The sequence below is a fragment of the Vibrio sp. ED004 genome (genome assembly GCF_023206395.1).
Taxonomy (GTDB): Bacteria; Pseudomonadota; Gammaproteobacteria; order Enterobacterales; family Vibrionaceae; genus Vibrio.
Genome location: NZ_CP066150.1, coordinates 173015 through 403700 on the forward strand (window position 1 = coordinate 173015; position 230686 = coordinate 403700).

General features: G+C 45.2%; 199 protein-coding genes and 10 pseudogenes (2 of these 209 cut by a window edge). 109 read left to right on the plus strand and 100 right to left on the minus strand.

The window, feature by feature from the left end; genetic code table 11:
* Window positions 1-17: the final stretch of an NADH:flavorubredoxin reductase NorW gene (gene norW / locus ITG10_RS18315; protein WP_017630328.1), read on the plus strand. Its footprint begins 1153 nt before the window's first position; only the last 17 of its 1170 coding nucleotides appear in the window; its start codon lies beyond the left edge, outside the window; the stop codon is at window positions 15-17.
* 100 nt (window positions 18-117) lie between these two features.
* On the opposite strand, the gene gltS is transcribed toward norW, so the two are convergent.
* Window positions 118-1344, minus strand: coding sequence for a sodium/glutamate symporter (gltS, locus tag ITG10_RS18320; RefSeq protein ID WP_248387055.1), 1227 nt, complete (start codon window positions 1342-1344; stop codon window positions 118-120).
* A 316-nt stretch (window positions 1345-1660) separates the two neighbouring features.
* Entirely contained in the window at window positions 1661-2017 is a 357-nt protein-coding gene (locus tag ITG10_RS18325; protein ID WP_017630327.1) for a YibL family ribosome-associated protein, read from the minus strand.
* Window positions 2018-2344: 327 nt separating this feature from the next.
* Here ITG10_RS18325 and ITG10_RS18330 point away from each other — a divergent pair, with 327 nt between their 5' ends.
* Window positions 2345-3142: a DUF4344 domain-containing metallopeptidase gene (locus tag ITG10_RS18330; RefSeq protein WP_017630326.1), complete on the plus strand. Its 798-nt coding sequence runs from the start codon at window positions 2345-2347 to the stop codon at window positions 3140-3142.
* Between the two features lie 90 nt (window positions 3143-3232).
* Here the strand turns inward: ITG10_RS18330 and ITG10_RS18335 are convergent, their stop codons facing one another.
* On the minus strand, window positions 3233-3619 hold the full coding sequence (locus ITG10_RS18335; RefSeq protein ID WP_017070218.1) for a tautomerase family protein: 387 nt from the start codon (window positions 3617-3619) through the stop codon (window positions 3233-3235).
* A gap of 252 nt (window positions 3620-3871) precedes the next feature.
* On the opposite strand from ITG10_RS18335, the gene ITG10_RS18340 reads away from it, so the two are divergent.
* The 15 genes from ITG10_RS18340 (at window position 3872) to ITG10_RS18410 (ending at window position 15599) form a co-directional block, all read left to right on the plus strand.
* Window positions 3872-4492 (plus strand): LON peptidase substrate-binding domain-containing protein, encoded by a 621-nt coding sequence (locus tag ITG10_RS18340; protein ID WP_026084188.1) that lies wholly within the window; start codon window positions 3872-3874, stop codon window positions 4490-4492.
* Window positions 4493-4602: 110 nt separating this feature from the next.
* Window positions 4603-5250 carry a sigma-70 family RNA polymerase sigma factor gene (locus ITG10_RS18345; protein ID WP_017630324.1) on the plus strand — a complete coding sequence of 216 codons (648 nt, stop codon included), beginning with the start codon at window positions 4603-4605 and terminating at the stop codon, window positions 5248-5250.
* Entirely contained in the window at window positions 5243-5923 is a 681-nt protein-coding gene (locus ITG10_RS18350; protein WP_017630323.1) for a ChrR family anti-sigma-E factor, read from the plus strand. Before ITG10_RS18345 ends, ITG10_RS18350 begins: the two co-directional genes overlap by 8 nt.
* Window positions 5924-6067: 144 nt before the next feature.
* Complete coding sequence (locus ITG10_RS18355; protein WP_017630322.1) at window positions 6068-7015, plus strand: DUF523 and DUF1722 domain-containing protein; 948 nt, start codon at window positions 6068-6070, stop codon at window positions 7013-7015.
* Window positions 7012-8442, plus strand: a complete 1431-nt coding sequence (gene phrB, locus ITG10_RS18360; RefSeq protein WP_017630321.1) for a deoxyribodipyrimidine photo-lyase — start codon at window positions 7012-7014, stop codon at window positions 8440-8442. Before ITG10_RS18355 ends, phrB begins: the two co-directional genes overlap by 4 nt.
* A gap of 14 nt (window positions 8443-8456) precedes the next feature.
* Complete coding sequence (locus tag ITG10_RS18365; RefSeq protein WP_017630320.1) at window positions 8457-8888, plus strand: nuclear transport factor 2 family protein; 432 nt, start codon at window positions 8457-8459, stop codon at window positions 8886-8888.
* The gene (locus ITG10_RS18370) at window positions 8888-9619 is read left to right on the plus strand and encodes an SDR family NAD(P)-dependent oxidoreductase (RefSeq protein WP_017630319.1); all 732 of its coding nucleotides are present in this window, start codon (window positions 8888-8890) and stop codon (window positions 9617-9619) included. The genes ITG10_RS18365 and ITG10_RS18370 overlap by 1 nt, the downstream gene beginning before the upstream one ends.
* A 2-nt stretch (window positions 9620-9621) precedes the next feature.
* The gene (locus ITG10_RS18375) at window positions 9622-10893 is read left to right on the plus strand and encodes an FAD-dependent oxidoreductase (protein WP_248387056.1); all 1272 of its coding nucleotides are present in this window, start codon (window positions 9622-9624) and stop codon (window positions 10891-10893) included.
* Window positions 10890-11696, plus strand: a complete 807-nt coding sequence (locus ITG10_RS18380; RefSeq protein ID WP_248387057.1) for a DUF1365 domain-containing protein — start codon at window positions 10890-10892, stop codon at window positions 11694-11696. The genes ITG10_RS18375 and ITG10_RS18380 overlap by 4 nt, the downstream gene beginning before the upstream one ends.
* 117 nt (window positions 11697-11813) lie before the next feature.
* On the plus strand, window positions 11814-13094 hold the full coding sequence (locus ITG10_RS18385; RefSeq protein ID WP_017630317.1) for a cyclopropane-fatty-acyl-phospholipid synthase family protein: 1281 nt from the start codon (window positions 11814-11816) through the stop codon (window positions 13092-13094).
* Window positions 13072-13593, plus strand: coding sequence for a DUF2878 domain-containing protein (locus tag ITG10_RS18390; RefSeq protein ID WP_017630316.1), 522 nt, complete (start codon window positions 13072-13074; stop codon window positions 13591-13593). Before ITG10_RS18385 ends, ITG10_RS18390 begins: the two co-directional genes overlap by 23 nt.
* A gap of 3 nt (window positions 13594-13596) precedes the next feature.
* Complete coding sequence (locus ITG10_RS18395) at window positions 13597-14172, plus strand: chalcone isomerase family protein (protein WP_017630315.1); 576 nt, start codon at window positions 13597-13599, stop codon at window positions 14170-14172.
* Window positions 14169-14711 carry a DUF3833 domain-containing protein gene (locus ITG10_RS18400; protein ID WP_017630314.1) on the plus strand — a complete coding sequence of 181 codons (543 nt, stop codon included), beginning with the start codon at window positions 14169-14171 and terminating at the stop codon, window positions 14709-14711. Before ITG10_RS18395 ends, ITG10_RS18400 begins: the two co-directional genes overlap by 4 nt.
* A gap of 251 nt (window positions 14712-14962) precedes the next feature.
* Window positions 14963-15226: a hypothetical protein gene (locus tag ITG10_RS18405; RefSeq protein ID WP_017061275.1), complete on the plus strand. Its 264-nt coding sequence runs from the start codon at window positions 14963-14965 to the stop codon at window positions 15224-15226.
* Window positions 15227-15359: 133 nt separating this feature from the next.
* The gene (locus ITG10_RS18410) at window positions 15360-15599 is read left to right on the plus strand and encodes an RNA-binding protein (protein WP_017630313.1); all 240 of its coding nucleotides are present in this window, start codon (window positions 15360-15362) and stop codon (window positions 15597-15599) included.
* Window positions 15600-15741: 142 nt separating this feature from the next.
* Here ITG10_RS18410 and ITG10_RS18415 read toward each other — a convergent pair whose 3' ends face one another.
* From ITG10_RS18415 to ITG10_RS18430, 4 genes are all read right to left on the minus strand, one after another.
* Window positions 15742-16086, minus strand: coding sequence for a ribosome recycling factor family protein (locus ITG10_RS18415; protein ID WP_026084186.1), 345 nt, complete (start codon window positions 16084-16086; stop codon window positions 15742-15744).
* A gap of 211 nt (window positions 16087-16297) precedes the next feature.
* Window positions 16298-17521 carry a PatB family C-S lyase gene (locus tag ITG10_RS18420; RefSeq protein WP_017630311.1) on the minus strand — a complete coding sequence of 408 codons (1224 nt, stop codon included), beginning with the start codon at window positions 17519-17521 and terminating at the stop codon, window positions 16298-16300.
* Window positions 17522-17649: 128 nt separating this feature from the next.
* Entirely contained in the window at window positions 17650-18111 is a 462-nt protein-coding gene (locus ITG10_RS18425) for an OsmC family protein (RefSeq protein WP_017630310.1), read from the minus strand.
* 28 nt (window positions 18112-18139) lie between these two features.
* Window positions 18140-18532 carry a GFA family protein gene (locus ITG10_RS18430; RefSeq protein ID WP_017630309.1) on the minus strand — a complete coding sequence of 131 codons (393 nt, stop codon included), beginning with the start codon at window positions 18530-18532 and terminating at the stop codon, window positions 18140-18142.
* A 241-nt stretch (window positions 18533-18773) separates the two neighbouring features.
* On the opposite strand from ITG10_RS18430, the gene nagE reads away from it, so the two are divergent.
* The gene (gene nagE / locus ITG10_RS18435) at window positions 18774-20252 is read left to right on the plus strand and encodes an N-acetylglucosamine-specific PTS transporter subunit IIBC (protein WP_026084185.1); all 1479 of its coding nucleotides are present in this window, start codon (window positions 18774-18776) and stop codon (window positions 20250-20252) included.
* Between the two features lie 150 nt (window positions 20253-20402).
* Here nagE and ITG10_RS18440 read toward each other — a convergent pair whose 3' ends face one another.
* The 3 genes from ITG10_RS18440 to ITG10_RS18450 form a co-directional block, all read right to left on the minus strand.
* The gene (locus ITG10_RS18440) at window positions 20403-21722 is read right to left on the minus strand and encodes a HAMP domain-containing sensor histidine kinase (protein WP_017630307.1); all 1320 of its coding nucleotides are present in this window, start codon (window positions 21720-21722) and stop codon (window positions 20403-20405) included.
* A complete protein-coding gene (locus tag ITG10_RS18445; RefSeq protein ID WP_017630306.1) occupies window positions 21706-22380 on the minus strand; it encodes a response regulator transcription factor in 675 nt (224 codons plus the stop codon). The genes ITG10_RS18440 and ITG10_RS18445 overlap by 17 nt, the downstream gene beginning before the upstream one ends.
* 234 nt (window positions 22381-22614) lie before the next feature.
* Entirely contained in the window at window positions 22615-23538 is a 924-nt protein-coding gene (locus ITG10_RS18450) for a LysR family transcriptional regulator (protein WP_017630305.1), read from the minus strand.
* A gap of 125 nt (window positions 23539-23663) precedes the next feature.
* On the opposite strand from ITG10_RS18450, the gene ITG10_RS18455 reads away from it, so the two are divergent.
* The 4 genes and pseudogenes from ITG10_RS18455 to ITG10_RS26515 all read left to right on the plus strand — a co-directional run bounded on the left by ITG10_RS18455 (window position 23664) and on the right by ITG10_RS26515 (window position 27843).
* Complete coding sequence (locus ITG10_RS18455; protein ID WP_248387058.1) at window positions 23664-24347, plus strand: SDR family oxidoreductase; 684 nt, start codon at window positions 23664-23666, stop codon at window positions 24345-24347.
* An 83-nt stretch (window positions 24348-24430) separates the two neighbouring features.
* Window positions 24431-25639, plus strand: coding sequence for an MFS transporter (locus ITG10_RS18460; protein WP_017630304.1), 1209 nt, complete (start codon window positions 24431-24433; stop codon window positions 25637-25639).
* 85 nt (window positions 25640-25724) lie between these two features.
* Window positions 25725-26813, plus strand: a complete 1089-nt coding sequence (locus ITG10_RS18465; protein WP_017630303.1) for an alkene reductase — start codon at window positions 25725-25727, stop codon at window positions 26811-26813.
* A 208-nt stretch (window positions 26814-27021) separates the two neighbouring features.
* A pseudogene (locus ITG10_RS26515) lies at window positions 27022-27843 on the plus strand (HNH endonuclease signature motif containing protein).
* 270 nt (window positions 27844-28113) lie between these two features.
* Here ITG10_RS26515 and rlmJ read toward each other — a convergent pair.
* The 16 genes and pseudogenes from rlmJ to ITG10_RS18555 form a co-directional block, all read right to left on the minus strand.
* Window positions 28114-28984: pseudogene (gene rlmJ / locus ITG10_RS18480) on the minus strand (23S rRNA (adenine(2030)-N(6))-methyltransferase RlmJ).
* A gap of 201 nt (window positions 28985-29185) precedes the next feature.
* Window positions 29186-30124 carry a protein translocase subunit SecF gene (secF, locus tag ITG10_RS18485; protein WP_017630300.1) on the minus strand — a complete coding sequence of 313 codons (939 nt, stop codon included), beginning with the start codon at window positions 30122-30124 and terminating at the stop codon, window positions 29186-29188.
* Window positions 30125-30126: 2 nt separating this feature from the next.
* A complete protein-coding gene (gene secD, locus ITG10_RS18490) occupies window positions 30127-31926 on the minus strand; it encodes a protein translocase subunit SecD (RefSeq protein WP_017630299.1) in 1800 nt (599 codons plus the stop codon).
* 271 nt (window positions 31927-32197) lie between these two features.
* Window positions 32198-32662, minus strand: a complete 465-nt coding sequence (locus ITG10_RS18495; protein ID WP_026084184.1) for a hypothetical protein — start codon at window positions 32660-32662, stop codon at window positions 32198-32200.
* A gap of 285 nt (window positions 32663-32947) precedes the next feature.
* Entirely contained in the window at window positions 32948-35716 is a 2769-nt protein-coding gene (locus tag ITG10_RS18500) for an insulinase family protein (RefSeq protein WP_017630297.1), read from the minus strand.
* Between the two features lie 382 nt (window positions 35717-36098).
* Complete coding sequence (locus ITG10_RS18505; protein ID WP_017630296.1) at window positions 36099-38861, minus strand: M16 family metallopeptidase; 2763 nt, start codon at window positions 38859-38861, stop codon at window positions 36099-36101.
* 175 nt (window positions 38862-39036) lie between these two features.
* Window positions 39037-39867, minus strand: a complete 831-nt coding sequence (locus ITG10_RS18510) for a response regulator transcription factor (RefSeq protein ID WP_017630295.1) — start codon at window positions 39865-39867, stop codon at window positions 39037-39039.
* Between the two features lie 67 nt (window positions 39868-39934).
* A complete protein-coding gene (locus tag ITG10_RS18515; RefSeq protein ID WP_017630294.1) occupies window positions 39935-40993 on the minus strand; it encodes a histidine kinase in 1059 nt (352 codons plus the stop codon).
* Window positions 40993-42285 (minus strand): hypothetical protein, encoded by a 1293-nt coding sequence (locus ITG10_RS18520; RefSeq protein ID WP_017630293.1) that lies wholly within the window; start codon window positions 42283-42285, stop codon window positions 40993-40995. Before ITG10_RS18520 ends, ITG10_RS18515 begins: the two co-directional genes overlap by 1 nt.
* 9 nt (window positions 42286-42294) lie before the next feature.
* Window positions 42295-43083 carry an outer membrane lipoprotein-sorting protein gene (locus ITG10_RS18525; protein ID WP_248387060.1) on the minus strand — a complete coding sequence of 263 codons (789 nt, stop codon included), beginning with the start codon at window positions 43081-43083 and terminating at the stop codon, window positions 42295-42297.
* Window positions 43076-44374 (minus strand): ABC transporter permease, encoded by a 1299-nt coding sequence (locus ITG10_RS18530; protein WP_248387061.1) that lies wholly within the window; start codon window positions 44372-44374, stop codon window positions 43076-43078. Before ITG10_RS18530 ends, ITG10_RS18525 begins: the two co-directional genes overlap by 8 nt.
* Window positions 44362-45060: an ABC transporter ATP-binding protein gene (locus ITG10_RS18535; protein WP_017630291.1), complete on the minus strand. Its 699-nt coding sequence runs from the start codon at window positions 45058-45060 to the stop codon at window positions 44362-44364. Before ITG10_RS18535 ends, ITG10_RS18530 begins: the two co-directional genes overlap by 13 nt.
* A gap of 86 nt (window positions 45061-45146) precedes the next feature.
* Window positions 45147-45821: a hypothetical protein gene (locus tag ITG10_RS18540; RefSeq protein WP_017630290.1), complete on the minus strand. Its 675-nt coding sequence runs from the start codon at window positions 45819-45821 to the stop codon at window positions 45147-45149.
* 310 nt (window positions 45822-46131) lie between these two features.
* A complete protein-coding gene (locus tag ITG10_RS18545) occupies window positions 46132-46527 on the minus strand; it encodes a hypothetical protein (RefSeq protein WP_017630289.1) in 396 nt (131 codons plus the stop codon).
* 1 nt (window position 46528) lies between these two features.
* On the minus strand, window positions 46529-47296 hold the full coding sequence (locus tag ITG10_RS18550) for a hypothetical protein (RefSeq protein WP_017630288.1): 768 nt from the start codon (window positions 47294-47296) through the stop codon (window positions 46529-46531).
* A 333-nt stretch (window positions 47297-47629) separates the two neighbouring features.
* Entirely contained in the window at window positions 47630-48607 is a 978-nt protein-coding gene (locus ITG10_RS18555) for a DUF1254 domain-containing protein (protein WP_017630287.1), read from the minus strand.
* A gap of 116 nt (window positions 48608-48723) precedes the next feature.
* Here ITG10_RS18555 and ITG10_RS18560 point away from each other — a divergent pair, with 116 nt between their 5' ends.
* A complete protein-coding gene (locus ITG10_RS18560) occupies window positions 48724-49605 on the plus strand; it encodes a LysR family transcriptional regulator (RefSeq protein WP_128815168.1) in 882 nt (293 codons plus the stop codon).
* Window positions 49606-49769: 164 nt separating this feature from the next.
* On the opposite strand, the gene ITG10_RS18565 is transcribed toward ITG10_RS18560, so the two are convergent.
* Window positions 49770-50645 carry an NAD(P)-dependent oxidoreductase gene (locus ITG10_RS18565; protein ID WP_017630285.1) on the minus strand — a complete coding sequence of 292 codons (876 nt, stop codon included), beginning with the start codon at window positions 50643-50645 and terminating at the stop codon, window positions 49770-49772.
* Between the two features lie 17 nt (window positions 50646-50662).
* Window positions 50663-51562, minus strand: coding sequence for a LysR family transcriptional regulator (locus tag ITG10_RS18570; RefSeq protein ID WP_017630284.1), 900 nt, complete (start codon window positions 51560-51562; stop codon window positions 50663-50665).
* Window positions 51563-51645: 83 nt separating this feature from the next.
* On the opposite strand from ITG10_RS18570, the gene ITG10_RS18575 reads away from it, so the two are divergent.
* Window positions 51646-51903: a DUF2798 domain-containing protein gene (locus ITG10_RS18575; RefSeq protein ID WP_248387062.1), complete on the plus strand. Its 258-nt coding sequence runs from the start codon at window positions 51646-51648 to the stop codon at window positions 51901-51903.
* Window positions 51904-52029: 126 nt separating this feature from the next.
* Here the strand turns inward: ITG10_RS18575 and ITG10_RS18580 are convergent, their stop codons facing one another.
* The 4 genes from ITG10_RS18580 to phhA form a co-directional block, all read right to left on the minus strand.
* Window positions 52030-52746: a YebC/PmpR family DNA-binding transcriptional regulator gene (locus ITG10_RS18580; RefSeq protein ID WP_017057670.1), complete on the minus strand. Its 717-nt coding sequence runs from the start codon at window positions 52744-52746 to the stop codon at window positions 52030-52032.
* Between the two features lie 96 nt (window positions 52747-52842).
* Window positions 52843-53052, minus strand: coding sequence for a DUF3283 family protein (locus ITG10_RS18585; RefSeq protein WP_008216860.1), 210 nt, complete (start codon window positions 53050-53052; stop codon window positions 52843-52845).
* 249 nt (window positions 53053-53301) lie between these two features.
* The gene (locus ITG10_RS18590; RefSeq protein ID WP_017630282.1) at window positions 53302-53640 is read right to left on the minus strand and encodes a 4a-hydroxytetrahydrobiopterin dehydratase; all 339 of its coding nucleotides are present in this window, start codon (window positions 53638-53640) and stop codon (window positions 53302-53304) included.
* A complete protein-coding gene (gene phhA, locus ITG10_RS18595; protein ID WP_017630281.1) occupies window positions 53630-54424 on the minus strand; it encodes a phenylalanine 4-monooxygenase in 795 nt (264 codons plus the stop codon). Before phhA ends, ITG10_RS18590 begins: the two co-directional genes overlap by 11 nt.
* A gap of 199 nt (window positions 54425-54623) precedes the next feature.
* On the opposite strand from phhA, the gene ITG10_RS18600 reads away from it, so the two are divergent.
* The 9 genes from ITG10_RS18600 to ITG10_RS18640 all read left to right on the plus strand — a co-directional run bounded on the left by ITG10_RS18600 (window position 54624) and on the right by ITG10_RS18640 (window position 65212).
* The gene (locus ITG10_RS18600) at window positions 54624-56648 is read left to right on the plus strand and encodes an acetoacetate--CoA ligase (protein ID WP_017630280.1); all 2025 of its coding nucleotides are present in this window, start codon (window positions 54624-54626) and stop codon (window positions 56646-56648) included.
* A 255-nt stretch (window positions 56649-56903) separates the two neighbouring features.
* Window positions 56904-58388 carry a ricin-type beta-trefoil lectin domain protein gene (locus ITG10_RS18605; protein ID WP_017630279.1) on the plus strand — a complete coding sequence of 495 codons (1485 nt, stop codon included), beginning with the start codon at window positions 56904-56906 and terminating at the stop codon, window positions 58386-58388.
* 167 nt (window positions 58389-58555) lie between these two features.
* A complete protein-coding gene (locus ITG10_RS18610; RefSeq protein ID WP_017630278.1) occupies window positions 58556-59776 on the plus strand; it encodes an extracellular solute-binding protein in 1221 nt (406 codons plus the stop codon).
* A 69-nt stretch (window positions 59777-59845) separates the two neighbouring features.
* Window positions 59846-60715 (plus strand): sugar ABC transporter permease, encoded by an 870-nt coding sequence (locus tag ITG10_RS18615; protein ID WP_017630277.1) that lies wholly within the window; start codon window positions 59846-59848, stop codon window positions 60713-60715.
* Window positions 60712-61524 carry a carbohydrate ABC transporter permease gene (locus tag ITG10_RS18620; protein ID WP_017630276.1) on the plus strand — a complete coding sequence of 271 codons (813 nt, stop codon included), beginning with the start codon at window positions 60712-60714 and terminating at the stop codon, window positions 61522-61524. The genes ITG10_RS18615 and ITG10_RS18620 overlap by 4 nt, the downstream gene beginning before the upstream one ends.
* 22 nt (window positions 61525-61546) lie before the next feature.
* The gene (gene ugpC / locus ITG10_RS18625; RefSeq protein ID WP_248387064.1) at window positions 61547-62587 is read left to right on the plus strand and encodes a sn-glycerol-3-phosphate ABC transporter ATP-binding protein UgpC; all 1041 of its coding nucleotides are present in this window, start codon (window positions 61547-61549) and stop codon (window positions 62585-62587) included.
* A complete protein-coding gene (locus tag ITG10_RS18630; RefSeq protein ID WP_026084258.1) occupies window positions 62577-63341 on the plus strand; it encodes an MBL fold metallo-hydrolase in 765 nt (254 codons plus the stop codon). Before ugpC ends, ITG10_RS18630 begins: the two co-directional genes overlap by 11 nt.
* Window positions 63331-64203 (plus strand): inositol monophosphatase, encoded by an 873-nt coding sequence (locus ITG10_RS18635; protein ID WP_017630982.1) that lies wholly within the window; start codon window positions 63331-63333, stop codon window positions 64201-64203. Before ITG10_RS18630 ends, ITG10_RS18635 begins: the two co-directional genes overlap by 11 nt.
* Window positions 64199-65212, plus strand: a complete 1014-nt coding sequence (locus ITG10_RS18640; protein ID WP_026084257.1) for a substrate-binding domain-containing protein — start codon at window positions 64199-64201, stop codon at window positions 65210-65212. Before ITG10_RS18635 ends, ITG10_RS18640 begins: the two co-directional genes overlap by 5 nt.
* A gap of 83 nt (window positions 65213-65295) precedes the next feature.
* On the opposite strand, the gene maiA is transcribed toward ITG10_RS18640, so the two are convergent.
* Genes maiA through hppD form a run of 4 tightly spaced genes read right to left on the minus strand, consistent with a single transcriptional unit; the run spans window position 65296 to window position 69286 of the window.
* Window positions 65296-65985 (minus strand): maleylacetoacetate isomerase, encoded by a 690-nt coding sequence (gene maiA, locus ITG10_RS18645; RefSeq protein WP_017630980.1) that lies wholly within the window; start codon window positions 65983-65985, stop codon window positions 65296-65298.
* A gap of 54 nt (window positions 65986-66039) precedes the next feature.
* Window positions 66040-67077, minus strand: a complete 1038-nt coding sequence (locus ITG10_RS18650) for a fumarylacetoacetate hydrolase family protein (protein WP_017630979.1) — start codon at window positions 67075-67077, stop codon at window positions 66040-66042.
* A 12-nt stretch (window positions 67078-67089) separates the two neighbouring features.
* A complete protein-coding gene (locus tag ITG10_RS18655) occupies window positions 67090-68220 on the minus strand; it encodes a homogentisate 1,2-dioxygenase (protein ID WP_026084256.1) in 1131 nt (376 codons plus the stop codon).
* A complete protein-coding gene (hppD, locus tag ITG10_RS18660; RefSeq protein WP_017630977.1) occupies window positions 68213-69286 on the minus strand; it encodes a 4-hydroxyphenylpyruvate dioxygenase in 1074 nt (357 codons plus the stop codon). Before hppD ends, ITG10_RS18655 begins: the two co-directional genes overlap by 8 nt.
* Window positions 69287-69412: 126 nt before the next feature.
* Between hppD and ITG10_RS18665 the strand changes: the two genes are divergently transcribed.
* Window positions 69413-69595, plus strand: coding sequence for a hypothetical protein (locus tag ITG10_RS18665; RefSeq protein WP_017630976.1), 183 nt, complete (start codon window positions 69413-69415; stop codon window positions 69593-69595).
* Between the two features lie 93 nt (window positions 69596-69688).
* Here the strand turns inward: ITG10_RS18665 and ITG10_RS18670 are convergent, their stop codons facing one another.
* From ITG10_RS18670 to ITG10_RS18695, 6 genes are all read right to left on the minus strand, one after another.
* Window positions 69689-70348 (minus strand): HAD family hydrolase, encoded by a 660-nt coding sequence (locus ITG10_RS18670; RefSeq protein WP_017630975.1) that lies wholly within the window; start codon window positions 70346-70348, stop codon window positions 69689-69691.
* A gap of 1 nt (window position 70349) precedes the next feature.
* Complete coding sequence (locus ITG10_RS18675; RefSeq protein ID WP_017630974.1) at window positions 70350-71369, minus strand: ABC transporter ATP-binding protein; 1020 nt, start codon at window positions 71367-71369, stop codon at window positions 70350-70352.
* A complete protein-coding gene (locus ITG10_RS18680; RefSeq protein WP_004732591.1) occupies window positions 71369-72154 on the minus strand; it encodes an ABC transporter permease in 786 nt (261 codons plus the stop codon). Before ITG10_RS18680 ends, ITG10_RS18675 begins: the two co-directional genes overlap by 1 nt.
* A complete protein-coding gene (locus ITG10_RS18685) occupies window positions 72154-73047 on the minus strand; it encodes an ABC transporter permease subunit (RefSeq protein ID WP_017630973.1) in 894 nt (297 codons plus the stop codon). Before ITG10_RS18685 ends, ITG10_RS18680 begins: the two co-directional genes overlap by 1 nt.
* Window positions 73044-73943 carry an alkaline phosphatase family protein gene (locus ITG10_RS18690; protein ID WP_017630972.1) on the minus strand — a complete coding sequence of 300 codons (900 nt, stop codon included), beginning with the start codon at window positions 73941-73943 and terminating at the stop codon, window positions 73044-73046. The genes ITG10_RS18685 and ITG10_RS18690 overlap by 4 nt, the downstream gene beginning before the upstream one ends.
* A 61-nt stretch (window positions 73944-74004) precedes the next feature.
* A complete protein-coding gene (locus ITG10_RS18695; protein ID WP_017630971.1) occupies window positions 74005-75087 on the minus strand; it encodes an ABC transporter substrate-binding protein in 1083 nt (360 codons plus the stop codon).
* A gap of 211 nt (window positions 75088-75298) precedes the next feature.
* Here ITG10_RS18695 and ITG10_RS18700 point away from each other — a divergent pair, with 211 nt between their 5' ends.
* Complete coding sequence (locus ITG10_RS18700; protein ID WP_017630970.1) at window positions 75299-76027, plus strand: UTRA domain-containing protein; 729 nt, start codon at window positions 75299-75301, stop codon at window positions 76025-76027.
* A 103-nt stretch (window positions 76028-76130) separates the two neighbouring features.
* Here the strand turns inward: ITG10_RS18700 and ITG10_RS18705 are convergent, their stop codons facing one another.
* The 4 genes from ITG10_RS18705 to ITG10_RS18720 form a co-directional block, all read right to left on the minus strand.
* The gene (locus ITG10_RS18705) at window positions 76131-76985 is read right to left on the minus strand and encodes an amino acid ABC transporter ATP-binding protein (RefSeq protein WP_016798628.1); all 855 of its coding nucleotides are present in this window, start codon (window positions 76983-76985) and stop codon (window positions 76131-76133) included.
* On the minus strand, window positions 76978-77643 hold the full coding sequence (locus tag ITG10_RS18710; RefSeq protein WP_017630969.1) for an ABC transporter permease subunit: 666 nt from the start codon (window positions 77641-77643) through the stop codon (window positions 76978-76980). The genes ITG10_RS18705 and ITG10_RS18710 overlap by 8 nt, the downstream gene beginning before the upstream one ends.
* 112 nt (window positions 77644-77755) lie before the next feature.
* Complete coding sequence (locus tag ITG10_RS18715; RefSeq protein WP_017630968.1) at window positions 77756-78397, minus strand: amino acid ABC transporter permease; 642 nt, start codon at window positions 78395-78397, stop codon at window positions 77756-77758.
* Window positions 78398-78529: 132 nt separating this feature from the next.
* Window positions 78530-79396: a transporter substrate-binding domain-containing protein gene (locus tag ITG10_RS18720; RefSeq protein WP_017630967.1), complete on the minus strand. Its 867-nt coding sequence runs from the start codon at window positions 79394-79396 to the stop codon at window positions 78530-78532.
* A 238-nt stretch (window positions 79397-79634) separates the two neighbouring features.
* Between ITG10_RS18720 and ITG10_RS18725 the strand changes: the two genes are divergently transcribed.
* Window positions 79635-81149, plus strand: a complete 1515-nt coding sequence (locus tag ITG10_RS18725; protein WP_017630966.1) for a PLP-dependent aminotransferase family protein — start codon at window positions 79635-79637, stop codon at window positions 81147-81149.
* Window positions 81150-81351: 202 nt separating this feature from the next.
* Here the strand turns inward: ITG10_RS18725 and ITG10_RS18730 are convergent, their stop codons facing one another.
* The gene (locus ITG10_RS18730; RefSeq protein ID WP_017630965.1) at window positions 81352-82668 is read right to left on the minus strand and encodes an aspartate aminotransferase family protein; all 1317 of its coding nucleotides are present in this window, start codon (window positions 82666-82668) and stop codon (window positions 81352-81354) included.
* Between the two features lie 378 nt (window positions 82669-83046).
* Between ITG10_RS18730 and ITG10_RS18735 the strand changes: the two genes are divergently transcribed.
* Complete coding sequence (locus tag ITG10_RS18735) at window positions 83047-83742, plus strand: sulfite exporter TauE/SafE family protein (RefSeq protein WP_026084253.1); 696 nt, start codon at window positions 83047-83049, stop codon at window positions 83740-83742.
* A gap of 12 nt (window positions 83743-83754) precedes the next feature.
* Window positions 83755-84507 carry an SDR family NAD(P)-dependent oxidoreductase gene (locus tag ITG10_RS18740; RefSeq protein ID WP_017630963.1) on the plus strand — a complete coding sequence of 251 codons (753 nt, stop codon included), beginning with the start codon at window positions 83755-83757 and terminating at the stop codon, window positions 84505-84507.
* Between the two features lie 163 nt (window positions 84508-84670).
* Here ITG10_RS18740 and ITG10_RS18745 read toward each other — a convergent pair whose 3' ends face one another.
* Together ITG10_RS18745 and ITG10_RS18750 are read right to left on the minus strand one after the other, a co-directional pair.
* Entirely contained in the window at window positions 84671-85300 is a 630-nt protein-coding gene (locus ITG10_RS18745; protein WP_017630962.1) for a hypothetical protein, read from the minus strand.
* Between the two features lie 309 nt (window positions 85301-85609).
* Window positions 85610-88018, minus strand: a complete 2409-nt coding sequence (locus ITG10_RS18750) for a response regulator (RefSeq protein ID WP_026084252.1) — start codon at window positions 88016-88018, stop codon at window positions 85610-85612.
* Window positions 88019-88106: 88 nt separating this feature from the next.
* Here ITG10_RS18750 and ITG10_RS18755 point away from each other — a divergent pair, with 88 nt between their 5' ends.
* A complete protein-coding gene (locus ITG10_RS18755) occupies window positions 88107-88865 on the plus strand; it encodes a transporter substrate-binding domain-containing protein (protein ID WP_017630960.1) in 759 nt (252 codons plus the stop codon).
* A gap of 194 nt (window positions 88866-89059) precedes the next feature.
* Here the strand turns inward: ITG10_RS18755 and ITG10_RS18760 are convergent, their stop codons facing one another.
* Together ITG10_RS18760 and ITG10_RS18765 are read right to left on the minus strand one after the other, a co-directional pair.
* Entirely contained in the window at window positions 89060-89620 is a 561-nt protein-coding gene (locus tag ITG10_RS18760; protein WP_128644368.1) for an NADAR family protein, read from the minus strand.
* 190 nt (window positions 89621-89810) lie between these two features.
* Complete coding sequence (locus tag ITG10_RS18765) at window positions 89811-90005, minus strand: hypothetical protein (protein WP_004736928.1); 195 nt, start codon at window positions 90003-90005, stop codon at window positions 89811-89813.
* Between the two features lie 362 nt (window positions 90006-90367).
* Between ITG10_RS18765 and ITG10_RS26365 the strand changes: the two are divergent.
* The 3 genes and pseudogenes from ITG10_RS26365 (at window position 90368) to ITG10_RS18785 (ending at window position 92613) form a co-directional block, all read left to right on the plus strand.
* A pseudogene (locus tag ITG10_RS26365) lies at window positions 90368-91191 on the plus strand (ABC transporter ATP-binding protein).
* Window positions 91192-91200: 9 nt separating this feature from the next.
* Window positions 91201-92134 (plus strand): annotated as a pseudogene (locus ITG10_RS18780) (ATP-binding cassette domain-containing protein).
* Window positions 92131-92613, plus strand: coding sequence for a hypothetical protein (locus ITG10_RS18785; RefSeq protein WP_017630958.1), 483 nt, complete (start codon window positions 92131-92133; stop codon window positions 92611-92613). The pseudogene ITG10_RS18780 and the gene ITG10_RS18785 overlap by 4 nt, the downstream one beginning before the upstream one ends.
* Window positions 92614-92993: 380 nt before the next feature.
* Here ITG10_RS18785 and ITG10_RS18790 read toward each other — a convergent pair whose 3' ends face one another.
* Entirely contained in the window at window positions 92994-94973 is a 1980-nt protein-coding gene (locus ITG10_RS18790) for a replication initiator protein RctB domain-containing protein (protein WP_017630957.1), read from the minus strand.
* 1261 nt (window positions 94974-96234) lie between these two features.
* Between ITG10_RS18790 and ITG10_RS18795 the strand changes: the two genes are divergently transcribed.
* A complete protein-coding gene (locus ITG10_RS18795; RefSeq protein WP_017630956.1) occupies window positions 96235-97452 on the plus strand; it encodes a ParA family protein in 1218 nt (405 codons plus the stop codon).
* A gap of 5 nt (window positions 97453-97457) precedes the next feature.
* Window positions 97458-98432, plus strand: a complete 975-nt coding sequence (locus ITG10_RS18800) for a ParB/RepB/Spo0J family partition protein (RefSeq protein WP_017630955.1) — start codon at window positions 97458-97460, stop codon at window positions 98430-98432.
* A gap of 68 nt (window positions 98433-98500) precedes the next feature.
* Here ITG10_RS18800 and ITG10_RS18805 read toward each other — a convergent pair whose 3' ends face one another.
* From ITG10_RS18805 to ITG10_RS18815, 3 genes and pseudogenes are all read right to left on the minus strand, one after another.
* Entirely contained in the window at window positions 98501-99313 is an 813-nt protein-coding gene (locus ITG10_RS18805) for an IS3 family transposase (protein WP_248387065.1), read from the minus strand.
* A gap of 26 nt (window positions 99314-99339) precedes the next feature.
* Window positions 99340-99849 (minus strand): helix-turn-helix domain-containing protein, encoded by a 510-nt coding sequence (locus ITG10_RS18810; protein ID WP_248387066.1) that lies wholly within the window; start codon window positions 99847-99849, stop codon window positions 99340-99342.
* A 66-nt stretch (window positions 99850-99915) separates the two neighbouring features.
* Window positions 99916-101107 (minus strand): annotated as a pseudogene (locus ITG10_RS18815) (ISL3 family transposase).
* Between the two features lie 147 nt (window positions 101108-101254).
* Here ITG10_RS18815 and ITG10_RS18820 point away from each other — a divergent pair.
* Both ITG10_RS18820 and ITG10_RS18825 read left to right on the plus strand, forming a co-directional pair.
* The gene (locus tag ITG10_RS18820) at window positions 101255-103396 is read left to right on the plus strand and encodes a GNAT family N-acetyltransferase (RefSeq protein ID WP_017629969.1); all 2142 of its coding nucleotides are present in this window, start codon (window positions 101255-101257) and stop codon (window positions 103394-103396) included.
* A gap of 431 nt (window positions 103397-103827) precedes the next feature.
* Window positions 103828-105498 (plus strand): FapA family protein, encoded by a 1671-nt coding sequence (locus tag ITG10_RS18825; protein WP_017629970.1) that lies wholly within the window; start codon window positions 103828-103830, stop codon window positions 105496-105498.
* Window positions 105499-105623: 125 nt separating this feature from the next.
* Here the strand turns inward: ITG10_RS18825 and ITG10_RS18830 are convergent, their stop codons facing one another.
* From ITG10_RS18830 to ITG10_RS18855, 6 genes are all read right to left on the minus strand, one after another.
* A complete protein-coding gene (locus tag ITG10_RS18830) occupies window positions 105624-107738 on the minus strand; it encodes a type I secretion system permease/ATPase (protein WP_017629971.1) in 2115 nt (704 codons plus the stop codon).
* 18 nt (window positions 107739-107756) lie between these two features.
* Window positions 107757-109667, minus strand: a complete 1911-nt coding sequence (locus tag ITG10_RS18835) for a LapD/MoxY N-terminal periplasmic domain-containing protein (protein ID WP_248387067.1) — start codon at window positions 109665-109667, stop codon at window positions 107757-107759.
* Window positions 109668-109672: 5 nt separating this feature from the next.
* Window positions 109673-110341, minus strand: a complete 669-nt coding sequence (locus ITG10_RS18840) for a transglutaminase-like cysteine peptidase (protein ID WP_017629972.1) — start codon at window positions 110339-110341, stop codon at window positions 109673-109675.
* Between the two features lie 59 nt (window positions 110342-110400).
* Window positions 110401-111792: an HlyD family type I secretion periplasmic adaptor subunit gene (locus ITG10_RS18845; protein WP_132761657.1), complete on the minus strand. Its 1392-nt coding sequence runs from the start codon at window positions 111790-111792 to the stop codon at window positions 110401-110403.
* Window positions 111793-111907: 115 nt separating this feature from the next.
* Entirely contained in the window at window positions 111908-113200 is a 1293-nt protein-coding gene (locus tag ITG10_RS18850) for a response regulator (RefSeq protein ID WP_017630402.1), read from the minus strand.
* A gap of 85 nt (window positions 113201-113285) precedes the next feature.
* Window positions 113286-115244, minus strand: a complete 1959-nt coding sequence (locus ITG10_RS18855; RefSeq protein ID WP_248387068.1) for an ATP-binding protein — start codon at window positions 115242-115244, stop codon at window positions 113286-113288.
* Window positions 115245-115411: 167 nt separating this feature from the next.
* Here ITG10_RS18855 and pdxH point away from each other — a divergent pair, with 167 nt between their 5' ends.
* Window positions 115412-116047, plus strand: coding sequence for a pyridoxamine 5'-phosphate oxidase (pdxH, locus tag ITG10_RS18860; protein WP_017633016.1), 636 nt, complete (start codon window positions 115412-115414; stop codon window positions 116045-116047).
* 109 nt (window positions 116048-116156) lie between these two features.
* Here pdxH and ITG10_RS18865 read toward each other — a convergent pair whose 3' ends face one another.
* The gene (locus ITG10_RS18865) at window positions 116157-116876 is read right to left on the minus strand and encodes a helix-turn-helix transcriptional regulator (RefSeq protein ID WP_017633015.1); all 720 of its coding nucleotides are present in this window, start codon (window positions 116874-116876) and stop codon (window positions 116157-116159) included.
* A 279-nt stretch (window positions 116877-117155) separates the two neighbouring features.
* Here ITG10_RS18865 and ITG10_RS18870 point away from each other — a divergent pair, with 279 nt between their 5' ends.
* A complete protein-coding gene (locus ITG10_RS18870) occupies window positions 117156-117311 on the plus strand; it encodes a hypothetical protein (RefSeq protein WP_248387069.1) in 156 nt (51 codons plus the stop codon).
* Between the two features lie 18 nt (window positions 117312-117329).
* A pseudogene (locus ITG10_RS18875) lies at window positions 117330-118349 on the plus strand (ISL3 family transposase).
* A 267-nt stretch (window positions 118350-118616) separates the two neighbouring features.
* Here the strand turns inward: ITG10_RS18875 and ITG10_RS18880 are convergent.
* Window positions 118617-120446 (minus strand): formylglycine-generating enzyme family protein, encoded by a 1830-nt coding sequence (locus ITG10_RS18880; protein ID WP_017632004.1) that lies wholly within the window; start codon window positions 120444-120446, stop codon window positions 118617-118619.
* A gap of 223 nt (window positions 120447-120669) precedes the next feature.
* The gene (locus tag ITG10_RS18885; protein WP_132969999.1) at window positions 120670-121773 is read right to left on the minus strand and encodes a PEGA domain-containing protein; all 1104 of its coding nucleotides are present in this window, start codon (window positions 121771-121773) and stop codon (window positions 120670-120672) included.
* Between the two features lie 482 nt (window positions 121774-122255).
* Here ITG10_RS18885 and ITG10_RS18890 point away from each other — a divergent pair, with 482 nt between their 5' ends.
* The 4 genes from ITG10_RS18890 to putP all read left to right on the plus strand — a co-directional run bounded on the left by ITG10_RS18890 (window position 122256) and on the right by putP (window position 128791).
* Window positions 122256-123080, plus strand: a complete 825-nt coding sequence (locus ITG10_RS18890; RefSeq protein ID WP_017632005.1) for an AraC family transcriptional regulator — start codon at window positions 122256-122258, stop codon at window positions 123078-123080.
* A 181-nt stretch (window positions 123081-123261) separates the two neighbouring features.
* Window positions 123262-126399 carry a bifunctional proline dehydrogenase/L-glutamate gamma-semialdehyde dehydrogenase PutA gene (gene putA, locus ITG10_RS18895; RefSeq protein WP_017632006.1) on the plus strand — a complete coding sequence of 1046 codons (3138 nt, stop codon included), beginning with the start codon at window positions 123262-123264 and terminating at the stop codon, window positions 126397-126399.
* A gap of 11 nt (window positions 126400-126410) precedes the next feature.
* Complete coding sequence (locus ITG10_RS18900; RefSeq protein WP_017632007.1) at window positions 126411-127115, plus strand: hypothetical protein; 705 nt, start codon at window positions 126411-126413, stop codon at window positions 127113-127115.
* Window positions 127116-127264: 149 nt separating this feature from the next.
* Window positions 127265-128791: a sodium/proline symporter PutP gene (gene putP / locus ITG10_RS18905; RefSeq protein ID WP_017632008.1), complete on the plus strand. Its 1527-nt coding sequence runs from the start codon at window positions 127265-127267 to the stop codon at window positions 128789-128791.
* 71 nt (window positions 128792-128862) lie between these two features.
* On the opposite strand, the gene ITG10_RS18910 is transcribed toward putP, so the two are convergent.
* Window positions 128863-129384: a MerR family transcriptional regulator gene (locus ITG10_RS18910; RefSeq protein WP_017632009.1), complete on the minus strand. Its 522-nt coding sequence runs from the start codon at window positions 129382-129384 to the stop codon at window positions 128863-128865.
* 268 nt (window positions 129385-129652) lie between these two features.
* On the opposite strand from ITG10_RS18910, the gene ITG10_RS18915 reads away from it, so the two are divergent.
* From ITG10_RS18915 to ITG10_RS18925, 3 genes are all read left to right on the plus strand, one after another.
* The gene (locus tag ITG10_RS18915) at window positions 129653-130486 is read left to right on the plus strand and encodes a helix-turn-helix transcriptional regulator (RefSeq protein WP_248387170.1); all 834 of its coding nucleotides are present in this window, start codon (window positions 129653-129655) and stop codon (window positions 130484-130486) included.
* A gap of 120 nt (window positions 130487-130606) precedes the next feature.
* On the plus strand, window positions 130607-131470 hold the full coding sequence (locus ITG10_RS18920) for a nuclear transport factor 2 family protein (RefSeq protein WP_017632011.1): 864 nt from the start codon (window positions 130607-130609) through the stop codon (window positions 131468-131470).
* Between the two features lie 328 nt (window positions 131471-131798).
* Complete coding sequence (locus ITG10_RS18925; protein WP_076650547.1) at window positions 131799-132023, plus strand: hypothetical protein; 225 nt, start codon at window positions 131799-131801, stop codon at window positions 132021-132023.
* Window positions 132024-132085: 62 nt separating this feature from the next.
* Here the strand turns inward: ITG10_RS18925 and ITG10_RS18930 are convergent, their stop codons facing one another.
* On the minus strand, window positions 132086-132256 hold the full coding sequence (locus ITG10_RS18930) for a hypothetical protein (RefSeq protein WP_017632012.1): 171 nt from the start codon (window positions 132254-132256) through the stop codon (window positions 132086-132088).
* Between the two features lie 278 nt (window positions 132257-132534).
* Here ITG10_RS18930 and ITG10_RS18935 point away from each other — a divergent pair, with 278 nt between their 5' ends.
* A complete protein-coding gene (locus ITG10_RS18935) occupies window positions 132535-133023 on the plus strand; it encodes an Lrp/AsnC ligand binding domain-containing protein (RefSeq protein ID WP_004732526.1) in 489 nt (162 codons plus the stop codon).
* Between the two features lie 116 nt (window positions 133024-133139).
* Here the strand turns inward: ITG10_RS18935 and ITG10_RS18940 are convergent, their stop codons facing one another.
* Together ITG10_RS18940 and ITG10_RS18945 are read right to left on the minus strand one after the other, a co-directional pair.
* Window positions 133140-133847: a hypothetical protein gene (locus ITG10_RS18940; protein WP_017632013.1), complete on the minus strand. Its 708-nt coding sequence runs from the start codon at window positions 133845-133847 to the stop codon at window positions 133140-133142.
* A 286-nt stretch (window positions 133848-134133) separates the two neighbouring features.
* Window positions 134134-135984, minus strand: coding sequence for an ABC transporter ATP-binding protein (locus ITG10_RS18945; RefSeq protein ID WP_017632014.1), 1851 nt, complete (start codon window positions 135982-135984; stop codon window positions 134134-134136).
* A 597-nt stretch (window positions 135985-136581) separates the two neighbouring features.
* Between ITG10_RS18945 and ITG10_RS18950 the strand changes: the two genes are divergently transcribed.
* On the plus strand, window positions 136582-137556 hold the full coding sequence (locus ITG10_RS18950; RefSeq protein WP_017632015.1) for an arginine deiminase-related protein: 975 nt from the start codon (window positions 136582-136584) through the stop codon (window positions 137554-137556).
* A gap of 105 nt (window positions 137557-137661) precedes the next feature.
* Here the strand turns inward: ITG10_RS18950 and ITG10_RS18955 are convergent, their stop codons facing one another.
* From ITG10_RS18955 to ITG10_RS18975, 5 genes and pseudogenes are all read right to left on the minus strand, one after another.
* A complete protein-coding gene (locus ITG10_RS18955; RefSeq protein WP_017632016.1) occupies window positions 137662-138294 on the minus strand; it encodes an acetyltransferase in 633 nt (210 codons plus the stop codon).
* A gap of 133 nt (window positions 138295-138427) precedes the next feature.
* A complete protein-coding gene (locus tag ITG10_RS18960) occupies window positions 138428-139267 on the minus strand; it encodes an AraC family transcriptional regulator (RefSeq protein ID WP_017632017.1) in 840 nt (279 codons plus the stop codon).
* A gap of 186 nt (window positions 139268-139453) precedes the next feature.
* Window positions 139454-140282, minus strand: a pseudogene (locus ITG10_RS18965) (GNAT family N-acetyltransferase).
* A 204-nt stretch (window positions 140283-140486) separates the two neighbouring features.
* Window positions 140487-142109, minus strand: a complete 1623-nt coding sequence (locus ITG10_RS18970) for a phosphoethanolamine--lipid A transferase (protein ID WP_248387070.1) — start codon at window positions 142107-142109, stop codon at window positions 140487-140489.
* A gap of 231 nt (window positions 142110-142340) precedes the next feature.
* Entirely contained in the window at window positions 142341-142910 is a 570-nt protein-coding gene (locus ITG10_RS18975; protein ID WP_017632018.1) for a porin family protein, read from the minus strand.
* A 191-nt stretch (window positions 142911-143101) separates the two neighbouring features.
* Here ITG10_RS18975 and ITG10_RS18980 point away from each other — a divergent pair, with 191 nt between their 5' ends.
* Both ITG10_RS18980 and ITG10_RS18985 read left to right on the plus strand, forming a co-directional pair.
* On the plus strand, window positions 143102-143641 hold the full coding sequence (locus ITG10_RS18980; protein WP_017632019.1) for a hydrolase: 540 nt from the start codon (window positions 143102-143104) through the stop codon (window positions 143639-143641).
* 53 nt (window positions 143642-143694) lie between these two features.
* Window positions 143695-144237, plus strand: coding sequence for an AAA family ATPase (locus tag ITG10_RS18985; protein ID WP_017632020.1), 543 nt, complete (start codon window positions 143695-143697; stop codon window positions 144235-144237).
* Between the two features lie 122 nt (window positions 144238-144359).
* On the opposite strand, the gene ITG10_RS18990 is transcribed toward ITG10_RS18985, so the two are convergent.
* A complete protein-coding gene (locus ITG10_RS18990; protein ID WP_017632021.1) occupies window positions 144360-145223 on the minus strand; it encodes a MurR/RpiR family transcriptional regulator in 864 nt (287 codons plus the stop codon).
* Between the two features lie 89 nt (window positions 145224-145312).
* Complete coding sequence (locus ITG10_RS18995) at window positions 145313-146587, minus strand: amino acid deaminase (RefSeq protein WP_017632022.1); 1275 nt, start codon at window positions 146585-146587, stop codon at window positions 145313-145315.
* Window positions 146588-146763: 176 nt separating this feature from the next.
* On the opposite strand from ITG10_RS18995, the gene ITG10_RS19000 reads away from it, so the two are divergent.
* The 6 genes from ITG10_RS19000 to ITG10_RS19025 all read left to right on the plus strand — a co-directional run bounded on the left by ITG10_RS19000 (window position 146764) and on the right by ITG10_RS19025 (window position 154707).
* Window positions 146764-148197 carry a D-aminoacylase gene (locus tag ITG10_RS19000; protein ID WP_017632023.1) on the plus strand — a complete coding sequence of 478 codons (1434 nt, stop codon included), beginning with the start codon at window positions 146764-146766 and terminating at the stop codon, window positions 148195-148197.
* Window positions 148198-148318: 121 nt separating this feature from the next.
* Entirely contained in the window at window positions 148319-148711 is a 393-nt protein-coding gene (locus ITG10_RS19005) for a RidA family protein (RefSeq protein ID WP_017065166.1), read from the plus strand.
* A 206-nt stretch (window positions 148712-148917) separates the two neighbouring features.
* A complete protein-coding gene (locus tag ITG10_RS19010) occupies window positions 148918-150432 on the plus strand; it encodes a sodium:solute symporter family protein (RefSeq protein WP_017632024.1) in 1515 nt (504 codons plus the stop codon).
* A gap of 90 nt (window positions 150433-150522) precedes the next feature.
* Window positions 150523-151470 carry a sugar kinase gene (locus tag ITG10_RS19015; RefSeq protein ID WP_248387071.1) on the plus strand — a complete coding sequence of 316 codons (948 nt, stop codon included), beginning with the start codon at window positions 150523-150525 and terminating at the stop codon, window positions 151468-151470.
* A gap of 20 nt (window positions 151471-151490) precedes the next feature.
* Window positions 151491-152120, plus strand: coding sequence for a bifunctional 4-hydroxy-2-oxoglutarate aldolase/2-dehydro-3-deoxy-phosphogluconate aldolase (locus ITG10_RS19020; protein ID WP_017065169.1), 630 nt, complete (start codon window positions 151491-151493; stop codon window positions 152118-152120).
* 136 nt (window positions 152121-152256) lie between these two features.
* On the plus strand, window positions 152257-154707 hold the full coding sequence (locus tag ITG10_RS19025; protein ID WP_017632026.1) for a family 20 glycosylhydrolase: 2451 nt from the start codon (window positions 152257-152259) through the stop codon (window positions 154705-154707).
* 120 nt (window positions 154708-154827) lie between these two features.
* Here the strand turns inward: ITG10_RS19025 and ITG10_RS19030 are convergent, their stop codons facing one another.
* Window positions 154828-156891, minus strand: a complete 2064-nt coding sequence (locus tag ITG10_RS19030) for an ATP-binding protein (protein ID WP_248387072.1) — start codon at window positions 156889-156891, stop codon at window positions 154828-154830.
* Window positions 156892-157099: 208 nt separating this feature from the next.
* Between ITG10_RS19030 and ITG10_RS19035 the strand changes: the two genes are divergently transcribed.
* The 4 genes from ITG10_RS19035 (at window position 157100) to lhgO (ending at window position 163406) form a co-directional block, all read left to right on the plus strand.
* Window positions 157100-158443: a sigma-54 dependent transcriptional regulator gene (locus tag ITG10_RS19035; RefSeq protein WP_017632027.1), complete on the plus strand. Its 1344-nt coding sequence runs from the start codon at window positions 157100-157102 to the stop codon at window positions 158441-158443.
* Window positions 158444-158761: 318 nt separating this feature from the next.
* Window positions 158762-159775 carry a TAXI family TRAP transporter solute-binding subunit gene (locus ITG10_RS19040; RefSeq protein ID WP_010432072.1) on the plus strand — a complete coding sequence of 338 codons (1014 nt, stop codon included), beginning with the start codon at window positions 158762-158764 and terminating at the stop codon, window positions 159773-159775.
* A 213-nt stretch (window positions 159776-159988) separates the two neighbouring features.
* A complete protein-coding gene (locus tag ITG10_RS19045) occupies window positions 159989-162166 on the plus strand; it encodes a TRAP transporter permease (protein WP_017632028.1) in 2178 nt (725 codons plus the stop codon).
* Window positions 162167-162191: 25 nt separating this feature from the next.
* Window positions 162192-163406, plus strand: a complete 1215-nt coding sequence (gene lhgO / locus ITG10_RS19050) for an L-2-hydroxyglutarate oxidase (protein ID WP_017632029.1) — start codon at window positions 162192-162194, stop codon at window positions 163404-163406.
* A 171-nt stretch (window positions 163407-163577) separates the two neighbouring features.
* Here the strand turns inward: lhgO and ITG10_RS19055 are convergent, their stop codons facing one another.
* The 5 genes from ITG10_RS19055 to ITG10_RS19075 all read right to left on the minus strand — a co-directional run bounded on the left by ITG10_RS19055 (window position 163578) and on the right by ITG10_RS19075 (window position 170680).
* The gene (locus tag ITG10_RS19055) at window positions 163578-165128 is read right to left on the minus strand and encodes a M28 family metallopeptidase (RefSeq protein ID WP_017632030.1); all 1551 of its coding nucleotides are present in this window, start codon (window positions 165126-165128) and stop codon (window positions 163578-163580) included.
* 143 nt (window positions 165129-165271) lie between these two features.
* Complete coding sequence (locus ITG10_RS19060) at window positions 165272-167656, minus strand: M4 family metallopeptidase (RefSeq protein ID WP_017632031.1); 2385 nt, start codon at window positions 167654-167656, stop codon at window positions 165272-165274.
* A gap of 552 nt (window positions 167657-168208) precedes the next feature.
* Entirely contained in the window at window positions 168209-168484 is a 276-nt protein-coding gene (locus tag ITG10_RS19065; protein WP_017632032.1) for a hypothetical protein, read from the minus strand.
* A gap of 135 nt (window positions 168485-168619) precedes the next feature.
* Window positions 168620-169939, minus strand: coding sequence for an ATP-binding protein (locus ITG10_RS19070; protein WP_026084368.1), 1320 nt, complete (start codon window positions 169937-169939; stop codon window positions 168620-168622).
* A 36-nt stretch (window positions 169940-169975) separates the two neighbouring features.
* Window positions 169976-170680: a response regulator gene (locus ITG10_RS19075; RefSeq protein ID WP_026084369.1), complete on the minus strand. Its 705-nt coding sequence runs from the start codon at window positions 170678-170680 to the stop codon at window positions 169976-169978.
* Window positions 170681-170967: 287 nt separating this feature from the next.
* Here ITG10_RS19075 and ITG10_RS19080 point away from each other — a divergent pair, with 287 nt between their 5' ends.
* From ITG10_RS19080 to ITG10_RS19165, 18 genes and pseudogenes are all read left to right on the plus strand, one after another.
* A complete protein-coding gene (locus tag ITG10_RS19080) occupies window positions 170968-172065 on the plus strand; it encodes an alpha/beta hydrolase (RefSeq protein WP_248387073.1) in 1098 nt (365 codons plus the stop codon).
* 224 nt (window positions 172066-172289) lie between these two features.
* Window positions 172290-173972, plus strand: a pseudogene (locus ITG10_RS19085) (LruC domain-containing protein).
* Window positions 173973-173981: 9 nt separating this feature from the next.
* On the plus strand, window positions 173982-174491 hold the full coding sequence (locus ITG10_RS19090) for a hypothetical protein (protein ID WP_017632037.1): 510 nt from the start codon (window positions 173982-173984) through the stop codon (window positions 174489-174491).
* A 428-nt stretch (window positions 174492-174919) separates the two neighbouring features.
* A complete protein-coding gene (gene betI, locus ITG10_RS19095; RefSeq protein WP_017632038.1) occupies window positions 174920-175522 on the plus strand; it encodes a transcriptional regulator BetI in 603 nt (200 codons plus the stop codon).
* A gap of 105 nt (window positions 175523-175627) precedes the next feature.
* On the plus strand, window positions 175628-177088 hold the full coding sequence (betB, locus tag ITG10_RS19100) for a betaine-aldehyde dehydrogenase (protein WP_017632039.1): 1461 nt from the start codon (window positions 175628-175630) through the stop codon (window positions 177086-177088).
* A 72-nt stretch (window positions 177089-177160) separates the two neighbouring features.
* Complete coding sequence (gene betA / locus ITG10_RS19105) at window positions 177161-178873, plus strand: choline dehydrogenase (RefSeq protein ID WP_017632040.1); 1713 nt, start codon at window positions 177161-177163, stop codon at window positions 178871-178873.
* A 121-nt stretch (window positions 178874-178994) separates the two neighbouring features.
* A complete protein-coding gene (locus ITG10_RS19110) occupies window positions 178995-179966 on the plus strand; it encodes a choline ABC transporter substrate-binding protein (protein WP_017632041.1) in 972 nt (323 codons plus the stop codon).
* Window positions 179967-180061: 95 nt separating this feature from the next.
* Window positions 180062-180904 carry a choline ABC transporter permease subunit gene (gene choW / locus ITG10_RS19115; RefSeq protein ID WP_004736863.1) on the plus strand — a complete coding sequence of 281 codons (843 nt, stop codon included), beginning with the start codon at window positions 180062-180064 and terminating at the stop codon, window positions 180902-180904.
* A gap of 2 nt (window positions 180905-180906) precedes the next feature.
* Window positions 180907-182121, plus strand: coding sequence for a choline ABC transporter ATP-binding protein (choV, locus tag ITG10_RS19120; RefSeq protein WP_017632043.1), 1215 nt, complete (start codon window positions 180907-180909; stop codon window positions 182119-182121).
* Between the two features lie 361 nt (window positions 182122-182482).
* Window positions 182483-182965, plus strand: a complete 483-nt coding sequence (locus tag ITG10_RS19125; RefSeq protein WP_017632044.1) for a MarR family transcriptional regulator — start codon at window positions 182483-182485, stop codon at window positions 182963-182965.
* 289 nt (window positions 182966-183254) lie between these two features.
* Window positions 183255-184670: a coniferyl aldehyde dehydrogenase gene (locus ITG10_RS19130; RefSeq protein ID WP_248387075.1), complete on the plus strand. Its 1416-nt coding sequence runs from the start codon at window positions 183255-183257 to the stop codon at window positions 184668-184670.
* Window positions 184671-184722: 52 nt separating this feature from the next.
* Complete coding sequence (locus ITG10_RS19135) at window positions 184723-185166, plus strand: hypothetical protein (protein WP_048664473.1); 444 nt, start codon at window positions 184723-184725, stop codon at window positions 185164-185166.
* Between the two features lie 782 nt (window positions 185167-185948).
* A pseudogene (ltrA, locus tag ITG10_RS19140) lies at window positions 185949-187233 on the plus strand (group II intron reverse transcriptase/maturase).
* A 189-nt stretch (window positions 187234-187422) separates the two neighbouring features.
* Complete coding sequence (gene tnpA, locus ITG10_RS19145; protein ID WP_017633274.1) at window positions 187423-187857, plus strand: IS200/IS605 family transposase; 435 nt, start codon at window positions 187423-187425, stop codon at window positions 187855-187857.
* Between the two features lie 176 nt (window positions 187858-188033).
* The gene (locus ITG10_RS19150; RefSeq protein WP_248387076.1) at window positions 188034-189239 is read left to right on the plus strand and encodes an iron-containing alcohol dehydrogenase; all 1206 of its coding nucleotides are present in this window, start codon (window positions 188034-188036) and stop codon (window positions 189237-189239) included.
* Between the two features lie 160 nt (window positions 189240-189399).
* Complete coding sequence (locus ITG10_RS19155; RefSeq protein ID WP_017631440.1) at window positions 189400-189816, plus strand: tetratricopeptide repeat protein; 417 nt, start codon at window positions 189400-189402, stop codon at window positions 189814-189816.
* Between the two features lie 63 nt (window positions 189817-189879).
* Window positions 189880-191625 carry an arylsulfatase gene (locus tag ITG10_RS19160; RefSeq protein WP_017631441.1) on the plus strand — a complete coding sequence of 582 codons (1746 nt, stop codon included), beginning with the start codon at window positions 189880-189882 and terminating at the stop codon, window positions 191623-191625.
* A 119-nt stretch (window positions 191626-191744) separates the two neighbouring features.
* On the plus strand, window positions 191745-192992 hold the full coding sequence (locus ITG10_RS19165; RefSeq protein ID WP_248387077.1) for an anaerobic sulfatase maturase: 1248 nt from the start codon (window positions 191745-191747) through the stop codon (window positions 192990-192992).
* A gap of 125 nt (window positions 192993-193117) precedes the next feature.
* Here the strand turns inward: ITG10_RS19165 and ITG10_RS19170 are convergent, their stop codons facing one another.
* Window positions 193118-193696 (minus strand): TetR/AcrR family transcriptional regulator, encoded by a 579-nt coding sequence (locus ITG10_RS19170; RefSeq protein ID WP_017631442.1) that lies wholly within the window; start codon window positions 193694-193696, stop codon window positions 193118-193120.
* Window positions 193697-194016: 320 nt separating this feature from the next.
* On the opposite strand from ITG10_RS19170, the gene ITG10_RS19175 reads away from it, so the two are divergent.
* Window positions 194017-194673: a QnrS family quinolone resistance pentapeptide repeat protein gene (locus ITG10_RS19175; protein ID WP_017631443.1), complete on the plus strand. Its 657-nt coding sequence runs from the start codon at window positions 194017-194019 to the stop codon at window positions 194671-194673.
* A gap of 119 nt (window positions 194674-194792) precedes the next feature.
* Complete coding sequence (locus ITG10_RS19180; protein WP_017631444.1) at window positions 194793-195224, plus strand: GNAT family N-acetyltransferase; 432 nt, start codon at window positions 194793-194795, stop codon at window positions 195222-195224.
* A 147-nt stretch (window positions 195225-195371) separates the two neighbouring features.
* On the opposite strand, the gene ITG10_RS19185 is transcribed toward ITG10_RS19180, so the two are convergent.
* On the minus strand, window positions 195372-195587 hold the full coding sequence (locus tag ITG10_RS19185) for a hypothetical protein (protein ID WP_026084315.1): 216 nt from the start codon (window positions 195585-195587) through the stop codon (window positions 195372-195374).
* 387 nt (window positions 195588-195974) lie between these two features.
* Between ITG10_RS19185 and ITG10_RS19190 the strand changes: the two genes are divergently transcribed.
* From ITG10_RS19190 to ITG10_RS19200, 3 genes are all read left to right on the plus strand, one after another.
* The gene (locus tag ITG10_RS19190) at window positions 195975-196235 is read left to right on the plus strand and encodes a DUF5062 family protein (RefSeq protein ID WP_248387078.1); all 261 of its coding nucleotides are present in this window, start codon (window positions 195975-195977) and stop codon (window positions 196233-196235) included.
* A 388-nt stretch (window positions 196236-196623) separates the two neighbouring features.
* Window positions 196624-196779 carry a DUF5993 family protein gene (locus ITG10_RS19195; RefSeq protein WP_004736852.1) on the plus strand — a complete coding sequence of 52 codons (156 nt, stop codon included), beginning with the start codon at window positions 196624-196626 and terminating at the stop codon, window positions 196777-196779.
* Window positions 196780-196788: 9 nt separating this feature from the next.
* Complete coding sequence (locus ITG10_RS19200) at window positions 196789-197328, plus strand: disulfide bond formation protein B (protein ID WP_248387079.1); 540 nt, start codon at window positions 196789-196791, stop codon at window positions 197326-197328.
* Window positions 197329-197428: 100 nt separating this feature from the next.
* Here the strand turns inward: ITG10_RS19200 and ITG10_RS19205 are convergent, their stop codons facing one another.
* The 3 genes from ITG10_RS19205 to ITG10_RS19215 all read right to left on the minus strand — a co-directional run bounded on the left by ITG10_RS19205 (window position 197429) and on the right by ITG10_RS19215 (window position 200581).
* The gene (locus ITG10_RS19205; RefSeq protein WP_017631446.1) at window positions 197429-198058 is read right to left on the minus strand and encodes a bifunctional 4-hydroxy-2-oxoglutarate aldolase/2-dehydro-3-deoxy-phosphogluconate aldolase; all 630 of its coding nucleotides are present in this window, start codon (window positions 198056-198058) and stop codon (window positions 197429-197431) included.
* 10 nt (window positions 198059-198068) lie between these two features.
* Window positions 198069-199031, minus strand: coding sequence for a sugar kinase (locus tag ITG10_RS19210; RefSeq protein ID WP_017631447.1), 963 nt, complete (start codon window positions 199029-199031; stop codon window positions 198069-198071).
* 104 nt (window positions 199032-199135) lie between these two features.
* Complete coding sequence (locus ITG10_RS19215; RefSeq protein ID WP_017631448.1) at window positions 199136-200581, minus strand: PTS transporter subunit EIIC; 1446 nt, start codon at window positions 200579-200581, stop codon at window positions 199136-199138.
* Between the two features lie 261 nt (window positions 200582-200842).
* On the opposite strand from ITG10_RS19215, the gene ITG10_RS19220 reads away from it, so the two are divergent.
* Window positions 200843-202042, plus strand: a complete 1200-nt coding sequence (locus ITG10_RS19220) for an enolase C-terminal domain-like protein (protein WP_017631449.1) — start codon at window positions 200843-200845, stop codon at window positions 202040-202042.
* Between the two features lie 183 nt (window positions 202043-202225).
* On the opposite strand, the gene ITG10_RS19225 is transcribed toward ITG10_RS19220, so the two are convergent.
* Together ITG10_RS19225 and ITG10_RS19230 are read right to left on the minus strand one after the other, a co-directional pair.
* Entirely contained in the window at window positions 202226-202933 is a 708-nt protein-coding gene (locus ITG10_RS19225; RefSeq protein WP_017631450.1) for a GntR family transcriptional regulator, read from the minus strand.
* 227 nt (window positions 202934-203160) lie between these two features.
* Complete coding sequence (locus ITG10_RS19230; protein ID WP_017631451.1) at window positions 203161-204405, minus strand: membrane dipeptidase; 1245 nt, start codon at window positions 204403-204405, stop codon at window positions 203161-203163.
* A gap of 240 nt (window positions 204406-204645) precedes the next feature.
* Between ITG10_RS19230 and ITG10_RS19235 the strand changes: the two genes are divergently transcribed.
* The 4 genes from ITG10_RS19235 (at window position 204646) to ITG10_RS19250 (ending at window position 207853) form a co-directional block, all read left to right on the plus strand.
* Window positions 204646-205611: an AraC family transcriptional regulator gene (locus tag ITG10_RS19235; RefSeq protein WP_241430336.1), complete on the plus strand. Its 966-nt coding sequence runs from the start codon at window positions 204646-204648 to the stop codon at window positions 205609-205611.
* 80 nt (window positions 205612-205691) lie between these two features.
* Complete coding sequence (locus tag ITG10_RS19240) at window positions 205692-206174, plus strand: type II secretion system protein (protein WP_017631453.1); 483 nt, start codon at window positions 205692-205694, stop codon at window positions 206172-206174.
* Between the two features lie 176 nt (window positions 206175-206350).
* Window positions 206351-206974 (plus strand): HAD family phosphatase, encoded by a 624-nt coding sequence (locus ITG10_RS19245; protein ID WP_017631454.1) that lies wholly within the window; start codon window positions 206351-206353, stop codon window positions 206972-206974.
* 39 nt (window positions 206975-207013) lie between these two features.
* Entirely contained in the window at window positions 207014-207853 is an 840-nt protein-coding gene (locus tag ITG10_RS19250; RefSeq protein WP_017631455.1) for a hypothetical protein, read from the plus strand.
* A gap of 88 nt (window positions 207854-207941) precedes the next feature.
* Here ITG10_RS19250 and ITG10_RS19255 read toward each other — a convergent pair whose 3' ends face one another.
* Window positions 207942-208517: a sugar O-acetyltransferase gene (locus ITG10_RS19255; RefSeq protein ID WP_017631456.1), complete on the minus strand. Its 576-nt coding sequence runs from the start codon at window positions 208515-208517 to the stop codon at window positions 207942-207944.
* A 153-nt stretch (window positions 208518-208670) separates the two neighbouring features.
* Window positions 208671-209669 (minus strand): adenosine deaminase, encoded by a 999-nt coding sequence (add, locus tag ITG10_RS19260; protein WP_017631457.1) that lies wholly within the window; start codon window positions 209667-209669, stop codon window positions 208671-208673.
* A 120-nt stretch (window positions 209670-209789) separates the two neighbouring features.
* Between add and ITG10_RS19265 the strand changes: the two genes are divergently transcribed.
* Both ITG10_RS19265 and ITG10_RS19270 read left to right on the plus strand, forming a co-directional pair.
* On the plus strand, window positions 209790-210725 hold the full coding sequence (locus ITG10_RS19265; protein ID WP_017098499.1) for a LysR substrate-binding domain-containing protein: 936 nt from the start codon (window positions 209790-209792) through the stop codon (window positions 210723-210725).
* 136 nt (window positions 210726-210861) lie between these two features.
* Window positions 210862-212313, plus strand: a complete 1452-nt coding sequence (locus tag ITG10_RS19270; protein WP_248387080.1) for a glutathione synthase — start codon at window positions 210862-210864, stop codon at window positions 212311-212313.
* Between the two features lie 88 nt (window positions 212314-212401).
* Here the strand turns inward: ITG10_RS19270 and ITG10_RS19275 are convergent, their stop codons facing one another.
* Window positions 212402-213175 (minus strand): helix-turn-helix transcriptional regulator, encoded by a 774-nt coding sequence (locus tag ITG10_RS19275; protein ID WP_017631460.1) that lies wholly within the window; start codon window positions 213173-213175, stop codon window positions 212402-212404.
* Between the two features lie 97 nt (window positions 213176-213272).
* Between ITG10_RS19275 and ITG10_RS19280 the strand changes: the two genes are divergently transcribed.
* The 4 genes from ITG10_RS19280 (at window position 213273) to ITG10_RS19295 (ending at window position 217514) form a co-directional block, all read left to right on the plus strand.
* Window positions 213273-214394: a multidrug effflux MFS transporter gene (locus tag ITG10_RS19280; RefSeq protein ID WP_017631461.1), complete on the plus strand. Its 1122-nt coding sequence runs from the start codon at window positions 213273-213275 to the stop codon at window positions 214392-214394.
* A gap of 168 nt (window positions 214395-214562) precedes the next feature.
* Window positions 214563-215081 carry a TetR/AcrR family transcriptional regulator gene (locus ITG10_RS19285; protein ID WP_017631462.1) on the plus strand — a complete coding sequence of 173 codons (519 nt, stop codon included), beginning with the start codon at window positions 214563-214565 and terminating at the stop codon, window positions 215079-215081.
* On the plus strand, window positions 215078-216133 hold the full coding sequence (locus tag ITG10_RS19290; RefSeq protein WP_017631463.1) for an alcohol dehydrogenase family protein: 1056 nt from the start codon (window positions 215078-215080) through the stop codon (window positions 216131-216133). The genes ITG10_RS19285 and ITG10_RS19290 overlap by 4 nt, the downstream gene beginning before the upstream one ends.
* A 235-nt stretch (window positions 216134-216368) precedes the next feature.
* Complete coding sequence (locus tag ITG10_RS19295; RefSeq protein ID WP_017631464.1) at window positions 216369-217514, plus strand: HDOD domain-containing protein; 1146 nt, start codon at window positions 216369-216371, stop codon at window positions 217512-217514.
* Between the two features lie 160 nt (window positions 217515-217674).
* Here ITG10_RS19295 and ITG10_RS19300 read toward each other — a convergent pair whose 3' ends face one another.
* The 5 genes and pseudogenes from ITG10_RS19300 to ITG10_RS19320 all read right to left on the minus strand — a co-directional run.
* Window positions 217675-218073, minus strand: coding sequence for a DUF1090 domain-containing protein (locus ITG10_RS19300; protein WP_248387081.1), 399 nt, complete (start codon window positions 218071-218073; stop codon window positions 217675-217677).
* Between the two features lie 136 nt (window positions 218074-218209).
* A complete protein-coding gene (locus ITG10_RS19305; RefSeq protein ID WP_017631466.1) occupies window positions 218210-219715 on the minus strand; it encodes an SgrR family transcriptional regulator in 1506 nt (501 codons plus the stop codon).
* Window positions 219716-219724: 9 nt separating this feature from the next.
* Entirely contained in the window at window positions 219725-220735 is a 1011-nt protein-coding gene (locus ITG10_RS19310; protein ID WP_017631467.1) for a Gfo/Idh/MocA family oxidoreductase, read from the minus strand.
* 117 nt (window positions 220736-220852) lie between these two features.
* Window positions 220853-221752, minus strand: a complete 900-nt coding sequence (locus tag ITG10_RS19315; RefSeq protein ID WP_017631468.1) for a homocysteine S-methyltransferase family protein — start codon at window positions 221750-221752, stop codon at window positions 220853-220855.
* Window positions 221753-221887: 135 nt separating this feature from the next.
* Window positions 221888-222085: pseudogene (locus tag ITG10_RS19320) on the minus strand (IS110 family transposase); the annotation flags it as partial.
* A 60-nt stretch (window positions 222086-222145) separates the two neighbouring features.
* Between ITG10_RS19320 and ITG10_RS19325 the strand changes: the two are divergent.
* Window positions 222146-222808 (plus strand): hypothetical protein, encoded by a 663-nt coding sequence (locus ITG10_RS19325; RefSeq protein WP_017631469.1) that lies wholly within the window; start codon window positions 222146-222148, stop codon window positions 222806-222808.
* Between the two features lie 116 nt (window positions 222809-222924).
* Here the strand turns inward: ITG10_RS19325 and ITG10_RS19330 are convergent, their stop codons facing one another.
* Window positions 222925-223203, minus strand: coding sequence for a type II toxin-antitoxin system RelE/ParE family toxin (locus tag ITG10_RS19330; RefSeq protein ID WP_017631470.1), 279 nt, complete (start codon window positions 223201-223203; stop codon window positions 222925-222927).
* Entirely contained in the window at window positions 223200-223484 is a 285-nt protein-coding gene (locus ITG10_RS19335; RefSeq protein ID WP_017631471.1) for a hypothetical protein, read from the minus strand. Before ITG10_RS19335 ends, ITG10_RS19330 begins: the two co-directional genes overlap by 4 nt.
* 184 nt (window positions 223485-223668) lie before the next feature.
* Here ITG10_RS19335 and ITG10_RS19340 point away from each other — a divergent pair, with 184 nt between their 5' ends.
* A complete protein-coding gene (locus ITG10_RS19340; protein ID WP_017631472.1) occupies window positions 223669-224370 on the plus strand; it encodes a hypothetical protein in 702 nt (233 codons plus the stop codon).
* A 144-nt stretch (window positions 224371-224514) separates the two neighbouring features.
* Entirely contained in the window at window positions 224515-225522 is a 1008-nt protein-coding gene (locus ITG10_RS19345) for a substrate-binding domain-containing protein (RefSeq protein WP_017631473.1), read from the plus strand.
* A gap of 73 nt (window positions 225523-225595) precedes the next feature.
* Here ITG10_RS19345 and edd read toward each other — a convergent pair whose 3' ends face one another.
* Together edd and ITG10_RS19355 are read right to left on the minus strand one after the other, a co-directional pair.
* Window positions 225596-227392 carry a phosphogluconate dehydratase gene (gene edd, locus ITG10_RS19350; RefSeq protein ID WP_017631474.1) on the minus strand — a complete coding sequence of 599 codons (1797 nt, stop codon included), beginning with the start codon at window positions 227390-227392 and terminating at the stop codon, window positions 225596-225598.
* Entirely contained in the window at window positions 227389-227913 is a 525-nt protein-coding gene (locus ITG10_RS19355; RefSeq protein ID WP_017631475.1) for a gluconokinase, read from the minus strand. The genes edd and ITG10_RS19355 overlap by 4 nt, the downstream gene beginning before the upstream one ends.
* Before the next feature lie 242 nt (window positions 227914-228155).
* Here ITG10_RS19355 and ascF point away from each other — a divergent pair, with 242 nt between their 5' ends.
* Entirely contained in the window at window positions 228156-229634 is a 1479-nt protein-coding gene (gene ascF / locus ITG10_RS19360; RefSeq protein WP_017631476.1) for a PTS cellobiose/arbutin/salicin transporter subunit IIBC, read from the plus strand.
* A gap of 71 nt (window positions 229635-229705) precedes the next feature.
* On the plus strand, window positions 229706-230686 hold the 5' portion of the coding sequence (gene ascB, locus ITG10_RS19365; RefSeq protein WP_017631477.1) for a 6-phospho-beta-glucosidase. Its footprint extends 450 nt past the window's final position; the window shows 981 of its 1431 coding nt (coding positions 1-981); its start codon is at window positions 229706-229708; its stop codon lies off the right edge, out of view.

Sequence of the window (230686 nt, forward strand, 5' to 3'; positions counted from 1 at the left end):
CCAGCTCTCCAGCATAAGCTAGGCATTCGCTAGACAATAAAAAAGCCAGTCAACAGACTGGCTTTCTTGTATTCATCTTAGTGCGACTAGCTCATCGCGTTTAAGCAGAGGAGAACATTAACCGATAAACGAGATGTACCCTTGCAGGATAATCAGGTTAACGATATCGATAAAGAAGGCACCCACGATTGGCACAACCATGAAGGCTTGTGGTGACGGACCGAAACGGTTCACCAAAGAGCCCATGTTCATTACCGCTGTTGGTGTTGCACCTAGGCCGAAACCACAGTGACCACCCGCCATAACCGCTGCGTCGTAGTTAGAACCCATTACTTTGAACGTCACAAAGTAAGAGAAAATACCCAGTACAACCGCCTGAACCGCAAGGATAACCAAGAACGGAATCGCAAGGTCAAAGATGTTCCAAAGCTTAAGGCTCATTAGCGCCATTGCTAGGAACAGTGACAATGACACCGTACCAAGAATATCGACCGTTTCGCTATCCGTCTTATGCAGCTTAGTGACTTCAAACACGTTAGTGATGAACACACCGATAAACAACGCGTAAACGAAGTCAGGAATCATCAACCAAGAAATTTCAAAGGTCGCTACCCATTGCTCTAGGTATCTCGCACCCGTGATACAGATAAGAAGAATGAACAATACTTCAATCACCTTCTTCGCCGTCACTTTGTCTTCTTCATACTCGTTGTAAGTAACCAGTTCAGGGAAGCGTTCGTGCGTTTGCGTGCCTGTGCCGTACTCAGATTCAAGCTGGTTTTTGTCAATCAGCTTTTGCGCCACAGGGCTACCGATAATACCACCGATAATCAAACCAAAGGTCGCTGAAGCCATTGCGATTTCTAGCGTATTTGCAATGCCAAACGTATCTGCAAAAGTTTGAGACCAAGCCGCGCCTGTGCCGTGACCACCCGAAAGAGTGATAGAGCCAGCAATCAAACCCATCAAGGGTTCCAGGCCTAGTGCCGTTGCTAAAGTTACGCCTACACCGTTTTGGATAATGATGTAAACCGACGCTACCCCTAAGAATAGGAATACCTTAGCGCCACCTTTTATCAGCTGCGTGTAGTTAGCCGCAAGGCCGACCGTTGCAAAGAACATCAACATAAACGTGTTCTGCAGGGGCAAAGAAAACTCAAGATCAAGGCCGTTAAAATGCAGGGCTGTAATAGCAAAAGCGACAATCAAGCCGCCGACAATGGGCTCTGGAATGTTGTACTTTTTGAGAATCGGAAGCTTTGCATTGACGAAATGACCTAGAAACAAAACACTAATCGCGATTAGGAAGGATTCTAGTGGTCCAATTGAAATTAATTGATTCATATAACCTCTATTTTTTTACGTTCTCATCTTCCCTAATGAGTCTAGTTTTATCTGTAATTATTTGTGCTGCTCTACCTATATTTATACAAACTGGAGAGAAAGTGTGGATTCGAAAAGCGAACACATTACTGCGATCGCTTAGTGCCATGTTAGTAGCACGTTAACTTTTATAGGAGATAAAAGGATTTGTGACAACAATCACCTCCTAAAAGTTGAAAACGGCGTGAGTATCTATGCCGCAGACTCTGCTTTCTTAATACCTAAAAAAGCAAAAAGGAGCTATTTCTAGCTCCTCTTTCATCACCATCGCTGGTAATTAGAATTTTTTCGGTGCGTAACCAGTCATAACTTCAATGCGAAGTTCTTTACCGACTTTCGTCATTGGGTGAACAATTACGAGTCCTTTAACAGACTTTTTCAGTTTACCCATATCCGCTTGCTCAGCCTTAGTGATTTCACGGCTAAATGGCATATCAACCAGAGACTTACGCTCTTGGTTCACATCAAAGCTTTCTTTGTGTTTAAGCTGGGCAATTTTCTTAGTTAGCTTCTTAATCTCTTCCTCGAACTGACGAACAACAGGACGATCATTACGAGTTTTAGCAGCATCTAGCTTGTGGCGACACTTGTCTAGACGGTTGTTAATTTGTTGAAGTTCGTTTTTAACACTCATAATAATTTCCTAAGATTAAACAAGCCAATTCGGATTGGGGCGCGGAGTATAGCACAAGGGTTCTGTTGAACCGAAATTTATCTGTTAATTACCAACAGAAACGAATCACATCGACACCGCTCATTCAGCTTGCCTATTCTTTGTGGCGAACCTCTCAGCGGATTATTCATTGATAGGATAGCGTCTACTTCAAAAATTGCAGTCCTCGATGCATCAAAATTCCGTCTAAACTTATACTCTAACGGAGTAACTAAATCAGGGTACACAGCTTGGAGTTGTTACCCCCAGCAACGACTCTGATTCGCAACGTAATCACAAGGATAGCCGATGACATTATTGAAACGAACATTGACCTGCAGCCTAGCCCTGAGTGCAATGTTTACTGCAACTTATGCATCTAGTGAACAAACAACCCAAAGTAACCTAATCGTCGAGTACTCTGCACCGCAAAATGTTGAAGAAGAACAGATCAAACGCGAAATTCAAAACAGCGGTGTTAATGACACCGTGGTCGACCTATCAAACCAACTGTTCATGTTTGAGAAACCATTAACCATTCAATATGGCGGGGAAGAAGGACCACTCTACGATCCACAAACCCATCAAGTGCTGATCCCTTATAGCTTTTACGCTGAGTCACTCAATTATTTCGAGAAGAACCAATACGAAAAAGAGTACGGGAAATCATCGCAAACCGGCGCTATTGATACCTTGCTGCACACCCTGCTGCACGAAGCTGGGCACGCGTATATCGAAGATCAGAACATTGCCATATTGGGTAAAGAAGAAGATGCAGTTGATAACCTAGCAACCGTGCTACTGCTTAACTACGTAGAGCATGGAGCCGATGCCGCTATCAGCGCTGCAGACATGTTCGCTTTCGAGTCAGAAGACCGCCCGGAATATTACGACTTGGGGGAATACATCGATGAGCACAGTTTCGACCTGCAGCGTTACTTCTCCACTTTATGCTTGGTGTATGGCAGCGATCCCGATGCCTATGAGAACTTGCTCGACGAGGTGGAAAACGACTATTTGAAAGATAGGAAAGAGTTTTGTGTCGAGCACTTTAACGTGATCAATGAAAATTGGCATCAGTATTTAAAAGAGAGTGACGGTGCTTAAAGGTTAGCGCCGAGAGCGAGAAAAAAGCTTTGGCATCAAATTCCAAAGCCGTAACTCGATAGATTAGCTTAAGAGTTAAGAGTTTAAACCCTAGACCTTCACTTTATACTTCAGATCTTGAGCTTCATCGCCGGTCATGCCTCGAAACCCCCAGCAGTGCGATGGCTGCTCCTTAATGGTGATCTCGATATCAATGGGAGAGATGGCCAGTTGTTTCTCTATTTCTGAGAATATCTTCTTAATCAGGCGCTTTTTGGTGTTTACCGCTCGACCTTCCATCATATTGATCTCAATGACGGTGTAAGCTTCTGTTCGCCCTTCGGGATAAAAGAAGTCATCTCGCTCCAATGGCACAAATCGATGTGCTCGCTTGTCATCGGGTAACCCCATCTCACTGTTCAAGCACTGCTGCAACACATTAGAGAGCTGCAACTTAATTGGATTTAAGCACTCTTTGATACCATAAATAACAATCATGACCATTCCTTTGATGCGATGTTAGGTATAGAAGAACGTCAGATAGAAGCATCGTTTGGCGACTACCCATTCGCTCACTATTTGTACATATATTACCTAATGACGCGTATGAGAAAAGGTAAAAACAATGAATTTATGAACAGGTGCAACAAAATACCTATCCCTTTGCAAACATAAGCCGAAGCGAATTGATCGAACACCACCTTCCCCGCGTATATCTTCTCAAATCACATTTGAACTAAGGAGTGCTATGTGCCGAATTCACCTAGGAAGACCACGCGGACAGACGCCGAACCAGAAACACCCGTAGAGTCTTCTCTGGAGCTCGCAGTGTTTCCTCTCCCTATCTTCCTTCTACCGGGAGGCAGACAAAGGCTGCGCATTTTTGAGCCAAAGTATCTGGCGATGATTGCTCACGCAGCGCAGGGCGATGGTTTCATTATCGCCACTCAAGACAACTCTAACTCTGATGATCTTAGTTCTTGGGGGACAAAGGTAACCATCGTCGATTTCAATATGTCTGATGACCAAATCTTGGAAATTGATGTCGAAGGCGAAAAATTGGTGCAGTTACATGGTTCGTTTCGAGACGTTGATGATCTGTTTAAAAGCCAATTCAGCTTGTTGCCTCACTGGCCTACTCATGACTTTAAAGTGCCCAACGTGTTTGCGGCATTTTTGGTTCAGTTGTTTCGCGACCACGATTCAATAAGAACACTCTATCCCACTCCAGATTTCGAGAGCCCACAATGGATCTGTGCGCGCTTGCTCGAAATGATGCCTATCCCATTGGAAAAGAAAACAGAATTTACTGAGCCAGCCAGTTTTCCGTCTCTAGTTCCTTTTTTGAATCAAATCATTACGGGGCAATAAGCACTTTTCTTCACTATAATTTTGTATAGTAGAAATTAATTTAAATTAAAGTGATCCCGACTTTCTCCTTCCACGTAGTGCCTATCAAATTCGCATGATGGTTAGTTACTATGCAAGTGGAAAGCAGAAGTTCAGGGAACGGCAAGGAGCATGTCATTATTCCCGATAACAAAGTACCTACAGACAACAAAGTACCGACAGAGCTTTCGAGCTGGTTGATGTTGGTTGGTACAGATCGAGACAAGCAGGCGTTCACCTGTTTGTTCAAGTTCTTCGCTCCTAAGATTAAGCGTTTTGGCATCAGTAAGTTGGGTGGCGAAGCTGCTGCCAACGAACTAGTTCAAGACACGATGACTAATGTTTGGAAAAAAGCACATCTCTACAATGTAGACAAAGGTGCTGCGACCACTTGGGTATATACGGTAATGCGTAATGCAGCGTTCGACATGTTGCGTAAAGTGAAAGCGAAAGCCGAACAAACGATAGCCGACGATATCTGGCCAATCGATGCGATGGTAGCCGAATCTCAAAGTGAAGATTTGCCATTCGGTGATCATTTGATGAGCCGACACGTAATGACTCAAATAGAAAAGTTGCCTCTCGCTCAGAAAACCATCGTCAAAGGCGTTTACTTTCAAGAGCTTTCTCAAGAGCAACTCGCTCAGCAACTTGGCGTCCCACTTGGAACAGTGAAGTCACGTCTGAGACTCGCTTTAGCAAAACTTAAAGTTCACATGGGAGACCAAAGCCATGATTAAACATCACCCAAACGCGGCAATCTTGAAAGACTTCGTCGATGGCACGTTGGCTGATTCAGTTTCTTTGATTGTTTCTAGCCATGTAGAGCTGTGTGAACACTGCCAAGAGAAAGTGAAACAGTTAACGGCTGAAGCGGCGAATAATGCATTTGACGCAGAGCCAGTATTTTCAAATGAAGATTTAGACAGCTTCTTAACGGACGACATGGACTTCGATTTTGACGCGATAGATCAAATCACAGCCGATGCTTCTCAGTCAGTAGAGGCGACTCCAGAGGTTCAGAAAGTAACCGTCGCCGACACGACATTCACAATCCCCCGCGCTCTGAATTCAGTGGCGAGAAAAGATTGGATGAATCTAGGCAAGATTTCACGAGCAAGGCTCGATTTCGATGACGAAACACACCATACGAGTTTGTTGCACATCGATAAAGATGGACAAGTACCTTGCCACACTCATAAAGGCTTCGAGATCACGCTTCTTTTAGAAGGCAGCTTCGAAGATGAAATGGGCGTTTACAACAAAGGTGACTTCATCTGGTTAGATGGAGAACACACTCATCAGCCTGCGACCAAAGAAGGCTGTGTGTGTTTAACTGTTTCAAGCGATGCCTTGTACTTCACCAAAGGGGTGAGCCAATTGTTCAACCCACTGGGTAAATATATTTATTAGTTTTAGAAGATTTACCGGATACGTCACAAGACTCATAGAGTTGGCTAGTAAGAAAAGTAAAAACCGAACTAAAGTAATGTTTAATAAGCAACAAAACACACAATATAAGAATAACAACGAGCAATGAGTGTAAGGAATTGACCAATGGATAAAAAAATAAAAATAGGCATTAGTGCATGTGTCGCCGGTCATAAAGTTCGGTTCGATACTGGCCATAAGCGTTCTCGTTTTTGCACAGACGATCTTGCAGACTACGTAGAACTTGAGCCAGTTTGCCCAGAGATGGGCGTTGGACTTCCAACGCCTCGTCCTACGATCCGTCAAACAAGAATGCTAGACGACATTATTCATGTTTCTCGACCTGATGGTTCTGGGGATGTCACCGATGAACTGATCGAGTTTGGGCAAAACTATTCAAAGAACAACCAACACATCGCTGGGTTCATTGTGTGTCAGAAGAGCCCAACCTGTGGCATGGAGCGAGTAAAGGTTTACCACCACCACGGACGTGGTTCTGAGTCGACAGGCGTTGGCTTGTTCACTCAGCAAGTAATGCAAGGCAATCCCCTCCTTCCAGTAGAAGAGAATGGTCGCCTCAACGATCCAATTCTGCGTGAAAACTTTATGACTCGTGTTTTCACATATCAAAAGTGGCTCGATCTTGTCGATGAAGGCGTAACCAAACATAAACTGATTCGGTTCCACAGCGCCCACAAATACTTAGTCATGTGCCACCACGTTGAGGGTTACAAAAGCTTGGGCAAACTGTTGGCAAGCAACGATCTTGAAATCGACGACTTGGCAAATCAGTATATTGAAGGCTTGATGACGGCACTATCTCACCATGCGAACCGCGGTAGTCACGCCAATACTTTGCATCACTTACAAGGTTACTTTAAGAAACAGCTGAGCAGCGCTCACAAACAAGAGCTTACCAATCAGATTTCATCGTTCAGAGAAGGGTTGGTTCCACTGTTAGTTCCACTAACGCTGATCAATCATTACCTGATGGAATACCCAAACGAGTACCTAGAATCACAAGTTTATCTAAACCCGCACCCACAAGAACTTAAACTGAGATACGGATATTGAGCGACATTCTATGGATAAGACGAGACCTGCGGACTCACGACAACCCCGCGCTCGTCGCAGCTGTTGAAAACGGCGTAACGACAGCCGTTTTCATTTCAACACCGCAACAATGGAAACAACACCATCTTGCGCCAATCAAAGCGGATTTTATACACCGACACCTGACGCAACTGGAATCCCAACTCGCTGAGCTTGGGGTAACGTTGCTTCACTTAAAAGCGACCGACTTTGACGACCAATCCAAACAACTCATCAACTTGTGCCAGCAGCTTGATGCCAAGTGCGTCTACGCAAACTCTGAACCAGAGATTGATGAACAAGCTCGCGATAAAAAGCTGATTTCAGGTGGTCTAAACCTGAAGATCAGCGATTGTGACGTGATGCTGCCACTCGGTAGCGTTCTCAACAAACAAGGAGAGATGTTCAAAGTCTTTACGCCCTTTAAGAACGCTTGGCTAAAACAGGTACAAGCCAAAGGTATCCAATGTAGTCATGCTCCAGTGATACCGGCTGAAAGACTTGATGACCAACGTTCAGAAGCGCAGTTACCTGATAGCCTTTCAGACTATCGACTTGCCGATGATTACGATTTCAACTTCCCTCGCGTTGATTCAAGTCGCTGGCCCATGAGCGAAGATGTACTAAGCAGCGTGATCCCCAATTTCTTGGCTAACAAAGTCAATGACTATGCACACCTGAGAGACATCCCTTCCGTCAAAGGAACGTCTGGCCTGTCACCTTACTTAACGATCGGTGCATTGAGCCCAAGATGGTTAGCGATTCAGTTGATTCAGCAACAACCTGATCTGCTGTTTGACTCGCAATTACCTGCCTTTTCTTGGCTTAATGAATTGATTTGGCGAGATTTTTATAAGCATTTAATGTTCCATCATCCTAAACTGATTAAAGGCGCTAACTTTCAACAAAAGTACAATGGCTTAGATTGGTATCAGGATCACCCGAGCTTCAAAGCTTGGTGTGAAGGGAAAACCGGCTATCCGTTAGTTGATGCAGCCATGCGCCAATTGGTTGATACAGGTTGGATGCACAACAGACTAAGAATGGTGGTGGCGAGCTTCCTGACCAAACACCTGCTGATCGACTGGCGTTGGGGCGAGCGGTTCTTTATGACGCACCTTATCGATGGCGATTTCAGCGCTAACAATGGTGGTTGGCAGTGGGCTTCAAGTACTGGCTGTGATGCTCAACCTTACTTCCGAATTTTCAATCCAATCACCCAGAGTGAAAAGTTTGATCCGAAAGGAATTTTTATTCGTAAATACATTCCAGAGCTGCAAAATATTCCTGACAAGCATGTGCATTTTCCACATGATTACATTGCAAAAAACGGAATTAACAGCGAATACTGGCAACCCATCGTTGAACACAAAGAAGCACGATTGAGAGCCTTAGCCTTCTTCAAATAATTAGAGTGAGTATTATGGATAACTCTCTATGGCTTGATAACTTTCTCAACATGTATCGAGAACTCGGAACCGACAATTTCGACGTGCTTAAGACGGTTTATCACCCTGATATTGAATTCCAAGATCCGCTGCATCATGTCAGCGGTATTTCGGCGCTTACGCACTACTTCGAGAACCTCTACACCCAGGTAACGAGCTGTTACTTTCATATCGAACACACTTTTGAATCGAACGACGAAGCGTCTGTTTACTGGACGATGCAGTTTGCTCACAAGCAATTAAATGGGCAAAAGCCTATCGAAGTACAAGGACACAGTCACCTTAAGATGCTAGACGGTCAAGTGGTCTACCACAGAGACTACCTCGACGTAGGGTCTATGTTGTACGAACACATTCCAGTACTGGGCTGCGCGATCAAATCCATCAAAAAGAGAGCGAGCCGATAATGCGTATTATGATCACAGGCGCGACCTCAGGTATCGGCCAATCCCTAGCTAAAGATTACGCTCAGCAAGGTCATCAGGTGATTGCATGTGGCCGTAACTCAGACAAGCTGCAAACCTTAGTTGATTCCCACGAGACGGATTTATCCCACTCATCAATAGAACCACTTTGTTTTGACCTAACCGACTACCACAATTTCCCGGAACTAGATAAAGACCAACCGCTCGACCTGCTGATTTTGAACGCGGGGGATTGTGAGTACATCGACGACCCAATTCATTTTGATGCCGAGCTTTTTGAGCGCGTCATCAACATCAACCTGATCTCAATTGGCTACGCCCTTAGGGCCTGGTTAAAAAACATCAAGCCGGGCGGCCGTTTGGTTTTAGTGAGCTCCAGCGCCTGCTTTTTACCTTTGCCAAGAGCCGAGGCTTATGGCGCTTCAAAGGCAGCCCTCACTTACTTAGGCAGAACACTTTCGGTTGATCTGGCCGAGCACAACATTCATGTCTCAATTGTGCACCCTGGTTTCGTTGAAACGCCATTAACCGAGCGAAATACTTTCGCTATGCCTATGATTATTAGTAGTGAGGCCGCAACTCAGCGAATCGTAAATGGTATCGCTCAAGGAAAGAGTGAAATCGATTTCCCAAGACGATTCATCATGTTGATGAAGCTACTAAGAATGCTTCCAACTCCAGTTTGGCAAAAACTCGCTTCAAGGATGGTATAACAATGAAAAAAATCGCCATTATAGGTTCAGGCATCTCTGGACTGACTTGCGCACATGTATTAGATAAACACCACGACGTTACGGTATTCGAGAAAAATGACTACGTCGGCGGGCACACTGCTACGGTTGATATAGAACACCGAGGCACGGCGTTTTCAATTGATACTGGCTTCATCGTTTTCAACGACAGAACTTACCCAAATTTCAACAAACTGCTTGAGCAACTCGGTGTCGAAAGGCAACCCACTGAAATGAGCTTCAGCGTACACAACAACACGACTAAATTCGAATACAACGGCCACAGCATTAATTCGTTATTCGCTCAGAGGAGTAATATTTTCAAACCTCAATTCTGGTCTTTGGTTTCTGACATTCTTAAGTTCAACAAATTGTGTAAGGCGCAATTCGAAAGCAATGTGTTTACTCCAGACGTTACCCTTGGCAGTTTCTTGCGTGAAAACCAGTTTTCCGACTTCTTTAGCCAACACTACATTCTGCCGATGGGTGCCGCTATTTGGTCGACTAGCTTAGAAGAGATGGAAGAGTTTGAGCTTAAGTTCTTCATTCAATTTTTCTACAACCATGGTCTGCTCGACATTGCTAACCGCCCGCAGTGGTATGTGATTCCAAAAGGATCGCGTTCTTATGTTGAAATCATCCTTTCACGCCTAAGTAAGTCTGTTGCACTCAATACATCGATTAAACAAGTAACTCGCCAAGAAACAGGCATCACGATTGAATTTGAAGATGGCAGCACACAAGACTTCGACGAAGTAATCTTTGCCTGTCACTCAGACCAAGCGTTACGTCTGCTTGGTGATGCGACAGAGCAAGAACAACAGGTACTCGGCGAAATCCCATACAGCCGTAATGAAGTGGTTCTGCATACCGATACCCGCCTACTGCCAGATAGAAAGCTGGCTTGGGCAAGCTGGAACTACATGTTGGATGGCGACAGCAAACGACCAGCCTGTGTCACTTACAACATGAACATTCTGCAAGGCATCGAAAGCCAAGACACCTTCTGTGTGACCTTGAATCAAAGCGAAGCCATCGACCCAGAAAAAATCATTCGCAGCTTTGTTTATCATCATCCGGTACTTAACTCGAACACCGTAGAGGCTCAGCACAAGCGCGAGCAGATCTGTGGCAAAAACCAGACTCATTTCGCCGGCGCGTACTGGTACAACGGGTTCCATGAAGATGGCGTTCACAGTGCACTCGATGTGACTAAACGCTTCGGCTTAGATTTGAGTACGAGTTCAGCACTATGAACACGCACACCATGACACCCGACATGGGGATCGCATCCGAAAAGAGTGAAGAGCTCAGCGGTATCTATTGGGGTAACGTAAGACACCGCCGTTTTGGTGACATTACTCATGAGTTCAGTTATCAGCTTTACATGATGGGGCTGGATCTTGATGAACTGCCCCAAACCACAGCGCGCAGCGCGCTGTTCGGGACTCGATGGTACAACCCAATTCGCTTTGTCGAATCGGATTATCTCGCTGAAAAAAAAGAAAATGTCTCAACGGATGAACCTAAATCACTCAAGCAACGTATAGCTTCCAAAGTGCAACAACTTGGTGGGGTTTGGTCTGATTCAAACCGTGTGACGATGCTGGCTCAGTGCCGTTGTTTAGGGATTTATTTCAGCCCCATCAACTGTTTTTTCTGTTACGACGAGGCTAGTGATTGTCGTTACATGTTGGCCGAAGTGAGTAACACGCCTTGGCGAGAAAGACACTATTATCTCATCGACATGCACAAAGAGTTGAAAGTAAAAAAAGAGTTTCACGTTTCGCCGTTCATGGATTTAGACATGAATTATTTGTGGAAAATAAAACCACCAGCGAAACGAACACTCGTTCACATCGAGAGCCGCAGAAGCGACAAAATTTTCGATGCGACACTGGCACTGACCAAGCAGTCCGTGACCAAGAAAAACATTAGACGAACGGTATTCAAGATTCCAGCAATGACGATAAAAGTCGTGATGGGAATCTATTATCAGGCTCTCAAATTATTCCTGAAAAAAGTACCTTTCGTTGCGCACCCAGACTCAACGTCTTAAGCGCCTCACAGTAACTAAATAGTACAGCTCAATTAGCGACTCGGGTGAGCTAAGACCAAAGAACAGCACCCGACTTTAGTTGGCAAAAAGTTAGAATGAATTCTCAGCGAGGTTTACATGGAACAGCTTGCAAAACAAAACAACAACATTGAACAACAAGCTAATGCCGTTGCTGTTTCAAGCAACTGTAAATATCGAGCTTTAATCTTCAAGGTGTTAGAACGCCTGCAATTCGCGACGCTTGAGATCATTGAGCGCGACCAACATTCCGTATTCGGTGATCGAGAAGCCGAGTTGAAAGGTCGAATCGTGATTCATGATGCGACCTTTTTTAGAGATGTTGTCATCAACGGCAGTATCGGTGCATCTGAAGCTTACATCGATGGCAAATGGACCAGCCCGAATCTCACGCGTGTGATTCAAATCATGGCTCGGAACCAAGCTCAATTGGATGAGCTTGATGACAAGACACAGTGGATTTCTCGCATCAAAAACCTCTTGCTGCGTCGTAAGAATGCCAACACCGAGCAAGGCTCTAAGCGGAATATTCTTGCGCACTACGATATTGGCAATGAGTTGTACGAGCGCTTCTTAGATAGCTCGATGCAATACTCTTCTGCTATCTACAGTGAAGAAGCAGAAACCCTATCCAAAGCTCAGCAAAACAAAATGAAAACTATCTGTGAGCGATTAGAGTTGTCAGAGAAAGATAACGTGGTCGAGATAGGCACTGGTTGGGGTGGCTTAGCTATATTCATGGCGCAACACTACGGATGCCATGTCACCACAACTACAATCTCAGATGCCCAACACGCGCTTGCAGAGCAGAGAGTAAAAGCCCTTGGTTTAACAGACAAAATCACCCTGCTTAAAGAGGATTATCGTAACCTCACTGGTGAGTATGACAAGTTGGTCTCTATCGAGATGATCGAGGCGGTTGGTCATGAATATCTGCAGACCTTCTTTGAGAAATGTTCATCGCTACTTAAACCTTCAGGCAAGATGCTGATCCAAGCGATTACTATTGCAGACAGCCGTTACGATAAATACCGTAAAGGTGTCGACTTTATTCAAAAGTACATCTTCCCCGGCGGTTGCCTACCTTCGGTTTCAGTGATGACCCAACACCTTGCGACCAGCACCGACCTTGTGGTTCAAGAAATTGATGATATTGGCCTGCACTACGCTCGAACGCTGAATGATTGGAACATTGCTTTTGAAAATAGTTGGGAAGAGTTAGAGTCCCTCGGCTATTCAGAAGAGTTTAAGCGCTTGTGGATCTTCTACTTCTGCTACTGTGAAGGCGCATTCAAAGAGCGCGTGATCAGTACTCACCATGTAGTCGCAAGAAAACCTCGATACTTTGGAGCAAAAGATGAAGCAGTTTTGGATTATTAATCTCGTACTGTTTCAAGCGACCTGGGTTTGCAGTGCCTTCTTTACCGCGCAAGCCCCGTTCGTCACGCCACTGATTGTAGTGGTTCACTTCCTCCTATCACCGACTCGCAGTAGCGATTTGAAGATACTCATTCTATTACCATTGGGGCTATTGCTTGATAGCCTCATGCTTCACTTCGGCGTGTTTGCCGTCGATTCTGAAATTGCCAATCAATCGTGGTTTCCTGTGTGGCTCATCTGCCTGTGGATCATGTTTTTGATTAGCTTCAACCACAGCCTTAATTGGCTTTTAAAATGCTCGAAAGTGATCTTGTTCGCCATAGGGTTCGTAGCAGGTACTAGTAGTTATTGGGGAGGCATCAAAGCAGGTGCCCTTCTAACGACTTGGCCAGATGCATCGGTAGTCGCTGCCCTTGCAATAAGTTGGGGGATTTTGTTGCCCTTGCTGGTGGCCGCCTACTCCAACTTAATACAACCTAGAATGGCAATAACGAGGTGACTTATGGCTTATCCAAGCAACCCGACACAAACGTTCAAACCTGAGAACGTTATTGTTCGCACTCATCAGCGAGCACAAAACACACTTCTAAGCTTTATCACTCTCTCGTTAATTTTTGCTGCGCTGATATTTTCCGGAAACACTAAAGCCTCTGCGGTCGATGACTTAAATAAACGCGGCCAAGGTGAGATGAGTTACTTGTTTTGGACTCTCTACTCCGCAGAATTCTACGCGACTCCAACCAACTCTGAACGAGCCTTAAAGCTCGAATATTACCGCTCTATCGACAGCAAAGACCTCGTAGACGCTACCGAAGATCAGTGGAACAAGCTAGGCTACTCTAACAGCAACATTCAACGTTGGTTGAAACCCTTGTATGCGATGTGGCCTAACGTGGAAGAAGGAAGCACACTCACGATTCGTGTCGCTGAAGATAACGTGAGTCGTTTTTATTTCGATGAGCAACCGATCGGCACCATCCAAGACAAGCAGTTTGGTGAAGCTTTCTTAGCCATTTGGCTATCTGAAAACACCTCGGAACCCGTTCTTCGTAAACAACTTTTAGGTTTGAAAAAATGAATCCAAAAACAACAATAATAAAATTCGCTCTGGCATTTTTTTCACTCACTTGGCTAGTGGGCTGTGGTTCTGCAAGTTTAGAAGACCATGCCGACACTACGCCAGAGCTCAAGCTTGAAACCTTTTTTAATGGCGAGCTAATGGCCTACGGCATGGTGCTCGACCGCTCTGGTAACCTACTGCGACGCTTCGATGTCAAACTGATCGCGACTTGGGACGGTGACAACGGAGAAATAAAAGAGTGGTTCTCTTTTGCTGATGGCGAGCGCTCAACTCGCGTTTGGAATCTACTCAAAACGGGCGAAAACACCTATTCAGGCACCGCCAACGATGTAGTAGGTACCGCTTACGGCGAGACACAAGGTTCGGCATTGTATTGGAAATATGATCTCGAAATTGAAGTAGACGGCAGCACTTATGAAGTTGTGCTCGATGATTGGATGTTCTTGATGGACGACAAGCGCTTGTTCAACAAGACTGAGATGTCCAAGTTTGGCTTTAAAGTGGGAGAGGTCATCTTATACATCGAGAAGATTTGATTTAACTGCCGTTTCTGCTTTTTGGTTTCAAATCGATGACTACATCTCATCTACAGTACGTAACAAAACAGCCCACAACGAAAATTGTGGGCTGTTTTGTTTAATCCCTCGAATAGCATACCTGCATGCTCAAGCCACTGTGCTAAGATGCGCCACCAGCATACAAATGGGCTAGACTCATACTCAGCAGTCCCCATTTGTTTCGCTAAGCGTAGATTCCCTACCATGAATAATTGAAAAGGCTTTAAAGCATGAGCAAGTTGACCTCAGCGGAGCGTAAAGCTCGCGACAATGAACGTTTCTCACAACGCGTAAACGACCGCAGAGAAAAAGGTGAAGACGTAGTTGCTTACGCACTGACCAACAAAAAAGCTGTAAAATTCCTGACTAAGTCAGAGAAAAAACGTTTCAACGAAACGAGAGCGACCCTGCAAGAAGAGAAGCGAGTGAAAGAACAAGAAGAGCTTAACCGAATCGAAGACGCGTTCACGATCAAACAGTTCGACGACGAATAATCACTTGTGATTACTCAAAAGCGCTGGCTCTATGTTTAGTAAATCAAAGCAAGCGTGAACTTAAATTATTATGCCAAGGTAAGCGTGAAAGTGTGCGACAATGCTCGGCGTAAATTCATATTCAAGGTTTATTATGAAACTTCTAGTTCGTAACCTATCGCGCTCTACATCTGAGCAAGACATCCGTGTGCTATTTTCTGAGTTTGGCTCAGTAAAAGAGTGCAGCCTAGTTTTAGACCAAGAAACTGGCGAATCTAAAGGCTTTGCTTTTGTTGAAATGCCAGAGCAAGAAGAAGCTAAAGCAGCACTAAACAAGCTGAACTTGTCAAAGCTTGGCAAAAACACGATTCGTGTAAAAGTAGCGAACTCTTAATCGAGCACCGCTTCATAAGCCACGTGGCTTAGCTTAATGCAGCACAGATGATAAAGCCCGTAACGATATGACGTTTTCCAGCGCAATATCGTTACGGGCTCTTTACTGCTCGCGATTCTCGTTTCACACGTTTCGAATACGCCTATAGACCTTCATGTTCATCAATAGCACGCCTTGCTTCTGCCATTGAACATCCAGATTCCATCACCAGCTGAGCCACCGTCATTGAGGGTGTTGCGGCCAACAGAGATGCCAAACACACCACAGGTTTAGGCAGCACTTTGTCGATCGCGATTGCTATCCAACCGTCTTTTTCATGGGTTAACATCTTTTTAAATTCAACGAGTTGATGCTCTTGAGCGACCAACAGCCAATTTCGCGAACGGCGAACTCGTTTCAACTGACATCCACATTCCGCAGCATTCGCCATCACTTGGATTTTATCACTCACACGATGTACAAAACTATTCAGTGGAACGCTAAACATAACTCTCTGCCAACCAATCTCTACCAATCCATTCAAGTGTTCTCGAACTACCACTCAACACTTCAATCACAACTCAATAAAATCATGCTTAGGATTACACAGACACAAAAAAACCGCCAGTCATGCACTAAGCAGCCTCGCGGTTTTTTGTTCTTTTAGAGTCTACAGCTCAGTATCAGCGACTAAGCATTTTTCAGATAAGTCGGGGTAATCAACAGCAGCTTTTTGTAGCGTCGCTATCACAACAAGTTGAAGTAGTCTGATTTCCTCGCTCAAAGCCATCAATCGCATCGGCTAACGCAGTAAATGACTGCTCAATATTGTCACGCGAGGTGGCGATGTTCATTCGCATAAAATGATAACTCTCAGCGCCAAACCAGCCGCCCGGCGTTAACCCCATTTTAGCCTGTTCAAACACCACGTTCTTTAACTCTTCTTCCGAGAAACCTAACTCGGAAAAATCAAACCACACTTGATAAGTGCCTTGCGGTTGGATCACTTTCAATTGAGGAATGCGCTGCGCAGCAAACTCAGTGATCCATTTCACCGTGTCTTGCAGATACACCAACATGCCGTCCAGCCACTCTTCACCTTTTTCGAAGGCAGCAATGGTCGCAAACGTGGTCAAGGCATTACCATGGTCAAGATACATCGCCGCTACGTTAGCTTTGAATAGCTCATTGTTGTTGGTGTACACATAGCCGTTTGAGATGCTGTGCATACCGAATGTTTTCGCCGGAGAGCCAATCAAGGTGATGATCTTGTCGTAATCAAAGCTGGTCAAGCTCGTGAAAGCGTGACCTTCAAAGATAATGTCTGAGTGGATTTCATCACTGATGATCAACACATCATGACGCTTAGCAATCTCGATAACCTGTGTCACTTCCTGCTGCGTCCACACGCGACCAGTTGGGTTATGTGGATTACAGAAAATCATCGTTTTTACTTTGTGTTCGATGATCTGCTGTTCCATACCATCGAAGTCAATGCGGTAACCTTGCTCATCATTGATGAGTGGGCTCTTCACGACCTGACGGTTAGCCTTGTTCACCAAGTTCGAAAACTGGTGATACGCTGGCGTATGGATAAGCACACCATCACCTTCGTTGGTGAACTGGCGCAATAACAACGCGATACCAGAAAGCACACCCGGCACCTGAACAAACTTGTCCGTAGAAAGGTTTAAACCATGACGCTTTGAATACCATTGCGACAGCGCTTCAAACACCCCTTGTTCATTAAATTCGTAAGAGTACACACCGCGCTCAACCAGACGGTTAAGCTCTTGAGTGATCGGTTCCGCGACCTGAAAATCCATGTCGGCAACCCAGTAAGGGAATACATCTGTGGTGTTGTAAATGTTCTGTAGCATCTGCGGTTTGCTTTTAATAAACGCATTTTCACCGTAGTTCGATGTACTCTTAAACGCTGTCATGGAGGTTTCCTCAAATAGTGTGTTTGGTCTTTTTACAATCAACTGGATTGCATGAATACCCTTAAGACGATGGCTAAACTCAAAAGACGAAGTTATTAAAGAAATCTTGTGATTAATTTAAATTAATCTCACATCTCTACCACAATGTCTGTTTTTACCGAGTTCGCGATAAAGCAATTTTTGTGCGCCAAGTGATGTAGCTTTTCGAGTTGTTTGGCGGTTGGTTGTTTGGTGCCTAGAAATACAATGTCAGGTCGCAGAGTCACCTTAGTGACCGATGAGCGGCCTGATTCATCTTCCTCAAGCACACCAATCGCATCATCCACATAAGACTCGATCACATACTTCTGCTTCGCGGCGATTCCCAGAAAAGTCAGCATATGGCAGCTAGAAAGTGCCGCAATAAAGGCTTCTTCTGGGTCAACATTCGCTTCCACCGAGAATGGGAGCGGCACAACATGAGGAGAAGATGAAGCAGGTACAGTGATTCCACCATCAAACTCCCACGTATGACCGCGGCTGTATTGATTGTCGCTAAAGGCTTCATCTGCCGCTTTTTGCCAGCGAATGAGCGCACCATATTCAGACATAGAACCGTTCCTTTTTAATGTTCATTACTTAACGATCAGCAGGGTGATTCACACCATCGTTGGTCACCACATCACCAATATCAAAAGGGTTCACTCCTTCCAAACAGCCGATGTTAAAACCGTATTCATTTGGGCTTGAGCGGCGTTGGTGATGGGTATAGATACCGCAGTTTGAGCAGAAATAATGCTTCGCGGTGTTGGTATTGAATTGATAAAGCTTAAGATGCTCCGCACCTTTGAGGATCTTGATGCCATCTAGCGCAACAGAGCCCACAATCGCTCCCCTGCGACGACAGATAGAGCAATCACAACGACGTGGCTTCTCTATTCCGTTAGGTAAGCTAAGCTCTAGTTCAACCGCACCGCAATGACAGGTTGCCTTGTGAAAAGGTTGGATAACCGTATCTCCGATGACTTTCATTTTTATCTCCATTTACATCCTTGTAATCGAACTATCTTAACGAGAACTATTTACCTTGTCCGTAATGAAGCTTTGAATTTACCACTTTCAGAACAATCAACTTATCCATAAGATCTTCAATAATTCTCAGTTTTACTACGACATCGCCCTACATTAACAATCGTTAATCTACACACAACCCGCCCTTAATCCTTGTGCAAGTAAGCTTCCAGTATTAATCGAAATATAGAGAGAACGAAAAGTGAATATACTCGGATACTTACAAAAAATAGGTAAAGCACTGATGGTGCCGATCGCGGTACTGCCAGCTGGTGGTTTAATGCTTGGCTTAGGTTATGCGTTGGACCCAACCGGTTGGGGCGCAAACAGCGCGTTAGCAACCATACTTGTGTATGGCGGCAAAGGTATTATGGATAACCAAGCGTGGCTATTCGCCGTGGGCGTGGCTTATGGTTTAGCAAAAGATAACAACGGCGCCGCTGCACTTTCAGGCTTACTCGGCCTGCTCATCGTGGAGATGATTGTCGGCAATGTCGCGGTTATATCTCAAATCACCGGTGTACCTGTTGATCAAATGGGCGCATCAGAGCTTATCGCATCGAAGGCCGCTGTGAGTGCATTCACTGGCATCATGATGGGTATTGTCGCCGCTACGTTGTACAACCGATTCCACACAATAAAGCTGCCAGCTGTTCTTGGATTCTTTGGGGGTAAGCGTTTCGTTCCTATCATCACCTCAATTGCTGCGATCAACATCAGCTTAGTGATGGTTTACGTTTGGCCTGTTGTTTATGGTGCGTTGGTCGACTTTGGCATCTCAATTTCAGAAATGGGGGCAACAGGCGCTGGTCTATACGGTTTCTTTAACCGATTGCTGATTCCTGTTGGTTTACACCATGCACTAAACCAAGTTTTCATCTTCGATTTAGTGGGCATCAACGATATTTCTAAGTTCTGGTCTGGCACTGGTGAACTTGGTGTAACCGGTATCTATCAAGGCGGGTTCTTCCCTGTTATGGGCTATGGTTTACCTGCAGCATGTTTGGCGATGTACCACTGTGCAAAACCAGAAAACAAAAAGAAAGTCGGCGGTATTCTAGGTGCATCAGCGCTTACTGCGATTCTAACGGGTGTAACAGAACCTATTGAATTCGCCTTCATGTTTGTCGCACCAGTGCTTTACGTGATTCACGCATTCCTAGCCGCTATTTCACTGTATATTGCTGCGAGCATGCAATGGATCGCGGGCTTCACTTTCAGCGGCGGCTTGATTGACTTTGTCTTATCGTACAATCTGCCATTGGCGATGAAACCATACATGCTAGTGCTTCAAGGGTTCTGTTTTGCTGCGATTTATTACTCAATCTTCCGCTTTGCGATCATCAAGTTTGACTTGAAAACACCGGGCAGAGAAGACGTAGACGTTGCAGAAGTCGCAGAAGTGAGCTCAAACGAGAAAGCAGCCCAATACCTTAAAGTGCTAGGCGGTCATGCGAACCTAACCAATATCGATTCATGTATCACTCGACTACGCTTATCTGTCAATGATCTGACCGTCGTTGATGAAGCCGCATTAAAAGCGATTGGAGCGTTGGGTGTGGTTAAGATTGGTTCTAATAACCTTCAGGTCATTATAGGAACAGAAGCAGAAGAGGTTGCTCATGCAATGAGACAAATCCCTGAAAGCCAAGACCTAACGGGCGTAGTCGTTCCCGGCTAGTTCAAACACAAGCTTTAGCATCATTCTGAATAGAAAAAATGCGAAGCGCTATCAAGTTAATAAAAAGGCCAAAGCACAAGCTTTGGCCTTTGTCTTATTCACTATTTCAGCTAAGGGAAAATCAAAAACATATCTTTATTAAGAAGCTGCTCAGCGCTCAAAGTAAAGGCGCGCTCGCAACCCTGGACGACTCTCTTTTAGATGGCTTTCTCTTGGAAAGTTATCGCGCAGAATAAGGTGAGCGTTGTGACGCTTTACTACCGCATCGACCAAAGATAATCCAAGACCATTGCCAAACTCAGTACGACTCTTATCCGCTCGGAACATCGGTCGGCATACGTCCAACTTATCACTATCAGAGATACCTATACCGTTGTCCGCAACTGACACGCCGAACTGGTCGATCACGACTTCAATTTCACCCTTTTCAGGCGTGTACTTCACAGCATTCTCAACCAAGTTAAACACGGCACGAAAGAGCAGGCTTTTGTCCCCGAGTACTTCACAGTCTTGATCCTGTCTACAACTCAAGGTTTGTTGCTTCATTTCGGCAATAGGGCTGATAAATTCAATCGCATCTTGAACCACTTTTCCAAGATCAACACGATCGGTCTCTATCGGCATTTGGCCACTATTCAACTTGGTTATTTCAAGCATGCTGTTAAATAGTGACAGAATCAGTTCCAATTCGTCATGGCAAGCAGAGAACTGTTCTTGATGTTCTTCTGTTAGATCAGACGTAGACAACACCTCTTCAAGGCGCAACTTTAGGCGAGCCATCGGGGTACGCATGTCATGTGCCATTCCTACGGTCAACGACTTCAATGACTCTTCATTTTTCGCCATCTGCTCAATCATAAAATTGAGGTGAATAGCCAAAATATCGAACTCATCATCCTGCTTCGATACCGCAATCTTAACGTTTTTCTCACCACACAAGACTCGGTTCATCGCTTGGTTGACTCTTTCTAAGCGTTTTAAGATAAGTACCGTGAAAAACAGAGCGGCTATTAACATCACCGCAATAGGTAAAACGATTCCAGAAAATACGATAGGAATAAGCGTATTGCGATACTCTTCTACTGCTTTTTGATCAATGCCGATCACCAACCTGTGGGTGTCGCCAATGGGAATATCAGTCGTTTCTGATACTACGGATCTCACGGGATAAATGGGAAGTGAACCGGGGGGAGTTGAGTGCTCTACTAAATGGTAATAAAAGTTGCTATCGGAGGTTTGTTTTGCCGCGAGTAGCTTCTCGACATCGGCCTTGCTCTGCTGAGCAACATAACTGAATTCTGAAGATTCATCCTGTAATTGTTTGACCAATTGTTCACGATGAAAAGCGTCTGAGTCTTTATAAACTTGCCTAATAACAATAACATTGATCACTGTTATCAAGACGAATAACGCGACTAGTGTTTTAAATACCGAGGAACGAGTAAGCGTGTAATCATCGGCGAAGGACATACCCTGCCCCTCTGACAGTGTGAAGAAGATCAGAGCAACCCGCGTCTTCCAACTTACGTCTTAGATTAGCGACGTGAACATCAATCACATTAGTTTTCGGGTCAAAGTGGTAGCTCCAGATAGCTTCAAACAAACGCATCCTCGAAACTACTTGTTCGCTGTGTTCAACAAAGTATTGAATTAACTGAAACTCTTTAGGCTGTAACAACAGTTCTCGATTTTTACACATCACTCGATGTGCACGTAAATCGATTTCTAAGCAATCATAAACTAAATTAGTCTCACTAACCGACTGACGTTTCGTTCGATTGATTATGATGTCGACGCGCGCAATCAGTTCTGCGAGAGCAAATGGCTTGATCAAATAGTCATCACTGCCCGCTTGTAAGCCGTTGACTCGATCTTCCACGCTATCCATCGCGCTCAAAATTAAAACAGGTAAGTGCTCTTCAGTGGCTTTGATAGCAGAAAGCACTTTCATACCATCTAGATAGGGTAACATTCGGTCTAAAACGACGAGCTGATATTCAGAACTTAAAGCCATCATCAGGCCTTTTTTACCATCTTCAGCTTGGTCGACAGCATAGCCATGTTCCTCTAGCCCTTTCGCGACAAATTCTCTGGTGGTGGTGTCATCTTCGATGATTAGTATTTTCACTGATAGCCCTCTTGCTTCAACGTCAAATTTTACCGGAAATAAAAAATTTATCGTCAGAAAAAAGAAAGGCTCGCGTGACTAATGCGAGCCAGATGCGGTTTAGGGGGTAAACCACAATTCGGTAATGATGTTAGGTGCTTACCTCAAAGGAGGTTCAGTCTTAGTATACGTTTGTCGATATTGATGTTTCATTTTCGTTAGATTAACAATAATTAATCTTTGCCTGTTACTGCATTACTTAACCAGCAGATCGCCAAACCGTTCGAGCAGGAAATCCAAAAACAACCGGATACGCTTCGGCTGATATTTCTTGCTGATGTACACCACGTTCAAATCGGCACTCGACACCGACATCGCGGTGTTGAAGTTCTTCATGTAGCCATTAAGTAGAGTCACAAGACGTTGGTTATTGATGTCATCTTGCACATCAAGTACCGACTTCAACGCAATCCCTTCTCCTTTCAATGCCCAGTATCGAATCACTTCGCCATCGTCTGAAAATCGCTTCGGCACAACCGTCACCGACTTCTTCATATCGTGGTCTTGGAAATGCCATGTCTTGAGTTCTTCATTGCTACGCAGCATAGCCAAACAGTCATGTTCAACCAAATCTTGTGGTATCAACGGCGTTCCATGCTTGGCGAGATATTCAGGCGAGGCACACAGCACACGTCGGCTTGGTGACAAACGTCTGGATATCAAACTGCTGTCGACCAACTCACCATAACGGACCACGATATCCATGCCAGATTCAGCAATGTTCGAAAGGTTATCGTTCAAATAGAGGTAAGGAATCACATCAGGATATTGCTGACAGAACTCAGAAAGAATAGGAAGAATGTACTGCTTTCCGATGTCTTTCGGCGCGGCGATTTTGAGTGGGCCTTTGACCTCTTTGACACCATTTTGAATCAGGTTTTCGGCCTCGCTAACGTTGTCTAAAATCTCCAAACACGCCTTGTGATACAGCTCTCCAGAGTCGGTCAAAGACACATGGCGCGTACTTCGATTCAACAACTTCACACCATATCGTTCTTCCAGTGCCTGAAGCCTTGCAGTCATGGTCGCGGGTGATAAACCCAGTTCACGTCCTGCAGCAGCCAAACCTTGATGTTTCACGATACTGACGAACATCGCCATGTCTGAAAACTTATCCATGCTATTCGTGCTCTCGCCCTATTGTTCATTTATACCGAATAATGAATTTATATTTTAGCCAATTATCAAATTTAGTCGAACAAATATAATGACAACCATCAGCAGAGCACGCAGGAATTCAGACCATGAGCAACACACTAGCGAACCAAGAAAAGAGCACTTTTGTCATCATTGGTGGCACATCAGGTATCGGCAAAGCATTAGCAATGCAATTGAGAAACGAAGAAAACACAGTACACGTTGCCAGCCGACATACAGGCGTTGATATCAGCAATGAAAAGTCGGTTTGTGAATACTTTGAATCGATTGGCGTGTTTGACCACTTAATCGTAACGGCTGGCTCGTCCGCTCCCGCAGGAAAAGTAACAGACGTAGCAACCGCAGACGCTAAGACAGCTTTTGACACTAAGTTTTGGGGCAGCTTAAACGTAGCCAAACATGCCGCACGCTACATGACGCCAAACGGCTCTATCACACTCACAACCGGCATGTTGTCTCGCAAAGTAGTGGCTGGCACTTACGTAAAAGCCGCCATCAACGCCGCACTAGAAAGCGTAACCAAAATACTGGCGAAAGAGCTATCACCGATTCGCGTCAATGCCGTCAGCCCCGGCTTAACCATGACCGAAGCATACGAAAACATGGACGATTCTGCTCGTAAAAGCATGTACGACAACGCGAAAAACAACCTACCAGCAGGCAAAGTCGGAGAGGCTAAAGATATCGCAATGGGCTATCTATTCGCGATTAACAACCCATACGTAACGGGGTCAATCATCGACATCGATGGCGGTGCTCTACTCGGCTAACACTCCGCAAAGAAGCAAAGAACAATCGTTAGGGCGTGTATCTAAACGTCCTAACAAACAAGAATTAACACAGGTACTTCACTATGAAATCAGAAGCGATCCATAAAGAAAAGATCCCATTCCAAGTTTGGATACTGACACTCGCGGCGTTCGCTATTGGTACGGCTGAATTTGTTATCGCAGGCATCCTTCCACAAATCGCCACTTCCCTTTCGATCACCGAAGGCCAAGCAGGCTACCTGATCAGTGCTTACGCGTTGGCTATCGTTATCGGCGGCCCTATCTTAACCATCTACCTTGCGCACTTTAATAAGAAGATGGTGCTAATCGGTTTAATGGCTCTGTTCATCATCGGTAATATCTTGTCAGCCTTAGCTCCTAGCTACCCACTTCTACTTGCAAGCCGCGTTATCGCAGGCTTAGTGCAAGGTCCTTTCTATGGCATAGGTGCAGTTGTCGCGACCAATTTAGTGTCTGAGAAAATGGCAGGTCGTGCTGTTGGTCAGATGTTCGCTGGCTTAACGCTCGCTAACGTTCTTGGGGTTCCCGCAGGGACTTGGGTGAGCTTGCAATTTGGTTGGCACACCACCTTCTTTACCGTTGCGGCACTTGGCACAGTTGCGATGATTTCTATCCTGACATCTATCAAGTCAACGGGTCACAGCGAAGCGAAAGACATCAAAACTCAGCTTATGGCGTTCAAAAATCCAATGCTGCTTATCAGCTTGGCGATCACCGCTTTTGCTTGGTCTGGCTTCATGACGCTTTACGGATACCTTGCGCCAATCGCTATGCACATCACCGGCTACGGTCAAGAATCAGTGACTTGGATCTTAGTGATTGTGGGTGTCGGCTTAATCATAGGTAACACCTTGGGTGGACGCTCTTCAGATAAAAACCTCGGTAAAGCTTCAATGTTTTGGGCAGTCGCAATGATCGTTTCATTGGTTGTGGTTGGCCTTGTGGTAGACAACAAAATTCTATTCGTTGCAGCGGCATTTGTCTTTGGTATTGCATCATTTGCGAACGTTCCTGCCATGCAACTTCGAGTGATGAACCACGGTGGCGAAGGCCAAGAGTTAGCAGCAACTGCGAATATCTCAGCGTTTAACTTGGCTAATGCCTTTGGTGGATTCCTTGGCGGCATGGTCCTCGACAGCCAACTAGGCGCAGGCATGATTCCATTCGCAGCCGTTGTCGTTCCTATCATCAGCTTGTTCTTGATTGCTAAAGCTAACCGAAACGGAAAGCCACAAAGCAACTCAATATTCGCACCAACAGAAGCTAAGTAATTTAAGAACTCAGAAACTTCAAAATGCCAATTCATTCTCAAACTGGCATTGGCACAGCAGCTAAAAATTCACAAAGGTAGAGACCATGAACAAATTATTCGAAACATCAGAACTAAAAGGCCTAGAACTGCAAAACCGCGTGGTTATGGCACCCATGACTCGCGCTCGCACTAGCCAACCTGGAAACGTGCCAAACGATATGATGGCAACCTATTACCAGCAACGTGCCAGTGCAGGGCTTATCATCACTGAAGCCACACAAATTTCAGATGACTCTCAAGGTTACTCATTCACACCCGGCGTTTATACCGATGCACAAATCGAAGGTTGGAAATCAGTAACCACAGCCGCAAAAGAACAAGGCGCCGCGATATTCTGCCAACTATGGCATGTCGGTCGCGTATCTCACCCTACCTTTCAAAAGGGCGAACTACCGATTGCACCGTCAGCTTTGGCTCCAATAGAAACTCAGGTTTGGATTTCTGACGAGAATGGTAATGGCAACATGGTCGATTGCATCCAACCAAGAGATATGACCCAAGCAGACATTGATCGTGTTGTTCAAGATTTTGCTAACTCAGCGAAAAAAGCAGTCGAGGCAGGGTTCAACGGAGTGGAAATCCACGGTGGTAATGGCTACCTCATCGATCAATTCCTAAGAACCAATTCAAATAAGCGCACCGACAACTATGGTGGCAGCCGCGAGAACCGACTTCGCTTTCTAATCGAAGTCGTGGATGCGGTCATTGAAGCAATTGGCGCAGACAAAGTGGGCGTACGTTTGGCCCCATTCATCACCTTCAAAGACATGAACTGCCCAGACATCGTGCCAACGATTTTAGAAGCTTCAAAGGCCCTACAAGCGCGTGATATCGCTTATCTGCACCTTTCAGAAGCCGATTGGGATGACGCACCTGTGATACCTGAAAGCTTCCGAGTCGAACTGAGAGAGTTGTTTTCCAATACCATCATCGTCGCAGGCAGTTACACACCAGAGCGTGCCGAAGAAGTGTTAAGCAAAGGTTACGCCGATCTCGTCGCATTTGGTCGCCCATTCGTTGCGAATCCAGATCTCGTTTCACGCCTACAAAACGGCAGAAAACTATCAGAACTTGATGGCGCGACTCTGTTCGGCGGCAACGAAAAAGGCTATACCGATTATCCAGCTTTGTAATAGTAAAGCATTAAACAAGCACCAAGCCTGCATGAGTCCTGCAGGCTTGCCTCTCTAGAAATGTGACCGAGCCGATACCTTTTCACACCCAAGAATCCACTTGCATATTTTAACTTAAACCACTGTTATATTTGAACTTTACACGGAATTTAAATTATAAAAATATCAATAACAATTAAAATTCAAACGGACAAATGAGGACTCTCCATTGTTCAACGTAGGACAGATTTACAATCGACGCGCAGATATACACGGTCATTACAAGGGTCAACAATATGGCGGTATCGCTACGCCTGCAGCCCACCCATATGTATTTATCTTCACTAGCGATGCTGGTGAAGAATTTGGCTACTCTGATGGTTTTAGTGCAGACGGCACTTTCCGATATACAGGAGAAGGGCAAGTAGGTGATATGCAGATGGTTAAAGGAAACTTGGCCATCTTTGAACACCAAAACAACCTTAAAGAGATTCTCTTATTTGAATCTGTCTCAACTGGTTTTGTTAGATTCGTCGGAGTCTGCAACTACATCTGTCATCACATTGAGTAACGCCCCGACAAGAACGACCAACTTCGTGATGCAATAGTTTTCCATCTAGATATCGTCCCACAAAGTGTCGGCAATACCATTCAAACACCAAAAGCTTCATACTTAACGAAGCCAACTAAAAGTAAATCATTGAAGCAATTACGAGACATCGCTTTAGCTTCAACGCCACTTCAAGCTGACCCTAAAGAACAACTCACGCACGTGAAGTATCGTAGTGAAGCCATTAAGCTTTACGCAAAAAAGAGGGCAAATGGTATCTGTGAAGGTTGTGGAGTACCCTCACCTTTTGAGACCAAGTCAGGCCCTTACCTAGAAGTACATCACCTGACACGGTTAGCTGATGGTGGCGCTGATTGCCCTGAAAATGTAATTGCACTCTGTCCGACTTGCCATCGTAAAGCGCACTACTCAGTGGAAGCTGCAGATTTCAATGCGAAACTCATCGAGAAAGCACTAAAGATTGAAGAGAACCTGTTGTAAACATTTCCTTCAGGCAAAAGAAAGGCTCGCATGACTAGTGCGAGCCTTATGCAGTTTAGGGGGTAAACCACAATCTAGTTTAATCTTAAGATTAATTATTTAACTTATGAGCCATTATGCACTTGTGCGCATTGATATTCTATTTTTAAATGATTCACTGCAATTAATCAATCGATAAAAGTTAGCGTTTGGTCAATTTAAACCACATTAACTGCAATAGTTTAGTGAACAGCGTCTAGAAAAACACCAAAAAACCCAGATAAATCAGGTTTATAGACTTCTCATTTGCCAATAACCCTCACCATCGGTTGCGAGCTGACTGTGTAAGTAATCCAGAGTATCGGCCACCGTTCCAGCAATGCCTTGTGGTGGATTGAACAACAGCAAACCACTGCCGATCAAGCGATCATCACCCTTGGGATCTCTTAGTCGCAATTCAGATTTAATCGGACTTGGCAGCAAACCATCTTTCACCGCTGTCACGCAATGATTAAGAATCAGCGAGCTCTTGTCGTCCGTATAAAGTGGATACCAAATCAAGGCAGATACCTTCTCAGATTGTTGATACGCCTTAACCAAGGCATCAATCACCGCGAGATATTCAGAATCGGTTTCATAGGGTGGGTCGATAACAATCAGATGATGATTGTCATGTTTAGCTACGTCATCAGGTAACGCTTTAAGCCCATCCATCACCCGCGGTAATAGTGAGCTTACTTGAAACATCAAGATCGCGTTGCAACTTCTCAATGTTGGTTAGCAATAGGTCGGCTTCATCTTGCTGGATGTCTGAAAAATAGAAGCTATCTTGGCTGCGACCTTGTTGATATGCGATGGCAGCAGAACCGGGATACAAAGAGATAAGCTGATTCGGATTGTAGTATTCAAGCACCGACATAAAAGAGCTGAATGCCGGCGGAAGATAAGCCTTGTTGCGCCATAAGTACCCGACCCCTTCAGCAAACTCACCCGCATGATTGCTTGGTGCTGTGGTTAGGTCATAACACCCTGTACCAGAGTGGGTGTCGATAACATTGAGGCGTGAATGTTGCTGCATTAATGACTGAACAAGTGCACTCAATACGGGATGCTTGAGTGCATCACCGTGGTCGCCTACATGACATTGATGTCGATATTCCATTCCCTTGCCTCATTTCTACGAACTTCATTTAAACATACTTCATATCATGAGGGCTTGCCTGCTCAATCCATCGTTTTTTGAAATAGGCTCTCTTTTCTGTAACTGTTTGACTCTTATAAAAAATAAAGCCCCTCGTTTTGTTATAAACGAAGGGCTTTATTGACGTTACTGACTAAGTAGTACTGTTAACCAATAGATAACCTAAGGGTACTCACCCTCAACTTCTACTGGCGCTTTCACTTGGTAGTGACAAGGCTGTAGGCCAAGTAGTTTAGGTAGTGTGATACCTACTGAAACGGAAGACCACGTACCGCTGACAATACCCACCACCAGTGCAATTGCGAATCCTTGCAGTGCAGAACCGCCAAGTAACCAAAGCGAAGATACGGTGATTAGCGTTGTACCTGAAGTCACCATGGTGCGTGAGAAGGTCGCTTTAACCGATTCGTTAAGCAGGTTATCCGTATCACCGTTTGGATTGCCGCGCAGCATTTCGCGTACACGGTCGGCAATGATAATCGAGTCATTCAATGAGTAACCCAAAATTGCCAACACAGCCGCTAATACGGTCAAGTTGAACTCAAACTGAGTGAACGCGAACAAACCCAAGATAAGCGTCACGTCATAGATGATCGCGGCAAGGGCACCCAACGCCAAACGCCATTCAAAACGTACACTCAGGTACAGCATGATCATTAGGAAACACACCAATACCGCTAAACCACCTTGGTCAACCATATCTTGACCTACTTGAGGGCCAACCACGCTGCTGTTAAGCACTTTTACTTGGTCACTCACAGAAGACAAAGCATCCACTAAGTTTGGTTGTGGAGCGTCTGTCAGTTGGCTGTAACGGATTGTCCAGCGATCCTGTTCTGCCATACCAACCACTTGCACGTCTTGTTGGAAAGCCGTATCAAGTTTTGTTTTTAACGCATCTTTGGTTACTTGATCAGAGAGCTGAACCTCGGCAACCACACCACCTGTGAAGTCCAAGCCCCAGTTAAAACCTTTCACCGCCACCAGCATCACAGAGCTCATGAACAGCACAATAGATATTGCAGACATCACCTTACGAAGGCGAGTCATATTACTATTTGAAAAATAGCGGTCTGAAATAGTCATTTTTGAAATACTCATGCTTAAATCCTTACATCGTGGCGTTGGTCACGCCCCCAAACCAAATTGATGATCGCTCGTGAAGCAAAAATGCCCGTAAACATACTGGTTAGAAGACCTAAACCCAGCGTCAGAGCGAAGCCCTGAATTGGGCCATTACCAATGGTATATAGAGCCACAGCAACGATCATGGTGGTGACGTTAGCATCGAAAATTGACGAGAATGCGCTATCGAAACCACGATCAATAGAGCTAGCAAAACTGCGTCCTTCTTTCATCTTGTCTCGAATACGCTCGAAGATAAGCACGTTAGTGTCCACCGCCATACCGACGGTCAGTACCAAGCCCGCAATACCCGGCAGAGTTAAAACCGCACCCGGTAACAAGGCAATCAAACCAAACAACGTGGTCATATTAACCACCAATGCACAGTTCGCGACCCAACCAAGACGGCGGTACCATAGCGCCATAAACGTTAGAGTAAGACCAAGGCCAAGAGCCAAAGCAGCAAAGCCGTTGGTTACGTTTTCTGCACCCAAAGATGGGCCAATGGTACGCTCTTCAATGATAGTAACAGGCGCGGTTAATGAACCGGCACGTAACAGTAGAGCAAGCTCTTGTGCATCTGCCATGCTGCCTGCACCAGTGATTCTGAAGCGGCTACCCAGTTGAGATTGAATGTTTGCAACACTGATCACTTCACTGTCTTGTTTGCTGTTGCCTGCTCTATCACGACTGTATTCGCTGTACACCGTTGCCATTGGCTTACCAATGTTATGGCGAGAAAACTCAGACATTTTCTTACCACCAGAAGAATCCAGCGTGATGTTTACTTCTGCACTGCCCATCTCACCAATACCACTGCGAGCATCGATAATATGTTCACCGCTCAGTACTGCTTTGCGAGCAACCACTACACGATTACCATCTGAATCTTTCAGAGTTTGAGTATTGCGTGTTGGGTTGTCGTACACAGAGTAGAACGCTAATGAAGCCGTAGCACCAATCACGTCTTTCGCGGCTGCAGGGTCTTGTACACCCGGCAATTCGATACGGATACGGCTTTCACCTTGGCGTTGAATCGATGCTTCAGTGATGCCTAGTTCTTCAATACGGCTGCGCATGATTTGCAGGTTTTGCTGAACCGTTAGGTTGCGTAGCGTTCTTTGCTCTTCTTCAGACTGAGTTAACGTTAGTGATTTATCTGAACGATCACGTTGCCATTGTGGGAACTCTTCACGAATCAGTTTTTGTGCTTTCTCGAAATCGGCGTCGGTACGGAAATCAAACTGAACTTGGTTATTCACCACTTTACCGCGTGCATAACGTATTTGGCTGGTGATCTCGTCGACCACAGATTGCGCTTGTGCGTGATAAACTGGTTCCATGTCCACTTCAAGCAGGAACTGCACACCACCACGTAAATCAAGACCTAGCTGAATCGGTGCAAAGCCCAAATCAGTCAGCCATTTAGGTGCAGCAGGCTCCATAGCAAGCGCAACCGTCGCGTTGTCGAGGAAGCGCTCATTAAGCACTTCTTTGGCTTTCGCTTGTTGCTCTGCATCTTCTAAAATCACGACTAAGCGTTTGTCTTTTTGAAAGGCTGATTTGGCTTGAATGCCTTCGCTAGCAAGATATTGCGTCACTTGAGTGGCGTCGATCGTCTGCTCAGAGCGATTACTGATTTGAACCGAGGCGTCTTCGCCAAACCAAGAAGGTAGAGCGCTTAGAATCATGATGATGATGGTGGCGATAAGCACCACGTATTTCCACTTTGAGTAGTGGTTGATTTGTTTTCTTGGAATGCGTTTTTTCACAGTCAAGATCTCTTCTTTTTACCAATCACCGTAAATACGTGCTCAAAAATAGCGCCGAAAAAAAGCAGTGATCGAGCATTTTAACCAGCTAGGGTGACCAGTTATTTACTACGATTGGTATAACTAATGTTTTGCGAACACGATCGATAGCCGAAACCTGAACAAGCTGATTGAACGGTAGTGATGCTAAAGCTGATGTCGCTATGTTTGTCTTGGTTAATTGGCAAGATCAACGGGCACAAGTGACCATCAATACGACCAATTTAGGGTCAAACGATTAGCTAAGAAGTTCTCGGAAATGCGAGTATTGGATATTGCCCTCTTTCCACCCCGAAAGCCGGGAGGACGGAGAACTCACAATGCTGGTCCAATGCTGCTTGGAATCCAACAGCGGCGTGTTGACAAGCAGAGAAGCCAGTAGTGATGGGGGAGAGAAATCGATCAGTAGATGATAAGCAGGCTCAAGATCGGCCACGCTTTCTTGCTCGTTGCTGAGCATACGTCTAAAGGTTACCGCTTGGAGACTCGATTCAGTGTCGTGATAATTGGAACTATCACCTAAAGACGCAGTGTCAAACTGAACCTGATCGCATTCCATGTAGCTCGACGGGTTATCCGCAGCAGCTTGTTTACAAAGATTATTCTGCGAAGGCTGCTCTTGAGCCGAGTATATTTGAAATGGCTTAGAAGGAAACGAATAGCCGTTAGAATTCACTAAGCCAAAGCTCAGTAAAAACAACATTAAGACTAATCGTGTACCCAGTTTAAGCAATCTAATATCCAAACAACATTCTCGTAGATCGTCAATCTACAATACAAATGAAACGCTGTCTTGATTTAAAACATTTTTTTAGAAAATGATACGATGCAACCGATTAAGCGTTCTCGAATTTTAGATTTACATAGATCTAAAACGGCTTAGCAACAGGTGATACATAGACGTTATGAATGGTGGAAAAATAACAAAGCCAAGCGGTGATCGCTTGGCTTTGGGTTGTCTCTTTCTGTTGGTTTCAAGCTTTAGGCTTTAGGCTTTAGGACGCATGATGTTCTTAACCTTACGACTATTTTCACCAAAAATGCGTTGGACAAGTTGATTCATGTCTTCCGCAGTGATCGATCTCGCAACCCGCTCAACTTGAGACAAAGCGTCGACACCGTAACCATGTAGCAGATAACGAGACACATACCATGCTTGGTCGATAGAGCCATTCTCTAGAGGCGTAAAGTCAGCTTCAAACTGCTTCACAACTGCTTGCATTTCCTTTTCAGAGACGCCTTGTAAAAGGTCTGTAATCACCTTATCGATCGCCACTTCGACTTGTTCAACGTTCTCTGGCGCTATCATCGCACCAATAACCCACTCATCACTCAACTCGCTGTCTGCGGATGCTGAATACGTATAAGGCGAGTAATCTAAGCTCAACTCTTCACGAATATAAGTATCTAAACGAGTCGCTAGCAAGCGTTGCAGTAAGTCTTCCATGAAAACATCTTTTGCCGACATTTTAACTTCAACGCTAGGCTCAGAGATAACTCGTAAAACGTACTCTGCACTATTCACATTGTTGATGGCTAAATCAATGCGTGATTCTGATGGCTTCTTGTAAGCCACGTTAAAGTCAGGAACCTCGGCTTTCTCTAATGGAATCGAAGCCAAGTATTGCTGAACCAAAGGTTTTAATTCACTTGGGTCGATGTCACCCACGATCACCAATTGGTTATGTCTCATTTGACCAAACAACTGCTGATGAAGATTAGCGACGTCTTCCACAGAAACCGCTTCAACACGTTCTTTATCAACAAAGAGGTGGCGACTATCCTGATGATAGATGTTCTGGTTTCTTGCGCGTTCAAACTGACCAACAGGGCTGCTCAAGAAAGATTCTTGACCTTGTACAAACTCCTGCTTCACTGCCTCTAACTGCTCGGGAACAATTTTAGGCGCAGTGATGAAGGTATAAAGCGCTGCAAACGTATCTTTAAGTCCGTCTTTATTGATATTAAATTCAATACCATGACGAGTATTACCAATGAAGGAATCGGCACGAATATTTTCACGATCAAAGTACGCTAAAAGCTCAGAGCCCGTAAACTCACCGGCACCGCTTCGAGCGAAGGTAGGTAATGCAACCTCAACCGCTGGGTACAAGCTCGGATCCAAAGCGGCTTTTCCACCGAGGCTCATGTACATCACCCCAACATCATCACCTGCCACATAATCACGCAGGTACCACATATCGATACCATTGCTTAACGTCCACTTTTGGATGTATGGGTCTACAGACATTTGTTCAGCAAGTACAACCTCACCTTGCGAGCTAGGTATAGCAAAGGCACTGGCTGTTCCAATCGCAAGCGGCGGAACTCCCGCCTCGCTATACGCGGCTTTTAAACTATCTAGAGAGTTAATGACCGCTGTTCTGTCTTCGGAATCATCCATCCCAATAACAATAAAGTAATCATCAGAAAGTAGATTCTTGATGTTGTCGTTAATCACTTCAAGGCTCAAGTTAGCGATGAAAGCTTCCAAGCTGACTTGATAGTCTTTCTGTGATTGGACAATTCGATCAGTGACTAACGTGCTCACTTTGTAGTTCGCGTGTTCAACGCTGTCCATTTTATCCCAGTCATGCTCAATGTTATCCAGCAAGTCTTGGTAGTAATGCAGTTCGCCAACAATATCCGTTTCTGAAACACCAAAATCACGCAATGACGCCAATGTAGAAAGCAGATCTTTTTGGATAACTTCACGGTCTCTAGCCGGAAACCCAACACTTATTGACGAATAGTACAGAGCGCCCATTCGATAACTATCAGACGCAATCCATTGAGTCGGTAGCGCGGCATCATTGAACACCGCTTCTAATCGTCGTTGAATCAATTGTTGAGAGGTTTCATCTAACCTGCGTTGATTCTGCTGAGCATGACTTTCAACTCTATTTGAACCTCGGTTAAACGTCAGAGTGATGCTTGGCGCTTCTCTTCCTGCGTACTCAACATAATCATCTTCATTGAATGACGTCACTTTCTGTTTCTCTGGTCTCGGCGTATCACCCCGCTCCCAGCTCGAAAACTTTTCTTCAATGAGTGGAATCACGGTTTTGATGTCCACATCACCAGAAACGACCAGCTCAACTATTTGGGGTTGATACCAAGTCTGATAAAAGTTGGTGATACCTTGAGGAGTGGCATTCACAATCGACGATTTCGTCCCTAATGCATCTTGCGATTCGTACGGGCCGCCTTCAATGAAGTGATCATAATATATATCTCCGAATGACTTATCATCGAGGCGAGCCATACGGAACTCACCAAGAACCACGCCTTTTTCTTTTTCGACTTCTGAACTTGATAGATCCAGGCCATCACCAATGTCACGCATCCACGTCAAAGCAGACTGCAATTGAATGTTATCTGGCAAATCTAACTGGTATACCGTCTCTTCATAAGAGGTGTAGGCATTAATATCTGCACCGAAGCTAGCGCCTGCATCTTCGAATAGACGAATCACGTCATTTTCAGAGAAATTTTTACTGCCATTGAATGCCATGTGTTCCAAAAAGTGCGCATAGCCTTCTTGTTGAGAAGTCTCTTGAATTGAGCCCGCATGCACGACTAAACGAACAGATACGGATTCTTCATGATCTGGATAAACATGATAAGTAAGGCCATTTTCTAGTTGGCCTGAAGTCCATGCCGGATCCGACTGGATTGGCATTTCGGTAATTTTTGATGTTGAGCTACAGCCAACTAAGGTGAGGCATAGAGCCGTCGCTAAATAATATGTTTTCATAACAACCTCTTAATGTCATTCATCGACAATATACAGATTGAGTTAACGATTATTATTTAATATTGAACCCGATGAGTATCTTTGTGATCTGGATCTTTGTTTTATAAATCACCGTTCGATATGTAAGATCAGCTGTATTTACTGAAGTAGCACTTCAATAAGAACTTATGAAATCCATTTAAACACGCTTGCTAAATACCTTAAGTGAGCCTCTACATCCCTTTAAACAAAGCTTGCGAGGCTCGGCTAATAAGTGGTTCTACCAAACCTCATAAAGATTCAGTGCAATAAAAAAGCCAAATGCTGAACATTTGGCTTGGAAGTGAATCCATATATAAAGAGTAGAAGCGGCTTTCAAGAAAAACCACTCACCTAACTAGACCTAACCTTGTGGGCTTAACAAATTCTTCAACTGATAGCTGTTATCCCCAAAAATTTCTTTAGCATACTCTGTCATGTCTTGACTAGAAATTGAGTCTGCCGTCCCCTGCAGGTCGAACAACACCTCAAAACCATAATCATGAATCAGATAACGAGAAATAAACCAAGCTTGTTCAGTAGGCTTATATTTAAGTGGAGTAAGGTCCGCCACTAGCTGCTTAGCGGCCGTTCGAGTCTCATCTTCAGAAATCCCTTTTGCCGCTCCAGCAATGACCTTATCAATCGCCTGTTCAATTTTATCTGAGTTTTCTGGAGCCGTTAAAGAGCCGATTAACCAGTCATAACTCGGCTCACTGTCTTGTGCGACCGAGTACACATAAGGCGCATAATCCAAACCTAACTCTTCACGAACATAAGCCGTTAAACGTCTCGACAACACGCGCTGAAGCATATCGTCCATAAACACATCTTTTGCGGTTTTATCCCTAGCTTGCTGGGAAATCACACGTAATAAATACTGACTGCTGTCTTCATTATTGACGGATATATCCATTCGTTCTTTCGAATCAGGACTATAAGCCACCTGATAATCAGGAGACACAGCTGCTTCTAATGGCAATGAAGCAACGTATTGACGCACAAGAGGCTTAATTTCAGCTGGATTAATATCAGCAACAATAACCAATGTGTTGTCTCTTAACTTTTGGAAGAGTTGATGATGCACATCTAGTATATCTTGCGACGTGACAGCCTTAATATCTTCACTTTCAAGCATCATGTGACGGCTGCTTGTTTGATAGCTATTGCGATTAACCATCTGAATAAACTGGCCAACTGGAGTTTCTAAATATGCTGTACGGTCTTGAGCAAATTCAGACTTCACAGCCTCAAGCTGATCACTGTCTATTTTAGGTTCAGTTACAATGGTGTGCAGCGCAGCTAGACCTTCTGCAAGCGTCTTTTTCTTGGCACTTATTTCTAGACCATGATGAGTAAAGTTGATGAAGGGATAGATTTCAATGTCTTCGCGTCTCAAGTGAGCAGTTAACTCCGAACCACTAAATTTACCAACACCACTACGAACCGAAGCTGGCAGCGCAATCTCTACTGCAGGAAACAGCGAAGGATCCAGCGCCGCTTTTCCGCCCTCACTGGCATAGTAAACCCCAACACTATTACCAGCCTCAGAGTTACGGAGATACAAAACTTCAATGCCGTTGCTTAATGTCCACTGCTTCAAATTAGGATCGTCACTCACCTGAACTTGTTTTACAATTTCGCCTTGAGACGCAGGCACACTAAACGCGGAGCTTGCAGTAACGAGCAATGGTCTGTTACCTGTCTTTTTATAGGCTTTTCTGACATCTTTTAGCTCGTTATTCATTGCCTGCAAGTCTTCTTTAAACGATAAACCTAATCCCAAAATATAAGGACTAGAAAGTAAATCATCTAAATTATCATTTACGGCCTCCAGATCAGTACTCGCAAGAAACTCTTTCAAACTCGACTTATAATCAAGCTGTGATTGAACCGTCTGGTTAATCACCAGTGCTGTCGACTTACCGTCAGCATGAGCCACTGCGTTCATTCTCTCCCAGTTAGACTTAATGTCATCAAGGTTCGCTTGGTATTGCTGTATCACACTCGTAAACTCATATTCGCTCACACCATGATCACGCAATGAGGCAAGAGTAGAAATAAACTGCTGCTGGCTTTGCTCTCGACTATCGACAGGAAAGCCAACCGTAGTAATAGAATACCTTTGGTACTCTAAGAAATAGGGAATCGAAGCAACCCATTGCACTGGCAACGCAGCGTCAACAAAATCTGAATTCAACCTTTGTTGGATAAGTTGCTGAGCAATATCATCTAGCCAAAGTTGATGTTGTTGCTCATGGCTGCGTGTCACTCTTTGCCCACGATCAATCACTATCCCGATGCTCGGAGGCTCGACCCCAGATCCATACGCCACAAAATCTTGAGTATTGTAATCCGCTGATGTGTTCTTCACGGGAACCGGTGTTGTGCCTCTTTGCCAGTCAGAGAAGCTTTCTTCAATCAAAGGGATCACTTCGGCTAGAGTAATATCACCAGAGACAATCACCTCGGTTAACTGAGGTTGGTACCAGGTTTGATAATAGTTTTTTAATTCTTGAACATTCGCATTAGAAACGGATTCTTTATTGCCAATGGGATCGTTGGTTTGGTAATTCGTGCCTTCAATCATATGATCGTAGAACTTAAATGAGAGCGGTTTATCTTCAACGCGTGTGTGTCGAAATTCCCCTAATATCACACCTTTCTCTTTTTCGATTTCATCTTCAGACAGCAGTAAACCATCGCCAATATCTCTAAACCAAGCCAACGCTTTATCTAGATTCTTGTTATCGGGTAGATCTAACTTATAGAGGGTTTCTTGATAAGAGGTATAAGCATTTAAGTCGGCGCCAAAGCTAGCACCAGATTGCTCAAACAACTCTACTACATCATTCCCTGAAAAATTTTTGCTGCCATTAAACGCCATATGCTCAACAAAATGGGCATAACCTTTTTGCTGTTCGCTCTCTTGGAAAGAGCCGGCATGCACAAGTAGGCGTACCGATACAGGTTGTTCTCGGTCAGGGTAAACGTGGTAGGTTAAGCCGTTATCTAATTTACCAGTGACCCAATATGGGTCGGATTTCAATAACGTTTGTTGCTGAGGAGTAGAACTGCAACCTAGCAATGTGGAGCTCAATACGACGACTAAATAGTATGCTTTCATAACGATCTCTTTGAAGGGCTTTGCTCCAATATATCCGATCGCCAAAGTGTAATAATTCGCCATTAAATCAAACGACTAAAATTTTAGAGTCACTCGATATAAGTATGAAAATATTTGATTTATAAATTACATAAATCAATTGTAAAGCCGATATGTCGCGCCTTTTGCTCGTTCTCTACATACCTTTAAACAGAGCTTGCGAGGCGCGGCTGATCGGTAGTTTCTCGCCTGATACATACGCCGACATCTGACTAGAAAGGCCTTTCTTAACCTTATCAATGGCGGAAACCTTCACCACCACTGAACGGTGGATCTGCCAAAATTCATCAGGGTTAAGCTGAGCAATCAACTCTTTTAGTGACACGCGAAGAATAAACTCCTCTAATGCACCCTCTTGACCCTTCTTAAATATAGACACGTACTTGTCTTCGGCTTTGAAATACGCCACATCATCGACGGCAATCAGGTGAATGTCTTCCCCTACACAGGCTTTGAGCCACGTGAGATACTGTTGCTTGTTTTGCTGGGAAGTAGATTGTGATAACTGTTGAAGCTGATTCATTAGTGCCGCGATATCGGGCTGTTCCGACGTGCTACCTGATTGCGTTTGGTTGCTCGACAAGCGTGCTTGAACCTTCTGACATGTGGCCAGTAAACGCTCTTCGTTGATGGGTTTCAGTAGGTAGTCCATCGCATTGTGCTCAAAAGCTTTGACCGCGTATTCGTCATAAGCCGTAATAAACACAATCAATGGCGGTGAATCTAACTTGTTGAGTTGCTTTGCCAGCGAGATACCATCGAGCTCTGGCATGCGAATATCGAGAAAGGCCACATCGGGCTTAAGCTGTTGAATACTCTGCATCGCCTCCAAACCATTTGTTGCCTTACTGACGATCTCTAGTTCCGGCCAAACCTCAGCCAAACTCTTGTCTAGGTGATGCCTTAACAGTGCTTCATCGTCTGCGATAATCGCCGTTACGTTCGGCTTTACTGCTGGGTTAGTCATTATTATTCCTTTAAATTCACACTGTAAATCGTCTGTTTTCGTCTCTGTGCTTATTTCGCAACAGAGCCTAGAGCATCTGCTCTGCGGTCTCGGAGCTAGTTTCGCTGATGAGCGGTAATAAGATCGTCGAGACTACCCCGCCCTCAGTTTGCTCAGTAATCGTTAGGCTCGCCTTATCACCGTAAAGAGTTTCTATTCTCTGACGAATATTGCTCAACCCAACACCGTGCCCCGTATTCGCAGAAGACGTTTTCAGCCCTGCGCCATTATCAGCCACTTCAATTTTTAGCTGCTGGGCTTGTTGAGTAATACGAATATTCACTTGGCCACCCGCCGCTTTGGGTTCGATACCGTGCGTAAGTGCATTCTCGACCAAAGGTTGAATCAAGAACGGTGGAATCACCTGCAAATCGCTAATCTCGTGTGTTTCAATCGAGAACGCTAAGCGCTCCTCCAAGCGTATCTTCTGAATATTAAGATAAGCGTCTAACAAGTCGACCTCTTGTGCGATGGTCGATTGCTCGGTGCGGCTGTTTTTCAAAGTCACTCGCAGCAAGTCAGTCAGTTTTTCGAGCATCAACTTGGCTTTCGCGCTATCACTCTCAATCAACACATTGATGGTCGCAAGTGTGTTGAACAAGAAATGCGGTTCAATTTGGCTTTGCAGTTGCTTAAGCTGACTGAGCACCACAACCTTTTCTTGATCGGCCTGACGACGCTTGGCCACTTCCAATTCGTTATCAGCGCGTAGTTGCTGCTCTCGGGTATAGAAATAGTAATAGCAAACCGAACAGAAGATCACGCCCAATAGCACTACAGATTTAAGGTCAGAAATATTGGCTCCGAAATATCCGTTCAACCAATAGTGCGCGTTCAAGGTACCAAAGGTCATCGCGATCACCATTGAGATACCCACATCAAACACCTTTGATTTCCTCTTAAACACCTCAACCAAGATAAAAGAGGATCCCACCGCGCTGTAACCGAAACCAAAACTGATCGCGAGATTGACCACAAGGTCTCCACCCCAAATCGTTTGAGTGGTGATGGCAATGACGAAACAAAACAGAGTGGTCAGCGTGAAGCTTTTAATCCATGGAAACTGACTGTTTGAAGAAATGTTCATTAAAATCGTCCTTTGATATTTATAAGAATCATATGACTATCGGGTAAGTTGGCGTAAGCAGAATCACTTTTACCGCCTAGAAAGCGTGCAGCAAGTTCCAAATCCAACGATGAATGGCCATTATCTAACGCCTGATAGTTGAGCCACTGAGTAGCAATAAAACCACCGTCTTGTGGGGACAACATCACATCAAATGTCGGCGTGATATCTTCAAGCCAGCCATGTGTCGAATCCAAAGACCAGTGAAACATGATGTTGTGTTGAACCAAATTGGCGTGCTGATAGCCTTGCGCGTAAGACCCTGCCAGTGATGCTGTCATCGGATTAACCGACAAAGACTCGGCACTTTCTATTGCACTTTGCCACTCAGAATCACTCCACGCTCGGCTATCAAACCAATATTCCAGTACCACATTGTGCCCAGTGTTATTCGCCCATGTTAATCCTGCTAACGCTTGATAGGCCTCGCCCTGCTCTTCGAGATAAACAGGTTCAAGCAGTGAGTTGGGCTGACTGTAGCCAAGGCTTTGTCGTTGATAGACCACCGAGCCATGAAACTCCCAAGCGAGGTTCAACACCGACACTAAACTCGCCCCAAGCAAGCCGTGGCGTACATCGTCGTAATAAGCGACCCACTGATACTCGTGATCACCTACAAGATTGTAACGACGTAATCCAAATCCTTGTTGCTGATTCTGCTTTTCGAATTCATTTACGTCTTGAGAAGTCCATGACGAATCGCTGTAAAGCAGTGTCCATTCGCCCGTCATATCGAACAGTGACGCCGACGCCACACCCGCGCCCTCCTCTGCGACAATACCTACTGGGTTTTGTCGATACGGCTTGATGATGTCTAACGGTCGATAGCCATAACCCACGCCCCAATCCAAACGAACCTTACCAAGCGTGACATCGAGGTAGTGGTCACCGATTACTGAATTCGACAACTCAACACCACCTTGCCAAAACAACTCACGCAGAATGAATTCAGACTCAAAGCTCGCGTCTTGTTCTTGAGGGGTATTGCTTAGAATATCGTTGGCTTTCACTGCGAACAGACCAAGCCAATTGTCATATCCAACCTCTAGATCCAGCAAGCCATTGAATAACTGACGATTATCAGATGCTAAAGAAGTGAATGGCGACTCTCGTGATTCAACTGCTTCTGCACTCAGTTGCCAGTCCCAGGCCAAACTCAGGTCGCCCGCTTGAAGCGTGTTACTCACGCAAGACAAAGCAAGTAAAGTAGCAACTGAATACTTGATGTGAGGCTTGCGATTGAAAGCTTTCATGACAACCACCTAAAGCCCAGACACGCTGTTACGCGATAGGTAGGCAGGGTTGTAGTATTTATCCGCCAAGCTTTGTTCAATCACTTCGCGATACTCAATCACGGTTTTCTTACTTGGCTGGATCTTATCGAGCAAGGTCATCGACACCACGGTTGGTAATCCATCACGCACGCCTTCAGTAAACCACGCTTGCTTGGCTAGCTTTCCTGAGCGCAGATACAGATCCGCTTTAACTGGAAATGCACGGTCTGCCGTTAACCACAGATCAATCGATTGATAACTGGCACCCTTGGTTTTCGCCGATAGCTTTAGATGATGGCTATCGATTGTCTCGCCAGTCGGCATCTCAACCTGTTGTTCGGCAACCCACTCACCTTGGTAATCTTCGCTCCACGTCAGCGTCGAGATATCCCCTACCGAGGCTTCACCCAGCAGTTTTTGCATCGGGGTGATACGAATTGGTCGACGAGATTTCGGCATCAGTAGCCAATAGTTATCTTCTATCATCAGCATCTTTTGACCTGCCTCGACGGCCGATTTAAAGACCACTAACGACTCTCGGTTTGGCCTTGTGTAGACGTTGTATTCACGGGTCTTGTCGAGTTGTTCGTCTTGATACAGCGCCACCAAAGACACTACCTTAGAGGCTTGTGCGCTGTTCAAGCGATAGCTGTCTGCCTTGGCGATCATCTCAGTGACTTGTTGTGAATCGACTGCCCAGCTTGGTATCGATGTTAAAGCTGATGCTAAAACAAAAACCGAACCCAACGTATTAATTGAACGAGTTAATTTAGACATAAACCAGCGCCTCCGTGATTGGCTTATTCACGCCTTTACGAGCAGAGAAATAAGCAGCCAGCAAACATATCGTCAGCACACCTAAGGTGGCGTAACCAACCAATTCTAATGAGAAGTAAATGTTGAGTGGGTAACCTTCGGTTCTGCCGGGGGGAGGTGGCATTTGCACATCAATCACCAGTAACAACACCGACACCAAGCCACTCACTAGCGCGCCAATCGCGCTACCAATCAGTGCCAGTAATCCCGCCTCTTTTAAGAAGCCTGCCACGATTTCAGATGGGTAACTGCCGAGTGCCGACAAGGTGCCAATTTCACGAGTGCGCTCCGTGACTGACATAGTCATGGTGTTAAACAGCGACACGAACACCACTAATGCCATCACTGCACCCATGATGCCGAAGATCCGGTCGTAAAGATCTTTGACCTTGGTGTAAAAAAACGCGCGATCTTGCCATGGAGTGATCTCGATCTCTGATCCTTGTTCGCTTTGGCTAGCGCTATTTCGATCTAAAGCAGTTTGGATACGTTGTTGAACGGTCGAGGTCTTGCTTGTTTCAAATAGGAACACCGATAAGGTACTGACTTTGTCTGAGGCCAAAAGCTCTTGAGCGGCAGTGATATGAACATACAGCTGACGCTTATCCAACTCTGGCACGCCTGTCGAGTAGATGCCCTGCACCTTAAAATCAAAAGCGTTCAAAGCACCGTCACTTGTTGTAGCGAGCAGAGTCACCCAATCTCCTACCGCAGCTTTAAGATTACGAGCCAAGTCAGTACCCAGCATCACTTGTGGCTCTTGGCTATCGTATCTTGGGGATTTCACATCCGACAGGGTTTGCCCGCTGCGCACATCAAGGAAAGGGCCTTTCATGTCGAACTCACGCTCATTGACACCCGTTCCCATAAAGATGGTCGACTTACTGCCGTTAGACACCAAACCACTGAAATAGACTCGCGGCTGCACACCACGCACGTCACTATCACCGATAATGCTCTTGGTTAGCGTTTGTACGTTATCCAGACCATTGCTCAGCGGCATGTCTTCATCTTGTTCAAAATAACCTGGCGTACTCAAAGTAAGGTGGCCAGTATCACGCGCAGTCGATTCTCTCAGTGACTCATAGGTGTAAAGCCCATAACCACCAGCACTGGTCAGTGCAAATACCGCAATGGCGATGATCAACACCGACAACAAACTACGTCGACCATTTCTTAATAGATTAAGCCACGCCAAACGCACCGAAGTTGGAAGTAAAAACGTGCTCATTCTTTGTGTTAACTTGCCCATGAGATCGTCTCCGTTGCTGTGGCTTGTGGAGCCAATTGTCCGTCGATAAGTTCAATCACTCGGTCACAACGCTGCGCCATTCTTGGGTCGTGCGTTGCGACGATAAAAGTCGTACTCATTTCGTGACCAAGCTCTTTCATAATGTCGATCACAAGGTTCGCAGTGTGGCTATCTAAGCTCGCGGTCGGCTCATCGGCAATCACTAAGCTTGGGTTGTGGATCAGTGCTCTGGCAATCGCGACACGTTGTTGCTGACCTCCAGACAAGTTGTCTGGACGATGATTAACGTAATCCCCTAGCCCAACACGCTCTAACATGTCTTGCGCTCTGCTCTGCTGTTCTTGCTTTGAGCATTGGTTCAACATCAATGGGTAAGCGACATTCTCAAGCGCAGTCATTACAGGAACCAGATTGAATCGCTGAAACACAAAACCCAGCGACTGACGACGAAAACGTGCAGCGGCGATTTGCTCTGTCGGATACGGTTGGCCATCAATATTAATCTGCCCTCGATAATCCATATCCAATAAACCAAGAATATTCAAAAGTGTGCTTTTTCCTGAACCCGACGGCCCACATAGCGCCACCATTTCACCGCGTTGGATCTGACCATCAACGCCCTTGAGCGCATCTACACTTTGACCGCCAGTGAGATACGATTTGCCGATACCTTTAAATTCAATCATCCCGTTGTCCTCCGATTACCAATCCATTCTTAAGCGTTCGCAGCTACTATTTAGCTTTCGCGCCCATTATTTAGCATTCGCAACTATTACTTGACTTTCGCTATTAGGGCCTTCGCAGTCATGGTTTCGATGTTGCCAGAATCGGCAGTTTCCATTTGTTCTAGCCACGCTTGTGCTTGCTTAAGATCTTCAGCACGAATCGATGCCTCAATTGCATAACGGTAAATCCACGATGTCGCAGCGAAATGCTGTTGCTGGAAAGCGTCTTCAGCCAGTAGTGAGAGGAAGAGGTCATAACCACGATCAAAATGGTTAAACATGTCGGGTAGAGAGGTGTAAGTCACCGCAGCCATGGCGCGAGTCAGGTAAGAATCTGGTAGCCCTTGAACACGAGGTTGCTCATGAATGGGCTGGTCTTCGTCTTTAAGCAGAACCAGCGATTTATCAATGGTCGATAAACCCTTTTCTACATACTTCATCTTGTTCCAAGGTAAGAATGCATCACGGCCCATTAAGGTTTCTGTGCTTCCTAGATAAACCAAAGTCAGTGGCGTCGCGCCGTCTTGTTGCAGCGTGTCGTTAAGGCGTTCATAAGCCACCGCCACCATGTCTTCATTGCCTTGCGCCGCTTGGTTGTAGATATCAAGCACGCCTGAGCTTGGGTTAGCCAAAGCTAACGTAGGAGCGAAGGAAACAAGCCCAATCAAAAATGAGCGCTTAAATTGAGAAGTAAATGAATAAGTAGTATTTGCAGTAGCCATGATTTCTAATCCCTTTCAAATGTTGACGTTGAAAGGTTAACCAGAATTTGTCATGCAGTTTTACCGATGCGACGAATAGTAATAATGAGGAGTGAATGGTTGAGTTGGGGCGTGAGTGGGAGACGGAAATCAAAGTAGCGAACTTTCCTTCTTCCCAACCTGAGGCTGGTATTACGGTATAAAAATACAATAGGCTGCAGTACAAGAGGAACGTATGCCTTTGAAAAAGAGACTCCAATGAGCCCCCTTTTCTATTTCGATTTATCTGAGCTATTCGCTAGCTTTTTATGGCTCGGCTTTGTTCCCTTTATCAAACTGGAACATGGTGTGCTTCCACTTTGATTTTATGATGATGGCTCATCTTATGATTGTTAACGAAGTCTTTTCCGTCCACAAATTTCGTTTTCGTACCATTAGTAATGGTTGCAATGGTATTCCCAAAGACGGAATCAGTATGACGGGCATATTCACTCATCGTAGTCTTAACGCCGCGCTCAGCAAATTTTTTCTCTATCATGCGAGAATACGTAACGAATTCAGCAGGTGTGATTTTTTCGTTTAGTTTCGCGTTGCCTACAACCTCACTTACAACTTCCGTTGGCGATAACGATTCATCGAGACTATTTAGGATCTCCACTGCTTTTTTCGGATGTACCGTCGGTGCCCTTTCACAGGTATACAACCCATAAAGGAACTCAACAATCATCTCAATACTGTCTTTCTCGTGTCCCCCCCATCAAAAAGCTGCCATTTCCGACTGAGCCTCCCTGATATTTGCTCTCGCCATTGAGATGCTTAGCTAAGTTGCCATCGGGCTTTATGCCTACACCTATGTCGAAGAAATAATCCCCTTTATTTAAAGCCAGTAAAGAGACCATGTTCTTCGCAAAAGCTGGACTGCCGTGATTGATACTCGCCTCATACAACTCAGTCATCTTCTTAGCAATCTCTGGCGTTGACATGTTTTTCTTCGTTAACAACTCATCAACGGAAACGAACTTAACATTCTCAGGAATCTCGACGCGAGAGTCGTAACATGTTCGCCCTTTAGTACGTCTATCGACATAGATGACGTGTTTAACCTTTGGGGTAATTTTTGCATTACTAATCACATTTAACAGACCATGTTCCTTTTCGACACTAGGAATAATATTGTCTTCGTCACTTTCGGCCTTAGTGTTTACCCAACAATAAGCAACGGTCTTAGTTGGAAGTTTAGAGAACGTCGGTTTCGCACATAGCAAAGAGCTAAAACCACTCTTTTTCTTGTCTTCTTTTAATTGAGTTAATGTTACTTCGGTATTTTCGCTGTTGCGTTCAGCAATAACTCTTTCTCGATTTTCCGCCCAACGTTGATTATCAGCCTGAGTAACTGTGAGTTCTTCCTTGCGAGCCAAACGCTGTTGATGAGCGCGCTCTTGGGGTGACTGTTGTGTTTGTTCTGTGTAGTTACTTGGTGAAGATTGATATCGCATTAAATTGCCCCTAAACATTAAAATGTAAGCAATTGTAACAGTATGATAAATCTATCAACCGAATATACAGTGGCGATAAAACAACCACCAAAATGGCTAATTTTACTAACAGAAAGCTCACTTTGAAGGATTATTGCTCGTAAGCTAGTTCGTCATTCTTACAATGAAACACACAATTCAAGATTAGAAGACGACTAAAAATAGCTGTGCGGAATGCTATCCACACTCGATTTTTCAATAATACACAAACTAAAATAGCCGCTAATCAGCGGCTATTTTTTATGTTCTAAATGATAATTCGACTACTTTATTCATAAAAACCAATAACTTAAATTAACCTACTTTCTTAATCATCGTCGCTGGGTTGTAACCTTGCTCACCTTTGCTTACTGGTTCGCTAGGATTGTAGTGGCGCATAAGAACATTAAATTTACCCGTGTTATTACCGTCCATAGTTGGAATATTGTTTGGCTGACCTTCACATCCAAAACGGAGAGTGTAGGTTCCATCGCTGTTCATTACGGGTGCCATTTCACTCGAAATGTTGGCTTTATCGTTGAACATGCGTCCATCAGCGTTATATACGGTCGCCGACCAGAATGAGCCTGCCTTCGGATCTTTGAAAGTCGTCTCGTAACATGCATTCGCATCGAAGTACTGACTGGTTTGATAGATGTTATCTTCGACCATTGCACCACCCCAACCGCCAGCTGCGCCAACGTAATTCATGTAATCAGTTTGGCCGCTTTCTTTGTTACCAAACGCCTTTGATTGGTCATATCCGTCACTGAAATCGATGTTGCCAGCTTTATCCGTGGCCTTGAACGACGCCATGTCCCACTCTTTTACTTCAAACGGTTTCTCACTGCCTGTTTCAATCTTCAGGTTACGGCGAGCATTATCTTCAAGCGCACGGACAATCACAAATGCGTGGGCGGTTTTTGCGCTAATTTTATGACGACCCGAACCGTAGATCATTGGTTGTGTCTCGTGGTTTTCATCGACGACTTGCAGTGACACATATTGATCAGTTTCTGGAACCGTCACGTAGACATCATCATTCGACATATCGATGACAGAAACGGAGTAAAAGGTGTCTCGATTCATTCGCACAACGAACTGCTCTTCTGGAATGCTGCTTGGTACTGGCATCTCAAAGAATGTATTGATACCGCCTGCTTTCTCAACTACCGCGCCGAGACGCATATTGGTGTATGCCTGAGCAAAATTATCTTCCGTGACGATGGTTGGCGCTGCAATAACGCTGGTTGAGAATAAAGCGACAGCAGTAAGGGGAAATAGTGTTTTCATAGTAGCGACCTTTATATTTCAAAGTGAATGTCATTTGGAAGAGTATTATTTGCTCTGCCGATAGTGATCACTTTATACTTCCAAAATGGAAAGCGTGGAAAATAGGACTTGCCGAAATGGAAAGTATAGACTTGAACTTGCTGCGTACCTTTGTGTTGCTGTGTCAGTCGAATAGCCTTAAAAGAGCTGGGATGAAACTGGGGATCTCAGAGAGCGCCGTCAGCAAGCAAATGACCAAGCTAAGAGAACAGTTAGGACACCCACTTTTCGAACGCACCACGGAAGGGCTGAGACCAACACATTACAGCCAATCTATTTTGCCCAAGATTGAACAAGCCTTGTCCTTGATGCACTCCGCCACCTCACCAGAAACATTCAACCCTGCCACCTATGCAGGGCCAATTACCCTTGCTTTCTTCGCTTACACACTAGAGTTCTCAGGCGTTAGTTTATTTAGGGAGCTCTCGAAAACATTTCCCAAAGCACAAATAGAGCTGAAAACTTGGACATCAGATACAGAACAAAAATTAGAAGACGGTGATATCACCTTAGGTGTGCATGTTCTAAATGAAGACCGTAGTTCGAATATCTTCCAGAAACGCATCATGCCCGACCAACTGGTGATCGCCGTATCAAAATCATTAGGGCAACTAACATGGGAAGAGGCATTGCAGTTGCCTTTTATCAAGATCCGCAGCCAAGGTTGGAATGAAAAACGTTATCGATATTTAGAAATGTTGAGAAGCAGTGGTATTGACCCCCACATCAGTATCACAGTGGACAATTTTTCAGTGGCGAGGCAAATTCTAGAGCAAGGCGACCACGCCTGCGTATTAAGCGATAGTTGGAAGGACGCTTCGCTTAATACCATAGAGCCGCCCAAAGAGCTTAGAATTGATCTAAACCTTGTCTCCTGCATGCGCCTTGTCGATCGTCAAAGCCCTCTAAACCTTGCCGTTCATGACGTGATTAAAAGGGTTATGCTTCAATCTATATAGGTTTCAATCTAGATAGGCTTTAATCTAAATAGTTAGTGCCCTGAGACGAGTTAAAAAGGCTCGTTTTCATTTCATACAAACAAAAATAGCCGCTGATTAGCGGCTATTTTTAGTTATCTAAACGAAGCTTCGATTTCTTCTGTCTTGCTACTTCTTTGTCTCTTCTACTTCTTCGTCTCTTCAACCACAGCTTTCATCAATACTGATGTATCCATGCGGCCTTGCCCTTCAGCAGACAATGCCTTGTATGCGTTGTTGGTTTTTTCCGTCAACGGAAGCTGGATGCCTTGGCGTTCTGCTTCATCTAGGCAGAAACCTAAATCTTTGATCATCCAATCAATTGCGAAGCCGAAATCAAACTTATCTTGCGCCATTGTGGTAGCACGGTTTTCCATCTGCCATGAACCTGCTGCGCCGTTTTTAAGGCAATCAACCAGCGTTGGGATATCCAAACCTGATTTTTCAGCCAGTACCAAACCCTCAGATAAGCCGTTCAAAACACCCGCGATGCAGATCTGATTAACCATTTTCGCGCGTTGGCCTTGGCCGACTTTACCCATCAGAACCGACGACTTACCGTAAGCTTCGAATACTGGTTGAAGGTCGTTGAATAGCTCTTGTTCGCCACCACACATGATGGTTAACACGCCGTTTTCTGCGCCCGCTTGGCCACCAGACACTGGTGCATCCATAAAGCGAACACCCACTTTCTTCGCTGCCACTTCAAGCTCTTCAGACAGAACCGCAGACGTTGTGGTGTGATCAACAAGAATCGCGTTTGGCTTCATTGCCGCCAATGCGCCTGTTTCGCTGGTTGTCATGCTACGCACGTCGTCATCGTTGCCTACACAAACCAATACTACGTCCGCTTCTGCGACACACTCAGCCACGCTCTCAGCGGCTTTGCCGTGGTATTTATCAGCCCAGTCTAGTGCTTTGCTATGAGTGCGGTTAAATACCGTTACCTCAAAGCCGGCTTTGACTAGGTGGCCTGCCATTGGGAAACCCATTACGCCTAGCCCGATAAAACTTACTTTCATTTCTTTCTCCTTTTCATTTAACTCAGCTCATCGTGATGGAACGAGCGAACGCTCTCTATCAAGGTCTCGATAAGCAAAGTCAAAGCCTTCGGCTGATATTTTCTTTCTTTGTACACTAAATACGCTTGGCGATCACCCCGATGATACTCAGGGAGCACTTGAATCAGATTCATTTCCGGAGAAACATGGCGAAAAGGCAGTGAGGCGATACCCAATCCCTTCTGCGCAGCGGCCGCGACCGCATAAATATCGTTAACGATGAACTTAGGTTTGATCGTCACCATCTGCTCTAACTGACCAGATTTGTAGAGCGGCATATCAAACACATCATCGACATTAATCCACTCTTGATGCTCGAGATCGTCTGGCTTTTTAATCTCTTCGCGAGAGTCCAAGTATTCTTGGCTCGCAAAAAATCCGTGCTTAGCCTTAAACAGTGGCCGCGCAATCATGCCGTCCATGTCAGAGATTTGAAACGTGATCAACAAGTCACGATCGGTTTCAGGAACTACTTGCTGTTGGCTCAAGATGAGGTTGAGCTGTACTTTTGGGTACTCAGCAAGGAATTGCTCGACAGTCGGGCGAAGAAAACCGCTATAGAAGTTATGAGGCACCGCGAGCTTTATTTTGCCTTGAATGGCATCGCGCTCTTCAAGCAAGCTACTAAAACCCTGATGCAGTGACTCCATGCTGCTACTCAGCGCTGCAAAGGCCGCCTCACCATCTTTAGTGGCCACCAGCTCTCTACCCTTCTTCTCCAAAAGGCGAATGCTCAGGCGCTCTTCCAAAGCGGTTAATCGGCGCGACATGGTCGACACCGGCAGTTGAAGTCGCTTCGATGCCGATAACAACGACCCCTCTTCCACCACAGTACAAAACAGGAATAGATCATCAATGTTTCCAAATATGGAATTCATACTTCTATATGTGCCTATTTTTCTCATTTATGGATAGGAGTAACCTTAATGCATTCCAATAATAAAATCACTAAGGAGAGCAGATGAATAACAAACTGCATTGGGTTACCGCGATACTGTCTTCACTTGTCATGGCATTTATGATGTCGGGGATCATATCGGGTTATAAGATGGGTTTCAGTCAAGCATGGCCACCAATTTGGTTAAACAGCTTTTTGATTGCTTGGCCGTGTGCACTCACACTGAGCCTAACCTTGTTGCCACAAGTCAGAAAGGTCGCCGAGTGGCTATGTCGCCCGAGATCAAAAACGATAACCAAAGTGAGTTTATGCGATGAATAACGCCATGAATTCCAAAGTTATCTATAGAACCAGCGGAACGATGATCAAGGAAAACAATCATTATTACCGACATAAAAAAACCGAGCACTAGGCTCGGTTTTTTAATAACTGTTGTTACTGTAAAGATTACAGCTCAGCGTTGTGGTAAACCTGCTGAACATCATCACAGTCGTCAAGCATGTCTAAGAACTTCTGGAACTTCTCAGAATCTTCTTCAGCTACTGGCGTAGTTGTTTGAGGAACGAAAGTGATTTCCTCAACGTCTAGAGTTAGCTCTGGGAACGCAGTGTTTAGTGCAGTCTTCGTTTTGAAGAACTCAGTCGTTGGAGCGAATACAGTGATAACACCGTCTTCTAGCTCAACGTCAGTCACGTCTACGTCTTCCATCATTAGCGTTTCTAGGATGATCTCGTCATCTTCGCCTTTGAACTGGAATACAGCTTGGTGAGCGAACATGTGAGAAACAGTACCTTCAACACCGATTTTCGCGCCAGTCTTAACGAAACATTGGCGAACGTCTTGGAAAGTACGGTTGCCGTTGTCAGTTAGACAGTCAACGATCACGCTTGTGCCACCTGGGCCAAAACCTTCGTAACGAGCTGGTTGGAAGTCTTCACCGCCGCCACCGTTCGCTTTATCGATCGCTTTGTCGATAACGTGAGCTGGTACTTGGTCTTTCTTCGCTTTAGCAATCAGGTGCTTAAGAGGTAGGTTCATGTCTGGGTCAGAGCTGCCGTTCTTAGCCAGTACGTAAATCTCTTTACCGTATTTAGAATAAACTTTAATTTTTGCGCCTGCAGTTTTCGCCATTGAGGCCTTGCGCACTTCAAAACTTCTTCCCATCGGGATCTTCTCTCTGATTCAATTAACGGTGCAAATTCTAGCAAATTACTGTGTCATTTCAATTCTACAGCATTGCTGGGCAAGGTTTGTCTGCGTTTATGCGACACCCATTACCCGTTTGTATTTTTCTACAGACTGTTCAAACCACACCTTTTCATCTGGGTCACCTAGCTTCATTGCTTCTTCAACAATGGCTTCAGGGCCACATTTCGCTTGCTTCAGTTTCCATACAAGAAACGATGCTTGCTTATCCAGTTCGATTTTATTTTTCTCGCTGGGTGGAAGGAGTGAAAGGTTGATAGACATTGTTAGCCTTCGTCTGTAATACACTTGGCCGAGAAATATATCATAGAGCAGCCTCATAAAACCAATACTATGAGTAGTAGAAAGGGTTTATGAGACCCTAAACCAAGCAAGTCACTGATGCAGGTCAAGCTAGTTTGAGAGAAGTGATGCCACATGATGCGAATGTATCGCTTATTCGACTCACCTAATGAGCCGAATAACGAGTTAATCACATCACAAAGGCGCAAGAATGATTTCTAACCTAAAAAACTACTCACTCGCGGCAAACACATCGCAGCGTGAGGCGCAGATGAAATCATTTTTGTGCAGGCCTTTGATTGAGTGGCTCCACCAAGTGACAGTGACTTTGCCCCACTCCAATAAGATCGAAGGATGGTGGAACTCTTCTTCTGCCAACTCTGACACTTTGTTGCTGAATGCCCATGCTTGTTTGTAGTTCTTGAACTTAAACACCTTCTCAAGCTGTGGGATGCCGTCTCTTTCCATGATCTGCCAATCAGACAACTCCAAAAGTAAAGATTGTTGCTCATCTTTACTTAGGGCAATCGCGTCGATACTGCAGGCTTCGCATTTTTGTTCATTCAACATGTGTTGGTTCCTTGGGTTCAAAAAGTGGTGGTAGTAACCCCGCATCAATCGCGAGATCAGCTTGCTGTAATAGGTTTTCCTGACTGATTTTGAAGAGCTCAGATAGCTCGTCGATTACGTAGTATTTCGGCTGCATGATGTCGATGCGATAAGGGGTTCTTAAAACGGTTTGTAGATCGAACCTCTCACGAACAGCCAAATCCCCTCCCAACGCATACATGGTTTCCGCCGGAGACGAAAGAATGCCACCACCATAGATTTTCAATTGTTGGCCTTCTTTTACTAAACCGAACTCGACCGTAAACCAATACAAACGGGCAAGATAAGCGCGTTGCTTCGATGTCGCCGCTTGGCCTAGTTTTCCATAATGCTCAGTGAATGCTGCGAAATCCGCATTAGTCAGCATGGCACAGTGACCAAAAATTTCATGAAAGAAATCAGGTTCTTGTAAGTAATCGAACTCGTCTCGCGTTCTCAAAAATGTCGCCACTGGGAATTTCTTATTCGCGAGCAAATCAAAGAAACGGTCAAAATCGATTAACGCAGGAACAGGCTGAACTTGCCAACCTGTTGTTTCCTTTAGCACTTTGTTTATCTCTGGAAGCTGGGGAACTCTGTCTAATGGCAGATCCAGCAGGGTCAAACCGTGCAAATAGGCATCACAAGCGCGGTCACTAATAACGTCCAGTTGCCTTTTCACCAAGTCGTGCCAAATGGCATCTTCTTCGAGGCTCCACTCAACCCATCCCTCTTGGCTCACGGGCTTAGAATGATATTGAGTCATTACACACCTCCTTTCGAATGTCTCACTTTAAGCCTATCTCCACTCCTTATAAGCGCCAATTTGCGCGATTTTTCGAAATAGCCGATTGTGTAACATTTTATTTACACAATTTCGCCAAGCGCTTATTTTGCTGAACTTTTGACTTTGTAAAACCTAAATACCAGACTGAAAACGTTAACTTTTTGTTAAAGGTAAAGAAATGCACGAAAGCAATAAGCCCATTTGGCAGCCAAGCGAGCAGCGTATCGCCGATGCCAACTTAACCCGATTTATCGATAGCCTTGAACAATCTGGGTTAAACCTAGATAGGGACGTAAAAAGCTACGCCGAGCTACATCAATGGTCTGTGGATCAGCCGGAATCGTTTTGGCAAAACGTGTGGCAGTTTTGTGGAATAGTCGGCTCGCAAGACTGTATTAACAAGGCAAAAAGCGAACACATCAAAACTCAAGGTGAGAGCCGCTGGCAGCAGCCCAAATCGAATCGTGATGCGGTTTGGTTTCCCAATGCGCAGGTAAACTACGCCAAGAACTTGCTGCGCTTGGCACACACCATGCCTGATGAGCTTGCGATCTGGTTTGAGAATGAGCGTGGCGAACAGCAGAGTTATACATGGAAAACCCTGTGTGAAGCGGTCTCTAGTGTTCAGCAATGGCTTGTCGATAGCGGAGTGAAACAAGGTGATGTGGTTGCTGCGTATACGCCTTATCTGCCACAAACCGTAATAGCGATGCTGGCAGCCACCAGCTTGGGCGCGATTTGGACATCAACCTCGCCTGATTTTGGTGTCGAGAGTGTGATTGAACGATTTGGCCAAGTGAAACCCAAGGTGCTGTTCACCTGTGATGGCTATACCTTCAATGGCAAAACATTCGATATGACGGATAAGAACCGTGAAATCATCGAGCACTTAACCGAGCTAAAACAGGTGTGTCAGATCGGTTATTTAAAACCTAGTGGTGATTTAGAGAAGAATGACTTTGAAAATGATGTGTCGACCCGAAGCTGGCATAGCATCATCAATCATTATCAGCCACAACCTGTACGATTTGTGCGTGTCGGCTTCAATGAACCATTGTTTGTACTCTACTCTTCCGGCACAACAGGCAAACCAAAGTGCATTGTTCACTCGGTTGGCGGCACCACCATCAACCACCTAAAAGAGCATCAACTTCACTGCAATATCAAACCGAAAGATCGCGTGTTCTACTACACCACTTGTGGTTGGATGATGTGGAACTGGCACGTCTCTGCACTCGCCAGCGGCGCTTGTTTGGTGATCTTTGATGGTAGCCCGGTTTACCCGCAACCCAACGTTTTATGGGATTTAGCACAGCGAGCTGACGTATCGACATTTGGCACCTCGGCCAAGTATCTTGAAGCGATCGAGAAGGCTGAGCTATCACCTATCGACAGCCATTCTCTTCCCCACTTAAGAACACTGTGCTCAACGGGTTCTGTGCTTTACCCCGAGCAGTTCGATTATGTTTACAAACACATCAAACAAGACCTGCATTTGGCGTCCATTTCTGGCGGAACGGATATTTGTGGCTGCTTTGTGTTGGGTAATCCTATCTCACCTGTGTATCGCGGTGAATGCCAACAGGCAGGGCTCGGCGTCGACATCAAGGTGTTCAATTCATCTGGTCACAAGGTCGATCATGAACGTGGTGAACTGGTGTGCACAAACTCCCTCCCCAACTTCCCTGTTGGCTTCTGGAATGACACCGGAGAGCGCTATCACAACACGTATTGGGATAGGTTCGATAATGTGTGGCATCACGGTGACGAAGTCGCACAGAGCGTTCATGGGGGCTATCTGTTCTACGGGCGAGGCGACACCACACTCAACCCCGGTGGCGTGCGAATTGGTACTGCCGAGATCTATCAGCAAGTGAACACCATTGACGGCATCATCGATTCCATTGCAGTGGGGAAAGATGTCGAACGCAATGAGCAGATATGGCTGTTTGTTCAACTGCAGCAAGGCGTGGACTTAAATGAAACGCTATTGGCAACCATCAAGAGCAAGCTCAAATCATCTTGCTCGCCAAGGCATGTGCCTAGCCAGACCTTTGCTATCAGTGATGTGCCCAAAACACGCTCAGGAAAACTGGTGGAGCTGGCGGTGAAACAGGTCGTGAATGGTAAACCCGTCGAGAACATCGGCGCGATAGCCAATGCAGATGTGCTCGATGAGATAAAGCGTGTGATTTCGATTTAACGCTCTTATCTCATAAACTCGCAATTAGAAGAAAGTAACTTCCAACAAAAAGCCCTCCACGACTGAACATCGTGGAGGGCTTTCTTATCTTCGTATTAACTGTAACTCAGGCTTAAGCGGTTCTAACAAATTGCCCAACTCATTTTTACTCCTAATTTAAGCGAACAATATTTAACCAATTTTTAATCAATCAGTCATCAATATTCTCTAACGTAAACACTCAATGAACACGCGTGCAAAAATTAAGGAGAAATTATGCATAAGTTATTTTGGCCTGGGCTAGCTTTACTGGCAAGCTCTCAAGCCTTGGCATCAGTCATTCAGGTAGAACCTGTAGATCCAAGTAAACATACATTCAGTGACATCTATTACATGCAGCAACATAACACCCAAGACTATGGAGATAAGCTGACGGATTGGTTAGATCAGGGGTTTGGTATCGTGGAATTGGATGTGATCGATAGAGGTAGATGGGAACACGAAGAGTTTGGCCCTTACGTGTCTCACTCCTCAAGCCCCGGCAACAAAAACTGCGCAGCAGCTGGCAATACTCGGCTGGGTCATTGCTTCGATGGCATCATTCAATGGACAAACCAAAATAACCCGAAATACCCCTTAGTGGTTCTCGTCGATCTAAAAGTCAGTTGGGATCCCGCTAACGCATGGAACTACGATGAAGTTGGCATGATTGACAAATGGATAAGTGACTACTTGGGCGAACACCAGTACCGGTTCTCGTCGTACTTAGACGAGCATTTAGTGCCCGCAGCAACAGCAGCGGAACACGCAGGAGCAGTTAACCCCAGTAAACATGTTCGTGAATTGACTAAAGCATTTGGCTGGCCCTTACTACGCGACCTTCAAGGCAAGATAATCGTTGTTCTCACTGGTGGAAAAATAGGGAGCAAGAACCAAAACTACCGATCAGGTTGGAACTGGCTATGGGAGACACATGGCGTGGTGCCATCAACTTTTATGTGTCCTGAAGGTAGCACTATTGAGCATATTAAGGTGGGAGGGCAACTCAATGGGATATCAAAAGAGGAGTCTCAACGCTTTATTTGTAACAACATGGGTCAAAGTAAGCACTACCAAAATGTCGCAAATGAAGCCGCTAATAATCAGCAAATGATGCATATTTGGGGAGACTCTCTAGTTAGCCCTGAAACATTTGAATACAACTACCTTTCAGTTAGCCACGGGGTGCAGTTCATCAATAGAGAAAGATCTAAACCTCAAGATGTTTCGACTTGGGGTAATGCTATTCCACTTATTGGCGTACGACAATCAATCACGGGTTTTTTCCAGATTTACAACGAACAAACCGGGCTTTGCTTAAGTGTCAAAGACTCTAAATACAGTAACGGAACGCAACTCATCAGCAGTCAGTGTCAAAAGTCAGAGGATCAAAAGTTTGTTTACACCGTTGAATCTCAGCTAAGACCCAAAGGAAACTCTCGATATTGCGTGGATATCAAGGGAGGGAAAGCAGGAAACGGCAAAGATCTTCACTTATGGAATTGTGATGGAGGAACCAGCGAAAGGTGGAGTATTACACCAACCAGCGCATTCATTAGTTGGCACAGTAACACTAGTGGTGACGACGGTAACGGATACTGCATGGATAATAAAGGGGCAGGAGCAGGAACACAATGGCAACTTTACTCCTGTCAGGATTTTAACGCCAATACTCGCTTCAAACTGCTACCCGTCACTCGTTGGGATGACACTCACCAATAAATATTAGCCAATATCTAATTTCAGTGATGGTGGAAATCGCTTCGCCATCACGATTTTAAGTTTCACATCTTCGTCATCAATCTGACATTTAGCTTCACTAAGGTAACAAACATCAATTTGAACGCGCGTGCAATAACGCTCAATTTATCAAAGAAAGGGAGAACGTCATGTTCCGAAAAGCAATCATTGCCTCAGCAATTCTCGCCACAACACCATTGGTCAATGCAAGTGAACTGGTCATTGCAAGTCGTGATAGCAGCTATGGCGAAGCCATGGAATTTGTCGTGAGTGAATACAACAAGGTTAAGCCAGAGACGAAGGTGACCTTGGTTAAACGCCCAACTAAAGGACTGTATGAAAGTACGGTTCTTTCTATGCGTGAGCAAACGGGCCATTATGATGTGATCCTTATGGACGATACGTGGGCGCCTGAATTTTTAACCAATCAATGGTTAGCACCACTGTCTAGCTCAGTGGAGGATACTGACTTTGTTCAAGCGTCATTTGATATTGGACGCTACCCAGATGCAAGCGGCCCAGCTTATGCGATGCCAATGGTGGGGAACGTAGCGATGTTCGCATGGAATCGCGCTGAATTTGCGAAACATGATCTTTCAGAGCCAACGTCATGGACAGACGTGCTCAACTCAGCAAAAGCCATCAGTGAATCAAGTGAAACTAATGGCGTGGTTTTTCGTGGCGTAAAGGGCAACCCTATCGTGACGGGTTTCCTACCTGTACTTTGGGGATATGGTGCTGATGTGGTCGACAAGAATGGCCGCTCAACACTCGACTCTAAAGAGGCCGTTGAAGCATTAGAAACCTTCCTTGCAATGAAGCAATTTGCGCCAAGAGGCGTCGATGTTTACAACGCTGATGAAGTACGTGATTCCCTACAGAAAGGGACAGCGGCCATGGCGATTGAAGTATGGCCAGCCTGGGTGCCTAACCTAGACAACGCTGACGTATCTAACGTTGTGGGCGATATGGAGATCATGGCGCCGCCAGCAGAAGTCGGAAGCCCTGCGCCAATGCTAGGTATTTGGCAGCTAGCCATTCCTTCTGATTCAAACAACAAGCAAGAAGCTGAGGCTTTCTTAAAATTTGCAACCAGCGCCGATATTCAAAAAGCACTCGCTCTCGACTACGGCATGCCACCAACGCGTAACAGCATTTACTTTAATGACGAAGTGGTGAGCAAGTATCGTTGGTATCCACAACAAGCCAAAGCACTCTCTACGGGTAAGGCGCGACCTAGAATCCATAACTGGGCGGAAGTGGAAAGTATCTTAGGTGACTTCTTACAGTTAGCGATGATGGGACAAATGACTGCTGAGCAAGCCCTTAAGCAAGCTCATACCCGCATCAATCGTATTGTTAAATCATAATCATTCATAATAAATGCCATCGGTATTGACCAGTGTCGTTGATGCCGATGGCTGCTTTTAGGCTTTTGTATGTTGTTTGAAAATCGTAAGCAGCTCGCTGTGTTGTTGCTCCCTGCAATGCTTGTGCTTGGCTTACTCACGGTCTACCCAATTTTGTCGGTGCTTTACAATGCGTTCTTCAGCTTAGACAGCGAGCGTGCTAGCTATCAATTCATTGGCTTCGCGAATTTCAGCGAACTCTTCAATGACTTCTTCTTCATCGCTGCGATAAAAAACACGTTCGTTTTTACACTGGTAGCCTCAACCGCTCAGGTGCTACTTGGTTTGGCATTAGCCTTGCTGTTTCATCGCCAATTTCCTGGCCGACGATTCGCTCTGCCCATTATCATCTACCCGATGATGATTTCGACCTTAGTTTGCTCTTCTATATGGCGTTCTTGGTACCACTATGATTTCGGCCTGCTGAACGCCGTTTTGGTGTCAATCGGGCTGCCTGCCCAAGAGTGGTTGTTTAACCCAGACTTAGCTCTATTTGCCATTGCCATGGTTGATACTTGGCAGTGGACGCCAATGGCATTTCTCATCATTCTCGCGGGACTGCAATCGGTGCCGAAAGACATCAATGAAGCCGCGATGATCGATGGAGCAAAAGGTTGGAAGTCGACGTTTTACATCACCTTACCACTCATTCAGAAACAGATTTTACTAGCCTTTCTTCTGCGTTCTATCGACACCTTTAAGCTGTTTGACAAGGTGTACGTGATGACGGGAGGAGGCCCGGGGAACGCCACCGAGACCTTATCGATGTTTGTCTACAAATACGGTTTCCGATTCTTTGACTTAGGAATGGCAAGCGCCTCATCACTGGTCATGCTCGCTATCTCACTCTCTATGACTCTTATCTATGCGAAACGCGTAATGAAAGGAGGCAAAAAATGAATACACGCCTTCATACTTTTTTCGTCTGGGCTGCGACCGGTTTATTTATACTCCCGATCATTTGGATGTTCGGTACCGCCTTTAAGTCACCCTCGGAAATCTTGCATTCTGGGGCCGCATTATTGCCTTCGACACTGAGCTTCGACTCCTTTCTAAAGGTATGGCAAGGGGAGCTGTTTACTCTAATCAGTAACACCGTGCTGGTATCGCTATCTGCAACGGTGGTTTCCGTCATTGTGGCATTCTTCGCGGCTTACGCGTTGGTTCGATACCGCTTTCCAGCCAAACTGGACAACCTGTTTTTGTTGTCGGTGTTAATCATCAAAATGATGCCACCGATTGTGGTGGCTATTCCGTTGTACTCGTTAATGAACCAGTTCGGGTTGCTAAATAGCAAACTTGGGCTGGTATTGGCGTATCAGGTTTACACCCTGCCCTTTTGTATCTGGATGCTGTTGGGCTTCATTCGTGACGTCCCTTTAGAGATCGAAGAAGCAGGCTCAATGGATGGCGCTCATTTATTCAAACGCCTTCAATATATTGTATTTCCACTCTGTGCCCCTGGTCTGGTCGCGACGTCTATTTTCGCCATGATTTTGGGATGGAACGAGTTTTTATTCTCTCTTCTTTTCGTACACACACCAGACAAATTTACCATCCCGCTGTTCATTTCTAACTTCATGACAGAAGACGGCACCGCATGGGGCGAGCTTATGGTGATAGGCATTATCTCCTCTGTTCCTATGCTTTTTCTTGCCAGCTATATGCAGAAGTACCTGCTGCGCGGCTTTTCGATGGGCCTGAAATAGGGATTGAAATAAGGAATTACTCATGACAAAACTAAAACTAAAAAATATCCATAAAACCTACGGTGACCACATTGTGATCCCTGAGGTTAACTTGACCATCAACGACGGTGAATTTGTCGTGTTTGTAGGCCCATCAGGTTGCGGAAAATCGACGCTTCTTCGCATGATTGCTGGTTTAGAAAGCATTACCAAGGGCACTATGACGCTCAACGAGCATATTTTGAATCGCGTACACCCTTCTGAGCGTGAAGTTGCGATGGTATTTCAGTCGTACGCCCTCTATCCGCACATGACGGTAAAAAAGAACATTGGCTTTCCGCTCAAGATGGCAGGGGAATCCAAAGAAACCATCGATTCATTGGTGCAATCCACAGCCGAAAGCCTGCAACTCACTCCCCTTCTAGAGCGCTTACCCAGTGAGCTCTCTGGTGGGCAAAAACAACGAGTAGCCATTGGCCGAGCCATTGTAAGAAACCCTGAACTTTTCCTATTTGATGAACCACTGTCTAATCTAGATGCAAAACTGCGCAGTGAAATGCGCCTTTACTTGAAACAGCTACACCAGAAGCTCAAGTCCACTATGATTTACGTGACCCATGATCAAGTTGAAGCCATGACACTGGCGGACAAAATCGTAGTGCTTAACAAAGGCTCGATTGAGCAAATAGGAACGCCTGAAGAGCTGTATAACAGGCCACAGAATAAATTCGTTGCCTCATTCATTGGCTCGCCAGTCATGAACTTTCTACCAGCTGACACCTATGAGGCGCTTACTCATCAAGGCATAGTGCCAAAAGGGTCAGCATCCGTCGGACTGCGCCCTAGTCAGGTTTGTGTCGACTCCATTAACCCTAGTTGCACAATGACTGTAGAAGTCATGGAACCACTTGGTTATGCCCGACTCTATTATGGGCATTTGAACGGTTCAGCCTTCATTGTAGAAAGTGATGAACTGTATGACGTGGGTGACGCTCTGCCTATAAACCTGCCTGATTCAGTGCAACATTGGTTTGGCGACAATGAAGAACGAGTACTTGATGTCGAGGTGTCTCATGCCGCGTGATTTTAAGGTACACACACTTGGGGTTGGGGATGCTTATGATGGAGGGCATACCAACGCCAGTGTTATCGTCGAGCAAAGCGAATACACATTATTAGTTGACTGCGGCCCAACAGTGCCGGCCGCCCTATTTCGCTGCAATATAAGCTGCCATGAACTTGATGCTATCTACATTACCCATTCGCACCCCGATCACTGCTTGGGATTAACCACACTACTCAATTGGATGGACTCAAAACAACGCTCACGACCAATTCAAATCATTGTTCAACGTGAACAAAAGGCGATTATCGAATCTTTAGCTCGTTTTGCACATTGGCCTGTTGATGCCTTGGGTTATGAGATCGAATGGTGTGAGAGTGAAACGTTAACGACGATTGGACCTTGGGATGCTCAAACCGCACCGACACAGCATGCCGTCAGTAACTTGAGCCTGCATTTGACCTCCTCTCTAGGCTATCAACTGCTCTACTCTGGTGATGGTCAATTAACTGGGAAGAGCTTACAACTGGCCTGTGAAAGCGATCTAGTCTTTGCAGAATGCGAGACGATCGAACCTCATGCCAGTCACGGTTCGTGGACACAACTCTCCAGTGTTGAAGTAAAACCTGGCAGCCAGTGGAAGCTCTATCACATAGAACCAGCGGTACGCTCACCACTTTCAATTGCAATCCATCATCGTACTGAGTTTGAATTGGCAAAAGAGGGCGAAATTCTGGTTGCTATCAATCATTGGGGAAACGGTAATGTCGCTTAATCAACCAAGTTTAAACTACTCAAACCCAAATCAAGTTCAATCATGTGACGAACTTAATGCCATGTTAAACGCCGTTATCGAGATAGCTAACGACGCGGCAACCATTGCAATGAGATGGTTCAACAATCGACATGATCTGTCAGTGGAGTCAAAGGGACACCACGACTGGGTATCTGAAGCTGACCGAGAGGTAGAACAGTTCATTCGACAGGCACTAAGCCACGCTTATCCTACGCATCACTTCTTTGGCGAGGAGCTTGGTGGGGAGTTAATCGCCCCTTGCTGGGTAATAGACCCCATTGATGGCACGACAAATTTTCTCTACGGGCATGGCGATTTTGTTATTAGCATCGCCTTTCTAGACCAAGATGGCGCGTGTGTTGGCGTGATCGCAAACCCAATACAAAAGCGAGTGGTCGTCGCCAGTCGCGGGCAAGGAGCCTACGAAATTAAGAATGGAGAGACCCGCCCTTTAAGGCCAAGGCCACTTTCAGACAAAGAGTTAGTCATAGGGCTAAATCTTAATTACCAACCAAAGGTAGCCAACGGCTACTTACGCAACACAGAATGGCTCATTGAGAACGGCCATCAGGTTCGAGTGAGTGGTTCCGCTGCTTGGTCAATGACACAAGTAGCCTGCGGAGAACTGGACGGATGCTACATGGGACACGTGTATATTTGGGATGTTCTCGCGGCCCAATTAATCTGCGCCGAAGCAGACTTAGTGGTAGCCCCGTCACTCACCACCACTTATACTGGCCCAGTGTGGGCATGGCCCAAAGGGTCAATACTGGAACAATTGTGCCAGCCACCTGATGGCCGCGATGTAAACCAGAAAGTTCGAAAGGAGTCCGTTTATTAATAGCACGAAAAAGACCGTTACCGCACTAGATGTTGCCGAGCATGTTGGCGTCTCACGATCCGCTGTTTCAAGAGCATTTACCGAAGGTGCAAGCATTCAAGCCGACAAACGAGATCGAATTCTTGAGGCGGCAAAGACACTTGGCTATCAACCCAACTTCTTTGCTCGAACCTTGAGTACCCCTGCACAAAAAAAACGGTCAAACTTGATAGCCATATTGATCAGCGACTTTTCAAACCCGTATCAGTCGCATTTGTTTGAGGTCCTCTCCAACATACTTCAACAACATGGCAAGCAGCCTATGCTACTCAACGTTAAGCACGAGCAGGATTTAGAGCAAGCCATATTACGCCTCTCTGGTTATCAGGTTGATGGCGTAATTGCTGTCGCAGGATCTCTCCCTGTCGAGGGGTTTGAACAATGCCTAAGGCTCTCTCTCCCCCTTGTGACATTGGGACGAGCGGACGAACGAGGCATCATTCCCTCTGTTCAAACCGACAATGTTCAAGCTGGTCGCCTTGCTGCTGAACACTTGATTCGCCTAGGTATAACAAAGCTCGGATTTATTGCTGGCCGGCAAGACGGGTCAGCCTCAAATGAACGCTATCAAGGCTTTAAAAACGTCGTTGAAGAGCAGCTTGGCTTTATCCCTGAACGTTTGTGCGCGCAAAGCTACGGCTATTCAGCCGGTTTTGAGTTGGCTATGCGAGAGATAGAAGCCATTCGTGAGCTTGACGGCATTTTTTGCGCTTCAGATGCACTCGCTATGGGCGTCTTGGACAGCTGTCGCGATATTGCTCGTATACCAGTGCCAGAGCAGTTAAGAATCGTTGGCTGTGATAATGTTCCCCAAGCGGCGTGGCAGGGCTATCAGCTCACAACCATTGCCCAACCGGTCAATGAGATAGCCAAAACCGTGATGGAAAAGCTCAACCAGATCTGGTCAAATCAACACGGTACTCAAACTTACACCCGCATTTCTCCCGTATTGAAGGTACGTAGAACCTGATCTGGCATTTATTCAGGCTCTTAAATGTCAGGCTGTGTATAAGCGATTACAGTTGAAGCCAGCTGTTAATTGTTGCCATTCGTTCACATAGGTGCATTTGCATCTGCTTGGTTCTCTGGCATCGCATCGATGAACGCGGGTAACTGATTGCACGCTTCAACAATCGAGTTAATCAGCGGATAAGGCGACATATCAACGCCAAAACGCAGTGCATTGTAGACTTGCGGTACTAAACAAATATCGACGATACAAGGGGAATCAGTGAGGCTATACACCGAATCGCCATGTGCTTTTCTGTGCTTTGCTAGCTTCTCTTCTAAAGCATGGAAACCTTGGTTCATCCAGTGATGAAGCCATTCCATTTTCGCATCTTGTTCACACGACAATTCTCGCTCCAAATACTGCAACACACGCAAGTTATTGAGAGGATGAATTTCCATCGCAATATCCTGCGCCATTGCCAACGCTTGATAGCGAAGTGGTGTTTGCTCAGGAATCAACAAGGAATCTGGGCTGCTCTCACACAAATAGCTTTCATCCAAGTATTGTAAAATCGTCAGCGACTGATTGAGTTGAACGTCACCATCCAGCAGCACTGGCACTAATTCACTGGCATTGAGCTCGCGATATTGTGGGTCATGCTGCTCGCCGCCATTACGCACCAAATGCACCGATTTCGACTCATAGCTGAGTTGCTTTAGGTTCAATCCAATACGCACCCGATAGGCTGCGGAAGAGCGCCAATAACCATAGAGTGTGACCTTCTTGTTCATAAAGAGCCCTCGTTCATAACGTGCCTCTGTGCAGCTTTACTCTTGTCACTGTCATTAGCGTGGTCGATATTGACTGACTTTTTGGTCAATCGCGCCAAAGATCGAGTCACCTGCCGCGTCGAACATCTCAAGCTTGATCGAATCACCAAACGACATGAATTGAGTTGAAGGCTTACCATCACGAATCGTCTCTATCATGCGTACTTCAGCAATGCATGAATAGCCTACGCCGCCCTCGGCAATTGAGGTTCCGTGGTCAGTGCCTTGCTTATTGGAAACCGTGCCCGAGCCAATGATCGCACCGGCCGACAATGGACGAGTTTTCGCAGCGTGAACAACTAATTCTGCAAAATTGAAAGTCATATCGACGCCTGCATTTGGACAACCAAAAGGTGTGTCGTTGTAGGTTGAAGTCAGTGGCAGGTGTACCTTACTGCCTTTCCACTCTTCACCTAGCTCATCAGGCGTAACGGCAACCGGAGAGAACGCTGAAGAGGGTTTAGACTGGAAGAAACCAAAGCCCTTGGCAAGCTCAGCAGGAATCAAACCACGCAGCGACACATCGTTCACTAACATCAGCAGACGAATCGAATCATGCGCTTGCTTAGCACTAGCCCCCATTGGCACATCTCCAGTGACAACCGCGACTTCCCCCTCAAAATCGATACCCCATTCGTCACTGGCAAATTCAATATTGTCACGTGGCCCGATAAACGCATCTGAGCCGCCTTGATACATGAGTGGATCAACCCAGAAGCTCTCTGGCATTTCAGCACCACGAGCCTTACGAACCAGTTCAACGTGGTTTACATATGCGCTGCCATCTGCCCATTGATAAGCGCGTGGCAATGGTGATTCACAATACTGTGTGGCAAACACTTCACTGCCCGTCACATGCCCGTTATTTAACGAGGTGTATAACTCTTCTAACTGAGGCGCAACACTGTCCCAGTTATCCAAGGCTACCTGCATGGTTGGCGCCAGATGCATCGCGTGGAAGATTTCGGTGGCAGGTACACACTGTTTGAGATCTTTACTCACGACCATCAATAGGCCATCACGAGTACTATTTTTCTTGGTTGCTAATTTCATCCTTGTTGCCCCTTACTTCTCTTGCCAACTGTAGACATATTCTTTGTTCTCAACGCTATCGAGTTCGTCAGAGAACTGCAGTGCGTGGCGAGTATCGATCATCACCGCGACTTCATCGGTGAACTTTTTCTTATGCGCTTGCCCAGCCTTAAAGGCTTTCGGGTGAGGCCCATGCGTGAAGCCCGCAGGATGGAAGGTCACCATGCCTGCTTCAATATTGTCGCGGCTGAAGAAGTCCCCTGCATGATAGAAAAGCACTTCGTCATAATCGTCATTGTTGTGGTAGAACGGCACTTTCAGCGCACCGGGATCGCTCTCAATCGGGCGTGGTACAAAGGTGCACACCACAAAGCCTGCGCCAACAAAGGTGGTATGTGCAGACGGTGGCAAGTGGTAGCGATGTGACATCAGCGGTCTGATATCGCGCCAATTCACTTTCACTACGGCCAAATCACCATGCCAGCCAATTGCATCCAGTGGATTGAACGGATAAGTGATCACACTGACTTTGTCGTGGCGCTTCACCTGAACTTGGGTTTGATCTTCTGAATATTGAGCGCGGAATTGATCGTTGATCGACGGAATTTCAAGAACCGCCGGATCAAACACCGCGTGATTACCGACCATGCCCTTCTCTGGCAGAGAATAAGCCGCGTCGGTGTTCTCAATCATCAGGATGAACATCGGCTCGCTTGGCTCCAAGCGCCAGTTGGTCGAGCGCGGGATCATCACGTAATCCCCTTCACTCACTTCTAAATGACCATAGTCGCAATAGAGATCAGCACTGCCTTGGTGAATGAACAGCAGCTCATCGCCATCGGAGTTACGCACTAAGAAATCCATCTTCTCATCCATGCGCCATACGCGTATTTTGCAGTCCGCGTTGTGCAAAAGATGAGGCACCGCCCAAGGGGTTATCTGACTGGCTTTTTCCACCAGCGTAAAATCAAAAGCACGAGGACGTAAATCGCCCTCCCACTCCGACCAACCTGTTGGGGCATGTTGGTGATGGAAGTGAGCGGCAGGGCCGAAGAATCCACTTCGACCCGCCTCTCGCTCATAGATTGCCTCTTCAGGGAAGTCGGCATGCGCTTGTTTAGAACACACCCCCTCCCGATGAGGAAACGAGATCCATTTATGCATCGTCTAATACTCCTCGACGAATCTGGTCCTCTTCAATCGATTCAAACAGCGCCTTGAAGTTACCTTCGCCAAAGCCTTCATTGCCTTTACGCTGAATGATTTCAAAGAACACAGGCCCGATTACTGTCTGCGTGAAAATTTGCAGCAATATGCCGTCTTTGGTCGGTGCGCCATCAATCAGAACACGTAGGTCGCGCAGCAAATCAGTGTCTTCCCCGTGGCCTTTCACACGATCGTCAACTTTCTCATAGTAGGTATCTGGGGTTGGCATAAAGTCCATCCCGCGATCACGGAGAGTTTTCACGGTTTTGTAGATGTCATCGGTGGCGAGCGCGATATGTTGGATGCCTTCGCCGTTGTATTCGCGAATGAACTCTTCGATCTGTGATTTGTCGTCAGAAGACTCATTGATTGGGATACGGATCTTGCCACATGGTGAGGTCATGGCGCGGCTCACAAGGCCTGTCAACTTGCCTTCGATGTCGAAGTAGCGTATCTCACGGAAGTTGCCAAGACGCTCATAGAACCCAGACCATACATCCATATTGCCTTGTTTCACGTTGTGCGTGAGGTGATCGATCTCGTAAAGACCAACATCGGCTTTCGCCATGCGCTCTTGCGCGTCATCATAGAATCGGAAATCAACGTCATAGATGCTCTGCTTGCCGTAGCGATCCACAAAATAAAGCAAACTTTCACCGATACCATAAATGGCAGGAATGCTCAGCTCCATCGGCCCTATTTCTGTTTTGTACTCTTCACCACCGCCGCTAAACGCTTGTGTCATTGCCGCAGTTGCATCGTTGACACGAAACGCCATGCCACACACAGATGGGCCGTGAACTTTAGCGAATGCTTCAGCTTGGCTGTGTGGTTGTTCATTGACGATAAAGTTGATGTCACCTTGTCGATACAGCCAAGCTTCTTTTGAACGGTGCTTAGCGATCTCAGCAAAACCAAGTGACACAAACAGCGCTTTAAGTTGCTCGATTCCCTTGTGGTCGACAGCTGTGTATTCAACAAACTCGAATCCATCCGTACCAAGCGGGTTGTATGACTCCACCATGAACTTTCTCCTTGTACCTATTGGTTTTGTATTACTGGTTTTTATTGCGTGACTTCTTTTTGCTTGAAGAAGTGTTGCGTGTTTTTTGTCCTTAATTAAATTTGGCCCACAAGCCGACAGATTGGAATGGATGCAAGGAAATGGGCAATCACGCTAAAAACCCGTCAATTTGTAAAATATTTGTTACACGAAAACTCTATTCACAAGAAAGTGAGTGCTATCAAGGGATTGAAAGAGGGTGGTTTGATTTACAACCAAGCTAGAGATGTTACTGAATTGTTACATGTACACTTTTGTCAGTTTGGGTGATAAATCGAACATTAGACTGATGATGCAAAAAGCCGCTGTAGTCAGCGGCTTGGTGAATTCTAGAACGAAGCTAATTCGAATATAAGATTCGCGTTAATCCCAGTTGAGAATCGACCAATTTGGTTGATCAGCCAATGCTTTCAAACGCGGGCATGGGTTTACCAGATAAGAAAAATCAGCGTGTTCACACAAAGGTAAGTCGTTGATTGAATCCGTATAAAAGTGGATATCTGAGTAGTTGGTTTCTTGATTGTCTAACCACTCTTTCAAACGCGTTACTTTGCCTTCACGGTAGCTTGGTACACCAGAGATCTGAGACGTGAAACGGCCTTGGTTTTCGACCAAATCGATACCGAGTGCGTTCTCGATACCAATCTTGCGCCCCACAGCTTCTACTAAGAAAGTGACGCTAGCGGAGATGATCAACATGTCGATGTCATCATTCTCTAGCTGCTCAATCAATGGTTTCGACTGTTTGAACTGCTTAGGCAAAATATGCTGCTCAACACACTCTTCAACCAAAGCGCTGACTTGTTCTGTCGGCATGTCGGCGAGTGGCTGCATAGCGAACGTGAGGTAATCTTCCATGTTCAGCTTACCTTCCGAATACAAGCCCATTAAGCGCTTATCTTCTTCAATAAAGTTCGGCGCTGTGGCAATGCCCTTTTCAACCAAGAACTCATTCCAGAGCATCGCTGCATCGGCGTTGATCAGCGTTTCATCCATATCAAATACATACAAAGGTTTGAACATCTTAGGCTCTCACAGGTTGAATTTCGTTAAGGTTAAACAGGAGTTCAAGTTGGCTACCGTTTGCCAACAGTCGTTCAGAAGAACGGTTAAGTAGGTCGACCGTCAGTTCACACTCATCAACGTCCACTTGGTAGCGAATCACGTTGCCCAACAGCTGGTGATTGCGAATGGTGCCGGTTTTCGGCGCAGAGATATGTTCGCCATATTGTCGGCCTTGCTCTTTAACGTAGATAGATTCAGGTCGAATCGCCACCTTCCACTCGGTTTCGATATTGAACAGCTGCTTAGCCTTGTTCGCTTGTACCAAGTTGTAGTGTCCCATGAAACCTGCCACGAACTCATTGGCCGGTTGAGTGTAGATCTCTTCAGGTGTACCCGCTTGTACGATCTCCCCTTTATTCATCAAGAAGATACGGTCAGACATGATCATCGCCTCTTCTTGATCGTGAGTCACGAAGATCGTGGTCAGGTTCATCTCTTTTTGAATATCTCGGATCTGTTGGCGCAAATGCTTACGGATCTTCGCATCCAGCGCTGAAAGTGGTTCATCGAGCAATAAAATACGCGGCTTCACCACCAAAGCTCTTGCCAAAGCCACACGCTGACGCTGGCCACCCGATAACTGATGCGGGTAAAACTTCTCTTTGCCCGTTAAGTCCACCAGCCCAATCACTTTCACCACTTCACGCTTAATCTCATCAGCAGCAAGCTTTTTCATCTTAAGACCAAACGCAATATTGCCTTCAACCGTCATATTCGGGAACAACGCATAAGATTGAAACACCATGCCGATGCCACGCTCTTGCGGTACTTGATGAGTGATCTCTTCACCATTCACCCAGATTTCGCCACCATCGACCGGATTCAAGCCTGCTAAGCTACGTAGCAGCGTTGATTTGCCGCAGCCACTTGGGCCAAGCAACGTGATGAACTCTCCCTTCTCGATGGAAAATTCAATGTCTTCAAACACCGTATTGTCACCAAAGCTCTTGGTGAGGTTTTTCGCATTTACATAGCTCATTATTTTGTTCCCTGGCTGAAACGACTTGCCAACCAAGTCAGTAAGAAAATAAACAGGAAGTACGTCATCACAAGGGCTGACGTGAAGTGACCACTGGTTTGACGCATGTTGTATAGGTAAATTTGCAGTGTCTCGTAGCGTGTACCGACCAAGATGTTAGCGAACACGAACTCACCCAATAGGAACGAGAACGACAAGAACAACGACGCCATTAAACCTTTCTTAAGATTTGGCAGAATAATCAATAAAAACGCCTTGGTAGTGCTTGCGCCAAGCAGGTGAGCCGCGTCCATCAAGTCGTGTAAGTTAATAGCTTCAAAGCTGTTGGCAATCGCACGGTACATGAATGGCAGCGCGATGGTGAAGTAAGTACCAATCAGAATCCATGGTGTGCCTATCAGTGAGATTTCACTGTCTGCATACAATTGAAGTAAACCAACCGATGACACCACAGGAGGCACAGCGAACGGCAATAAGATCAGGATATTCATCACCTTGTCGAGTTTCGGGAAATAGTAAAACACCACGAAAATCGCAGGCAGAACCAACACCACACTCAATGACAGCGCCGCCACACAGATAAACAGTGAACGACCAAAGGCTTGTAAGAAGCGAGGATCCGTCAGTAGATTAATGTACCAATCCAGAGTAAAGCCATCAGGTAGGATCGTGGCGCCCCAACGTGACGAGATCGAGTAGATGAAGGTCGCCAAGATCGGGATCATCATGATACCAACGATCGAATAGACCACGGTTTTATGAAAGCGAGTATTTACGGTGTTCATTACTTCCTCTTCCCTGCGTAGCTTTTGCTGATCAGCCATTGGTTAATCACGGTGATGAAGGCCAGCATCGCCATCAGAATCACGGAAATTGCGGCTGCTAGGTTAGGTTCAAGGAACAAGTCGCCCGATACTAAGCTCGCGATTCGAATCGTAATCACGTTGTAGTTGCCCGAGGTCAACGCATACACGCTCGCATACGCACCAATCGCATTAGCAATCAAGATGATGAAGGTGCCAAACAAGGCAGGAGATAGCACAGGCAGCGCGATTTTGGTCCAGTATTGCCACGTTTTCGCACCAAGCAATGCTGAGGCAGCTTGCCAGTCGTCGCTAAGGGCATCGAATGCTGGATACAACAATAGAACCGCTAATGGGATCTGGAAGTAGATGTAAATCGCCAGCAAGCCCCACTTTCCATACAAGTCAAAATCGCCCAATAGCCCGTACTGCTTGAGCAACAAGGTGATTGCACCGTTAGTACCAAGGATGATGATGAATGCGAACGACAAAGGCACGCCAGAGAAGTTGCTGCTCATATTGGTAAACGCAATCACCGCATCGCGGATTTTAGAATCAACGCGGCGCAATGAAGAAACGAGCAGAGTTGCAATCGCTAAGCCAACAATACTCGACCAAATCGACAGCCATAAACTGTTACCGAAAGCCTGCATCATGAAGGCAGAGTCGAATATTTCAGAATAATTTTCGAGAGAGAGTTCGTCATTATAGAAGAAGCTGTTGATCAACACCCAAACCATAGGTGCCAATTGGAACAAATAGAAAAACAGGGCGAAAGGCGCAAGCCACAAAGCAGGCTTGAAGCGTTTGAACCAAGATTTGGTTTGAGGTTTAAGCGCAGAGCCATCGCTCTGCGTGATTACAGAACTGCTCATAGGGCCAACAATTCCTGAGTGTAAGATTTATCGTGTTCAAGGCTGAGTAGCTGACACACGCTGCCGCAGATGTCGGTTTGTTTTACTAAACATTCTTGATGTGTGAACTTATCGCCGATTACGAAGAATGGTACTTCACGCTCTTCAGGCAGAATGCCACCGTGAGACAAGTCATTGTTCATGCCATGGTCACTGGTAATGATCACCTGATAGCCATCATTTACCCATTTCTCTAGGTAGTTCGACAGGTAGATATCCGCGCCACGTGCACTGTTGCGGTATTGGCGAGAATCCAGCCCGTGCTTGTGCCCTATGTCGTCAATGTTCATTGGGTGAATCAGTAAGAAGTCAGGCTGATGAGTGATACGCAGGTGCTCTGCATCCAAGAACAAGGCTTCATCTGGGTAGTGGTCCCAGTGATAAAAACAACCGTGTTGGATGTTCATGGTTTCATCGTTGGTAAAACGGTCACGCACAGCGTCAAACGGCGCGCGGTTATACAACTCGCTCACCCAGTGATAGGCCGCGGCAGCCGTCACTTTGCCCTGAGATTTAGCCAAGCTAAAGATCGACTCGTGATTCGACAAGCGCACGATTTGGTTGTTAACAATGCCACTCTCAACAGGGCGAACTCCGGTTAAAATGCATTCATACAAAGGGCGTGACATAGACGGTAGTTCACACTGCATTGGGTAAAGTGTGGCGCGCAGCTTGTTTTTTTGCGTGCCCTGCGAAGTGCTCTGTTTACTGTACGAATCGCCCTGCTTATTCTGCAAATCGCCCTGTTTTTCATGAAGATCTTTAAGTTCTAGAAGACCGTTCAGGTAGCCCATGCAATCACGGGCTACCTGATAATTCAGTCCATCTAGAACAACAAGGATAACCTTATTGCTCATGGTCTATTCTCTATTGCTTGTTTCTATAAGCCACCCGTTACAGGTGGCATGTTAAGCGGGGTTATTGCTGGTGAATCAATACGCTTTCTTGCCATTGACGTGGCAAACGACGTGCTGACTTTTCCCATGCTGAGAAGTCAGATACTGGGTGAACGTTGCTGTATTGCTCGTTCGAGATCAGCTTGTCTTGTACTGATTGAGGTAGCGTAACGCTGCTACGGATTGGACGCGCGTAACCTTCTGCTAGGTTAATTTGGCCTTGGTCACTGAAGATGTATTCACGAGCCAACTTCGCCGCGCTCGGGTTTTTCGCGTATTTATTGATGATGGTGGTGTAACCAGAGATTACTGAGCCATCTTGTGGAATGTTTACCGTAAAGCGCTCACGGTCGATCGTGTCACGGTAGTTCAATGCGTTGAAATCCCACATGATCGCCACTTCCACTTCGCCTTTTTCAAGGTTTGCGATGCTTGGATCCGTGTAAGATAGACGGCCTTGTTTCGCTAGCTCACCAAAGAATTTAATCGCTGGTTTTAGGTTTGACTCGTCGCCGCCGTTAGCAAATGCAGCCGCTAGAATTGCGTTGTTTGCTTGCGCGGCTACGCCTACATCACCGACTGTGACTTTGTAGTCACCTTCTAGTAGGTCACTCCAAGATTTTGGTGCATCTTCAACAAGGTTGTTGTTTGAAATGAACGAAATAGTACCGGTGTAAGCCAGAGCCCAGTGACCATCTTTGTCTTTCGCCCAATCTGGAATGTCATCCCAAGTCGTTGGCTTGTATGGCTGCGTTACGTCTTTCTGCACAGCGACACGTGCAAAGGCGAAACCAACGTCACCGATATCTGCGGTTGCGTTTCTTTTCTCTGCTTCAAATTTCGAGATCTCTTGTGCCGAGCTCATGTCTGTATCCTGATGCTTCAAACCGTAGTTTGCTTTCAGATCAGTCCATGTGCCTTTCCAGTTTGCCCAACTGTCTGGCATGCCCACACTGTAAACCGCACCCTCTTTTTGAGCGGCTTCAATCAGTGACTCAAGATCAGCATCCTTCGCCATCGCTGGCATTGAAAGTGTTGCCGTTATTAGCGTTGCGCCAATCAGTTTAGCTGGCGATACAGTTGAACGGCTAAGCAAAGTTTTCATTGTCTCTATCCCTCTGGACTAGGTCAGTAAGTTCGTTTTGTATGCTATCGCCGGAGTGTGACGCTTTCGCGCAACTTATTTGACAGTTCAGATGCATTTACATGGCAGTTATATTTCACTCATATGACAGCAAGTCGTTGTTTACTGTCACATTCCTGTTAACTCCGTGGTTTACCTTATTGAGCACACGAACTTATGGACTAGATCAGTAATGAGAACATTGGCAACAGGGCAATCAGGGACACAACTAGGCAGAATTAAGGCAAGCATCAGAGAGCAGCTTCAATCTGGCATCTTCACTGAGGGGCAAAAACTGCCATCTGAAAGAGAACTCAGTGAGCTGTTTTCCACCACACGAATCACGCTCAAAGATGCGTTGGTGTCGTTAGAAACCGAAGGCCTGATATACAGAGAAGAGCGCCGAGGTTGGTATGTGTCGCCCGAACGTATTCGCTACAACCCACTGTCACGTTCTCACTTTCATCAGATGATTCGCGAACAAGATCGCATCGCAGAAACAAGACTGCTCAGCACCCGCACAGAGATGGCGGCAGGCGATTACGCCAAAGCATTAGAGATAGAACAGATCACCCCGATACACGTGATTGAGCGATTGCGATTTATTGATGGCAGAGCGGTACTGTTCGTTGAAAACGTCTTGAAAGCGCCACTGTTTGAAAAGGTGTTGTCAGAAAACCTCACTATGTCGCTGACAGGTATCTACCGAGAAAAATACGGCTACGAGACCCAACGTTCTCGCTTTGACGTGGTTCCTACCTCTGCCCCTGCCCATGTCGCTAAGGCGTTAAATTTGGCTGAAGGGCAGCCCGTTCTTAAGATCTGCCGAGTGAACTACAAACAAGATGGCGAGTTGATGGACTGCGAACTGGAATACTGGCGACCCGATTCTGTGGTGATCCATATTGATAGCATTGGGTAATGCTGTGCCTGCTTGAGAGAAGAACCCCACACATACAAAAACTCCGACTGATTAGGTCGGAGTTTTTAACGGTCGAGCCTTGAAGTTGTGCAAGCCATCTAGCTCATGAATCGAGCTTAAGGAACTGTCTTACTCTTGATGAATCTGGGTTAGTGAAAAACTTCTCTGGGTTGGATTTTTCAATCAATATCCCCTTCTCAAGAAACACCACTTGATCCGACACCTGACGCGCGAATTCCATCTCATGAGTCACCACTACCATGGTGTAACCCTCTTGCGATAGCTTCTTCATTACCAGTAACACCTCTTCTACCAATTCAGGGTCGAGCGCGGAGGTTGGCTCATCAAACAGCAACACATCCGGCTCCATCGCGAGCGCCCTAGCAATAGCGACACGTTGCTTTTGTCCACCCGATAACATACTTGGATAACTCTCTAGCTTGTGAGACATGCCAACCTTATCAAGTTGCTTACGAGCCATCTCCTCTGCGTCAGATTTCGCTATCTTCTTAACATGAACCAGCGCTTCCATCACGTTTTGCAACACGGTGAGATGCGGCCATAAGTTGAAGCTTTGAAATACCATGCCAAGGCGCTCTCTGAGTTTTGCTAACTCTTTGTATTTGAGAGGTTTACCCGTTTCAGAGTTGATCCCAATGCGTTCATCACCCATAAAAATCGTGCCGCGCTCTGGCTGCTCTAGCCAATTCATGCAGCGCAATAGTGTTGACTTACCCGAACCTGACGAGCCGAGAATACTCACCACATCGCCTTTTTTTATAGTCAGGTTGATGTCTCGCAGTACTTCGATTCCATCAAACTGCTTCGACAAGTTTTCAACGCTGATGATCGTCTCTCGTTCTTCCAATAGTGGCTCACACTCAATCACTTCCAAACTCACTCCCAAAGAGGGGTTAATCGGTGCTTCTGTTTCAATAATCTCTGATTGTTTAAGCATGGCTAAGCCCTCTAAGTTCAACTTTGGTTTGGATTCGTTTAGTGATGGTTTCAAGTGCAATACTCACCGCCCAGTAGAGCGCAATCGCAATGATGAACGCATTCAATGGGATAAAATATGTGGATTGAATACTGTTGGCTGCCGCGGTAATTTCTGCAACGGTGATAATGCTAAGAAACGCGGTGTCTTTTAAGCAGATGATGAGTTGGTTAGTGATCAGAGGAACCGACTTAAATAACACGTTGGGCGTGATGACTCGGGTGAAGGTTTTCAGTTTAGAAAAGCCATAAGCGTGCGCTGCTTCGATGTAACCAGGCTCTAACCCTTTACGCACACCGCGGAAAATCTCACAGAAATACGTACCATGATAGAGACTGAGCGCTATGATTCCCGCTGTCACTGCGTCCAATCGAATGCCAACCTGAGGCAAACCGTAATAGAGCAGGTAGGCTAAGATCAGAAACGGTAAGGTACGCATCATGCCGATCAAACTGTTGATGGTGTACTTAACACCGAATCTCGAGTTTTCGAGACAGTACAACAAACCAATACCTATGACGAAACTCAAGATTGAAGACGAAACAAAAAGATAAAAAGTGGTCACAAAACCAGAAGCAAACAGCTCTTTTTGTTGCCAGATAATATTCCATTCTTCCATATTTACTCCTTATATTTACCCACTCAATGACGCTTCACAAGCAGGTAAATGGTGTTGCTGACCAAGTAGTTATGACGGCCAAACTGTTGCTGCTGATAGCAGTTGCATGCACTTATTGCTGCAGATAAGTGGCTCGGTTTTCAGCCACAGCTTGCAATTTCACCAACACGCCAATAATCAACATGTAGATGGCACCTGCACACAGGATTGGCCCAAGAGGCTCATAGGTAACCGCTGCAATTCGGTTGGTGACACGGGTTAGATCCACGATACCGATCACGGCAATCGCTGGGCTGCCTTTGATTAAGAACGACATTTCATTGACCAGTGCAGGTAAGCTCATGATCACCATTTGTGGGAACATGATTCGGCGGAAGTAAGTTATGCGTCTCATACCAATGGCTTCAGCCGCTTCCATTTGCCCTTTTGAAAAGTTGAGAAAGGCATTGCGCCAAATTTCCGCATTGAATGCCGATGTGTTGAGCGTGAGTGCTAAAATGGCAGAAACGTGTTTGTCTAAATTGATGCCAAATGAAGGAAACGAAAGAAAGATAAACAGAGCCAGAGTCACCAGAGGTGTTGCTCTTGCCCAACTGACATAAATGCCCAGCATTTGATCGACAAACGGGATTTTCATCATTCGAATTAAGGCAATCGCTAGACCAATCACCACACCCAATACAATCGATACTGCCGATATCCATGCTGTAGCCCATGCGCCCTGTAGCAGCTGTTCCCAAGCGTAATAATCCATAAACGACCTCTTTAAAAAGCGACTTCTTGCAATAGGCTTTTGCGCGAATGACAAATCGGCTAAATCGCTCTGGCCCTTTTGTCATCGGCACAAACAGCGGTTAACTGTTTGTGCCAGCGCGTGCTTACTGATCTACTGGACCGCTGTTAGCTTGTGATACTGCTCTACTGAAGTGATGGCTTCCGAAGGAAGATGCTCGAACGATTCACCGAACCACTTCTTCTGCAACTCTGCCATTTTTCCTGTTTGTTCTAGGTGAATGAAAAACTCAGTGAGATAAGCCAATAGCTCAGGGCTCTCTTTTGGAACAGGCCAGCTTACGAAACCAGGGCCAGATACCGCCTCACCTTTTTTAAAGATGTTAGACTTAGATTTCACTACCTCGTTAACCGAAACCACACTGTTGATGACGTAGTCGATTCGGCCAATAGCTAAATCTGAATATGCTTCTGGGTAAGATTGATACTGCACTACTTTACCCAAAGACTTGCCTTGTGCTTCGAGCATTTCTTCTAGCTCTGGAAGTCGCTCTAACAAAGCACTACCCGCTTGTAATCCAACAGTTTTTCCGTCTAGATCCGACACCGTATTAATATCGTCAGCATCCGCTCTGGTTAAGAAATAATGCTGTGCTGAGGCAATAGGCGGCGTAAAGTCAAACACCTTCAATCGAGCATCTGTCACGATAGCGCCCGTTAGCGCCACATCGTATTGACCCGCAGATACTGAGGCGAGCAACCCTGTCCAAGGTAAGATCTCTTGTTCAATATCGAACTTCGAGTATTCACGCAGTTCATCAAGCAGATCTTTATTAATCCCAGCCGGGTTACCACGATCGATGTAGTTAAATGGCGAATAGTTATCTTCTGTCGCCACTTTCATAAAACCTTGCTTTTCGATGGCTGCAAGCTCGGATGCTTGTGCGATACCAAAACAACCCAGTACGACTGTTGCTGCCGCTGTTGAAACCCATGCCTTCATAGTCATTCCCTGTTTCATACGCTTTCCTTATCGAGATTATTTGCCTGCCTTTACTTTATGAACGGAATGCCTCGAAGACGTAGAGCCAATTTAATTTTCAGGTTGGGACAGAGCTATTTTTAGGTTAGAGCTGAGCAACTTTCCCATTGGTCATCGCCCAAAAGCCAGCCCTTAAACATCTATATAAACTCTGGCTCACTTCTTGCTGTTTTATACACATAGGATCGAGGTTTACTGAGAATAAGGACTGTATCTCATGGCGATAAATCACAATTGTTTCATCGAGTTTGATTCCAAAAGAAGCCTGCAAGAACAAGTACGTAGCTATTTGGTGACGGCGATATTGAATGGTATTTTTCCTGCGAAACAAGCGCTCCCGTCTTGTCGCAAGCTCTCTAGCCAATTAGGTGTTTCACGCAATACGGTCTCGCTGGTGTACGACAGTTTGCTCGATGATGGCTATCTCATCAGTAAGCCTCGCAGTGGTTATTACCTGTCAGAAAAGTATCAAAATCCGAGCGAAGAGATAGACGCGAACTTGGATCATTTTGAATCAACAAACAACGACAATGCACCGGATTGGAGCAAGCGAGTAAAACTGCAATTGAGCCAATACCCTCGCATCGTCAAACCGTCGCACTGGAGTTGCTATCAATACCCATTTATTTTTGGCCAGCCTTCAATCAATGACTTTCCATTAGCTCAATGGCGAGAAGCAACAAGAAAAGTGACCTCAGATCCTCATGACCACCGCTGGTTGTGCGACAAAGTTGATAAAGACGTCGATATGCTGGTGGAACAAATACGCACAAGAGTGCTCCCACAGCGCGGTATTCATGCTCAAAGTGATGAGATTTTAATAACCCTAGGCTCGCAGAACGCGCTCTATCTGCTCTCGACCTTGTTGATGAATCACCAGAGCCGAGTCGGTGTCGAGAACCCCGGTTACAAAGAAGCGAACCACATCTTTAATCTCTCTGGTGCACAGTTACACCCTCATCAAGTGGATGAACAAGGATTGAGGTTCAATGAACACTCTTCACTGTGTGACCACTTCTATGTCACACCCAGTCACCAAGCGCCCACCGGCGTGACCATGAGTGACGAACGTCGAGCTCAGTTACTTGAGATGGCCAAAGCCAATGATGCAGTGATTATCGAAGATGACTATGACGCCGAGTGCAACGTTGAGTGGAACCCTAAACCAGCGCTGAAAGCCAGTGACAAGGAAGGGCGTGTCATCTACGTGAGCAGCTTCTCTAAGCTACTGGCACCCGGTTTAAGGTTAGGCTACATCGTGGCACCTGAAGAGCTAATCTACGACCTTAGAATACTGCGTAGGTTGATGTATCGACACGCACCAAGTCGCGTTCAAATGGAAGTGGCTCACTTTATTGAACAAGGCTACTACGACAGCTTCGTGAGGCGTTTTAGAGAAAACACGCGCCAACGTTGGAAGCTGATCAATGATGCGGTCTTAAAGTACTTACCGGACTGCAAACGACTGGCTCAGAGTGAGCAAGCCAACTCTTTGTGGCTACAAACACCAAGCCACATCAACAGCCAACGCTTAGCGTCACGAGCCGCACAAAAAGGGATTTTAATTGAGACGGGCTATTCTCACTTCATGACCGATCCCGAAACGAAGTTGAGCAATGAAACTTCATCCGAATTTGATCCCAATTCTTATTTCAGATTAGGGTTTCACGCCATCGACAAAGACTTGATCGCCCCTGGCATTAAAGAGCTATCAGAGGTAATGAAGAGCTAGCATCACAAAGCGTTATATGGACGTTGTTATTCAAGACAATGACGAAAAAGAGCATCAATCGATGCTCTTTTTCGTCTATACCTAATCAATTAAAAGCTAGACACTCAAAAGCCAAGCACTCAGGAAAAATAAGCACTTTGAAAAGGACGGGGAATCCTTTACCAAAGTGCCTGTGTTTCTGTGTTAGCTATCTTTTGAAGAATTAAGAAGCGAGCTCAAACAAAACTTCATCAATGATCTTCACGCCTTTCTTAATTTCACTCGGTTGAATAACCAGAGGCGGAGCGACGTGAATGCGGTTGTTCACAATGAAGGTCAACAAGCCTCGCTTGGTTAGTTCCGCTTTCAATTTGCCCATTTTTTCATTGCTCAATGGAGCCTTGCTTTCACGATCTTCCACCAGCTCAACCGCCCAAAACATCCCTTTACCACGCACATCACCAATTATCGGGTGCAACTCTTGAAGGCTGAGTAGAAGTGGCCCTAGAACGCTGTTACCGACATTATCGGCATGTGTGACAATACCCTCTTGCTCCATCACATCAAGCGTTGCAACGATCGAAGCCATCGCCAAAGGATGGCCAGAATACGTTAAGCCGCCCATAAAGAAGTTCGACTTAAAGTATTCAACAATTGGTTCACTGACTACCACGCCACCAGCCGGAACGTAACCCGAGTTAACCCCTTTCGCGAAAGTGATCAGATCCGGCACAACATTGAAGTGCTCAAACGCAAACCACTTGCCCGTTCGGCCAAAACCCACCATGACTTCATCGAAGATCAATTGAATGCCGTACTTGGTTGCAAGCTCACGCACACCAACAAGGTAGTCTTTGGGCGGAATGAGAAAGCCTGCTGTTCCGGGAATAGTCTCTAAGATAATCGCCGCAATCGCCGTTGGCCCTTCGCACTCAATCACTCGCTCTAAATGCTGCAGGGCACGCTCACTCTCTTCTGCCTCAGTCGCCGCATTGAACTCGCTTCGATAGAGAAATGGATTGAAGAAGTGAACGTGCCCACGGCTATACTCGTTTGGAATACGACGAAAATCGCCCGTCGCCGCTATCGCTGTTCCGGTATTGCCATGATAAGAACGGTAAGCCGATAAGACCTTATCCCGCCCTGTAAATTGTCTCGCCATGCGGATCGCATTTTCGTTGGCGTCTGCCCCTGCGTTGGTAAAGAACACCTTCTTAAACTTGCTTGGCGCTTTCGACAAAATGCGCTTTGCCGCTAAACCACGAGTGAAGTTGGCAGTTGCGGGTGCGACAGTCACCAAGGAGTCCGCTTGATCTTTAATGGCTTTGATCACCTGTGGGTGTTGATGGCCAATATTGGTGTTGACGAGCTGGCTACTAAAATCGAGGTATTCCTTCCCTTCGTAGTCCCACATTTTGCAGCCTTGTCCACCCGCAATGGCGATAGGTTCAGCCGCTTCCTGAACTGACCAAGAATGAAACACGCTCTTATCAAGGTCGATAATATCTTGGTTCACTAACTGTTCTGTTGATACTTCCATTTCATCGTCTCCATTAACAACACTAGATTCACAGCCCCTTGTGCCCAGCACGCCTTCAACAATGGAAGACGCGAAACACCAAATTGAAAAGGCTGCGCTATCGGATGGAATAATCTTCATCCCAAACGGGGCAGACCGCATAGTGTCAGTTTCAACAAAACCGTGGGCCAGTGAAATTAGCCCAACCCCATATTCTTTCCATCCCACAACCTGACCCAATCCAATCGTAGAACTGGCTCTATTCAAAATTCTTAGGGGTGAATAGATTGAAAGGCAGACGAGACAAATCTCATCAAATGCGAATAAAGAACAGCAGCTACAACAGTAGACAAGCACGCAACAACAAAGAGGTGAGTAAGAGTGGAAATGGGCTTGTCTATGACATTGATTCTGTTTGCAGGGGTAGTTCGAGGCTATTCAGGGTTTGGATTTGCGATTATTGCAGCGCTATCCCTCAGCTTTATTGTTCCGCCATTACAAGCCGTAACCATTGCGATCCTGTTGGATTTTTTAAGTACTTTTCCTCTACTCAAACGCAGTAAGTCCACCGTCAATATTCGGCTTATTGCGCCGTTGTGTATTGGCATGTTGGTAGCGGTGCCCTTCTCTCTGTACTTCATTAGCACGATATCTGAATCAGGCTTAAAGGCCTTTATCGCGATGATGTCTTTAGTCGCTGGCACATTAATCATTTGTGACTTTCGCCTCACATGGCTACACCAGCGACACGCATTTTGGGCAGGGGCAATTTCTGGGTTCAGCATGACTACCGCATCTTCAGGAGGGCCTCCGTTAGTGACGTATTTGATGAACCTGACCATTGAAACCAGTGAACAGAGAGCCACTGCGATTGTGTTTTTTCTACTGAGTTCCGCGATCTCACTGGTCGGCTTCATGTGGATTGGCGCATTTAACCAAGCATCATTCTTCACAGGATTGTGGTTATTACCGGCGGCTTTGATTGGCAATCTACTCGGGCAAAAGCTGTATCTATCAGTACCGAACTTGTCAGCAAAAACAACGACCGCGCCGATTTTGATCGGCATGGCACTACTTATGTTAATTTCTAATTAGAAGGATTTACTTATGGATAAGATAGCGTTCATTACAGGGGCGACCTCTGGCTTCGGCAAAGCGGCAGCAAAGCGTTTTGCAGAAGATAACTGGTCATTAGTGTTGTCTGGTCGTCGTATCGAAAGGTTACTCGACCTAAAGGAAGAATTAACGGTGCCTGTGCATGTGATTCAACTCGACGTTCGAGACGCAGACGCCGTAAAACAAGCCATTGATTCACTACCTGCTGAATTTTCATCGATTACAGCATTGGTTAATAACGCAGGCCTAGCCTTAGCACCAGAAGGCGCACCTGATGTGGACTTAAAAGATTGGCACACCATGATCGACACTAATGTCACTGGGTTGGTCAATGTCACTCATGCACTGCTGCCGACGTTAATTAAAAAAGGCGCAGGAAGCTCTATCATCAATGTTGGTTCTATTGCTGGGCAATGGCCTTATCCGGGAAGCCATGTGTATGGCGCCAGCAAAGCGTTCGTAAAGCAGTTTAGTTACAACCTACGCTGCGACCTACAAGGTACAGGGGTGCGTGTAACTGACTTGTCTCCAGGCATTGCAGAAACAGAGTTCACGCTAGTTCGAACCAAAGGTAATCAGATGGCTTCAGACAACCTTTACCAAGGTACGACGCCACTATCAGCAGAGGATATCGCCGAGCAGATGTTTCATATTGCGACCTTACCAGAGCACATCAATATTAACCGAGTCGAGGTGATGCCGACTCGACAAGCGTGGTCTCCGTTTGCGATCGACAGAGATTAAGCTTAAACATACAGAACTAAGCTCAAACATACACAAACAAAAAGGTGGTCTACCCAAGTAGACCACCTTTATCGCTTCCTTCAGCTTTTCACTTAGATGTAATCGACCGCGTTAAAGTTTCAATGTGTTCATTCTCGGGCGGAAACCCCATCGAAGACGCCACTTAGGCATGACCATGGATGTACCTAAACTCTTGCTCAATCGCATGAAGCATATTAATCGCGTTCTCAGACGATGCATGGATGATCTCAGTCTTGGGGGCCGCGCCTATTTGTTCGATTTTTATTTCGTTTTCAGAAAGCAGAGAGATAGTCGTGCGCTCAAACTCAAAGCTATTTAGGTTCACATCCATAATGGCGCTCGCCCACTCAATTGCCTCTAAATCTTTGGTGGTATATTGATTGGTCAAAATACCGCAACTGCCGTCTGGTTTCGGCAATACATGATCAACAATGCCATCGTAATCGTTGTCCCAAATCAGAATTTCTAATTCACCGTCACCATCACTCACTGCAGTGACGGGGTAGCCACTTTCATCCTGTGTGAGTAACACTTGAGTATGCGGCTTTAATTCAGGTTCGTGGTGGGTGTCTGGCTGAGAGATTGAGTCGAGATATTGTGAGAATGAGTATTTGAGATAAGCCTGCACTTCTTCATTGTCATTGATGTTCATGCTGCTTGGTGCATCTGTGTGAGCGGTATTGATTGAGATTTCCGGCATGCCCGCTAAGAAGTCGTCGAATAGTTGCGTTGCTTTGTCTAACTCAGAGTGAGTTGCGATTACTTTACTCATGTTTATAGCCCTTTCAATTGATTAGGTTTCAATAAAAGCAAATAGCAGAGGTACAACAGATGATGGATGGGGTGTGGGTGAATCCTTGATGGATCGTCACTTTACATTAGCAAAGCCGAAGTAAAACTGTATGACAAAGAAATGAAGCTTGAGCAGGAGTTTAATAAAGTGAGCTAGCGATCAATGTTCACGGTTCTTAACTGTTTTTAACTGACGGGTGCCAATCCCTTCTAACGACACATAAAAAAGACCTAAAGCACGGTGATGCTTTAGGTCCTAATAAAAGGCGGGAATATAACTCACATCAAGCTAGACAATTTTTTGCTCACTCTCTTCGCTCGTTGAGTCGCTTTCTTTAGCTAAAAAACTCTCGACGATCTCTCGAAGCTTCCCTTGATTAACAGGCTTAGGTAAAAACTCATCCATACCCACATCAAAACATAAATGCTTGTCTCTCTGCACAACGTTAGCCGTAAGTGCGACGATAGGAATATGTTGTGAAGAGCCCTCTTCCAGCACTCGGATCTGCTTAGTTGCTTCAAAGCCATCAAGCACAGGCATCTGACAGTCCATAAAGATCATCACATAATCATTGGCTTTAAACTTCTCGACACCGATTTCCCCATTGTCTGCGATATCAACTTCAAGGCCCAACTTCTTAAGCATCATCTTGGCGACTTGTTGATTCACTCTCGAGTCTTCCACAACTAAGACTTTGCCACTAAAAGAAGCCGTGACCGCCGCAGGTTTTGATTCTTCTTTTAGAGCAGATTTCTCTGGTTGTGCCGGTTTAGCAGCAACCGCAGATTTGGTTACGGGTGCCGGTTCATTGTCTTTAAACGCCACCTCGCCTCGATTTGGGTAGGTGAAGGTTGAAGTGTCAGCGGCTCTCGCAAGCACCTCACTGATGGTCCACTTAAGTTGGTTGTCCTGATAAGGGCGAGCGATATAAGCGACAAAACCAACTTGCTTCGCGCGAACTTCATCTTGCTTTCTAGGATCAGCTGAGATCATCACTAACTTAGGACATTCGTTACCAAAGCGTTCAACTAAGCTTCTCGCCAGTTGAAAGCCATCAACGGACGGCATCACTTTATCTATCAGCACGAGGTCGTATGGCGATGACTTGGCCACAGACTCTGAAACCAACTCTAACGCTTGGTTTGCCGTTTCACAGCACTCAGACTTAACGCCGAAAGATTGAAGCTGTGCAGACGTTATACGCATGTTCAGTTGGCTGTCATCCACTAGCAGAACCGAAACCTTATTGAAATCGATATTGCGTTCGTCCACTTCTAAACACGGATCAAAATTAGCAGTGAAATAGAATGTACTGCCCTTGCCTTCAACACTGGTTAGTTCAAGCTTGCTGCCCATCAATGTCACGATCTTCTCGCATATCGTGAGACCAAGCCCTGTGCCTCCGTAAATACGCGTGGTACTACCGTCCGCTTGTTGAAACTTATCGAATACCGATTTCTGTTTGTCTTCCGCAATACCGATACCACTATCGACAACCTCAAATTTGACTCTGAGCTTTTGCTCAGGCTCAATCACATCATCCAAACGAAGAGAGAGCGTAACGTGCCCATGCTCGGTAAATTTGATGGCGTTACCTAATAAGTTGTTTAGAACTTGTCTAAGTTGAGTAGCATCGCCAATCACCATGGTTGGAATCTTAGGATCTATCTCTAATTGGAATCGAAGCCCTTTCTGTTCAGCTTTCACTCGGAAGGTCGATTCAACATCGGCCGCAATGCCCATCATTTTCATCGGCTCTTGCTGAAGCTCTAGTCGTCCCGCTTCGATCTTCGAGTAGTCGAGAATGTCATTAATTAAGTCGAGCAGCGTAAGCGAAGAGGTATTGAGCATGTTGATATATTCTTTTTGCTCTTTCGGCATGTCCATTTCAGAAAGGAGAGACGACAACCCGATAATCCCGTTCATAGGGGTACGAATTTCATGGCTCATATTGGCAAGGAATTCACTTTTATTGCGGTTAGCAATCTCTGCAACATCTTTAGCTTTTTCCAGTTCTTGGTATTGTTGACGAATACGTTCAATAGACTGGTTATAACTGCTCTCTAGTGTCGAGATTTCATCTTTGTAATCAGAATCGGTGGGTATTAAAAAGCGCGGTTTATTATCTTCGACCTGCTGCAGATTGATCTGAGAAGACATGATCATTAAGCGTTTCACCACGAGACGATAGACGATTGTTAAACATACCAAAGACAACAAGAATATTTTGACGGCTTCAAAGGCGAGCAACAGTAACACTCGTTCTTCAAAATCATTAAGAATCATACTTAAATCAGATTGCACCGTGAGCGTCGCTAACGGGAAATCGGTGCCACCCATCTGATGTACCATTTGCCAAGACTGGGAATAAGATCGGCCTTCAGTCTTTTGTCCTAACTCTAGAATTTTTTCATCGGGACTTTCAATCAAGAGGTAACTCACAGACGGCAAACGAAAGATGCCCTCTGCTTGAACAAAAAGCTGAGCACGGTCTTCGACCCACAAGCTGGACGTTAAACCGGACAGATAACCGGCCTTAACCTGTTCGACCTGAGAGCTGATAAAAGAAACTCGACTTTGGTACTCCACATACAACCCTAGACCTGTCACTATAACTGTAAATAAGGTGCTGATTGCGATGATTACCCCGATCAACTGTCGGGAGAGTCCAATATAGCGTTTTCCTTTTGTCACCATACAAAAATTACCATTATTGTTATCCTAGCAAACTACAATTACTCAACTAGTATAATAGTAGTCATTCATCAAATAACTAGGGAAGGTTATGAAAAAACATCTTATCTTTGCATCCATAGTCAGTTTGTTTTCAAGCAGTTATGCTTTTGCAAGCGAACCTCTTCACTACTACATTATTGCGAGCCAAGCGCAACCTTTTCAGATCGAAACTGACGGGTCATCTCACAGAGGAATCGTTTCAGATATTGTGGAAGCCGTGTTTGATGACAGCCAATATGAAATCAACTATCACACCTACCCTTTTAATCGAATGATCGACAAGCTCGATGCGAGAGAAAACCCAAACTGGGTTACCTATGGAAGCCCTAGTTGGGGAAACATCCAATCTGTGAACCTATCTGAAGACCCGATTTACAATGTAAAACACGTGTTGCTGAGTAGTGGTAAAAAGCCATTTGAGTTCAATACAATCAATGATCTAGACGGGAAAGCAGTAGTATTGCTGGTGGGGTTTGAGTATCCGAACTTGGAACCTTATATCCAACAGGGCAAGCTCAACGAGATTCGAGTAAAAGATTACACGGCTGCATTTCGAGTCCTGAACCGTGCCCCCGGTGACGCCGTGTTTGTGGAAATGGAATCTCGAATCAAATACAACCTAAACGAGCAAAAACTGAATATTGATGATTACCAGATGCAAGAGTTTGGTTCTGTAATCAATAACTATCCTATCCATTTAGCGTTTGACCCTGAGATGGATCCTAAGCTGCAAAGCTTCATCAACCAACGCCTCGACCAAATGAAAGACGATGGGCAACTCGACGACATCGTACAGAGTTACTTGTAACACCAGCGTAACGTCGAACTTAGCAACGGATAGCTTGTAACGAATAGCTTGGTAACACACTTTAACTATCGTTGATGCCTAACTCTCTAAAACCTAAAAGGCCGCCCTGCTAAATATTGAATAGCAGGACGGCCTTTTAAATACGTCTGTAGGGACAAGCAACCATAAATATGCCCGCTATCTGAATCGACGAGTCAATGCGAAGCAATTAAATGCTGTTGCTGAGTGAGAAGCTGTCGACGCACTGACATCAGAATCTTACCTAAATGGTTCTCGCCAGTTCCATCGCCGCCATCGCCCCAGAAATGGTCTTTGTGGGAATGTTCTTTGATCACAGAATCCCCGGTATTGGTAAGAAACAGAGCAAACTGCGGATTCTGTCTGAATTTCTCGATGACGATGAACTGCATCACTTCAACACGAATCTCATACCAATCCTCACGAACTTGGTCTTCGTAGTCACGGCTCAAAGAGAATGCTTCAGCAGGTGTGCTAGCTTGCAGAATAGTATTGCGAAGTACTTCGCAGGAGAACTTCATAGCTTGATAATAGTGTTCGCTGGTTGCCCAAATTTGATCATCAACCTTGATGGGGCAAGCTGCAAAATTTGACAAGTATCCGTTTGGATCTTCAGGTTCATAAAATAGCACTTCTTTGGCTTGAGCCACAGAATTAGACATAGCCTTCTCCTTACCAACGACATCGCATATTTTTGCTTTAACTTTAAAATTAGTGGCATTGCATATTGCTGTCAAACAACTTGGTTAAAGAGTATGCCATGGGCGTGTTTTTAGTCTGAGGGACATAATTTAAAAAAGGGTATAGCGAAGCTGTAAATTAGAGAAGAGAATCAAACCATTGATATTGCATAGATAATAATTATAAAAAAGTACTTATAAATCAAAGGGTGGCATAGTGCCACCCTTCTAAATGCAATGGGGATTATTAGTGAATAAGACCTAGCTCCCTCGCTTCTTCCAGACTCAAACCGCTTTCTCTAATTTCTCTTAGAGCCTCGATACGACGACGAGCTTCAGCGGACTTCATTTTCTTTTCTGGTTTGAAAGATACTTCTTCTTCAGCATCCCACTTGTTTGCAATATTTGTCATTTCATCATGGTTGATAGAATTAATGGACATGTTTTCCTCCGAAAAGCACCATGTAATGGACAGGTAATCTGTAGCAAATGCTATTTCGCTTGTTAAGAAAATCTGTACTGAAATGTGATGATTCCGACGCTTCACAAACCTAATTAATAAATGCCTCATTTAAACTTTGCCAAAGGCATTTTCTGCAATTACATTTAAAAGATTCCCCATAAGAAATGTGGTTTGATCCAACTCTCATTTTCCCCTCTCCCAATTCTTCTTTTCCGCTGAAAATTCGTGAAATAACCCAAGATAAATTTCGAGGCACTTCATTCTTTTTGTGCTCATCGCTTTCGCTAAATTCAACACATGTTAATGATAATAGTTATCAATATCATAGCTGAGTATTTATCATGTCTGTGGGAATTTCAGATACACCACTTCTCGAAGTGAAGAATTTATGTGTCGACTACATCACCGATGACGGTGATTTCAACGCGGTCAAATCCGTCAGCTTTAGCATAGGCCAAGGTGAGATTTTTGGCTTAGCCGGAGAGTCTGGCTGTGGCAAAAGTACCATCGCATTTGCCATTAACCGTCTGCATAAGCCGCCCTCGTTCATATCCGGAGGCCAAATACTCTTTGGTGGACAAGATCTGCTGAGCTTGTCAGACAGCCATTTGAATACCTTGCGCTGGAGTGAGATCGCCATGGTGTTCCAGAGTGCGATGAATTCACTCAACCCTGTATAACCATCGAAGAACAATTTGCTGATGTGCTACGCCACCACAAAGGCATGACCAATGAACAAGCCAAAGATCGCGCAGAGAAGTTACTCGACCTAGTAAACATTCCGCGCAACCGACTCACTGAATACCCTCACCAATTCAGTGGCGGCATGCGTCAACGTTTAGTGATTGCCATTGCCCTCGCCCTCAACCCTAAGCTGATCATCATGGACGAGCCGACTACGGCTTTAGATGTGGTGGTACAGCGCGAGATTTTGCAGCAGATACACCAACTCAGAGAGGAGTTTGGCTTCTCAATCCTCTTTATCACTCACGACTTAGCATTAATGAGCCAACTGTGTGACCGCATTGCCATCATGCGCCATGGCCAAATCGTTGAAGTCAATCAAGCCTACGAGATTCGCAACAATCCGCAGCACTCCTATACCCAAAAACTATGGAGTTCTTTCCCTAATATTCACGAACATGCTCACGCGACAGCGTGCTAGGAGAGCTCTATGTCACAACCAATTTTTCAAATAAAAAACCTCGTCAAAGAGTTCACTGTTGGCGGTGGATTTGGCAAAGAAGAGATATTCAGAGCGCTGCACGGCGTGAGTTTTGACCTATATGCAGGAAAAACGCTGGCACTGGTTGGCGAGTCCGGTTGCGGGAAAAGCACCTGCGCAAGACTGATGACCAAGGTTTACCCTGCGACAGAGGGAGAAATCTTGTTCAACGGCAGAGACATCTCTACGCTCAATAGCCGCAAAGACATCTTGGATTACCGCAGCCGTGTGCAAATGGTGTTTCAAGACCCATTTGGCTCACTCAATCCCACTCACACCATAGAGCACCACTTAACGCGCCCGCTTATAGATCCATAAGCAAGTCGCCAATAAAGCGGCTCTAGAAGAGCGCCTCAAAGAGTTATTGACGCTGGTGGAGTTACCCGTCGAAACTCTCGCGAAATACCCTCATGAGCTCAGTGGAGGCCAAAGGCAGCGGGTTAACCTAGCTAGAGCGCTTGCGGTTGGAGCTGAAGTCATTCTTGCCGATGAACCGACCTCGATGTTGGATGTTTCAATTCGACTTGGCGTGCTCAATCTCATGCAAAAAATGAAGAAAGAGCTTGGGATAGGCTTCTTGTACATTACCCACGACCTTGCGACCGCTCATTACATCGCAGAAGAGACCGCAGTGATGTACAAAGGACAGATCGTTGAATGGGGATCAACCCAATCGATCTTAACGAATCCGCAGCACCCATATACAAAACTGTTGATCTCTGCAGTGCCGGATCCTGATCTGCCATTTGGCGAACTCGTAAAAAATGAGCCAAACTATTCCATAGACGTAGATCGTATTCGAGATCAGAGCAGCGAAATACAACATGAAATTAAGCAAGCATCTGATAATCACTTTGTAAAACAGTGGGATAACGTTGCATGAATGAACTAGACACTTGGTTAGAGCGAGTCGGAGATTGGTACAAAGACCGAAAGCATGATCAATTGGACCGGTTAGAACCTTTGATCTTAACGCCTCCAGATGCACTCTGGGGGCCTTTGATCACGGATGAACAAAGCAAAGGCATCGCATGTTGGTTAGACGGGTGCCTGCGTATCTTTACTTTCTACCGAAATTCAGACCACAACCCACATCACCAAGAAAAGGCGTATCAATATCTGATGTTCGCTTACAGTAAGCTTCAAGCGGTGTGTTGTGACACGAAAGCGGAGCAAGACCTACAAGAGTGGTGTACACAGCGAGTACAACACTTGTGTGTGCTCGCATTGGAGTTTGCGAATCAACAGCAAGAGCCACGCTGGTTACAAGAATCCGAAAAATTGATCGAATCGCATGTTCGCTTCATGGCAAGCCAATCCCAGAACGATGATCAAGGTAACGTAAAACATCAGATTCACTGATCATCCCCTATCGATCCAATATCAACTCATTAAAATGACCGTCTACTTGAAACAATAGGATCCATTGAAAGCATGATCTGACCTTGATCATGCTTCGGTAGGTAATATTATAAGCTACTGATTTTTATAGGTTGCCGGAATTTAGGATAAAAAAAAGCGAGTCCGTTGGGGAACTCGCAAAAAATCTATTCAGTATGATGTAACAAAATATGAGCCAATCTATTAATCATAAGAAAGGACAAAAGGTTGTCTATTCGGGATAAATAATAATCAACTGGATGCGTTACATTGTCATCACTTTGTCAGCATTAGGTGCGATTATTATCAACACCTAATGATGATCAAATGACCTATTCACAACAGTGAAAGGGGGCCGAAAGCTAGTGGCCAATCGCCATTTCATCAAGCGCCAAGAACACATTTTCGTCTAGATGCCCCTCATGCACTTGTTTGCATACCTTACGACGCACCGCCAAACCAGAAATCAGGCGTTCGATAGAGAGATGTCGATTACTGTTGCTATCACGGTCGTTGTATAGCTCAATCAGCTTACTCAATGTTTCGTAAGGGATAGCGTCTTCCCCTACTCTCAGCCAATCAAGCTTCTCAATGAGCTCTGAGCACTCTTCTTTGATCGAGGCATGTGAGTGCCCTGTCATGGCAGATAAAGCCGTTATACTGCGTTCTAGAGCCTCTGCAGAGGTATATTTAGAGAGCGTTATCATGATTTCGTCAGCATTGATCTCAACAGAGTGCTTACGCTGCTTCACTCGACGTCCTAATTTGCCTCTTGGCGACGGTGCCTTACGCTGAATGGGTTCAAACTCACCATCGATAATCTCAGACAGCTCTTCTAGCTTCTGCTTAGACACCATCTCGTTGCGAAGTGGGTTTGGCAGCGTTGGTGCCATGTTACGTTTACCGGCGTTGGTGGTACGTGCTCTTGAATAACGCAGTACTTCTTCCACGTTACATTTGATATCTACTTGATAATCGGTCGTTTTGCCTTTTTCGATCAACGCGGTGATCGTCAAGTGATAACCCCAAAGATTAACCAGGAAGGTATCTTCTTGCTCCCCGACCTCGCCCAACTTTCTCAGTTCGCGGATCAGATCCATCGAAAAACGACGCCAATCGATGTTACGAGCCAATTTCTGATTCAGTTCGCTCAGTAACATACAATCTGAATGACGACGTGCCATACGGCTTCTGAAGTACGAATACATTTGGAAAACCAAGGTATGTTGCTTCAGGATTTCTGGCGGGAACAGGAAGAAATAATCACGAGTCAGGAGCTCTTCGTAGAACGAAGGTTCCCAAACCAGGATGTATAGGTTCGGTTTAATGCGAATTTCGCCGTCAGAGCCCTCTGTAGGCGCTTCTTCCGATGCAGTAATGGTTCTCGCTAAGAATCGGAAACGATCACTCTTAAAGCCTTCTGGCATGTTCTCACTAAGCCAGCGACCAGTAAGCTCATGCAGTTGGAAATCCGTAAACTCGATACGATCAATACTGTCGCGAATCGAGTCACGAGCAGGGCCACTGTCTTTCTTGCCACGCAAAGACAAAATGTCCGTGATGTAGAGTGGTGTTTTGTTCGGCGTATGTTTCGCGTCTAGGTGGTAATCGTCTTGGTGATGATCATGATACTGAACGGTTAGCGTGAACAGCGCGAAAAGCGTCATCAGATCATCGACCGTCATAATGTTTTTAGACGATCTTGTCTCGATCACAGCGCGAGTGCCCGAGATCGAAACCATTGATTTCTGGTAGCTCTTGCGCGTTCTAGGTGGCGCTAACGCTTGATCAATAATGCCCGCCCAATTGGTTGGCGAAACAATGAATTGATCCGCTTCATCTTTCATCGTTGGGGGAGTATTCAGACCATGTTCATTCAGTAAACGTTTGTTTACTTTGGTTTGAGCGAGGGCTTTAGAACGCTTTTGCTTTTCGTTTTGCTTTACGCTTTCTGTGACTAAGCTGGTGGCGCCCAGTACCGATATCAATTGGTTTGGGTTAACAAAGCGATGCAGCATGGTTTTACCTGCAAGGCCTTCTTCAAAACGAACGGGGATTTGTTTGAAAAGACCGATATTTACCGCCGCTCTCAGCCTTTGTTGCAAGGCAGCCCGAGTGACTTGACCATCGGTTGATTCGATAATCTCAGTGGTTGAAACGTATCCGTCTTTGCTGCTAAACCCACGAAGTGAAATTAGGTTAAGAAGCTCAACTATGCTTTTGGTGACACCTTTGAAGTGTTGATATTGTTCTATCCATTCAACGGCTGTTTCAGATACCTCAAATAAATGACCATCTTTGTGGCTTCGTGCCTTAATTAACAATTTCTCTTCTGGTTTCATTTTTGATCCGTATCACACTAACCGTAATTTCACTATAGTTCCTGAATGATAAAGAAAGAATGATCATAAATAAAGAGAATTTATTGGCTTTTAAATAACTGATCTTTTTGATTAATATGATCTTAAATGATTAAGTGATCTAATGATCTGGACGTAAGTTTTCTTTTAAGTTGCTGAATTTGAAGTATTAAAAAAAATCCGTTTGGAAAGCATGATCATAAAGAGTCCGAAACCATGATCATTAAACCTAAGAAAGCATGATCACAGAGCGTCAGAACGATGATCATTAAGTCATTGTAAGCATGATCATTATTGGTTCGAAAGCATGATCATTATACTTGTACAGCTTATCCACAGTCCATAATTCAACATCGTTTGTTAAGTCACTTGTAACTCGTCAATGTGGATAGTTTTGATGGCTTATCTATCGGAACAATGATCAAGTAAGTGCCCTTTTCTATCGTTCCTACCCTATTACATACAAAATTTGTTCTGAAGCCGGTGTTAACGGCTGGCTTGAGTGTCATTAAAGCGGGCCTGCAATACTTAGGAAGCATGATCATGAAATTGTCATGTTTCTGTATTCTGAGTCTGTGCAGATTGAATTTCCAAGCAATGAGGCCTTATAGGCCTTGAATCCCCATTGCAAAAGCATTTGTCCGTAAGTTAGCTGTTAAATTATATGCTTCCGGAACGATATTTACTTGATCATTTTTCCGGAAGTTGATCATTTCGAACAGTCACTCATGCGGATCAATATTGATGAGTTTACACCTTGATCATGCTTCATAATACTGCCTTATCAATTCTCTTACGCCTGATGTATTCCATGATCATTCTTCCGTGTGAGGTTCAACTCTCTTTTATCTAGTGACGCTTCATCTTGTCGTGGTTTTGTATTTGCGATGCTATTTTGGGTTTTCTATTATTTCTTGGTTGAAAAGCTCACAATTTCTAATGCAAATCACACGAACCGTAATCTATGCTTGTATTTCAATCGTTCCGAAGGTTTTTTGCTGAAATTGCATTTACATTGTAAATAAGTGATGCTGTAACATTTAAAATGTAAGCCAGAAATAACATGGTTATGCATGATAAAAACGGTCACTTTTTGTGTTTGTCTTAGTCGTTGTTTCATCAAACTGTAAAAATACAGTCTATTTTATGTGATTTTACTCATAAATGTATGTTCATGTTTTTGTTGTGTTTGTTGTTAATCGCTGTACAATTTGTACTTAGTTAATCATTACGGAAACTGGCAATGAAAAGAGAACAAACGATTGATAAGCTCTATCAGCTGGCCGAACAAACTCAACAAGTTCAGGCTGACCGAATTGAGATTATTTTGGAAGAGCGAAGTGATGAACATTTCCCTCCAATGTCTAAAGCTATGATGGAGACTCGTTCAGGCTTAACTCGTCGAAAATTGGATGAGGCAATTACCAAGCTTGAAGCGGATGGTCACCAGTTTACAAAGAACAACGCCAATCATTACTCGATTTCATTGACTGAAGCTCACATGCTGATGGACGCGGCGGAAGTGCCAAAGTTCCACCAACGCAAACAGCACGCAGACAACAAACCTTGGATTATCAACGTACAAAACCAGAAGGGTGGTACAGGTAAATCAATGACGGCGGTTCACCTAGCGGCTTGTTTGTCTCTGAATTTAGACAAGCGCTACCGTATCTGTCTGATTGACTTGGATCCACAAGGTTCATTACGTCTGTTCTTAAACCCACAAATCAGTGGTGCAGAGCACGACAGTATTTATTCTGCCGTCGATATCATGTTGGACAACGTGCCTGAAGGCCAAGATATTGACCTAGAGTTTCTTCGCAAAAACGTACTCTTGCCAACTCAGTATCCAAACCTAAAGACAATTTCTGCATTCCCAGAAGATGCGATGTTTAACGCTGAAGCGTGGCAAAGCCTCTCTCAAGATCAGTCACTTGATATCGTTCGTCTTCTTAAAGAGAAGCTTATCGACAAAATTGCTGATGACTTTGATGTGATTATGATTGATACCGGCCCGCACGTAGACCCTCTAGTGTGGAATGCAATGTACGCGTCGAACGCTCTTCTGATTCCATGTGCTGCAAAGCGTTTGGACTGGGCTTCAACAGTTAACTTCTTCCAACACTTACCAACCGTGTACGAGATGTTCCCGGACGATTGGAAAGGGCTTGAGTTTGTTCGCCTTATGCCAACCATGTTTGAAGATGACAACAAGAAGCAGGTTTCGGTTCTCACTGAAATGAACTACCTACTGAATGACCAAGTGATGATGGCGACGATTCCAAGAAGTCGTGCTTTTGAAACCTGTGCCGATACTTACAGCACGGTTTTCGACCTCACGGTTAGCGACTTCGAAGGTGGTAAGAAAACTCTGGCTGTCGCTCAAGACGCAGTACAAAAAAGTGCTCTAGAATTAGAGCGTGTATTACACAGCAACTGGCCTTCACTTAATCAGGGATAACAAGAATGGCAATTAAAACATCTGACTTAAATGCAAAGCTATTTGGTAAAGCAAACAAACGTCGCGTAGCAACGCCTCAAGAAGCGCAAACTGCTGCTAAAGAACAGGCTCAAGTGATTGAACTTTCAGTTGCGGGCGAAGAGCTGGTTTCATTTGAATTGGTTCGAATTCCTGCTTCTGAAGTGTCGACTCGAACGGTTGTTTTTGAAGAGAATGCGCGTGAGCAATCTTTCCTAAATGAACACGCGCTTTCTGACGTACTGACGACGTTAAAAGAACGCGGCCAGCAATACCCAGCGGTTGGTCGTAAAAACAAAGATGGCAAGATTGAAGTTCTTGATGGTAGCCGTCGTCGTATGTCATGTATTTTGGCCGACAAAGAGTTCCTTATCTATGTTGCTGAGAATATTAACGGCGACCATGCTAAATTCTTATCTGATGTTGCAAACGCTCACAAACCACTTTCTCTGTATGAGAAGGGCAAAGAGATGCAAGCGAAGCTAGATAAAGGCGAAGCTGAAGATCAAAAAGCACTCGCGAAAATGTTCCAGTGCAGCGAAGCTTTGGTGAGTGGCGCATTGAAAGCGGCTGCTTTGCCACTTGAATTGCTACAAGCTTACCCAAATGTGAGCGACCTTGGTCGTCCAACGATTGTTAAGCTACACAAACAATTTGGTGGCCTAACGAGCGAACAACAACAAACACTACTGACTAAGTGTGATGCTTCAGAAGGTTTTGTATGGCAGCGTAGTGAAGCTCAAGGTGTGACTCGTTTGACCAAAGACGTGACTGAAACCCTAGAAGGTTGGATTCTTGAACTGGCACCTGCGCCAGCTAAGAAAGCGTCTCCAAAAGTTGAGCTAATTAAAGGTCGTGCTTCATACAGCCGCAAAGGTTCAAACTTGGCGTTGAATCTTAAGAAAGTTGATGATGCGACCATGGAAGAAATCCTGGCCTTCGTACAATCGAAGCTCGACTAGATCGACAACTTTCCCTTACTACTCTAAAGCCGCTTTATGAAGTGACCCCGTAAAGTTGGACATTTCTGTTAAGCGGCTTTCAAGGCCTGAGTTCGATATTCCATCGGAGTCAGGCCTTTTAGTTTCACTTTTATACGTTTGGTATTGTAGTACTCGATGTATTCTTTAATTTGCTCTATCAGAGCATCTGCATCTTCAAAGCTTTGGTTGTGATACATCTCTGTTTTGAGTAAAGCAAAAAAGTTTTCAGCAACAGCATTATCCAAGCAGTTACCTTTTCTCGACATGCTTTGCGTTAACCCACTCTCCGCTACCTTTTTCTGATAGTGTCGATGACGATATTGCCAACCTTGATCGCTATGTATAATTGGCTTTGAGTTGGGTTTAAGCGTAGATATAGCCTCCGTCAGCATATCCGTGACAAGCGGCAAACAAGCATTTTTGGCCACTCTATAAGCAACCACTTCCTGAGTAAACAAGTCGACAACGGGAGACAAGTATACTTTCTGCTCTTTGACTTTGAACTCCGTGACATCAGTTACCCATTTTTCATCGGGTTGAGTCGCACTAAAATCTCTTTCAAGCACGTTAGGAGCTGTTGTTCCAGACTTACCTCGGTATGAACGATACTTTTTAATCCTGACCGTCGATTTAAGGTTGAGCTGAGCCATAAGCCTTTGAACCGTTTTGTGATTGAGCACGAACCCCTGATTTTTTAATTCCAAGTGAATACGGCGGTAGCCATATCGGCCCTTATGTTCATGATAAATTGACTTTATCAACTGCAGCTCACGTTCGTAGCTATTTGGGCGCTTGCTTGTTTGAGCCTGATAATAAAAGACACTTTTTGCCAGCTGTAGAGTGTGCAGTAAGTGCTTCAACGGGTACTGGCCTTTAAGAGTTAGAGCTATGACCGCTTTTTATTTGTTCGACGGTTTTTTTCCTGCTCCAACTCTTCCAACTTTTTTAGAACGGCATTCTCGGTTCGTAAGTAGACCAACTCCTCTTTTAGCTCCTCAAGTGTCATTTCATTATCAGGCTTAGTGGTACGTTGAGGTTGCTGTTTCATTGAGGGTCTTCCTTTCTGGCGCATTTTGAGCCCCTTGATACCGAGCTCATTAAATCGTTTGAGCCAGACAGAGAGTATCCCAGGGGATGAGAGGTTTAATACAGCGCTAGTGTGCGTGAGAGACCATTCATTCGTCCACATTAAATTCAATGCTTTTCGTTTTGTCTGAGCAGTAGCAGCATGCTTAGTTGGTAAAAATGAAGCAGTGCCGTGGATGGCAAACACTTGAGCCCAATACCGAACCTGTCTTGACGAAATTGAATATTGTTTGGCTAAGTAGAGAGATGACGTGCCATCTAAGTATTGCTTAGCAATGATACATTTTAGCTCTCGGCTATATTTGGACATAAAAAGACCCCCAATAATTGGTGTCCAACTATTGGGGGTCAGTTCACCATGCGGCTTTTTATTGGTTCATCGCGGCTTTCCGGGGAAAGCCGCTTTTATCTTCAAGAAGAAGTAGTCTGTATCTCGATATCCATACCCCATTCGCTTGATTAACTTTATTTTGTTGTTTATCCCTTCCAATGTGCAGGTGTTGAGCGGATAAGTTGCCGATGCAATAATACCGTGAAGATAAGGCCTCAGTTTTCGTGCAAACTCTTTCAATGGCTTAATTCCACTCTCTTGCACTTGTGCCCACCATACCTCCCAGAGCCCCTTAGCATGTGCTTCTGATTTACAGTACCAAAGCTCTTTGAGTTGTGAGCCGAGTATATAAGTGGCCATCAAGTCCTTATTGATATTCAATATTTCAGTAAGATAGCTATCTTGTCGTGCATTTAAATTACCTCTGTTTTTCAGCAGTACCCAGCGTGAGCGCTTCACCCATTGCCTCGCTTTTTATCCTGCTTGAGTTTGTTAGCTTGGTCGACTCTGACTCTATCCATCACCTCACGACCGAACCTAGCAACAACATGGAATAAGTCGTAAACGATTTTTGCATTCGGGCAGTGCGCTTGAACTTCAAGGTCAAAAGCCGTATTCATGTCCATTGCGACCGCTTCGATATTGTTACCATGCTTGCCTAACTGCTCGAAAAACGGTCGTATGTCCTTGCGGCTACGACCTAACCCTATCCAAATGACTTGGTGAGTCTTAGCATCAGCGATGACTGTGGCATATCGGTGCCCTTTAAAGATGGCGAACTCGTCCATGACGAGTTGCCTTAGCCCTTCCCATTTCACTGACGGTACCACTTGGCGAAGTCGACGTTTATCTATCTCTTTAATGGTGTGCCAATGAACGCTCGTTAACTGGGAGATATGCTTAATGGGAAGAAGAGGCAGTAGTTGTTCTATATAGCTTTTAGACGCGTCGTTATACGAGCATAAGGCTCTAACCAAGATAGAAACTCTGTTTTTATGCCGCAGTCACGACACTTGATCCTTCGAGTTTGAACGGAAAGCTCAACAGGAACATTGAACAACATGGCCTCTTTCACATGACGCCATTGATACTCATGGATAGCCTCAGCTTCAAGACCGCAAAGGCATTTAGCCTCAGAATTAGGTTTAAGAGTTAGTGTAACAAGTGATGCTGTCTGGTGAGACTTTACTATTTTAAAGCCTTCCCAGAATGAAGATAGGAAAGTATGATTCGGCATGAAAACGGTAGTTTGTGTATGATTTTTGTTTGGCGACTAAACCATATCACTTACTACCGTTTTTTTGTTTTTAGTTCCCGCTCATCCGCGATGAACCTTTTTATTTGGCTGTGATAAACTGTGTTTAGACGAATCTGGACACAAACTATGACAAACCCAACCAACACTTTTCTAAACACACTTTCTTATATCGCTCAGCATAACGACCACCGTTATGGCGTTGTCTTTGATGGCGATTTCGATTGGCAAAACTCCGCTGTTATAACCTTTCTTCAAGATGCAGATTCTCAAACCGTTTTCCAGATCGGCGGCACTCCGTTTGAGGGCGCGATTCATGCACCAGTAAAAAAAGGCCAACAACTTCTTGGTCGTGAATGCCAAGTTCTTGTGTGTGATTTTAGAGAGCAATTCGATGCGAATGGTTTTAGTGCAGCATTGGGTTCGTTAGTCGGTGGCGGCTTGTTGTTGGTGTTACCGCCAAAAGTTGATGACTCTGAAGATAGTAAATGCTTTGGTCAATCTTGGTTAAAGCGACATTTTGATAAGCTGCTTTCTGTTTCGCAAAGTGACGAACAGGCGGGCGTGATTGAAGCGGTTAATTCGCTTCCTCAAAAGCTTAATGACGATTATTCGACTGACCGATTTGAACAGCAAAAAGCAGCGGTTGAGTTAGTTAAGAAAGTTGTTACTGGACATCGAAAGCGTCCATTGATTCTGAAAGCAGACCGAGGTCGAGGTAAAAGCTCAACTCTGGGTATTGCAGCCGCGCAGCTTTTGGCAGAGCGAGAGGGCTTAAACATTATTATTACTGCTCCTTTTGTTAAAGCTATTGAGCCCGTATTTTCTCATGCGTTACAGCGACTCGATGGGTGTGAAGTCATTAACGCGACTCACATTGGTTATCAAGGTGGAAGTTTAAGGTTTGTCGCGCCAGATGAGTTACTAAAATCTAAGCCCGATTGTGATCTGTTGTTGGTTGATGAAGCCGCTGCGATTCCAATCCCAATGCTTAAATCTATGGTCGGTAGTTATCATCGTATGGTTTTTTCAACCACAGTTCATGGTTACGAAGGCAGTGGACGAGGGTTTGGAATTAAGTTTGAAGCTTGGCTCTCTGAGCATCGCCCTGGATGGAAAGGCTACAAGCTTGAACAACCTATCCGTTGGAATAACAACGACCCACTAGAGCGTTGGCTATTTGATTGCTTCCTGCTTGGTGAAGATGCGTGCCCGAGCGAATCTGCGGTTGATGAGTCGGACGAGCTTTCTGATGGTACACTCAAGCAACTTAGCTTAGTCGAGTTGTCAAAAGCAGACAGCTTGGTTAACCCTCAAAAACTCCAACAATGTTTTTCTCTTTTAGTCGATGCTCATTATCAGACGTCTCCTAATGATCTAATGCAGTTCCTCAATAACCCAGCTATTCATTTATTTGCCGCTTGGCGGCAAGAAGAGTGTCTTGGTTGTATGTTGGTGACGGAGGAGGGCGGTTTAGATAAAGAGTTGATTGCACAAGTTCAAGTTGGAAAACGTCGTCCACAAGGTCACCTTGCACCAGTTCTGTTAGCTAACCAACTTGGTCCTGTTGAAGCTGCAACTAGCCGCTGTCTTCGAGTGATGCGCATTGCTGTCTCGACGCGTCATCAAGGTTTGGGTATTGGCCGTTGGATGTTAGAGCAGTTATCTGAGCGAGCTGTACAAACAGAGCAAGTTGATTATTTTGCGACGAGCTTCGGCGCGACCAGTGATTTGATTTCTTTCTGGCGAGATAGTGAATTTGTGCCTGTTCATATTGGCCACCAGCGAGATCAGGCAAGCGGTTGTCATTCAGTGTTGATGGTTAAGTCGCTTAACCAAAACTCGCAAAGTTGGATTAGCCAATTGCAACGTCACTTTGAGCGTAGTTTCTGTTTTGTCGTTTCTGGTTCTTTGGCTTCTCTCGAAGTTGATATGGTGCGCTCATTATTGCCAACGCAAGTGGAATCTATGGCTGAGTCTGAAATCCAACTCATCAGGAATTATGTCGATGGTGGTAATAGTTACGACAGCATTGGTTTCAATGTCTTGAATTTGATTTTGCAGAGTAATGGTCGTCAAGTTCACATAGCTGAATCTGACGCTATAACCGATACAGGTTTCGCTGTTTCAGACTTACTTGTCGCGAAAGTTGTACAGCAGAAAGAGTGGGGGACTTGTGTCGAACAGTTTAATCTTGTTGGGCGAAAACAAGCCGAGATTCAATTCCGTCAAGACGTCGATTTCCTATTATCAAATTTACACTGTAAATAGGTAGTTTGGTTTCCCAACTCGTTTTCAGCACTAATTAGATTTACAGTGTAAATTAGAATGTTCGATTTACACTGTAAACTGAAACTCCACATCCAAATCCAGTTTTACCTTCATCATCGCTTTCATTGTCGCCCCACCATTTCTAGTTCGTTCTCTTAAAAACAGCCCTTAATCTTCTAAACCAATTCGTTTTTATCATATTGCTATCACACCTGTTCAACGTTCTCTCGCATGGGAAATACTGAAACTGTTCACCTTTATATTTGTAAAGGTGAAGCGGATCATAAAATAGTTAAGTCTTATTTATGAGTCATGTTTGCAGAATCGAAAGTAAGTGATGTGACGCTGATTATTCTAATAATGTGATACTAAGCGCAGAATGAATTATATAGACTGAATAACAACTGAGTCATTAGGGATACTCAATTCGAATGTGGGATAACATCGTTACACTGTCGGAAGATAAGCAACAGGTGATGGCATGTCTGCCGTCGGGGTTTGTGGTCGACACAAGCTTTGACAATAAGACTCTGCCACCAGCTTTAGAAGCTTTGAACGCATCTAACTATTTTCTTTTTGAAGATGAGGTGCTGCGTTTTGTGACTCTTGCAAAAGAGGGCAAGGGGGAAGCTTATGAAGGAATCTTGATTGCAGAAGTTCGCAATGCCAGTGTCGCGGTCGAATTAACTGATGATGAGATGCTAGCAAGTCTAGTCGTCACTGGTCCATATAATGGACACCCACTACGTGGTAGCGACATCATTCATTGTTTAGCACAAGCTCACATCACGAAAGGCATTAATAAGTTAGCACTCAGAAAAGTATTGATGATGAGTAGCAAACTTAAGCCCGGAGAAAAGTTTACGCAGCCCGTCGCCAAGGGAACACAACCCGTAAAAGGTAAAGACGCAAAGTTCGCGGCCTTGGTTGAAGACATTACTCGACAAGTTTTGAAACCTCGCAGTAAAGACGAAGGCAAGATTGATATGCGAGACTTGGGAGAAACCATTACCGTTGGTCAAAACGACCAGTTAATGAAACGCACTCCCGCGACTAAAGGTATTGCTGGCTTTACCGTTCAAGGTCGAATTATCCCGCCTCTTCCTGGACAAGACAGTTTAATCAAGCCTGGTAAGGGCACCTACATTTCTCCTGATGACCCTAACTTATTACTCGCCTCTTATCCCGGTTTACCCATCATCAAAGATCGCACCATTGAAGTCGATGACGCCTTGTGTGTAAGTAATGTCGATGTATCCACCGGACACGTCAAATTCAAAGGTAATGTGTTTGTCTCTGGCAACATTGAACCGGGAATGATTGTGAAAGCGACTGGCAGTATTACGGTGGGTGGTTTTATTGAATCGGCTGAAGTTCAGGCTCAAGGAGATATCAAAGTCGCGAAAGGTATTATCGGCCACACCACCAAAGAGGGCGAAGCGAAAAGCTGTAAGGTATTCAGCAAAGGTTCCATCACCGCGAGCTACGCTCAGAATGCAGAGTTGCAAACCGCCGGTGACATTCGACTTGGCGTGCACAGCATGAGTAACGACATTCGCTGTGGAAACAATCTTGTCGTAATGGATACCATGAAGAAGCATGGCACGCTCAGTGGTGGCGAAGCCAAAGTCGGTGGAAAGGTCGAATGTGTGTTCTTAGGCGTAGAGGGAGACACGGCAACTAAGGTTCATGGTTTTGCTCGTTACGATGGATACCGACAGAAAATCGCTGAATTAAAGGAAACCTATAAACACACCCAAGAACAAACTATGGATGTGATTCGCCAAGAACTCGAATTTAAGAAACGACCAAAAGCTGAGAGAAGCGAAGAGCAAGCGTTGGAAATAGAACAACAACGAGAAAAGAACAATCAAGCGATTGAAAACACCAAATCACAATTGGATACGCTAGAAGCGGAATTTGAAACCAACCTCGCCGAATGCACCGTTGAAGCGCACGAAAAAGTGTATACCCGAGTGACGATTCAGTTTGGTGATGAAACAGTAACAACCAAGCGTACCCACGGTGGGAGCGTTTTCTCATTCAACCAATATGAGATTCAATGTTCGTTTAAGATGGAACAAGAAGACATTGCTTTGTAGCCTATCTTCATAAGATGAAGCGATGCATGGTCTAAGTGCCAAGACTGACAAATAAAAAAAGGGGGAGCTGATGCTCCCCCTTTTTGTTTTTTATAATATTGGCTGTTTTTATCTAACGTTTTGAGTTAGCTAACCGCTCTTACTTTGCCTTGTTTGAGGTCTGACAGAACTTGCGCTTTCGGACCGTCGGCAATAATGCAGCCTTTCTCCATTACGATCACTCGGTCGACAATATCAAGCATCGACGTTTTGTGTGTGATCAGAATTAACGTCTCGCTTGGAAGCAACTGGTTAAGCTGGTGCTTGATGTGCATCTCTGAGCGGTTATCCATAGCACTGGTCGGTTCATCCATTAACAACACTGGCGGACGGCCTAAGAAGGCTCTGGCAATTGCAATCGACTGACGCTGACCACCAGAAAGTAACGCACCGCCTTCACCGACTTGACGCTCTAAGCCCGCAGGATCTTGTTGAGTAAATGCAGTAACGCCAGCACGGTTAGCTGCATCCATCACATCACGATCATCCACTAAAGGACGACCAAGAGTGATGTTGTCTCTTACCGAACCGTAGAACAGATTACTGTCTTGCGGTACACAGCCTATATTGCGTCGTACGTCGACATGGTGAAGTTGTTCCATGTCGGTGTCATCTATACGCACATGGCCCTCTGTGGGCTTGTACAGGCCCATAATCAAGCGTTCTAGTGTGGTTTTACCTGAACCGATACGTCCAATGATCGCCACTTTCTCACCAGGTCTAATATGCAGGGTTAAATCTCTGATAGAAGCGACTGGAGAATCCGGATAGTGGAACGTCACTTTGTCGAGTGAGATATGACCTTGGATAATAGGGCGGTGAATGTAGCGTTTACCTTCTTCCTGTTCATCCGGCATCGACATCACTTGCTCAATCAAAGTCATCGATGATTTTGCTTGGTTGTAACGAGTCGAAAGCAGCGAAAGCTGAACAAGAGGACCAATCGCTCGGCCACTCAACATGGTCGCAGCGATCAAGCCACCCATCGTCAGTTCACCTTCCGCAATTAAGTACACACCAAAAATGATCATACCCACGTTGGTACTTTGCTGAACAAAGCCTGCCGTATTTTGGATGCTGTCGGTAATGCGGCGACTTTTGATATTCCAGTTCGCCATGTGAGCAACGGCTTCTTCCCAACGGAATTGGAATTGGCTTTGCGCACTGAAAAGCTTAACTGTCTCTAAGCCAGCCAAACTCTCAATCAAGTTAGCGTACTTTTGAGAAGCAAGACGAGAGCCTTCCTCGATGGTACGACGCAGTGGGCCTTGGATTAATAGTGCGTAGACAATCAATACGACCACGCCAGCCACGGGAACAAACACCAAGTTGCCAGCCATTAACCAAATTAAAGCCAAGAACATGAGCGCGAAGGGTAAGTCGATGAGTGAGCCAATGGTTGCCGAGGTAAAGAATTCACGAATGGATTCGAACTCTTGCAGGTTTTTAGCGAAAGCACCGACCGAAGCTGGTTTGGCTTCCATACGAATGCCCAACACCTTGCTGAACAGTTTCGAGGAGATCAGGATATCGGACTTCTTACCTGCAACATCAATGAAGTAGCTTCGCATCAGCTTTAACAGCAGGTCGAACAGGAACACTACAAAGATACCACTTGCCAGCACCCACAATGTTTCAAATGCTAGATTAGGAACGACTTTGTCGTACACCAAGCGTGTGAACATTGGTGCGGCAATGGCAAAGGTATTGATCAGAATAGAGGCGATCAACACATCACGATAGATGTTTTTAGATTCCCAAATCGTGCTCCAAAACCAGTGTCCTTTACGAGTTTTGAGAACCTCAGGTGAGCGTTCGTCGTAACGGAATTGTTTCTTTACTAAGAAGTAGCGGCCGATGAACTGCTCTTTCAATTCGTCCATTGGAATGATGATTGGTACCATTCCGCTTTCAGCCGTAATGATTTCCGCTTCTTGTTTTTCTAAATCGATACTGTTGAGAACACATGCCTCACCTTGTTTTAGCAGTAAAACCGCAGGCAGAATCAGGTGTGGAATGTTATCTAAATCGGAACGGTTTTCTTTTGCTACTAGTCCTGCACGCTCGGCTGAGCGTGGGAATAGGAAAGGGGTTAGCTTTCCATCAGTTAGTGGCAACCCATTGATCAACGCTTCGGGCGAGTTAGCTAACCCGTAATACCGGCTAACGTAGATCAGTGAGTTCAATAGTGGATCTTGCATGCGATATAACCCTTACAACTATTTATCAACAATGAAGCCTTGGAACACTTCTACGTAGTTATCAGATAGGATATCTAGCTGAGTTTGAGTTTCTATTCGAGACGCGATGGTCGTTACGCCAAGGTTATGAGCCGTTCGTGAGATCGACGTTAGGGTAAATTTCTGTTTTTCGTCATCAAGGTTATGTGTGAATAGGTAATCCAGTTTCACATAGCTTGGGCGGTACTCGTTGATATAATCCAGTGATTGGAAGTTACGTCCGTAGTTGTCGACACCAAACACCGCTTCAGCGTTGCGAATGGTGTTACACAATAGTGCCGTGTAGTGCGGAACGTTGATGAAACAGTTCTCTGGGACCTCAAAATGCAGCAGGTGAGCGACAGAGGCGTTTTGCTCAAGTGTTTTGCCAATCCAACGGATGAAGCTTGGCTGAGAAATACTGCTTGGTGAGATGTTGATAGCAATTGGGCTAGTGACTTCATTCGCATTAAGCTTTTCAATCATCTTCTCGATAACGTATTGGTCGAGAATATGGCTCATTTCAAGCTGTTCTAGTGCGTATAGATATTGGTTAGCACCGTAACGGATACCGTCTTTCTCAATCGCAGAGAACACCTCTTGGTGGTACGTTTTACCGAAGGCGTTGTTTGCAGCTTGCAGACGGAAGGTGACTAGGTCGTTGATGATCGCTTCTTCAACCAACATACGCCATTGCTGTTTACCCATTACCGCGCCGTGGTCGTCAGCGGTTACGTAGCCGTAAGCAAGCTCACGGTTCGCCTTAGCGCTTGAAAGTGCGTTATCCACCAGTGACATGATTTCGGTACTGGTTTTACGCTTGTTGCTGTAGGTCACACCCAGTGCAATGTGTGGGTTCGCCATACCTGTTGGATCTGAACCTAGGCTTTGAATGCAATTTACGATGCTGCTAGCAACAAGTTTAAGTTCGCTTTCGTCAATGTTTGGCATGATGAAACCAAATTCATCGCTAGAGATACGTGCAATAGTGATGTCTGGCGATGAGATAGAAGCCTGTAATTGTTCTGCCAATTGGTGAACTAAGGCATCACCTTCTTGATAGCCTTTTTCATCGTATTCTTCGCCAATAAATTCCGCTTTCAGTACAGCTAGACCACCTAAGCTCGATTCTTCTAACCACTGAGTTAATTGAGACATGTAGTAAGCGCGGTTACCTAGCTGAGACACAGGGTCGATATACGCTCTTTCACGCAGCTTCTGAGCTTCCTTCGCTTGGTTCTTAAACGCCAATTCCACTTGAGTCGACATGTGGTTGATACCATCGACCACTAAGATCAGATCTTTTGTTTTCGGACGAACCAGAGGTTCACCAAATTGATTCTTCGCGATTTGATCCATTTTGGTAATGATCAATGATAACGGGCGCAGTGCTCGCTTGAGGATCCATGAAATCGACACCAAACCCAGTAGGAAGATCGATCCAAATATGGTCAGTAGACGTGTAAATGCTTGCCAAAGTTGATCATAAGCCGGACCCGGGTGACTGACGATCTCAACCTCTGCTAGTTGCATCCAACCACTGGTGATCACACGGCGGTCATGAACGGGCTCAAACAGATTAAGGTTGGTAAACCACTGTGGTACGCCTGTTGATTTAACAGGGTATGAGCGGAGAATATCCTCGCCGCTGTCTAGGAAAATCAATCGAACGACGGAATAAGAACTGCCATCAAACAGGGCGTTGATAACAGACTCCACCGCCACCTTGTCCTTTTCTTCGAGGTAAGGGGCGAGAGCCAGTCCAACAGTATTAATGGTATTACTTACCTCAGAGCGCTGCTGCTCCTCTAAGTATCCACGGGTGGTATTGAATTCGATCATAAAAACTGACGTCATCAGTAGTATGAACACCGCAACCATCCCGACCACAAGCTGTTTATATAAAGTCATTGTACCTACTCATCGTAATTGATAATGGGTTTGTTTAATTTTAGAGAGCGCTCACGTGAACGTAAGTCGTTCCATAAGCTCAATCTTGAAGATTTCCCTGCTAGCTTACCGCTGCCTGCCGCTGACTTGATTAACCAAAGGTTTTTACCGTTGAAACTGTAAATTGGTCGTAGGTCTGGGCGTTTGGAACCGCGTTTTATCTCAGGGTTTAAGTTGTCCAAAATTAGTGGCTCTGCACTGGGTGTTGAGTAGTACGCCAACACCATGTGGAATTGGTTTAACTCAAGTGCTTTTACGTACACTAATCGTAATTTCTTATCTGGGACGCCAAGCTCGAGTAAAGAGAAGTATTTTGCGATAGTGAAGTCTTCACAGTCGCCGGCATTACTGCCCAAAAACTCCAGTGGTGTTGCCCAGTAGTCGTTCTTTCCCCACAAAATGGTGTCGTCGACAAAGTACATCTGGTTGAAGAACTGGTTTACTGACCTGAGTTTCTCTTTCTCACTCAATCCGTCGTAAGACGTCATGTTTGAGCGCCATGTCGCCACTCGTTTTCCGGCTCTGTCACCGTAGGTTTTGGTGACCGCATCTATCCATCGTTGATCGCTCTTGTTGAGCGCCACAGAGGTAAAAGAGGTGAGGACCAGCAGCAATAGCGAAATCCGAGACTTCATAGCCTCTGCTCTTGTCTGTTTGCTGCGTATTGAAAGGCGTTGTTAAACATCAAACGTCCTTACTCTTTTAGTGCGTTGTTTTGAGCGCTTAATATTGGCTTCAACATGTATTCAAGCACGGTTCTTTTACCCGTGATGATGTCGACAGAGGCTGTCATTCCCGGAATGATTGGCAGTTCTTCGTTTTTACCAAAATTGTGTTTTTCGGTGCGTACTCGCACGATGTAGAAGCTGTTGCCTTCTTCATCTTGGGTTGTATCGGCGCTGATGTGCTCTAACACGCCTTCTAGACCACCGTATTTGGTGAAGTCGTAAGCACTGAATTTAACGATGGCTGTCAGTTCTGGGCGTAGGAAGGCAATGTCTTGAGGAGCGATTTTCGCTTCGACCAATAGAGAATCTTCAGTCGGTACTATCTCTACGATGTCCATACCCGGTTGGATAACGCCACCTACGGTATTAATGCCAAGCGTTTTAACGGTTCCGGTTACGGGAGAAACCACGACAGTACGATTTACTCTGTCTTCTAGGCCAACAGCTGATTCGGTTAGTGCTGAGAGCTTGTCTTGTGCTTGATTGAGTTTTTCTTGTTGTTCTGATCGGAAGTTCAACGCCGCATCAATACGGCTGAGCATGGATTCTTTGATGGCTGAACGTAGGAGAGGGACTTTGAGTTCGCTTGAGGTCATTTCTCGGCGAGTGTCGTTTACTTGTCTTTGGAGCTTAAGTAATTCAATGCGTGGTACCACACCTTCATCGGCAAGGGGCTTGGTGATATCCAGTTCTTGGCGAGCAAACTGGTAGCTCTGTTTTAGGTTGCGGACACGTGCTTTAATTTCGACAAGGTCTTGTTGTTTCTGTTCAACTTGTTGATCAAAAACGGAAAGTTGGTTTTTTAGGTTGTTAAGATCTTGGCGGTATTCTGCTTTTTGACGATTAACCAGTTGAGGTTGAAGCTCGTAAAACTTAGGTGGGAAGGCAAGCTTACCGTAATCGAGAGTGACACTTTTCTTCCACTCTTTTTCAGAGAAATCTTCGTTGATAACCACACTGGTTAATGAAGCAGAGAGCATTAACACGTTGGCGGTTAAGTTTGCGACCTGTTGTTCACGCTCACGGAAGTCTGAACGGAATCGAGTGTCATCGATCAAAAGTAGTTGCTGGCCTTTTTGAACCTGTTGACCTTCTTTTACTAAGATCTCTTTAACTAGGCCACCCTCAAGGTTTTGCACCACTTGGATTTGGGAAGAGGGGATGACCTTGCCTTGGCCAACGGTGACTTTGTCTATTTCAGCCCAAGCGGACCACCCAATAGCAGCAATAAAAAACAGAACGATCACCCACAACATAATCCGCGCACTAGTAGGCGTATTGAGGAGCAACGCCGCGGTTTTATCGTCGACGTACTCTAGTTCGGTTTCGTTCAATTTGCTGAAATTCTTCTGGCTCATAACAGTCCTTGTTTGCTAAATAAAAGTGCAAGCCTATTGAGTGTATTCTTACTTTTGATAAATGTTAAGATTTTGCTCCTTTAAATCTTTGAATTTATATATTTTTTAGATCCTATCAATTTTTGAAATCCGTTTTGTCGAGTTGATGTTTTCTTAGCTTGTCATAGAGCGTTTTTCGCGACACTTGCAGCTCTTGCTGTACTTCTTTTAAGCGCCCTTGATGGCGGTGTAGTGCCTCGATCAAGATAATCTGCTCAAAGCTATCGGTGCGCTGGCTTAATGACTGTTGTTGCTCTTCAATGCTTACATCAAGTTGATTTTCGTCGTTTTGCTCATGTTCATCGTTGTCGAGTGACGGTTGTTTCACTTGCGTCAGCACTCTGAGTTCGGCATGTTGACGAAGCTGGCGAATGTTTTCGCTCCAATGAGTAGTGATCAGCCGTTGAATCTCTTTCTCTGTGATAACTGGCGGTGGCAACTGATATCGACTTGCTGCACCACGAGCAAAATGTTTGAACAAAGAGCCAATATCTTCCGTTCTTCGCGCCAAGGGTAGTAAATTAAAACGGCGCAGTTCACCTGTAATTGTAGTAGGAACTACTGTAGTTGCGATAATGATACAAGTTGCATTGGTCTTGCATGAGTTTTCACGAAGTAGAGTGGGTTTTAGAGCGGTTAACCATAACCATTGCTGCGAAGTTAATGCTTCTGTTTCATGGATATAGAGCGTTCCACCCTGATGTTTGTGGAGTAACTGCAGAACAAATTGATCAAACGTCGCTTGGTCACTACGGGGTAAATTGAATGCCGCGATAGGGCAAAGCTCTGCGGTTGAGTGGCTATGCAGATCGTGCGTGTACTGGGCGGTGATTCGTTTTCCCGTTCCGATATCGCCAACAAACAACAGCAGTGGGTTTTGTTTGCAATCTAATGTGATTAGTTCACGGCGTAATGTCTGCATCGATGGAGATTGACCAATTAATTTGGGACCAACCTGATTCTGCATCGCTAACTCTTTTCTTAATAGGTTGTTCTCTTCTACCAATGCGAGCTTGTCGGCCGCTTTTTTGACTGCCGTTAATAGGGCATCGACCACAAACGGCTTTTCCAGAAAATCATAGGCGCCAGCCTTCATCGCGGACACCGCAGTTTGCACGTCGCCATGCCCAGTCAGCACGATGATTTGAAAGTTAGGATTCTGGCTCAGCAACTTCTGGGTAAATTGAATGCCGTCCATGACTGGCATGTGGATGTCGGTAATCACGATGCCTGCTTGTGCGACGTCTATCTGCTTGAGCGCCTCAACGGCATTAGGGAAGCAGACAATGTCGATGCCTTCAATCAGCATGGCTTGTTCTACCGAGTCTCGGATAGCGGGTTCATCGTCGACAAAATAGAGTTTGGGCATAGAGTGCAAAAGCCGGTTCCTTAGCAGTATGTTGGATTAGAAGTAATGTGAAATTCGTTTTCTCGTTAACAATATCAACGCTGCGTTAGTCGTTAACTTTGTATAACGGAATATTAAGCGAGAATACCATGCCTGTCGGCTCCAACAGGGTTGCACTGATCGAGCTGTGATAGGCTTCAACAATCCGCTTCGATATAGAGAGTCCAAGCCCTAAGCCTTCTGGCTTGGTAGTGAAAAATGGGTCAAAAAGTTGTTCAAGCTTGTCGGCAGGCATACCAATTCCGTTGTCCCAAATGATCACCTGACACATGTCTTCATGCAGTTGCCACTCAACGCCTATCTGTGGGATAGCCTGTTGGGCTGCTGCTTGTTGAACTGTTGTTTGTAGGAGCGAGTTTTGTTGAAGATACAGAGATTGCTGATCGATGGCTTGCTGCTGAAGTGCTTGAGTCGCGTTGTGAATCAGATTCACTAGCACTTGTTCGAGCTCGGTCGGGTGAATCGCGATATTAATGTCATCCGGTACCGTGCTTAATCTGAGCGTGATGCCTTGCTTGATCATCAGTGCGCTGAGAATACTGGTGGCGTTGTTGATCGCTTGATGCAGGTTCGCCACATGATGTTCTTGTTTAGTCACCTTACGAGTGAATACTTTGAGGCGGGCGATGATCTCGGTAATCGAGGTGTTTAACGCGATCATTTTACCTAGGTTACTTTTCACCAAATCGGTTCGATCCATCTCAAGCAGTTTTAAGCTGTTCTCGCTGTAGGTTCTGAGTGCGGCAAGCGGTTGGTTGATTTCATGGTTAATGCTGGCTGACAGCTCGCCCAGAACGGCTAATTTGGCGGTTTGGGTTAGCTCTTGTTCTGTTTGTTTCAACTTCAACTGAGACTCTTGGTACTGAAAGATGGTTTGTTGAAGCTGCTGATTCGATTGCTTTAGATACTGAGTGCGCTTATCTACCGTTTGTTCCAGGTTTTGGTTGAGTCGGGTCAACGCCACTTTCGCTACGTAGGTTTGGCGCCATGACCAAGCAATCAGCACTACTAAGCTATAAATAACAACAAAGGTGATGTCGATTTGCATCACCTTAAGCAACTCAGCTTTGGTCTCTTTCAAAGCCACCACTTGATATTGGTTGTTGCTGATGGTTGCGGGGTACAGATTAAAAGCCCCAAGCTTGAATAACTGGTTGGCGGTGAGTTCTTTTCGGATTTCATTTGATTGAAGGTTGCTAGATCGATTTGTGTCAGATTGACTGGCGTGGTTAGCTTCAGACTGAGAGTTTGAAGAGCGAAAAGCGTCAATGATCGAAATTTCGCTCTGACCGTATTGGCGTTGAATTGCGATATCGGTTTGTTGCTGCTCAGTTAATGGCAACAAGGAATGATAAAGCCAAGGTGCTTGGCTTGAAAGAAATACCACTTGGTTCGAATCGAGTACTACGATCTCAAAATCGTCGCTGGTCAGGATGTTTTCGAGGTTTTCCAAGCTCACTTTTACCGTAATAACCCCGACAATTTCCTTGTCGATATTCAGAGGTGAAGACAGAAAATAACCTCGTACGTCTGAGCGAGCACCTAGCGCGACATATTGTGTCTTATTGCCTTTAATTGCAGAAGCAAAATAGGGACGAAACGAGAAGTTTTCGCCAACAAAGGTTCGTGGCTTTTGATAGTTACTTGAAGCAACGACAGTGCCGCTCGGGTCATGGATATAGATGGTGTCGGCTTGGCTTTGTCCGGACCATTCGAACAACAAGTTATTGAGCTGCGCTGCGGAGATCTTGTCTGCTTGTGGTGATGTGTCGAAGTAAGAGAGCAAGCGCGGATCGTGGCTGAGCAGATCGGGGATCTGCTTGAATTTATCCAACTCAGAATCGATTTGTAGATTCGCTTTATTGGCCGCTTCGTTGAGTTGTTGAGTGACGATTTTTTCTTGAAATTGCACTGCCAAAAAGTGTGTTGCGGTCAGCCCTGCTGCTCCCAGTAGCAAAGAGAATAAAACGAAGGGCGTCATTAGGTTAGGCAGTATTTTGGTCACTGGGATCTCAGCTTGTCATCGGTTTGTATAAAGATTATCAATATGATGGAGAGAGTACCGAGATCTTGTTAACACAGAGCACCTTCTATGAGACAAAACCAAGGCTTAGACTTGTGTTTCAAAGGATTACGGCGCAAAATCACAAAAAAATTAAAAGGAGCAACCAAATGGAACTGACAGATATTCGTCGCGAATACGCTAAGGGTGGATTGAGACGTAAAGACTTGGCCGCAGACCCGATTGAGCAATTCAATCTATGGCTAGAGCAAGCCATCGAAGCTAAGTTGACTGACCCTACTGCCATGACAGTTGCTACGGTTGATGAAAATGGTCAGCCATTCCAACGCATTGTTCTGCTGAAGAATGTGGACAAAGACGGTTTTGTTTTTTACACCAACTTAGGTAGCCGTAAAGCGCATCAACTTGAGCACAATAGCAAAATCAGCCTACATTTCCCTTGGCACCCTCTTGAGCGACAAGTTCATATTATGGGTACGGCTGAAAAGCTGACTGCGATGGAAAACATGAAGTACTTTTCGTCACGTCCAAAAGAGAGCCAGTTAGCTGCTATTGCAAGTAAGCAAAGTAGTCGCATCTCTGCACGTGGTATCTTGGAAGGTAAATATTTAGAGCTGAAACAGAAATTTGCGAAAGGTGAGATCCCTGTGCCTTCTTTCTGGGGTGGCTTCCGTGTGCGTGTTGATAGCATTGAATTCTGGCAAGGTGGCGAGCACCGCTTACATGACCGCTTCTTGTTCTCACGCCAAGACAACAGCTGGGATATTGATCGCCTAGCGCCTTAGTTCAAACCTTCCGTATGAATCAAAAAGTACCGTTGATTTTGTGTTTACTCACATCAACGGTTTTTTTTTCGTCTGTACTTTTATCTGGATGCGAGCTTATAGAACCCAATCAGTCACTGTGTAGAACCACTGAGATCTGTTTTTTGAGTAGGGTTTCAGGAATCACAGAGCCTAATCCTGAATCTAGCGCATACTCTATTAACTGGCTTTTGCTGCGTGCATCGAACTTCTGCTTTAACCTCGCAACATGGCCTTCGACGGTTTTGATTGAAATATTCAACGTCAACGCAATGTACTGGGGTTTCTTACCGAAAAGCAGTAAGAACAACACTTCTGATTCTCTTGCTGTTAGCTTCTTTTGCAGTTTCGATACTCGCGGTTTTGATCCGGCAATCGATGCCTGATTGCCTTTCGCGCACGTCGCCTGGCATACCCAATGACCGACCTCTAAAATCGCCGTGTCTGTCAGTTCTTGGCCATAGAAAATCGTGCCTTGCACCTTGTCTTCGTCATCAAGCCAAGGAGTTTTGGTAAAGATATGTGCGTGCCAGCGGCCGTCAGGGTAGGGATGAATATCGAGGATCTTGAGCGTGCTGCGTGTGTCCATCACATGCTTGTCTTGAGCTCTGAAGTCTTGAGCGCATTCGATGGTTTGGCTCGGCATGTCGAAATCGGTCAAGCCAGTGCACGTCTCGCCCGGTTTTAAGCCAATCAGTTGGTTGTAAGCGAGGTTTGCGTATACGAAGACCGAGTCAGTATCTTTACAGCCCCAGCAGCCTGGAAGTTGTTCAAATAAAGAACGATGTGTGGAGTTGAGTGGATCTGGCAAGGTTTTATCTCGTAATCAGAAGTGTAACGATGATATCAGTTTCTTATGGCGCTGCAATGGTAATTAGAGGCCAAAATCGGCGCCGAAATTTGGGGTTGAATATCCGTTAAACGGATTGCTGAGGAACTGCTTCAATCACGGGGAATAGATAAACGAAAAGGGTGATAAACAGGCAAAAAAAAGGTTCATCGCGGATTAGCGGGAACTAAAAACAAAAAAACGGTAGTAAGTGATATGGTTTAGTCGCCAAACAAAAATCATACACAAACTACCGTTTTCATGCCGAATCATACTTTCCTATCTTCATTCTGGGAAGGCTTTAAAATAGTAAAGTCTCACCAGACAGCATCACTTGTTACACTAACTCTTAAACCTAATTCTGAGGCTAAATGCCTTTGCGGTCTTGAAGCTGAGGCTATCCATGAGTATCAATGACGTCATGTGAAAGAGGCCATGTTGTTCAATGTTCCTGTTGAGCTTTCCGTTCAAACTCGAAGGATCAAGTGTCGTGACTGCGGCATAAAAACAGAGTTTCTATCTTGGTTAGAGCCTTATGCTCGTATAACGACGCGTCTAAAAAGCTATATAGAACAACTACTGCCTCTTCTTCCCATTAAGCATATCTCCCAGTTAACGAGCGTTCATTGGCACACCATTAAAGAGATAGATAAACGTCGACTTCGCCAAGTGGTACCGTCAGTGAAATGGGAAGGGCTAAGGCAACTCGTCATGGACGAGTTCGCCATCTTTAAAGGGCACCGATATGCCACAGTCATCGCTGATGCTAAGACTCACCAAGTCATTTGGATAGGGTTAGGTCGTAGCCGCAAGGACATACGACCGTTTTTCGAGCAGTTAGGCAAGCATGGTAACAATATCGAAGCGGTCGCAATGGACATGAATACGGCTTTTGACCTTGAAGTTCAAGCGCACTGCCCGAATGCAAAAATCGTTTACGACTTATTCCATGTTGTTGCTAGGTTTCGGTCGTGAGGTGATGGATAGAGTCAGAGTCGACCAAGCTAACAAACTCAAGCAGGATAAAAAGCGAGGCAATGGGTGAAGCGCTCACGCTGGGTACTGCTGAAAAACAGAGGTAATTTAAATGCACGACAAGATAGCTATCTTACTGAAATATTGAATATCAATAAGGACTTGATGGCCACTTATATACTCGGCTCACAACTCAAAGAGCTTTGGTACTGTAAATCAGAAGCACATGCTAAGGGGCTCTGGGAGGTATGGTGGGCACAAGTGCAAGAGAGTGGAATTAAGCCATTGAAAGAGTTTGCACGAAAACTGAGGCCTTATCTTCACGGTATTATTGCATCGGCAACTTATCCGCTCAACACCTGCACATTGGAAGGGATAAACAACAAAATAAAGTTAATCAAGCGAATGGGGTATGGATATCGAGATACAGACTACTTCTTCTTGAAGATAAAAGCGGCTTTCCCCGGAAAGCCGCGATGAACCAAAAAAAAGCCAGCCTGAAGAGGGGCTGGCCAAAGACAAGATATGCCTTGTCGACATGTAGAAGATTTTCAGTTTAATTCACGAGGGTCATGCAAATTAAACTGAGGCATCAGTTAGATACCCAGAGTGACTTACTACTCTATCGACGAATCTACTCCTAGGAATGCTAATGCATAAGGGGGGAATTCCCCTATAAACGCTGCTCAATGTGAGAATTGAGAACCTAGAGTAAATATTTTAAAACTTCAGCAAGTAATGGAGAGCTTACAGCTCTCGTAATACTCGGAATCCTAGGTAGTTGGCTGCGGTTGAAGGTGCAACGTTCAGTTCGTTATACACTTTTGCTTCTTCTGGAGAGAAGCTCCAAGCTCCACCCTTCGCTAAGCCTTTTTGAGTGGTTGTCCATTCCCATACGTTACCCACCATGTCGTAGAAACCAGTAGGCGTTGGTAAGAATGATTTTACTGGAGAAGTACTGACGTTTGACCAAGGTGTGCCTGCCCAACCTGTATTGGCTTTGCCAGAGCGGAATTCGTTGCCCCACCAGAAGTTGGTGTCTTGGCCTGCTCTTGCTGCGGCTTCCCACTCTTGTGGTGTTGGTAAACGGTAGGTAAAGCCCGTGTTGTCAGATAACCAACGCGTGTATGCCTTGGCATCGTTTTGGCTAACACAAACGACAGGAGCGTTATTCGCTTGCTTAAAGCCTGGGCTCTGCCAGTCGGTGTCAGAAACGGTGGTGATCTCGGCATTTACGAAGGTGTCGCAGGTGTTCATCAGCTCTGCATCTGTCTGGTAGCCAGTGCTTTCGACGAATGCTTTAAAATCTTGAACACGAGTCGGAGTAGCGGCTAATGCGAAAGGTTGTTTGATGGTCACTTGCTTGGCATTGTTTTCACCAAGTAGGTAGCGACCCGATCCCACCACAATCATTTCGGGGCTCTGAATGTCGTTACCCATAGGGTCGGCAAACTTAGTACCGACATTCAGTGAATTCTGTTTGGCTTGTAGTACGGCTCTTAGGTTGTGATCGCGAGCGATTTTTAGCTCTTGGTGGAAAGAAAGATAGCCTTCTTTCTCGATCGTCACCATGTGTTGGCCGGTTGGCAGCATGATTTCAACTGGCGTGCTGCCATAGTTCACGCCGTTAATCGACACCTTATCGTTGTACTGGTTTGAACGAACCACCAAGTTAACCCAAGCAACTTCTTTCTGCTGGTCGTTGGCTTGTTGATCGCTCTGCGTGAAACAGTTTGATGACTGAATACCCAACAGGCGACAAGGCGTGTTCTTATTTGGACGAGTTTCTAGATTCGCCGCAATCACCGCTCGGTAACGGTTATCTTCAGAGAAGCCTGAGGATTTCACCTTGTGCTGCAGAACGTGAATGTTCAGTGAAGCAGACGCCAAGTGCTCTTTCACTGTTTTCGATTCAGTCGCGTTGTCTACGAGGCTATGTTGGAATTGCTTCACGGCTTTTTGAAGTGCCAAGGTCACGGTTTGGTCTGAACACTGTGCCAGTGTCATGTCGCTGCTACAACGATTGGTAAAGCTGACCGTTTGCTCTTGCGTTTGAGTGATCTCGTTTCTTAGCCGCTCGGCTCTTGCTCTTAGCTTATCTTGATTGAGGTTTGCGATTGAAGCTTCTGCTGCCGCTTTCTCTGCTTGAATAGCCTCGAGCTCCATCACTAAGCCTTGCTGTTTCTGTTCAGAGTCAGACATCGCAAGCTTGTTCTCTTTTACGGTTTTCCAAGCCCCTTGGAAAGCGTTTTGAGCGAGTGAAATATCAAAGTCAGGTTCATCAATCATACGAGCGTAATCTTGCTCTAGGCTCGCTTTCGCTTTTGCTAGGTCTTGTTCTGCTTTAGCGGTCTGCTTTGCTACACGCGCAGATTGCTGTGCATGGTTATCGACTTGATTTTGTTTGTCTGCGAGCTTTTTCTCGACAGCCGTTAAGTCGGCATGCTTTTCGAAAAGCGAGCTTTCAATGTCGGTGACAGATGACGTGATTGCTGGTGGTGTTGCTTCAGCGAAAACAGCTGGCGTCATTAAGCAGGGAGCAAGTGCAAATAATAGAGTAGGAAGACCTTGGCGCATGATGGGCTACTTCAATCGTAATTTAGGTTAATCGAATATTCTAAACGAGAACGCCATTTCATCTGCAGCTACTGTTTATAATGACCATACAAGTTTATGGCGATCATACAGTTTATAACTATCAACAAAATGGCGAGGGTTCATTCAGCTTTGCGAAATAGGCACGGCTATCTGATATAGAGCTAAGCGTTTATATCGGCTTAGCTCTATGTAAAAAGGGTGTTTAGCTTTCTTTGCTAGGAAGAAGCTTAACCCAAATAGTGTCGCTGCCGTTGACGGTAACTGTGCGGTTGTAAGACTCGTAACCTTGTTTTGAAATGGTTACTTGGTGACGACCGCTTGGTAACGCAACTTCAAGAGGTGTGCTGCCGTACTTGATGCCGTTGATAGTCACTGAATCATTGTATTGATCAGAACGTACCGTCACGTTAGCCCACTGTTTGTCACTCTTTTTAACAACCGCTGCATTGCTGCCTGTTAAACAGTAGCGCGTTGAAACGTTCAATAGGTTACACGCAGCAACCGCTTCAGGTTTTGCTTGAAGCTGAGCTTGCATCTGCATGAAGTAAGAGTTGTTACCAGAGAAGCCGCTCTTGATTGCTTGGCTGTCTTGAACATGGATGTTCAGCTGAACGCCTTGTAAGTTTTGCTTCGCTAGTGTGCTTTCTGTGAGCTGCTCAAGTAATTGGCTCTTGAACGTTTGCACGGCTTTTTGGTTGGTCAGGTGTTTACCCTGCGCAGTACACTCACCTAGTGTCATTGTTGATGAACATGTGGTGGTGTAGCTGGTTTCAAGAACCGCACTTTCACGCAGCTCTGTTGCAATACGTTTTACGCGAGCTTCAACTTTTGATTCTCTCAAGTTTGCCAGCTCATTATTCAGGCGAGCTTGCTTTTGCTTGATTTGTGAAAGGTGAATTTCACCCTCGTTCATCGCTTGTTGATTGTCTAACTGAGCAGATTGATTTTCTTTAACCGCAGCCCATGCGTCTTGGTAACTTTTCTGGAAAGAGACCAGATCCGTTTCTGGATCTTCAAGTAAGCGACTGTACTGTTTGTCTAGTACAGACTTGGCTCTGTTACGTTTTGCCTTAAGTTCTTCACCTTCGCGCAACAACTTACTGTTTTTGTTTTGTAGTTGTTTTAGGTTCTCAGTCGCCGATACTTTGGTTGCTGAAATACGCTCAATATCTGAGTTTTTCTCTGTTAGCTTTGCATCGATAGCTGAAACGGGATCGACTTGATTGAGTTCTTCAGCGGATACCGATGCAGATACCCAAAGTGGGGATAGCGCAAGTAAAAGCGCTGAAATTCGAAAGTTAGTCATAGGTCCCTGCAACTTGTAGATTGAAATTGGCTCGTTAATAAAGTGTCTACTTCCTAGTTGTGAGTCACTAGTTATTAGCAATTAACACAGTACCCGTCTTTATACCGTTTTATTGCTATCCAATCTACTCAAAAGCCAAGTTTCGGTACTTCGGATACACTTTTTACAGGTTTAAACTAAAATATTTGAGCTATATAAGAAAATTTATTCGTTATGTTGGAACGTAGAAGCATTTATTTATGACATGGTTCTGGGTGTTTGTAGAGTTGCGTTGTAAGCCTTTAAATCCACCGGAACGATTGGTTTTACAATGCCCGTAGTTTATACACTCTTGATCATCTTTCCGGAGGCATGATCAAGACGATCGCAGTGATGATCTTTCCTTTGAGGTCAGGAAATGACTCTCATGATCATTTACAAATTCATCTTGTGCAGATTTCAGAGTATTATTCTTACTATGTTGACTTGAGTACTTTGCTGTCATGCCAAAACCTTTACCCTTTCCAAACCTAGACTTGTCTCCGCTAGGCCTTATTGGCCCTCGTCCCGCAGAGATCATTACCTTGCCATCGCATATGGATTGCCACGAGCACCATTATTCGCAGGTGGTGATTGGTCTAAAAGGTCAGGCGGAATTTGAAGTCAGCGGTAAGGGCAATCTTGTCGGCCCCGGCCAAGGATGTGTGGTGACCGCAAGCTCTGATCATGCTTTCGGTGGCGTGGTTGGTCAGTCGGATATTCTGGTGCTTAATATGCCTGTACCGAGTGACGACGACCCTCTTATGTTAGAGAAGATTAACCAGTTAGAGTCATCAAACGTCTATTTCCAATTAGACGCGCAAATTCAAAAGCTTATCCATATGTTGGTGCAAGAGATGCAGGCAAGCCCTGATGATCTTTTATTAAGCCGTGCCTGTAATGACACGGTGATCGCACTGATGCAAAGGCACATCTCGGCGTTTGAAACCTCAATCAAAGATTCGCGTTTCGATCTTGAAGCGCTGGATCGCTACATCGAGCAACACCTCGCAAATAAGATCTCAGTCGCGCAGCTAGCAGGCAGTGTGTTCTTGGGTGAAAGCCAGTTCCACATGCTATTCAAAGAGCAAATGGGCATTACCCCTCACCAGTATGTATTAGGTAAGCGTATCGACCGCTCTCGCCGCTTGATCGAACAAGGTAATCTTAGCCTTGGTCAGGTTGCAGAACTTGCTGGATTCTCCGGTCAGTCCTCTTTTACTCACACCTTTTCACGCCTTCAAGGCATGTCACCATCCCAATACAAAAAGAAAATTTCTGTTAAATAGTGAAACAAAACGGCATATTATTTTAAAGTTTCATATGTGACGTTGTGTTTGTTTTGTTAATAAAGCGAGTTTTTAGCAAAAAACTCGGAGTTTTTGACAAGTAATCCTTATATACTCTAAATACACTGCAGCCATTGTAGAGATCCCCGGGCAATTCCGGGTGTGAGATTAAGGAAAACGCATGTTTACAGCTACTGATGTGTTAAAGCCAGAATTCAACGAGCAGTCGCTTGCTGATCTATGGTCGCTTATCTCACCATTATATATGGTGGATGAAACCCAATGGCTAGAGCAACTTCTGCCACTAGCTACCCCTTCTGAGTCTGAAAAGCAGCAAATCACAGAGAAAACGACATCATTGATCGAAGCTATTCGTGCGGATAAGACTTCTATCCAGATGATCGATGCACTGTTGCTTGAATACAGCTTGGATACTCAAGAGGGCATCTTGCTGATGTGTCTGGCGGAAGCCTTGATGCGTATTCCTGATTCAGCAACGGCTGATGCGCTGATTCGCGACAAGCTAAGCGTTGCGGATTGGAAGTCTCACCTTAAGAATTCTGATTCGGTGTTTGTTAACGCATCCACTTGGGGCCTAATGCTAACGGGCAAGGTGGTTGGACTTTCATCTAAAGAGCAGAGTGCGGGTCAAGCGGTTAACCGTTTAGTGAACAAGCTTTCTGAGCCGGTGATTCGTAAAGCGATGCACCAAGCAATGAAGGTGATGGGTCACCAATTCGTTCTTGGCCGCAGTATTGCTGAAGCGCAAAAGAACGGTAAGTCTATGCGTGATAAAGGTTTTACCTACTCATACGACATGCTAGGTGAAGCGGCGCTGACCACTGCAGACGCAAACAAATACTTCAAAGATTACCTAATGGCGATTGAAGCCGTGGGTCGAGATACATACGTATCTTCAAAATTAAGCCCAGCACCGTCTGTTTCTATCAAGCTTTCTGCGCTTCATCCACGTTACGAAGTAGCGAATGAAGAACGTGTATTGACTGAACTTTGCGACACGCTAGAGCAGTTATTGCGCCGAGCAGTAGAGCTTGATGTTGCGATTACGATTGATGCTGAAGAAGCGGATCGCCTAGAGCTTTCTCTAAAATTATTCGAAAAACTGTACCGCACTGATCTTGTGAAAGGTTGGGGTAAATTTGGTCTGGTTATTCAAGCTTACTCAAAGCGCGCACTACCGGTTCTAGTATGGCTAAACCGCTTGGCGAAAGAGCAGGGTGATTTAATCCCGCTTCGCTTAGTGAAAGGTGCGTACTGGGACAGCGAAATCAAATGGTCACAGCAGGCTGGTTTCACTGATTACCCAGTTTACACTCGTAAAGAAGCGACGGATGTGGCTTATCTTGCATGTGCACGTTACCTATTGAGCCCAAGCGTTCGTGGCAATATCTTCCCGCAGTTTGCGAGCCACAATGCTCACACGGTTTCTGCAATTGCAGTAATGACTGACCATAAAGACTTTGAATTCCAACGCTTACATGGCATGGGTGATTCTCTTTACAACCATGCGATGGAAGCTTACCAGCAGTCAGTACGTATTTACGCACCAGTTGGTAGCCATAAAGATCTGCTGCCATACCTAGTACGTCGCTTGCTAGAGAACGGCGCAAACAGCTCGTTTGTACACCGTTTGGTTGATGCTCGCTGCCCTGTGGCAGAGCTAACACAACACCCGGTCGATATGCTTCTGGCGTTTGATACGCTGAACAACACTAAGATTCCTCTGCCGCCAGCGGTATTCCCTGAGCGTAAGAACTCTTACGGTGTGAACATTGATATCGAAAGTGAAGCTCACCAGTTTGAAGAGCAGGTTAAGTCTTTCCTTAACAATCAATGGACTGCAGGCCCTGTGATAAACGGTGAATCTCTTGCCGAAAGCATGATCAAGGCAGATCAGAACGTTGAGCAAGTCACCGCACCTTACGATCGTCGTATTCATGTGGGTCAGGTGGCTTTCGCTAACCTTGATCATGTTTCCGCAGCGATCACTGGTGCAGACGCAGCATTCGCTGATTGGAACGCGACTTCGGTTGAAACCAAAGCGGCTGCGCTTGAGAAGTTGGCTGACCTGATGGAAGACAACCTTGCTGAATTGGTGGCGATTTGTCATCAAGAAGCGGGTAAGACAATTCACGACAGTGTTGATGAAGTACGTGAAGCGGTCGACTTCTGTCGTTACTACGCAAAACAAGCGGACAACCTGCAAGGTTTCGAACTAAAAGGTTTTGACGGCCAAACTCGAATCGCTTCACGACAAGGTCGTGGTGTGTTCGTTTGTATCAGCCCTTGGAACTTCCCTCTCGCTATCTTCCTTGGCCAAATTACAGCGGCACTCGTCGCGGGTAACACGGTTGTGGCGAAACCTGCTGAGCAAACAAGCTTGATTGCAGCTCGCGCGGTGGAACTGATGAATGAAGTGGGTTTCCCTGCTGGCACGATTCAACTTCTACCTGGTCGTGGTGCTGAGATCGGCAGTGCGCTAACCAGCCACGATGCCATTGCGGGCGTTGCCTTTACGGGTTCAACCCCAACAGCACAACGCATCAATGTGTCATTGGCAAGCCGTAACGCTAAGCCAGTTCCGTTTATCGCGGAAACCGGCGGCCAGAACGCAATGATCGTCGACAGTACTGCACTGCCTGAACAGGTGGTTCGTGACGTGATTCGTTCTGCATTTGCTTCTGCAGGTCAACGTTGTTCTGCACTGCGTGTGCTTTACATCCAAGAAGACATTGCAGACCGCGTAATTGCACTGATTCACGGTGCAATGGACGAGCTAAGTGTTGGTATTCCACATCTGCACAAAACGGATGTTGGTCCTGTTATCGATGAGAATGCGAAACAGAAGCTAATGGCGCACCTAGAAAATATGACCAATACCCAGAAGAAGGTGGCTCAACTTTCTCTAAGTACGGATTGTGAACATGGTGACTTTGTGCCACCAAGTGCCTTTGAAATTGATGACATCAGCTGTTTGAAAGAAGAGCAATTTGGCCCTGTGCTGCACATCGTTCGCTTCAAGGCGAGTGAGTTAGCGCAAGTTGTAGACCAAATTAACCAAACCGGTTTTGGCTTAACCATGGGTATCCACAGCCGTAACGAGACAACTTACCGTTGGATCGAAAAACACGTTCGTGTGGGTAACTGCTACATCAACCGTGACCAAGTAGGCGCTGTTGTTGGTGTTCAACCATTTGGTGGTCAAGGCTTGTCGGGTACAGGCCCTAAAGCGGGTGGTCCTCACTACCTATACCGCTTTACTGATGTTCAGTTTTCTCAATCACAAGACAAGGCATAAGGAGCAGTATCATGGTTCATCAAGTGACAGGTTTTTCTGATGCTTTGTTAGCGTGGGAACAATGGAATCTTACCGACTTTGAGCATAAGAGTGCTCAGGTACTTTCATTTAAATCAGAGATCGAAAGTCAGTCTGCACCTTTGGCAGCAGTGGCGACTTATCATTTAGAGCAAGCGTCTGCACTGCTTTCTGAACATCACCTCATGGCGGGTCCTACGGGCGAAACCAATGAGTTATATGCTGCAGGTCGTGGTGTGGCTTTGGTGATTGTTGATGATTGCGAAGAGAAAGTGCCAGCGCTGCAAACCGCAACGGCAATGATTACTGCTGCACTGTTGGCTGGTAACAGCGTTCAGTTGTGCAGTGATGACGTGCAGTTCAATACCTTAATTGCTGACGCCGCGAAACAAGCGAATCTACCAACTAACTTAGTACAGGTTGCCTCGTATGACGCTGCTCAACAGCTGCTGTCTTGTGATGTACGAAGTGCGGGTTATGTGGGTAATTCACAAACGGCTCAAGCTATCAATTTACAACTTGCTAAGCGTGACGGTGCAATCGTCGGTTTAGTAGCTGAAACGGATCTAACAGCAATGAATGTTGCAAATGATCCACACCTATCGCTGCGCTTCATTACCGAGCGTACGCGAACTATAAATATAACAGCCGTGGGCGGTAACGCGACCTTGCTCGAACTTGGAAGCGAAGCTCACTAACCTTCAGTAATACTGGCTCTAAACACTTTTGTGTTTTTCCATTTTGGTTTTCTCCATCTTTGGATTTAATTCATAGTGCTTTGGAGCCTGAATACCTAACTCAATGCACTTGCTTGCCTTTATGGTGAGTGCTTTGCATTGAATTAGGCATGGAAGGCTTTCTACAAAATGAGGACTATCAAATGATAGAAAACAGCTTTGCAATAACGACGACGTTCATTGCGTATCTAATTATGATGCTGGCAATCGGTGTTATTGCTTACAAACGTACATCTAACTCAACTGACTACTTCCTAGGTGGTCGTTCGTTAGGTCCATGGCCTGCTGCACTTTCTGCTGGTGCATCAGACATGAGTGGTTGGTTGCTACTTGGCCTACCAGGTTACGCTTACGCTGCTGGCTTTGAAGCATTCTGGCTTGCTGGTGGCCTACTTGTGGGTACTTGGGCTAACTGGTTAATCAGTGCTAAGCGTCTGCGTACTTACAGTATTACAACTGAATCACTGACGTTGCCTGAGTTCCTATCTCGTCGCTTCAATGATAACTCTAAGCTGATCCAAACAATTTCTGCTTTCTTTATCCTTTTATTCTTCCTTTTCTACACAAGTTCAGGCTTGGTAGCGGGTGGTAAATTGTTTGAAACGGTATTTGGCCTAGATTACACAACAGCGGTAATTATCGGTACCGTATGTGTGGTTTCGTACACCCTGTTTGGTGGTTTCCTTGCGGTATCTTGGACTGACTTGGTTCAAGGTCTGCTGATGTCTGCTGCGCTATTGATTGTACCAATCGCAGCAATGAACGGTGGCCTTGGCCAACTGTCTACTGACCTACACAACATCAACCCAGAGCTGCTAACGCTATGGAATGATGCGAAAGGCGAGCCACTTTCTGCTATCGCGATCATCTCGCTAGCGGCATGGGGTCTAGGTTACTTCGGTCAGCCACACATCCTTGCTCGTTTCAAAGCAACACGTAGCAATAAAGACCTAACAACAGCGCGTCGTATTGCGGTGGTATGGTCTGCACTGTCTATGGTTGGTGCAATGCTAGTGGGTCTTGTGGGTCTAATCTACGTGACTAATTCTGGTGCTCCTAAGCTAGATGATGGCGAGAAGATCTTCATGCTTCTTGTGAACGCGATGTTCCACCCAGTAATCGCAGGTATCCTACTTGCTGCAATCCTAGCGGCAATCATGAGTACTGCGGATTCACAGCTATTAGTATCTTCATCTGCACTAGCAGAAGATCTGTACAAGCAAGTACTTAAGAAAGATGCGACATCTGAAGAGATCGTTCGTGTAGGCCGTTTCGCGGTAATCCTAATCTCTCTCATTGCACTTGTGCTGGCGATGACGCCAGACAGTTCAGTACTTGGCCTTGTGTCTTACGCATGGGCTGGTTTCGGTGCGGCATTTGGTCCAGCTATCGTATTGAGCCTGTACTGGTCTCGTATGAACCGTAACGGCGCTCTAGCGGGCATCGTGGTTGGTGGTGTGACTATCGTACTTTGGAAACAGTTCACGGGCGGTTGGTTCGATGTTTACGAAATCGTACCGGGAATTATCCTATCGACTATCTCTATCGTTATCGTGAGCCTAATCACTGGCGAGCCAGAAGACGAAGTTAAGAAGCAACACGCTGAGTTCGAGAAGAACCTTGTTGAGCTAGACTAATTTACATTGTAAAAATACCAATGAATTAGCAAAAGAGTTGAACAAAGAATAATAGAGTCACTTCGGTGGCTCTATTTTTTTGACCACTCCCTAATGCTTTCGACCTCTTCTTGGTCAATATTCAAAGACTCCAAAAACTCCTGGTGAGCGGTTGGCTCCATCTTCTCAAACTGCTTGTGCCAGTTCTTCATGTCTTCTTCGTTGAACCCTGCGTTCTCCATCACACGCACCCAGCGGTCTTTGGTTAGCAGTTTCTGTTCTAACAATTCTGGTTGCTCCAATAGCATGACAATCGCTTTTTGTTGTTGGCGAAGGTTTTGAATCTCTTTTTCCAATGCGTTGAACTGATTGACTAGGGTCTGTTCTTGTTTCACATCGTCTTTGCGATCAAGCAGCGCTGTGATCTCTTGGATTGATAGGCCAAATGATCGGTAAGAGATAATACTCTCTAAACGAGCCTGTTCTTTGTCGCCATACCAACGATAACCATTGTCTGAACGGCTGTGAGGCAGAAGCAATCCTGCACGTTCATAATAGAGAATGGTGGTGCGAGAGATGTTGTAGGCCTTGGCAATTTGAGTGACAGTGAGCATGTTCAACCTCATTGGTGGAGAGAGCTTTGATTCATAAGAATGTCAGATAGCCGAATATTCTAATCGCGCTTGTCTGGAGTGTATAGAACACATTCCAATACGCCTGACAGCGTGAATCTCAAGTCAAAGTTCTAAGGCTTGGAGATTTCCGTTTTCATAGGAATCCATTACAGTTGCTAGAGTAAAGCAGTAAGCGAACAGGAAGAGAGAAGTGCCCCAAGCGATCCCGAACATTGGCTTTAATCATGAAAAAACGGCGTAGGCAGAACTGGAGCTGATCCCACTGTCTCGACTCTATTCTGATGGCAGCATCGACCACGATCCTCAATTGCCACATCGTGTTAGCTTCTTCTTGATTCTGTTTATTGAGCAAGGCTCTGGGACGCACATGGTCGATTTCCAAGACTATCCTTTCAGCCAAGGGAGTGTGTTGTTCATTCAAAGAGAGCAAGTACACGCCTTTGATTTTAGTAATAAGCCGCAAGGAACGGCGGTTATTTTTACTCAAGCATTTCTCGACAGCGTTCACGCTAATATGAAGCTGCCGAACTACACACCAACCCACTTGAACAAGGCGCACTCGGCATTACTTCCATTAGATGAACTTCATCAAGATCGCACGCAGAGCCTGCTGCAGCAAATTACGACAGAACTGAATCAACCAGAACCCGATCCCTTGATTGTGATGTATCTGTTCTCGGCATTGGCGCTGATTCTTCATCGCCTACGACCAGAAGTGAAGCAAGACGCCTTGAGTTTGCAGCAGAATATTAAGTTTGCTCGCTACTTCGAGTTGCTTCAAAACAATTACCTGCGCGTTCGTGATGCAAACTGGTACGCCAATCAAATAAGCACCACCTACAAGACACTGAATCAGGTGTGCAAGGTTGCAACTGGGCTAACAGCAAAGCAGATCATTGATTCTTTCACTGTGTTAGAGATGAAGCGCCAGCTAGTGGTAAGCAACATTACCTCACAAAAGATGGCATTGGATTTTGGGTTTGAAGACGCGAGTAATTTCGTTAAATACTTTAAAAATCATACCCAAATGACACCGAGTGAGTTTCAAAAGAAATACTCAAAACCGTCTCTAACCGAATAACTGCGATTGAATATGGATACGTTAAGGTTCGATATCTACCATTTTTCTGCCTAAATACACTCTGCCGCGAGCCTCTCTCGTTGACTAATATAGTTTCCAAGCCAACGAGAGGACTTAATAATGAAAACAATAACCAACACATTCAAATCAACACTACTAACTGCTGGCGTACTTGCTGCTTCTGTTGTTAGCGGCTCTGTGGCTGCTCAAGAGCTGTCTATTCAAGAGAAAGGCGTCGCAGTCATTTCAAGTATTGAAACGGGCGATGCAAAAGCGGTGAGCTACATTAACCCTGAGAAGTACATCCAACATAATCTAGCGGTCGGTGATGGCTTAGCTGGTTTTGGTGAAGTTCTACAAATGCTCCCAGAAGGTTCTGCAAAGGCACAAGTTAAGCGCTCATTTCAAGACGGTGACTTCGTAGTAACACACACTGAATACAACTTCTTCGGCCCTAAAGTCGGCTTCGATGTATTCCGTTTTGAAGATGGACTGATTGTAGAACACTGGGATAACTTACAAGAAATTGCTAAGCCAAACGCAAGTGGTCGCACTCAATTAGACGGTACGACTAAAGTCGTAGATCTCGAGAAAACGGATCAAAATAAACAGCTTGTCGGTGGCTTTGTTAAAGACATCTTGATCAGCGGTGACATGTCGAAGATTAATCAGTACATCGATAACGAAGACAGCGCTTACCTTCAGCACAACCCAGGTGTGGCCGATGGTCTAAGCGGTTTAGGTGAAGCTTTGGGTGCGCTAGCGGAAGCAGGAATGCCAATGGTTTATACCGCTAACCATAAGATCTTAGGCCAAGGTAACTTTGTGCTGTCGATCAGCGAAGGCCAGTTTATGAATAACCACGTAGCATTTTATGATCTATTCCGCGTTGATAATGGCAAGATTGTGGAGCATTGGGACACCATTGAAACCATTCCTGCACGTTCAGAGTGGAAAAATGACAATGGTAAATTTGGCTTCTAAGTTTGAGTTAAGTTGAACCAGAAATGACGTTATAAAGCGGTGCTTTCATTATGGAGGTGCCGTTTTGTTTGCGTGGAAGTTTGCTGGTGGATCGAGCTGAAGAGGTGTCTTTATGGGGTTTTACAATGTAAATCGAAAGCGAAGGATCTTGAGCGAGAAATGAAAGATCTGCCTTGTTGATGGCGTTTGATGTCAAAAAATAAAATAGAAAAGTGGCTATTTTTTGAACTTGGCGCTCACTTTTGTCATTAGCTCGGTGAATTGTGGAACCGAATTGGACATGATGTGTCAATTGTCAGTAACCACTAAAGACCTATAGGACAAAGGTATGCCTGATCTCTATTGCAAAGGATGTAAAAAAACAACACTACATAAGTCTATAATGAAACGTTGTGAATCAGAGCCCGAGACAGCGTCTGGCCGTATGATGCAATGGACGTCAAAGCTATTTAGTGGAAACCTGTACTACGATATGGAAACTCAGCACTTCTGCCGCACGTGCAATTGCCGTTGCGAAACTGGAAGTACTGTTCCCCAAGTTGGCTTAGCCTAAATAATAGTAAGTGCTTACTAACTTGATTCAAAAAACCTCCGTGTTAGGAGGTTTTTACGTTTCTAGGCTGCCTTAAGTGCAAGCTCAGTTTCAATGGCATTGCCATCAACTTTCACTTCCCATCCATAGTTTGAGTATTCACTTGCTAGTGCTTGAGCAACATCTTTTGAAACCGTTACGTGCGTCCATGAACCAATGCCGTAAGGTTTATATGCGAGTTCTTGCGTTTTCATAATAGAGTCATCCTTTCTCTTTGATAATTCTATTATTCACTTTGCCATATATCCTTTCTTTCGTTTCTGGCTCAACTTATTTGTTTATCGGGTCATTTCTATAATAATTTGTTAATAACTAGAGTTTGATTTATAAGGGTTGTTATCGATTTGTATGAATTTATATTTGGTGTGAATATCACTTGTGCATTTAGTTTTTAAATGTGTGAGCGGGGTTTTCTTCGATTGTTCTTAGTATGGAATATACTGAGCCGAATTTAGAATGTTTAAGGAATGTTATGTCTCAGCATCAACTTGATCGTATCGATAAAGAGATACTAAGAATTCTGCACATGAAAGGGCGTTTACCCGTGGTTGAGTTGGCCAAGCAGGTTAACCTAACGACATCCCCTTGCTCTGATAGACTCAAGCGATTGGAAAAAGAGGGCTACATAACGGGCTACCATGCTGAGCTGTGTTCAGAAAAGTTGGGACTCGATGTTCAAGTCTTTATCCACATTCGTCTCGATCAGACCAGCTTTTCGATTTTTGATAAGTTTGCCCAAGCCGTTGAAATGATGCCCGAGGTGGAAGAGTGTTATTCGCTGTCGGGAGACTTCGACACCATGATCAAGGTTCGAGTGAAAGACATGAAGGCATACCAAGCGTTTATGGCCACCAAGCTGGGTACGCTGCCTGGCGTGATTCAGACCCGCAGTGAAGTAGTGATTGAAGAGCATAAAAAGGGCTTTGGTGTTAACCCTGAGTTGTTGGCAACCTTAAAATAGGGCACAGGTTTTACTTCAAGCGTGTTGTTTAGATATAAAAAATGGAAGCTAATGAGCTTCCATTTTTTGTTGAGTGCCAGGAAAGGCAATCAGATAAATTGTTGTTGGTAAACCGATTACAGCGTAATTGCCGCTGAGATCAAGCCAATCACACCACCGAATACACCGCCCCAAACCACAAGCCAGCCAAGGTGCTTCTTGATCATGGTTTGAACCATCTCTTTCACAAGCTTCGGTGTCAGTTCATTCAAACGTTGATCGATGATCGCTTCAATGTTCTCTTTGATTTCGTCCATCATCGCCGGAGATTCTAGCTCTTCCTTGATGACATTTTTTACCGAATCGCTTTTGCTGATTTCAATCACAGATTCTTGCATCTTTTCAACAAACGGCGCTTTCATTGGCTCTAGCGCTTCTGTACCGCCAAACATTGCCAACATACCACCAAATTGAGAGTTCTCGATGACATGAACCAGTGAATCGAATGCAGGGTTAAAGTCGATCTTCTTAATCACAGGCTCTAGGTTCAGTGATTGGCCGCCAGACATCTCGCTGCTTAGGAAGCGGTCGATGTTACTTTCAGTAAAGAACTGTTCCATCATCAATTGTTTGATGGCCGCTTTGAACTCTTCAAAGCGTGCTGGAATAACGCCTGAACCGTATAGGCCAGGTATTTTCTCGAACAACATGTGAATCGCAAGCCAGTTGGTGATGGCACCAGAAAATGCGAATAGGCCTGCATAAAGCAAGTATTGGTTTGCTGTCGCATAGCCGCCAGCAAGCAGCGCTAACGCGATAACGTTAGTTAAGACACTTTTGTTCATGGTTGATCTCTAGAAAGAATACTGCGCGCATTTTAAGAAAAAAACGCCAAGAAAAAAACAAAAGGATCGATGAAGTTTACGTAACAGGTGGGAAAGATTGCTGATCTAGGGGCATAAGAAAGGCTAGCCTCCCCCCGAAGTCTAGCCTTATTCCAGAACGCGCAAGCGAGGCGTTTTTGGTGTTAACGTCATTATATAATTACGACATAACATTCTGCTACGTGTAATTTACCGTTAATTAACAAATTGGTGTGAATTACGCCGCACTTTTCAAATAGCACAAAAATTAATCGTTCGTTGCCTGCTCAAGATCATCCGCAATGAAGCCACCGGTTTGGTGATTCCACAGCTGTGCGTAGATACCATTCTGGTTAATTAGCTCTTGGTGCGTACCTTCTTCGACGATATTGCCTTCATCAAGCACGATCAGGCGGTCCATCGCAGCAATGGTCGATAGGCGGTGTGCAATCGCGATAACCGTTTTGCCTTCCATTAGCTCAATCAAGCTCTCTTGGATTGCCGCTTCTACCTCAGAATCGAGGGCAGACGTCGCTTCATCTAGAACCAATAGCGGCGCATTTTTCAAAAGAACACGTGAGATAGCGACACGTTGACGCTGACCACCAGAAAGCTTAACGCCACGCTCACCTACTTGAGCATCGTAACCAATGTTGCCAAATGGGTCGGTTAGGGTTTCGATAAACTCATGTGCGTGAGCCTGTTTGGTGGCTGCGTAAACTTCTTCATCGGATGCTTCAGGTCGACCGTAAAGAATGTTGTCTTTGATCGAACGGTGCAACAGTGAAGTATCTTGGGTGACCATACCGATGTTGCTGCGCAGCGAGTCTTGCGTCACTGTTGAGATCTCTTGATCGTCAATCAGGATGCGACCGCTTTCTACGTCGTGGAAACGCAGTAGCAAGTTAACCAAGGTTGATTTCCCCGCACCTGAACGGCCGACTAAGCCCACTTTTTCACCCGGCTTAATGTTGAGATTAAGGTTGTTGATCACGCCCTTGTTCTCGCCGTAGTTAAAGCTAACGTTGTCGAAGTTGATGCCGCCCTGTGGAACCTTAAGTGGCTCAGCGTCTTTCTTGTCTTCGATAGCGATTGGCTTCGACAGCGTTTTAATGCCATCAATCACAGTACCTAGGTTTTCAAACAGACCACCGATTTCCCACATGATCCATTTCGACATGCCGTTAATACGTAGAGCCAAGCTCACTGCAATCGCAATTGCCCCCACGGTGATTGCGCTATCTAGCCATAGGTAGATAGAAATACCAGCAATGCTGAACACCAATAGATAGTTAGCGAACTCAACACAGATGTTGAAGCCAGTTACCAAGCGCATTTGACGGTGCACAGTATCAAGGAAGCCTTCCATACCTTCTTCGGCGTATTCGGTTTCTCTTTTACTGTGTGAGAACAGTTTCACCGTCGCGATGTTGGTGTAGCTATCGACAATACGGCCTGTCATTAACGAACGCGCATCGGCTTGTTCTGATGATACGTCTTTCAGCTTTGGTACGAAGTGCAGCTGGATACCGATATAAACGAACAACCAAATCAGCATCGGAGCCATCAAACGCCAATCTGATTCTGCAAGCATAAATAGCATCGCCGTGAAGTAAACCGTCACGTAAACAAACACATCAACCATTTTGGTTACGGTTTCACGCACTGCGAGCGATGTTTGCATCACTTTAGTCGCGACACGTCCGGCAAAATCATCTTGATAGAACGACAAGCTTTGCTTCAAAAGATAGCGGTGCGCCAACCAACGAATCGACATTGGGTAGTTGCCCAACAAGGTTTGGTGAAGCAAAAGCGAGTAAACACTGATCAATATCGGCATCACGACCAATAACAGAACACCAAGCCCCATTAGTGTGGATTGGTTATCTGCTAAGAAGGTTTCTGGGTTGCTGGTTGATAGCCAATCAACCAGTTGGCCCATGTAACCGAACAACGCGACTTCGATGATCGCGATGGTCATGCTCATTAGGCCGAGCAAGATTAACGGTTTTTCAAAACCTCGAGTGTAATGGCGGCAGAATGCCAGTATTCCAGTAGGAGGTTGTATCGGCTCTCCCTTTGGAAAGGCTTCAGTAAAGCCTTCAAATTTTTTGTACATAGATTTCCCTTTATAACGAATGCATCTATTAGCAACTGCATCGTCTGTGTAGCTTTGTTTTTATAGGTTCGGTTTGAAATTTGCCGTCTTAGCTTGAAATTATATAAGCGCCAATTCGTTCTTATAAGCATTAAGCCATTCGATGGATTTTGGTTTAAGCGTTTGGTTGAAAACTTGGCTCACGAGTTCGTTTAACACTAATACGTTGTTTAAGCGATGTCGCAGGAAAGGTCCAAAGCGTGTCTTTCATGACGCGTATTTTAGATTGAATCGGACAGGAAAAGTTAAGCTTATTTCAAACGTAATTGATTGTTATGCAACGGTGATAATCCTAACGCTAAATGGATTAAATTGTAACCTAAACCCGCAGCAAGCTAGAGAATGAAGCTCGGATATTTATTCAGCAAATTCTGTATCTCATATGCAAACTGTTGGTTCTTTCTGATGTGCTGTTATCTTGCAGTAAAAATTACCGAATAAACTGAGTTTTGCAGGAATTGTTTGGGATAAATATTCAAATCATTATTCTTTTCAGTGAATCTTGTTGTAACAAGTTGTTTACAATTCTGAGGTAATTAAAAGATAGGGACGGTTGAGATGTTAAACCTACACAAAAAATCACTTCACATTACTAATGTTCAAAACGCCAATTGCGTTGTTATGGTGCCGCCAAAAGAATTTAAATTTAATGAAGAAACGGCACAAGATAATGAGTTTCAGAACAGAGTTAATCTGACCGAAGCTGAAGTAAAATTAGAAACCATGTCCGAATTTAAGACGATGGTCGCTTCGTTGCGTAAAGAAGGTGTGCAAGTTGTAGAGTTTGATTACCCAGAACTTGGCGTGGAAACGCCAGATGCGGTCTTCCCTAATAACTGGTTTAGCACCTGCGGTGATGGAAGCTTATTTACGTTCCCTATGGCGTGTGAAAACCGTCAAAATGAAGTGAAGCCAAGTGCCCTTATTGAAGCGCTCGAAGCGTCTGGTCGCATTGTAAATCACAGTGAGTCTCTAGAGTCTTACATTGCTCAAGGTTCTTATCTAGAGAGCACGGGTGTGATGGTGATCGACCACATTAATAAGACCATCTACGCGGCGCTTTCTCAGCGTTGTGACCGTGAAGTACTAGAAGACTATGCAAAGCGCATTGGTTATTCTCGCGTGGTGTCATTCCAAACAGCACTGCCGTCTGGTCAGCCGATTTACCACACCAATGTGATGATGGCGATTGGTGATAACTTCTGCGTGATCTGTGATGAAGTGATCCCAGAATTTGAACGCCGTTTTGTGGTGAAGTCGCTTGCTAAAGATAAGCAGGTTATCTCTATCTCAATTGATCAGATGAACCGATTCTGTGGCAACATCCTACAACTGGAAACCGTGAATGGCGACAAGGTGATTGCGATGTCTCAATCGGCTTACGATGCGTTCTCTCCAGCTCAGTTAGCGCAACTTTCGACACACGGTAAGCTGCTACCATTTAACGTGAAAACGATTGAAGACATTGGTGGTGGTTCGGTGCGATGCATGTTGGGTGAGGTGTTTTTACCAACACGAGTGAATCGTCTGTAACCAGCACTCACTTTCAGATATGAATTTTTGAATACCACTCTTATCGCAGAGTGGTATTTTTGTATTGGTCTATTTTGTCTCGGTTTATCAGAAGTAAGAAAACAGCTATGAAGCGCTCTTGAAAGCCCTGTGTTCGATGAACTGAGTTGAGAGTGCTACTACTTCCTTAGAGTACACCAGCGCCGTGTGATTGAGCTTGAGGGCGCAGGTGTCTGTTGCGCCTCGCAGGTTCGCGTCTTCAAGCGTCACCGTGCCATCACCTGGGTTTCTGCCCAATACAATGCGCCCTACACCAGCGTCATAGGTGCCGGTAATCACGCCAATCGGTACATCAATATCATAATCACCCAAGCCATCACTTAAGATCATCTTGCTCGAACCAAAGATAAAGCCAAGACCATGATTCGACAACGTTTTAGCGATAGTCGCGCCATTGTGTGGAGTCCCTGCGGTAATGATGCAGGTGTCGGCAAAGTCGGGTTGGTAAAACTTAAAGTAGTGACGAATCAGCAAGCCACCGAGCGAGTGACCAAAGAAATAAACCTCATCGTGTTCATCAAAGCGTGCATTCACGAATCGATTTAGGCGTTTAGCAGCAGAAGGGAAACGCAGTGAGTTGTAGGCAAACTTGTGGGTTTGAAAGCCGCGCTTTTTGAAATTTCTATCCAGATATTGCATGATCAACGCAGGCATATATAGACCATGAATTAAAACTATATGTTTGTTTTTATTATTCATTTTCGTCCTCCGTCTGATGGTGCCTCCAGTATATTTAGTCGCAAATCTAAACTCAATAAAACTTGCGGCTAATGGGACACAGCAGACAGAGTATTCACTGTAGAAAGAATGTGCGTTATAGATAAAGAATGAGTTATTCCGATCTCACTCCACCATACACATCTATGGTTAAGCCACCTTCTTTGGCATAGGTGTTCGGCGTTAGGCCAATGGTTTTCTTAAGGTATCGAATCAGGTGTGGCTGGTCGCTAAATCCAAACTGATAGGCGACATCTATCCAATCAATGTCATCAAAATTTCGCTTATAAAGGTATTCCAACATCGCTTCGAGTTTGTTCATCGACTGACACTGCTTTAATGTTAGTCCGGTCACCTTGTTGAAGCTTCGTTCTAAGGTGCGCTGTGAGCAAAACAGCTTGTCGCCGAGCTCTGCAATTGGTGTTGTACCTAGTAGTTCTAACACCTTGCGGGTGAGTTCGCTGTGCCTGTCTGTTTTTGCTGTCGATAACCAAGGCAGCAGCAATTCATCTAACTGCTGACAACAGGTTTCAAAGTTGGTTTGAGCGAGGTTAATGAGCGACATGGCATCGGCATTTGGGTTGCTTAATAAACTAACGAGATCGATAGGGTTAACTCGATCTAGGCTCGGGTGTGGGCTGTCTGGAAACTTTAACGAGTACAAGGCGCCAACATGGAACTTGATACCCAAATGAATAAACGGTTTTGAGTGGTCCAGTTCAATCGCTCTATGGTGTGGCAGCAGCAAATGACAGCCAATGCCTTGATCGACCTGTTGCTCTATCGTGTAGTGATAAGGCTGGTCGCTTGGAGACAGAATCAAATGCGCTGAAGGGTCAGGGTTGAGCTTAGGAAACTGATGAGTTTGAGCGTCGGGCGTCTTCTCGATCAGCCAATAGCAATCAATGTACTGAGCAACAACAGAGGATTTCGGAGACTGTAACCAATTGATCATTCGACATTCTATTTGAGGTTAGCGTTGTAATAACTATATGTGTCTATCGTTGAGGAAGATAGTTTTGTCTATGAAATCGATAGCCACCAAAAACTAAACCCATAACAGTTGGATGTATAAAGTCACTGTTATGGGCTTTATTTAGTTGGCTTCGTTCGGGCGCGAGCAAGTCGTTAGGGTCGAACCCTAATCAAAATCGAACTGTAGGATTCGGTTTTTCGATGACAAACCTGCACGAGCGATCGCTTTCTGCGCGCCAATATTGCTGCTTTCTGTTGAACACATCGCTTCCAAACCTTGGCTGCTGGCGTGCTGTGTTAGAAAGTTCAGCACGCGCGTTGCTAACCCTTTTCCACGTTCTGCTTGCGTGACAAGCATGCCTAAGTCTGCAAACTGCGTTTGGTGCTCATCGAACTTTCGGCACTCTCCCGTTGCAAGAACGCTTTCATTTTCCCAGTAACCCCAAAGCTCTTGGCGAGCAATTAAATTGCTGTAGTAGTCAGTTAGCCACTCTTTCGGTGCGCCAATCGCTGATGAAGCAAATTCCACAAGCTTATCGAGTTGCTCTTGTGTCGCGAGCGTCATTTTTAATACCTTCAATACGACCTGAATGACGGCTAGCGTCGCTTTCTTGGTTTTGGCGGTACATCATCGCATTCACTTTGAATGACTCAGTATTGTCCATGCACAGTGTCAAGTATTGCGGCTCTGCGCTGCTGACGAATGCGCCTTTCACCTCACCAATCACAGAACTGTTGTTTTCGATGATCAAGGTGAACAAGTCGGCAATGTTCGCGCTTGCGGTTGGTGCTAGGAAGAACTGAAGTAAATAGCCTTCACCATTTAACACGCAGTAACCCACAAGTATGTCGTTCTCGTAAAAGCCGTAGTGGTCTGACATTGGCACAAAGCCGAAGTGCCACATGCCATCGAGTGGGGCGGTTGAATCTGCAAAGTAAGCCGTTTTAAGTTCGCTTAAGTCGCTCAGTGTTGTGATTTTTTTGATGTCTAACATCGCTTGAATTCCTATTGTTTCGATTCAGTAGAGTGCGTGGTAGACATCGTACTTTTATTGGATGTGCCACGTTTCAATGCCCGCAAGTGTAGGTGAACACTGTAGGGAGGTATTGAACAAAAACGACAGTTTTGGATAGGTCAAAAAAGGGGACTCATAAACGAGTCCCCTTTAAATCAAGCATGTGCGCCTAATGCGTTGCAGTTAACGACACGGTGCGAAGATGTCTTGGTTTTTTCGATACTCTTTGGTTTGAACGTCCATTAAACCAAGCAAAGAGTCGAACAGGTTATCGTGTGAAAAGCTCTGCTCTTTTCCTGCTTTACGCAAGCACGTGTCACTGATGCCTTTCTCTGCAGCAAAGCCGTCCGACATCCAAAAGATCAGTGGAACGTGGGTTTGTTCCTTTGGTGCTAGAGAGTAAGGCATGCCGTGTAAGTAGACGCCATTTTCTCCCAGAGATTCGCCGTGATCGGATACATACATCAACGCCACGTTGTATTTGTCGGTCAGTTTCTCAAGCTTTTGCATCGCCTGTGAGAGGAAGAAATCCGTGTACAAGATAGTGTTGTCGTAGGTGTTAACCACTTCCTCTTTGCTACAGTTTTCAATATCGGCGCGAGCGCAATCAGGTGTGAACTTCTTATGTTCTTCTGGATAGCGCTCAAAGTAAGTAGGGCCATGAGATCCGGCAATATGATAGAAAATGATGCTATCTTGGCTGAGATCTTGAGTATCTTGCACGAAGTTCTCTAACATCGCTGTGTCGTAGCACACATCGTTATTACACAACGGGTCGCTGTCTTTGGCGACGAGAGTCATCTCTTTGATTCGGTGTGCGACCGCCTTGTCTCCACCATCATGTTCTCGCCAGATAGAGTGAATGCCCGCGCGGTTCATGATGTCGACCACGTTATCTTGGTTGTAAGCTTTGTCTCGGTCGTAGTTGCTGCGATTCATGTTCGAGAACATACACGGCACAGAAACCGCAGTGGCTGTTCCGCACGACTGAACATCAGAGAAAAATATCGGGTTGTAAGGCTGGGTGTGAGCGTTCGTTTCTCTCTCATAGCCATGATATTGGTAGTTATACGCGCGCGCGGTCTCACCAAGCACAAACACCAGTAAGGTCGGTTTGGTTGCTGCTTTGGCTTGCGGTGTTTGCTTCGCATCTAATCCTAGCTCTTGATAGGGGGTAGGCTCTTTGATGTAGGTGTTATTGATGTATTTGACTGCGGATGACACATATTCGGTTGGGATGATCATCTTTTTTATGTGCGAGTTATTGCGACCAATCGAAACATAATCTTTGTAAAACAGCCCTGCAATTATCGCGATAACAATCAATGAAGAGAGTAATCCAATCGACTTCCAGACAAAGAAATCTTTCCATGACTCTCGCTTAAGTTCAGTAAACAGTAATATCAGTGACGGGACAATCCCCATCGTGAATAACCATAAGATGGAATGGGTACTTACATAGCTTGCTGCTTCGCCGCTATTGGTTTCGAAGACGTTCTCTATCATCCCATAGTCGACATAGATGCCGTAATTGAACATGCTGTAGCTGACGAGTGTTGAGGTGATGAGCAAGAAGATAAAAAATGGCTTGGAGAATATCGGCCAATTGAAGACTTGGAAGATAAAATTGAAGGCAGCAAGGAAGAAGATAGGGATAGATATAAGAAACGCAACGCTTTCTGACTTAGATGCCTGAACTATACTAAACAGCTCTTGGGAGAGAGGGATGTTGATGACAAGCAGATAATACACAGCCAATACAAAGGGCAGCTTGTTTATCGACATGTTTAAGCTTGGTAGATTCATAGGTTTGTTTTCCTGCGTCTCTTATCCCTTTATTTTAGTCTCGCTACCAAGAAAGCTCTAATATCAACGCATAAAGCTCAATTGGGCGGTGATGAGCGATAACTGGTTAAAGTGAAATGACGCGATAGGCGTGTAGAAACAAAAAATTCACTTTACTGAGTGACCTTCATGACAAGGTGGAACAGCAAAGTGAATTAGTATGTTCAGCTTATTCTATGTAGTTCAATCACATTAGAAGTTGTATGAACCGCCGAAGCTAATGCTGTTGAAGGCAAGTGTTTTGTCTTCTTTATACAAACCGTAGTCGTTCTCTACGCTTACTGCGTCTGCTTGCGAAATTAGACGAAGTGTTAGGTGTTCAACCGGAGTGTATTCAACACCAACACCAAAGTGGAAACCTGTACCGCTGTCATCAGCGTAACCAGCACTCTTATTTGCATTTAGGTCAACAGAGCTTAAACCTGCTAATACGAATGGGCGGATTGTGTTGTCAAATGTGTAACCAAGATTTGCTGACAAAGAAATAGACGTTGGAGACAGTTTTGCAGCGCCTTTTTTGTAGTCTGCGTAGTCGTTGTAGCCAAGTTCAACACCTACGATACGGTTGAACTGGTAGCCGCCGTATAGGTTGTAGCCCATACCGTCTGAATCTAAACTACCTTGACCATCTGTATCAGAATCTTGGTATACGCCAAGGCCGCCACCAATGTATGCGCCGCCGTCAGTACCTGCTGCTAAAGCTGGAAGAGAAACTGCGCTGATCAAGCCCAGTGCTAATGCAGATTTTGTTATCTTGTTCATTTTCTTACTCACTTTTTAATGTCATGCCAGTATCAATTATTTTTGTTTTGCGACCTTTCGACCGTTGATGACCATTATTCCGTAGTCTTGTATGTATTACTGTATGGCTTTGTAAGCTGAATCATTACATAGTAGAAAACATACACATCAGATTGCGTAAGTAATCAGGCTGCCCAAAACAAGGAGTAAACATGCTAACGAAACAAAAGACAGGTTTGGTGGTTGTGGATGTTCAGGGCAAGCTCGCGCGCCTTGTTGATGAGAGTGAGACACTGATTGCTAACTGTGGAAAGCTGATTGAGGGAGCGCAGGTTTTAGGTCTTCCTGTTGTGAGCTTGGAGCAGAACCCAGATAAGTTGGGGCCTACCGTTAGCGAGCTGAATGACCTATTGAGTGATGTTAAGCCGATACCAAAATTTACGTTCAACGCGTGTAACGAGCCCAAGTTTGTTGAGGCAGTGCAAGCCAAGGATGTGGATACGTGGTTGGTGTGTGGCATTGAGGCTCATATTTGTGTCTATCAAACCGCAATGGGTTTGTTGGAGCTTGGGTACAAGGTTCAAGTAGTTGGTGACTGCATTAGTTCACGAACAGCATTGAATAAGAAATTGGCTATCAGACGATTGCGGGACGCTGGTGTTCAGATTACGGGATTAGAAATGAGCTTATACGAGCTAGTTAAAGATTGTCGCGCACCCGAATTTAAGTCCATTCTATCCTTGATTCGTTAGCTTGGGTTTCGTTAAGGTTCGATTCGTTATTTTCCCCCTTTGAAGAGGTTCATTTGAATAACCTAATTGTATTTACTGGTGGGCCGGGATCGGGCAAAACCTCGGTCATCGACGCTTTGAAAAGCCAAGGCTATCGCTGCGCACCAGAGGTTGGGCGTAAAGTGATTCAGCATCAAGTTGAGCAACAAGGTAGCGCCTTACCATGGTTAGATAAAGTGGCTTTTCGTGATGAGATGGTGCGAGAAGAGTTAGCAAATTACCAAGCATTTGAGGCAAGTGAGCAACTCGTTTTCTTTGATAGAAGCATTGTGGATTCATACGGTTACAGCTTGTTAGAAACGTTACCTGTTCCAGAATCCTTGCTGAGTAGCTGTAATGAGATCGCATACAACGCCAAGGTATTTATCTTCCCGCCATGGGATTCGATTTTCATCAATGACCAAGAGCGTAAACAAGATTTCGATGAAGCGATCGCTACTTACGAAAAAATGGCGGCAGCCTATACCCAGTTTGGTTATCAGCTGGTGGAAGTGCCTAAGTTACCTGTTGAGGAACGAGTCGCGTTCATTTTAACTTCAATTGACTCAGACGAGTGACTTCCGACAAAATCACAATTACAAAAGCCCCGCAGTATCGACTCGATTGAGTGAAGACTGCGGGGCTTTTTAATTCAGATTCTATTTTGATGTAGCTACGAGACGCTTAGTTTCGGTTACGTTTAATCACCGAGAGGTTGTCGGTCGCCGCCACCCCGGTAGGAGTCTAAAGCAACCTTCAAGCGGCGCAGCTTATCGCGCGAGCGGTTCTTGTGATTGACCGCCATACCCATCGAAAGCACATCTACTAACGCCAGCATTGCGTAGCGAGATGCTGATGGCTTGTAGATGAAGTCGGTTTCCATGTGTTTGATTGGCAAAACAATATTGGCAATCTTTGCCAGAGGCGTGTCTTGCGGGGTAATCGCGATGATCTTAAGCCCATACTGCTTCGCTAACTCGGCCGTTTCGGTGATCACTGGCGTAAAGCCTGTCGCGGAAATCATCACCATTACATCATTGGCATCTGCCGTAGCTGCAACCATGCGTGACATTAAGCCATCGTTGTACGACACCACTGGGTAACCTAAACGAAACAGTCTGTGTTGCAGCTCTTGAGAGGCGATGGTTGAGCCGCCACCCATACCGATCGCGATGATCTGTCTGGCGTTGTGCAGCCAACTCACTGCAGTTTCAACGTCTTGCTCTTTGAATAGAGTGCGGTTGATGTCTAGGCTCTGCTTGATCGATTCGTAGATACCTTGATAGCCCGTTTGGTTTACCGGTTCAAGAATAAAGCGCTGGCCGACGGTTAGGGTTTGAGCAAGCTTGATTTTCATATCACGCACGTTGTTACAACCGATCGCCTTAGCAAAACGGGTAATCGTGGCTTCACTGACTTGAGCACCTTCAGCAAGCTCTGTGATACTGGCATTGGCTGCAAAATCAATGTCGTCCATGATCAGCTTAGCGACTTTTTTCTCTGCATCACGAAGAGCGGGAAAACGCTCGGTTATCTGTGAAATGATATCTACTTCTAAACTCAAGAATCCTGATCCTTTGTTGATGGGGCTAAGGCTTAGCCCCGTTAGTATATCTGATTGCTTCGCTGATTCTAGCTTATTGAAAAATAGAGCTAGAAGCAGGTCTCTACCCAGTTTGTGACCTGATAGTCCTCATCGCTGATGGCAATGTAGCGCCATTTGTCGAAGGTTAAACATGGGTGTGAGGTTGAAAACGCAATCATGTCGCCCACTTCAATCTCAGCAGAACCGTCCGTTTCAACAAAGGTGTGCTGATCCATTACCGCGGTAGCAGTCAGACCTTTCACAGAGATAGCTTCACCATTGCGATAGCCGCGCTCGGCAATAGGTAAACCTGCATCGAAGGCCACATCACGCTTACCTAGCCCGATCACCAGTTTGGTTGGCTCCGGACGAGAGATAACATACGCCCACACCTCAAGTGCCGATTCTAAATCACCACCTAATTCACACGCGTAACCTTGGTTTACTTGGGCACGTTGCAACACCTTGCTTTGGGCATCTAAGTAGATCCCAGTATCGTGAATGGCATAGCAGCCTGGGCGGATAATCGCTAAATAATCCGTTAGGTTCGCCAGGCATTCTGCCACTACGTCATACCAAGCCGAGCCTGCGCCTGTGATGATAGGCTGGCCTGTAATTAAGCCATCTGATGCAAGGCTTTCGACCGAAGTGAGCGCTTGGTTTAAGAAGGTACGAATGTCTTGCTCGGCATTGTCGCCATGAATCACACCCTCGTATACCTCAATACCCGCTAGCGAAAGCGCAGGCGAATCTTGGATAGTTTGCGCTAGCTCTAGAACTTCTTGAGGTGAACGACAACCACAACGGCCACCCGGAACACCAAACTCGATTAGAACTTTTAGCGTCTGCTTTTTGTTGGAGAAATACTGGTTGAGTTGCTGCACGTTGACTGACGAATCCACACAGCAATAGAAATCAACGTCGAACTCACTAATAAGCTGTTCGATGATCGCCATGTTGGTTTTACCTACCAATTGGTTAGCCATGATGATTCTTTTTGCGCCTGCCATTGCTGCAATTTCTGCTTGTGCAGGTGTCGCAACCGTAATTCCCCAAGCGCCATTTTCTAGCTGTTGACGGAAGAAGTCAGGTGTCATCGATGTTTTGCCGTGTGGCGACAATTTAACCTGGTGATGATCGGCGAACGATTGCATCCAATTCAGGTTATTGGTCAACGCTGATTGTTTGATAATTGCTACCGGAAGCGAAATGTCTTCATCAATCAATCGATAAATACCGTTCTCAGATTGTGATATTGCTCTCCCTTTTTGGCCTTTTTTAGTCAAGATGAAACTATCTTTTTGATACTTTATAACATCTTTTTGTGCAGGGTTATGTTTCATTGCTGATTCCTAACATGATTTAAGTTGTTGTTATTTAATGTTTAAATATATCTGTAATGTGTTTTGTGATAGAAACTATCACACAAATTAAAATATTATGTGTGTTTTGTCACTGAAAATAATCGGCTGGATTTCTAATATAGCTCCATCAACAAAGTGGATTGAGAGAGTGAGAAATGTTGTTCGATACGATAATTAAAAATGTAGAGGTGTTTGATGGCACCGGCGAACAATCGTTTTGTGCCGATGTAGCAATCCGAGATGGAAAAATCGCCGAAATTGGCAAAATCGATCATGAAGATTGTAGCCAGTTGGTTGAGGGAGCAGGCTTAGCATTGGCTCCTGGATTCATCGATGTACACACACACGACGATACCAATGTAATTCGTTACCCAGACTGTCTACCTAAGATTAGCCAAGGCGTGACAACCGTGATTGTTGGCAACTGTGGCATCAGCGCATCGCCAACGGTTTTGGCGGGCGATCCACCAGACCCAATGAATCTATTAGGCGCGCAGGCTGATTTCAAATACCCAACCTTTGCCGCGTATGCACAAGCCGTAGAGCAAGCGCAACCAGCGGTGAACGTCGCAGCGTTAGTTGGCCACACCACACTGCGTAACCAAGTGATGGATGACCTACAACGCACCGCAAGCGAAGAAGAAATTGCAGCAATGCAAAGCAACCTTGATTTAGCGATGGAGCAGGGTGCATTGGGTTTGAGTTCAGGTTTGGCTTACGCCAGCGCGAAACAAGCCAACGCCAATGAAGTGATGCAGTTAGCGAAAGTGCTGTCTAGTCATGGCGGCATCTATACCACGCATATGCGTACAGAATTCGAAGAGATCTTAAGCGCGATGGAAGAGGCGTTTGAGACCGGGCAATACGCGAAAGTACCCGTTGTTATCTCTCACCTTAAATGTGCAGGTGCGGGTAACTGGGGCAGAACCGTTGAAGTGCTTGATTTGATGGATAAGGTTTCAGAGCACCAAGATGTGTCTTGCGACTGCTACCCATATTCAGCGAGCTCTTCGACGTTAGATCTGAAACAGGTGACAGACGATTTCGACATCTTCATCACTTGGTCTAAAGCAAAGCCAGAACATGCAGGCAAAACGCTTAAGCAGATTGCTGATGAGATGAACCTACCACTGATGGACGCAGCAAAAGCACTTCAACCAGCAGGTGCGGTTTATCACTGTATGGATGAGAACGACGTAAAGCGCGTATTGAAATACAAGCTGGCCATGGTTGGTTCTGATGGTTTACCGAATGATCCGCATCCACATCCAAGATTGTGGGGCACCTTCCCGAAAGTCTTAGGCCATTACTGCCGAGATGAAAAACTGTTCGCGCTGCCAGAAGCGATTCATAAAATGACCGGAATGTCTGCGAAGCGCTACAACCTCGCGGGAAGAGGTGAGATTCGCCAAGACGCATTTGCCGATTTAGTTCTATTTGATCCAAAGAATATTAAAGACACAGCAACATTTGAAAATCCTATTTCAGTTGCTGAGGGAATAGAAAGTGTATTTGTAAATGGTGAGTTAACTTACCAAAAAGGAAAAGTGAAAAATAATCGTTCAGGCGTTTTCATTTACCGTAATTAGAATTTAATTATTTTATTAAATATACAGTAATAAGAAAACGACGAATTAATTTAAATATATTGGAATAGAAACTGTTTTATCTATAAACCCAATATTATCTATAAAGAAGTGGAGTTAAAAAATGACTATTAAACGTTACGGTGTTGAAGGCGGTACAGGTACAGGCGGACAACATTTACCATTTGCACGCGCAACTGAAGCGGGTGGTTTCCTGTACGTTTCTGGCCAGACACCGATGACAGATGGTGAAGTGGTAGAGGGTGGCATTGTTGACCAGTCTCGCCTAGCGATCCAAAACTGTGTCGATATTATGACTGAAGCGGGCTACGGCCTAGAAGACGTAATGCACGTAAAGGTTGTGCTAACGGATTCTCGTTACTTCCAATCTTTTAATAAGGTATTCAAAGAGTTCTTTGGTGCTAACCCACCGGCTCGTATCTGCATGGTTTGCGACCTAGTTGTAGACGTGAAGGTTGAAGTAGATGTGACTTGCTACCGCGCGGATCGCGTTTAGTAATAACCTAATCACAATTACCTACTTAGAGAGTATTAGGGGTTAGTCATCCCTGTTATTATCCTTTAATACTCTCACCCTACATTTATAAAAATTACTTTAATTAAAATAGATAAAATCAATAAAGTAATTATATGAAATATAAAAATGAATGAATCATAAATAAAGTTCAAGAATGAACTCAATATTTCACTGAGAGGTGTCAAATGAACAGCACACTTTTTCTTACAGGCTTCGGCGTGTACGTATGTTTTTTAATTTGGTTAGGCTGGTTTGTCTCGCGTAATCAAAAATCTGGCGAAGATTTCTTATTAGGCGGCCGTGGCCTGCCATTATTCTTAGTACTTGGTACCACAGTTGCGACTATGGTCGGCACGGGTTCAAGTATGGGCGCGGTTGGCTTTGGCTACGCAAATGGTTGGGCGGGTGCTCTGTACGGAATTGGCGGTGCTATCGGCATCCTATTGCTTGCACTTTGGTTTGCTCCGGTTCGTAAACTGAACTTCATGACCATGAGTGAAGAGCTGGCTTACTATGTTGGCGCTAACCGAATCGTAAAAAACGTGGTTGGCCTACTTATCTTTATCGCGTCAATCGGTTGGTTAGGTGCGCACATTCTAGGTGGTGGCATGTACCTAGCGTGGATTGCAGACATCGACCTTAACCTTGCGAAAATCATTATTGCTGCAGCATTCACTATCTACGTGGTTATCGGTGGTTACACAGCGGTTGTGTGGACTGATACGATTCAAGCAATCATCCTTTTTGCTGGCTTCATCCTAATGGCGGTAATGTCTGTCGATCACATCGGTGGCATGGACAACCTTTACGCTGCGATGGACCCTGCTGCTACAAGCTTTTTAGCAATCGATAAACTGGGCATTCTGCCTGCTGTTTCTCTGGCTGTGGTTATCGGTGTGGGCGTACTTGCAACACCTTCATTCCGCCAACGCATCTATTCTGGTAAAGATGTTTCAACTATCCGTCGCTCATTCGTCGCTTCTGGTGTGTTGTACCTTTTCTTCTCAATTATTCCAGCAATCATTGGTATGGCTGCACACGCAATCGACCCATCATTGGATAACCCGAACTACTCGTTCCCATACGTAGCTGCAACGGTTCTTCCCGTCGGCGTAGGCATGATTGTTCTTATCGCTGGTCTATCTGCAACCATGTCGAGCGCAAGCTCAGATGCGATTGCCGGTGTATCTATCCTACTGCGTGATGTGTACGTGATGTTCACAGGCCGCGTACCAAACAAAGAATCAATGTTGAACTACTCTCGTCTAGCTTTGGTTGTGGTAATTGGCTTCGCATTGCTGTTCGCACTGACGTCAAACGACATCATTGGCTACATCACTAAGATGATTTCAACTGTTATGTCGGGCATGTTTGTGTGCGGTATGTTGGGCAAATTCTGGAAACGTTACAACTGGCAAGGTGCGCTTGCAACACTAGCGGGTGCTTCTGTAGCTTCATTCGTAGTAATGCTAAACGCTGACTACACAGCCTTCTGGGGCAACCCAGTTATCCCATCATGTCTGTTTGCTCTAACGGCAGGTGTGGTTGTGAGCCTAGTGACTCCGGCTAACCAAGTAACACCTGAAATGGCAAAAGCGATTCTTGATGACGAGCGCGCTCTGATGGAGATGGAAATGTCTGAGACTGGCGTACTTGAAGAAGAAGCGGCACCTCAACGTCCTGCAAATCAAACAAGCTAAACCTAGTATCCACAACTGGTTTGCTTAATTCAGACCCTGCTTAATGGCAGGGCCTTCTTCCCCATTTATCTCTCTATTTTAGGATCAGCTATGCCTGCATCTTCTCATTTCAATATTGCTTTCTTTGGCGAATGTATGGTCGAAATCAGCGGCTCTCCATTAACCAAAAAGTTTGGCGGTGACACACTTAATACCGCACTTTACCTTTCTCGTTTAACGCAACATCAAAACCTCTCTGTGCACTATGCGACAGGCCTTGGCAGTGATGAGCTGTCTCAAAATATGATTGATAGCTGGCAGCTAGAAGGTATTCAAACCAATTTCGTTGAACGTATTGCGAACAAGCTTCCTGGACTCTACATGGTCGAAACCGACGAGACAGGCGAGCGACATTTTCACTACTGGCGCAACGATGCAGCAGTAAAATCTTACTTTCAAGCTAGTGATCTGAATAAGCTCGAAATCGCGCTAACAGAGAAACAAGTCGACGCGGTTTATATCAGCGGTATCAGTATCGCGATTTTAGATGACGCCTCTCGTGAGCGCTTATTCAAAGCCATTAGCGTGTTCTCAAACCAAGGCGGCAAGGTGATTTTTGACAATAACTATCGCCCACAACTCTGGACGACTGAACAAGCTCAGCATTGGTACGCCAAGTTACTGCCATTGGTAGACATTGCACTGATCACCGAAGACGACGACTTGCTGGTCTGGGGCAATGCCGAGAGCGTTCAACAACGCTGCCTTCGCTTGGGTTGCCAAGAGATCGTTATCAAACGTGGCTGTGAGCCATGCAAAATTGTTCAAGTTGAACAAGGCGATGTTGTTGAGAGCTATGTATCAGCGACTCGTGTTTCTAACGTGGTCGACACCTGCGCTGCGGGCGATTCATTTGCCGCGGGTTATCTGGCGGCGCGCCTTACTGGTGAGAGCACTGCCGATGCAGCTGAACTTGGTCACCAACTGGCTTCTACCGTTATTCAATACTCAGGCGCGATCATCTCGGTAAGCGCTATGAATCACTTAATTAAAAAATAGAAAAATAAAGCGAAATTATTATGTCTCAAGAAATGATCAACACACTTAAGCAATTCAAAGTTATCCCTGTTATCCAAATCAACAAGGTGGAACATGCGATTCCACTAGCAAAAGTGTTAGTAGAAAACGGCCTGCCAGTAGCAGAAGTGACGTTCCGTACCGAAGCGGCAGCTGATTCGATTCGTGCGATGCGTGATGCTTACCCAGAGATGTGTATCGGTGCAGGTACCGTATTAACACCAGAGCAAATCGACCTTGCTAAAGAGGCGGGTAGTGAGTTCATCGTGGCACCAGGTCTGAACCCAAACACGGTTAAGCGTTGCCAAGAGATCGGTATGCCAATCGTTCCTGGCGTAAACAACCCAAGCCAAGTAGAGCAAGCGTTGGAGCTAGGCCTTAACTTCTTGAAATTCTTCCCTGCTGAAGCGTCTGGCGGCATCAATATGGTGAAATCTTTGCTTGCGCCTTACGTTGATGTGTCGCTAATGCCTACTGGCGGTATCGGCAAACACAACGTCAATGATTACTTAGCGGTCGATCGCGTGGTGTGCTGTGGTGGCACTTGGATGGTATCGCCAAAGATGATCGAGAACGAACAGTGGGATGAGATCGCGGTGTTGGTTCGTGAAGCGGTTGAGTTGGTTAGCTAGTCATAAGTTTGTGAGCTCATTCGTTTGTTAACAGGCGAATGAGCTCACGATAAACAACAGCAGTGGCTGAAGGTTCTGTTTTGTGAATTGCCTCCGATAAACAAAACAGAACCCCCGTTATATAGGAAAACTAATAATGAAAAAAACTATATTGTCTCTATTGATTTCAGGTTCAGTAGTGTCCCCAATGGCGTTAGCAATGGCTCCGAATACCGATCTAAATTTAATGCCGTATCCACAGACCGTCGAGCTACAAGCTGGGCAAGTTAAGGTTGACGGTAACTTCAAGGTTTACATCAAAGGCTTTAACTCTGATCGCGTTGAGTACACCGCAAAACGCTTTGTCGACCGCCTTGAGCGCCAAACTGGCGTACCGATTTTAAACTGGCAGGTTGATAGTGCAGACGAAGCGAACCTGATCATTGATATCGACGCGGCACCAAAGTCTGAAGTACAGAACATCGACTCTGTAGAGTCCTACAAGATTACCACTCAGGGTGAGCAAATCACGCTGAGCGCACCAAGCCCATATGGCGCTATCCACGGCATCGAAACCCTTTTACAGCTCGTCGAAACGACAGCGACTGGCTACCGTATTCCTGCCGTAACAATTGTCGATGAGCCTCGTTTCCGTTGGCGTGGTGTCTCTTATGATACCTCGCGTCATTTCATTGAATTCGATGTGCTGATTCGTCAGTTAGATGCGATGGCATCGGCGAAGATGAACGTTTTCCATTGGCACTTCTGGGACGACCAAGGTATTCGTATTCAAACGGAATCTTGGCCGCGTCTGTGGTCTGAAACTGCCGACGGTAACTACTACACCAAAGACCAAGTTCGTTACCTAGTCGAGTATGCTCGTAACCTTGGTATTCGTGTGATTCCTGAAGTCTCCTTGCCGGGTCACTCTTCTGCTGTGGCGCATGCTTACCCACACTTGATGTCGGGTGGTGAAGGTCAAAGCTACGAACAAGAACGTGGTTGGGGCGTATTTGAGCCACTGATGGATCCACTTAATCCTGAGCTCTATGAAATGCTGGGCGATGTGTTCGACGAAGTGACAGAACTATTCCCAGATGAGTACTTCCACATTGGTGGCGATGAGCCGAACTATGCGCAATGGAAAAACAGCGAAAAGCACCAAGAATTCATTGAAGAGAACAATATTGATGGTGAGCGCGGCCTGCAGTCTTACCTCAACGTAAAAGTTGAAAAGATGCTGGAAGAACGCGGCAAGAAGATGACGGGTTGGGATGAGATTTGGCATAAAGATCTGCCAACTTCTATCGTGATTCAGAGCTGGCAAGGACACGACAGCATTGGTCGTGCGGCGAAAGAGGGCTACCCAGGTATTCTGTCTACGGGTTATTACCTAGACCAACCTCAGCCAACCAGTTACCACTATCGTAATGATCCAATGCCAACTGGCATCACGGTTGACGACAAGCTTCACAGCGGTGAGAAGTTTGTGACTTACCAATGGCAAAAGCCTCGTTCTAAAGGCAGCCCACGTAAGGGAACACTGACTATCATTGAAGCGAAAGACGGTACTTTCCGCGCGTTCAGTGATTACAACGGCAAGTCTCGTGAAGAGATCTACATCCTTGATTATGTGCCGGGTAAAACCTTTGTTGGCCACTTCGATAACTTCATGTCGTACACCGAGTTCAACCTTAACCTCAATCCAAATGGGTTTGCGGAAGGCAGCTATCAGTTAATTGGTAACGTGCGCTGGCCAACCACAGGTGAAGTGATTGCGAGCAGCGATGTTGAAGGCAGCGTGATCCCTGAGCCAAATGGTGGTTACCCTGCGGAGCTAACCGACAAAGAAAAAGAGCTTATTTTAGGCGGCGAGATCACCATGTGGCTAGAGAACAAAGACAGCCTCACGGTAGAAAATTACTTATGGCCACGCAGCTATGCAATTGCAGAGCGTTTCTGGTCGGATGCTGAACTGACTGATGAACGAAGCATGTATAAGCGCATGAAAGCGATGGATACATGGTCGGAAGTGTCGGTTGGATTACGTCACCACGCCGATGCTGACATGTTGTTGAAGCGCATTGCAAAAGGCCAAGATATTCACGACCTGCGCGTGCTAGCGAAGTACACCGAGCCAGCACAGTATTATGCTCGTAACTGGGAGAAGTGGAATTCCACCGAACCTAAGGGCACCTTGTACAGCCAATACGAGCGCCTAAACCGCTTCGTGGATGCGCTGCCTGTGGAAAGCTACGCGGTGTATGAGATGCAAGACTTGGTCAACGAAGTGGCGACAGGCAATCAACAAGCGCTTGAGCAACTTGCAGATCATTATCAACAAGCAAAATCGGCTGCACTAGCAGCGGAAACTGTCTTTGCGGGTAGCGTATCTTCGGTAGAGACGGTTGTGGTTGCTGAGAAAACCGTCGAAGTTGCAGATTTAGCATTAACCTTAATTGCTAAAGCGCAAGCTGGCGAGAAGGTAAGAGAAGCCGATGTGAACGCTTATCAAGCGATTCTGTCTGATTCAGCGAAAATCTACGATGAATCGATCATCGCGATTGTGCGCCCAACAGAACTATTGTTGAAGCAGTTAGCTGAGTAAGTCGTTAACGGATTAGCTGATAAGTCACACGCCAATCAGTGAATCAAAACCGCCCTCTGTGGGCGGTTTTTTAGTTTTAGTGACTCAATAGAATGGGGTGCTTAAGCTCAATGTAAGTAATTACTTACTATCGACATTCTTCAGCGTTAACGTAAATGTCATGCCTTGGTCTGAATTATTCTTCGCAATTAGGGTACCTTGCATATCACGCACGTTGTTTGCCGTGATAGCCAACCCGAGTCCTAAGCCTTCCCCCATTTTTTTGTTGGTGTGAAACGGTTCGAAAATGGTTTCGAGTTGATCTTCAGACACACCACAACCGTTATCTTGAACCTTGATGACCACGCGTTGTTGCTCGGTATGAGCGCTGATAACAATGGTCGCTGGTTTCTGATTCTGCGTGGCATCGACAGCGTTTCTAAGCAGGTTACCAAGCACTTGTCTAAGTCGCGCCTCTTCTCCCATTACCATCGAAATATTGGAAGCGACACGCACGCGGATATCGACGTTTTCCAATTCGGCTTGATGAATACGCAGGGTTTCTTGCAGCGCGTCTGTCAGTGAAACTGGGTAAGGCTTTTCCAGTCTTTGGAAGGCGAACGACTTCAATTGGCTGGTCATGTTAGCCATTCTGTCGATTAGGCTCATGACTAAGTCCATGTTCGCTTTCAACATCTTAGTCTCACCCCTTTCCATCAGTAGCTGGTTGCTTGAAAGCAGGGTTTTTAGGCCAGTAAGCGGCTGATTGAGTTCATGAGTAATCGCACTCGACATACGACCTAATGCGGCAAGTTTGCTTGATTCAACCAACTCTCGCTGCGCATCTTTTAGATCTTGTGTTCGCTCTTCTACGCGCAGTTGAAGTGTTTTATTGGCTTCCTGAACTGCAATCTCTGCTTTCTTACGTTTACTGATATCAATCACGGTACACAGGTAATAGGTCGTGGCATGCCAAGGAAAGGCGCTAATAGAGAACAATACTGGGAAATAGCTGCCATCACTGCGTCTTGCCATGGTTTCAACGCTGGTGATCTCGGCCAGTTCTTGGTGTTGCTCTAAGTTCTTGAGTAGCTGCAACGTGGTTGAATTCGGATTGCCCGCTTCAAATAACTGCCACGCCTTAATGTTGTTGATCATCGAATCGGACAGGCAGAAGTAGTTCTTCGCCATCAAGTTAATGTCGTGGATATGACCGTGCTTATCGATCAGTACAAGTCCAACGTGGGTCTTGTTTATCATTCCTGATAGGCGCTTTTCCGACTCTTCGATTAGCTTTTGGATTCGCAGATTACTGAGTTTTTTCTGGCGTCTTTGATAAAGAATCACTAGCAATAGCATGACGAAAAGACAAGCCACCGCTACGCTCCAGCTGATCCAACTCGTGGTTTGGTTGAGGCTGGTTAATGGCGTTAGGTAGGTTAATCGCCAGTTGAGATCGTCTAACTTGATCGACTGAATCAGATAGTCTTTACCTTGCAGTCGCCACACGCGAATGTGGGTTTGGTCATACAACTCACGCTTTGTGGCTGTCGGCTGAGAGTTGAAGTTGTCATTGAACCAGTCGGCACTCAGCTTGTTGTCGCTGGAGAGAAAGAACTGGTCACGAGGGTTCTGGAACAGTATCGCTTCACCATCGGCAAACCATTGATCGGTTAACAATGACAAATCGATTTGTACTGCGACAATACCGACTACATCAGAGGCTCGATAAACGGGTGCGGCAATGAAGTAATCGGGCGTCACGCCTTTGTTTTTTGTCACCAGCGAAATCGCACCACCTTGCTGGTGAATCTTAGAAACAATCGTGCTGGCGTTTTTATTGCTCAGTTTGCTTCTTTCGACACTCGATACCAACAAGTCCCCTTCGCCAGAAAGCAGATACCAACCCTTGGTATTAGCGGCTTTATCCAATTGAATCAGTTGTTTCTTGATGCGTTTTTCAAGGCGGTCTTCACCATCGATAAAACGCACCGTGGTTTCATCATTGGTGACTAGGTAGGGCAGATAGTAGAAACGTTTAAGGGTTCGCCTTGCTTCGGCAATGTAACCAAGGAAGCGCTGTTCGGCATAGCGTTGGGCTTGCTCAAGCTTCCACTGGCTGATGCCATTCTTGGTGGTGACCTGCACCAAACCAATCAATAAACAGGCACACAGGAATAACCAATATCGATTTTTGTTAATCATGCTTGATTAAATCCTTTTAAAATTATTGAGTTGAAAAGCTGCGTTTTATTACCACATGGAAGGTTGAATCTGGAACAAATTGAAGCTAGCAAACATTATAAAACTGTTAAAGGAGTGTTATTCAAAGTGGGAGCTAGCTCCTTTTAGTCTGCGGCTTTTTTACATACCGTGGTCGATATTATTTAGGTGTAAGCGATGGGAAGAGATCATGCAACGTATTGCTTTGATTGAAGATGACGCAATTGTGCGTCAAGCAACCAGCCAATGGTTGCAGTTGGCAGGCTTCGATGTCACCGCTTTTGAGATTGGACAAGACGCGTTAGATGCGGTCGTGGAAGGTGATTTTCAGACCATCATTAGCGATGTGCGCTTACCTGATATTGATGGTGTTGAACTGTTAAGTCGCTTTAAAGATTTGGTGCCAGAAGTACCTGTTATCTTGATCACCGGACATGGTGATGTCGATATGGCCGTTAAGGCATTACAGCAAGGCGCGTATGATTTTATAGAAAAGCCGTTCGATCCAGAGCGTTTGTCTCAAACGGTATCGGAAGCGGTAGATAAACATCAAAGTGGTCAAGATAGGATAAATCGTCAAAGCTATTTGGATAACCTGAAGGGCATTGAACAAGTTCTGATTGGCCGCAGCAAAGTGATGTGTGCATTACGAGAACAAATACAAAAAGTCGCTTCCATTGATACCAACGTGATCATTTATGGTGAAACTGGCTGTGGGAAAGAGCTCGTTGCCTCTTGTTTACATAAATTTAGTCAGCGTAAACCTCATCCTTTTGTGCCACTAAACTGTGGTGCGATTCCAGAGAATCTATTTGAAAGCGAGCTGTTTGGTCATGAAGCCGGGGCATTTACTGGTGCTGCCAAGCGACGAATTGGTAAGCTTGAATTTGCCGACAAAGGTACGGTCTTTCTTGACGAAATAGAAAGTATGCCGTTGTCGATGCAAGTCAAAGTGCTACGTACTTTACAAGACAATGTTGTTGAGCGTGTCGGTGGTAATCAACAGCAACATGTTGATTTAAGAATAGTTTCAGCTTCGAAATGCGACCTTTTAAATCATCCGGACTTTCGCCAAGATCTTTTCTATCGTTTGAACGTTGCTCAACTGCATTTACCTCCCCTTAGTGAACGAGAAGACGATGCTCTTATCCTTTTTGAACACTTCACTCAAGAAGCGAACAGCGAAACCCGAGCGGCCAGTGAAGCCGATCGCTATGCCTTGTTGTCGTATGCATGGCCGGGCAATGTGCGTGAACTGCGCAATGTTGCGATTCGTTTTGCGCTGGATGAAAGCCAGACCGTTGGTGATATTTTGGCGTGTCGTCCTAATTCTGTCACAGAGTCTACAACGGCAGGCATCCCGTTGGCGGTTCAAGTGCAGAGCTTTGAACGGAAAGTGATTCATGATGCGCTAGCGCGGTATCAGGGACGCATCAATGACGTGATGCAAGACTTGGATTTACCTCGTCGAACATTGAACCAAAAGATGGTGCGTTATGGGTTGAATCGAAGTGACTACGTCGATTCTCAATGATCGGTTTGACAGTCGTGTTTATTGGATATTGATGAGCAATAAATGGCTCATCGTATATTTATCACTTTATAAACATTGATCACATAAATATAACATGATGTGACCTGACTACCTTTAAGGGGATGTTAACTGCGGCTTTGGATAAGCAAAAAATAGCTTACTCATTAGTAATGAAATAAGCAAAAAATGGCTTACTTTAGGTGGCTTTTAAAATAAATTATAATAAAAACAGTAGTTTAAAAATTGGCATTGTGCTTGCTATCTAGTGATTTTTGTTAACAAAAATATAACGTGAATAACCCTACATGGAGAGTAACAATGAAATACAACAAGCTAGTTAAAACTTTAGCGATAGCAATGGCTTCTCTTGGCCTTATCAGTAATGCGTCAGCTGAAGAAGATCGCAGCTATATTTTAGCGACGGCCTCAACGGGTGGTACTTACTATCCGGTAGGTGTGGCCTTAGCGACATTGAGTAAAGTTAAGCTTGCGCCTAAGCAGCACTTTTCTTTAGCGGCTATTAGCTCTGCGGGCTCGGGTGAGAACGTAAAGTTGTTGAACGAGAACGAAGCTCAGTTCGCCATTCTACAAGGTTTGTATGGTGCTTGGGCTTGGCAGGGTTTGGGGCCATATGAGAAATCTGGCAGACAAACTCAACTGCGTTCAGTTTCCATGTTATGGCAAAACGTTGAACACTTTATTGTGCGTTCAGATCTAGCAAAAACAGGTACGGTAAGCGATCTAGAGAACCTAAACGGTAAGAAATTCTCTATCGGTAAGAAGAACTCTGGGACTGAAAACTCAGGTCGTCAAATCATGCAAGGCTTATCCGTGGACCCAGAACAATTTAAACTCGCCTTTATGGGTTACGGTGGCAGTGCGAGCGCATTACAAAATGGCACAATTGATGGTATGAACACGCCTGCTGGTGTTCCTGTTGGTGCGGTGACGCAAGCCTTTGCAGCACTGGGTGAAGACATTCAAATCCTGTCGTTTACCGATGCACAAATCAAACAAGCGAATGGTGATTACAATATTTGGACCAAGTATGAGATCCCAGCAAACACTTATCCAGGTGTCGATAAACCAATTACTACGATTGCCCAACCTAACTTCCTAGCGGTTCGTGAAGACATTTCTGAAGAAGATGTGTATCAACTGACCAAAGCTATCTATGAAAACCTACCTTTCCTACAAGGTATCCACAAAGCAACCAAAGCAATGGCACTTGAGAAAGGGATCGCAGGCCTTCCTGTTCCGCTTCACCCAGGTGCTGCTCGTTACTATAAAGAAGTGGGTATAGAAATCCCTTCTGAGTTGATCGTCGACTAACCCTTTGTCTTCGATTAGCCATTTATCTTTAACTCGCTATTTGGCGTGAACTGAATATTCGCGTTAATTAATTGCTTGGTGCGTTTTCATCTGTTTCGGCTACTTTGTCTGATTTGACCGTCTCCGTCTTGTTCGATTATTTGAAGTGAAAACGCACCACCTTACTTTATGGATTTTCTCTGCGCGTTTGGCTGTGGAGAGCAGGAGTTTTCTATGAGCGATTCGCTGCAGCAGGAACTGAAAAAATTCGAATTGCCTACCCGAACAGATTTCCCTTGGGTAGGCAAAGCAATAACGACAATGGGAGTGATACTCTCCCTCCTACATATTTGGTTTAATACTTTATCTACCTTGCCAGAGCTTTGGATTTCGGCGACGCATTTCGCTGGTTTCGCAATCATTTGCGCACTTTGGTATCCCGCCCATGTCTCGCTTAAAAAAAGCAAAATAGCATTAACTATCGATATTGGGATTGCCTTGGCTGCTTTAGCTTGCCTTATCTACATTCCCTTTGCCGAAGATGCGTTGTATGACCGAGGCGTAAAATTTATCGCCAGTGATTGGTTTTTCTCTATCTTGGCGATTGCCATCGTCATTGAGCTGATTAGACGCACTATGGGCTGGTTCATTCCAGTGCTTATCTTAGTGTGCTTAAGTTATGTAGTGCTTTGGGGACAATGGACCAGCGGTATTTTTCATTTTCCGGGTTTAAGCCTTGAGACGTTACTTTATCGAAGCTTTTACTCATCAGAAGGGATGTTTGGTTCGATCTCAAGAATCAGTTGGACCTTCGTGTTCATGTTCATCTTATTTGGCGCATTTTTAGTTCGATCTGGTGTCGGCGACTACATTATTGATGTATCCCGTGCCGCGGCGGGTAAAGTGATTGGTGGCCCTGGTTTCATTGCCGTTATTGGCTCCGGCTTGATGGGCTCTGTCTCCGGATCGAGTGTAGCAAACACAGTATCAACGGGCGTGATCAGTATTCCTTTGATGCAAAAGGCAGGTTTCCCTTCGCGTTTCGCGGCAGGTGTTGAAGCGGCTGCATCTACTGGCGGGCAGCTGATGCCACCTGTGATGGGTGCGGGTGCGTTCATCATGGCGTCTTATACGCAAATTCCTTATGTCGATATTATTGCGGTTTCCTTTGTTCCTGCGCTTATCTACTTTTTGTCTGTGGCCTTTTTCGTGCGTATTGAAGCGAAGCGTAGTGGTGTACAAAAGGTGACCTCTGGCTGTGAACCTTTGTTAAAGGTATTGCTGTCGGGTTGGCACAACCTGATCCCATTGGCCGTGTTAGTGACTTTGCTCGTTCAAGGCTTTACGCCGACTTACGCTGCGGGTATTTCGATTCTTTCTGTGGTGGTGGCATCATGGTTCTCTAAAAATCACAAAATGGGACCGAAAGCGATCATTGAAGCGTTGTCTCAAGGCGCAAAAAACATGGCGACAACGGCTGTGTTATTAGTTGGTATTGGTCTAGTTGTTAATGTCATTAGCACTACGGGAATTGGTAACACCTTCTCTTTGATGATCAACAGCTGGGCGAATGGCGAGTTACTGGTGATGATTGCGTTGATCGCACTGGCGTCTTTGATTCTGGGTATGGGGTTACCAGTAACGGCGGCTTATATTGTGTTGGGAACATTGTCTGCTCCTGCCTTGTATAAATTGATTGCTGAAAGTCAGCTGCTCGACTTGTTGGTGTCAGGGCAGCTTCCTGAGCAAGCTAAAGCCATCTTTATGTTGGCTGCGCCAGATAAGCTTGATCTATTGAACGCACCGATGGCGTTGGAAACGGCGAAAGAGATGATTGCGTTGGTTCCTGCTGATTTTGTGGAAACTCTGCTTGAACAGAGCCTTGGCTTAGAAGCAATCAGTCTCGCACTGCTTTCGGCTCACTTAATTATTTTCTGGTTATCGCAAGACAGCAACGTGACTCCGCCTGTTTGTTTAACTGCATTTGCGGCTGCAACCATTGCTAAAACACCCCCGATGAGAACAGGCTTAATGGCATGGAAGATCGCCAAAGGCTTGTATTTAGTACCATTGTTGATTGCCTACACTAACTTGGTAAGTTGGGATGTGACCTCCGTTTTAGTCACGGGTGGCTTTGCTGTTATTGGTACTTACGCGTTTATCGCGGCGATTGAAGGTTATCTAGAGAGCGAAGTTAATATTATTACTCGAGTAGTGTTGGTTGCGATAGGTATAGCTCTAGTATGGCCTGATGTTTCAGTCGTGATCCGTTTGGTATGTGTTGCCATTTTTGTTGGTATCTTTATCTACAGCGGTCGTAAATACGATGCTAATCAAGTGAAAAAGGAATCAGAAAGTGAGGAAAAAAAGTCACCTCAAACCGGGTCTAACACTGTCGCGTCTTCCCTATAATTAAAGGATTGAATGTAGGAATATTATGAACTCAACATACGACTATATTATCGTTGGTGGTGGCATTGTTGGTGTGTCGACGGCATGGCAATTACAGCAAGCTCACCCTGATAAAAGTATCCTTTTAGTCGAAAAGGAGCGTGGCTTCGCGCAGCACCAAACTGGCCACAACAGCGGTGTGATTCACGCGGGTGTTTACTACGCTCCAGGCAGTTTAAAGGCCGATTTTTGTAAGCGTGGCGTAGAGCGAACTATCGCCTTTTGCAGCCAACACGATATCCCAGTCGAAAACTGCGGTAAGCTGTTGGTCGCGACCAATGAGCAGGAAGTGGAGCGCATGAACGCGCTCTATCAACGTTGTCATGATAACGACATTGATGTCGATCTCTTAGATCAAGCGCAACTGAAACTTGCAGAGCCAAACATCACGGGCTTGGGCGCGATTTATGTCAAAACCACCAGTATCGTCGACTACAAAAAAGTCACAGAAGTAATGGCTCAAGAGCTTGTTGAGGCGGGTGGCAAGCTCAGTCTCGGCACAGAAGTGATCATGGCGGATGAGCAAGAAGATGAAGTGCAGTTAACGTGCAAAGTAGATGGTCAAACTCTACAACTGAACAGCCGATTCTTGATCACTTGTTCTGGTTTGATGGCCGACAGAATGACCAGCATGCTTGGCATTGAAACCGACTTTCAAATCGTGCCTTATCGTGGTGAGTATTATCAGTTGGACGCGAAACACAACCAGGTGGTGAATCACCTTATCTATCCGATCCCTGATCCAGAACTGCCTTTCTTGGGGGTGCACTTAACACGTATGATTGATGGCTCCGTAACAGTAGGGCCAAATGCAGTTCAAGGTTGGAAGAGAGAAGGCTATGGCAAGCTAAACTTTAGTTTTAAGGACACTTGGCAGATGTTGAGATTTGCGGGCTTTTGGAAAGTGACTGCGAATAATATGAAAACCGGTTTGATCGAGCTTAAGAACTCGTGGTGGAAGCCGGGCTATCTAAAATTGGTCAACAAATATTGCCCGAGCATTACGGTGTCAGATTTCAAACCTTACCCAGCAGGCATACGCGCTCAAGCGGTGCTCAAAGATGGTACCTTGGTACATGATTTTCTGTTTGCCGAAAGCCCAAGAAGCCTGCATGTGTGTAATGCGCCATCGCCAGCAGCGACCTCTGCAATGCCGATTGGTGAATACATTTGTGGCAAGGTGATCAAAAAAACGTCTTAACTGTGAATTAAACTAATGGCTTGTTTGTTCGAACAGGGCTGTTCATAGCAAGTGAAGAGCGTAGATGATAAAAAATCCGCCAGCTCCATTCTATTTAGGATCGAACTTGCGGATTTTTGGTTTTAGCCGTGTTTGCTCGGGTTAGTGGCTAGCAAGCAACTAAACTTAAAGCTAATCAGGAACAAAGTTAGCGACGATGGTGACATCGTTAAAGTTACGGTAGCCGCGCACCATGATGTTGAATTCACCCGCTGGCTTGTTCAATACACACTGCTCGTTGCTACTGTTCTGGTATGGGCGGCAATCGTAGCTTGTTTTCGATACTGTACCATTGTGTTTCACATATAAATCCGCATCACCACTACGAGAGCCTGTTAATGTCACCGTTAACTGACCTGCACTTTCCGTTGTAAATGTGAAGAACTGCTCTTCACCATATCCTGCAGTAAGCCCTTCAACAGGCACGTCATTTTGCAGCTCTTTAGAGCCTGCAACGGGCGAATCAAGGCTGGTTTCGACAAGGTAAGCAATGGCCAGTTTGGCGAACTTGGTCGCATGTGTCGCTGTTGGATCGGAGTTCTCAAGCGTGTCGTGCTGAGTATGAATGTTTGGGTTGTAATCATTGAACATGCTCTCGAATGGCATGGCGGCTGGGTAGCCAACATTGTGCCAAGAGGCGTGGTCAGAACAGGCATAGCCACAATCATCGAAACCGTAACTGATGTCGCTGGCATAGGTGTCGATCAGCTCGCTTAAGTAGGTGGTTAAGTTACTGTCGGTATAGTCTGTGATGAAGGTGATATCGTGCGCCGAACCGTTGTAGTTGGTCATGTCTAATTGCAGTACCGACACAACGTTTGCTTGTTCGTCTCTTAATGCATTGGCGACATCTTGTGAACCACGTAGCCCTACTTCTTCTGCAGCATAACCATAGAACTTAATGGTTTTGTCTGGCTGAATGCCACTGGCGATCATCAGGCGAAGCGACTCTGTTACCGTTGCAATACCAGACGCATCATCATCGGCTCCCGGTGAGATGGTGCCTTCGCTTGTCCAAGATCCAACGGTCGAATCAAGGTGTCCACCAACCACGACGATCTCTTCAGGATATTTAGCGCCAAGCAGTGTCACTTCAACGGATTTCTGTGGGTATTCGGCATGCGTGATCTGGCGTGCAGACGCATACGGCACATCCTTAATTTCTGTTTCCCAACGCTCTAAAAGCCAATCTGAAGCAGCAACACCAGTAGAAGTAGTATAAAAACGGTTGGTGAAGTTGGTTAGATTTTCAATGGTCGAGACCATGTTGTTCGGCTCGATCTGAGCGAGTAGGTCGTTCACTGTGTCTTGATGGCTGATTACCGGCTTTTCGAAGGTGCTCATTGTCAGTGGCATCGCTGCGGCTTTGAGTGCGCTTGCTTTGTCTTCGTGTACCATGTAGCCACCACAACGGTGGGTTTCTTCGTGCATGTGGCTGGATAGTTTAGCGAGCTCTTTCTGGTTGATTTTCGCGACGATGGAATGCTTGTTTCCCGTCACGCTTGGGTAAACTGTTGCGCCATGTTGAGTCATTATATGCTGTGCGTCAGCATCGGTGGTGATCCAAACCTCTTGGTTCGCTGGTGGTGTGATGCCTAGGGATGCGTAAGCCGAAGTACTGTTGATTAAGGCTAGAGAACCTCCGAGTACAGCCAAAGCTAGCATGCTTTTTTGAATAGCCATTTGTCGTCCTTTTTATGGTGATTATTGTTATCTTGATGGGTGTGATTTTTGTGTAATGCGTGGATGTTTTTGTGTAGATGTTTCATGCGCTAAACAGACAATAGAGAAAAGGGCCCCTTTCGGAGCCCTGAATTTGCTATTGATTACTGTGCTTTAATGAAACGGTAGTGCTTGGTTTCTGAACAGATATCGCTTGAGGTACACACTTGGTACTCGACATCTACTGTGCCGTTGTGACGGAACTTGTCGACGTATGAGTTGAAGTCTGTCGCACCGACATTCTTGCCATTACGCTTAATCACGAAGTAGTCGTTGGTGTCGTAATCCCATGCCAGCTTAACGCGAGCCTTGCCGTTCGGTTTTTTGTTACCAAACTTCAGTTTTAGTGGGAAGCCTTCCGCTGAATCACCTTCAATCGTGATCGACTTGCTTGTTGATGTCGCAACACCTGCATCGTCAGTCACGGTTAGGGTAACCACGTAGTCGCCAGTTTCAGCATAGGTATAACGAGTCACTTCACCTGTTTGCGTGTTGCCATCGCCTAGGTTCCATTGGTAAGAAACGATTTGGCCATCGCTATCCGAACTTGTGCTGCGCAGCTCTACTTCTTTGCCTACAACCGTATGTTCGAAAGAAGAAACTGGCGGTACGTTAGCGTTGCCTGATTCGTACGATGCTTTTAGATTTGCACCTGCGTAATCTGAGTAGCCTAGAATGTTCACTGTGTAGCGACCTGAAGTTGGGTTCTCAATCACACACACTTCGTCAGTCACGCTTTCACTCTTACAGATATTCTCTTGCGGGCTTGGTGCGTAATCTAGGCCGACATACATATCTGGGTCACCCGTAGAAACAGCAAGATCAATCGTCAGCTTGTCTTGGCCTTCTGGTACTTCGATATCGAAGTAAGTTTTTGAGCCTGTTTCACCAGCAACTGCAGCTTCAACACCATTCTCAAGACGTTGATATTCCGGTTCTGGCGGAAGTGGTGGCTCGCCACAAGGGGATACGCCCACTAAGTTGAACGCAGAAACCACGTCATCGGCACTGTAACCAAGGTCGGTTGCTGAGTTCTTCACGCCACAAGCGCCCTGCCAGAAATCACTGTTTTCAGACCAGTAGATTTGATTGGCTAACACGAACAGTTCGAACGCTTTTTTAGTATCCCAGCCTTGCGTGGTTGCAAGGTGGTAGAACGCTTTGTTGAACACACCTGAGCTGTAGTGTACGTTCAAGCCATCGTAGTATTCAGATGCGTTGTTGATTGAAGAGCCATCGCGTGATGGGTCGTCCATGTAACGCAGTGCGCCTTCGCCTTTGAAGATATTGCGGCCGACCATCCAGTCGTTAGTGCCCTTCATGTAGTATTCAGCCGCTTCACCGGCCATATCAGAGAAGGCTTCGTTCATGCCGCCCGATTGGTTTGCGTAGATCAAACCTGAGTTTTGCTCTGTGAAACCGTGGCTCACTTCGTGCGCTGATACATCTAGGCTTACCAGTGGGTAGAAGAAGCTTTCACCATCGCCAAAGGTCATTGCCTTGCCGTCCCAAAATGCATTCTCGTAGTTTTCACCGTAGTGAACACGCATCATGAGTTTGAAAGAGAGTGGTGCTGTGTCGAACCAGTTTTTATACATGTCGAACACGATGTTACCGAAGTAGTGTGCGTCGTTCAGTGGCGAGAATGCGCCGTTCACAGACTTGTATTCGTTACGAGGACATTCATAACTGTAAACGGTGTCGCCGTCTGTCGCGCCATTTAGGTTAACCGTGACAACATTTTCCGACTCCATAACACACTCTGTGCCATTTTCTTGAACATCAAGGTAGTGGTAGTCGGTACCGTACTCGTACATGCCTGTTTTTTCATTACCACCAGGGCCTGTGCCGATCTGAGCGTGTGCAATACCTTCCCAGCGGTCGATGACTTCACCCGTATGCGCATCGAGCATGGTGAATGGTCGAGTTGGGTGCTCACTGCCTTCGACAAGGTAAGAGACAACGTAAACAAGGCGTGTTTTGTCCGCACCTTGTGTGCTAATGCCTTGTTTACCTGATCCTTGGTTGGATGTGCCCTGATAAATAAACAAGTCATGTTGGACATTGTCTAGAGATTTGCTGGTTAAGCCTTGAGTCTTAAGATCTTTACTCGCCAGTTCAATCGCTTGAGCGCTGTTGATGGAGGGTTTAACAAAAGAACGCTCTAGGGTTGTTGTCTTAAGGTAGCGGCCTTGAACGGATTTAAGTGCACCGCCTTGAACACTTTGAGTTGCATTTAGGTAGTGCCCCCATACTGGCGTTCCCCAGATGTTTTGCTGGATCTTCACTTTGTAGATGCCACGCTTTTTGAGGTTTACTTCTTTAACCATCTTGAAGCTAGAAGCATTACTTACACCTAGCTGGGTGTTTAACCCAGAAAAGTTAGTAAAGTTGATCGGTTGATCAATCTGAACCGATTCATTTGCATGCACTGACAAAGACATAGCACTGGCTATAGCAACGGCAACTAAACGCTTTCTTATTTTCATTGTTATTTTCTCTTTCCATGTAAAATCAAAGAAAAAGTAACAAAATTCTCACAGCGAATTTACATCATTCGATCTGATTAATTAGTAGCATGGCAATGATCTCTTTTATTCATGAAACTTATATTTATCGTATTTACAGATAGTTATCATTTCTGTTTATTTTTGAACGCACTCATAGGTTTTATTTATAAAATCATGACACTTTTATCAAGTGTTAATTATTCTTGGAAATTAAGATTTTTGTGCAAATTGATCTGTGCCTCAATTAACGAGTTTCGGGTTGATAGAAGGAACAACGATTTGGGCGTGTCAGTTTGAGCGAGAGGCTATTAAGCGAATTTAAGGGATATTTTGATGATAAATCGAAGATTTTCTGGCTTATTATTTCGAATTGTTAGTTATAACAGGGCTGGGTAATTAAGAAGTTCTTTGGCACAGAGCACAAAACCGGTTGGATGAAAAAAGCCAGCGACGAGGTCACTGGCTTAGATGAACTTAGTTTGTACAGGCTACGATTTAAGGCGCGTAACTTAAGTATGCAACGATAGCGAATTACTGCTTCTTACCGCCAACTTGAACGTAGTCGATACCGATAATACGGTTGATGATACCCAGAACAGAGCTTGTGTCAGAGTTTGTAGAGCGAATAGTTTCAACCGTAGCGCCTTCAGGTACCAATTCCATTGCACGATCTTGTGTGTTACCAGGAACTTGGAAACCTACGATGTTGAAGCTCTCAGCGTGCGCTGTGTAAACTTCTTCGTTGTGGCTGATACCTGAACAACCTGCTAGAGAAACAATGCCTAAAACAACTAATAACTTTTTCATAAAAATACCCTAAGAATGATTGGAACCTAGATGGCAAGGCACAAAGGCAGTGGCATGATTATCTAGATTTAATAAGTTCATGGGAGACAGCATCTCCCGACCGATGTTGAACATTATTCCAGAGGTGTTTTGTCGTTACTGTATGGGTTTGTCAGCTGAATTATTACATAGCTGAATGGTTATGATGAATACTGCACCCTTTAAGGCATGGCTCTGACCCACTTCCACGGTTGCGTTGTGTTGAGCACAGATCTTCTCGACGATAGACAACCCTAAACCATGGCCACTCTTGGCTTTGTTACGCGCTTTATCGCCAACGTAAAACGGTTCAAACAAGCGAGCCTGATGCTCTTGAGTCACACCATCGCCATCATCATGTACAGCTATCTGCAGTTGCTCTTGATGCGCGCTGGCTTCAATTAACACTTGAGAGCGTGCGAATTTCATGGCGTTGCGTACGAGGTTATCTAGAGCGCGGTTCAGCAGTATTTCATCCGCAAGAATCTCGTATGGTTGGTGTGGCAGTGATAGGTTGATATCGAGCTCAGTATCTTTATTCCAACGTGTCATTGCGTGACCAAGAAAGTCATTTATCTCGACAGGCTGCTGCAAATTTTCGAGGTCGCAGCTATCTAGCTTGGCGTAACACAATAGCTCGTCGACCATCTTCTCCATCTCTTCAGTATCCTCCACAATGCTTTCTACAGTCTTTTGTTGAGACTGATTGAGCGGTGTGTCTTTAAGCATTTCAGCTTGCCATTGGATACGGAATATCGGCGTGCGCAGCTCATGGGCGACCGCATTTGTGAGCGAGCGATTACTCTCAATCAGTCGGTGAATACGGTCTGCCATTAGGTTGAAAGACTTATTGAGTGAGCCAATTGCAATGCCACTTGAGGTTTCGGCTCGCGAGGAGAGATCCCCTTCTGCAAAGGCTAGCGTCGCCGATTCAAGCTTCTTAACTCGGCGGAAGATGATAAATAGGTGGCATACGCCGTATAAGATAAAGCTGGCTAGGAAAAACAACCAGATGAGGTCATCTTCCAATTCTATTTTTTGCCTAACGAACGCTTCGCTGTTGGGTAGGTAATGATAGGTATTGTCACTGCTTGCTAAGCGAAACCAAAGATCACGCTCATCATCGTGAAAGATAAAGGTATTTGGGTTGGTCGAGAAGAACTCTGAAACAGAGCTTGGTATTTCATCTTTTGGATTGAACGTAATCAGTTTATTTCGAGTGGTTTCGACAAACTGGTTCATGGCTTGTTGAGCCGCTTCAAGCCCCTGATTTTTTGCGATGTTTTCTATGAGTTGCTGGTGGGCTGTTGCTTCATAATCTTGCAGAACATATTCGTAGTCAGTATTGAGCTGATAGACACAGATTTCGTAAGCGACAATGCCGCCCATGAAGCAAACTAACAGCCCTAATAGGGACTCCAAAAAGATACGTCGCATAATCGCTCTCTTTCATTACGCTCGTACTGAGCGAAGTTAATGCCAGGCGGTTGAAACAAACAAGTAGCCTTTACCGCGAATGGTCTGAATTTTCTCTGCTGGTGTGTGGTCGTCGCCCAAAATCTTCCTTAGACGTACGACCTTGTTGTCAATCGTCCGGTCTATTCCGTCGTACTCAATCCCGCGTAATGTTTGCGTCAAGTAGTCACGAGATAGCGGCGTATCTGGGTTGCTTGCCAATAACCAAAGTAAGTCGAACTCGCTGTCAGTGAGTGATAAAACCGCACCTGAAAGTTCACACTTCTTATAAGTGTTTTTCAGAACGAGTTGATCAAACTGAAGGGTGTCTGAGTCATCGACTGAAGCGGTATTGGTGTCTTGGCGGCGTAATAGCGAACGAACTCTGGCCAGCAGAACTCTTGGTTTGATTGGCTTGGTGACATAGTCATCAGCCCCTGTCTCTAAACCAGCGACGTGATCAAAGTCGTCATCGCTAGCGGTGAGCATCAAGATTTTACCTTTATAGTGCGTACGCGTCTGTCGGCAGATTGTAAGTCCATCAGTTACAGGAAGCATCAAATCCAGCAGTACGATGTCAGGTTGTTCCTCGAGGATGGTGTGTGCGGCATCGCTACCATCATCCAATACCGTGACATCAAAATCTTGCGCTACAAAGTAGTCCTGCAACATTTTCTGAAGTTTCAAATCGTCTTCCACGATGATCATTTTAGGTTTTGTCATTCCATTATCAGCCTTGTCGTGCGTTTCACTTATTGAGATTAGGTGAGCGAGTCTTCGTCGTGATGAATTATTACGATTAGACGCTGTTGCATATAAGTTCACATGCTTCGCCAAATACCTAAAGCGAATGATTAAACACTTTATAAGTTAGTTCAATGATGAATTAGCATTTATAGGGAAATAAAAAACATTGTTCAAATAAGTTCGACATTCTCATACATTCCCAAGACAGATCAATTCAGCGCTAAACAATAGAATTTTCCCATCAAACATTTTGGGAATGACGCATGAATAACTATAGAAAAACGTTACTGGCACTGCCTTTGATTATTTTAGCTGGGTGTAACTCAGGTTCAAGTTCTGGTAACGCAGCGACTAAAGCACAAGTGAAACCTAAGGCGGATTACGTATTTTCGTCAGTAAAATTAGGTAAGTTGTATCAAGAGCGAGAAGAGCTTCAAGAGTCAATGAAACTGACCTATAACGGTGTGCAGTATGACCAAATTCAATTTGCTGAAGACATCAGTGAGAAGCAAAAAGTAGTAAGGCTTGCGAGCCGTTTAGGTCAAAGTGTTGACCTGTACTTTCCTGATGCAGGGTTTGATAGCTGCGGTATCTACACTGAGAGCAAGGGTTTGGATGTGTTTGATTGCGGCGCGGCGCTACGTTCTGTTTCTAATGAGACCACGTTAATCCAAACAAAAACGAACAGTGCAAAAGCAGTTGAGCTTGAGTACCAAAATGAGTTGTCGCAATACGTGACGAGCTTGGGTTCGACGATTCTGAGTAAGACCAAAAATGGTAATACGGTCACCATCACCACTTCATTTGCTTTCAATGCTTTTTACCGAGATGTGCTCAAAGAGACTGGCGCTGTTGAGCGAATTCAATCGACTTTGGGTGCATCCACCTATTCTCAGCTTTTTGATATCGTAAAGTTGTACCCGGGTAGCGAGATGACGTTGAAATTCACCAATCATATCGGTGGTAGTGCTGATGACGAAATCAACATGTACACCGGGCGCATGATCCACCACAACAAGATGACGACAGTCGTTACTGCTACGGGTTCGGTGTTCTCGGGTGGCACGGATCTGTTCGCAGCGGGGAATCCACGAGTTCTGCAACGGGCTGATACCACCAAAGCTATTGAGCTGAATAAGCAGGTGGGTGTGCATAGCTGGGCTGAGGGGGATAAAACGGCTAAAGAGTTCCCATACACCAACGAGAGTCATCGCCAACAAGCGACCTATTTCAAAAAGGTGATAGGAGACAAAGGAATCGATTTCTACATCTTCACTTTAGATTCTGCCCCAGCTTCTGGTGAGCACTGGATGACGAAAGCCGACTCGGATAAGTATGGTTTTATTACCCGTATTGAGTAAGTTCTAAAAGCATAGTTCTCGATAGTTCTAACTCTTAGCAAGGTTGATAGTGACTCCGTCGTTATCAACCTTTTTTGTGTTTTCTTTTTCACTTCAACTTCATTCTCAAAATGAGAATAAATAAGTATTAACATCTAAGTGATTGTTAAATAAAATATTAATTACCAGCACTATCTTTGCTCTATCTCTCTTTACACGTTTAAGGCTAGTGAAGAGGGAACATAATGAGAAATTGGAATTCAATCATACTGTCTAGTTGCTTGATGCCATGTGTTGCGCTGGCGTTGACCACTGCGGGCTTAACATTTGAGTCTGGGGCGGATGCGTCAAACTATTCTGCAAAAGGTAAACCCAACAATACCTATTCAATATCAGAGTCACTTCCGCAAGATGTTTTAACTAACGTCTATTCGATGCTACCTGAAGGTAGTACGGTCAATAGTGCATTCATTGCTCCTGAGCGTTATTCAAGTATTGATATTGACGATGAGCTAAATGGCGCGGAATACGCCACTGTATCTTTGACGTTCCTCAACGAAGGGGCGGGCTATCGAAATACACTCGGTTATTTTGTTTTTGATACCGACAACCCACCTGCAACTAAAGATGACATCAACGCACACGTTGTGGTGTTTCCTAATACATCCGTTGCTGATGTTGGGGAAATGCAAGAAGGGGATACCATCGATCTCAATGTCCAACTCACCGCGGGTCAAACGTTGGCCTTCTTTATCATTTCGAATGGTTGGGGCTGGGAAGGATCTTATAACAACATTCCTTGGCTTGGTGGTTGGGGAACGCCTTTCTATAGCTATCCTGCTTTGAATCCAGAGGCGACCGCTGAAAATAGAAGACACAATGTTGCTTTCCTTGATACCGAGAATGAGTTCTTGGTGCTTGGTTTTGAAGATATCTACCGACCTAGTGGAGACAATGATTTCAACGACTTGATCTTCACGGTTGATGTTACTCCGTTTTCTGCGGTTGATGGGGTTAACAAAGATGGTACAACAGACTCGAAATATGAGGTGCTTGTTCAAGAGAACAATGAAGACGTGACAGTGACATCGGTTTACTCAAGTTCGAATAGCTACGCAACGATTGCTTTTGAGGATAACTGGCCACTAAAAGGTGACTACGACTTCAATGATGTGGTTTGGCGTTATCAAGTAACGGAGCAGCTTAACGGTCAACGAGAACTCAAAAATTTGACCGTAGATTATACGCTTCAAGCGATGGGTGCAGGCTACTCGAATGGTTATGCAGTGAAGTTGCCGAATGTTTTGCCTGCGAATGTAGCGTCTACCACACTAACTCGTAACGGCGTCGCTGTAGGTCACACGATTCTGCAAACGGGAGAGAGTGAAACGATATTGATGGTGTCAGAAAATCTAAGAGAAGATTTGGAAAACTTAGGTGAACTTACAGAAAGCTGTGTTTTCTACCGAACCCAAAGTGCATGTTCTGGGGTACAAAATGCTGACGTGCTTAACTATGAATTGTATGTGGAATTTACCACGCCAGTTTCTCGAGACGACATCGGTTACCCACCTTATGACTCGTTCATTTTTGCTGCTGACGGTACGTATCATGGTGATTTTGTCGCAAGCCCGCCGGGTATGACGTGGCAAACTCACTTAAAAGAGTTTTCAGGTACCAGTGATATGAATAATGCTTTGTTTAACAGTCATGATGATAGCTCTTCGGGCTCTTAATCGTTCAAAACCAGCAATAACATGCCATGGGTTATTAATATTCGAGACGAATGGGATCACCCTGTAGAACTGGTTGATATCAGTGATGCGTATACGTCATTCCCTACATGGGTAACCAACAGCGGTGAAACCGATGGTGAATGGTATAAAGCATCGACCACCAACAAAGTTATATCAGCGACAGATGAGTAGGAGAGCACCATGAATAAGATAAGCAAATTAATCACCATGACATCCTTCTCACTCGTAATCAGCGCTTGTGGCGGCGGTGGAGGAGGAGGCGGTGGTAATACGAGTCCATCACCTGCGCAGACTCCAGCTGCGACACCGTCTCCAACGCCAGCTCAATTGCCTGCGTCTGCAGTCCAACCTGCCGCGATCAGTACGTCTGACATTGTGGCGCCTGTTGGTTTCTCATTCGATATCGGTGAGAAGATCAGTTTGTCGATGGACTACACGGGAACGACGGCAGGGGCTCTTCATTTGTACTCTGAGTCAGCATTTGTCATGAGTAACGGTGATGTTGTCGCTGACCCTTTGTCGAGAATCACCACGGTGTACCCCACTCAAATCGATGTTGTGGAATTAGAGGTTAATGGGAACTGGGAGCAAATTTACGCTCGTTGGGTGCCGATGAGCAGCAGTGAGCAAGAGCAAAGTTGGGTGATCTCACTGGATCAATCGAGTAATAGTTACCACTTGGCATTTTAGTTGAACTAACCACGCTTTGTTGCCTCGATATTGGTGATAAAAATGAGAGCACCTAATTTGATAAAGGTGCTCTTGTCGTATCTGATTTTCATTCCTGCTCTCGATCAATCTCGCCATCGATTTTCTCTTCTTAACCACAAACAACGATGCTTATTCTTTGTATATCACCCATTTCGGCTCAGAAGACAAGTGGTTGATTTTTGTTCTCATTGAGCGAAAACATTTGACCATTAACTATCACACCTCAAATCTTTAATTGATTTCGTTAGTTCCCTAAATGATATTTAACTGTTTGTTTTTAAATAACTTGTTGGTTTTTGAGTGCTGTGTTGTTACGAGTTTGTTTTAAATAATCATTTGAACCCTAACTAAATTTCTGTCATTTTATATTTAACTGAACGTTCAATAAAAAATAAAAGGACTAAGAAATGCCGAAGGTTGGGATGCCTGACATACGTAAACCACAGCTTGTTCAAGCGACCATGACGGTGATTGATCGAGTCGGTTTGCATGCCGCGAGTATTGCGTTGATCAGCAAAGAAGCGGGAGTCTCTACCGGCATTATTAATCACTATTTTGGTGGCAAGCACGGGCTGATCGAAGAGACCATGCGTGAAATCCTTCGCCAACTGTCCAATACCATTACCACCGCGCTCAAAGCGCTCCCTGCTGACGTTCACCAGCAGAGGATTAATGCCATCATCGACGGTAACTTTGAAGGTTACCAAGCAGAAAATAAGGTGGCGAAGACGTGGTTGGCATTTTGGTCGTATTCGATGCATGACCAAAAGCTAAAAAGACTCCAGCGCGTGAATGAAAGACGTTTGCTGTCGCATTTACGCCTTGAATTGAAAAGTATTTTGAATCATGAACAAGCAGATCTCGTTGCTCACGGGATCGCGTCTCTGATTGATGGTTTATGGCTGAGAGGCACGTTAAACCCAGATGGTATCGATGCTCAGAAGGCGCGCGCCATCATCAACGATTACCTTGATAAACAACTGACGTTCTACTCGTGCACTACCAAATAGAACGTAGTGTTAGAACTAGAACAGCACTAGAACGACCAATACTTACACCCAACATTTAAACTAGACCAGTAGAGTCTAATAACAATAATTAAGTCAGAATCTCAAATGGAAATGAACTCGTTATACATTGATGGCGCAGCGGTCAAAGCTACGTCTGGTGAAACCTTTGATAGCATCAACCCAGCAAACGGCGAACTTATCGCCACGCTAGGCCAAGCCTCTGCAGCGGATGTGGATCGCGCTATTGAATCCGCGAAGCGTGGCTTTGCGGCATGGTCAGCAATGACAGCGGTAGAGCGCAGTCGCATTCTTTTGAAGGCCGTTGAAATCCTTAGGGCTCGAAACAATGACCTTGCTAACCTTGAGGTTGTTGATACAGGCAAGCCGCTGCAAGAAGCCATTGAAGTGGATGTGGCGTCTGGCGCTGATGTTATTGAATACTTTGCGGGCCTTGCTCCAACTCTACAAGGCGACCAACAACCGCTGAGCGAATCTCAATTCTTTTACACACGCCGCGAGCCTCTAGGCATCTGTGCTGGCATTGGCGCGTGGAACTACCCTATCCAAATCGCGATGTGGAAATCAGCTCCGGCGCTTGCTGCGGGTAACTCGATGATTTTCAAACCTTCAGAAGAAACGCCGCTAACCGCGCTCAAATTTGCGGAGATCTTTACCGAAGCTGGTCTTCCTGATGGCGTGTTCAACGTGGTTCAGGGTGACTACCGTGTGGGTCAAATGCTAACGGCGCACCCAGACATCGCGAAAGTCTCTTTCACGGGTGAAACCGGTACGGGTAAAGCCGTGATGGCTGACAGCGCTAAAACGCTGAAATCAGTCACTATGGAGCTAGGTGGCAAATCACCAATGATCGTGTTTGATGACGCTAAATTGGATGATGCAGTTTCCGCTTCGATGGTCGCTAACTTCTACACCCAAGGTGAAGTGTGTACCAATGGTACTCGTGTTTATGTGCACGAAAACATCTACAACGCATTCATCGACCAACTTAAAACACGCACAGAGAAGCTGATCATTGGTAACCCAATGGACATGGAAACTCAGATCGGCGCGTTGATTTCTAAAGAACACCTTGCAAAAGTCCTTGAAGCGATTGAGTTAGCCAAACAGTCGGGTGCAACCTTGCTGACGGGCGGCTATCAAGTGACAGACAACGGCCTCGAAAACGGTAACTTTGTTATCCCAACCGTGTTTGTGGATTGCGAAGACCATATGCCTCACGTTCAACAAGAGATCTTTGGCCCAGTGATGTCGGTAATGAAGTTTACTGACGAAGACGATGTGATTCGCCGTGCTAACGATACTAAATACGGCCTTGCTGCTGGCGTATTCACGCAAAACCTTTCTCGCGCTCACCGCGTTATTCACCAAATACAGGCGGGTATTTGCTGGGTGAACACGTGGGGTGATTCACCAGCAGAAATGCCTGTTGGTGGCTACAAGCTTTCGGGTATTGGTCGTGAAAATGGACCAGAGACTCTACTCCACTATACGCAGACTAAGAGCATTCTTATCGAACTTGGCGACTACGCCAGCCCTTATGCCTAACGCGTAACACTCAATTTTATGGGCTAGCTTAAAGTAGCTAGCTCTACTGACTCACCTCAGGGAATAGATAACATGGAACAACGCTACGATTATATTATCGTCGGCGCGGGTTCGGCCGGCTGTGTGTTAGCGGATAGGCTAACGGAAAGCGGTGAACATAGCGTTTTATTACTCGAAGCTGGTGGTACGGATAAGAGCATTTTTATCCAGATGCCGACCGCGCTTTCTTACCCAATGAATACTGAAAAGTACGCTTGGCAATTTGAAACAGAGAAAGAGCCGGGCCTTGACGGGCGTGAACTGCACTGCCCACGTGGCAAGGTGTTAGGTGGTAGTTCATCAATCAATGGCATGGTTTATGTGCGTGGCCACGCTTGTGACTTCGAGCAGTGGGAAGAAGAGGGCGCAGCGGGTTGGAATTACCAAGCGTGTTTGCCTTACTTCCGCCGTGCTGAATCGTGGAACAAGGGGGGTGACGAATATCGTGGCGACAACGGACCTGTAGGTACATGTAACGGCAACGATATGGAGCTTAACCCGCTTTACCAAGCGTTCATCGATGCAGGTAAAGATGCCGGTTACCCAGAAACTCAAGACTACAACGGCTACCAGCAAGAAGGCTTCGGCACCATGCACATGACGGTAGACAAGGGTGTCAGAGCCTCAACCTCTAACGCTTACTTGCGCCGTGCATTGAAGCGCCCAAATCTAACATTGAAAAAAGGCATCGTGGCTCGTCGTTTCTTACTTGAGTCACAAGACGCACAGGGTCAATCGGGCTTGAAAGCGGTTGGTGTCGAGTTTGAAAAGTCAGGCAATACCCAAGTGGCGGTAGCGAACAAAGAAGTGATCTCTTCTGCGGGCTCTATCGGCTCGGTTCAACTGCTTCAACTATCTGGTATCGGCCCGAAAGCGGTGCTTGAAAAAGCGGGCGTTGAACTGAAACACGAGTTGAATGGCGTAGGTGAAAACCTTCAAGACCACCTAGAAGTTTACTTCCAGTATCACTGTAACGAACCTATCACGCTTAACAGCAAACTTGGCTTGGTGAGCAAGGGCATGATTGGCGCGGAATGGATTCTGACTCGTAAAGGCTTGGGTGCGACCAATCACTTTGAATCGTGTGCGTTTATTCGTTCTCGCAAAGGGTTGAAGTGGCCAAATATTCAATACCACTTCCTACCAGCAGCAATGCGTTACGACGGCCAAGCGGCCTTTGATGGTCACGGTTTCCAAGTACACGTTGGGCCTAATAAGCCAGAGAGTCGCGGTACGGTTGCGATCACTTCGGCAGATCCGCATGCCAAACCAGAGATCATTTTCAATTACATCTCGACTGAACAAGATCGTCAAGATTGGCGTGACTGTATTCGTCTGACTCGCGAAATTCTGTCGCAACCTGCGATGGATTTTTACCGTGGTGAAGAGATTCAGCCGGGTCTAAACATAACTTCCGATGAAGCGATTGATGAGTGGGTTAAGCAGAACGTTGAAAGTGCTTATCACCCTTCTTGTGGCTGCAAAATGGGTTCAGATAACGACCCAATGGCGGTGCTTGATGAAGAGTGTCGTGTTCGTGGCATTGATAATCTGCGTGTCGTCGACTCGTCCGTTTTCCCTACCATTCCCAACGGAAACTTGAACGCGCCAACCATCATGGTTGCTGAACGCGCATCTGATCTGATTTTGGGTAAACCAATGCTTAAAGAACAGGACGTGCCAGTGTGGATTGCGCCGGAATGGGAAGAAAAGCAAAGAATCAATAAGCCAGTGAGAGAAGCTTAAGCCTCTGTTACTGCTTAAAAAATAACAAAAATAGTAACACCAATCATAAGTCAAAAGTCAGCAGTACTGCCGCTATCCGTTTGAGATAGAGCAGAAAAAGGAAAGATCAAAAGGAATCATTATGACGACTCTAAATATTCAGAACGTGGCGACAAAAACGTTAACAACACTCGCTATCAGCTCATTTGCATTTGCGGCTAACGCTTCTGTTGAGCCACAGCAATGTGAAAACGTGCGCTTTGCTGATGTCGGTTGGACAGACATCACTGCAACGACTGCCGTTACTTCTGAGCTACTGAAAGGTCTTGGTTACAAAACCAAAACAGACCTGCTTTCAGTACCCGTAACTTACTCTTCTATGGCCAATGGCGACATTGATGTATTCCTAGGTAACTGGATGCCAACCATGGAAGGCGATATTGCTAAATATCGTGAAGCGGGCACCGTTGAAACCGTTCGAGCCAACCTTGAAGGTGCGAAATACACGCTCGCTGTACCTAAGTACGTGTACGACGCAGGTGTTAAAAGCTTCGCAGACCTAGCAAAACATGCCGACAAATTTAAAGACCGCATCTACGGCATTGAGCCTGGTAACGATGGTAACCGCCTAATCCAATTGATGATCGACTCTGACGCATTCGGTCTAAAAGACTTCAGCCTAGTTGAATCAAGCGAAGCAGGCATGGTGTCGCAAGTATCACGCGCAGCGCGTCGTAGCCAATGGATTGTTTACCTTGGCTGGGCACCACACCCAATGAACAGCAACGTTGAGATGGAATACCTCTCTGGTGGTGACGACTTCTTCGGTCCGAACTACGGTGGCGCAAATGTTTACACCAATGTTCGTTCAAACTACCTGTCTGAGTGTTCAAACGTCGGTCAGCTTCTACAGAACCTAGAGTTCACTCTAGAGATGGAAAACCAGCTGATGGAAGAGATTCTGAACCAGAATGTGAAGCCTGAAAAAGCGGCGCAACAATGGTTGAACAGCAATCCACAACAAGTGGAAGCTTGGTTAGACAACGTAAAAACGCATAAAGGTGAATCAGCGACTCAAGCCGTTACTGAATACCTAAAACAAGTTAAAGCTTAGTTCTACCTATCTCAACAGCTACATAAATAATAAAGGTGGGCTTGCCAATTTATCGATTGGCTTGAAGTAGCCCACCCATAATAAAAGGCAATATTGTGAATTTTATTACGGAAAACAAAATCCCTGTCGGACAATGGATGGAAGCTGGTGTTGACTGGTTAACAATCAACGCAGCTGGCTTTTTTGATGCTATTTCTATCTTTTTAGAAACCGTTATTCTGTTTTTAGTTGATGTATTTAAATGGATGCCGCCTGCGCTCCCTATCGTGATTACCGCAGCGATTGCTTGGTATTTACACCGTAAATTGTCGTTGGTGATCTTCGTTGTCGCGGCGCTTCTGACCATCCTCAACCTTGGCTATTGGCAAGAAATGCTGGAAACCTTTGTTCTCGTCTTTGCGGCGACAACGATTTCCGTATTAATTGGCGTACCGGTTGGCATCATGGCGGCGCACCGCCCTTGGTTGTATACGTTACTGCGCCCCATTCTCGATTTAATGCAGACGGTACCAACGTTTGTGTACCTTATCCCGACCTTGGTTCTATTCGGCTTAGGCATCGTTCCGGGCTTAATCTCAACCATTATTTTTGCTATCGCCGCGCCAATACGCTTGACCTATCTGGGTGTGACTAAAGTACCTGAAGAATTGATTGAAGCAGGTAAAGCCTTTGGTGCTAGCCGCATGAAGTTGCTACTCAAAGTGGAATTGCCGGCGGCTCTACCAAGCATTATGGCCGGTGTTACTCAGTGCATCATGTTGTCGCTTTCGATGGTGGTTATCGCCGCTCTTGTCGGTGCTGATGGGCTTGGTAAGCCAGTTGTTCGTGCATTGAACACAGTAAACATCTCACAAGGTTTTGAAGCCGGACTGGCGATTGTATTAGTCGCTATCATTCTTGATCGCTTGTGCAAAACACCCAATCAGAAGGAGGCTTAATCATGTCTAGCTCTCAGGAAAAAAAGACAATGGACGCGATTACCATTAAAAACCTTGATGTTGTTTTTGGTGATAAGTCCAAGCAAGCGCTCGAGCTACTCGACCAAGGCAAAACTCGCCAAGAGATCATTGATGAAACTGGTCAAGTCGTTGGCGTAGATAATGTTTCTCTGACGGTTGAAGAAGGCGAGATCTGCGTGTTGATGGGCTTATCGGGCTCGGGTAAGTCTTCATTGCTTCGTGCCGTAAACGGTTTGAATGAGATCAGCCGTGGTTCATTGGCAATCAAAGATGGCGATAAGCTGGTGGATCTAGGCGAACAGTGCGACGAAGCGACACTGCGTCACTTACGTACTCACCGCGTTTCTATGGTGTTCCAAAAATTCGCTTTGATGCCTTGGCTAACCGTATTGGATAACGTGGCATTTGGCCTTGAAATGCAAGGTGTCGCCAAAGATGTTCGTCGTGCGAAGGCGCGTGAACAGCTTGAAATGGTTGGCCTCGCTGAGTGGGAAACGAAATTCCCGCATGAGCTGTCTGGCGGCATGCAGCAACGTGTTGGTTTAGCGCGTGCTTTTGCTATGGATACTGACATTCTATTGATGGATGAACCGTTCTCGGCACTTGACCCATTGATTCGTGCCCAGCTTCAAGATGAACTGATTACACTGCAAAGCAAACTTAACAAAACGATTCTGTTCGTGAGTCACGATCTAGATGAAGCGCTGAAGATTGGTAATAACATCGCGATCATGGAGTCTGGCAAACTGATCCAACACGGTAAACCGGAAGAGATCGTACTGACGCCGAAAACGGAATATGTGAAGGACTTTGTTGCTCACACCAACCCGTTGAATGTGCTTAAAGGTCGCTCTTTAATGCAGCCTCTTGATTCACTGACGCAAGAGAATGAAAGCTGGAAGATCTGTGATTCTAAAGATCTCTGGATTGAACAGAGTGAAGGTGCTTTATCGGTAAAAGGTGAACCGACGTTGGCACTTGTTGAGTGGAATGAGTCTGACGACTTAACGGCTATCAACGCTTCGAGTGTCGTGGTCACAAGCCCTGAAATTGGTATGCGTGATGCGATTAAGCTCAAGCAGATCAGTAACCATCCGATTTTGCTGGTTGAAGACAATCAATTGGTTGGGATCTTGGATAACAGCGAGTTCTACAACGCGCTGACAGGTAATTTTCAACTAAACAGTGCTGCTTAATCTTTTGAACTAAAATAGTCAGATGTCGAAACATTAAATAGGTAGTGAGGCCATCACAATCTCTCTACCTATTTGACTGCTCTGCTTTTTTATTTGTTAACGACTTCTGGCTTTTTGTTACCTTGTTAGCCGATATAAGAGCGAAAATCGTGACTCATTGAGTAAAAGTGTTGCCCTGCGCAAATTCAGAGGCATAGAAAAGATTGAGAATAGTATGAACATCAGTACAATGCGGAAAAATTAATGACGTAATTTATCAATTTACAGTGTAATTCGAGCGGCCCTGACTCCGATTTCATGAGAGATCTTCGCTTCGACGCTGTAAAACCACTCACAGTATATTAGTACAAAGGTCTGCATCTTGGACAAACATGACGAAATCCTGGTCGCTATTCGACAAATTATTCGCGCTATCGATTTACACTCGAAGAAGCTGAGTAAAGAGTATGGTTTGACTGGCCCTCAATTAATTCTAATGAGAGCAATCCAAGAAATGGGTAATGTGACAATCAAAGAATTGTCGAATCACACCAATGTAAGCCAAGCCACAACCACGACGATCATCGATCGCCTAGAGTTGAATGGTTACGTACAACGTATCCGTAGTGTTGCTGACCGCCGTAAAGTGCATGCGAACTTGACGGAAAAAGGCCAAGAGCTGCTAAACAATGCGCCACCGCCGCTGCAAGATAACTTCGTTAAAAAATTCCAAAACCTAGAACCGTGGGAGCAAAGCCTACTGCTTTCTTCGATGCAACGCGTATCGTCAATGATGAATGCGGAAGACATCGACGCAGCCCCAGTTCTGCAGCTTGAAGGCATTGCTAACGTTGCTAAGAGCTAGTTAGTTAGCTGGACTTATTGTTTAAAAACAGTACGTTAATAAAGTTTTTAATGGTCGCTTTAAGCGGCCATTCTTGATCCTGCTACTCCCCATTTCTCTGGTTATATCAGCCTGATTTGTCTTTTCTTTATCCTTTTCTTCTTCCCACTTTTTCAAATTTACTACCTCTTATTTATTCAATATCTAGCCACTTATTTCAGAAAGCATTGACGATTCTCTGACAAAATAACACTAGACCGACCGGTTTGTTGTGTATTATTGTGTGCATCTCTTAACCACGAGGTGATGTATGAAACATGAATTGACGGCTACACAAATGACAGCGACGTTGAAGAGTATGCAGGAAGCTTTTGCAGATGATCCGATGCCCACTGTGCCGGTGAGAATAGAACAGTTGCTTGCGCTGAAATCTGCTCTTATCGATTACACAGACCGTTTGTGTGTCGCGGTAAGTGAGGACTATGGTCACCGCAGCCGACAAGATACTTTGATGGCCGACATACTCCCTTGCTTAGGTAATATTGATCACACCATCGAGTGTTTGCCACATTGGTCGACATCTTCTATTCGCCACTCAGGCCCTTTGCTTTCAACCTCTCGCGTTGAAGTGGTTTATCAGCCTAAAGGCGTTGTGGGGATCATTGCCCCGTGGAACTTCCCTATCATGTTGTCGGTTGGCCCGCTCATTTCAGCTTTGGCGGCGGGTAATCGCGCCATGATCAAGATGAGTGAATTTACGCCAGCAACCAATGACGTTTTAAGACAGTTATTGGATGAAGTCTTTAATTCCAACGAGGTGTGCTTGGTTGAGGGTGAGGTGGAAATTGCTGCTGCGTTTTCTGCGCTGCCGTTTGATCATCTTCTGTTTACGGGTTCAACCCAAGTGGGGCGTCAAGTGATGAAATCAGCGGCTGACACGTTAACTCCCGTCACTCTTGAACTTGGCGGCAAGTCGCCTGTTATCGTGGCAGAAGACATGCCGATCGATATTGCAGTCGAGCGAATCATTTACGGAAAAAGCCTCAATAACGGCCAAGTATGCGTTGCGCCTGACTACGTATTGCTGCCTGAAGATAAGCTCGAAGGTTTTATTAAGGAATATAAAAAACAGTACCAACTGCTGTTTGATGAAGGGGTCTATTCCGAGAATTTGACGTCTCTAATCAACCCTCGCCAATGCGACCGCATCGTGGGTTTGTTGAATGAAGAACAACAAGCGGGAACGCGAACCGTGGCCTGCCATGACGACGCGATGAACTTAGATTGTCAACGACTGGTGACGCATCTGATTGTAGAACCAAGCTTGTCATCCAAGGTGATGAACGAAGAGATTTTCGGCCCGCTATTACCGTTGATTACGTATCTCAATATCGAAGAGGCGTTCCAAGTCATCAATAGCAAACCGAGGCCTTTGGCGCTGTATCTGATGAGCTTTGATTTGAGTTTACAGTCTCAGGTTAAGCACCAAGTTCATTCCGGTGGAATGTGTATCAATGACTGTGTTTTTCACTTGGCGGTTGATGATGCGCCGTTTGGTGGCATTGGTGAATCAGGTCAGGGCAATTATCACGGTAAAGAAGGGTTTATCACTTTCTCCCATGCCAAAACAGTTTTAGAAACGGGCTTAGATCATCGAGTTAAGCATCTGTTTGCAAAAGAGGACAACGAATTAAAGACAGCTGTGATGAGCATGCTAGGCAAGTAAATCACACCTGACATTCAGCTATTTATTTTAGAAACTATTCAAGAGGTTATTTATGTTGGAACGTTTTTTTGAAAGAACCATGAAGTCGTATTTGATGATCACCGGATTCTTAACCGCCACTGCTTTTTCCACCTTCTTGGCGCCGGATTGGAGTATGCAGACCCTGTTTTCATACAACGATACGATGATGGAAAACAAAGAGTATCTGTTGGGTACTTATCAGCACTGGGGTGTGATGGTTGGCTGTATTGGTGTGTTGCTGATGTTTTCGGCCAAGTACAAATCGCTGCGTACTTCGACCATGATTTACAGCGCATTTGAGAAGTCGATGTTTGTTGGCATCTTCTTATACAACGTCTGCATTAATGACTATGAGTGGTTCTATGGTTGGAGTGGTGTGTTTGCGCTCGATGCGTTTGTGACCGTCTACTCTTTGGTTTATCTCTACTACTATCTCAACCGAGATAAAACAAAGGTACCCGCTCACTTGCGTTAACCTCTGTCGTTCAGCTCGTTGAATCTAATATTCCTAAGCCCGCATTTGCGGGCTTTTTCGTTTGCCCAGCGAAGCTGGCAAACCCGTTAGGTTGAAAGAAACCTGAATCACCCCGACTGAGGGGAAGATAATCCGAATCGCAAGGGCGTTGCTGGCTAACGGCAGGGTCTGAAGGAAGCGATAGGAAGTTAACAGTACACAACGCAAGTAAACCTGCTTCGGCAATATAGGTGGGTAAGCGTCCGAAATAGCGCGAAGCCCTATACTCAGTCAGACCTATGCTGTGCTTGAGGTGGCATTGTTAACAGGGAGCCAGTGCAGTAACTGGGAAGCCTGACACCACAGCCAAAAGTCTGGAAGCACAAACTCGAAGCGAAAGCTAAGAGCTGTGTTGGTGCGAGGTGGCAGATGAATCCGTAGTAGTGAGTAAGGCTAAGCCGAGAAGCCCAGTAATGGTGTGGAGGAGAAAACTTAGCTGACCATCAGCATCAAGTCTGATGGAGCACTGAAATGCCAAAAGCACTCAGTGCTGCGAAGGGAGGAAGTACACTTTAAGTCTGTGATGAACAGATGTTTTTTTTTCAGTGATACCCAAACCGAATCGCTATCGGGGTATTGATTGTGGAAGCAAGATACTGAGCTAAGAAACCGTATAGGGGAGTAACTCTGACACACTTCAGTAAATTGCCATTGAGCTAGAAGGCTGAATAGCAGAGAGAAATAACACCCACACTGGACATGAAACACTTGTCCCCACACAGCACACAACCCAAGGAGAGAAAGTGCGAGTTTATTACAGTTTATATGGTCATCTGCTCAACAAAGAGAGGCTGTATAAAGGGTTTAAAAAGGTAAAGAAAGCGAAAGGCGCGGCTGGAATAGATGAGCAGAGCCTGAGCGACTACGCCGAAAATCTGAGTGATAACCTCGATCAACTCCTCTCTGAACTCAAAACCAAGCAATACAAACCTCAGCCAGTCAAACGAGTAGAGATACCCAAAGAAGACGGAGGGGTACGATTGCTTGGGATCCCAACCGTTAGGGACAGAGTTGTCCAACAAGCACTCAATGATATCCTCACCCCCATCTTCGAAGAGCAATTTCACCCATCAAGTTTTGGGTATAGACCGAATCGAAGTTGTCACGATGCAATCAACAAATCCACGATGTTTATCCGCCGATACGGATTACAGCACGTCGTAGATATGGACTTGTCGAAGTGCTTTGACAAACTCGACCATGAGTTGATCCTCAAGAGCATCAGAAGGCGAGTCACAGATAGCAGCGTGTTAGAGCTGATAAAACAGTTTCTGAAAAGTGGCGTGATGATAGACGGTAGTTGGCAGGAGACAGAGCTAGGAAGTCCACAAGGTGGTGTTATCAGTCCTTTGATTGCCAATATCTACCTTGATGCGTTCGATCAGGAAATGCGAAAGCGTGACCATAGGCTCGTTCGTTATGCGGATGACATACTCATCTTCTGTCGTAGCAAGGCAGGAGCAGAGAATGCCCTTGCACAAGCGACGAAGATCCTAGAAGGAGAGCTTAAACTCACAGTGAATCAGACGAAATCACATATAGCGCACAGCCGTGATGGCGTGAAGTTCTTAGGTGTAGAAATCGGGAGTCAATTTACCCGCATTCAAACTAAGAAACTGAAAGGGTTCAAAAGTAAGTTAAAGCGACTGACAAAGCGAGGGGTGCGGTAAGCCACTTGAGCAAGTCATAAAAGCTTTAAACCCAGTGTTAAGAGGGTTCAGTCAATACTTCAGGATCACCAATAACAGCAGAGAGTTCTCAAGGTTAGCAGGGTGGCTACGAAGAAGACTTCGTAGTATCCAGTTGAAACTTTGGAAGAAGCCTCAACGGTTACACCGAAGGTTAAAACAGTTAGGGTATAAGCCGCCGTTCCAACATATCTCAATGACAAGTTGGGTCAGTGCAGCGAGTCCCCTATCAAGCTATGCGATGCCAAATCAATGGTTTAATGACCAAGGATTGGTAAATCTTGGAACAATAAGGACAGGGCATGTGTTCAGCCAATATGCTGAATGGAAGTGTGCATGAGCCGTATACGAGGTCCGTACGTACGGTTCTGTGAGAGGGATGAGGCGGTAACGCCTCACCCTACTCGATGTTTTCAGCCCTAAACCACCTACTTCAGTAGGTGGTTATCATTCAGTTTGGCTTTGCCTGTAGTTCTACCCATGTTAAATGCTCCCTTGATTTTTAGCGAAGTCAAAGAGGACAAATAACATGAGCAGATATAATCAAGCTTCCCACGTATTTTGGAGATGTCAATATCACATAGTGTGGACACCAAAGTATCGATTTAGGATTTTGAAAAACAATGTAGGTAAAGAAGTTTATCGATGTATAAACGTTTACTGTAATCAACTTGGATGTGAAGTCGTTGAATTAAACGTTCAAGTTGACCACGTGCACTTGGTAGTAAAAGTTCCGCCTAAGTTATCGATATCCAAGTTGATGGGCGTATTGAAAGGCAAAATAGCTTTAAAACTCTTTAGTAAATTTCCATATTTAAGGAGAAACAAACTCTGGGGTAACCACTTTTGGCAAAGGGGCTATTTTGTCGATAGCGTAGGGGTTAATGAAGAAATCATTCGACGCTATGTAAGACATCAAGAGAAAAAAGAGCGCGTGGAGCAGCAGCAATTGGCGTTGGACTAAACAAAGGCCCCCTTTTAGGGGGCTCACATAAAGCCACCTTCTTTAGAAGGTGGTAATTTACTTTAGACAAATGATCCTCAATGATCTTAATTGACATATCTTTGACATTAACACTCTAGACCGACCGGTTTGTGTTGGTTATTGTTTAATCATCAAACATAAACGAGGTAAACACCATGACTACCAATAACTTTAACTTTCAACTGAAAACCATTGTTCACGCTCAAGAGAACGGCATCGAAAATATCCCTTCTCTGTTTGCTCGCTTAGGTGCAAAAAGAGTCGTGCTTTTTTCTGACAAAGGTTTGGAGTCTTTGGGCTTTGTTGAGCAATTCTCAGAGTTGTTTGCAAACCAGGCGATGAATCAAGAAGCAAATCATCAAGCGACTAAGCTCGTTGGTGTGTACACCGATATTGCGCCAGACGCGACTTGCGACAACATCAACGCTGCGATTGAGTTTGCTAATAACTTGAATGCAGACGCTATTTTGTCTGTCGGTGGAGGCAGTGTGATTGATGCTTCTAAGGGCGTGAAATACGCACTTCATAAGCAGATTGATGATATCCGTACCGTGATTGCTGGCGGTGGCTTTATGGAAGTGTGGCCAAACAATGAAGACATTCGAGTGCCTCATATTGCCGTACCAACAACGGCTGGTACTGGCGCTGAAGCTTCTCCGATTGCGGTTTTTTACAACGAGCATGAAAACATCAAGGCAAGTTTAGTGGTGTCTGGTTTAGAGGCTGACATTGCGATTCTTGATCCGACTGTCACCACCAAATTGCCTGCGCACCTGACTCGCTCAACCGCGATGGATGCATTAACGCACGCCGTTGAGGCCATTGTTTCTCCAATGAGCAATGCCTTTACCGACGCTTACGGCATTCAAGCTGCAAAACTGATTGTTGAAAACTTACCCGTGGCACTTGAGGAGCCTGAAAACCTAACCGCACGCGGAAATCTACTTCAGGCAAGCACCATGGCGATTTCTGCATTTTATTCATCGCTAGGTGGCATCCCTATCCATAACTGCGCCCATGCCTTTGGTGCGATTAGCCATATCCCGCATGGTGATGCCAACACGGTACTGATGCCAGTTGTGATTGAAGCCCTGCCGGAATTCTATATGCCGAACGTAATTAAATTAGCTCAAGCATTCTCGCTAGAGAGCACAGGAACGGACGAGATGATTTACCAACGAGTTTTGGATTTCTTACGCAACTTCCAAACCCAAGTAGGTGCGATGAAGCGTTTCAGTAGCTGGGAATTTGATGATCAAGAGAAGCGCAATATTGCTCAAGCGATTGAGAAAGATATCTGCTTCCAGTTCTACCCAATCTCAAAACAAACGATTGAACAGATTATAGAAAAATCAATTTAGTCGTCTGATTAAGCATCCAAAAACTCACTGTAAATCGAGGACTAATTATGAAGATTGAAAACGTATTGCTATCGAGCTTGTGCATCATCGCGCCGTTTCTACTTTTCACCTAATTCACTCGACAGGGACGTTGTGACCTTTATTCCTGAGGAGGAAATAAATGTTCAATAAACGTTTAACTACCGTGATTCTGACTGGTGTTGTGACGGTTCTGCTTTTTGCCAAGGCAAGCGTTGGCAGCGAAAGCTCTGTGGCCTTATCTGAACAGCACCGAGATGTCGTTCAGGTGTTGGATGAAGCCTATGAAGGACACTCTGAAGCACAACTTGCTCTCGCTTATCGGTATTTGAGCGGTGATGGTGTTGAGCAGAATGACGAGAAAGCGGCGGAGTGGTTTGAAACCGCAGCCAGCGCCGGTAGCCCTGAAGCTCAAACACAGCTTGGCCTAATGTACTTCTCTGGAAGTGGCGTTCAGGTCAGCCAAGCGGACGCTGTCACTTGGATCGGTTTGGCAGCCGCTCAAGATTATGACCCTGCGCTCGACTTATTACATTGGATGTCCCAAGCCGCGCACTAACTCAGATTAGTCACAGAAAAAGTTAATCATAGAAAAATTATTCACAGCTATTGGAGACGTCTTATGCAGACATTCAAGAAATCCCTATTATTCACCGCGATGGCCGCTGCAAGTAGCGCCGCCCTCGCTGCCGAATCAGATAAGCCGAACATCGTTGTTATTGTCGGTGATGATGTTGGCTTTGCTGATACCCAGCCTTATGGTTCAGAAGTCGAAACACCCAACTTGATGGCGCTTGCTGAAGAGGGGGTTAAATTCACCAACTTTCATGCATCACCGACCTCATCAGTTACTCGCTCAATGATGTTAACTGGAGCGAACAGCCACGAGGTTGGGCTAGGTACCTTTGATTATGCTGTCTATCCGGGCGCGATTGGTAAGCCGGGCTATGAAGGTTACCTGACCAAGAAGGGCGTAACAGTAGCTACGTTGCTCAAAGAAAATGGCTACAACACGTATTTATCGGGTAAATGGCATTTAGGTCATGATGATGGATTTTTACCAGACGATCGCGGCTTTTCCGAAAGTTACGGCATTTTAGCGGGTGGTTCGAATCACTTTAACCGCGACATGATGTTCCCAGCCAAAAACGCGGCTACCGCTGAAGCGCTTCAAAAAGGCGACATTCCCGGCGTTGAAGTTGAACCTACCTACAGAAACGGTGAAGTGGTTGAGGACAAATACAAAGGCGAGTACTCAGACCAAGTCTACACCAACGAACTCATCAAGATGATCGATGGTAAGAAAGACGACGGTAAGCCTTTCTTCGCTTATCTTCCTTTCACTGCCATACACCTTCCGCTGCAAGCGCCAGAATCAGCGTATCAAGGTAAAGTCGACTACTACGTCGAGCATGGTTGGGATTCGATTCGTGAAGACCGCTTTGACCGCATGAAGGAGATGGGCGTTATTCCTAAAGATGCCGATATCTCAAGTCGTAATGCACTAAGTCGCCCTTGGGACTCTTTGTCTGATAAAGAACAAGAGTGGTATGGCAAGAAGATGGCGGTGGCAATGGGCATGATGGAGATGCAAGACCAACAAGTCGGTCAGGTTGTCGATTACCTAAAAGAGATTGGGGAATACGACAATACTTACATCATGTATCTGGCAGACAACGGGCCTGAAGCCGCGGACATTACCGGTGAAAACATCAGTGATTTGATTCGCACATGGACGGCGCATCACTTTGACAACTCGACGGAAAACCTAGGTAAAGCCAACTCCAGCGTGTCATTAGGCCCTGAGTGGGCAAGTGCATCAACCGGTGGTTTGTCTTGGTATAAAGCGTACACGGCTGAAGGCGGTATTCGTGTGCCGTTTATTGTTAAGCCTGCGAAAGCACTCTTAGAGGGCGATCAAGCGCTGCAACCTGGTACTCAAACTGATGATTTGTCACAAGTAAAAGACATCGCAGCCACCATTCTTGAAATCGCCGATGTAGAGCACCCAGGAACAGAGTATCAAGGTCGTGAAGTGGCCCCGATGAGTGGTGTGAGCTTGCTGCCTTACTTTAAGGGCGAAACGGCAGAGGTGCACAGTGCCGATAATGCGATTCCATTTGAGTTGTTCGGCAGCGGCATTTTGCTCAAAGGGGATTACAAGATCATCCGAATCTCTACAGGCATGGGCGGTGACAGTGAATGGCACCTGTACAACACCAAACAGGATCCGGCTGAGCAGCATGACTTGAGAAATCAAATGCCAGACTTGTTCCTTGAGATGGTTGCTGAGTATCAAGAGTACGAAAAAGCGCAAAATATCGTCCCAGTGGATGAAGCGTGGAACCCGTTTGAGAACGTGAAATAGAGGAAACAAACTTCTCGGCCAACCTAATACCATCAGGCTTGGTTGGCCGATGAACACCGTGTAAAGGAATTACGAATTGTTTTGGCTAATACAATATCTTTTACATCGAGGAATTCTTCATGACGACCTTATCACTATCAAATCTGAGTTCGGTTCCGCAATTTAATGGCAAGGCGCACAGTAAGCTTCAAGCGTTGGCTAAACCCATTGGTGCCGTGTGCAATATCAGTTGTACCTACTGTTATTACTTAGAGAAACAGCAGTTGCTTGAATACCCAAAAGGATCTCAATACGTGATGGATGAAGCGCTGTTAGAGCTGTATATCAAGCAGTATATTGAGGGGCAGAACACGCCGGAAATCATATTTTCTTGGCATGGCGGAGAACCAACTCTGCTCGGCATTGAGTACTTTGAAAGGGTCGTGGCATTTCAGAAAAAATACTGCCCTAGCCACAGCAAGATCAGCAACGACCTTCAAACCAATGGCACTTTGTTGAATGATGATTGGTGTGAGTTCTTCAAGAACAATGACTTTATCATCGGTGTGAGCATTGATGGCCCCGAGCATCTACATAATCATTACCGTACAAATCGCGCAGGCAAAGGCACTTTTTCCCAAACCATGCGCGGAATCTGCTATCTAAAAAAACATAACGTTGAGTTTGCGACCTTAACTTGTGTGAACGATGTGACGGGCAAATACCCGTTAGAGGTTTATCGTTTTCTGCGAGATGAAGTAGGTTCAAAGCAGCTGCAGTTCATCCCTGTGGTGGATAAGCGCGAGGCTCACTCCAACAATAAATGGTTGAGCAACCAACAAGCGATCATTCCTGTTTTTGGTGAAGTTGAGCCTTGGAGCGTGGGTTCTACGCAATGGGGTGAGTTTCTTTCGACGGTTTTTGACGAGTGGTTCGAACGCGATTTTGGCCGAGTGCTTGTGCCTTACTTTGAAAATTTCGTCGGTGTGTGGATGGGAAGAGACAGTACCATGTGCACCTTGAGTGAAATCTGCGGCAAAGGGTTAGCGGTTGAACCTAATGGCGATGTGTACTCATGCGACCATTATGTCTTTCCTGAGTTTCAGTTGGGCAATCTTCATGATAAGCCACTATCGAAGCTAGCATTTTCACCCGCTCAGCAAACTTTTGGATTCGCGAAGCAAAAGTCACTACCTAAACAGTGCCAAACTTGTGAGTTTAAATTTGCTTGTCATGGTGAGTGCCCCAAGAACCGAATTATCAACAGTCGTGATGGTGAGGCAGGGCTAAATTACCTATGTGAAGGATGGCTCACATTCTTTCAACATATCGACCCGGTGCTCAATGCTTTGCTAAAAGCCAATAACATAGCGCCGCGCATGGGATAATCGAATCGATCACGTGATAAGTAAAAGCTTAGGTAGAAAAAGAATAAGTCTAGGTAGAAAACGTACAAGCCTGAAAAGCAAAAGGCTCGCTATATAAAGCGAGCCTCTTAGCGTGCAGGAGTTGGTTAATCTTTTGAACTCATCGCGAGCAATGTCTCTTCCATGGCATTGTTCAGAATCGAACGGTTGCGCTGCATCGCTGCCATGAGCGTTGAGCCTAGCCATAAGCCATAAAGCGTGCGAGATAGCGTTTCAGGTTCTGCGATATTGAAATCACCCGCTTCATTGCCTTCTTCGAATAGCTTAGCCATACGCAGAATGATCTTTTCCGCACCTTCTGCCATGGTTGATTGCAACGGATTAGCAGACCCAGATACTTCACCAGCTAGCTTGACCACAAGACATTGGATATTGAAGTCTTCAGTCAATTTCGATGAACACCAGAATTCGAAGTACGTTTTAACACGGTCACGACGAGATAGAGTCTCATCACTCAAAAAGTCATCAAGCTTAATTAGGTGATCATCAAAGTAGTTGGCTAGAAGGATCTCGCCAAAGTGCTCTTTGGATTTGAAGTAGTGGTAAAAAGAACCTTTGGTCCCTTCTGCTTGGTTGATGATTTTCATCAGACCAACGCCAGCAAATCCGTGTTCATTAATAAGGCTAAACCCTGCATCGAGCATAGCTTGTCGCATGTCTTTCATTGGTCTTACTCTTTATGCCGAGAATGATGATTAGTGTAGCGAGATGCATACCAACCGTCCAGTCTAGAGCGTTAGGGTTTAGTCTATAATTGCCTCGTTTCGTCAAAATAGCTTTATCTTCTATTTAGCCCTCTAAGCAACAAAACTTTTTTCAATATAAGCGCGTTCTAATAACAGGAAATAGCACCCTTAAATTGCCAGTTTGGGTCCTTAAAATGGCTAAATTGGTGTGCTTTAAGTTGCTGTTTTTGTTAGCTTTTAATTTGGTGTTTTCTGAAGTTCACAATGGTAGTCTTAGCTTAATTTCTTTAGGGGGCTAAATGGACACCAATAACAGCACTTATCATCAACACAGTTTTACTCATCAAGACCTGTCTGAAATGACATTTACCGCATGCACTTTTATCCGATGCGACTTCAGGCGTTCAAACTTACGCGATGCAACATTTATCAATTGTAAGTTCATCGAGCAAGGTGATATCGAGGGCTGCCACTTCGATGTCGCAGATTTGCGTGATGCAAGTTTTCAGAACTGTCAGCTCGCCATGGCCAATTTCAGTAACGCCAATTGCTACGGTATAGAGCTACGTGAGTGTGATTTAAAAGGCGCCAACTTTACCCGCACTAACTTCGCCAATCAGGTAAGTAACCGGATGTATTTTTGCTCGGCGTATATCACGGGCTGTAATCTGTCTTACGTCAACTTGGAGCAAGCTTGCTTAGAAAAGTGTGAGTTATTTGAGAACCGTTGGATAGGCACTTACCTTGCTGGCGCATCATTAAAAGAGTCAGATCTCAGCCGAGGTGTATTCTCGGAAGATGTGTGGGGACAATTCAGTATGCAAGGAGCGAACTTGTGCCATGCTGAGTTAGACGGTTTAGACCCTCGTAAGGTCGATACTTCTGGAATTAAAATTGTGGCTTGGCAGCAAGAGCAACTGCTTGAAACTATGGGCATTGTTGTGATGCCTGACTAATAGAGTGGGTGGAGCTAGGAAAGCCAATAGTGAACAGTGTTGTTTTGTATAACTAACGCTTGTTACACTATAGCCTTGCGGCTGCACATGTTTATATTCAGTTCAATCCAGAGAAAACTATGACTATAGAAAATGTGCTTCCTGAAGATTACGCAGAAATGCTTAAGGTTTGGGAAAATTCAGTCCGAGCAACTCATGACTTTATTACAGAAGAAGATATTGAGTTTTTTAAACCTATCATCATGGAACATGCGTTCCCTGCGGTTTCTTTGAAATGCGTTAAAAATGAAAGCGGTTCGATTGTTGGCTTCGTGGGTGTCCATGATGCAAAAGTCGAGATGCTTTTTGTTTTGAATGAAGTTCGAGGGCAAGGAGTAGGTACGGTGTTGTTGCAACATGCGATTGAGCAGCTAGCAGCCACCAAAGTTGGCGTAAATGAGCAAAACCCACAAGCGGTAGGTTTCTATCAGCACATGGGGTTCAAAATTGAATCACGCTCTCCACTTGATGATATGGGAAAACCATTTCCAATTCTGCATATGACGCTGTAAGACTCGGTTGTCGTATCACTCGGTTGTAATCAACCACAGTCGCTAGAAGAAAAGCCCAAAGCTAATAACTTTGGGCTTATCCGTATCTGGTAGCCAGCATTTTATAATGAAATTAAAAAAGACAATGCTTGGCAAATATCTGGATGATTAATGCATACCTGAACGCATTTTGTCGGCAAGTGCAAAGAAGACAAATAGCACAAAACAGATTAGAGCGACACCTAGTGATACTAAGATCGTTGTTGCGTCTTTTGATATCAATGGAACAACGATAGAAGCTAATGCTATCAACATAACAAGGACATGAACTATTCGTCCGGGAATTGGATTTTTATGACAGAATGAAGCCCATAGGTAACGCATTTTTAACACCAGTATAAAATTAGTGGGTTTATTCTATTTCTCTAGTGGGTGTTTTGTAAATAACATAAAGTTATCGCTCATTGATAGAATTGGCACTATCTATATGATTATTCATAGTATTCCGTATCTTTTGGAATGATAAGTCAAAATTTGTTCGATTTTTGGTTTCTTGACTGAGGATCTCATTTATTGAGTCTTCTATTAAGAGACTTTTTGCGTATTACTATTCATGCTTTCAATGTCAATTAGGTTGGTATTTGATTTGAATCTGTAATTCGTTTTACTTTATTTATCGGAACGATTTTTCTGAATTGGGATCACTGTAATCTTGTCTAAGATTCTGTTTGATATACTCAATATTCACTCGATAAAGATGATGGAGATGACATGTCGAAAACCGCGAAGATCATGAATGAAGATAAGCTGGTAAAAAAAGCAGTTGAAGTCGGTTTTAAGATGGCAAAACTACAAGGTTTTGATTTGCCGGATTCATCTCAACCGATAAAGGTTAAAGCGGTGTACTTGTTCCTTGTTGAGGTTAATCAGATCACTCCTCTCCCGGAGAGCAAGCTTGATGGGGCCAATATTAAGAAGCGACTAGCGTTATGGCTACACAATGCATTACCCGATAACGACCCTCTGAAGTAAGCTAACAATATCTCGTTTTTATTATTGAAACCTAGCGACTATTCGCTAGGTTTTTTGTTTTATGGTGCGGCCATTTACTATTTGAGCGTCAGTCAACGTTCTAAGTGTAGTCAATCGTAATATCTACCTTCTGTTTGCGGTTATGCCTGATGTTGAGCGGTGTTCACTTTGCTAGAAACGGCGTGTTACTTGCTTGGTTGAGTAGGGGCTGCGCTCTGTTAGTTACGGAAACTTGACAGCTTAGAGCTTACTAACAAGTATTAAGCTGATGATTTTAAATCCGTAATCCATAGATTTGCCGATGTTGAATGCTTTAGGGCGTAGGTGTGGATATTCATTCTGACGTTCAATATGACTGAACTTGATAAATGGCGAGGGAATACCTCTTATGATGTCTTTACTGTTTCTATTATTACTCGTGGCGATGCTATGCGCCTTTTTCGACAAGAAGACCGCGGCTTATGGCTTTTTTGCGGGCTCTGTGATCCTTGGGTTGTATTGGTTTAATCACCATGCGACTGATTCTCTACCCATCTTATTGTAAGGAGCTAACATGAATCGAAATCAGTTAACGCTCCTAAATACGCTTGGCCTACTCGGCATGACTGCGGTTCTGTTGATAGGCTTTATCCTTCAGTTTGTTCTTCATGAGTTGCCTTGCCCACTGTGTTTATTGCAACGTATCGGCTTTATAATGGTTGCATTTGGTTTTATGTTGAATGTGGTTTATGGACCTCAATCTCGGCACTATGGCATTGTTTTGATTGGCGCTTTATACGGTGTCGCTACCTCGCTAAGACAGGTCTCATTACATGTGATTCCAGGTACGCCCGGCTATGGCAGTCCTATCTTTGGGATGCACTACTACACTTGGGCTTTCGTATTATTTGCTGCGACCATATTAGCGGTTGCCGTCATTTTAATATTGACCAACAAAGAGCAGTCGCAAGAAGCTTATAAGATGAGTAACTTGGGGCGTGTGGCGTGCTTGTTAGCCATCGTCGTGGTTGCACTCAATGCTATCGCCACCTTTGTTGAGTGTGGTCCTTATCAGTGCCCTGACAATCCAGTGAGCTATTGGCTGCTTAACTAATTGATTCGTCAGTTCATAGCAAAAACAAAAGCCACAGCATCTGCTGTGGCCTTTGTTGTTGTGGAGTCAAGAGAGTTTGTTCTTTCCTGAGCGTTATCTACTAACGATTCACTTGCTCAACAATCTCACGCGTTAGGCGGGCAATTTCGGCCCACTCGCCGTTTGCAACGAGCTTTTTGTCTACCATCCAAGTGCCACCACAAGCTAACACTTGAGGTATGGCTAAGTAGCTATCGATGTTAGATGGCGTGATGCCACCGGTAGGCATTAGTCGAATATCGCCATATGGCCCAACGAGTGATTTCACCATGTTGAGTCCACCAGAGGCTTCTGCTGGGAAGAATTTGAGCGTTGTCAGTCCCATTTCTAATGCTGCTTCAACTGTGCTTGGGTTGTTAACACCTGGAACAATATCGATGCCGATCTCTTGGCATGCTTTGACAGTGTTTGGATTGAATCCCGGTGATACAACGAATGTTGCGCCGGCTTCTTTAGCTGCGAGTACTTGTTCACCGTTTAAGATGGTTCCCGCGCCAATAAGCATGTCTGGCTGTGCTTGGCGAAGTAATCGAATCGCTTCAACCGCAGCACCTGAACGGAACGTAATCTCTGCTGCGGGCAGTCCATTTTCTGCTAACACTTTACCTAGTGGAATGATGTCTTCTGCGTTATCGATGGCAATAACAGGAATCACTTTAAGGGCTTGCAGTTGGTCGTTGATTGTAGACATAGTGTACTTCTTAATTAGCTGTGAATAGTGTATCGGTAATGCTTTTAGGGATGATGGCTCCATGATGGTGGATGACCAATCTCGCCAGAGCATTACCTTGATGACAAGCTTGTTCAATAGAGCCGCCAGATAGATAGCAAGACAAGAATCCGCCATTGAATGAATCACCTGCTGAGGTGCTATCAACTACGGTTTCTACTGGTGTGGTTTCAATTAGGCTTGGTGTATGGGCTGGAGATTCACTCACCAAACAGCCTTCAGCACCGAGTTTAACAATGATGGTTTTTACGCCCAGTTTGTGCAGTCGTTCGATTGTGTCTTGAGGTGTTTGGTCGTCCCACAGTTGTTGTTCATCATCAAAGGTAACCAAGGCGATATCTGTGGTTTGATAACCCAGTCGATAGCACTCTTTGGTCGCGCTTTCTGATTCCCATAATTTTGGTCGGTAGTTACTGTCAAAAGCGATAGTGACGCCTCTTGAACGCAGTTTTTGGATGACTTCTAGTAACTTGATTTGATCGCTTTGTGGCAATATTGCGAGCGATATACCGCTGAAAAAGATCATATCCACATCGTTTAGTGATTGGCAGATCTCATCGAAATTAGGGTGTTGAACTAGATAGCGTGCAGCGGAGTTGTTGCGCCAATATAAGAAGGTTCTTTCCCCTTCGTCATCCAGCTGAATCAAATACAGGCCCGGAGAGCGTTTCTCGTCGATAAGTACAAGATCTGTTGATATGCCTTCATCTTGCCAGCGTTCTCGCATCTGTTGGCTAATGGCGTCAGCACCAATCGCAGTCATGTAACTTGTACGTACTGCAGGCTGGCCTGTCTGGTTAGCATAGCTGGTGGCACTTCGGTTCAAGTAAACCGCTGCGTTGAGCGTGTCTCCGCCATAGCTTTGTTGCATGGTGCCAAATGGCGCGCCATTCAGTTCAATCATGCATTCGCCGATAATTGCAATGTGGCTCATTGTGTGACCTTAAGAAGAGTGAGTTTGCTAGGTATCAAATAATGAAACGTGGCTACACAAGAGGTAGCCACGTGAATCCTTAAATCAATGAATAGGTAAGGGAATTATTTGTTGTCTAGTTTTACGAACAACATTGTTAGAACGAAAGACAGTGCGAATACACCCACCACGCCCATCAGCGCTTGAATGAAGTTTTGCGTACCGCCAGCAAGGTAAGCAGGCAAGCTGAATACAGAAGAAAGAATATAGCTTGTTAAGTGCGTATCGATTGTTACCGAGATAGCACCGAACGCACCTGCCGCTAAACTCGCTGTCATCATCGCTTTGGTGTATTTAGTGAGTACACCGAACAGAGCTGGTTCTGTGATACCCAGAATTGCAGTAACACTTGAACCCATTGTGATTGAAGATTGCTCTTTAGAAACCGTCTTGCGCTGTTTATGCCAGATAGCCATAGTTGCACCCGCAATCGCCATGTTACTCAGACACATGATAGGCATCAGTAGATCCTTACCATATAGTGCGAAGTTGTTGAGGCTGATTGGCGTCATGCTGTGGTGAATACCAAACACAATCGTAATAGGACGAGTTAGACCAAACACAAAGCCCGTTAATGTCGGGGAGATCTCCAGTAGTGAATTCATTACCCAACCCGCGCCGTTACTTAGCCAGATACCTGCAGGACCAACAAAAGACAGTGTGATGGTTGAAGTGACCGTAAAGGCCAGCAGTGGTGTAAATACAGGCTTCGCAGAGGAAGGTACTAGACGGTCAACTAACGGAGTCACTTTCGATAGTAACCAGATTGCTAGAATCGCAGGAACGATCGCACCGCCGTAGTTAAGCAGCTCAATAGGCACCACGCCAAGAACGGTCAGCTCTGGAGCCGCGCCCGCTTCTTTTAACATAGATGCTTTATCGACAAGCAATGGCGCTAGCATGGCAGAGGAGACCGCAAGTGCGATGTACTCGTTTACTTTGAATACCTTCGCGGCAGAGAAAGAAACCAGCATAGGTAAGAAGAAGAACACAGCGACAGAAATTGAACGGAAGAAGTAAACCGTGTCTGAAGTTTCAGAGATAACATTGGTTGCAATAAGACCAGACAACAGACCCATCAACATACCCATCAACATACCAGCGCCAGCGATTGCCGGTACAACTGGACCAAAGATACATGCAGCAATGCGCATAACGCCTTGGAATAGCTTGCCTTTCTCTAGCTCATCGGCCGGAGTCGCGTCAGCTTGTTGAGTATTGGAAAGCGCGTTGAACCACTTTTCTACCTTAACACCGATGATGACTTGGGTTTGGCCTTGTTGAAGTACCACACCTTTCACATCCGCAATCTGCTTGATCGCTTCTTCGTCTACCAGAGACTCGTCTGCTAATTTGAATCGTAACCTTGTCATACAGTGCGTGATACTCACGATATTGTCTTCACCACCAACAGCAGTGACTAATAACTGTATATTTTCTTTGAAATTTTTCTTCTTCGATGATGACTTAGAGTTATTCACAACGGCATCACTCTTTTCTACCATTTGCATACTACACCTGTTATTGGAATATATTTAACTCGAGAAATCATAACGACAACCAATTTAAATCCAACGGAGTAAAAAGAGATCTCAATCACATTTAAAATCCTAAAAATTAATTTTTCACCGTTTTTTGCCAATTGGTATGTTTTGTTTATCAAAAAAAAACACTTAACGTACCAATTATTTTAGGGCGAAAATTAGCGCTTGAAATGTGATTTTTAAAGCGGTTAGATAATAGGAGTTGACTTAAGTTTAGGTTATTTAATTGTGAAAGAAACTATTATATCTGACATCCATTGTATTATTACTAAACCAGACAGACACAACCTAATTACCGTTGTAGTTGAAACGAATGAAGGTGTGACTGGCTTTGGTTGTGCGACATTCCAACAACGACCACTTGCTGTAAAAACAATGGTCGATGAATACTTAAAACCTATTCTTATTGGAAAAAACGCTAATAATATTGAAGACTTATGGCAAATGATGATGGTTAACGCTTACTGGCGAAATGGCCCTGTCATCAATAATGCAATTTCTGGTGTTGATATGGCACTGTGGGATATTAAAGCTAAGTTAGCAGGCATGCCTCTGCACCAATTGTTTGGTGGTAAGTCTCGTGATGCTATTCCTGTATACACGCACGCGACTAGCGATACCATGGAAGGCATTTATGAGTTGGTTGAAGGTTTCTTAGACAAAGGCTACAAGCACATTCGTTGTCAGCTTGGCTTCTATGGCGGTGTTCCAACCGATTTACATACCACTCAAAACCCGACTGAAGGTTCGTACTACGATCAAGATCAGTACATGGACAACACGCTAACCATGTTTAAGTCGCTGAGAGAGAAATATGGTAACCAATTCCATATCCTTCACGATGTGCATGAGCGTCTTTTCCCAAATCAGGCAATACAATTTGCGAAGGAAGTCGAGCAATATAAGCCGTACTTCATTGAGGATATTCTTCCGCCAAATCAAACCGAGTGGTTAGACAATATTCGTAGTCAGAGCTCAGTATCATTGGGTTTAGGTGAGTTATTTAATAACCCTGAAGAGTGGAAGTCTCTGATCGCGAATCGTCGAATCGACTTCATCCGTTGCCATGTTTCACAAATCGGTGGTATTACGCCAGCTCTTAAACTTGGACACTTATGCCAGAACTTCGGTGTTCGTATTGCATGGCACTGTCCGCCAGATATGACGCCAATTGGCGCTGCGGTAAACACGCATTTGAACGTGCATTTACACAATGCGGCGATTCAAGAGCATGTTGAATACAATGAGAATACACATAAGGTGTTCCCTAATGCGGCAGAGCCAATCAATGGTTACTTATACGCATCTGAAATCGCAGGTATTGGTGTCGAGATTGACCGAGAAGTCGCCGCGGAGTTTCCTGTGATGTATCGCCCCCACGAGTGGACACAAAGTCGCCTTCCTGATGGCGCAATCCATACCCCTTAATTCGTATTTTTAATATCAAATGGTCGCTATAAGCGGCCATTTTTTATTTAATCTCTTTACCAAATATTACGTAATATCAATGACTATATTTCTAGTACTATTAAATTAATGATATTAAAAGTTAACTAATATTAGTGATTAATCCAGAAAGCAATTAAATCATCTATAAATATAATTGAAAGATTACTTCTTATCTCGGTAACTCATGCTTTCACTGTTAAAAGGCGTGTGATACGTACATTGGTAATTAATGTCGATGATATCGCTGACGATAAACAGTTCGCCCGATGCTAAGAAACCTCGGTTGGTGATGTTCATCGCTGCCGCATTCTTTTTACAGCCAAGCAGTTCAGCATCTTCTTTAGAAACATTGATCGCTTGATAAGTCGTTAAATAGCTGTCGATCTGCAGCCCTTTTGATAAAGCGTGCTTTTGAATTGAGCTCTCTATGATCTCAGCATTCATTTCAGGGAATACACTGACGGGTATTTTGGCTTCTTCGATTTGAACCACTTTATTGTTGATCAATCGAAGGCGCCTAATTTTCCAAATATATTCGTTGTCGTTTAAGGAAAAAATCTGCTGCTCGTGATTATCGGGTAATGCTTTGTTTAACTGAATCTTTTTGTAAGAGATTTCTTCAAAGCTGTTCTCTGTGATTGAGTTGTACACGAGAGGAGTACCAATCAGAGCGGTGTTAACGAAGTAACCCGAACCCACCTTAGATGTCACCATGCCAATGGCTTCTAGCTTTGCTAGCGCTTTTCGAATAGTAAATCGAGATAACCCATATATTTCAGAGAGCTCTCTTTCTGCTGGAAGCTTATGGCTGATACTGTTTTGACAGATTTTACTCACAATATCTTGGACAACTAATTCGTATTTTTTCATAGCTCGATAACGTTAAAGTGTATTCACTGTGGCTAAAGAATAGTGAACTAAATCAAGGATTCAGCACGCTCTGAATAGCTAGTAATTATAACATATAAGGCCATGTTGGGGATGGTAATTGAGAGGCGCGACGCACGTAATTGGAGTTATATAGATATAAAAAAGCACGCCACTATCGGCGTGCTTCATGTCTGTTGTGCTAGCTAGAAATTGACTAGGCTAACAAGCTACATCGTCAAGTTTTCATTTCTCAATTTGGTTAGCGCTTTAAGGCGTTTTGCATACTCTTTTTGGAATTCGTCAGGGTCTGCGCCTTCTGACACTTGAGCATAAACTCGCATCTTATTGCCGCCGTAGATCTTGGCTAGATCGTCATTGCTGTAACCGCGTTTCCAAAGCTCGTCGGTGATGGCTGCGAGGATCTTCGACAGTTCACCATTACCGGTAGCGCCTTTGTTGAACGCCTCAATCATGTAGCCGCCATCGTCGTACATTTTCGCGTTCTTGGTGGCGAAATCCACAACCATTGCTGTAGAAAACATATCGTCTGTCGCGATGCCGACGTGGTCAACACCTACCAATTTTACGTAGTAATCGATCATATCTGCGGCTTGAACAGGAGATATATCTTCAGGCCAAATACCATCCATCATCCACTCGGTAAAGGTTGGGGCAACGTAGCCACCTGATTTAGCAGCACGCAACGCTTCATCATCAGGGATAGCACGGTAACAACCTTGTGGCGTAGCATCGGGTTCACTCTTATAAAGCCCAGCAGGTACCGAGTGTGTGTAAACAAATGGAGTCCCAGGATACTTCTCTTCCATGTAATCCATCGCGTCATTTGCTGTCTTTGAGCCTGTGTGGCTGAGATCGAGAATGACCTGATATTCGACCATCGAATCAATTACAGATTCTCCCCAAGGTGTTAGGCCAATATCTCTACCGTTAAATGCGGCTAATTGTCCTGAACCTGTTCTGAAAATGTCGTTATAAGCCAAGATCATGGTTTTTAAGCCCATGTCTTTTAGAATCGCCATTTTAGTGACATCTTCTTCTAAGATGGTCGCGGTTTGGCTGTTCCAAAGCACGGCGGTTTTGCCTTCGGTGTACGCTTTTTCAATATCATTATTGGAATGCGCGATGATGAAATTGTCAGGTTGTTTTGCCATCGCAGAGCGGTGTTTATGATGGTGAAACAAGAAGTCATCAAAGTTGTGGTCAGCAGCGGTAATCGTGTATTCATGCCCTGTAATACCTGCATCACGAGCATCTTGGAAATAATCCAATAGTTGTTGGTCATCCTTCCAACCTGCGCCGTATGGGCTTGCCAGCATACCAATCACGATCGTGTCTTGAACGAATGTTTTGGCCTTGTCCGAAGCTGGCCAAGTTTTACTCTCAACACTGGCATGGGCAACACCACAAGTCAGGGCGATACTCGCCGCTACTAACGTAATCTTTTTCAACATGAAAACCTCTCAATTATTGGCTTAAATCCATTTATTCTTATGCCTAGATTTAATAGTAGTCCCTGACGGTATAACGACATGATTAAAAAGCGATAACCTTGTCATACTTTGCGATCAAAGCTGCTCTTGTTAGCTATGTGATTCACTTTATTAGTGAAAACCTGAAGTAAGCCTTGTTAACTTGAGATAATTGTAGCTAAGCTCTGAAATGAAAATGTGCATTTCACGTCACAGGCTAATATGAAAAAGGATAGAGGGATGGGGCTTGATATTCCGCTGATTGATAAGCGTGTGGTGAACCACTTTCAGCGATGTTTGCGAGAAGATAACTCGCTTGCTCTCCGCCATGCATTGCTTGCTGATCTGGCGCTAGAAGTGAAACTTCCGTTCAGTATGGATACGTCATCGGCTAGCTATGTTCCGTATAAGGTTTTAGTTCTCTTTCTACAGCGCCTTAGGGCTAACCTAAGCCCGAATAAGTTCATTACTGTGCTGTTAGAGAGTGCAACTCAAGCAGCCAAAGAACTTCGATTCTCTACTATTTCGATGCAAGATTTCCTTGATACTTTCCCCATTGAAAAGCTATCTGTGGAGCAAAGTAAGGAGGGATTAGTTGTCTCATTCGAGACGTCAATGCAGTCTGCTAGTCAGATTGAATCTGAGTTGTTTCTTATCGCTTATACTCACGCCTACTTACAAGCACACTATGCTGAGCTTGGGAAACCTATTCGATATGATTTGAAGACAGCGAATTCGCAGGCGTTAAGCGAGTTAAAAATCCAAACCGAGACTCCTCAATACCTTGGGCAACAGCAAACGTGCATTCAATACGCGGCGTTAGATACGGTTGGTGTACTTAGTGCAGTTAGAGCCAAACCCATGTCTAATGCTCGCAAAGTTGCTGAGGCACTGGCGCCCTATATTGGTCGCATGGACATCGATTTAGACACATTTTGTGCATTGAATGAGATAGGAAAACGCACGGTCCAAAGAGCATTGAAAAAAGAACAAACCACTTACAAGGCAATCAAAGAATCATTAGTCATCGAGTTCGCGAAGCGGGTGATCTCGCAGCAAGATTATTCAATAGCTGATGTTGCGCTTCATTTAGGTTATGCCGACGCTTCGCAATTCATTAGGGCGTTCAAGCGAGTAAACGGCATCACACCTTATCAATGGCAGAAGGGTAGAAGAAAAACCAAGTAATGGGAATGATTGACGGTATGATTTAATCAAGCTTGAATATATACTGTCTCCCGTTCCATAAAGAATATGAGATTTTTAAGATGAGAAGAACAAGTGGCTTTACTCTAATTGAACTTGTCGCCGTCGTTGTCGTACTTGGCATTCTTTCTGTGATTGCGGCGCCCAGGTTCTTAGGTCTTCAATCCGATGCTAGAGCTGCGGCATTAGAGGGCCTTAAAGCGTCAATGGAAGGCGCAGCTTCGATTGTTTACGGTAAGGCAGCAGTTGCAGGGGTTGAAAACCTTCCAGTGTCGGATGGTCAAAGTACCTTAGTGGAAGGTGTTGTGACTGACTATGGTTATCCCACAGCCTCAGAGACTGGTATTGGAACGGCAGTACAAGGACTGCTCGGTGATAACAGTGACTGGAAGCAACTTGGTTCTCATACAGAGTCAGTATTAAACGAAGTTATCGTTTATTCATTTGCCAATGCTGAAGAAAGCGAAACTTGTGTTGTTATTTATCGCTCGAATGCTTCGGCCGGAGCGCCGACGATTATCTCGTCTGACGCTGATTTGTGTTAATGATTTAAGCTTACGAATACTGAAAAAGGCCATCTTTATGATGGTCTTTTTTGTGCCTGCTCGGCGACATATTGTGATTTCAGTCCTCATTTTGTAAAACAAGATTATGAACTTTAAGGTGCGGCATTTAATGTTTGTGTTGTTGCTATTTTATGTGACTAATTGAGGAGCAGGTTATGAGTTCGAATCAAATCAAAAATGTCGTGTTTGATGTGGGTAATGTGATTGTGCGTTGGTCGCCATTGGAAATTACTCAACTAACGTTTGGAAGTATCGCCGACCCTGAAGCCCGAGCGCGTTCGATTTTCCAAAGCTCGATCTGGTTAGATTTGAACAAAGGCTTTTTGACTGAAAATGAGGCTAAACTTCGCTATCAACAAGAACTCAATTTATCTCCATTAGAGTGTGATCGCCTGTTCTATTACGTTAAACAAACGCAGATCTTATTGCATGGTTCTGTCGATCTTGTCGAGCGTGTAAAGCGTGCTGGTTATGGTGTGCATGCACTTACCGACAACGTAGTCGAGATAGTTGAATACCTAAAATCAACCTATGAATTTTGGCCGCTGTTTGATGGCGCGGCGGTATCCGCTGAATTGGGCATGCTTAAACCGCAGCCTGAGATTTACCAAGCACTGCTGTCTAATAATGGTCTTGAAGCTTCAGAAACTGTCTTCATTGATGATATGCCCTATAACGTTGAAGGGGCTAAGGCTGAAGGCATGGCTGGTATTCAGTTTATCGACGCAGTTCAATGTGAAAATAGCTTACAAGCCTTGGGTGTCAATTTGAAACAGTGACACTCATTTGAATAATGTCTTCGTTCGAGGATATAGAAAATGAAAAGATACTCATCTAAGTCAATCGTTACGTTCTCTATTTTAGCAATATCGATACTGGTATTAGTGGTAGCTGTCGCGCTTCAAATTAGTGGTGTTCAAGCATGTGATGATTGCTACGAATCAGACAAAGGACAGTTCAAATATGTGCTTTACGATGGAACGTCGCCCTCTGTTATTCCCAGCATCCATAATACCTTATTGATTAACCGCACTCCCTTAATGAAAACGTTCGAGCTTGATTCTATGCCGCCAGTCACCGTTAGGGTGTGGCGAAACCAAAAGGCCTATTTAGACGAGCAAGAAAGAAGCATCGGGCATCGATATGCGTTCTCTACTGGGTATATCGAACCTAAGAGTAATGAGATTAGGTTGCTCTATTTTGGTGGTGAAATTCATAAAACCGCTCTACATGAGTTTGTACATTTACTGACTCTGCAAGTGAATCCGAATTTTGCAAATAATCCACGGTGGTTGTGGGAAGCCATCGCTATCTATAAGTCTGAAGATTATTGGTTTCACATGAGTAACAGACATGCCATCAGTCGCCGTTTCGACGGTCTGGCTCAGGACTTATATAACAATCCGCACAGTAGCTCGGCGGTGTATGAACTTGGCTATACGGTCGGTGAGTTTATTGAACGGTCATGGGGAGAAGAGGCGTTTATTGATCTCATTAAGAGCAATGGGGATCCCTCACTGCTTACCGACCAGCCAATAGAATCGCTGTTTTATGATTGGGAACAATTCGTCAAAACCACGTATTTGAGTGGCCCGAAAAGTGAGTATGAAAAAGCCATGGAACGAAGTCCATTCGATAGAAGAGACACGGTAAACTAATCAAAAAAGAGGTGATTTTTAATTAAAAACATCACCTCTTTTGTTATTCATTGTTGCTTTGTTGCTTTGTTGCTTTGTTGATTCGTACTTATTCGCTGTCGTCACTTGGCTGCTCAGTGTTCAAGTATCGAATCAACTTGGCTGGCGTTCCACCGTATAGACAGTTTGGCGGTACGTCGCTGTTGACCACAGAGTTAGCCGCGATCACTGAACGAGCACCAATCGTGACATCTTGGTTGATGACTGAGTTTCCGCCAATCCATACATCGTCTTCAACGATAATTGGAAAGCAGAAGGTTTCCCATTTACGACGACTTAGATGGTCTAGAGAGTGAGAAGCGGTGTAAAACTGAACGCTTGGCCCCACTAGAACATTGTTACCAATCTTGATGTTTGCACCATCAAGCATCACCACGTTCATATTGATGAAGGTATCGTCACCGATCTCGATGGTTTTACCAAACTCACAATGGAAAGGAGGACGCACAACACTGCTGCCGATTTTGCCAAATAGATTTGCTTGAAGGTTCGGCTGTTGAGCGTCGTCGGAACATTGATTGAAATCTGTCAGAGCTTTACTTGCATGAGTGCGCATTTGGTCAATCTCATGATCGGCACCGTCAAAAACTTCGCCAGACAGCATTTTTTCGAGTTCTGTTTTCATTGTTTATTTCTTCCGAATCAATATCGGTATTAGCATACGGATATACAGACATAAAAAAAGAGAAAAGCCTCAGCCTTTCTCTTCCTATTTTGTGCCTTTAATCACTAATGCTAAGCGAGCCCTGCTATTCAGAAAAAGGCGCGCTTTGCCAAATTAGATTTGCTCAACGAAACCCATTAGGTGCTGTTTCACTTCATCTGAAGCAAAAGCGCTCTCTACAGAGTACTTGTAGATTTCAGCGTAATCTTCTTTTGTTAAGCCGAATGTTTCACACACACGCTTCACTTCGTTAGTCATGGTTGTGTTCGACACAGTACGGTTGTCTGTGTTGATCGTTACAACGATGCCGTCTTTTTTGAATTCAGCAATTGGGTGGTCGCTGAATTGGTGAATACATTTAGTTTGAACGTTACTTGTTGGGCAAGTCTCAAGTGCAACTTGCTTCTCTTTAACGATGTTGTACGCATCTTCGTTGCCTTGGATGTGAACACCGTGACCGATACGCTCAGCGTCTAGCATAGTGACTGCATCGTAAACGTTCTGACCATGCCATTGCTCACCAGCGTGAACTGTCACTCGGTAGCCTTGTTCGATAGCGTATTGCGTGTATTCAGGGAATTCAGCGCAGAAACCTGGCTTCTCACCACCTGCGATATCAAACGCAACAACACCCTTACCAAGGTACGGTTTGCCTGCGTCGATTACGTCTTTGATAGAGTCTTTAGGGAACATACGCAGTACAGACATGATGTAGTTGCCCTTGATGTCGTATTTCTCTTCAGCACGCTTCATGCCTTTTACTGCGCTTGCAATGATCGTATCAAGAGACAGACCTTTGTTTACGTGCAGGATTGGCGCAAAGCGAACTTCTAGGTACTTAACGTTTTCTAGTGCTGCGTCTTCGTAAAGCTCAAAAGAGATACGTTCAATTGCTTCTTCAGTCTGCATTACTTGCAGTGGCAGGCTGAAACAAGCTAGGTATTCGTCTAGGTTTTTGCAATCTTCTGGCACAGTTAGAGATTGAACAACCGCATCGCGATCTTCAGGTAGTTCGATATTGTACTGTTTTGCTAGGTCAATAATCGTATCTGGGCGAACACTTCCGTCTAGGTGGCAGTGTAAATCAATCTTTGGTAGTGCTAGAAAATCCATGAGTATTCCTTAATTCTATTATTCTTTGAGCGTGTTAACTCACATGCGCTAAATTTACCAAGACCATGATATGATTTAAAGTGACAATTAATCATCATTAACCTGAATTTAGGGAATATCATGGTAGATGTTAAAAGCTTACTTAAATGCGATATGAATTTGCTGCTTTGCTTACACGTTCTGATCGAAGAACGCAGTGTGAGTAAAACGGCAGAGCGACTCTTCTTGAGCCAGTCTGCGGTAAGTAAACAGCTCACCAAGCTCAGAGCGTTGTTTGATGATCCGCTGTTTGAGCGCGAATCCAAAGGGCTATTCCCAACCCCTAAAGCACTCGCATTAGCGCCTAAGATCCACCAAATCTTGCTGCAGATCGAAAAGCTGACCGTTCCCGAGGTTTTCGACCCTAAAGACAGTGAACGTACCTTCACTATAGACCTTGTCGAAACTGCCTACACGGCGATTTATCCGCATTTTATGCCGACAGCGCTTGCTGATGCACCGCACATTACCATCAACAGTTCAACGTGGAGCAGCGACAGCTTTAAACGTTTATTAAAGCGCGAAGTAGATTTTGGCATTGGTATTTTCGAATTGGATGAACGTGCCTCTACCCACGTGCAATGTATCCCTGATGAGTTGGATTACGTTGAGCTGTGCTTGGATTATTCTGTGTGCTTGATGCGTAATGACCATCCAGCCTTGCAAGAAGAGTGGAACCTCGACACCTTTCTAAAATATAGACACATACAATTGGTGACGGGCGGAGCAGGCGACTGGCTATTGATGGAAGTATTGAATTCCAAGCAGCTTGAAATCAACAAAGCCGCTAACGTGTCTGACATCACCAGTGCCATCAAGCTGTGTAAGCAGAGCGATCTGTTGATGTGTTATCCGTATAACTCGGTACGCGATTACATTGATAGCGGCGAGTTGGTGATGAAGCCCGTTCCGGTCGATTTGGTGCCAGGAGGCTTGTTCTTGCTGTGGCACAAGTATTTCGATTCAGAGCCGAGCCACAAATGGTTGCGTGACCTGATCATCGAACAGACTCGATAGCTGAGATGTTTCAGCTATATAAGTCCTTGAAATAAAGAATAAATGTAATTATTTGATAAAAAGTTTCACTTTATTTCGTCTTTTGGGATTAAGCTTCGTCTTATTCTGGGTGCTATTTTTATTTGTAAGATGAGATATGACAATTCCACCGTTATCACAACAGATTATTGAAGATGCCTGTGAGTGGGCGATCATGCACGGCGTTGCGTTCCGCCAGTCAGATAATACCGCTAGGCATTGTCCTTTCAGTATTGCGCCAATGACAATGGAACGCGAGGTTTATGAACACTTGCGCCGAGTGACTCCGCTTATCACTAAGCTGATCAGCAACGTGTCGGAAGACCATGATTTTCTGCAGTCCTCATTGAGTGATATGGCGCAAGCCGATCCATTTTTCGGTCGCTTGATGGCACTTCATCAACAAGCTCATGGCAGGGCAGATGAACGTTTGAATCCAGCTCGTCAGCCATTGCTATTGATGCGAACCGATTTTATGGACGATCGCCAACATGGCGCAAAAGTCATTGAATTCAATGGTATTGCAGCAGGTATGGCGCCTTTTGGCCAACGAGCAACAGAATTTCACTCGTACATGCAAAACCAATGGCCAGAAACGTACAAGAACTGGCTGGAAGACCCGTCGGCAACACCTGCAGGGAACCAAGGTTTAACCCAACTAGCTTATGGTATTGCAACGGCCGCAAAGCAAGTTAAAGCGGACTTCAATGAGCAAGGCAAACCGGTTTTCTTGATGGTGGTACAGAAGAACGAAGACAACGTGTATGACCAACATCTACTTGAAGTCGAGCTACAAAAGCAGGGTGTTCGCACGGTTCGTCGTACTTTTGAACAATTGAGCTCTCAGCTTTCAACGGGCGATAACCAACGCCTATTGCTGCAAGATATCGGCGCAGTCGATGTTGTGTATCTAAGAGCGGGTTATCAGTATTCAGACTACTGGGCGCCCGAGCTTAATGAATCCGTTTGCTGTCATACGCTAAGTCAGACGCGTTTGTTCATCGAACAACACCATGTCTCTGTGAATGCCACCTTCAGCCAACAGTTAGCAACCAGTAAAACCATGCAAATGCTTCTGACCATGATGTCTGCATCAGAATACGCCCGTTGGGGTTTAACGCTAGAAGAAGCGGAATTGGTGAAAAGTGTTTTAGCCGATATGAAGCCAATCACCAGTGAGTCGATTGAATGGTTCAATACGCAAGCGAACAAGCATGAGTGGGTGCTGAAAAACCAAGGTGAGGGCGGTGGCCACTGTGTATTCGGTGACGATATCAGCGAGCAATTGAGCCAACTTAAGCCAGAAGAGTACGATGCATGGGCTCTCATGCAGCGCTTGTACCCACATGAACGTGACGTGCCGACTATTGCAGTGCGTGATACTCAGCAAACACTCGTAACAGACTTAGTCAGCGAAGTCGGCCTATTCACCGCTTACTACCAAGGGAAGCCAGTGACCGAACTGGAAGGCTACGCGGGTTACTTGATCCGCAGTAAGCCAGCCAGCGAAAACGAAGGCGGAATCCACAGCGGAAAGGGTATTCTAGATTCGTTGGTGTTAATTGATTAACTTAATATCTCTAAATAAAAACCAGAACCCAAGTTCTGGTTTTTTTGTATCTGAGCTAAGTGAAATCAAAGAGTTTGGATTACAACAATCACGCTCCCTGCTTGTTAAAAGCCAGTGGTGTTTGTCCGGTTTGTTGTTTGAAAAAGGCAATAAACGCGCTGTTGGATGAAAACTCTAACAGATGCGCCACATCTCCGACTTGTCGGTTTTCTGATAGCAGTTCAATTACTTTAAATAAGCGCCACTGTTGTCGCCATTCTTGATAGGTCATGCCTGTTTCGGCTTTGAATAATCGGGTAATCGTTTTGGTGCTTGCGCCAACTGAGTTCGCTAATGTCGATAATGCAGGGGCAAGAAAGGAAGTAGTTCGAACTTGCTTACAAAAGCCTTTAAAGCGGCGATCTGTGGGTAGCGGCAAGATAAATGAATGCTGATTGGCGTTGTAAAACTCTTCCCAGAATAGGTTGGCAGTGTTGGTGGTTTGCTCCGGTGTAATGTTCCAATCCCAAAAGGCCATCTTATTGATCAGCGCCTTCAAAAGCTCGTTCACTTCCACAATCTCAATGGCCTCCGGGCAGGAGTAAATACTGCTATCGAAATAGAGCGAGCGATAGGCAACCACATTAGTCATCTGGGCTCGATGCTTGGTATAGGGCGGGATCCACACGGCTTTGGTCGGCGGTAAAATGCAAAGGGCGTTTTCTAAGGTCAAGTTGATGCAGCCTTGCGGAGCATATAGAAGTTGCCCCTTAACGTGATGATGTATGCCCGAGTCATGTTTGCCTAGTTCTGCGGCAATGCCAATGACAGGCGCGGGTAAGCTGTCTGCATCAAACTCAATGGTCTCACTAATTAATGCCATTTGTCCCAATCTTGTTGTTTTTGGTTTTAATGTTGTTAACGAGCCAAGGTTAGTTTCCTCTAGACTTCGCGTCAAGTTCACTGGTCTTGGAAAAATGATGAAAACAAAACCTTCTTTATGGCAAATAGTGCTGTTGTTGATGTTCCCTCAAATCGCAGAAACCATCTATAGCCCGACTCTGGATTCAATATCGAAATCCTTTGATGTCAGTTACACACAAGCCGCTCAAACCCTATCGATTTACTTCTCTGCATTTGCGGTGGGTGTAGTGGTATGGGGCGTGCTAGCGGATAAATGGGGACGTCGTCCCACCATGTTATTGGGGATGGGGCTATTCGCCTGTTCTGCACTTATTGCCATGCAAACCGACAGTTTTGCGTGGTTGATGATAGCAAGAGCGATGGGGGCTTTCGGACTTGCAGTTGGCTCTGTCGTCACTCAAACCATGCTTCGAGATGCTTTTAGTGGAACAGAGCTAGCCAAGGTATTTGGTTACATGGGCATGGGGTTGTCGATTAGCCCAATCATCGGGTTGCTACTGGGTGGCCAATTAAGCCAAGCAGGCGGGCATCAATATGTGTTTACTGCCTTGTTAATCATGGTGTTGGCGCTGCTAATACACAGTTTGTGGTCTTTGCCGGAAACGCAGAAATCTAAGCAGCCGTTACAATTAAAATCACTCAGTCTTCATATGATCAAAGACGGTGGTATTTGGATGTCGGCACTGCTTGTTGCGTCATTCAATATTGCGCTGTTTTCGTATTACCAACTGGGTTCATTCACGTTCTTACAGCTTGGATTCAGCATCGAACAGTTTGGCTATAGTGGTGTCGTGCTTGGGTTCGGAACCTTGTTGGGAAGTTTGCTTAACAAAGCGCTCTTGAAGCGACAAGTATCATCAATCTCTTTGATTTGCTTAGCGGCAGGGCTCCAAACATTAGGTGCGGTGGGTGTGTATTTCTCACAACACACGATCTGGTTCTTGCTTCCGATGATGTTGGTGGTTATGGCGTTTGGAATCGCGATCCCTAATGTATTGAGCCGTGCGTTGGTGCGCTATCAATCTCAAGCAGGAAGTGCAGGCGCACTGTTTGGTTTGATGTATTACACCTTGATTGGTTCAGGGCTCGCTTTAGCAGGTATGCTCCAAGATCTAGGCGTGGTGTTAGTACTTTGTGGCGCGTTATCTGTGTTGGTGACGATACGCAGTCGACTCTAGCCTAAACGGTAAACCGCTCATCTATATCGATAAATTCCGCATTCTATTGACTGCGGAATTTTTCATTTTATTGATTCGTAAATTAGGATGTTGACATGGGTAGAGTGATCGTTCTACCCTGTAAGTAGAACAATCATTCTACCCTTTGTCGGGTATTGAGAGAGCACTATGTTGAGAGAACAGATTGCAGCAAGCCTTGAAGTAGCGTTCAGCCAACAAGGTTTTGCTGAGCCGAGCGTTGCACAGCTGAAAACCGCGTGCGGTGTGAGCCTAAGAACCCTGTATAAACACTTCCCTTCAAAAGAAGCGATGATTGTTGGTGCGTTGGAATACCGACACCAACGCTATCTCGATTTCTTACTGGAGGCGTCACCAGAGGCTGGATTGGAATCTGTCACTCATATTTTCAACAAGCTCCAACAATGGTTAGAAGAGTATGCGCCGCATGGGTGCATGTCGATGAATGCGATTGCTGCGTTCCCGGATAATGAGCTTATCAACCAAGCGGTTACGCAGCATAAAGAACAAGTTCGTTTGCTTATAGGCAAGCAGAGCCTGCGAGATGATCTCGCGACACCACTGTTTTTACTTCATGAAGGCGTATCAAGCGCGTGGCCAGTATTAGGCGAAGAAGCGGTGGTATCAGCACAGAATATGGTTACAAAATTACTCGAGGAAACACGATGAAATTCGAACTACCGAAAACAATGAAAGGCGTAGAGATGTTGGGTCACGGCGGAGCAGAAATGCTTGGCTACCGCGAAGATATCGCTGTACCTCAAATCGAACCTAATGAAGTGCTGATCAAAGTGATGGCAGCTGGCGTTAACAATACCGATATCAACACACGAATCGGCTGGTACTCAAAAAGCGACGATTCAGACGACGCAAGCTGGTCGGGTGAAGCGCTAAAGTTCCCTCGAATCCAAGGTGCTGACGTGTGTGGTTTTATCGTAGCGGTCGGTGATGAAGTCTCTGATGATCGTATTGGTGAGCGTGTTCTTATCGAACCTTGTTTAACCGAAGTGTACGGACGAGATCTACCACAGCCATGGTATTTCGGTTCTGAGTGCGATGGTGGTTTTGCTGAATACACAAAAGTCGCAGCGAAGCACGCTTATGCGGTGAACAGCTCTATGTCGGATGTTGAGCTAGCGTCTTTCCCATGTTCTTACTCGACGGCAGAGAACATGCTGACTCGCGCGAATGTGGTTGAAGGTGATCGCGTGCTTATCTCTGGCGCATCGGGCGGTGTGGGTTCGGCAGCGATTCAATTGGCGAAAGCGCGCGGTGCCTACGTGATTGCAATTACCAGCCCAAGCAAGAATGAACAGTTACTTGAATTAGGTGCTGATGAAGTGGTTGCTCGTGATGCTGATTTGGTGGAAGCATTAGGTGTAAACAGTGTGCATGTGGTTATCGATTTGGTTGCCGGTGACAAGTGGCCAGAGTTTCTTGACGTTCTAAAACCGCATGGTCGTTATGCTGTATCAGGGGCGATTGGTGGTGCGATGGTCGAGCTTGATGTTCGTACTCTGTACCTGAAAGACCTTAGCTTTTTCGGCTGCACGGTTTTAGAACCGCAAGTATTCCAAAACCTGGTTAATCGTATTGAGAAACAGCAGATCGGCGCAATTGTCGCGGAGTCTTTCCCATTGGCTGATATCCATACTGCACAAGACGAGTTCTTGAAGAAAAAACACGTAGGCAAGATCGTATTAGAAGTGGCTGAGCGCTAGTTTTAGTCAGTTTCACGATTTAGATTGATGGAAGAGCGAGAAAGCTTTATTTGCTCGCTCTTTTTGTTTCTGGCGAATGCTTGGGGCTTGGTCTAACAAATCGTTGAGTAACAGATCCTATACAGCTGAAAGATTAATGATTCATTTATCACTGTATGGTTTATGAGTTGCCTGTGCGATAATCACCGCCGTTATATATCCCGATTTATGTTGTATTCATCTAGGAGCCGTATTGATGTTTAAAAGGGTATTACAGGCACTATTTTCCCCTTTCGTTGCTAATCAAAGTAAGCAACGTTATTCTTCAAAAAGTGCCTCCCAACAAGCTATCTCTCAACAAGCTATCTCCCAACAAAGGACCTCTGAGCAGGAAAGTGTTAAAGCAGAGCAAGTCACGCCTCGCTCTTCAATCTTTATGCCGCCTTCGTCTGCTCAGCCATCATCATTAATTGTCGATAAAACGATAAGCCTTCACGATGGAGAGTTCCTTGATTATCTGTTTGGAGAATCACGCCTAAGAACAGAGTCTGACCCCTTTTGTGACTTTGTGGCTTGCCAAATCGAACGCTTGATTCGTTCTCCGAAAGCGCTGCTTAATGAGTTGCCTGTAATGCCTGCCTCTGTCACCACATTAATGGGTGAACTACAGAACGACGAGTTTGATGTCGAGGCTCTGTTAAGGGTGATTGAGCGTGAGCCAAGCATGGCAGCCGATGTGATTAAACTGGCTAACAGTGCCTTCTATAAGCGCAGTGAAAAACAAGTTACCGACTTAAAAACCGCTTTCCTAAACATGGGTTCACAAGGGCTAATTGAAGGCGTGGTGAACTCTTACATGAAGAACTTTACGCCGGGCAATAACATTTACTGGCGTCATTTCGGTGAGAAAATTTGGAATCACAGCATCCAAACCGCGTCTTTTTCTAAGGAGTTGATGAAAGAGTCGCAAGCTCAAGAAGACCAAGCCACAGCCTACTTTGTTGGGTTGATTCGTAACCTAGGCAAGATGATCATCTTCCAAATGATGGTAGAAGCCTTCAAACATGTAGACCCTTCTGTTCCGCCGAATTCGTTGGCACTGAAGCGTTTGATGAACAGTTACTCTATTCGTTTGACCTACACCATTGCCAAGTTTTGGGAAATGCCGGAATCGGTGCTGACGGTTATTGGATACCAAGAGTCGAGCCGATACGAATGCACACCGCTTGGCCAAGCCGTGTTTGAGGCCAACTACCTAAGTGAGCTGAAATACTTATTGGAAGAGCAGGTGATTGATACTGAGCAGTTTAAAGCGCGATGCAAAGAAACACTGATGTCACCAGCGGCATTCAAAGTGGCTAACCGCATCTATAAAGAGTCTGAACTAGCATTGGCAGGATAAGCTGGTGGCCTAGGGCTTTGATACCTAGGAGTTGATGCTTAGCCATGTTAATTCTAGACACTGTTTTTCAGCAGTAGATTGTAAATGGTCTTACGAATCAGTAAGACCATTTTTGTTTTTGGCTGACTGTATTTAGTTTTGAATTGATCGCAACAGCGGTTTAGGGGATTTCAGTCAGTTCCTGCTTTAAGCTATCGATCTTGCGCAGTTCCTTGTCGATCTTATGTTGGTACTTTTGGACCTTATCGGCTTTGTCGTCTTGTTTGGCTTCTTCTAAGTCGGCTCTGTACTCGGCCAAATCTTCCTCATTGGATGCGATTTTTTCACGGAGTTCGTCTTTCAAACCTTCATTGGTGCAGTTCTCTTTCGCAGCTTTCAAAGCTGTAGTCAATCGCTCGACTTTGTATTGATTGTCGTACTGTTCCGCTTTCTTTATTTGGTATTCGATCTCACAGAACTTCTTCTCACAACCTGTGAGCGCGTCGCATTCAGTGCTTGCCATGCTGTTAAATGAAAATGCACAGAGAAACAGTATTGAGCCTTTTAGATGTCGATTCATGATTTACCTTCTAATGGGTCTATTGAATTTGAGTCGAGTTTCCATCGTAATCTAACACTCCCGTTGTTTGCTATTGGCATAGGAGTGTTAAAGATAAGTCTTTGTGCCTAATGATTTATCACTATCAAGGAGAGGTTCAGATATGACTAATCCATACCTTTTTGAGGTCGCACCAACCGAATCCATTCACTTGAGCTCCTTGTATCTTTTCTGATACCTCCAAGTTAAATGCCTCCTGTTTGAGTTCAACCACAATCCCGGTTTCATCGAGCCAATGTCTAAGTTCTAACAGCCTATTCATTGCTCGATCGATGTCTGGCTCGCGTCGAATTGAGGTTATCCCTTTCTCAATCGTATTTAGTGTCTCTGCGGCTAGAGATAAGTATTCAAAAGGGAAACGAGTAAAGAAACTTAACCATGAGGAGAAGGTGTCGTTTTCATCAATAATGCTGCACAGCGTAATGTCTTTGGGCGCTGTGTAATGCCCATATTCGACACTGGTTTTTTGATCGCCAGATACAGACAATTGCTCGAAAAGTGCTTGGCATTCAGAGGTGTCTTCAACGGTGAACTCACGAGTGGTTTTCGACAATTTCGGGTTTTGAATCTTAAAGAAGGTTGACCCGCAATCTTGTAGAGCTGAATCGCTCACTCCACTCACCGTGACCGTTTTCTCTGGCATTTTGACGCACACTTGGTTTTGCGCACATGCCTTAGTTTGTGACCATTCAGGATAAACCCAAAGCTCGACTCGATTGAGAATCGGTGTGCTGTGTGAATAGGCGTTGTTGCGGTTTAACCTCAGCATCTTGCTTGAGAATATCTCCAACGCGAAAGCGCCTGAGCCAATTAGCTTATCGTCTGATGTGTGCTGAAATATTGAAGCCTCTGCTCTAGCCAGTAATCGAGGCAAATGCCAATCAGGATCATCCAGAGTCACTTTTATCACATCGCCAGTGACAGCCGACACGTCAACAATATGTTGATAGCATCGACGCCAGAGTTTGCTATTAGAGAGTGAGGAGAGACAGCGTACTATGTCTTGGACTTCAAGCGTGCGACCGTTATGGAATTGAACACCATTACGAACTTGGAAATGCCAAACGGTAGCATCTTCGTTAGACTGCCAATGATAAGCCAAATCACCGCTCAACTTGCCTTGTTGAATTGCAGTGAGGCGTTGGCAAATCTGCATCACTAAGAAACGTTCAGTACGCCTTAGCACACGCTGAGGGTGGAGTGCTTCAAGTTCTCGGTGAAAGGGAACATACGCGACGTTCTGTGTTGAATGGTTGTTGCTGCTCAGAAAGGCTTGCAACTCAGTACCAGCGTTGCGGCCATTGAAGCTTAAGGTGTTAAACACCTGCTCAATATGGCCTGAATCTGCTTGGCTTTGGGCGTATTGGTAACAGGCTTCCATCGGCTCAATAAGACACGTAAGCTGCGCCTTTTTGTTGCGCCCCGAACTGGCTTGCCATTCAATCCAGCCTTGCGCTGTCATTGCTTTTAATAAGGTTTGAACGTGACGTTCACTCACATGCAGTAACGCTGCCAATTGGCTGACTTGGCAGCGCGATATTCCAGGCCCAAAAGCCTGAAATATCTTTTCATACAGTTCAAGCTTGCGCTTAAGGTTGCCCAATTCGAAGTCCTAAAGGTTAGGTTGAGTTAAATGTTGGTAGCCTGCATCAATGAGTGCTTTCTCCATGGTATCCAGCACCTGAGCACTTACCTCTGAGCTTAGAATATCAGACTGCGTTTTTCCCTCTAGCACCAGCTGTGAGAAGTGTTCGATTTGATATTCGAACCCATTGCCTTGAATTGGGTGCTCAATGGTGAAGGTGTCATTCTGATATTCGACTTCAATGTAGGCTGGGTTCCACCATTTTTCTTGAATCGTGATGGTGATATCTGGTCCAGTTAATCGAGCTGAGCGTGGAAGATCGCGCACTGTCGATGCTGAGATGGTGGCTTTGATCTCGCCAGAGAACTGAAAGCAGGAATCGGTATCAACGTTAGAACCCTCATAAAGGCTCGACATCTCTGCTTGAGGGCTGGAAGGTGTAACTCCAAGCGTGCGGCACAAATCGTAGAAAAACCACAGTCCGTAGACGCCAACATCCAGCGTTGCCCCACCTGCTAAGTTCGGGTTAAAGATAAACAAATCGGGATCATAATTGTGATGGTTACCAAAGCTGGCTTCTATCGAATCAATCTTAATTTTGTTGTTGGCTAAGAATGACGTGAGTTCACGATAAGCAGGGAACACGACGGTCTTCATCGCTTCAAGCAGCATCACACCATTTTGCTCTGCAAGGACTTTCATCTCTAGCCAATCACCGAGGTTGGTGAAAGCAGGCTTTTCTACCAGTACGTGTTTTTTATGACTTAGAAACAGTTCAGCTAAAGGCTTGTGGTAAGGATGAACCGTGGCGATGTATACCGCTTCAACGTCTGGATCTTGAGCCATGGCTTCATAAGATCCATAAGCCTTGTCGCAACCAAATTTATCAGCAAACACAGTAGCTCTTGAGTGATCTCGTGCTGACACTGCGTAGAGTTCGCCATGTGAGCAATGCTCGGTGAGTGCAGTCGCAAAGCGGTTAGCGATGTTACCTAGTCCAGCGATGCCCCATTTAATCTTGCGTTGCGTGTTGCTCATTACTTACTCCAAATCTTTTCTTTGTAATAAGTGTACTTAGAGTTGCCCAATACAAATAGAGAACAGATTTCTCAACCTGTTCTCTATTTTTAATAAGCTTGCTCTAGCCGTGCATGACTAGCCGTGTATCGAATGCTTCCAGTCAGCCAAGGCCTGAATGTGTTTTGGCCCAATACCACAGCAACCACCGACAATATTGGCACCCAATGCGTGCCAGCGTTTTGCGTAAGCTAAGTAACCTTGGCCATCTAACTCGCGCATCTCTTGAAGCATGTCATTCGCTTCATGTTCGCTGCTGATGGGAGCAAAGTTGTTTGCATAGACACCGATGTCTAGGTCGCAGCCTAACTCATCAATTACTTGTTTAGCATCGATGATGGCTTGGTCCATTACTTCCGGTACCGAGCAATTAAACATAATGCCTTTCGCGTTTGATTGGCAGGCCAATTTGATGGCGTCTGTTACGCTCTCACCAGAACGAATGTTGGCAGAGTCGCCCTTGGTGTCTTCTAAACTAAAAGCGTAGTAGCACGGCTTGTTTGATTGCTTAAGTACCGTATGAATGGATTCGAATTCTTGCAGGCTACAGATGGTTTCGGCGATCCAAAGGTCGATGTTTGGATCTTGTGCATCGTAAAGGGTTTGAATGATTGGCGCCGCTTCTTCTACCTTGAACAAGTCTGGTCGGTAGCTGCCAAACGGTGGCGGAATCGCACCTGCAACTTTAACTGTGTGAGTTGCACTGTCAGCGACTGCTTTAGCCAGTTCGCCAGAAAGCTTTGCTAGCTCAGAGCCTCGTTGCACGAACAGCTCTTCACCCAAGTGAAAAGGGACACACGCATAGCTGTTTGTTATCAGGATTTCAGCACCTGCATCGATAAAGTTTTGATGCGCTTGGCTGACAAATTCAGGCGCTTCAATTAGCGCTTGAGCGCTCCAAAGAGGCTGTGAGAATGGCGCGCCAATTTCTTTGAGTTCTCGACCCATGCCACCATCAAGTATGGTTAGTGCTTTCATATTCAATACTATCTAAACAATTGCTGAAGTTCTGCCGTCACCATATCAGACAACCTTGTTAGACAGAAGCTACAAGACCCTGTGTTATCGAGAAAAGGTGTCGGACTGTTTTGGAGATGGCCACGGCATAATTTAGATCGTTCTTTGCCAATAATGTACACCACCACACGCATCAATACCTATACGCATGATTAGCATATTTGCTATTTTAGTCAGTAGCTTAGAGTGGGTTACTGACTTATGAAGTATGACCGTACTATTTTGGTCATCGGCATGAAGGCTAAAGTGGTTTTTAGCTAAGTCGATACCGCAGAAATAAGAATAATCAGATATGGTGCCTCCGATGCATTTAAGTACCACATAATTGTGGTAGAACCTCGGAAGGGGAGAGTTATGAGTAATATTTATAGTTGGAAAGAAAAATCACCGTTGCCGGAAGCTTTTGGGCAAAGGTATATTGCCTATGAAGAAAATGTAGACACCTTAATTGATCTATTTGTTAATGCTTATTCAGCCATAAGGACTTACCATTTATGTAGGCCGATGAACGAAGGTAGCTATAAAAATCATGGTATTAAGGTTGGTAGTACTGAGCTCTTAATTAATAATGCTAGTGAGATATTAACTGAATTAAATATAAGCATATCTAAAAACGCAATTACTAACGTTTTAAATGGACTCGATTATAGTTCTGGGTGTCTTTATTTAGCATTAGATGATGAATTCATGCTCGAATTTGCAGGCCATTATGCAATTTATGGTAGTGAGAGGTTAATCGCGGTATTTGAACGTTTAGGTATTTCTAAAGATCAGTTAGCAAGTGTTGGCTGGCCAACAATCATTAGCATTAACCTGCCAATTGAAGCGATCAATTTTGATGACTTGCGTAATTTTATTATTGATATTAATAACTCAATAATTGATGGCGATCAGATGATCGATTTTGCTTTTTTGCAAGAGACATGTATTTCAGCTAGTTTAATTTGTCGATTCGAGTATCCAGCAGAAATAGTAAATAGGCATGATGCCGGTAGAATCTATCGAGTATGCAACTAATAATCGCATCAACACGATTTGCTACATTCGGTACTCTAGGTTTCTAAGTGGTATATTTGGGCTTATCTATATGGTAGAGAAGGTGTTATGCAGGAGTTAGTTGCCAGAGGAAGTAATCAATCCATAGGGAACTTTTGTTTCTGGTGGAGCACGCGCATAATTCGGATAATGTCGTCTTCGATCCAATAGGAGACGATCATCGAAATCTCAGGAATTATAAGTAATCGTCCACGAATGCCGTCTCTCTGTACACCCATTAGAGGCTGTTCAAGTAAGTTTTCTACTTTTGTTTCAATGAGGTTGTCTGCGTTCTCTGCCGCATCAGGGTTGAAGTCATAGATAAACTCAAAGATCCTTTCACGATCATTGAGTGACTCTTCTTCCCATAAAATCATTGCTTACCTCGATTACGGATTCTGGCTTTGCGTTCTTCCATTCGAGATTTAGCCGTTTGGTGTTCAACGAAAACGGATGTTCCTGAGTCAAACTTCTCAAATGCTAGGTTTACTTGTTCAGTTAGCCATGCATCGTGAGATAATGTTTGTCTTTGTTGCTCAGCGAGTTGTTCAGTAAGCTCACGGCAAGCACCACTCAGCGTACGGCCTTGGCTCTCAGCCATCTGTTGAGCTAGGCGTTTTGTTTCTTCATCAACACGAAATTGAATTCTAGTGTCCATGATGTATTCCTTTATTAGTGTGTGTACAAATGTTAGCACTAGCCTCTGAGATGGGCAACTAACAAACACTATGGCGCCATTAACTAACTTTTAGCGCTGTTTCCATCCCCTATACTCTTATCTATCATCAACCATTTCAGAACGTGAAATGATTGGTCACCACAATCTGTAGAGGAAAAGTGCATTGAAGTTAACAAATAAACTCGTACGTTACCCGCACATTGATGTTGATCGTGCGTTTGAAAAAGAAGATGAGCTATTACAGCAAATACAGGCTGGTGAGATTGGACAAGCCTTAATGCTCTGGCAAGCAAAAACGCCGACACTTGTCTTGCCTGGAGGTAAAAAGTGGCCAGTGACGGCAGAGTCTAGAAAGCAACTCGAGTCACAAGGTTGGCAACTCTCTTCGCGTAAAACGGGTGGCGCTCCCGTTCCCCAATTGCCGGGAATCATTAACCTATCTCACATTTACCATTGGCCTCGTGATGAAGCTTACAACATCCAAAAAGCGTATTTACATCTGTGCCATGTCTTAACCCTGTTTTTTAAAGAGTTAGGCGTTGATGTAGATGTGCACGCAACCCCCGGTTCTTATTGTGATGGCGACTACAACCTCAATATCAATAAGCAAAAAATAGTGGGTACTGCTCAGCGTGTTTTGTTGAAACGAGGAGGCGGTCAAATCGTACTTTCACAAGCTTGTATTCTATTAGATGTCGACTTAGAGAACATCGTTGCGCCCGTGAACTTTTACAATCAAATTTGCGGCAACCCAACCGTTGTAGAACCACACGTCCATACTCTGTTGTCTGCGCATGTGACACCCCTGCCCGACGTAGACTCACTCTTTCAGCAGTTAAGCCAAGCCTTTATTAAGCACGCATAGTGCGAGTCTACTTTAAACTCTATACGAACTAGTTGGGGGACGAAAAATTCCAAAACTATGTATTGTTGAGAACGAATGGGTTGAAGTTGAGGGAGCGGAAACTTTATAATGTTACTTGTAACATAATAAAGAGTTCAAATAGTTATGACAGAGCAGCACAAGAAAACTCGAACCACACTTCAAGATGTGGCAGACAAAGTAGGCGTCACTAAGATGACCGTCTCTCGTTACATGCGTAACCCCGATTCAGTTGCAGCCAAAACTCGTGTGAAAATTGCTGCGGTTATTGAAGAAATGGGATATATCGAAAACAAAGCGCCAGCCATGCTCTCGAAGTCGTCAAGTAAAGCGATCGGTATCTTGCTCCCTTCTTTATCAAATCAAATCTTTGCTGCGTTTGTTCAAGGTATCGAAACGGTTACCAAAGAGAACGGCTACGAGACGTTGCTCGCTCACTTTAGCTATGATGCTGTGGAAGAAGAGGAAAAAATTGCTTCGCTGCTTTCGTATCAAGTTGATGGGTTGATATTGACGGAAAGCCACCACACCCCTCGCACGTTACAGATGATCAATAATTCAGGTGTTTCTGTTGTTGAAACGATGGAACTACCAACACATCCGATTGATATGGTTGTCGGCTTAGACCACATCGATGCTTCTTATCACGTCGTGAAGCGAATGATTGAAGCTGGTAAGCGCTCTATTGCTTACTTTGGCGCTCGATTGGATGCGCGAACTAAGCTGCGTTTGCAAGGCTATGACAAAGCGATGCATGAGGCTGGATTAGAGCCTAAGCACGTATTGACTGAACAGCACTCAAACTTCTCTTTGGCTGAGGAGCTGCTTGATCGTGCTCTTGCGGATTACCCAGATCTAGATGGTGTGTTCTGCACCAATGATGACATCGCGATAGGTACCTTGCTCATTGCCCAGCAACGTGGAATTCAAGTGCCGCAACAGCTATCTGTGGTGGGCTATAACGCGTTAGATATCGGTCAAACGATATGCCCAAAACTGACCAGTGTGGATACGCCACGTTATGAAATAGGTAAGAAAAGTGCCGAGCTAGTGCTTGCCCGATTGAAAGGTGAGCCAGTCGCGGAAACGGTAGTGGATATGGGCTATCGCATCACTGATGGCGAAAGCGTTTAACCAAGTATCGTGGAAACCGAAAGGGGCATCGAAATGATGCCCCTTTTGCTTTTACATTTAAGCGATAACAAAGCTAGACGATAAAACTCGCCCCTTGTTCTGCACTCGAAACGCTTTGGCGCATCACGCTAAATAGGTTGCGCCCCATGGTTTGTTGGTTGGCGTCTACCTCAAACACTCTCGCTTGGCGAGACTGCATGTCGTTGAGGTTATTGAGTTCACCACTCGCACAATCTAAGCGCAGGATATCACCTTCGCGAATAAGCCCAATGGCTCCGCCTCGAATAGCCTCCGGAGAGACATGAATCGCAGACGGGATTTTCCCTGAGGCTCCGGAAAGGCGACCATCTGTAACGAGAGCCACTTTAAAACCTTGCTTTTGTATGTTGCCTAGAATCGGCATGAGCTTGTGCAATTCAGGCATACCGTTCGCTGCTGGGCCATTGTTTATCACCACAACAATGCAATCTTTGTTGAGTTCACCTCGTTGATACGCAGCTTCTACCTTATGTTGGCAATCAAAAACTACCGCAGGCGCTTGGATTACACGTTGCTCTTCTGCAACAGCTGACACCTTAATCACTGCCTTGCCAAGGTTCCCTGAAAGGACGCGCGTTCCGCCTGTGCTTTGGAATACTTGTTCTGGACCTGCAATTACCTCTGCGTCTGCTGACTGCTCGCATTTTTTCCAAGTTAGCTTTCCATTTTCCAGCTCTGGAATACTCATTTGATCTTCAAATGAGCCAAAGGTCGGTGTGACATCTTGGTGTAGTAAGTTGGCTTGATCTAAACGGCGCAACAGAGCGGGTACTCCTCCTGCTGCTTGGAATGCATTCATATCTGCAGGCCCGTTAGGATAAACTCGAGCAAGTAAAGGCACCACATCGGATAGATCGCTGATGTCTTGCCAAGTCAGAATAAATCCTGCTGCGCGTGCTACCGCGACCATGTGAATGCTGTGGTTGGTACTGCCACCTGATGCGAGTAGGGCAACAATGCCATTGATTAAGCTTTTAGCGGTAAAGACTTCAGAAAGTGGACGGAAATTTGAAGCTTGTTGTGTCATCGAGGCGATTTCAATGGCGGCATGCTGAGTCAGTGATGCGCGCAATTCAGAGTAAGGGTGAATAAACGCAGAGCCCGGTAGCATCAGCCCCATCGCTTCAAACACCAGCTGATTGGTATTAGCTGTGCCGTAAAAAGTGCAGGTGCCCGCTGAGTGATAAGCGTTGCACTCCATATCCAGTAAGGCATTTTTACCTACTTTACCTGCAGCATACTCTTGGCGGACGTGTACTTTCTCATCATTGCTGATGCCCGTTGCCATCAAGCCTGCCGGGACAAAGGCGGTTGGTAGGTGTGCAAAAGAGAGCGCGCCCATCAATTGTCCTGGAGCTATCTTGTCACAAATACCGAGTAACAGGGTCGAATCAAATACGTTGTGACTAAGCGAAAGAGCCGTCGATTGAGCAATTAAATCCCTTGAAAACAAAGATATATCCATTCCTGGTTGCCCTTGAGTTACCCCGTCGCACATCGCGGGAACGCAGCCTGCTACTTGAGACGTGTGGCCGAACTTAGCTAACGCCTTTTTGATCTGATCAGGATAGTGCTGATAAGGCTGGTGGGCGCTTAACATATCGTTGTAAGAGCTGATTAACGCCACATTAGATTTAGTCAGATCTAGGATGGATCGTTTCTCATCGGAACAAGAAGCCGCGACAGCGTGAGCCAAGTTGCCGCAAGAAAGCCCTTTGCCACCTTTGCCTGCAGAGGCTTGGTGCTGGGTTCGGTTTAGAAACGCTTCACGAGTCTCTTTGCTTCGTTCAATTAATCGTTGAGTCACCGCTTGGATGGTTGGAAGGGTCATGCTGTTTCTGCCTCATCAGTCATTGAAAGCACAATCGCAGCACAGTCCACAACGTCATCAATATCGCCATCAATGCTGATTACAACCGTATCTGGTTCGTGATCGGGTCTTTCTAATGTTTCGAATTGGCTTTTAATCATGTTCTCTTTCATGAAGTGACCTTGGCGCTGACGCATTCGATGCAAGATCAGGTCTACATCGCCATCTAAAAAGAGAAAGGTGAGGTTTTTGTTCCCTTCGCGAATTTGGTCCCGGTACTTCTTCTTCAACGCAGAACACACAATAATGCCGTGCTCATTTTTACTTTCTAGGCTGTACGCTGCATCACGAACACGTTCCAACCATGGAATGCGATCATCATCATTAAGAGGTTGGCCCGACGCCATTTTTTGAATGTTTGCTCGAGGATGAAGGTCGTCACCATCAATAAACTTACGCCCAAGTTTTTTTGCCAACTGCTCGCCTATCGTGCTTTTCCCACAAGCACTGACACCCATGACGATGACACTACTACCAGCCATAACTCAATCCTCTTAACAAATTTGCGCGTGATCTCAATTTTGAACATCGCTTGTAAATATGGCTTTATCTTATAAGTGTTATCGGTAACATGTTACCGGTAACTTAAGGAAGTGTGATGAAGGACACAAAACAACAATTCACAACAATTGTGATTGTTTTTGCATCCTACTGACTGAAAATTAGTCACATCTCACTATATTCGCGTTTAAAAATCACTGGAAAGAGATCTTTGGGGGATAAAATGGCCAACGATTACCGCGCAATTGCGAAATCTGTTGTTGAGCATCTTGGGGGCAAGACAAATGTGGCTGCCCTAACACACTGTATGACTCGACTACGATTCGTTTTACACAGCCAAGATGGCGTCGATATCAACAAACTAAAAGCACTGAAAGGTGTGATGGGTGTTGTTGATAATGGAGACAAAGTACAAGTTATCATTGGTAACGAGGTATCGTATGCATACAAAGAAGTGATGGCGCTTTGTGAGCTATCCACTGTATCTGAGTCAGAGGTTCCTGCTAAAAAAGAGAAGCTAACGGCTAAGTCAATTGGTGCGAAAATGTTGGATGCACTGGTTGGCACCATGTCGCCTCTTATCCCTGCAATCATTGGCGCTTCAATGGTCAAACTGCTCGCCATGGTACTTGAGATGCTGGGTTGGGTTGAGCCAAATGCGCCAACTTTGATTATCTTGAAAGCGATTGGTGATGGTGCTTTCTTCTTCCTACCGGTTATGGTTGCCGCTTCTGCATCGATCAAATTCAAGACCAATATGTCTCTTTCCATTGCGATTGCCGGTGTCTTGATCCACCCGAACTTTATGGAATTGATGGCGCAAGCTGCAGAAGGCAAGCACGTTGATTTCTTCGGTATCCCAATCACGTCAGTAAAATACACCTACACGGTTATTCCTGTACTTGTGATGACTTGGGCTCTTTCTTACATAGAACGTTGGGTAGATAGCATTACCCCTGCTGTGACTAAAAACTTCCTGAAACCTATGTTGATCGTATTGATTGCAGCTCCGGTTGCTATCGTACTTATCGGCCCATTTGGTATTTGGGTAGGTACTGCACTTTCAGCGCTTGTTTACACAATTCATGAAACGCTAGGTTGGTTGTCGGTTGCTATCATGGGTGCATTATGGCCACTACTTGTTTTGACTGGCATGCACCGCGTGTTTACACCAACGATTATTCAAACGATTGCTGAAACAGGTCGTGAAGGTATGGTTATGCCTTCAGAGATCGGTGCCAACCTTGGTATGGGTGGCGCGTGTCTAGCTGTTGCTTACAAAACTAAAAACAGCGCACTAAAGCAGACGTCATTAGCCGCGGGTGCTTCAGCTATCTTCGCAGGTATCTCTGAGCCTGCATTGTACGGTGTGCTTGTGCGTCTGAAACGCCCACTTATCGCAACAATGATTACTGGTTTCATCGTCGGTGCATTAGCGGGTATGGGTGGCCTTGCGAGTCACTCGATGGCAGCGCCAAGCTTGTTTACGAGCGTTCAGTTCTTCGATGTGAATGACCCGATGAGTATCGTTTGGGTGTTCGGGCTTATCGCATTGTCTATTGTGCTGTCATTTGTTCTAACTCTAGTTCTAGGCTTTGAAGATGTTCCAGAAGATGATGCCGATGAGAAAGCAACGTCAGAGCCAGCAAAGAAAGAAACTGGCAAGGCAGAAGACAAGCCGACAGTAGTGTCCGCGTCTTAATTAGAATTGATTAATTTATTCAGTCACCTTACTTCATCGTAAGGTGACTTTTATTGTTTCCGAGGTATTCGATGTCAAACATTCAATTTCCCGAAGATTTCTTGTGGGGTGGCGCTATTGCCGCAAACCAGTCTGAAGGCGCTCACTTAGCGGGTGGTAAAGGCCTTACAACCGTAGATATGATTCCTTACGGTGAGAACCGTATGTCAATTAAGCTTGGTCAGGTTGATAAGGTGGCGCTCAGCGAAGACGAGTTCTACCCAAGCCATAATGCGATAGACTTTTATCACCGTTACAAAGAAGACATCGCCTTACTGGCAGAGATGGGATTTAAAGTGTTCCGCGTATCAATCGCATGGAGCCGAATCTTTCCAAAAGGTGATGAGCTAGAGCCGAACCAAGCTGGCTTAGATTTTTACCGTGGTGTTTTTGAAGAGTGTAAGAAATACGGTATTGAGCCGCTCGTTACCTTGTGCCATTTCGATGTGCCAATGCACTTGGTTAATGAGTATGGCTCGTGGCGTAATCGTAAGATGATTGAGTTCTTTGGCCGTTACGCGAGAACCTGTTTCGAGAACTACAAAGGCTTGGTGAAATGCTGGCTAACCTTTAATGAAATTAATATCTTACTGGCAAGCCCATTCTCTGGTGCTGGATTGTTGTTCCAAGAAGGCGAAAATCACGACCAAGTGAAATATCAAGCTGCCCACCATGAGCTAGTAGCAAGCGCTCTGGTAACAAAGATTGCCCATGAAGTTGATGAGCAAAACCAAGTGGGTTGTATGCTGGCAGGCGGTAACTTCTATCCATATTCATGTAAGCCAGAAGATGTGCTTATGGCGATGGAGAAAGATCGCGAGAACCTGTTCTTTATCGATGTTCAATCGCGTGGTTACTACCCATCTTATGCTCAAAAAGTTTTTGATAACAAAGGTGTGGTACTAGAGACACAAGAAGAAGATTTCGAGATCCTGAAAAATACTGTCGATTTCATCTCTTTCAGTTACTACGCTTCACGTTGCGCTTCTGCTGATATGAATGCAGGGAATACG

Excerpts from the sequence above, each read along its gene's own strand:
- gltS (WP_248387055.1), bottom strand. The coding sequence starts at position 1,344 with ATGAATCAATTAATTTCAATTGGACCACTAGAATCCTTCCTAATCGCG.
- ITG10_RS18325 (WP_017630327.1), bottom strand. The coding sequence starts at position 2,017 with ATGAGTGTTAAAAACGAACTTCAACAAATTAACAACCGTCTAGACAAG.
- ITG10_RS18330 (WP_017630326.1), top strand. The coding sequence starts at position 2,345 with ATGACATTATTGAAACGAACATTGACCTGCAGCCTAGCCCTGAGTGCA.
- ITG10_RS18335 (WP_017070218.1), bottom strand. The coding sequence starts at position 3,619 with ATGATTGTTATTTATGGTATCAAAGAGTGCTTAAATCCAATTAAGTTG.
- ITG10_RS18345 (WP_017630324.1), top strand. The coding sequence starts at position 4,603 with ATGCAAGTGGAAAGCAGAAGTTCAGGGAACGGCAAGGAGCATGTCATT.
- ITG10_RS18350 (WP_017630323.1), top strand. The coding sequence starts at position 5,243 with ATGATTAAACATCACCCAAACGCGGCAATCTTGAAAGACTTCGTCGAT.
- ITG10_RS18355 (WP_017630322.1), top strand. The coding sequence starts at position 6,068 with ATGGATAAAAAAATAAAAATAGGCATTAGTGCATGTGTCGCCGGTCAT.
- ITG10_RS18365 (WP_017630320.1), top strand. The coding sequence starts at position 8,457 with ATGGATAACTCTCTATGGCTTGATAACTTTCTCAACATGTATCGAGAA.
- ITG10_RS18370 (WP_017630319.1), top strand. The coding sequence starts at position 8,888 with ATGCGTATTATGATCACAGGCGCGACCTCAGGTATCGGCCAATCCCTA.
- ITG10_RS18375 (WP_248387056.1), top strand. The coding sequence starts at position 9,622 with ATGAAAAAAATCGCCATTATAGGTTCAGGCATCTCTGGACTGACTTGC.
- ITG10_RS18380 (WP_248387057.1), top strand. The coding sequence starts at position 10,890 with ATGAACACGCACACCATGACACCCGACATGGGGATCGCATCCGAAAAG.
- ITG10_RS18385 (WP_017630317.1), top strand. The coding sequence starts at position 11,814 with ATGGAACAGCTTGCAAAACAAAACAACAACATTGAACAACAAGCTAAT.
- ITG10_RS18390 (WP_017630316.1), top strand. The coding sequence starts at position 13,072 with ATGAAGCAGTTTTGGATTATTAATCTCGTACTGTTTCAAGCGACCTGG.
- ITG10_RS18395 (WP_017630315.1), top strand. The coding sequence starts at position 13,597 with ATGGCTTATCCAAGCAACCCGACACAAACGTTCAAACCTGAGAACGTT.
- ITG10_RS18400 (WP_017630314.1), top strand. The coding sequence starts at position 14,169 with ATGAATCCAAAAACAACAATAATAAAATTCGCTCTGGCATTTTTTTCA.
- ITG10_RS18405 (WP_017061275.1), top strand. The coding sequence starts at position 14,963 with ATGAGCAAGTTGACCTCAGCGGAGCGTAAAGCTCGCGACAATGAACGT.
- ITG10_RS18410 (WP_017630313.1), top strand. The coding sequence starts at position 15,360 with ATGAAACTTCTAGTTCGTAACCTATCGCGCTCTACATCTGAGCAAGAC.
- ITG10_RS18415 (WP_026084186.1), bottom strand. The coding sequence starts at position 16,086 with ATGTTTAGCGTTCCACTGAATAGTTTTGTACATCGTGTGAGTGATAAA.
- ITG10_RS18420 (WP_017630311.1), bottom strand. The coding sequence starts at position 17,521 with ATGACAGCGTTTAAGAGTACATCGAACTACGGTGAAAATGCGTTTATT.
- ITG10_RS18425 (WP_017630310.1), bottom strand. The coding sequence starts at position 18,111 with ATGTCTGAATATGGTGCGCTCATTCGCTGGCAAAAAGCGGCAGATGAA.
- ITG10_RS18430 (WP_017630309.1), bottom strand. The coding sequence starts at position 18,532 with ATGAAAGTCATCGGAGATACGGTTATCCAACCTTTTCACAAGGCAACC.
- ITG10_RS18440 (WP_017630307.1), bottom strand. The coding sequence starts at position 21,722 with ATGTCCTTCGCCGATGATTACACGCTTACTCGTTCCTCGGTATTTAAA.
- ITG10_RS18450 (WP_017630305.1), bottom strand. The coding sequence starts at position 23,538 with ATGGATAAGTTTTCAGACATGGCGATGTTCGTCAGTATCGTGAAACAT.
- ITG10_RS18455 (WP_248387058.1), top strand. The coding sequence starts at position 23,664 with ATGAGCAACACACTAGCGAACCAAGAAAAGAGCACTTTTGTCATCATT.
- ITG10_RS18460 (WP_017630304.1), top strand. The coding sequence starts at position 24,431 with ATGAAATCAGAAGCGATCCATAAAGAAAAGATCCCATTCCAAGTTTGG.
- ITG10_RS18465 (WP_017630303.1), top strand. The coding sequence starts at position 25,725 with ATGAACAAATTATTCGAAACATCAGAACTAAAAGGCCTAGAACTGCAA.
- secF (WP_017630300.1), bottom strand. The coding sequence starts at position 30,124 with ATGAGTATTTCAAAAATGACTATTTCAGACCGCTATTTTTCAAATAGT.
- ITG10_RS18495 (WP_026084184.1), bottom strand. The coding sequence starts at position 32,662 with ATGTTGTTTTTACTGAGCTTTGGCTTAGTGAATTCTAACGGCTATTCG.
- ITG10_RS18500 (WP_017630297.1), bottom strand. The coding sequence starts at position 35,716 with ATGAAAACATATTATTTAGCGACGGCTCTATGCCTCACCTTAGTTGGC.
- ITG10_RS18505 (WP_017630296.1), bottom strand. The coding sequence starts at position 38,861 with ATGAAAGCATACTATTTAGTCGTCGTATTGAGCTCCACATTGCTAGGT.
- ITG10_RS18510 (WP_017630295.1), bottom strand. The coding sequence starts at position 39,867 with ATGACTAACCCAGCAGTAAAGCCGAACGTAACGGCGATTATCGCAGAC.
- ITG10_RS18515 (WP_017630294.1), bottom strand. The coding sequence starts at position 40,993 with ATGAACATTTCTTCAAACAGTCAGTTTCCATGGATTAAAAGCTTCACG.
- ITG10_RS18520 (WP_017630293.1), bottom strand. The coding sequence starts at position 42,285 with ATGAAAGCTTTCAATCGCAAGCCTCACATCAAGTATTCAGTTGCTACT.
- ITG10_RS18525 (WP_248387060.1), bottom strand. The coding sequence starts at position 43,083 with ATGTCTAAATTAACTCGTTCAATTAATACGTTGGGTTCGGTTTTTGTT.
- ITG10_RS18530 (WP_248387061.1), bottom strand. The coding sequence starts at position 44,374 with ATGGGCAAGTTAACACAAAGAATGAGCACGTTTTTACTTCCAACTTCG.
- ITG10_RS18535 (WP_017630291.1), bottom strand. The coding sequence starts at position 45,060 with ATGATTGAATTTAAAGGTATCGGCAAATCGTATCTCACTGGCGGTCAA.
- ITG10_RS18540 (WP_017630290.1), bottom strand. The coding sequence starts at position 45,821 with ATGGCTACTGCAAATACTACTTATTCATTTACTTCTCAATTTAAGCGC.
- ITG10_RS18545 (WP_017630289.1), bottom strand. The coding sequence starts at position 46,527 with ATGATTGTTGAGTTCCTTTATGGGTTGTATACCTGTGAAAGGGCACCG.
- ITG10_RS18550 (WP_017630288.1), bottom strand. The coding sequence starts at position 47,296 with ATGCGATATCAATCTTCACCAAGTAACTACACAGAACAAACACAACAG.
- ITG10_RS18555 (WP_017630287.1), bottom strand. The coding sequence starts at position 48,607 with ATGAAAACACTATTTCCCCTTACTGCTGTCGCTTTATTCTCAACCAGC.
- ITG10_RS18560 (WP_128815168.1), top strand. The coding sequence starts at position 48,724 with ATGGAAAGTATAGACTTGAACTTGCTGCGTACCTTTGTGTTGCTGTGT.
- ITG10_RS18565 (WP_017630285.1), bottom strand. The coding sequence starts at position 50,645 with ATGAAAGTAAGTTTTATCGGGCTAGGCGTAATGGGTTTCCCAATGGCA.
- ITG10_RS18570 (WP_017630284.1), bottom strand. The coding sequence starts at position 51,562 with ATGAATTCCATATTTGGAAACATTGATGATCTATTCCTGTTTTGTACT.
- ITG10_RS18575 (WP_248387062.1), top strand. The coding sequence starts at position 51,646 with ATGAATAACAAACTGCATTGGGTTACCGCGATACTGTCTTCACTTGTC.
- ITG10_RS18580 (WP_017057670.1), bottom strand. The coding sequence starts at position 52,746 with ATGGGAAGAAGTTTTGAAGTGCGCAAGGCCTCAATGGCGAAAACTGCA.
- ITG10_RS18585 (WP_008216860.1), bottom strand. The coding sequence starts at position 53,052 with ATGTCTATCAACCTTTCACTCCTTCCACCCAGCGAGAAAAATAAAATC.
- ITG10_RS18590 (WP_017630282.1), bottom strand. The coding sequence starts at position 53,640 with ATGTTGAATGAACAAAAATGCGAAGCCTGCAGTATCGACGCGATTGCC.
- phhA (WP_017630281.1), bottom strand. The coding sequence starts at position 54,424 with ATGACTCAATATCATTCTAAGCCCGTGAGCCAAGAGGGATGGGTTGAG.
- ITG10_RS18600 (WP_017630280.1), top strand. The coding sequence starts at position 54,624 with ATGCACGAAAGCAATAAGCCCATTTGGCAGCCAAGCGAGCAGCGTATC.
- ITG10_RS18605 (WP_017630279.1), top strand. The coding sequence starts at position 56,904 with ATGCATAAGTTATTTTGGCCTGGGCTAGCTTTACTGGCAAGCTCTCAA.
- ITG10_RS18610 (WP_017630278.1), top strand. The coding sequence starts at position 58,556 with ATGTTCCGAAAAGCAATCATTGCCTCAGCAATTCTCGCCACAACACCA.
- ITG10_RS18615 (WP_017630277.1), top strand. The coding sequence starts at position 59,846 with ATGTTGTTTGAAAATCGTAAGCAGCTCGCTGTGTTGTTGCTCCCTGCA.
- ITG10_RS18620 (WP_017630276.1), top strand. The coding sequence starts at position 60,712 with ATGAATACACGCCTTCATACTTTTTTCGTCTGGGCTGCGACCGGTTTA.
- ugpC (WP_248387064.1), top strand. The coding sequence starts at position 61,547 with ATGACAAAACTAAAACTAAAAAATATCCATAAAACCTACGGTGACCAC.
- ITG10_RS18630 (WP_026084258.1), top strand. The coding sequence starts at position 62,577 with ATGCCGCGTGATTTTAAGGTACACACACTTGGGGTTGGGGATGCTTAT.
- ITG10_RS18635 (WP_017630982.1), top strand. The coding sequence starts at position 63,331 with ATGTCGCTTAATCAACCAAGTTTAAACTACTCAAACCCAAATCAAGTT.
- maiA (WP_017630980.1), bottom strand. The coding sequence starts at position 65,985 with ATGAACAAGAAGGTCACACTCTATGGTTATTGGCGCTCTTCCGCAGCC.
- ITG10_RS18650 (WP_017630979.1), bottom strand. The coding sequence starts at position 67,077 with ATGAAATTAGCAACCAAGAAAAATAGTACTCGTGATGGCCTATTGATG.
- ITG10_RS18655 (WP_026084256.1), bottom strand. The coding sequence starts at position 68,220 with ATGCATAAATGGATCTCGTTTCCTCATCGGGAGGGGGTGTGTTCTAAA.
- hppD (WP_017630977.1), bottom strand. The coding sequence starts at position 69,286 with ATGGTGGAGTCATACAACCCGCTTGGTACGGATGGATTCGAGTTTGTT.
- ITG10_RS18665 (WP_017630976.1), top strand. The coding sequence starts at position 69,413 with ATGGATGCAAGGAAATGGGCAATCACGCTAAAAACCCGTCAATTTGTA.
- ITG10_RS18670 (WP_017630975.1), bottom strand. The coding sequence starts at position 70,348 with ATGTTCAAACCTTTGTATGTATTTGATATGGATGAAACGCTGATCAAC.
- ITG10_RS18675 (WP_017630974.1), bottom strand. The coding sequence starts at position 71,369 with ATGAGCTATGTAAATGCGAAAAACCTCACCAAGAGCTTTGGTGACAAT.
- ITG10_RS18680 (WP_004732591.1), bottom strand. The coding sequence starts at position 72,154 with ATGAACACCGTAAATACTCGCTTTCATAAAACCGTGGTCTATTCGATC.
- ITG10_RS18685 (WP_017630973.1), bottom strand. The coding sequence starts at position 73,047 with ATGAGCAGTTCTGTAATCACGCAGAGCGATGGCTCTGCGCTTAAACCT.
- ITG10_RS18690 (WP_017630972.1), bottom strand. The coding sequence starts at position 73,943 with ATGAGCAATAAGGTTATCCTTGTTGTTCTAGATGGACTGAATTATCAG.
- ITG10_RS18695 (WP_017630971.1), bottom strand. The coding sequence starts at position 75,087 with ATGAAAACTTTGCTTAGCCGTTCAACTGTATCGCCAGCTAAACTGATT.
- ITG10_RS18700 (WP_017630970.1), top strand. The coding sequence starts at position 75,299 with ATGAGAACATTGGCAACAGGGCAATCAGGGACACAACTAGGCAGAATT.
- ITG10_RS18705 (WP_016798628.1), bottom strand. The coding sequence starts at position 76,985 with ATGCTTAAACAATCAGAGATTATTGAAACAGAAGCACCGATTAACCCC.
- ITG10_RS18710 (WP_017630969.1), bottom strand. The coding sequence starts at position 77,643 with ATGGAAGAATGGAATATTATCTGGCAACAAAAAGAGCTGTTTGCTTCT.
- ITG10_RS18715 (WP_017630968.1), bottom strand. The coding sequence starts at position 78,397 with ATGGATTATTACGCTTGGGAACAGCTGCTACAGGGCGCATGGGCTACA.
- ITG10_RS18720 (WP_017630967.1), bottom strand. The coding sequence starts at position 79,396 with ATGAAACAGGGAATGACTATGAAGGCATGGGTTTCAACAGCGGCAGCA.
- ITG10_RS18725 (WP_017630966.1), top strand. The coding sequence starts at position 79,635 with ATGGCGATAAATCACAATTGTTTCATCGAGTTTGATTCCAAAAGAAGC.
- ITG10_RS18730 (WP_017630965.1), bottom strand. The coding sequence starts at position 82,668 with ATGGAAGTATCAACAGAACAGTTAGTGAACCAAGATATTATCGACCTT.
- ITG10_RS18735 (WP_026084253.1), top strand. The coding sequence starts at position 83,047 with ATGACATTGATTCTGTTTGCAGGGGTAGTTCGAGGCTATTCAGGGTTT.
- ITG10_RS18740 (WP_017630963.1), top strand. The coding sequence starts at position 83,755 with ATGGATAAGATAGCGTTCATTACAGGGGCGACCTCTGGCTTCGGCAAA.
- ITG10_RS18745 (WP_017630962.1), bottom strand. The coding sequence starts at position 85,300 with ATGAGTAAAGTAATCGCAACTCACTCTGAGTTAGACAAAGCAACGCAA.
- ITG10_RS18750 (WP_026084252.1), bottom strand. The coding sequence starts at position 88,018 with ATGGTGACAAAAGGAAAACGCTATATTGGACTCTCCCGACAGTTGATC.
- ITG10_RS18755 (WP_017630960.1), top strand. The coding sequence starts at position 88,107 with ATGAAAAAACATCTTATCTTTGCATCCATAGTCAGTTTGTTTTCAAGC.
- ITG10_RS18765 (WP_004736928.1), bottom strand. The coding sequence starts at position 90,005 with ATGTCCATTAATTCTATCAACCATGATGAAATGACAAATATTGCAAAC.
- ITG10_RS18785 (WP_017630958.1), top strand. The coding sequence starts at position 92,131 with ATGAATGAACTAGACACTTGGTTAGAGCGAGTCGGAGATTGGTACAAA.
- ITG10_RS18790 (WP_017630957.1), bottom strand. The coding sequence starts at position 94,973 with ATGAAACCAGAAGAGAAATTGTTAATTAAGGCACGAAGCCACAAAGAT.
- ITG10_RS18795 (WP_017630956.1), top strand. The coding sequence starts at position 96,235 with ATGAAAAGAGAACAAACGATTGATAAGCTCTATCAGCTGGCCGAACAA.
- ITG10_RS18800 (WP_017630955.1), top strand. The coding sequence starts at position 97,458 with ATGGCAATTAAAACATCTGACTTAAATGCAAAGCTATTTGGTAAAGCA.
- ITG10_RS18810 (WP_248387066.1), bottom strand. The coding sequence starts at position 99,849 with ATGTCCAAATATAGCCGAGAGCTAAAATGTATCATTGCTAAGCAATAC.
- ITG10_RS18820 (WP_017629969.1), top strand. The coding sequence starts at position 101,255 with ATGACAAACCCAACCAACACTTTTCTAAACACACTTTCTTATATCGCT.
- ITG10_RS18825 (WP_017629970.1), top strand. The coding sequence starts at position 103,828 with ATGTGGGATAACATCGTTACACTGTCGGAAGATAAGCAACAGGTGATG.
- ITG10_RS18830 (WP_017629971.1), bottom strand. The coding sequence starts at position 107,738 with ATGCAAGATCCACTATTGAACTCACTGATCTACGTTAGCCGGTATTAC.
- ITG10_RS18835 (WP_248387067.1), bottom strand. The coding sequence starts at position 109,667 with ATGACTTTATATAAACAGCTTGTGGTCGGGATGGTTGCGGTGTTCATA.
- ITG10_RS18840 (WP_017629972.1), bottom strand. The coding sequence starts at position 110,341 with ATGAAGTCTCGGATTTCGCTATTGCTGCTGGTCCTCACCTCTTTTACC.
- ITG10_RS18845 (WP_132761657.1), bottom strand. The coding sequence starts at position 111,792 with ATGAGCCAGAAGAATTTCAGCAAATTGAACGAAACCGAACTAGAGTAC.
- ITG10_RS18850 (WP_017630402.1), bottom strand. The coding sequence starts at position 113,200 with ATGCCCAAACTCTATTTTGTCGACGATGAACCCGCTATCCGAGACTCG.
- pdxH (WP_017633016.1), top strand. The coding sequence starts at position 115,412 with ATGGAACTGACAGATATTCGTCGCGAATACGCTAAGGGTGGATTGAGA.
- ITG10_RS18870 (WP_248387069.1), top strand. The coding sequence starts at position 117,156 with ATGCCGAATCATACTTTCCTATCTTCATTCTGGGAAGGCTTTAAAATA.
- ITG10_RS18880 (WP_017632004.1), bottom strand. The coding sequence starts at position 120,446 with ATGCGCCAAGGTCTTCCTACTCTATTATTTGCACTTGCTCCCTGCTTA.
- ITG10_RS18885 (WP_132969999.1), bottom strand. The coding sequence starts at position 121,773 with ATGACTAACTTTCGAATTTCAGCGCTTTTACTTGCGCTATCCCCACTT.
- ITG10_RS18890 (WP_017632005.1), top strand. The coding sequence starts at position 122,256 with ATGCCAAAACCTTTACCCTTTCCAAACCTAGACTTGTCTCCGCTAGGC.
- putA (WP_017632006.1), top strand. The coding sequence starts at position 123,262 with ATGTTTACAGCTACTGATGTGTTAAAGCCAGAATTCAACGAGCAGTCG.
- ITG10_RS18900 (WP_017632007.1), top strand. The coding sequence starts at position 126,411 with ATGGTTCATCAAGTGACAGGTTTTTCTGATGCTTTGTTAGCGTGGGAA.
- putP (WP_017632008.1), top strand. The coding sequence starts at position 127,265 with ATGGAAGGCTTTCTACAAAATGAGGACTATCAAATGATAGAAAACAGC.
- ITG10_RS18910 (WP_017632009.1), bottom strand. The coding sequence starts at position 129,384 with ATGCTCACTGTCACTCAAATTGCCAAGGCCTACAACATCTCTCGCACC.
- ITG10_RS18920 (WP_017632011.1), top strand. The coding sequence starts at position 130,607 with ATGAAAACAATAACCAACACATTCAAATCAACACTACTAACTGCTGGC.
- ITG10_RS18925 (WP_076650547.1), top strand. The coding sequence starts at position 131,799 with ATGCCTGATCTCTATTGCAAAGGATGTAAAAAAACAACACTACATAAG.
- ITG10_RS18930 (WP_017632012.1), bottom strand. The coding sequence starts at position 132,256 with ATGAAAACGCAAGAACTCGCATATAAACCTTACGGCATTGGTTCATGG.
- ITG10_RS18935 (WP_004732526.1), top strand. The coding sequence starts at position 132,535 with ATGTCTCAGCATCAACTTGATCGTATCGATAAAGAGATACTAAGAATT.
- ITG10_RS18940 (WP_017632013.1), bottom strand. The coding sequence starts at position 133,847 with ATGAACAAAAGTGTCTTAACTAACGTTATCGCGTTAGCGCTGCTTGCT.
- ITG10_RS18945 (WP_017632014.1), bottom strand. The coding sequence starts at position 135,984 with ATGTACAAAAAATTTGAAGGCTTTACTGAAGCCTTTCCAAAGGGAGAG.
- ITG10_RS18950 (WP_017632015.1), top strand. The coding sequence starts at position 136,582 with ATGTTAAACCTACACAAAAAATCACTTCACATTACTAATGTTCAAAAC.
- ITG10_RS18955 (WP_017632016.1), bottom strand. The coding sequence starts at position 138,294 with ATGAATAATAAAAACAAACATATAGTTTTAATTCATGGTCTATATATG.
- ITG10_RS18960 (WP_017632017.1), bottom strand. The coding sequence starts at position 139,267 with ATGATCAATTGGTTACAGTCTCCGAAATCCTCTGTTGTTGCTCAGTAC.
- ITG10_RS18970 (WP_248387070.1), bottom strand. The coding sequence starts at position 142,109 with ATGAATCTACCAAGCTTAAACATGTCGATAAACAAGCTGCCCTTTGTA.
- ITG10_RS18975 (WP_017632018.1), bottom strand. The coding sequence starts at position 142,910 with ATGAACAAGATAACAAAATCTGCATTAGCACTGGGCTTGATCAGCGCA.
- ITG10_RS18980 (WP_017632019.1), top strand. The coding sequence starts at position 143,102 with ATGCTAACGAAACAAAAGACAGGTTTGGTGGTTGTGGATGTTCAGGGC.
- ITG10_RS18995 (WP_017632022.1), bottom strand. The coding sequence starts at position 146,587 with ATGAAACATAACCCTGCACAAAAAGATGTTATAAAGTATCAAAAAGAT.
- ITG10_RS19000 (WP_017632023.1), top strand. The coding sequence starts at position 146,764 with ATGTTGTTCGATACGATAATTAAAAATGTAGAGGTGTTTGATGGCACC.
- ITG10_RS19005 (WP_017065166.1), top strand. The coding sequence starts at position 148,319 with ATGACTATTAAACGTTACGGTGTTGAAGGCGGTACAGGTACAGGCGGA.
- ITG10_RS19010 (WP_017632024.1), top strand. The coding sequence starts at position 148,918 with ATGAACAGCACACTTTTTCTTACAGGCTTCGGCGTGTACGTATGTTTT.
- ITG10_RS19015 (WP_248387071.1), top strand. The coding sequence starts at position 150,523 with ATGCCTGCATCTTCTCATTTCAATATTGCTTTCTTTGGCGAATGTATG.
- ITG10_RS19020 (WP_017065169.1), top strand. The coding sequence starts at position 151,491 with ATGTCTCAAGAAATGATCAACACACTTAAGCAATTCAAAGTTATCCCT.
- ITG10_RS19025 (WP_017632026.1), top strand. The coding sequence starts at position 152,257 with ATGAAAAAAACTATATTGTCTCTATTGATTTCAGGTTCAGTAGTGTCC.
- ITG10_RS19030 (WP_248387072.1), bottom strand. The coding sequence starts at position 156,891 with ATGATTAACAAAAATCGATATTGGTTATTCCTGTGTGCCTGTTTATTG.
- ITG10_RS19035 (WP_017632027.1), top strand. The coding sequence starts at position 157,100 with ATGCAACGTATTGCTTTGATTGAAGATGACGCAATTGTGCGTCAAGCA.
- ITG10_RS19040 (WP_010432072.1), top strand. The coding sequence starts at position 158,762 with ATGAAATACAACAAGCTAGTTAAAACTTTAGCGATAGCAATGGCTTCT.
- ITG10_RS19045 (WP_017632028.1), top strand. The coding sequence starts at position 159,989 with ATGAGCGATTCGCTGCAGCAGGAACTGAAAAAATTCGAATTGCCTACC.
- lhgO (WP_017632029.1), top strand. The coding sequence starts at position 162,192 with ATGAACTCAACATACGACTATATTATCGTTGGTGGTGGCATTGTTGGT.
- ITG10_RS19055 (WP_017632030.1), bottom strand. The coding sequence starts at position 165,128 with ATGGCTATTCAAAAAAGCATGCTAGCTTTGGCTGTACTCGGAGGTTCT.
- ITG10_RS19060 (WP_017632031.1), bottom strand. The coding sequence starts at position 167,656 with ATGAAAATAAGAAAGCGTTTAGTTGCCGTTGCTATAGCCAGTGCTATG.
- ITG10_RS19065 (WP_017632032.1), bottom strand. The coding sequence starts at position 168,484 with ATGAAAAAGTTATTAGTTGTTTTAGGCATTGTTTCTCTAGCAGGTTGT.
- ITG10_RS19070 (WP_026084368.1), bottom strand. The coding sequence starts at position 169,939 with ATGCGACGTATCTTTTTGGAGTCCCTATTAGGGCTGTTAGTTTGCTTC.
- ITG10_RS19075 (WP_026084369.1), bottom strand. The coding sequence starts at position 170,680 with ATGACAAAACCTAAAATGATCATCGTGGAAGACGATTTGAAACTTCAG.
- ITG10_RS19080 (WP_248387073.1), top strand. The coding sequence starts at position 170,968 with ATGAATAACTATAGAAAAACGTTACTGGCACTGCCTTTGATTATTTTA.
- ITG10_RS19090 (WP_017632037.1), top strand. The coding sequence starts at position 173,982 with ATGAATAAGATAAGCAAATTAATCACCATGACATCCTTCTCACTCGTA.
- betI (WP_017632038.1), top strand. The coding sequence starts at position 174,920 with ATGCCGAAGGTTGGGATGCCTGACATACGTAAACCACAGCTTGTTCAA.
- betB (WP_017632039.1), top strand. The coding sequence starts at position 175,628 with ATGGAAATGAACTCGTTATACATTGATGGCGCAGCGGTCAAAGCTACG.
- betA (WP_017632040.1), top strand. The coding sequence starts at position 177,161 with ATGGAACAACGCTACGATTATATTATCGTCGGCGCGGGTTCGGCCGGC.
- ITG10_RS19110 (WP_017632041.1), top strand. The coding sequence starts at position 178,995 with ATGACGACTCTAAATATTCAGAACGTGGCGACAAAAACGTTAACAACA.
- choV (WP_017632043.1), top strand. The coding sequence starts at position 180,907 with ATGTCTAGCTCTCAGGAAAAAAAGACAATGGACGCGATTACCATTAAA.
- ITG10_RS19130 (WP_248387075.1), top strand. The coding sequence starts at position 183,255 with ATGAAACATGAATTGACGGCTACACAAATGACAGCGACGTTGAAGAGT.
- ITG10_RS19135 (WP_048664473.1), top strand. The coding sequence starts at position 184,723 with ATGTTGGAACGTTTTTTTGAAAGAACCATGAAGTCGTATTTGATGATC.
- tnpA (WP_017633274.1), top strand. The coding sequence starts at position 187,423 with ATGAGCAGATATAATCAAGCTTCCCACGTATTTTGGAGATGTCAATAT.
- ITG10_RS19150 (WP_248387076.1), top strand. The coding sequence starts at position 188,034 with ATGACTACCAATAACTTTAACTTTCAACTGAAAACCATTGTTCACGCT.
- ITG10_RS19155 (WP_017631440.1), top strand. The coding sequence starts at position 189,400 with ATGTTCAATAAACGTTTAACTACCGTGATTCTGACTGGTGTTGTGACG.
- ITG10_RS19160 (WP_017631441.1), top strand. The coding sequence starts at position 189,880 with ATGCAGACATTCAAGAAATCCCTATTATTCACCGCGATGGCCGCTGCA.
- ITG10_RS19165 (WP_248387077.1), top strand. The coding sequence starts at position 191,745 with ATGACGACCTTATCACTATCAAATCTGAGTTCGGTTCCGCAATTTAAT.
- ITG10_RS19170 (WP_017631442.1), bottom strand. The coding sequence starts at position 193,696 with ATGAAAGACATGCGACAAGCTATGCTCGATGCAGGGTTTAGCCTTATT.
- ITG10_RS19175 (WP_017631443.1), top strand. The coding sequence starts at position 194,017 with ATGGACACCAATAACAGCACTTATCATCAACACAGTTTTACTCATCAA.
- ITG10_RS19180 (WP_017631444.1), top strand. The coding sequence starts at position 194,793 with ATGACTATAGAAAATGTGCTTCCTGAAGATTACGCAGAAATGCTTAAG.
- ITG10_RS19185 (WP_026084315.1), bottom strand. The coding sequence starts at position 195,587 with ATGCGTTACCTATGGGCTTCATTCTGTCATAAAAATCCAATTCCCGGA.
- ITG10_RS19190 (WP_248387078.1), top strand. The coding sequence starts at position 195,975 with ATGTCGAAAACCGCGAAGATCATGAATGAAGATAAGCTGGTAAAAAAA.
- ITG10_RS19195 (WP_004736852.1), top strand. The coding sequence starts at position 196,624 with ATGATGTCTTTACTGTTTCTATTATTACTCGTGGCGATGCTATGCGCC.
- ITG10_RS19200 (WP_248387079.1), top strand. The coding sequence starts at position 196,789 with ATGAATCGAAATCAGTTAACGCTCCTAAATACGCTTGGCCTACTCGGC.
- ITG10_RS19205 (WP_017631446.1), bottom strand. The coding sequence starts at position 198,058 with ATGTCTACAATCAACGACCAACTGCAAGCCCTTAAAGTGATTCCTGTT.
- ITG10_RS19210 (WP_017631447.1), bottom strand. The coding sequence starts at position 199,031 with ATGAGCCACATTGCAATTATCGGCGAATGCATGATTGAACTGAATGGC.
- ITG10_RS19215 (WP_017631448.1), bottom strand. The coding sequence starts at position 200,581 with ATGCAAATGGTAGAAAAGAGTGATGCCGTTGTGAATAACTCTAAGTCA.
- ITG10_RS19225 (WP_017631450.1), bottom strand. The coding sequence starts at position 202,933 with ATGAAAAAATACGAATTAGTTGTCCAAGATATTGTGAGTAAAATCTGT.
- ITG10_RS19230 (WP_017631451.1), bottom strand. The coding sequence starts at position 204,405 with ATGTTGAAAAAGATTACGTTAGTAGCGGCGAGTATCGCCCTGACTTGT.
- ITG10_RS19235 (WP_241430336.1), top strand. The coding sequence starts at position 204,646 with ATGAAAAAGGATAGAGGGATGGGGCTTGATATTCCGCTGATTGATAAG.
- ITG10_RS19240 (WP_017631453.1), top strand. The coding sequence starts at position 205,692 with ATGAGAAGAACAAGTGGCTTTACTCTAATTGAACTTGTCGCCGTCGTT.
- ITG10_RS19245 (WP_017631454.1), top strand. The coding sequence starts at position 206,351 with ATGAGTTCGAATCAAATCAAAAATGTCGTGTTTGATGTGGGTAATGTG.
- ITG10_RS19250 (WP_017631455.1), top strand. The coding sequence starts at position 207,014 with ATGAAAAGATACTCATCTAAGTCAATCGTTACGTTCTCTATTTTAGCA.
- ITG10_RS19255 (WP_017631456.1), bottom strand. The coding sequence starts at position 208,517 with ATGAAAACAGAACTCGAAAAAATGCTGTCTGGCGAAGTTTTTGACGGT.
- add (WP_017631457.1), bottom strand. The coding sequence starts at position 209,669 with ATGGATTTTCTAGCACTACCAAAGATTGATTTACACTGCCACCTAGAC.
- ITG10_RS19265 (WP_017098499.1), top strand. The coding sequence starts at position 209,790 with ATGGTAGATGTTAAAAGCTTACTTAAATGCGATATGAATTTGCTGCTT.
- ITG10_RS19270 (WP_248387080.1), top strand. The coding sequence starts at position 210,862 with ATGACAATTCCACCGTTATCACAACAGATTATTGAAGATGCCTGTGAG.
- ITG10_RS19275 (WP_017631460.1), bottom strand. The coding sequence starts at position 213,175 with ATGGCATTAATTAGTGAGACCATTGAGTTTGATGCAGACAGCTTACCC.
- ITG10_RS19280 (WP_017631461.1), top strand. The coding sequence starts at position 213,273 with ATGAAAACAAAACCTTCTTTATGGCAAATAGTGCTGTTGTTGATGTTC.
- ITG10_RS19285 (WP_017631462.1), top strand. The coding sequence starts at position 214,563 with ATGTTGAGAGAACAGATTGCAGCAAGCCTTGAAGTAGCGTTCAGCCAA.
- ITG10_RS19290 (WP_017631463.1), top strand. The coding sequence starts at position 215,078 with ATGAAATTCGAACTACCGAAAACAATGAAAGGCGTAGAGATGTTGGGT.
- ITG10_RS19295 (WP_017631464.1), top strand. The coding sequence starts at position 216,369 with ATGTTTAAAAGGGTATTACAGGCACTATTTTCCCCTTTCGTTGCTAAT.
- ITG10_RS19300 (WP_248387081.1), bottom strand. The coding sequence starts at position 218,073 with ATGAATCGACATCTAAAAGGCTCAATACTGTTTCTCTGTGCATTTTCA.
- ITG10_RS19310 (WP_017631467.1), bottom strand. The coding sequence starts at position 220,735 with ATGAGCAACACGCAACGCAAGATTAAATGGGGCATCGCTGGACTAGGT.
- ITG10_RS19315 (WP_017631468.1), bottom strand. The coding sequence starts at position 221,752 with ATGAAAGCACTAACCATACTTGATGGTGGCATGGGTCGAGAACTCAAA.
- ITG10_RS19325 (WP_017631469.1), top strand. The coding sequence starts at position 222,146 with ATGAGTAATATTTATAGTTGGAAAGAAAAATCACCGTTGCCGGAAGCT.
- ITG10_RS19330 (WP_017631470.1), bottom strand. The coding sequence starts at position 223,203 with ATGATTTTATGGGAAGAAGAGTCACTCAATGATCGTGAAAGGATCTTT.
- ITG10_RS19335 (WP_017631471.1), bottom strand. The coding sequence starts at position 223,484 with ATGGACACTAGAATTCAATTTCGTGTTGATGAAGAAACAAAACGCCTA.
- ITG10_RS19345 (WP_017631473.1), top strand. The coding sequence starts at position 224,515 with ATGACAGAGCAGCACAAGAAAACTCGAACCACACTTCAAGATGTGGCA.
- edd (WP_017631474.1), bottom strand. The coding sequence starts at position 227,392 with ATGACCCTTCCAACCATCCAAGCGGTGACTCAACGATTAATTGAACGA.
- ITG10_RS19355 (WP_017631475.1), bottom strand. The coding sequence starts at position 227,913 with ATGGCTGGTAGTAGTGTCATCGTCATGGGTGTCAGTGCTTGTGGGAAA.
- ascF (WP_017631476.1), top strand. The coding sequence starts at position 228,156 with ATGGCCAACGATTACCGCGCAATTGCGAAATCTGTTGTTGAGCATCTT.